The organism is Lelliottia jeotgali (assembly GCF_977070485.1).
This window is the reverse complement of the sequence record NZ_CDRVFO010000003.1, coordinates 168,664-384,650: the sequence shown is the minus strand read 5'-3', so window position 1 is coordinate 384,650 and position 215,987 is coordinate 168,664. Positions and strand designations below refer to the sequence as shown.

Below are 215,987 nucleotides of genomic sequence, written 5' to 3'. Positions count from 1 at the left end.
GGCAAAGCCAGGCGGAGCAATGTCAAGGCGGGTCGGGGCAAAGTGGACTTCTAGTGCTGGGAGCTGCTACACCGCCTGCGCCAAAAGCGGGTAGTCGATGGTCACGCTCCTGAAGCAGTCAGGCACGGGTTATCGGCGAAGTTCTGCAGCAAACTGCGACGCCTTGAGTTGCAGCTGCGCAGGCCCGCCCCAGAACGCGCCGTGGCGCACGATCACCCTTTCATGCAGCGCTGCCGCCACCGCAGCGGCAGCATTCGGGGCTTTGAACAGCACAAAACTAGCTTCGTTGCCTACCTTCAGCCCATAGTCCTTTTTACCCATCACCCCGGCACTGGCTTCGGTCGCCATGTGCAGCGCTACCCGCAGTTCCTCGTCAGTGTTGAAGCCCGAACGATAGCCGACCAACATGGCCCGTTGCAGCATGTCGCCATTGCCGTAGGGCCACCACGCGTCCTGGATGTTGTCGTTGCCGGTGAACACCCGCACACCGCCTGCGCGCAAGCGCAGCACGGGCGGGAAAGCGTGCTCGCCCGGGGCGTTGGTCATGATCGACACGCCTGCACCGGCCAGCACTTCGGCGGTGCGGTCCACCACGCTGTCGTCAACTTCACCCAGGCCATAGGCATGGCTGACCGCTACCAAACCTTGCATGCCCAGTGCCTGGGTACGTGCGGCGATGCGTTCGAGCTGGGCTATGCAGATGTCGCCTGGCTCGTGCAGGTGAATATCAACCTTCACCCCGTGCCGGTCGGCGATGCCGAAAACAATGTCCAGCTGCGCTTCGGCGTCACCGTCCAGGGTGGTCGGGTCGATACCGCCCACCACCTGCACACCTTCGCGTACGGCAGCCTCCATCACTTCGGCAGTGCCGGGGCAGGTCACCACGCCGGCCTGGGGGAAGGCCACCAGTTCGATGTCGATCAGGTCTTTCCACTTCTCGCGGGCTTGGAGGATGGCACGCAGGTTGGCAAGGCCGGTAGTGGCGTCCACATCCACATGGCAGCGCATGGCCAGGGTACCGAATGCGGCGGCCTGGCTGATCAGGGCGTCGGCGCGTTCGACAATAGGCGGGGCGCTGGCGAGCTCGCGCTTTTCCACGGCCAGCCGCTCACGCAGGGAGGCCACGCTCTGGTGCGGGCGCCAACGGTCACCGACGAAACTCTTGTCCAGGTGAATGTGGCCATCGACGAATCCAGGCAATGCCAGCAGGCCTTCAAGGTCGATTGTCTCGCGGCCCGGCTCGCTGGCGCGCTGCGGGCCGATATGGTTGATGCGCCCGTTCTTTACGGCGATGTGCAGGGGCAGGCCATCAGCGTCGATGGCATTGATGAACTCACGGTCATTCATGGTCGGGCCTTTTTCCCAGGCTTAAGTGATGACACACGGTAGGAAGGATCCGCACACGTCACAAATTAATTATCAGGATCGACTGCAGTGCATTTCTGAATGCAGGCAGTGCAAGGGGGCGTATTAAAAGGTGCTTCACGGGTTGTCGGGTAGAGGGGGGATGAGAAGTGTATGCCTGGTTTAAGGGCGTTGCGGATATCGAGCGCCGCGCGGGTGGCGCTCGATATCCAGCCCGCAGTCGTTGACGAGCGAACATAGGGGCAGGGAAGGGCATGCTACTGCAGTGTCGGCGGCTTCATCTCAAGGGGCATCCCTGCCAGCGTCGCCTCCATCCCCGCGATTTTCCGCGTAAGCCGTTGCGCCTCCTCATCTTTGCCCTGTGCTTTCAGAAGATCCCGCTCTTTGCGTAATGCGAGCAGGCATTTTTGCAGACCCAGGCCAGAAGTATTGAACTGGTCCATGTTTCCCTCATGCTGAAGGCTTCCGTGCCGTTGTAGGAAAAATGGACCCTAGCAGTTCGATCTTGCTGCGGAAACTGAGGTTTCATACAGCAGATCCTCGGCACTAAGATTCGGCCTACAGCGCGAGGGAAAACTTCCTACAAATTAACGAGGAGGCTGTTTCTATTCGTGTAGATCAGAATTGCGCATGACGCCCGTAATTGCTGAGCCTGTGAGGATCAGGTCGTTCAAACAGGCACGATGCTGCCGGCAGGCTGGTCAGGTCTGCGCCGAAACTTAAAGTTGCAATTGTATGCAGATGCCGACAGGTCAAACTCGCTCTTGTGCCTTCCCACGAACCCACTTCCCCGTTAGCGAGCACGCTTGGCCGGAAGCGTCTCTGTGATGCTATGACGGCGAGGTTGCCGTTCAGGCCATTCGCATCTGATACGCTTTTTTTCATCAAACCTGAATCTGTATCCGTATCAGCTCTGCGCCGATAATGCTTTCCATCACCGCTATCACATTGAAGAGGTTCCGATGGGCAAGCTCGCGCTGTTTCTGGGTGGTTTTCTGCTGCTGACCCTTTTGGTAGGTCTGCTGGGTACCATCCCTCCAGGCTGACGACTCCCCCTCCGGCCCGCCCTTTTCCCAGGCGGGCCAGCGTCGTTCCGTTGCGGCAGTGGTCTTTGGTATACCGTTAGACTGGCGGTAGCTGCATGTCGTTCTCAAGTGAAATGGCCTCGTGTACCCTTCCGCTCGCGTCATAATGAGTCGCGGCAGTGGGCCGGCCTTTTACCTTGGAGTCGATATATAGATGGAATGCAAGAAGGACCCTTCAGCGCTTCTGGAGTGGCGTAGCCGCTTCCTGACCGCAGGCATTCTCGAAGAAAATGAATACGACCAGGCGTTGCGCAGTGCCGATGCGCTTGAGCAATCAGGCGTGATCAGTGCGGTTGAGTGGGTCGAGCTGGTCAAGGCGGCGAATGCAGCACTACTGGGTGTGCGATAAGTCCTTCTTTACGTGGGGAAATCTGTCCACAAAAAACGTGGGTAGGTCTGTGGATAAAATGCTGTAAGCCAAGCCGTTTGCGGCTTCTGTTGAATTGAGCAGAATTTGAACAGATGTCAGCGTGCCTGCCGGTTGCCTCCATTGCCCGCCTGGCGCAGAGCCAGCAGTAGCTCACGTACCCGCGCAGGCAGCTCGCCGGCAGGATACACGGCGTGCATTTGCGGGTCTTGGCCGGTACTGGATGTCAGCCGGTAATCTGCGCAAACACGCACCAGCCGGCCGGCACTGACCTGTGCCTCGCCCACCCAGTCGGCCAGGCGGGCAATGCCGGCACCGGCCAATGTACTGTGGTAGACCGCATCGCCTGAGCTCAGTCGCAGCCTTGGATGGGGGCGCAGGCTGGTGATTCGGCCATCGCGGGAAAAGTGCCAGGCCTTGAGAATGCGCGGGGCGGTATGCAGGATCAGCGAATGGTCAGCCAGGTCCTCTGGCCGTTTGGGCATGCCATGGCGCGCCAGGTAGTCCGGGCTGGCATATAGATGGCGTTGGTAGCGCCACAGTGGATAACCAATCAGCTCGCTTGATTGTGGAAACGCACCGCGAACCACGAAATCGAGCTTGCCCAGCAAAGGGTCAAGCGCCTCGTCACGGTAGTGCACATCCAGCGTTACCTGTGGGTGGCGGCGGGAAAACGCCGCCAGCACACCGGGCAGCACATGTTCGCCAAACAATTGCGGCACGCCAAAGCGGATCCAGCCCTGTGCGCTGCCACTGAGCGCGGCCAGTTCATCGGCGGCATCGCGTTGCACATCAAGCAAGCGTTCGGCATGGGGCAGTAACCGCTCGCCGGCGTCGGTAAGGGTCACAGCGTTGGCATTGCGGTTGAGCAGCTTGCACCCGCTATTGTCTTCCAAAGCCTGTATCGCCCGCGTCACAGCGCTGGGCGAGCGACCCAATGCGCGCGCGGCGGCGACGAAGCTGCGTTTGTGCGCGACGCTGACGAACGCCTGAATCTCGCGCAGCATGTCCAATGCCATGGAGGTCTCCTGGTTGCAGTTTTCGCAATATCGCATTTCAACACAGGCGCGCCGTTTTGATTAGCCTTGCAGTCTGCTTTCACTGCCTGGAACCGCGCCATGATGGATATCGCCGTACTCTCCCTGTTCGCTTTTGCCGCCGGCCTGATCGATGCTGCGGTAGGAGGTGGTGGGCTCATTCAGATTCCGGCGCTGTTCAACGTATTGCCCACGGCGCAACCTGCGGCCTTGCTTGGCAGCAACAAACTGGCATCGGTGTGCGGCACCGCTTTCGCGGCGCGCTCGTTCATTCGTAAGGTCACCCTGGACTGGGGGTTGATCGTGCCGGCGGCGCTCAGTGCGTTCATCATGTCGTTCGCAGGGGCCGCCACGGTGTCGCTGGTGCCGCCCAGCTTGATGCGCCCGGCAGTGCTGGTGCTGATCGTGCTGATGGCGATCTACACCTTTTGCAAGAAGGATTTCGGCACCTTGCACGCGCCGGCGAAGATCGGCCGCAAGGAGCAATGCCTGGCGGTACTGATCGGCGGCGCCATCGGTTTCTATGACGGCCTGTTCGGGCCAGGTACCGGCAGCTTCCTGATCTTCCTGTTCATTCGCTTTTTCGCGTTGGACTTCCTGCACGCCTCGGCTTCAGCCAAAGTGGTCAACATCGCCACCAACCTCGCGGCGCTGGTGTTCTTCGTGCCATCGGGCAATGTGCTGTACGCCATTGCCTTGCCCATGGCTGCATGCAACGTGCTTGGCGCGCTGACCGGGACCTGGCTGGCCGTGCGCAAGGGCGCAGGCTTTGTGCGCGGGCTGTTCCTGGTCTTGCTGTGTGTGCTGATCGCCAAGCTGTCCTGGGACTTGCTGATGGGCTGAGTCAAATCACCTGGCGCTGCGTCTCTGCCACTTCCACACGATTACGGCCGTGTGCCTTGGCGCGGTACAGCGCCTGGTCCGCACGGGCCAGCAGCTCGTCCAGGGTCGGGGCCGGCTCGTGCCCGGCGCAGCCGTCCAGGCCGATACTGACGGTGATCTGCGGGCGCCCGTCGCCCTTAGCCAGGTGCAGGTCCTGGACTGCTCTGCGCAGCCGTTCGGCAGTGAAGCTGGCCCGCTCCGGTGCCAGGCCCGGCAGTAGTACCACAAACTCTTCACCACCCATGCGCGCCAGCAGCTCGCCGCCGTGCAATTGGTCTTGCAGGGTCCGGGCGAACTGGCGCAGCACCTGATCGCCCACGCCGTGGCCGTGGCGGTCGTTGATCGACTTGAAATGGTCGATATCGAGCATCATCAAGGTCAGCGGTAGCGCCTGTGCGTGTTTTTGCCGGCTGTCGAGCAGGGCGTTGGCGCGGCGGGTGAATGCGCTGCGGGTCAGCGCGCCGGTCAGGTGATCAATGGTGGCCTGGTGCGCCAGGCGCGCCAGCAGGCTGCGATTGGCCTGGCTGACGCACGCGACCACCAGTGGCCCGAGTATCAGCATGGCGATGCCCATTCGGGCCGACATCAGTGTGGTAACCCCAAGCTCGCTTTGCGGCACGCTGAAGTGCATCAGGTTTTGCGCCACCGCGACGATCAGCGTGCTGCCGGCAATCAGTGTCAGAAGCGAAACCAGGAACGGTGAGTAGGTCCACGCACACCACAGCAGTGCTGCGATCGGGAAGGCAATCGCCCCCGGCCCGCCGAAGGCGATGCTGAAGGCCAGCGAGGCCAGCAGCACCAATAAAGGGGCCAGGGCTACAGCCTGGGCGCCGCTGCGCACCAACGCGCGTGCCGATGGTGCCGTTAGTAGTACCGGCAAAAGCAGCACCGCAGTCGAGAACTGTTCGCTGAACCAGGCCAGCCAGGTGGCGCGCAACGATTGCTCGAACCACGGAGTAGCCATGACGCAGGCCAGGCTGGCCGCCACCATGGCACCGGCCGCGCACGCGCCGAATACACTGAGCACCCCATGCGGGCTGCGCATGCGCCGGTGCAGGCGCGGCAGGCGTGACAGCAGTAGCCACACGGTCACCACGACGCTCAGGTTGCACAGGTTGAACCACAGCGCTGGCGGCCAGGCGCTGCCACAGGCCAGGTCGGCGGCGACCATACCCAGCCAGACCAGAGTGAACCCCACCAGGGTGGCTTGGCGCGGGTAGCGCAAGAGTACGCCGGTCAGCACCGCATTGACGGGCCAGAACAGCGACAGGGACTCGATCGGCCGTGCCAGGATACCGCCCAGGGTCAGGGCGAAGGTCAGGCCGAACAGAGCGAAATAGGGCAACACGCGCGATTGGGCTGGATAAACCATAGGCTCGACCGACAAGCGGAAACGGAATCCAGGACAACGGCTCTGGGCACCTGGGGCAATAGCGTCTCAGTGTGTTTCCACGGGCCTCTTAATGTCAATCTGCTGCGATCGCGCAGGATAATGGCCAATATCCTCTGGCGTCATAAACCATAGAACCAAGGCACCATCACCACCGCCACCAGCATCACCAGCACAGTGAAGGGCACACCAACTTTGACGAAGTCGGCGAAGCGGTACTGGCCTGGGCCGAGCACCAAGGTATTCACCGGCGAGGAAACCGGGGTCATGAACGCCGCCGATGCGGCCAAGGCCACAATCATGGCGAACGGGTACGGCGATAGGCCTAGCTGGGTCGCGGTGCTGATCGCCACAGGTGCCATCAGTACTGCGGTAGCCGTGTTGGAGATGAACAGACCGATCACTGCTGTGACCATGAACAGGCAGGCGAGCATGGCGATCGGCCCGGCGCCGCCCAACAGGCTGACCAGCCCGCCCACTGCCAGATCGATGCCCCCGGTTTGCTGCAGGGCTTGGGCGAAGGGCAGCATGCCGACGATCAGTACCAGGCTTTGCCAGTGGATGGCGCGGTAGGCGCTGTTCATGTCGATGCAGCGCCCGGCCCCCATCAGCAGGCAACCGATCAATGCGGCGATGACATTGGGTACCACGCCGCTGACCATCAGCCCGACCATCACCGCCAGGCTGATCAGGGCATAGGGTGCCCGGGTACGGGCTGGTGCCACTTGGTCGATCTCGGCAGGCAAGCTCAGTACCAGGAAATCCTTTGGCTGGCTTTGCAGCTGCCGCACCGCTTTCCAGGGGCCGACAACAAGCAGCGTGTCGCCAAGGCGCAGCGGCTCTTCCACCAGGCGCTCGTCGATCGCCGTCTGCTCACGGCGCAAGCCAACCACGTTAAGGCCGTAGCGGGTACGAAAGGCGAGGTCCAGGATACTTTTGCCGACCAGTTGCGAGCCGGGGGGCAGGGAGACTTCGGCCATGCCCAGCTCCTGGGACTGGTCGATGAAATAGGCAGCCTTGAAGTGCAGCGGTTCCAGTTGCATGGTCTGGCACAGGTTGCGCAGGTCGTCGCGCTTGGCGAACAGGTCGAGCAGCAGCACATCACCCTGCTGCAGGACGGTGCTCGAATCGGCGGCGATCACCCGCGTGGTGAACTTGTGCTGACGTTCGATACCGATCACGTTGGCGCCATGCCGGGTGCGCAGCTCCAACTCGCCAAGGGTATGGCCGATCAGCGGCGATTGCGCGCGAATGCGCAGACGCCGCTCCCGGCCGTTGAGCTTATAGTCCAGTACCAGGTCGAGCAGGGTACGGCGGCTTTCCACCCGACCATCCTTGCGTACTTCGCCGTTGAGCCAGTGGCGTGTCAGCAGCATGTAACCAATCCCCAGCACCAGCACCACCAGGCCGAACGGCGTGAAGCTGAAGAAGCTGAAACCTTGCTCGCCGTGGCGCACCAGCTCGCTGTGCACCACCACGTTGGGCGGTGTGGCCACCAGGCTGAGCATGCCGCTGATCAGGCCGGCAAAGCTCAGCGGCATCATCAGGCGGCTTGGCGAAATCTGGAGGCGTGCGGCAATGCTCAGTACCACCGGGATAAAGATCGCAACCACGCCAGTCGAACTCATCACCGAGCCCAGCCCGGCCACCGACACCATCAGCAACACCAGCAGGCGTGCTTCGCTATTGCCGGCCCGGTCGCTCATCCATTCGCCGATGCGATAAGCGATGCCGGTACGCACCAGCCCTTCGCCGATCACGAACAAGGCAGCGATCAATACAACGTTGGGGTCGCTGAAGCCGGCCAGGGCCTGCTCCACGGTGAGGATGCCCGACAGTGGCAGGGCGAGAATCACCAGCAGCGCGACCACGTCCATGCGTGGTCGGTTGATGACGAAGAGGGCGATGACGACAGCCAGCAGGCCGAGGACCCAGAGCAGTTCCTGGTTCATGGGGCGGGGGTGTTCCTTCACTCAAGGTGGCACGAAAGACAGTAGCAGTCAGTGTGGCAGCTTGTGGTGAAGAGGGTGTTGATGAGGGTCAGCGGGGAGCGAGTCTGCCTTGTTCAGGCGGCTGGAACTTGCGGGGTCGATGCAGGGGGCGGCAAGCCGGCCCCTGCAAAGGCTGCGCTGAATCAGTGACGGTGACGGCGATGCTTCTTGCCGTTGTTGTCACCCAGGTGGTTGCCAATGGCACCACCGGCCGCGCCGCCCAGGCCGGCGCCGATGGTCGAGCCGGCCGAACCGCCGACCTTGCCGCCCAGCAGCGAACCGCCTGCCGAGCCCAGGCCACCGCCGATGGCGGCTTCGGTGCGGTTGCCCTTGCGCGCAGCCACCGCGCTGCCGGCGGCGCCGCCAAGGCCTGCGCCGACAGCTGCACCAGTGCTGCCGCCGAGCTGTTGGCCGACAACATTACCCAGGACGCCACCCAGGCCACCGCCGATGGCGGCGGTACCGTCACCGGCGAAAGCGCCTTGGCACAGCAGCAGGCCAAGGGCAAGGGAAGGCAAAGTCAGACGCATGATAGGGAGCCTCGGAGATTCATCAGGTTAAGAGTGGGTTGCAAAGACGTGTTAGCGGTAGTCGTGGTCACGGTGGCGGCGATCGTTATCGTCGCGGTCATGCCGCTGATGGTGACGGTGGTCGCGGTCGCCATCGCGCCATCCGCCGTCATCATCGTGGTAGCGATGATGGTGGCAGCCGGCAACTAAAAGAAAAGCGGCAATCAGAGAAAGGCTTGCAAGGCGGGTCATCACGATATAGGTCCTTGATCCGCATAGGTTTACGGGACACTTTCTGAGACTGTGATCGATCAGTTTGGTTTCCTGAACGGGCATTTTTTTGCTGCGCCGACGATGAATGGCGTGCCTGCCGGCTGCTGTTCTGTCCCGCTCGGTCATGGCTCGCCTGCGGTTGGGCGCTTAGACTTGCGCACAGGCCGCAAAGAAGACGGCCATCTGCCACACGGTGAATCATGATGATCGCCCATACACCCACGCTGTTCGCCGCCGTTGCGCTGGTCGCGACCATCCTGGCGTTCTGCCTGTTGCTGGTTGGCCAGTCCAATCGCCAAGACAATCTCTGGCTTACCGCTTGCGGCTTGCTCGCCCACGCGTTGGCCTACGTTTGCTACACCGTTTATGGGCACGCCCCGCTGTGGCTCAGCTATGGGGTGGGCAACAGCCTGCTATCACTGGCCCTGGCGTTCTATTCGGCCAGCCTGTTTCGCGTGCGTGAGCAGGCTGTGCCGTGGCGGCAAGTGTTCATCATTCCCGCCTGCATGTTGGTGGGCCTGATGCTGCTGCTCGACACACTGGAGCCGCGCATGCTGCTGGCGACGCTGGTACTGATGCTGCAGTGCGCGCTGATCCTGTACTGGGTGCGGCGTCACGTCGAGCGGCCGGGCAGGGCGCACCTGTTGCTTCAGATTGGCGCCGTTGTCAGCCTGGTCGGGCTGGGCATGCGTGCGCTTGCAGTGGTCAATGGCACGGCCGTGGAAATGCGCTACGACACCAGCAACCTCAAGCAGAGCATTTCTGTCGCCATCGGTACGGTAACGGTGATGATGTACTCCATCGGCCTGGTGCTGATGGCCAAGGAGCGCAGCGAATCACGCCTTAAGCACCTGGCCTTGCGCGATGTGCTGACGGGCACCTACAACCGTCGGGCGATTCTCGAGCGCTTTGCCGTCGAACTGGACCGCGCCCGTGGCGAACGCAGCAGCTTGGCCGTGGCGATGATCGATCTCGACCATTTCAAGCGTATCAATGACCTGTACGGGCACCTGGCCGGGGACGAGGTGTTATGCCATTGCGTACGCCAGTTGGAGCAGCGCCTGCGCCACGGCGACAGTCTCGGGCGCTATGGGGGGGAGGAGTTCCTGTTGCTATTGCCACACGCCGATCGTGACGGCGCGATGGCAGCCTTGCAAGGCCTGAGGGAGGCCATTGCCCTCAGCCCGGCGCACTTTGCCGGTGACCAGATCACGCTGCGCTTCAGCGTAGGGCTGTGGTGCGGTGTGCCTGGCCCGCACGACACTACCGCGAGCCTGCTTGCCCAGGCTGACGCGGCGCTGTATCAGGCCAAGGCAGCCGGGCGCAACACAGTGCACATGGTGGCGTTGACCGCTGCCGGTTGAGTCAGGACGCCGGGTGGATGGCCAGCACTACGCCGTTGGTGATCTGCACCAGCACATAGTGTTCGCCCATGCGTACCCAATGGCTTTCTTTCTCCGGTGCTGGCAGGCCCTTGGCCTTCCAGTCGGTCAAGGCTTCTTCGTCGCGTTTGTACTGGTCGGGTGCCTTGTCGCCCACTTTGAGTTCGCGGTTGTGGGTTTCTGGTGCGGTAATGCTCTCTTCAGCCGAGGGCGCGGCTGACACCATCATCGGCAGGCAGGGCAGGGTGGCGAGTAGCAGCGAAGGCAAAAGACGAGGTACTTTCATGGCAATCTCCTGTTGATGGCATGCCTTATCTGCGACAACAGCCCCCGCGTGACAATTCACTCGCGATGCTGCGCAGTGCTAGAGTCGCTTTCTTTTTTGCCCCGAGGATGGAACATGCGAGCAATTCTGCCGATGGCTGCGGCGCTGGTATTGGTTGGTTGCGCTTCAGCAGCCATGGATACGGCCCGTGGTGGCAAGCCGACTGCACAGCTCGATTCGCAAAAGGCGCCGGAGCTGGTAGCCCAATGCATCCAGTTCAGCTGGCAGAAAGAGGATGTGTTCGGGGATGACGCTAGCGGCTATCTGGAGTCGCGCAAGCAAGGTGGGCTGACGGTGTATACCCGCGAAGCGGAATCGTTCGTGGATGTCTACCCGCAGGCTGGTGGCACACGGGTGGATTACTACGCACAGAAGAATGACGGCGTGGCGTTGCAGCGGCGGGCGGCGGCGGCCACCTGCCTGTAACGCTTGGCGGTTTGATTTTTACGCCCCTCTGCGTTCCTGGGCTCTGTGGGAGCCGGCAATCCTGCTCCCACAGGGCCGCGACTGCGGGCGCAGTCAGGACAGGTAACCACCGTCGACATTGAGTGCGGTGCCGGTGGTGTAGCTGGAGGCATCACTGGCCAGGTACAGCACGGCGCCGGCCATTTCCTTGGGGTCGGCCACGCGTTTGAGCGGGATCTGCTGCAGTGCGGCGTTGAGGATTGCGTCGTTTTTCACCAGCGCCGAAGCGAATTTGGTGTCGGTCAGGCCCGGCAGCAAGGCATTGCAGCGGATGCCGAATTGCGCGCATTCCTTGGCGAAGACCTTGGTCATGTTGATTACCGCTGCCTTGGTCACCGAGTAGATACCCTGGAAGTGGCCCGGTGAAACCCCGTTGATCGACGCCACGTTGATGATGCTGCCACCGCCGTTTTCACGCATCAGCTTGCCGGCTTCAACCGACATGAAGAAATAGCCGCGGATATTGACGTCGACGGTCTTCTGGAAGGCACCCGGGTCGGTGTCCAGCACATTGCAGAATTGCGGGTTGGTGGCGGCGTTGTTGACCAGCACGTCCAGGCGCCCGAACTGTTCGCGGATACCGGCGAACACCTGCTGGATCTGTTCCAGTTCACCGATGTGGCAGGCCACTGCTGTAGCCTTGCCGCCTGCCGCGATGATCGCATCGGCCACCTGTTGGCAGCCCTCCAGCTTGCGGCTGGATACGATCACATGGGCGCCTTGCTGGGCCAGCAGGTGCGCGATGGCTTCGCCGATGCCACGGCTGGCGCCGGAGACGAAAGCGATCTTGCCATCGAGGTCGAACAGGTGGGTCTTGGACATGCTGTTTTCCTTGTTGTCTGTCGTCAGAGCGTGGACTTGGCTATTACCTGCAGGCTCATCTGCTCCAGCAGCCGGTTCATGTGAATGAACTGGGCGAAGCGCTTGTCCTGGGTCTGGCCGTGGTAGAAGCGGTAGTAGATCTGCTGCACGATACCCGCCAGGCGGAACAGGCCGTAGCAATAGTAGTAATCGAAGTTGTCCAGGCGTATGCCCGCACGCTCGGCGTAGTAATCGACGAACTGGCGGCGGGTCAGCATGCCGGGGGCATTGCTCGGCTGGCGTCGCATCAGTTGCACCGGCGCCGGGTCGCTCGCCTCGATCCAGTAGGCCAGGCTGTTGCCCAGATCCATCAGTGGGTCGCCGATCGTGGCCATCTCCCAGTCCAGCACGCCAATGATGCGCATGGGGTTTTCGGCATCCAGGATCACGTTATCGAAGCGGTAGTCGTTGTGCACGATGCCTGGGCGAGGGTGGTCGGCCGGCATCTTTTCGCGCAGCCAGGCAATGACCTGCTCCCAGCGCGGCGCATCGGGTGTCAGGGCTTTTTCGTAGCGGCTGGTCCAACCTTCGATCTGGCGCTGCACGTAGCCTTCAGGCTTGCCCAGGTCGGCGAGGCCGCAGGCCTGGTAGTCGACCTGGTGCAGCTCTACCAGGCGGTCGATGAAGCTTTTGCAGAGGGCTTCGGTACGGGTGGCATCCAGGCTCAGTTCGGCGGGAATGTCCGAACGAAGGATGATGCCGTTTACCCGCTCCATTACATAGAACTCGCCGCCGATCAGGGTTTCATCGGTGCAGTGCGTGTAAGCCTTAGGGCAGTAAGGGAAGCCGCTGTTGAGCTGGTTGAGGATGCGGAACTCACGGCCCATGTCGTGGGCCGACTTGGCTTTCTGGCCGAAAGGCGGGCGCCGCAGCACGAACTCACGGCCTGGGTAAGCCACCAGGTAGGTCAGGTTGGAAGCCCCCCCGGGGAACTGGCTGATGCGCGGTGCGCCTTCAAGGCCCGCGATATTGGCCTTGAGGTAAGGGTCGATGACGGCCGCGTCGAGTTCTTCGCCGGGGCGTACCTGGGTGGACTGGTCGGTGAGCGTCATGCGTTTACCTTATTATCGATCGCAAGGATTATTGGCTAATCTAATGGCCTTGATGCACTGGAACAAGCGTGCCAGGTGCCATATAGGTTTGGGTGTTGCCGGCCGATCACTGCACCGAATGCACACTGGCGGGCAAAAAAAAACCGAAGCCGGTCAGGCTTCGGTTTTCGTCTCGCGCGGTGCGCCCCTCACTCAGGAAGGGAACAGCTCGCTGAGCTTCATCGACAGCATCATGTCGCCTTCAACGCGCAGCTTGCCGCCCATGAACGCCTGCATGCCGTCGGTCTCGCCACTGACGATGCCCTTCAGGGTATCGCTGTCCATGACCAAGGTGCAGTTGGCATCGGGGTTTTCGCCTTCCTGCAGGTTGCAGGCACCGTCCTTGACGATCAGGGCGTAGTGCTTGTCTTCGTCGGTGATGTTGAAGCCGAACACCAGGTCCAGGCCTTCGGCTGCAGACGGATTGAACTTCTCTTGCATCTTTTTCACGGCATCAGCTACGGAGGTCATGGCGCATTCCTTATTGAGTGATTTCACGTCCCGAATAGGGACACAACAGGCCGGGCTCATCTAAAGGTAATGAGCTCCGGCACCTTCAACAACTGCACATGGGCCTGGTTATTGAAGGAAGCCAGTGCCACGTCACGGCCGCGGAACTTCAGCTGGCTGAGCGACGTGTTGATTATCTGCCAGTTCAGCGCGAAGGCCTGGCTGGGGGTAATTCCAGTAGTCAGGTGAAGCAGGGCGGCAATGGTGCCTCCCGAGGTGAATACCGCGATGTTGTCGCCACTGCCGGCGCTGTCCAGCACACGTTGCAACCCGGCCTGCACCCGCGCGGTAAACGCCTGCCAGGTTTCCAGGCCGTCGTCGGCATGTTCGCCGGCGTGCCAGCGCTGCACCACCAGGGCGAACAGGCGCTGGAATTCGCTGCGGTTCTGGGCACCATTGCGCAGGATGTGCAGGGCCTGCGGCTCTTCGGCCAGCAGGCCGGGCAGCAGGGCACGGATAACACCGTCGGCATCGAACTCATTGAACGCAGGGTCGGTCTCAATGGCGGGCACCGCGCAGCCATTACCGTGCAATGCCTCCAGTGCCAGCCGCGCAGTATCTTGCTGGCGGCGCAGATCACCGGCCACGCATCGGTGAAGGCGCAGGTCCAACCGGGCAAGGTGTTCACCCAGTGCCTGGCTTTGCCGCACACCCACCGGCGACAAGACGTCATAGTCGTCGGCACCGAATGAGGCTTGGCCATGTCGGATGAGGTAGATGTTGCCCACGAAGGTGTCCGGCCGCTTTAAGGTTGCTGCGAGGTTAGGATGCGCCACACGGGCTGTCAACGAAAAAACATACAAGCGTTTGAAAAGGTCGTTTGAACTGTGTTGCCAGCGTTTACCGCAGCTGGCAGCGCTACGGGCACACCGGTATGCTTGCTACAGTTTCGCGCCGTACAGGCGCAGGTTCATAAGGAGTCAACGTGGAGTTTCTTGCCGAATACGCAAGCTTTCTCGCTAAAACCGCCACCCTGGTGATTGCCATCCTGGTGGTGCTGTCTGCCATCGCCGGCTTGCGCGGCAAGGGGCGGCGCAAGGCTGGCGGGCAGTTGCAGGTCACCCGTCTCAACGAATTCTACAAAGAGCTGCGCGAGCGGTTGGAAGCGGGCTTGCTCGACAAGGCCCAGCTCAAGGCCCTGCGCAAGCAGCAGGCCAAAGCGGAAAAACAGCAGAAAAAAGGCAAGGCCGAAGAGAAAGGCCGGGTGTTCGTGCTCGACTTTGATGGCGACATCAAGGCGTCCGCCACCGAAAGCCTGCGTAACGAAATCACTGCATTGCTGACCCTCGCCACCCCGCGTGACGAAGTCGTGCTGCGCCTGGAAAGCGGTGGCGGCCTGGTGCACAGCTACGGCCTTGCGGCCTCGCAACTGGCGCGCATCCGCCAGGCCGGCATTCCGCTGACCGTGTGCATCGACAAGGTAGCCGCCAGCGGTGGTTACATGATGGCCTGTATCGGCGAGAAAATCGTCAGCGCGCCCTTTGCCGTGCTTGGCTCGATCGGCGTCGTGGCGCAGTTGCCGAACGTCAACCGTCTGCTGAAAAAGCACAACATCGATTTCGAAGTACTGACCGCCGGCGAGTACAAGCGCACCCTGACCGTGTTCGGTGAGAACACCGAGAAGGGCCGCGAGAAGTTCCAGGAAGACTTGGACATCACGCACCAGCTGTTCAAGGACTTTGTCGCCCGCTACCGCCCGCAGTTGCACATCGACGAAGTGGCTACCGGCGAAGTCTGGTTGGGTGTCGCCGCGCTAAATCGCAAGCTGGTGGATCAGTTGCAGACCAGCGACGAGTACCTCAGCGAGCGCGCCCGCAACGCCAGCCTGTTCCATGTGCACTATGCCGAACGCAAAAGCCTGCAGGAGCGAATCGGCATGGCGGCGAGCGGTGCGGTTGAGAACGCCGTGGTAGGTTTGTGGAGCAAACTTGGCCGCTTGCGCTAACACGTTGAACCCCTTGAATATTTTTTCTGTTCAGGGGGTTGCAAGGTTGGCGGAATGCAGACATAATGGCGCCCATCGAAACGCAGCAAACTTTGAAAAAGGTTCTACGTTTCAAGGAGATAGAAGCGCAAGCAACTAAATCCGAACTTTGAGGCCGAGTAGCAAAGTGGTTATGCTCCGGATTGCAAATCCGTCTACGCCGGTTCGATTCCGACCTCGGCCTCCACATTCGAAAGCCCCGCAGATTAACGTCTGCGGGGTTTTTCTTTGCGCGTCAAAAAGGCAAAGTGTTCCGCAACTTTTGGCATGCGTTCCGCAACCCTGCCTATTTCGTTGGGCTCACAACCTCGCCTACGCGGCGATAGACCCGCTTGGTGATCTCCTCTTTCGAGTGCCCCAGCAGCCGGCTGGCGTGGCTGATATCCTCGATCTCCGACGCAGCCTTCGGGCGGATATCGCGGAACTGGAACTGCCGAACTTTGGCGGCCAGGTCAGTGTTGCCGTCGCCGATCAGCTTGCGAGCAGCCTTGTCCCGCGCCTCACTGAAGCGATTCCTCAGCATCTCCCAGCTCATCCGTAGGCCGGCGTCGTTGGTAATCAGGCGTGAATTGCGCACGCCCTGCAGCTTGCGCCGTTCAAGCAGCGCCTCGATGAACAGGCCTAGGCCGGTCAGCACGCCATTTACGTGCCGTCGGATTCGCAACTTCTTATCGGTCTTGTTCTGGTCGACCCACAAGTAGTCCTCGTCGAGGTCGACCGTGCTGAACTTCAGCGTGTCGGCTGGTCGCTGGCCGGCCAGGTAGGCCAGGTCCATGGCGTCCTTAAGACCCTGGTCGCCTTCGGCATACACCGCATCCCAGATCTCGTCGGCCGCGTAGAAGTCGCGGACCTTCTCTTTGTTGCGGCGAACCGCCAGGCAGGGGTTGCGCTCGACAAAGCCCCACTCCATGGCCATGGTGAAAACGTGCGACAGCAGGGCGATCTCCCTGTTTGCCCGAGTCTTCGCGGTGCGGGCGTCCCGGTACTGGGCAACGACCGGCGGGCTGATGGCCTCGATCGGCGCGTCACCGAACGCCTTGCGCAGGCGCTCCAGTTCGTACTTGTTGTCTTTCTGAGTGCGCGGCGCTTTGGTCGGGATAATGTCCCGCTCATACCGTTCGAACAGCTCACCCATCGTTGCCATAACCTTCGGCCTTGCCTTCTGCTCCAGGCGCGCCCACTCCAGCTTGGCCTCCGCCAAGTCCTGCCCCAAAGGAATTTCGATCCTCTTTCCGTCTGCGTCTCTACCGCAGTAGTAGTACGCAACCCAAATTTTCCCGCCTTTCCTTTTCCGCGCCCGCCGAAGCATGCGCTCCGGCAGGTCACGGTTTTCCTTTTTTCTATGGCGCACTTGCTACCCCACGCGCGATAAGTCCAATGTCCATGTTTCAGCCGTGGCATTCGTTGCTGTCGGCTTGACGCCTGCCATCTTGAGCCGGGCGTATACCCGGCCCACAATGGGCCGCCTGGCCCGGGTGAGCGTGTACTGCCAGCCATTGTTGGCCAGCCACGCGATCTGTTTGCTCGGGAGCTGGTAGCCGGTCACCCGCACCACCTCTTCCTCATCGAGAAACTCGCTTGCATGTTCCATGGGATGGGCTCCACGCCGCCGGTGGCGGCAGGTTGGTGGTCAGGCTGCTGGCGCAGGGCTGACGATGTAGTAGCTTGTGCACTTGCAACGCGGGCACACCATGGTGCTAGCGCCTTTGAGCCACTTGCAGGGCGCAAGCACGCGCTCGCTCTCCTTGTGCTGGTTGCGGCACCGGGAGCACTTCACTGTGATATCGGACACGGGTCATCCTCGCCCGCGCATGTCGGCGGGCTTGAGTAGTTGGGGGGAGGGGTTATGCGAGTTCGGCCGCGAATGCGTCGACCAGGGCCTGGTTGGTTAAGTTGATCGGGAGAGCGTCGGTGCTCTTGCCGTCGCAGATCAGAACCCAGCCGTTCTTGTAGAGGGTGCAGCTGCTGCGGCCCAGCTGAACCCGGGCGATCGGCAAGCCGCCGAAGGGGAGCCAGCGGTTGATGCGATAGATCAGTCTCCTCATGGCATCAGCTCCTTCGGCACCTGGACGGTATCGCCGAGCTTGGCGGCGACGTAGGCGCGGGTTGCTGCAATCAAACGGTTTTCACCGCTGCCGAATCCCGCGCGGGCATCGCCGTCACCGAGATCGATCCAAACTTCTGCGCCGCGGCCTCCGCCAAGCACTTTGGGAACTCGGCGCTCTTCCGGGTCGATGCGCTCAATCAGTGGCCCGCCCAGCGCCCAGTCTTCCCACGGGTTGTAGCGTTTGGTGTGCTCGATGGCCTGGCCCTGGTACCGGGCGAACACGCGCCAGGGGTTGCCGTACTGCGGCGGGACCAGTTCAAGGTTCAGCCCTTCGGCTTTGCCAACGGCCCAGCCCAGCGCTTCGCCCACAAGGTCTGCCGTCTTCACTTCGATCAGGTCGGTCATGGTTTCACCACCTGCAGCTTGCTTCGGGCAACGTCCGTAACAGCGTCGCGGATCGCATCGTTGATGATGCGAGCGTTGGCAGCGCCCAACTGTGCATACATGGCACCGTTTGCTGCGGCCATGAACCCGGCCCAGAGCTGGCCTTTTTCAATTGGCCCGTCGAAACCGTTCGCTGCTGCAACATCGTCGAAGGTTGGCCGAAGCATAATCCACATGTCGCGGCCCAGTGCTGATGCGTCTTTCACAGCTGATACCTCTCATCAATCCAGCGCCCAGGCGCCAGAGCGGGTGTAGGTTCGGGTTGGGTTTCGTGCGGGGAGAGCTGGCGCTCGTTGCCGGCCTGCAGCTGGCTGTCGGGGATGCAGCTGATGCCGACCCCATTCAGCAGGTAGCAGGTGACGCCGCGCTGGCTGTCGTGCTGCACGTCGATGACGTTTTCGTTTGCGCTGGCGCCGGTGGCCAGCAGCAGGAGGCAGAGGGCGAGGCGGGTCACAACAGCACCCCGCTGGCCTTGGCCAGGCGCACGTCTTCCTCGGTAACGGTGTGCAGAGCCATCTTCTCGATGGTGAAGAAGTTGGGCTGGCAGAACTTGCGGGCCCAAGCATGCAGCGGCTCCAGCGCCTTCCCGAGAGCTGCTGTTGCCTCGTCGTCGAGGTCAGGGTAGTTGTCGACCCATTCCCCCGCGTCGCTTCCGGCGGCGGCCTCGAACATGTGGTTGAGCAGGTCATCGGGATCGGGGAGGAAACCGGCAGGGTCGGCCTTGCAGACGGTGCCGGTATGTACAGTGTCACCCACCTTGAGGCCGTTGCCCCGGCCTGGGCCGAAGCTGGTGCCATCCGCTGCGCTGCCGAAGTTGTCACGAATCAGCGCGGTAAGGTTCGGGTAGTCCCACGATCCGTCATCGCCATTCACTGACCAGGCTTCCTCGGCCTTCCGCCTCGCCCAGCTGACACACGGGCCATCCTCTGTATCGAAGATCCCGAGCAGGAACCATTCAGGCCCTGGGCATTCAGGCTCCCAGCCGAGGCAGTGGCACTCGCCGTCGTCGTAAGGGTGGTGGTCGCCGATATCCGAATCCATGTGCCACTGCTTCAGCTCCAGGCCCTGCTGTACGAGCCAGGCTTTGAAGGCGGCATAGTCTTCGTCGAAGTCCGGCTCGTCGGGGTGACTCCACCAGCCGTCTTGATCGCGCTCGACGGCCACACGTTGGATCAGCTTGATTTCTTCAGACACGACGATTCCTTGGCCGCCATATCGCGGCAGTGAATAGAGGGGAGAGGGGTTTGCCGGTTGTCCGATTCAGCCCTCAGATCGGCTCGGCGGATTTGCGGAAAACCGGGCTTTCGCTATGGTGGCAATACAACACCTAACTACAACTAAAGTCGTAGGAGCGCTTCATGAGAATTCGCGGTGATGTTTTCTGGGCTTGGGCTGACCCAACGCTTCACCACCGAACTCATGACGATACGCTCGAAGATGGGACGCACATTGATGTCCAAGTGCGACTGTCGCGAACTGGCAGCACGCAGATGTTCATCGGGGTGTATGCACCAGGCGGTATGGCCATTCACGAGGAGGCATTCGATGCGCGGCCTGGCGAGTCGATGAGCGGGGCGCTGGCATGGGGAGTGGGCCGCGCTCGCCGCGTGGCGGTTGAAGGGGGGGCTGCTGGTACGATCACGGCTGTTAAGTGAAAAGTAGTTGTAAAAATTGTCACGCTCGCCTTCTCCAGTGGATTCGGTGGAACAGATGTGTATGCTGTCTCGCCAGTCAATAATCTGAGTTTAAAGGTCCGTTTCATGCGCAAACGCGGTAACGTCTATTGGAAGTGGGCCAATCGTGAGTTGCATTTTCGGAACTACGATGAACGCCTAACCTGCGGTACTTTGATCAACATTCAGGTGCGCACCTCAAAAGAGAACGTAACCCAATTGTTTTTCGGCATTTACGGCGAGAAAGGCCTGATGCTTCTTGAGGAACACTACCCAGATTGCAGAGGGCAGACGATGACAGCCGCTATGGTTTGGGCGCTGCAGCGTGCCAACGACTGGCTAAGCGGAGATCGCCCCGGCCCTTGATGATCGAATAGAGGGGAGAGGGGTTACAGCGGAAAGAGTACGGATGTACTCCTTTCAGGATTCGGCGGCGATCAACGCGGTTTGGCCGCCACACGCATCGCACGCGCGGTCAGTTGGTTGCTCAGCCTGGCATGCTTGGCACGACCATGTCGGCGAGCTTGGTCCTGCGCTGGCGGATAGGGCATCAGCGATCCGGCGTAGCTCGTAGGCGGCATCCTTCAATCGTGCATCAGCAACGTCAACGGCATGGTCAACCCGTGCTCTGGTCATTTTCTTGTCTTCGTCCTGAAGGTCTTGCAGAGCGAATAACGGTGCGCTGATTAGGTGAGCCGCCATGCAGATAAGGTCGCCAGACTTGTCGCGCAGCAGCGCATCTCGCTCGGCCAGCTTGTCGCTCAGCTCCTCGATGGCGGCCAGGTTCTTGATGCCATGGCTCCGCGAGTAGAAACGATCGAGCTTGGCGCTAAGGTCGTCGCGCTCCTCCCGCATGTAGCCAAGCTCTACCCGCAGCCGATCAACCTCAGCGGCACCGGTCATCGGCCCCAGATCAACAATCGGTAGCCCAGTATTTGCCGCATCCCTCTCTGCCTCTTCTTTGGTCCACCAGATGGCAGTACCAACCATCCAGGCTATTGGCTCGGGGTGGGGCTGCGGGGCCGGCTGCGCAAGAAGGCCGGATATGCGCGTAACTGCGCGATCAATCGGCGCTTGGATGAAACCAGGCAAGGGCTCACCAGTTGGCGGCTTCATACCGGTGACGCCGGAAACCATGCCGACAAGGGCTTCGGTGACGATCTTGCTCAGTTCGGTGTTGCTGGATCGGTTTTCTGTGGGCATGGGGATACCTCGCCGCTATATTTAATTGGGCTCGTAAGGAGGTTGCGTGAATGATGTTCTACTGGAGAATCAGGAAGTACCTTCCTGGCGCCGTGCGGTATCAGATAGAGATCAGGCGCTGTCGTGCAGCTCAAGAAAGACTGGACAGGAAAAGGCCTCCTAGCAACTCCTCGCTTGAAAGTGGCGCGGTCCACCAATACGTTCAAGATTGGTCTGAGCTGCATCAGTGGCGCCGAGACCTGATCACGCGTGAGTATCGGCGAAAGTTAGACCGCCTATCAGTTCCCATGCCAAGTTACGAAGATGACCGTTATTGGGAGATCGTCGACTGCGTGCTAACCGGCGAAGAAATTCGCTGCCTTACCACCGAAGGTGAGATCGCAGCCAAGGCAGCTCTTAGGGAAGAGCAAAAGCACCGTCGTGAGGTCAAAGCATTTTGGCTCACATGGATCACAGGACTAGGCGGCACTCTCATTGGGGTTATTTCCGTCTGGCCTAAGTAACTGACGCAGAACCAAGCAACCTTTGCCGTTTCAGGTTTCCAGTCCGCCTAGCTGCATCCCAGGCGCCGCCCTCGCCGGGGAGGCGTTATCGTTGAATAGGGGAAGGCGCCGCAGTGGCGCGCATTGTTCTGGTGAGCTATCAATTCATGGCTGACTCGACCTGGTGGAGGTCGCCATGACACTGAAAAGCGATACCGAGGCCCTTGCCTCGATCGAGGAAGAAGCCCAGGCAATGCTGAAAAAGATCGGTCTGCCGGATGACCACCTGAAGAAAGAAATGGTCATCTGCCTGCGCCAGATCATTGCGATTGCCCGCTACCGAAAAGGCCTGGGCGCCGCCCCTCTGGATGAATAGGGGAAGGCGCTGGCGGACAGCGCTTGGAAAAAGCCCAAGTGGATTTGTCTTTCCATTGGGGCCATGCTGCAGGAAACCTCAAAGGAGCCTGCCCCATGGATTACGATCTCGAAGAATATGCACTCGATGTCATATCCAACTTCGAATACGCCATGGAGCATGGTGACTCAGCTGTCATGCCTGAGCTGGACGAACTTCGGTTTGCCCTTGAACGGCTGATGTTTCATCACGGGATGAATGGCCTGGAGGCATCAGTGGCTCCCTTACGAAGAGCGGTAACTGGGCCTGATGTGAAAAGCTACCGCGAGGTCGCTCGCTTGATACAGGAGCTGATGCTGCGCCTATATCCAGTCCACCAAGAGCCTGCACCTGGGTCGTTCGACGACGTACCGTTCTAATAACCCAGCATGGTGGCAATTTGGTTTGGGATGGGGTATTACGGGGGGGCCGGCATGGGGCCGGAGGCATTCTTTGACTAGGAAGAAAAAATGATCACGATCAAAGGAAACACCGCGGAAAATTGCGGTACTTTGCTGGAGCTCACCGCCCCGCATACGGCTAATATTCTTGTTGAGAATAATCACGGGATCAACATTTCCGGCCAGCTGATCAATGCAAAAATTTTCGTTGATCAGAGTCGTCTAAACGCTTTTCTGGCCGAAATCACTCCGCATATCGGCAGTCTTGATAAGGAAAAGGCTGAGTCGTTGAGCTTGATCCTTCAGGATCTCAATGACCCCGATATTGAGGACAAGGCATCTGCGCTATACAAACTTGCCGAATTTGGAAAGTCTGTGGCGAGCGGCGTTGTGTCGGCGATCATCACCTCATTCATTCCTAAGTAGGCACATCAATTATCTGAGCCGATCCGCATAGTTTCGCGGTGATATGCCAACTGTAGTTGCCGCGCCACAATCGGTGATACCGTGATTTTGTGGCGCGGATTCCTCACTACTTCGAGTCGAAGGTGCCCAGCGACAGCTTCGCGGCGGTACCTACCTTGTCGTCGAGAACAGACTTGAATTCCTGAGCGATGGCCTCGCGCTGGGCTTCCTCGCCGATCCAGCGCAGTTTCAGAACAGGCTGCGCTCCGCCAGTGATGACCGATACGCGCAGGCGGATCACCTGCTCACCCAGGCCTTCGAACGGAATGACCTTGAAGTCCAGCCACGCCGGCAGGGTTTCCTTGCTGCTGGCTTCGATCTGGTCCATGGTGCTGCGGCTGGCGCGGGTCTCACCGACGGCGTGATCGCTCTCTGACGATGCCTTCACGGTGATGGTGCGAACTGCGGCGATCGCTTTGGCGATGCTCATGTTCTGGCCATTCTCATCGCTGGCCGACAGGTGCTGGTTCCAGTCTTCGATCCAGTCGCTCATGGCTTTCTGCACGAGGCTCTGGCCGCACACTGCCTGAACAGCTGCAAACGCTGCGGATGCCTTCAGGCGCAGCACGGCGCGGTCATCAGCATGGCCCGGGTCTTCTGCGGTGCCGATGTTGAATAGCACGGTGCAGCTCATGTTGTCCTGATCGATGAAACCGCGGGCCGCTGGCGCGGCGCGCTCGACGACGTAGGCGCTGTAGTCGGCCAGGGAGTGCGTCGCGTAGGTACCGCGGAAGCGGCTGCGGCCAAGCTGGAAGCGTTCCAGGTCGATCACGGTGGCGCTATCCGGAACGATTACGGTAGGGGTATTTGTGTTCAGGGCCTTGCCGGCGGCCGCCAAGGCCTGGTCGCCAATGAGCTGCAGAGCTTCTTTGCTGAAAGACATGGGCTATTCCTTGTGGGTGAGGTGGGTTACGAGCGTGGGTGCACAGGAGCTTCATCACGCGTGAAGAGCTGGTCATGCTTTTCGGGGAAGAGGGAGATGTTGCCGCCGGTGCCGACGTACATCGGCGTATCAAGGCTGGTGTTCTCGCTGCGCGTGCCGCGCTTGGTCGGCACTTTGTAGTCGAGCTTGTGCTTGATCTTTACCTGGTGGGAGTCGCCGATCTGGCTGAAATCCAGGGTGATGGTGATCTTCCCTGCCTTGCCGTGATCGACAACGCCGGCAGCTACCTCGGAAAGGGCGTGGCCGATCTGGCTGGCGAAGGCGCCACCGTTGAGCTCCTGCAGGAACTCGGTGGTGTCAGTGGGCTTGGACATTGCTGCGTCTCCTGATGGACGATACCGCTGGGCGGCAGGTTGATGTGTTGCTGGCGCCGGCCGTGCCGGACACGTGCGGTGATGCGTTTCATGCTTGTCTTGTTGCTCGCTTTTCGGCGGTGGTTGGGAAGCTGATGTCGAAGTCCCGGAGAAGACGGCTGAGTTGCTTGAAGGAGATCCGCAGCTCGCGAACAACGTCAGCCCGGGTCATCCCGATGTTGCGATATGCAACGATCTGTTCAGCCTTGGCCCTGTCTTCTGCGGGATCGCTGAGCTTTTTGCCCTGGTTGCCCTTGCCCCAGTTCGGGTCGGGCTGAAACTTGAACTTGCCGGCCGCAGCAGCGCGGACCAGTGCTGATTGCGAAAGCCCTGTATGAGCCATCGCTTGGGCGTAGGTCATGGTCTGGGCCAAGGCCCGGATCGCTGCAAGGTGCTCAAGCCGCTTGGCGACTCGCTTACTCACCGGCGGCTCCGCTGGAGCTCGTACTGGTTCCAGTTCACGGCGCGGCCGGTGTGGCACGTACTGGCTGCCTGGCAAGGTCTGCACGCTGCCACCTTCCAAGAAGAAGCTATCGATGCTCGCATTGAGCTCGGCCAGCACGGCTGCACGCTGGTCCGAGGTTGGTGTGCCGATCATTGAAGTCCGCCTCCTTTGCTCGCCGCGCCTGCCTCCATCGCATCCACGAACTTCATCGCGGCCTGATGGCTGAAGCAGAAACCCTTGGTTTTGCCGGTGGCTATCTCGATGACGTGCCACGCCTTTCCCTTGTTGACGGCCTGGAAGCGCGGGCCGGGCGGTGGAGCTGGGCGCCCGATCTTCTCGTAGAACTCGGCGGTTGCCATGTAGGTACGTGCTCGCATGTCGGCCAGGCCGGCAACGCGCTGCTGCATTGCGTGGTGCATAAGCGATCCTCGGTAGGGTCAGGCGTGGAGCTCGAAGGCCTCGGCCTTGCGAACGATTCGAACTTGGGCGGTGCGGCGCTCCGGAGCGCGGCGGTCGCGGCGCATCGGGTCGCTGTCGTTGATCAACGCATGCGATGCGATCAGGGCGGCGAGGGCGATGCAGAGCGGGCTGATGATCTGTTGACGCATAGCCTTGGTGACCGCCTCGATGCGGCGGCCGGCTTCTAGCTTGAACAGCGCGGCCTCGATTCGGTTGGCCACGGTGCCGGGGCTGACCGTCATCTGCTTGGCGATTTCTTTTGTGGTGAGGCCTTGGGCCACCCACAGCAATGCTTCAAGCTCGCGGGGAGCCAGCGCCTTGCCGAGCTGGCCAATCCATGAGCCGCAAGTGATCGTTTCCATGAGTTGTCCTCGGTGGGCTGCATTGGTGTGTGATCTGGCCGGTGCTGCGTTCTCTCCGGCTTGGCGGCCTAACTCTGTGATGTCTCAGTAGCTCGCCAACGAGACTAGGTTTGCGCATCAGCCTGCGCATTCAGATCGCACACCGATGCAGCCTGGTGATGGGGAACCAGGTAGATCGGGCAGTTATCGTCAGGCTGACGTGGCGCTGGTTGTTCAGATGATCGCGGTCAGGGTCTTTGAGCCATCAGCGTTTACGGTGGTGAGGTGCATCACCGGAGCGCTGTGCGACCGGTGACCCTGGCGAATGATTTGGTTTGCCTTGTCGAAGCGCTCGTTGAACTTGCCTTCACCGTCGGGCAGGTGAGTTGTGCAGGTCAGAGACGAGCAATCCTCGCCGTTCGGGCCTTCGCCATCGTGAGCAATGTCGAAGCTGGCCTGCATTGCGATTCCCTTGTCCTTGCAGATGGCAATGACCTGCTGCATCAGCGGGCTGATCTGCTCGTCGTAGATCTCTTCTTTGTTCACGGTGCTGCTCCCTGGTTGATTTCCCGTCTGGCCCTGTCGCCAAGGCCAGCCAGTGAAATCGAAGTGATCCAGGCGCCCATCGTTCTCTGGGCTACGCGCTTCCCCGCATTGGCATGCGCGCCACTTGGTTACCTGAATCCAGCTCACTGCATTAGGCAGCTGCTGCCCTCATGTGCCGCTGAGGGTGACGGGTGTCGAGTTGTGTAAAGAGCGGTGGCTGTCGTAGCTGCCAATAACCTGTGTTATGGATCGAATCATAATCCATGTTTTGCTCGTGTCAATAACCCAAGTTATAAGTCTGCTCAAAAAAAAGCCCGCGCTATGCGGGCAGTTGCTCATGCTTCAGTGAATTCGCGCCACCCAATCCTGATCAAGCCGGACTCCAGCAGTTCGACCTTGATGCCTGAGGTGTCCTCCAGGTCGGCTATGAGGCGCCGCCAGTCTTCAGGCAAGTCACCGGGGATTGGCTTTAACTCGACATACTGCCTTTTCTGAACGTGCGGCGAGGCTATGGCCTGCTGAACCCTGTGGCCAAGACGCTCATATGAGAGAGAAGGAGATTGTGAGAAAGCGAGGTGAAGCATATGGATAACTCCTTGTACTGTATGTGCATACAGTTATCCGTTGTTCAATTGATTTGCAACACCTGCATACATGTCACGATCGTTTACACGTAAATTCTTCGAGCAGATTTTTTATCACGAGGCACAAAAAAACCGGCATAAGTGCCGGTTTCTTCGGTGTTCAACGGTTACAGCTTGATCATGGCCCGCACAACTACGCCTACGATACGACAACCTTCCATGCACATTTCTGTGGGGTAAGCGGGGTTGAGCGGCTTCAGGAATCGCCTTCCGCCGTCCTCCACGAGCTTCTTGAATGTGGCTTCATTGCTATCTGCTAACTTGGCTATCACCAGCCTACCGGAGGTGGCTTCAACCTCAGTATCCACAAGTATGAGCATACCTTCGGTGATGCTGGTGCCCACCGGCGAAGTCATCGAGTCACCTTTTACCTCAAGCCAGAAAGCAACCCCCTTTGAGTCGTAATCGGACATTTCGTACCGATCGGAGTACCCGGGAGGAAAAGGCTCAACTGCCTCGGCCCACGCGCCTGCCGCAACCCAGCTGATCACAGGGTACCGGTACGATTCCGGCTCAGTATTGGATGCTTGGACATTGCTTGTAGGTCGTCCCGTGCCTTCGCCTGAGCCGAGCCATTCAGCTGTTACGCCAAGAGCTCTGGCTATCTCGAGCAATTTCTTAGAAGTGGAGTTTCGACCGCTCTCCAGGTGCTGAATGGTCACCTGGCTTACGCCTGCTTTTTCAGCAAGCTGGGCCTGGCTTAGGCCGAGTGCTGTGCGGCGACCGAGGATGCGATCTTTGAGCATTTCGGGGGGTTTATTCATGCCTGCAAGGGTAAAACACGCGTTATTAGCCTTCAAATAACATGTGTTTGCCTTATCTATAACTTGAGTTATCATCGGGTGCACGATCCATTGAGGCACGCAGACATGCCGAACACAGAAAGACCAATTGACGAGGTCGTGCGCTTGGCCGGGGGCCAGGCTGAACTCGCAAGAAGATGTAACACGAGTCAGCCACGTATCTGGCAATGCGTGCACCGCAACCAGAAGGTTCCAGCCGATTTGGTCATCCCCTTCGAGAAGGCGGTGGACGGTCGAGTTACACGCCATCAACTGAGGCCAGATCTCTACCCAGCAGAGGAAAAGGCCGCTTGGTGATGAGAATTGTGCGCCTGGCGGCGTTTCTCCAGTAGATGCAAGACACACCTGCGAATCCATCCAGTACTGGAATCGCAGGCGAAAAAAAACCGCCTGGCAGGGCGGCTTTCTCTACAGCTTCATTACGGGTTTAAGCATGACAAACATAGTCCCACTTGACAAGTCCAGGGGGTTCACCCGGATGGACAACCAGCTCATGGATGGCCTGCTGGCTATCGATCTCCCGGCCCGGGAGATGAAGATTGTGCTCTACGTGGCCAAGGCCACCATCAACTTCGGTGCGGGCGCTCAGCGCATCCCGGCTACCGACATCGCGAAAGCCATCCACGCTCACCCCGACACCGTGTCGAAGGCGGTTTCCAGCCTGCTGCGCCGCCGCGTGCTGTTCCGGGATGGCGGTGCCCGTGGTGACATCGGCGTAAACGACCCGAAAGACTGGGTCTATGTCGTGGAGCCGAAACAGACCAAACCAGCCGACTCGGCTCAAGTGGTCCGAATCGGCGAAGAGTCGAAACAGACCAAAACCGCCGAGTCCCTTCTTTATTCTAAGAAAGAAACCCCCTATGTAACTCTTCCTACGGAAGAGATTACATGCCCCCCCAGCGAATCGACCGCTGCTCCGGGAAAGGCTGAGCGCAAGGCTCCGTTCGGCAAAGCAGCGATGCTGGCCGACAACCCCCACAGCCTGGGCGACTCGCTGATCGCAGATTACCTCGCAGTCCGCAAGGCCAAGCGGGCGCCGCTGACGGCGCGCATCTGGTCGGACCTGAATGCCAAGCTCGAGCAGTGCAAGGCATTCGGTGTTTTGCCTGCCAAAGCCCTGGCCGTCGCGGTCGAGAACGGCTGGCAGGGATTCGAGGTGGATTGGATCATCAAGCGCGTCGGCGCCCAGCTGCCTGCTCAGACCAAGCCCAACAGCCGCCACCACGGTTTCAGTGACCGCGATTACACCGGCGGACTGACCGAGCGCGAGGACGGTACCTATGCGATCTGAATCGGTGATTACCATGTCCGACGTGCGAAACGCCGCCGGCTTCCGCGTCCAGCCTGCGCACTGCGAGCATCACGGTGACTTCGAACAACGGGTGACCATGCTCATGGGACGCGAGATTGTTGGGCGCTGTCCTGAGTGCGAGAAGGCCGCCATTGCCGAGCGCCAGGCCAAGCAGCAGGCCGAGGAAACCCGCCTGAAGCGCGAGGTCATGACCCGCAAGCTGGGTTCGGCGTTGATCCCGAAGCGCTTCGCCGACCGCACCCTGACCAACTACCGGGTTGAGCATGAAGGGCAGCGCAAGGCCTTGGCCTACTGCACCCGTTACGTGGCGGCGTTCGAGGAAATCGAGCGCACCGGGCGGTGCCTGATGCTGCTGGGCAAGGTCGGCACCGGCAAGACGCACCTCGGCGCGGCAATGGCCAACGACCTCATGCGTAACACCTCGGCCACGGCCGTCTACCGGACGGTGGGCGCGGTCCTACAGTCCATCCGCGCCACTTACGACCGCAACAGCGAGCAGTCCGAGTCCGACATCCTGTCCAGCCTCATCGCGCCTTCGCTGTTGGTGCTGGACGAGGTCGGCGTCAGCAAGGAGCAGCCGAGCGATTTCGAGCTGACCACCCTGTTTTCGATCATCAACGGGCGCTACGAGCAGATGCGCCCCACGGTGGTGATTTCCAACCTGGAGACCAGCCAGCTGCGCCACGCCATGGGCGAGCGGTGCTACGACCGTCTGCGCGAGGGCGGCGGGGTGATTGTGCCCTTCGAGTGGGAATCGCACCGTGGCAAGGAGGAGTCCTGACCATGCGGCAAACCAAACTGACCAAGGCCGCGCGCGGCCGGGAGTGCCAGGTGCGCATTCCGGGCGTGTGCAACGGCAATCCCGAGACCACCGTCCTCGCGCACTACCGAATGGCAGGCACCTGTGGCGTTGGCAGCAAGCCCCACGACTTGCAGGGCGCCTGGGCATGCAGTGCTTGCCATGACGTCTGTGACGGTCGCAGCCGCGCTGTCGATCGCGACACCGCCCGCCAGTACCACGCCGAGGGCGTGATGCGCACTCAGGCGATTTTGCTGGCCGAGTCCGTGGTGGTCGCATGAATTCGCCCGCCCTTCGCCCGTTCAAGGCCAAGCCGGCCCGCGCCAAGCCCATCGACCGAGAAGGGCAGGAGCAGGCCGCGCTGATGCAGGAGCTGCAGCTGCGCTACCCGCAGGCCTACAAACTGATCTACCACGTCCCGAACGGCGGGCACCGGGTCAAAGCCGTGGCCGCCAAGCTGAAGGGGCAGGGAGTGAAGGCCGGTGTTCCTGACCTGGTCCTGCCGATGGCGCGCGGCCGCTACTTCGGTCTCTACATCGAGTTCAAGGCCATGCCGCCGTTCGATGCACCGGTATCGCCCAGCCAAGACGCCTATCTGCAGGCGCTGGCCGACCAGGGCTACCTGGCTATCGTGTGCCGGGGCAGCATCGACGCCGTCGAAGCCATCCGCGCCTACCTGCTGCTGCCCGCCACGGTGGCCGCATGAGCGCGACCCGGGAAGTGAAGCTGAGCGAGGCAGAGGTGCGCCGACAGGCCGCCGACAAGTCGGTGCGCGACCTGCGCGACCCACGTCACCCAGGCCTGTACCTGCGCTTCTGGAGCAACCGCGAGCGCGGTACCTGGCACCTGGTGCGCGGCAAGAAGTGGGTGCCGATCGCCCGTTGGCCCGACCTCACCGTGGCAGCGGTGCTGGCCGAGCTGCCCGCTCTACGTCAACGCCTTATGCGCAGCCCGGCCACCGCGCCGGTTGCCTCGGGCATGACCACCGTGGGGCAGCTGCTCGACTGGTACGGCAGCCGCATGGCCCGCGACCGCTCGCTGTCGGCCAAGCGCAAGGCCGGCGCCCGTTCCGCCATCGTCCAGCACCTCAAGCCGCGACTGGATGACCTGGCCCTGGTCGAAGTGACCGCCGACGCGCTGGACAAGCAGCTGATGTGGCCGTGCCAGGCGGAGGTGTCGCTGTCCTACTTGCGGCAGATGTTCGCGCTGCTGCTGACCGCGTTCCGCCAGGCCCTGCAGCTGGGCCTGATCGACCGCAACCCGATGGCCGGGATGCGCTTCAGCGACTTCACCAAGGCCAGGATCCTGCCCAAGGCTGCACGCCTGCGCGACGTGCAGCTGCCTGAGCTCATGCAGCAGCTGGCCCAGGCCTTCGATGCAGGGCCCGGTGACGTCTTGCTGGCCCTGATGATGCTGGCCCACGGCACCCGGATCGGCGAGACCCGCATGGCGCGCTGGAGCGAGATCTCCCTGGCCGGTGCCGAGTGGTTCATCCCGGCAGCGAACACCAAGACCCGTACCGAACATCGCCTACCGCTGACTGCCCAGATGAAGGCGTTGCTGCTCCGGTACCGGGCTATTCAGCAGGACCAGGGCTACGAGGGTGTGTACCTGTTCCCGAACCGCCGTGGGCTGCCGCTGAGCGAAACCCAGGCCAGCATGGTGTTCGTCCGCCTGGGGCAGGGCGAGTGGACCAGCCACGACCTGCGCAAGGTGTCCCGCACCACCTGGACCGACCTCGGCATCGACGGTCACATCGGCGAGATGCTGCTGAACCATACGCTGGGCAAGATCGCCAGTACGTACATCAACACCCAGGCCATGCAGCAGCGCCGGGCGGCACTGGAGAAGTGGCACGCCTATTTAGACGGCATCGGCTTTGGTGCCATTCACGGCCTTACCAAGGCCTTATCCGGAATTTCACAGAATTCGGTTGAGCCAGCGGAACACAAGGCATCCAGCGACCTTGCCGAATTTGTAACTAGCGAGGATTCGAAATGCTGAAAAAGCTTCACGGGTCGCTCCAGCAGCGGGAACTGAAATTCATCGTTGAATGCAACGCGTGCTTGGGCAAGGGAGTGCGACTTGGAATCTTTCACTATCTGGAGTGCGAGCACTGCCTGGCGTCGGGCTGGGTGTGCGGACACACGCTGAACACGCTTCCGCTGAGCGACATCGTTCCAGTGCTGAATCACCGCTTGAAGGATGCGCTGAGCGAGATCGCGAAGGCTCGTCAATTGCTCGGCACGGACAAAGCAGCGCCTGGCCCTGAGCAGCAGTATCAACAGAACAACCGCCGCGGCGCCGGCGGCACCAACTACACCGGGGATTGAGGGGGAAGGATATGATCTACAACAGCGTATCGGGTGCAGTAGTTGCCGCTCTGGCGGCGGGGGAGAAAGGCGCTGCGAAAGGCCAGGCATGGCAGAAACTCTACAAATCGGCGGAAGAGGAGGGTGGTTGCCTGGCTTCGCTAGGGGGGCAGTCAGGCGGCTTTGACCGGGCCCAGGTTGATTACTGGCTGGCTGCGCGCCTCCATCACCTGCTCCTTCCACGCCACTGGAGTGCACTCAATGCGAAGTACGCCACCAACAAGGCGAAGCGGTTGCAGGGCATCACGGCCATCGCACCGCTGATTGCCAGTCCAGCACCTCAGCTTTTTATCTACAAGGCCGTGACCACCTGGGCCATCCCAAAGCTCAAGGGTGCGCGCCGCAAGGGGCCTCGCTCGGTTGCGGTTGATATCCCGCTGGATGCTCCTGAGTGGCGTCGCGAAAACCTGGTCAACGCTGCCTTGGCCGCAGGTCAGGCTGAACGCAAAAAGGCAGAGGTTCTGGCCGAGGATCTGATCATTCTCCCGGACAGCTTTTACGACATGAACACCTGGGATCTGGACGCCACATCGGAGCCTACGCGCTACCGCTGGCGTTCCGGGATCAAGGAGAAGCTGGACGGCATGATCAACGACTCCTTGAGAGAGGTCCGGGCGATTCTCGAGGCGGAGGGCCTGCTGATCAAAGACGCTGCATAATTGTCTATTGACATAAGTGAGAGAGTGAGAGAAATTAACCCCATCCTGTCATTCCTGCGCACGTTTAGGACTGACCCCCGAAAGCCCGGCCATAGAGTCGGGCTTTTTATTGGCCGCTCGAATTAAACTGTGGATTTTGATAGCCTTCTGCCACCAAAAAGGAAGGTGTCGGCATGGATACTCTGGGGCTTCTCAAGTCAATGAACGTTTCGCGCCTGATGGTACTGTCAGCAGTGATTGGCCTTATGGCTGGGTGTGCATCTCAAGCTCAGCCTAATTTGATCAACGGGCAGTACTTCATGGCTGGTGATAATGACTGCAAGTATGTGAAGCCATGGTCTGACACTGTCATCACCTGCTTCAATTCGGCCGGTGTGGCAACTGGATTCCGAAACGCAATTACCGAGCAACAGGTCCAATATCACTACGCACAGCAGTACCAGCAACAAGTGCAAATGCAGCAACTCAACCAGCAGATGCAGCAGTTCAATCAGCAAACGCAGCAGCAGACCCAAGCCATCCAGCAGGTGCCCCAGTACGTTGCACCGCAAGTCGCGCCCCTGAGTCAGCCCGGCGATAATCAGATCAGATGCATTAATACCGGCATCGTCACCAACTGCAGATACTGATCTCACTGAGCTCTATCGCTGTATATAAGCCTCGCCATCGTGCGGGGCTTTTTCATTTTTGCTCCCTACAACGGGAGGAACCGAGATGTCGAACATGCCCGAGAAGGATCCTGGCCTGTGGGCCGCTGTGCTCACCTGGGTGCTGGCCCATCAGCCTCAGCTGTATGCCGCTGGCTTGTCAGTCGCGATCGCCGTCCTCCGGGTGGTGTATGGCGGCGGCACCCGGCGGCAGATGTTCTTGGAGGGTGCCTTATGCGGCCTAATTACCCTGGCCCTGGTGCCGCTGCTCGAATGGATGGGCCTGCCGCAGGGCATGGCCACCTTCGCCGGCGGCATGGTTGGCTTCATGGGTGTGGAGAAGCTTCGCGGCTACTCCGACCTGTTCCTGTCTCGCAAAGCGCAAGGGTGACCCGATGATCACGCTGACTGACATCAACCGCCGCCAGCACTATCTGGTCCCAGCTGCCATTGCCCGAGTGCAGGAGGCAGGCACAAGTTCGCAGTGGCATGGCATCTGCGCAGTCGTCCATACGTTCGACGGCCAGGTGCTGGAGGTGCGCGAGCGCGCTGCCGATATTGCACAGCAACTCAACATGCGTAGGACTGAGTAATGGCCTGCAGTGGGTGCGCCGCCCGGCGCGAATGGATCAACAAGTGGATGAAGGTGGCCCGTGAACGAGCAAGCAATCTCTTTGCTCCAGCAGATCCTGGACCAGCAGCAGAAGCAGACCGGCCTGCTCGAACAGATCGCGAGCCAGAACATGGCGCTGATCGAAGCCCTGGCTGACGATGCTGCTATTGACCCGGATGAACTTCCTCGTACGCACTACCTGGACGGCTCGCCATGCCGCTGAGACCACAACGACCATGCCGGGCCCAGGGCTGCCGTGCACTGCACCGCAATGCCAATGGCTACTGCGATGGTCATGCCGACCTGGCTGCCGAACAGGCCAAGGCCTGGGCGACACGTAAGGGCTCAGGCCGTGGTGGTCGCCCCTGGCGGCGCAAGCGTGAGCGAATTCTGAAGCGAGATCAATACCTCTGTCGGTGTGATGACTGCGCCCAACTCGGCCGCATCCGCGAAGCCCATGAGGTTGACCACATTTTGGCCCTGGCCCACGGCGGCACCGACGATGATCACAACCTTCGGGCGATCAACCGCGAATGCCACAAGGCCAAGACGCAGCGGGAGTCTAAGGCGATCAAAAAATGATCGAAAACGGCGGAAATGAGAATAAATCTCGCCAGATGGGAGGGGGAGGGTCAAAAGTTCAGGGCCTTTCGCTCGGACACCGCGCCCTCAGTCGTTTTTTTACACCCGCGAAATTAAAAATTCAGGAGTTGCGCGATGGGAGGCACCGCCACGGTCGCCGGCCGTGGTCGCAAACCCAAGCCGACGGCCAAGAAACAGCTCGCCGGCAACCCAGGCAAGCGAGCGCTCAATACTGCTGAGCCTGAGTTCTCCAAGATCACCGACGTTGAACCGCCCGAATGGTTGAGCGAGCGCGCTGCCGTCATGTGGAAAATGATTCTTCCCGAGCTGCTGCGCGAGAACGTCGTGGCCCTCACGGACCTGCACAACGTCGAGGCCTTCTGTACCGCCTATGACAACTGGCGGATGGCTCAAGAGTCGATCAGGGAGCACGGCATTGTTGTTGCCGGCGCAACCGGAGGGCCAGTGAAGAACCCCGCACTGACCGCAGCCAACGAGACGATGCGGCAGATGGTTACCTTCGGATCGTTACTGGGCCTTGACCCATCCAGCCGGACCCGGCTGATCGGCGGAAACAAGGACAAAGTCACCAACGAATTCGCCAACTTACTGAGCTCATAGATGACCAAGGCCCTGCACCCCAACGTCGACAAGGCGATGGCGTGGGGGCGGTCCGTGCTGCGCGGGAAGGTACCGGCCTGTCGGTACATCCACCAGGCGATCCAGCGGCACTTCGATGACCTGGCTGCGAGCCGCAAGCGAGGCTTCCGTTTCAAGTTCGATCCGGCCAAGGCCGAGAAGAAGCTGAAGCTGATCCAGCTGCTGCCGCACACAAAGGGCGAGTGGGCTTTCAAGCGTCAGCTCATCAGCCTGGAGCCGTGGCAGCTGTTCGGTATGGCGGTCACCTTCGGCTGGCTCAGGAAGAAGGGCGGGCACCGCCGGTTCCGCGAAAGCTACTGGGAGGTCCCGCGCAAGAACGGGAAGTCCGTGATCGCGGCCGGTGTGGGCATCAGCATGTTTGTTGCCGACGGCGAATTCGGCGCCGAGGTCTATTCTGGCGCAACGACCGAGAAGCAGGCGTGGGAGGTATTCCGGCCGGCCAAGCTCATGGTGAGCAAGTCGCCCATGCTGATCCAGGCCGCGGGCATCGAGGTCAACGCCTCGAACATGAACATCCCGTCCGACTTCAGCCGCTTCGAGCCGCTGATCGGAGACCCCGGCGACGGCGCCTCGCCCAGCTGTGCCATCGTCGACGAATACCATGAGCACCGTACCTCGGCGCAGTACGACACCATGCTCACCGGCATGGGCGCTCGTCGGCAGCCGTTGATGTTCATCATCACCACCGCCGGCGCCGATATCGAGGGCCCCTGCTACGACAAGCGCCGCCAGGTGATCGAGATGCTCGAGGGCACGGTCCCTGACGACGAGTTATTCGGCTACATCTGGACACTCGATGAGGGTGACGACTGGACCGACCCGAAGATGCTGGCCAAGGCCAACCCCAACCACGGGGTGTCGGTGTTCCAGGAATACCTGGAAAGCCAGCAGGCGAGGGCGATCCGCTCCGCTCGCTTCACCAACACATTCAAGACCAAGCACCTGAACCTATGGGTGAGCGCCAAGTCCGGCTTCTTCAACATGGAAGACTGGAAGGCGTGCGAAGACACGACCCTGACCCTGGAGCAATTCGAAGGGCAGGAGTGGATCGCTGGTTTCGACCTGGCCCGCAAGCTGGACATGAACTCGCGGGCCCGGCTGTTCTGGCGGGTCATCGACGGCAAGACGCACTACTACAGCGTCGCCCCGAAATTCTGGGTGCCCTACGACACGGCATTCAACAGTGACAACAAGCGCATGTCGGAGCGGTTTCAGGCCTGGGTCAACTCCAAGCACTTGGAGGTCACCGATGGCGCCGAGATCGATTACCGCGAGATCCTCGAGGACACCAAGGAGGCCAATCACCACGCGCCGCTGCGCGAGTCGCCGATTGATCCTCATGGCGCGACAGGCCTGAGCCATGACCTCGACGACGAGGGCTTCAACCCGATCACCATCACGCAGAACTACACCAACATGTCGGACGCCATGAAGGAGCTGGAAGCGGCCATCACGGCCGGACGGTTCCATCACGACGGTAACCCGATCATGACCTGGTGTATCGGCAACGTCATTGGCAAGTGCCTGCCAGGCAACGATGACGTTGTTCGTCCGATCAAGCAGGGCGACGACAACAAGATCGACGGCGCCGTGGCGCTGATCATGACGATAGGCCGGATCCTAGCTAACGCGGATGTACAGGGCTCTGTCGATGACTTCCTCTCTAGACCGATGAGCATGTAATGGCAGACACCGACTACAGCATTGACCTGCGCACGCGCAGTCCCTTCTGGGCACGCATGGCCAGCTTCTTTGTCGGCGGCCGCCTGGTAACGCCTGAGAAGGGTTCGCAGAACGGCCCGGTGTCCGCCTCTGGAGTGGTGGGCGACTCGGTCGTGAGCGACGAGCGATCGCTGCAAATCTCTACAGTGTTCGCCTGCGTTCGCCTGATCTCCACCGTCACCGCAGGCTTGCCGCTGGATGTCTTCGAGACCAAGGGTGACGACCGGATGAAGGTCGGCATCACCAATCCGCTGGCCCGCCTGCTGCGCTATAGCCCGAATCAGTACATGACGGCCGTCGAGTTCCGCGAAGCGATGACCATGCAGCTCTGCTATTACGGCAATGCCTATGCCCTGATCGAGCGAAACAGCGCTGGTGACGTCATCAGCATGATGCCGCTGATGTCCGTGAACATGGATGTGCGGCTTGAAGGCAAGCGCGTGGTGTACCGATATCGGCGAGACAGCGAATACGCAGACTTCAAGCCGGCAGAAATCTTCCATCTCAAAGGCTTCGGCTTCAACGGCTTGGTCGGCCTGTCGCCAATCGCGTTCGCGGCGAAGACGGCCGGGGTCGCAGTGGCAATGGAAGACCAGCAGCGTGACTTCTATGCCAACGGCGCCAAGTCGCCTCAGTTGCTGATGACCGGCGAAGGAAAGGTGCTCAATAAGGACCAGCGGAACCAGGTCGAGGAGAACTTCAAGGAGATCTCCGGCGGACCCGTCAAGAAGCGACTGTGGATCCTGGAGGGTGGATTCACCACCCAGGCCATCGGCGTTAGCCCCCAAGACGCGGAAACCATGGCGGCCCGCAAGTTTCAGGTTAGCGAGCTGGCGCGATTCTTCGGGGTACCGCCGCACTTGGTTGGCGACGTGGAGAAGTCCACCAGCTGGGGAACAGGCATCGAGCAACAAAACCTCGGTTTCCTGCAGTACACACTGTCGCCATACCTCAACCGCTGGGAATACGCTATCGAGCGCTGGCTACTGAAGCCAGGCGAAGTCGGTCGACTCCATGCGGAGCACAACCTGGAAGGCCTATTGCGCGGCGATTCCACCGCCCGGGCCAACTACCTGAAAACAAACGTAGACGCCGGCCTCTTGACCGTCAACGAAGGCCGGCGCCTCGACAATAGGCCGCCACTCCCCGGCGGTGATGTCGCAACTCGGCAGTCGCAGAACGTGCCGCTCACTCAACTTGGCCAAACGAACCCCGCATCCAGCGGGGTTTAGTTTTTCTGGAGGCTGTAGATGCCCAGCATTTGTAAAACCCTGGCTTTCGACCAGGCCGCGATCAAGTTCGCAAGCGGTGGCGCCCAGGGCGTGTTCGAAGGCTATGCCAGTGTGTTCGGCGTGGTCGACAGCGATGGCGACATCATCGAGCCAGGTGCCTTTGCCCAGGCGCTGAAGACCCAGAGCCGCGCCGTGGCCATGTTCTTCAACCACCGGCGAAACGAGATTCCGGTGGGTAAATGGCTGGACCTGGCCGAGGACAGCACCGGCCTGCATGTGCGCGGCGAGCTCACTCCGGGCAACCCGCAGTCCGAAGCGCTCAAGGCCGCGATGATTCACGGCACGGTCGGCGGAATGTCCGTCGGCTTCAGTGCGGCGAAGAGCGACATCACGTCGATCGCCACCGGTTACTCGTTCCGCAACGTGACGCTCCTGAGCGAAATCAGCGTGTGCACCTTCCCGGCCAACGAAGCGGCCACCGTCTCCACGCTCAAGAGCATGGAGACCATCGAAAGCATCCGCGACGCGGAGAGCTGGCTGAGGGAATCCGCCGGCCTCTCCAAGTCCGAAGCGCAGGCGTTGATTGCCCGCATCAAGTCCGCAGTTCGGAGCGAGTCCGAAAGCGGCGACCCCACTGAAATCGCCGCGCTCCTGGAGCGCCTGAAAACTTTCCCCTCGTTGGAGACGAAATAATGGACTTGGCCCAAATTCAAAAAGCGATCGAGACCGCTCAGAATCGCATGACCGAGCTGTTCGACGCGCAGAAAAAGGAAATCACCGATACCGGTGAAATCAGCAAGAAACTGCAGAGCGAGCTGACCACCGTTCAGGACGAACTGAAAACCGCTGGCACCCGACTGTTCGACCTGGAGCAGAAGCTGGCTGGCGCTAACCCGGACGATCCGACCAAGACGAAGAGCTTCGCCGCGCAAACCGCTGAAGACCTGAAGAAGTCCTGGGATGGCAAATCCTCGGGCAAGGTTGACGTGAAGAGCTTCGACAAGCAGCTCGGCAGCGGCGCCGCTTCGGCTGGCGCGCTGATCCAGCCACAGGCGAACCCGGGGATCCTGATGCCAGGCCTGCGCCGCCTGACTATCCGCGACCTGCTGGCGCAGGGTCGCATCAGCTCCAACTCGCTGGAATACGTCCGCGAGAATATCTTCACCAACAGCGCCGCGCCGGTCGCCGAGGGCAATCTCAAGCCCGAGTCGAACCTGACCTTCACCAAGGAAACGGCGACCGTCAAAACCATCGCTCACTGGATCCAGGCGTCGCGGCAGGTGATGGATGATGCGCCGATGCTCGAGTCGTACGTGAACAACCGCCTGCTGTTTGGCTTGGCACTAGTCGAAGAAGGCCAGTTGCTCAACGGCGACGGCACCGGCGACAACCTCATCGGCCTGAACCAGGTGGCCACCGCGTATGACGCGAGCCTGAGCGTGGCTGGCGACACCCGTGCAGACCTGATCGCGCATGCCATTTTCCAGACGAGCGAGTCGGAGTTCGAGGCGTCGGGCATCATCCTGAACCCGCGCGACTGGCACGCCATCGCTCTGCTGAAGGATGCGGATGGCCGCTACATCTTCGGCGGGCCCGCAGCGTTTGCGGCGAAAGTGATGTGGGGCCTTCCGGTCGTAGCCACCAAAGCGCAGGCCTTGGGCACCTTCACCGTTGGCGGCTTCGACCTGGCGTCCCAAGTCTGGGACCGCATGGATGCGACCGTGGAGATCAGCCGCGAAGACCGCGACAACTTCGTGAAGAACATGCTGACCATCCTCTGTGAAGAGCGCCTGGCGCTGGCGCACTACCGCCCGACTGCGATCATCAAGGGTGCCTTTGCACCTGCCGCATAACTGAGTCCGAGGCCGGGGCAGGCAACTGCCCCGTGTGCACCATGAAGAAGATCCGTGCCCTGCGTCAGTTCTCCCACTACCACGCCGGCAACTTCGATCAGCATGAGACGCGATCCGTGCTGGATGAATATGCCGAGGCCTTGGTCGGTCTGGGCCTTGCTGAGGAGGTGATCGATTCCGAGCATCTTCCCGAGCCAGAGCCTATCCCTGAACCGAAGTCGAGCAAGAAAAAATGACCGTGACGGCACTGGAGCTGCTGCCGATCGACACGATCAAGATGCATCTCCGTGTCGATCATGCTGCTGAAGATCCGCTGATTGAGCTGTACGCGGAGTCGGCCTTGGCCTGGGCGCTGTGGTTCTGCGACAACCCGAAGCTGGTTGAGGTCGCTGACTTTCCGGCCAGCTTCAAAGCTGCACTGCTGTTGCTCATTGGCCATTCCTACGCAAACCGCGAGGCGATCGTGACTGGGACCATTGCGACTGAGCTGCCCTTGGCCGTTGAGTCGCTACTGTGGTCGTCACGCAACTGGCATGGCCCGCCAGATGAGGTAGTCCCATGAAGGCAGGCGATCTTCGGCACCCAATCGTCATCGAGCATGAGGTTGCAGTTCGCGATCCGGTAACAGGCGAATTCGGTGAACAGGCATGGCAGCCGTTCGCCAATACGTGGGCTTCGGTTGAGCCGCTATCCGCCAAGGACCTGATCGCGGCCCAGGCCGCACAGTCCGAAGCCTCAGCCCGGATCGTTATCCGGTACCGGCCAGGCGTGCTGCCAACGATGCGCATCGTCCACCGCGGTGAGATCTACAGCATCGAGGGCCCGCCGCTGCCCGATGCCGACTCCGGCCTAGACTACCTGACCATCCTGGTCTCGAAGGGGGTGAAGGATGGCTGACGGCGTTGAGTTCAGCCTCATCGGCCTGGACGGCCTGCTCGGCAAACTCGACTCGGTGAGCAACGATGTGCGCCGAAAGGGTGGGCGAGCATCGCTGCGCAAGGCCGCCCAGATCGTCATGCAGAAGGCCAAGGAGGGGGCCGAGAAGATCGATGACAAGGAAACCGGTCGCTCGATCTCCGACAACATCGCCTTGCGCTGGAACGGGAAGCTGTTCAAGCGCACCGGTGACCTGGGCTTCCGGATCGGCGTAATGCATGGCGCCGTGCTCAAGGACGGCGGCGATCTCAGCCCGAACTCACCGACGCCGCACTGGCGCCTGATCGAGTTCGGTACCGAGAAGATGGCCGCCGCGCCCTTCATGCGCCCGGCCCTGGCCAACAGCATCAGCGAGGTGACCAACGCCTTCCTGACCGAATACGAGAAATCCATTGACCGCGCAATCCGGCGCGCCGCGAAGAAGGCAGCAAGACGATGACCGCCCCCATTTTCGAAGTCTGCGCCCACGACGCGGGCGTGGTTGCGCTGCTCGGTGCTGGCGCGGACCTGCGCCTTTACTCTTTCGGGGAAGCGCCCGAAGGGGTGGCCAAGCCCTACGCGGTTTGGCAGCTGGTGAACGGCGCGCCCGAGAACTACCTGGCAGGCCGGCCAGACGCCGACGGCTTCACCCTGCAGGTCGACGTGTACGGCACCACCGGCATCTCGGTACGCAAGGTGCGCGATGCCATCCGTGATGCGATCGAGCCTCGAGCCTACATCACCAGGTGGGGCGCTGAAGGCCGAGACCCGACCACCAAGAATTACCGAGCCAGTTTCGACGTGGACTGGATAGTCCAGCGCTGAACCTCTCACCCGACCAGAGCCCGCCCAGTGCGGGCTTTCTTTTGCCCGACGTTTGGAGAACACCATGTCGATCCTTTCTCAAGGAACCCAGATTTATGCCCTGGTGCCGCCCGTATCCGGCACTGGCCCGAAGACCGTCCTGGCCATCGAGTGCGCGACCGCGTTCAGCCCGGGCGGCGCGCCGGCCGATCAGATCGAGGACACCTGCCTGGAAGACCAGGAGCGCAGCTACAAGAAAGGCCTGCGCACCCCTGGCCAGGCCTCTCTGTCCGTCAACGCTGACCCGAGCAACGCCAGTCACCTGCGTCTCCACCAGCTTTCCGAGGCGAACGGCGATACCACCATCGACTGGGCCGTGGGTTGGTCCGACGGCACCGCGGCTCCGACCGTGGGCGAAGACGGCGGCTTCGAGCTGCCCGATTCGCGTACCTGGTTCGTCTTCCGCGGCTACGTATCGGACTTCCCGTTCGACTTCGCAGCCAACTCCGTGGTGAGCACCGCCGCAACCATCCAGCGTTCCGGCGGCTCCGCCTGGATTCGTAAATCTACCGCTGCCTGAGGTCTGCCATGAAGCTGAACATCACCACGTTGCAACAGGCTGGCGCCTTCACTGGCCGGCCAGTCGAGAAGGAAATCAAATGGCGGCAGGGCGATGACACGCTGACCGCTACCGTCTTTGTCCGGCCCCTTGGCTACCAGGCCGCCGTCAGCGATGTGCTCGCCGCCGGCGGCAAGCAGGACAGCATCGCCGGCCGGATCGCCGCCGCCATTTGCGATGAAGAAGGCAATCCGGTTTTCACCGCGCTGGACATCACTCACGGCCCGCTTGATCCGCAGGAGCTGGCCAAGGATCCGGACAGCACCAAGCGTCTCGGCGCACTCGATGGCAACCTGACCGTTGCCTTGCTGACCGTCATCCATGAGGTGAACAACCTGGGAAAGACGCCGAGCTCACCGACCTCGACGAGCTCTGGCACGAGCTCGTCCTCTGCGGTGTCGGCGGCTGCACCATCGCGCAAGCGCAAGAAAGCCTAAGCCTGCAGGAATTCCACTCCTGGGCGAAGTTCAGAAATCGCCGTGGCTCTCTGCACCTCGGCATGCGCATCGAGCGTGTCGGCGGGCTGCTCGCCTCGATCCTGGCCAACCAGTGCCGAGACACCAAGATCCGCCCGACACCATTCACACCGGATGACTTCACCCCTCATGACCAAGCCGGGGCAATAAGCCTGGAGCGGGCTATGGAGTCTTGGTCATAGCTCGGAGATACAGATGGCAAGCAAGTCCCTTGGCACATTGACGCTCGATCTCATCGCGCGCGTGGGGGGATTCGTGGCAGGCATGGACAAGGCCGAGCGGAGCTCTCAGAAATGGCGCAAAGAGGTGGAGAGGAATGCCAAGGCGGCCGGGGTTGCCATCGTTACGGGGGTGGCCGCCGGCGCCGCAGCATTGGCAGCATTCACTGTCTCGACCGTGCAGGCTGCCAATGAGATCAGTCGGTTTTCCGCAGTAGCTGGAACCAGCACCTCCGAATTCCAGAAGTACGCCGCTGGCGCGAAAGCGGTAGGGGTCGAGAACGACAAGCTGGCTGACATCTTCAAGGATGTGAACGACAAGGTTGGCGATTTCTTGCTCAATGGTGGTGGCGAGCTTCAGGACTTCTTCAAGACCATCGCGCCGAAAGTAGGGGTCACTGCCGAACAGTTTCGCAATCTGTCTGGTCCCCAGGCCCTGCAGCTTTTTGCAACCAGCTTGCAGAAAGCGGGCTTGAGTCAGGCGGAGATGACCCAGCAGATGGAATCGCTGGCAAACGACGCGACCTTGCTGCTGCCGCTGCTGCGCGACAACGGCGCAGGCTTCGCGATTCTGGGTGATGCAGCCGAAAAGGCTGGCGCGATCATGGATGAAAAGACCATCGTCGCGACCCAGAACCTTGCTGCGGCGGGCTGGCTGGCAGAGCAGTCCCTGTCCGGAATCAAGAACCAGCTTGCCGCGTCGCTGATGCCTACCTTGGGCGATTACGCGGGGATCTTGTTCGATCTGAGCCAGGATACCGAGTCGATGTCGGTGCTGTCCGAGGGGTTGCGGTTGATCCTCGACGTCAGTGCCAAGACAGCGCTGATGGTCGCCTATGCGTTCGAGTTGACTGGCAGATCCATCAAGGGTTTGGTCACGATCATTGGCGGCGCATTCGATGGGGTGGACCTCTCAAAGCCGACCGAGGTGATCGGGAAGATCCGAGAGAACTCGTCCAAGCTTGCCACTGGGGTAGGCAAGGACCTGGACGACATGGATGCCCGCTACAACAAGCTGTGGGTCCGTATCGACCAGGCCGGCTCCTCTGGACAGGCCAGCGGAAAGATCAAAGAGATCGCCGGCGCACTGGCGATGCTCAATCAGCAGACCGGGGGCGGCACGTTCAAGGCTCCTGATGCCGCCGCGCAGGCGACTGCCAAAGCGGCTGAGACGGCTGCGAAGAAGCTCCAGACGCAGTTCGAATCGACTGAGGAAGGCTATCGCCGCCAAATTGCTCTCATCGATGCAACGGCCAGCAAGCAGGCCCAGGCCTCTGAGGCTGCCAAGCTCGCCTTCGAGCTGGAAGCCGGAAAGTTGAAAGGCATCAGTGGCGAGCGGAGAAAGGTGCTCGAAGGGCTCGCCGCTGAGCTTGACGCCAAGATCAAGCTGCAGAGGCAAAACGAAGAAGACATCAAGCTTGCCGCATATGCAGCGAACCTGAAGGACAGCAACATCGTTGTGCGCCAAGGCTTTGAGGTAGACATCGTTGGCGCAGGGCAAGGTGAGAAGCTTCGCTCTCGGATGCGAGAGAGCCTGGCGATCGAGCACGACTTCCTGAACCAGCGTCGAGAGCTCTACAAACAGTACAAGACAGCCGAAGCACTTGGTGATCCGGATGCGAAGTCGAGGTATGACAAGGAAACCGGCTTGCTGGCCGCTTCCTTGGCAGAGAGGCTGGCCGACCAGCAGGACCACTATGCGAAGGTAGACGAGGCCCAGGCAGACTGGGTTGCCGGCGCGGGTGACGCCCTCCACAACTACATGGACCAGGCGAAGGACATTGCCGGGCAGATGGAAGGCGCCTTCACGTCCCTGTTTGACGGCATGACAGACGCAGCGGTCGATTGGGCTTTTGGTGTAGATCAAAAGTTCAGCGACGTGGCCGTGAGCTTCGGCAAGATGGTGGCCAAGATGGCCATGCAGGCAGCTGCCTCCAATGTGTTTTCCAGCATCTTTCCAAGTCTTGCCACTGCGGCTGTCGGTTCCTATGCCGCGCCTGGTGCTGGCGGGTTTGATTATGGCCTGGGTAGCGCCTCGGCAGGGATGACCTACACCCCTGGCGGCTTCTCGGATGGCGGGTACACCGGCGCCGGCGGCAAGTACGACCCGGCTGGTATCGTCCACGCCGGCGAGTTCGTGCTCCGCAAGGAAGTGGTCGAACAGCCCGGCATGCGCGCCTTCCTGGAAAGCCTCAACACCAAGGGTTATGCGGACGGCGGCTATGTCGCTCCTGCTGGCAATTCCTACTCGAGCGCGGCCATGCAGGCCATAGGGCAGGGCGGCGGTACCTCACCGGTGATTATCAAGCAGGAAATCTCGGTAGACGGTGCGAGCGGACAAGCCGGGAGCGCTACCGGCGACATCAGCGCAGTCGCACAGGCCTATGCCAAGGCCGCCCAAGATGGGGCTAGGCAAGAGATTACGAAACAACTCGGCCGAGGCGGGATGATCTGGACCGCTATCAACCGTCCCGTTCGCTGATTCAACCACAGAGCACCCACCATGGCAGACACCTTCACCTGGTGCCCGTATATCGAGCCGACGGGCACCGGGACCTTTCGCGTGCGCAGCGCGCAGTTCGGCAACGGCTACCGCCAGGTTGCTGGGGACGGCATCAATAATGAAGTGCAGAGCTGGCCGCTCACCTTTCGCGGACGAGAGGCCTATGTGCAACAGATCCTGGGCTTTCTCCGGGACCGCAAAGGATTCATCCCCTTTGCCTGGACACCGCCGCTTGGCTCCGCAGCGCTGTTCACCTGCGCGACCTGGGGTATCACGCCGCACGGCGCTGGGATGTTCACCCTGACCGCGACCTTCGAGCAATACTTTGGAGCAGCCTGATGGCCGAGAGCATTTACGAAGATATACAGAGGCTCACGCCGGGTCAGTACGTCGAGCTGTTCGAGTTGGACCTCAACGCCTTGGGCGGCGACGTCTACTACTTCCACGGCTATACCCAGGTGGGCCCCATCTTTTGGCAGGGCAAGGAATACTCGCCCTGGCCGATCAAGGTCGAAGGTATGGGCATGACTGGCGAGGGCCAGCAGAACAGCCCGACCCTGTCCGTGGGCAACGTGTCGGGCATGATCACTGCCCTGTGCCGGATCTATGATGACTTGGTCGATGCCAAGGTGGTTCGCCACCGGACCCTGGGCCGCTTTCTCGACGCAGCTAACTTTCCAGACGGCAACCCGGAGGCCGACCCGGAAGAGCACTTCGCGGACGATGTTCTCAGCATCGACCAGAAGCAGTCGGCCGATGCCGAGCTCATCTCGTTTGTGCTGAAGTCCCCGCTGATCGCCTCCGACCGCAAGCTCCCAGGGCGGCAGATCGTCGCCAACTGCTGCCAGTGGTTGACCATAGGCGGCTATCGGGGCGTGTACTGCGGCTACACCGGCTCGAACTACGCGACAGACAAGGACGTGCCGACTGACGATCCCGAGCAGGACATGTGCTCGGGCACGCTGACCGGCTGCAAGCTGCGCTTCGGCGAGCACAACCCGCTGCGCTACGGCAGTTTCCCTTCCGCTGGCACCTGAGGTTTTCCATGAAAATTTCGCAGGCCGTCATTACGGCCATGTACGAGCACGCCCGCGAGAAGGCGCCCGAGGAGAGCTGCGGGCTGCTGGCCCGGGTCGGTCGAAAGTTGGTGTACCTGCCGATGGCCAACGCAGCGGCGAAGCCCGAGGAGGATTTCCGCATCAGCGCCGAGGATTGGGCCGGCGCCGAGGATCAAGGCGTTATTGCCGCGGTGGTGCATAGCCACCCGGGCCAGTCTGCACGGCTGAGCGCCGCCGATCGTACCGCGATGGAGGCCACGGCCTTGCCCTGGGTGATCATCGAGGTGCGCGAAGGCGAACCGGTGACGCACCTGGTGCACGAGCCCACCGGGTATCAAGCTCCGCTGGTGGGTCGCCCGTTCCACCACGGCGTGCTGGACTGCTACACCCTGGTCCGCGACTACTACCAGCGCGAGCTGGGCATCCTGCTGCCGGACTACGAGAGAGAGGATGGCTGGTGGGAAAGAGGCCAGGACCTCTATGCGGACAACTTCCAGGCGGCTGGCTTCGAGCCGGTCGACCCGGCAGACCTGCGCCAGGGTGACCTGATCGTCATGCAGGTGCGGGCCGAAAAGGCGAATCATGCGGGCGTGTATCTGGCCGATGGTTGTCTCAAGACCGAACCCGAGCACCATCCGGTACCGGGCGGGATCCTGCATCACCTCTATGGGCGCGACTCCAAGCGAGACGTGTTTGGCGGCTTCTGGCGGGAGGCGGCACGGTTCTACATGAGGCATCGCGATGTAAAGTGACTGCTGGTACAGTTTTCGCTTTTTACATGGAGACTACGCATGAAGCGGATGATTTTACTGGCGTGCGCCGTTGCAGTTGCCGGATGCTCAACTCCCTCTATGACTGAGCTGCGCGCTCGGGGCGCTGCTGCTACTTATCAGTCAGCGAAGAAAGAGGATGAATTGGCCAAATGCATCCTCTTCGCTTGGCAGGATGGAAAGCTGTCTGGTGGCGGCATGCCAATGGGGATGCAGCCAGGGCGAGATTCAGGAGTGTCCATTTACGCTGGCAGAAGGGAGTACTTTGCTGATGTGAATGCAGCGTCTACCGGCAGCTCCGTCAGCTACTACCACATTGGAAGCTCTTGGGTTTCAAAGGCCCTCAAGTCTGAGCTTGAAACCTGTCTGTAGCGACAAATCAACTTTTTTTGCCCGCAAATGCGGGTTTTTTTATGCCTGGAGAAAAGTGTGTCTGATCGAGTTCGCGTCATCCGCCTGAGCGGAATGCTTGGTAAGCGTTTCGGAGCCGTGCACCGACTTGCAGTCAATTCTTCAGCTGAGGCTATTCGAGCGCTGGGCGTGCTGCATAAGGGCTTCAACCAGTTCCTAGCCGAGTCCAAGGACAAAGGCATTGCCTTTGCTGTGTTCTACGGCAAGCGCAATATCGGCCAGGATGAGCTTTGTCACCCGCCTGGTACGGCTGAGATCCGAATAGCTCCCGTCGTCCAAGGAAGCAAGAACAGTGGCGGGCTCCAGGTAGTGCTGGGCATCGCTCTGATTGCCGCTGCAAGTTTCTTCACTGGCGGCCTGGCTGCCGGCGCCGCTGGCTCATCTGCACTGTTCGGCACGGCCTCCGCTACGTGGGCCACTGCAGGCATGGTCGGCATTTCGCTCGCTATCGGGGGCGTCGCCCAAATGGTCACCGGCCAGCAGGCCAAGATCGACAGCAGCGAAGCCGCCGACAACCGCCCCAGCTACAACTTCTCCGGCATCAAGAACACCGTCACCCAAGGCAACCCGGTCCCGCTGTGCTACGGCGAGATGATCACCGGTTCCGCTCAGCTCTCCCTCGGCATCTACGCCGAAGACCAGCAATAGAGGCATTCATGACTGACCTGTCCATCCAAGGCTCCAAAGGCGAGTCCAAACAACACACGCCTGTAGAAAGCCCAGACAGCCTGATCAACGTCAGCTATGCCAACATCCTGGACGGGATCAGCGAAGGTCCAATCGTGGGGCTGGTGAATGGTGCCCAGTCTATCTACCTGGACAAGACGCCCCTGGCCAACAGTGACGGCAGCTTAAACTTCACCGGCGTGACCTGGGAGCAGCGCACCGGTGAGCATGATCAGGACCATATCTCCGGCTTCCCGGCAGTCGAGTCGCAAGTCTCCGTGGGCGTCGAGCTTAAGGCCAGTCAGTCCTGGGTACAGGCTTTCAGCAACATCGAGCTTTCGGCCGTGCGCGTTCAATTGGCTGCTGGCGCAATTGTCGTGTCCGAGAGCGATGGCGATCGCGTGGGCTATCGGGTTGCCTACGAGATCGATCTGTCCACCGACGACGGCGACTACCAGGTCGTGCACCAAGGCGCATTCGACGGCAAAACCACCACCGGTTACCAACGCTCGATCCGTATCGACCTGCCCAAGGCCGAGCGCGGCTGGCGCCTGCGCGTGCGCCGGACCACCCCCGATTCGACCACCTCTAACATCCAGGCCACCACCTCGATCGGCACCTACACCGAAATCATCGATGCCAAGCTGCAGTATCCGTACACGGCGCTGTGCGGTCTGAAGATCGATGCTAGCCAGTTCTCGGCTGTGCCTGAGCGCGCCTACCGAATCCGTGGCCGCATCGTCCAAGTACCGACCAACTACGACGCCGCCAGTCGGGTCTACTCCGGCACCTGGGACGGCACCTTCAAGCTGGCCTGGACCGACTGCCCACCGTGGATCTGGCGCGATCTCGTTTTGAACGACCGCTATGGCCTGGGCCGCTTCATCGACAGCACCCAGGTCGACAAGTGGGAGCTGTACCAGATCGCCCAGTACTGCGATCAAATGGTATCGGACGGGAAGGGCGGGCGTGAGCCGCGCTTCACCTGCAACGTCTACCTGCAGTCGCGCGCCGATGCGCTGACCGTCTTGCAGGACTTGGCAACCACATTCCGCGGCATGAGCTACTACGCCGGGAGCCAGGTCGCATGTGCTGCCGACATGCCGGGTGATCCGGTGTACACCTACACCAACGCCAACGTCATCGATGGGAAGTTCAACCGCCCAGGCTCGAGCGTGTCCACCCGCTTCAGCGTGGCCAAGGTAGCCTGGAACGATCGGGACAACTTCGGCAGCCAGCGCGTCGAGTATGTGCAGGACCAGAAGTCCCTAGCCCGCTATGGCGTGCGCGAAACCGAGGTCACGGCCTTCGGCTGCGTGTCGCAGGGCCAGGCGCAGCGGGTTGGCCAGTACATCCTGCTGACCAACCGCCTGGAAACCGGGACCATCATCTTCAGCGTGGGCCTCGATGGGACTGTATGCCGCCCGGGTGACGTCATCCGCGTGGCCGACGAGCATTACGCAGGCATGCCGCTGGCGGGTCGTATCAGGGCCGCCACCGCCACCACAGTGACCCTGGACAACGATGTCACCGCGGCCGCCGGAGATACCCTGGTCGTGATCCTGCCCAAGGGCGTGGCTGAGACCCGCATAATCCGCTCGGTTGTCGATCGGGTGGTCACCGTCACCGAAGCATTCTCGGCCGTGCCTGTGAAGGAATCGGTCTACACCATCGAGACGGCTGAGCTGGTCGCGGAGACCTACCGTGTCCTGAGCGTCAACGAGAACTTCGGCGACGACAAGCTGCAATACGACATCGTTGCCGTCGCCCGCAATGCAAGCAAGTTCGACGCGATCGACAACGGCGCACAGATCGTCATCCCGCCAACCAGCGTACTGCCGGCAGCTGTTCAGGCGCCACCAACCAACATCGACCTGACTACCTTCGACACCCTGAATCAGGGCATCAACGTAGCCACTATGCGCATCACTTGGGACCCGCCACGCGGTGCCCAGAGCTATCGCGTGTGGTGGAAGCGCAACAACGGCGACTGGATCTATGCGGGTGTGACTTACACCGCAGCCTTGGAGGTGCGCGGCATTTACACAGGAACCTATACCGCGCGCGTGGCTGCTGTGGGAGTTGCTGGAAACAGCTCTGTCTGGGCCTATTCCGACCCGACCCAGCTGTACGGTAAGACTGGTGAGCCCCCGTCCATTACCAGCCTGACCACTGAAAGCCTTTTGTTCGGCATTGGCATCAAGTGGACTTTCCCAGAAGGCGCCGAGGACACCCAGCGCACGGAGCTGTGGTACAGCGAAGGCACCGATCTGGAGTTGGCCACCAAACTGTCCGACCTGGCCTACCCGCAGAACGAGCACGTCATGCAGGGCCTGCGCGCCGGGCAGCGGTTCTTCTTCTGGGTGCGCCTGGTGGACCGCACTGGCAACGTAGGCCCGTTCTTCCCTGTGGCTCCGACCGTCATCTCTGGTGTTGCCAGCATGGACGCCGGCCCGATCCTGGAGCAGATCAAGGACCAGATCACCGAGAGCGAGTTGGGTCAGGAGCTCACCGACCGCATCGACCTGATCGACAAAGAGGGCCCGGGCTCCGTCAACGAGCGCCTGGGGGAGGTTCGCAGCGACCTGAACCAGCAGATCGTCGACGTCAACAACTCGCTGGGGCAGGTGCAGTCCGAGTTGCAGCAGCAGATCGACAGCATCGCCGATCTGGCCGACTCGATGCCGTACAAGCCCGACCAGGCCTACACGGCTGGCCAAGGTACGTTGGGCGAAGACGGCAAGCTGTACCAGGCTAAGGTTGACGTGCCGGCCGGCAATCCGCCGCCCAACGCGACCTACTGGATTGACATTGGCCAGGCGGTGCAGACGGCAAACGGTCTCGCCGCGCGCGTCGGTACCGTGGAGACCAGCGTCACAGAGTTGAACGGCGAGGTTGATGCCCAGGCCCAGCAGATCGATGGCCTGCGGACCAGCATCGACGGGAAGGCGGATGCTTCGACGGTGAGCAGCCTGTCGAACCGTGTCACGCAGAACGAGCAGGGCCTTTCCAGCCAAGGCCAGGCCCTCACCGGCGTACAGAACAGCCTCAACACCACCAACCAGAACGTGACCGCAGCTCAGCAGGCCGCCCAAGCCGCTGCCGATGCTGCTGGCGCCAAGGGCAAGGTGCTGTACCAGTCTACCGTGCCGGCAGTGGCGGACCGCCTGGCGCAGAATCTCTGGATCGACACAACCGGCAATGCCAACACGCCCAAACGCTGGAACGGCAGCGCGTGGGTGGCCGTGACCGACAAGGTGGCGACGGACGCAGCCGCCGCCGCCGCCAGCGCACTGAGCCAGGTCGCTACCAAGGCTGACGCTTCGACGGTTCAGGCGCTGACCAACACCGTGACCCAGCAAGGTCAGGACATCACGGCGGCTGGCCAGGCCATCACCAACATCAACACGTCGCTCAGCCAGGTGGGCGGTGAGAACCTGTTCTACAACCCTTCGTTCGATACGCCGTCGTCGAGCAATGCGAACCTTGCCGATGGGTGGGGGTGGCGCAAGACAGCTGCGACGACAGTGACCCCAACTCTGCGAAACTCGGAACTTGGAGCGGAGGGCAAATGCCAGCGGCTTGATGTAACCGGATTCATTGCAGGCTCTGGAGAACAGTATGTTGATTTCGTGCCAGCGGTGGGGACGATCGATATGCGCCCGTCGGTATACGAGGGTGTTGTAGGTACTGCCTCTATTTTTGTGCGAGGCAATACCGGCCTCATGCTGCAAATCTTCATGCAATACAAAGACGCTGCCGGAGTGACGCTGAGCACTCATGGCCCTGTCAGCGTGGCCTTGACGCCATCGTACAATCGCGTCGTTCTCACTGGTTTGGCGGCACCGGCCAACTCTATGCGGGTGGATATCCTATACAGGATTCGCTCTGCCCCTGGGTCCAGTGTCACAGGTGGTTTCGTTGATTTCGATAAAGCCCAGTATGAGCACAGCCCAGTGGTCACAGGCTGGCGTGATAACGGTAAGGTCACTAGCTCCGGCGTTACTGCTAACGCCGCCGCAACTTCGGCGCTGACCGGGCGAGTCGCTCAGACTGAGACAGGCATCACCAGTGTCTCCGGTCAGTTGACTCAGCTCGATAACGCGATTGGCGACGTCGGCGGGGAGAACCTGTTCTATAACCCAACCTTCAACACGGCAGGGACAGGTTCTGACATCGCTGATGGCTGGGCCATGGAAGGATCAGCAGTCAGCGTTGATTCGCGGGCAAACTCTTGGCTGAACTCGGGTGAGAAGGCCATTCGTGTAGAAGTGTCGAATGTCGGCACGGGTACTCCATACAGGTCTCTTCGACCCACGGGAGGGACACCAGATCGCAGGCCGAAGGTTGCCGAAGGTCAGGCTGTGACGGCGTCCGTGTACCTTCGCGGCACTGCTGGCTTGGGACTCAGGTTTTTCCTGCAATGGATCAACAATGCGGGCTCAGCCATCAGTGCCCCGAATTCGGTCATGTTCACTGTCACGCCAGGAGGAAAGCGCGAGCAGTTCAGCGCTGTCGCTCCTGCTGGCGCGGTGAGCTGCTATGTCTACATGCGTGTCTACAGCGCTACCGGCGCCGTAACCTCCGGCTACGTAGAGATGGCTCGGCCACAGTTCGAGTATGGTGCTCGTGCTACCGGCTGGCGCGACAACGGGCAGGTGAACGCGGCCAATAACACCGCGACATCTGCTGCTGTTGAAAGCCTGACCTCTACGGTGAACCAACAGGGCTCTACCCTCAGCAGCGTTGCGGGTAGGACCACCTCGCTCGAGAACGCGGTCAACAGCACGACCAATGGCCTGGCCACCAAAGCATCGGCCTCGGCCGTCGACGCGCTGACGAACCGTGTCTCAGCAGCGGAGGGGGTTAACACCAGTCAGTCCAGCAGCATCACTCAGCTGCAGAACAGCATTGGTTCTGCTCAGCCCTTTGTGGCTGGTCAGGCCTGGGAGTTTACGGGCTCCACACTCAGCTGGGCGGCTACTACCAGTGGAGCGACGTTCACCGCCGGCCCGCTGTTCGCCACGGTGTCGAAATCCGTATCTCTTCAAGCAACCAACGCTTTCCCCAAGATCGTAGGGGCTGAAAACCCGTACTTGCGTATTCGGCTGCGCCGTCGCAACACCACCCGGTCAGCCGCCGCAATGTACTGGGCGAACGAGGACGGTGGCCTGGCGGAGGCCCGGCGCTTCAACTGGTCCATAAACGCCACCACAACCGACTGGCAGGACATCGAGTTTGACCTGTCTGGCCACAACGGCTGGACCGGGAAAAACATCTGGGCGATTCGCTTGGACATGATGAATTCGTCGGATACGACCGGTGAAATCGATATTGCCTACATCGCAGTCGGCAGGCGCGCGGTGGCAGCTTCGAGCAAGGCTGTAGATTCGCTGACCTCGACCGTGACTCAGCAAGGGGATGATCTTAGCGCCCAGGCACAACAGCTCACCGGCCTGCAGACCTCGGTTGGTAACAACTCGGCGTCAATCCAGCAGGTAGCCAGTGCTCAATCCACGCTCAACGGGAAGATCAACGCGTCCTACTCGGTGAAGCTCCAGGTCACCGCTGGCGGGCAGTACGTTGCCGCCGGCTTCGGTCTGGGGATTGAGAACAGCGGGGGAGTGCTGCAATCGACGTTTGCTGTAATGGCTGATCGGTTCGCGGTACTGAACCCCGCTGGGAACGGGTTCGTAAGCCCTTTCGCAATCCAGAACGGGCAGGTGTTCATGAACGATGCGTTCATTTCCAAGGCCGCGATCAAGAACGGCATCATTGGGGAGACGCTGCAATCAGCGCAATTCACCAGCTTTGGCGAGCCAGTGCTCACTGTGAACTTTGCGTGGGGAGAGATAATCGCGCGCCATCCAACCATGGCAAATACCTACACCAAGCTCGACCGAAACGGAATTGATGTAGTGGTTTCCGGTGTTCGCCGTGTTCGCATGGGGGTTTGGTAATTATGGAGGGATGCTATGCCAGCAGGTCTGGAGACTTTTTATGCGGATGGTACACCTGGCATCAGATTAACTGACCGGCTGGGGCGTGTTTTGGGTACCTACTATACAGGCTCAGCTAATGGGGCTTTGGCCGTGCCAGGCCTGACCACTGGCACGCCTTTCTTCGTCGTAGTTCCGGACACGGGGGTGAACGATGCCTTTGGGGTGTTCACCCCTGAGGTGAGCGCCAACCAGAGTAATGGTGTTCTCAGCTGGACGTTTACGTCGGCAGCTCAGTCGCCGTCTTGGATAACGGTTGGAGTTTTCTAATGCCTACCGGTTTTCAGTGCTTCAACCAAAACGGGACGATCCAGATAGATTCTGACTGGGTCAATTACGGGCTTGTTAATCGCTATACAGTTAGCAGCTCTTCCATTTATTTTTCGACAGGGAGCATAAACGGCATCCAAGTAGCCTTGGACAATTTTTCAGATCTTGTATTTGTAAGTTGTGCAGGCCAGATTGCCTACCATGTCTCGGTCAAGACAGGGCCATCTGCACGGACCATTACCTATGCGGTGAACGGGCTTGGGGTGCCGGTGGATGTGTATGTATATCGAGGTATGCAGGCTTCGGCTACCAACTCGGGAATGCAAATATTTGGTCCGGACGGCAGGTTGATTTTTGACGCAAACTCCCGGTTCATGAACGTGTCGGGAAGTCTGCCTGCACTTGCTTTCAATACTAAATACGCCCTACCTGCAGGTCGTAAGTATGCTATTTGCTTTCCATCATTCTATGGCAGGAACATCCAAGAAGGGTTTCCCAACGGAGCATTCTGGGATTTAGTTAGATCGCACTACAAGCTCTATTGCATCTGCCAGAGTGATGGTATTCAGACAACAGGCGAGGCGCTAATCACTGCCTACACCTCGCCGTGGTTTGACCCCAGCCCACCGCCAGCGAGTAACGTTTTTTACGCCGGTGGCAGTCCACTTGTTATTGATGTCACCGGATTCTGATCAGCCCCAGGAGGGCCACGCTATGCCATATGTCGCCGTAAACATGAGCAATGCCTATGACGTTGCCAACAACACCCGCTACGCCACTCAAGAAGAAGCCGACGTCCGGGCACGGGAGATCCTGAGCCAGTTCCCCGCCGCCCAAGTCTTCACCGCCCAGGTGCTGAAAGACTACAGCGCCGAGGTGACCGTTACCGCGAAGGACCCGGTTGAGCCAGAGGCGGCGCCTGAAGCACCGACCGTTTGAGGCTGAGTATCAATATTCCAACCTTCTGATAGGAACGCTGCCCCATCGAAGCTGCTGATAGCCGGTGTATGGAAGAATGAGCGTGTCAGCAATTGCCGAGAGCCCCATGTCCACAAAAATCGTATCTGCGGACCAATGGTTACCCGACCGAGCAGGCCCGTTCAGGTTGCAAAACTGGTAGGCAAAGCCACTGTAGGCGCGGGGAATCGAATGGCAGCTTGATTCCCATCGGGCGAGGTTATCCACTGCCTTTGACTCGTCGGAGACCGTCTGAATGGTGCCGCACCCACTCAATGCTGCCGCAAGCGTACAAACTATCCATAACCTCATATCAGCCTCCTGTCCCGCTGACCTCGAAGCCCGTCCCTGTGAGGGCTAGAGCAGCCATCAACGTCCTTCGCTAATGTAATCAACCAGCTTGTTGAGAATGCCTTCTTGGTACTGGCGGTTGTAACAGCCAGGTTGATTCGGCGGGGTGTCATCGCACGCGATCTTGTGTGGGCTGGTAGGGCTCCCATAAGTGCTATTGGAGAAATGAGAGCAACCGCTAAGCAAGCAGATCCCAATCCCAAGTACAAAAAATCCTTTTTTCATAGCCTGCCTCTCGCATCGATCGATGCAGATTTGACGATTTAGCAGCCTAGAAGACACATTCGTGCCCGCCAAGTGCGGGCTTCTTTTTGCCTGGAGAAAACCATGGCGACAGCACGCGGCATCCGCAACAACAACCCCGGCAACATCGATTTTAACCCCCGAAACGACTGGCAAGGCCAGCTCGGCAAGGAGCCGGGCGGGCGCTTCGCCATCTTCGACACGCCCGAGAATGGTATCCGCGCCCTGGGCAAGCTGTTGATCAACTACCGGGGCAAGGACGGCATGCCAGGCGTGGGCGGGAAGGGCATCGACACCGTGCTCGAAACCATCAACCGCTGGGCGCCGAGCAACGAGAACGACACCCAGGCCTACGCCGGCTCCGTGGCCAAGCGCCTGGGCGTGCGCACCACCGACCCGATCAACATCAAAGACCCGGCCACGCTGCGCGGGATGGTGGTCAGCATCATCATCCACGAGAACGGCGGCAATCCGTATTCGCCGGCGATCATCGATGAGGGAGTACGGAGGGCGCTGGCATGAAGTCCTGGGCAATCAGATCCATCGTGCTGCTTGCGCTGCTGGGCTCCTACTGGTTGATGTACCAGCATGGGCGGTCGGTTGAGCGCGCTCAGGCCGCCCAGGCTTCAGCTGAGCGTGACAGCGGCGATCGCCTGGCCGAGGTGCTCGGCGAGCGCGGTGCACGGCAGGAAGAACAACGGCGCGCCACGGCGCAGGAGGAGGTGAGAGCGCATGCTCAGGAAGAACGAACGATTGCTGATGCTGGCGCTGCTGGCGCCGATGTTGCTGGCCAGCGGCTGCAGCACGAAGGCGCCAAGCTCGCCGCCACCGTCAGTTGCACCGGCACGGATACCGCCGCTGTCGCCCGAGGCCAAGCAGCCACCCGCGCCGCAATGGTGCTCTCCGAACTGCGCGACCGGGCTGATGCGCGAGCGGGAGAGCTGGCGAAAGCTTATGACCGTGCCCGAATAGCCGGCCTGGCCTGCGAAGCATCCTATAATGCGCTGATCAACTGATCGGAGCAGGGCGGTGGGGAAGCGTACTTTTCTTGGAGTTGTGGAAGCGGGCGAGCCACTGATCAAGCAGGCTATCGATGCTATGCGGGCGTATCACGAAGCGGAGGACGCCGGCTTGCCTTCGAGTGAAGTGCAGCGGTTGCGCCTACTGGCTGATTCGCTGTACCAAGCGGTTATCGATTACCAGTTAATCCAAGCCGGACGGGCACCGTCTACCATTCAGTGATGGCCACCTCAGAATGGAGCTCCGATGAAGTGTAAGCCGCCAATCCTCTACCCTGATCATCCCATGTACACCAACGCCGTACAGGCATGGAAGCGTTACCATGAGGCGCAGGCCTCGGGTGAGCCAGCGGAAGAGTTGGAACGCCTGCGCCTAATTGCCGAGCGACAGTATCAGGCGGTCACCGACTACCAGCTTCGTGCTATGGCCGCGGCTCGCGGTAAAGAGCTGCCACCCCTCCATTAGGTCCGCTGATCGGCAATTGCCCGCAAGGCGCCTGCTCTATACGATACTGTGTTTTTATACAGTATCGGTGCCCCATGTACTTCCTCCTCGTTCGACGCCGCGAGAATGGCGTGGCCATCCCCTCTGATCGCCTCAGGAAGATCAAGCCCCTGCGGGCTGACGTCCATATTGGTGACCATCACAGCGAAGTTCTGGGCCGAGTCGCGACCCAGGCGTGGGTGTTCAATCCGACACCAGGTCCGGACATCATCCCGCGCTTGCTCGACGCCAAGGTCAATGGCATGGCCCAGCTCGGTATGAACATCAATGGGGTGGAAGAGATCGACGGCGTGATCTATGCGCAGTCGTGGAGGTGCAGGACTGAATGATGAGCGGACTACCACGAGCCTGGCTGGCTGAGCTTGATGACCGGTTTGCTCTCGTCACGGACCCTGACGGGCGCGCGGCCGTGCTCAGCGAGATGGCATTCGCCGCGCGCCGGCGCCGGGAAGTTGATGATGGATGCCTGTGCGACATGCTCGAGCTTGCCGAGGCGGCAAGGGTGTGGGCCCTGCTGGAGCACGAGGAGGCTTGGCACATTGGCCTTTTTGAATATGAGGGTTGGGTTGAGCACGAGCCAGGACGGATCGTAGTTGGCAGAACGCCAGGGAAGGGTGCTTAAGATGTCTAAAAGTGCGGTAAAGCTGCGCGGTTTTACTGGGCTAAAGTCGACCAAAATCGCCAATGCATATTAGACACACCCGATGCATAGGCCGCGAACTGCGCGGCCTGAGGTGCGTTTCTCACACTACTGCTGCATTACTGGAAGGAGGGATTCAAGCCGGTTAGTGCCTTACTCAGCTCAAGTATTTCGAATTCCTCTGCAGCGTGGGTAGGTTGAGCAGCCCATGAAACTCCGACCCGCATACCGGCCTTTCTTCGCAGTTCGTACACGCATTGCACTCCCGCACTGCGGGCAAAGCCCTAATTCGCCCCATTTTTCACGAGGGGGTCTGGTAACAGGGTTAGGAGTGACTTCGCGCGATGTCGTTCCTGCCGCTGTGGCCGGAGTCGGTAAATTCGGTTTGCCACTAGAAGCGTCAGGTTTGCGTCCAAATAATTTGCCATATGTCCACACCAACCCCCAAGCAGCGAGAATGAACAACAGGACGCCAAACCCGCCTGAGCCGCTTCCTCGACCACCGCGACGCGAACCGCCACCACCTCGTCCGCCCCCTCTGCCACCGCCTCGAGCTGCCACTCGCTCGCTCATCAAGCCCAGGGCGAATAGTAAGAGCGTGCGGCGCGAGAGCTCTTTTCGATCCATCGTTAGGTACCAAGCTGATATTGGCTAAGCGCCATCATCTTCGATTGGTGCCATGCCTGCAATCTTCAAAGCTCTCGGAAACCCGCAGCATGCCGGCGGGCTGGGGCCCCATCGAACCAAGAGCAGAATCGATTCCAAAACTGAAGTGGCGACCCTCAAAACACGCGGCCTGTAGCCGTGCCGTTTCGTCTTTGTTTTGGAATCGATTTTGCCTTGCAGGATGAATGGATTGGGGGTTTATTCCACGGTCTTGAAAACCGCTGACCAGGCGCGAAAATCAGTTCCGCAACTCCTGCCATGCCCCTTGATTTTAAAGGGCTGCAGCGTTGCTAAAAAAGCTTCTATGCGGAACTGAAAAGCTCGTAAGATACTGAAATTCAAGGAAATGCAGGGCGGATTGCAAATCCGTCTACGCCGGTTCGATTCCGACCTCGGCCTCCACATTCGAAAGCCCCGCAGATTAACGTCTGCGGGGTTTTTCTTTGCGCGCTAGAAAACCTGATCGTTTCCGCATCACAAGGCATCGTTTCCGCATCAGGCCGTTACTTGGTTGGGCTGACCACCTCGCTGACGCGACGATAAACTGGCTTGGTGATCTTCTCATTCGCAGGCCCGAGCCGTCGGTGATGAGCCGAGAGTTGCGCACGCCTTGGAGCTTGCGGCGTTCAAGCAGTGTTTCAATGAGCAGGTCACGGCCGGTCGGCTCACTTTCGATGCGCCCTGCGTGCCCTTTCTATTTGCCGACCGGCCAAGGATTGGTTCTTGTTGAGTACCAATTTATGAGCCGAACGGCTCTCTATCACACGCAAGCGGGTGGGTAGTATGGGCGCGACTTCCAGAAGGAACCGTTATCCCTAGCCGTTAATGAGGTGTGCCATGCCCAAGGTCGTTCACTTTCACCGTACCGGTGACGCTGATGTTTTGATTCTCGATGAGGTCGCTGTACCCGCGCCGAAAAGCGGCGAGGTTCAGATCGAAGTAAAAGCTATCGGCTTGAACCGTGCGGAAATCATGTACCGCACTGGGCAGTACGTGATTGATCCCCAGTTCCCGGCGAAGCTCGGCTATGAAGCGGCCGGGATTGTCCGCGCGGTTGGTAGTGACGTCAGCGACGTTGTTCCTGGTGACGCAGTTAGCGTCGTGCCGTCGTTCTCATTCGCTGATTACGGCATGTATGGCGAGGTGGTCAATGCGCCCGCGCATGCTGTCGTCAAGCATCCGTCCAACCTCAGTTTCGTGGAGGCAGCGGCCAGCTGGATGATGTTTGTCACTGCATACGGCGCCCTGGTTGAGTACGGCAATCTAAAGGCTGGCGAAACCGTGCTCATCCCGGCTGCGTCGAGCAGTGTCGGCCTGGCAGCGATCCAGATCGCCAACATGCTAGGCGCCATCCCGGTGGCCCTTACTCGCACAAGTGCCAAGCGCCAGGCGTTGCTGGATGTTGGTGCAAAATATGTAATCGCCACCCAGGAAGAGGATCTGATTGCCGAGGTGGCCGCGATCACCGAGGGCGAAGGCGCGCGTATTGTTTTCGACCCCGTTGGTGGCCCCGAGGCAACCAAGTTGATCAAATCCATGGCCAATACCGGAATCTTCTTCCAGTACGGCGCTCTCGATCATCGCGATATCCCGGTTCCGGTCTTCGACATTCTTGGCAAACACCTGACCGTGCGCGGCTACGAGCTGTTCGAAATCACCACAGATATTCAAAAGCTGGCCAATGCCAAGGCATTCGTTGGCAAAGGCTTGGCAGGTGGTCAGCTCAAGCCCGTCATCGACCAGGTCTTCCCGCTCAATGAAATTGCGACAGCACACCGCCGAATGGAGTCGAATGCGCAAATCGGCAAGATCGTCGTCGTGGTTGACTGAATAGCATCCTGCGGCCGTCAGTCAGGCTGCGGTATGCCATCGCTGCTTGCTACCAAGCAGTGATGGCATATTTTGTTTTGGTGTATGAGAGAGGCCGCCTGGCTTCGCTATCGTCCTTGGTGCAGAGTACGTCTGGCCCAATGTACAGGTAACTGGAAGATCGCGATGAACCTGATCGAAGCCATGCAAATGTTCGTGGCAGTTGTTGAGCATGGCAGCTATACCAAAGCGGCCGAGGCGCTCAATGTGCATCGCCCGGCACTCTCCAAACTCATCCAGAATCTTGAGCACGAATTGGGCGTTCAGCTGTTACACCGCACCACGCGCAGGGTGAACACCACGCCCGCTGGCGATGAGTTCTATGAACGAAGCTTGAAATTACTCGCAGAGCTAGCGGACACGCTGGACTGGTTTTCGCCGGCCCGCCCGCCGCGAGGCAAGCTCAGGATCGACATGCAGACCGTACTCGGCCAGGCGGTGATAATCCCGCGATTGCCCGAGCTCATGGATCGCTACCCTGGCCTGGAAATATCTCTGGCAACCTCTGACAATCTGAATGACCTCATCGCGCAAGGCATCGATTGTTCCGTGCGGCTCGGTGATCTGGATGATTCCAGCCTGGTTGCCAAACGTATCGGCGAGGTTGCTTTGGTGACCTGCGCGGCTCCCGCCTACGTACAGAAGTATGGTTTACCCGGCACGCTGGATGATTTACAGGCGCACTTGGCAGTCAACTTCATGGTTGAGCAGCGCCGCCAGATCATGCCTTGGCGATTCAGGGGCAACGGTAAAATGATCAGTGTAAAGATGCGCAGCGCCATCGTCGTCGACAATGCCGGGGCGTTACTCTGCTGCGCGCTGGCGGGGATCGGGATGGTGCAGGGGTTGCGCCCGGCGTTGCAGCGATACATCGATAGCGGGCGCCTGGTGGAGGTTCTGCCGGATGTTCCAGTCGAGCCGAAGACCGTTTCCGTGCTGTTTCCGGATCGCCGGCACCTGTCCCCCAATGTGCGCGTATTTGTCGAGTGGGTGAGTGCGTTATTCCAAGAGGAAAGGCGTTAGGAATTCTCCGATCAGGTCAGCACGCTAGACGAGGGCAAAATCAGTTACGCAGCCCTTTGCGTCGATTGCCACCGTAAGTACTTGAGGGTCGCTCAGGCCCAGCCCCCCCTCCGTGTAGACAAACGCCCACCGAAGCAATCGCAAGTCACCCCGGCTCTCGCAGTTCTCATACGGGCCAAGCAGCCGCTCCAGCTCGCATGATGTGGATTGCCCGCAGACGATGTATTTCAGTTGCTCTTCAACCTGGGTCGAACTGATGTTGAAGTTCTCAAGCAGCATCTTGTGCTCCAGAGCGGTCATCAGGCGATTTGAATCCGTTTGCATCGTCTTACTACACTCCATAACCAGATCGTAGGTTTGTAGGGCAATTACCAGTCGGGTGGGGATTTTACGCATGGAATGTACTGATTAGTACAAAAAGATGACCAAGGGTCGTTCGCAACCTGATCCCACGCTGCGGCGCCCGGTGGTCTGAAAGTCGGCTGCTTCCTCCAGCAGAGTGGCTTGATCAACGAGCACCCGCTACGGTGAGGTAATCAAGGGGATGCGGACATGGCAGATAAATATGTCGGAAAGATCATTGGTGTCGGCACGGACAACGTGCGGTACGTCATCAACATTTATCAGGACGAGACCGTTGAGCGCTCGCCGCACGGCATGGTTCGGCATGAGGGTTTGAAGCATTTCGAAATGCAGGCCGGTGGGGATGTGAAAAAGATTTCTGAAACCGAGTACGAGATTGTGGCTACGGGTGTAAGGGTGACCGTGCTTGACGCTTAGCATTGAGCGCCCGGCGGCACTGGTCCGCCAGAAAAAGAAAACCCGCCAACAAGTGGCGGGCCCAAAGAACGTGAGAAACAATCTCAGTGTGCCAAGGTTTTTGTCATGAATTCGTGAAGAGCATGTCGTTAGCCTGTAATGCTTGGCTCACTCATGGCTCAGTTCAAGTGCGCTGATTACGCACACCGAAGCATCCCCTGGCGGCGTGTCATTGCTGTAGTCCACCTGGTTGTAGACTCCACCGTGAAAATTCAGCGTCTGCGTCGCCCAGGATGGCGCCAGTTGCAGTGCGGTCGTGGTGCCGCTGCGGCCATTGCTGCTTGCGCTGACCGTGCAAGCGCCATCTTCACTCACCACGATGCTCACATCGAAACGCGCACCCAGCGGCACCTCGGCCAGCACGGTGCTGTTGGCTGGCGTGGCCTGGTTAAAATCTGAACGAAAGCCGACAGTGATTTTGCCTTTGTTCCAGAACACCTTGATTGGCGGGCTGTTATTGTCTTTCACATGCAACTGGGCAATTACCACCTTTTGCGCCTGATTGACCTTCTCCAGGGTCATTGTCTGGTGGTTGCGGTGGCGCGCTGCGCTGCCCAGTGACCAATACACGGGTTCTTTCCATTCGCAGCGTGTGCGGTGAGTACTCTTGCTGGACGCACCCTTGGTCGGCGCGGTCATGCGTATCGAGCCGTCACTCTGGCGTGCAACGACGTTGGTCAGGCTAGCCAAGGCCTGTGCGCCGGTGACTTCCAAGGCAACCGGGTTGGAGGCGGATTTCGGCACCGGAGTGGTGATGATGAGGTTATCAATGTTCACTGCCATGGTTTTCTCCTTGAAAATTCCAACTCTTGCAAGGTTTGCGAGCCTGGCAGATGGGGTGGAAGTTCCAGCGAAGAAGTGTGTCGCTGACGAAAGGCAGGGCAAAAAAAGCCCGCCATTAAGGCGGGCAAGTCACGTTTGAAGGGAGAGCCTGCAGGATGAAGGCTACCGGTTAAGTCAGCATTAACCCCCCATCCATTGACCATGCCAGCCGATGCGCTTATACAGGCGTGCCACTTTCCCAGGAGCGATCATGCGCCACGAAGACGACCTGCACGAGCCTGAACACGATCACTTGCTCGACCACGAATTTCTCTACGACGGCTTCGAACCTGAAGCGGATGCGCAGGGTGCCGAGGATGAGGTCGAGGAGGATGATGCGTTGCTGGATGACCTCGATGATGACGAGAGCGACCATCCAGCCTGGCACGACGACCTGGACGATTGACTCAGCGCCCGTCCAGCGAGAAGCGCCCCGGGCCGCTCACCGCCAGTAGCAGCAAGCCGCCAACAATGCTCAGGTTCTTCAGGAACTGGGTCATGTTGGCGGCTCGTTCAGGGTCGACCATGTTCCAGAACGGATGTCCGATCAGCGCGGTGCCCAGCACGAACAGGGCGAACAGGAAGGCCAGCGGGCGGGTGTAGAAGCCGAGGATCAGGATGATGGCGACGAAGAACTCCATGATCACGGCGACTGCTGCGGCAACCATGGGCGCTGGGGCGCCCAGCGATGTCATGTAGCCGACCGTGCCATCGAAGCCGGTCAGCTTCGCCCAACCGGAAATGACGAAGAGGATCATCAATAGCACACGGGCGATCAGGATGATCACGTCGCGTTGGCCAGCGAAGAGGGAGTAGCGCATGGTGGCATTCCAGTGGATGCAGACAAGCTCCACTTTAGCAGCTGCATGGCGAATTTCCGCCGGGCAGCAAAAAGGCGCCGCAAGGGCGCCTTTTCCTGGAAGTATGGTGCGAGTGGCGGGACTCGAACCCGCAAGGCTCACGCCGACAGATTTTAAGTCTGCTGTGTATACCAATTCCACCACACTCGCACGCTTGAGGCCGGTACGCTTCTAAGCAGAAGGCCCTGGCAATCAAGCGCGCTTTATAACCCATTGTTATATTTGAGTCAACTATAGCGCCTATGATCTAAGAAGTGGGGTGGCATTTGCACAGGAGATTGACACCTTACTGTCATTAGGCCACTGTGCCGTTCCTGACTGGATCCAATGAGTACAGCGTCTATGTTCCAAGCCAGTCTTGCCCGTGCTGACGGGTGCATCGTCCGCCCATGCTTGGGGGCTACGCTGACCGAACTCATTGCCGCCCAACCGCTGTGCCTGTGGAGTTTGCATGGTTTCAGCCGACTGCATCGCCCCCCCTGTCATGACCGCCAACCGCTACGAGCAGTTGGTGCAGTCTGTGGTGGACTATGCCATCTATATGCTTGACCCCTCTGGCCGGGTGGTGTCGTGGAATGCAGGCGCCGAGCGGATCAAGGGCTATCGTGCTGACGAAGTTATAGGCCGGCATTTCTCGCTGTTCTTCACGCCCCAGGACTGCGCCGAGGGGCGTCCTGACTATTTGCTCAAGCAAGCCCTTGAGCTGGGCGTGGCGCAGGATGAGGGCTGGCGGGTACGCAAGGACGGTACGCAATTCTGGGCGTTGGCCGCCCTCGATGTGATACGCGATGACCTGGGGCACATCATTGGCCTGGCCAAGGTCACCCGCGATATCACCGATCGGCGCGAATCGGCGCTGCAGCTTGACGCCATCCGTGCCCAGTTGTTCCAAGCGCAAAAGCTCGAGGCGCTGGGCCAGTTGACGGGTGGTTTGGCGCATGACTTTAACAATCTGCTCACCATCATCATGAGTTCGGCCAAGTTGGCATTGAGCAGCCAGGACCCGGCGCGCGTGCAGCGTATGCTGGAGCACATCGTGGATGCCGGCCAGCGTGGTACCAAGCTGACTCAGCAACTGCTGACGTTCGCTCGACATCGGCAGATGGATGTCGCGATGGTCGCACCTGCCACGGTGCTGGCTTCTACGCGCAGTTTGCTGGAACACGCCTTGCCGAGTGATGTTGAGTTGCAGGAGCGCCTACCAGCTGATTTGCCCATGATCGAAGTGGATGCCGGGCAGTTACAGATGGTATTGCTCAATCTGTTGTTCAATGCCCGCGATGCAATCGGTGAGCACGGCACGATCTGCATTGCGCTCGATTCGCTCGTGCTGACGGGCGAAGTGGAAGGGCTGCATGGCCCGTTCGTGTGCTTTGAAGTGCATGACAACGGAACTGGCATCGACCCCCAAGTGCTGCCGCGCATCTTCGAGCCGTTTTTCACTACCAAGCCTTTTGGCAAAGGTACAGGTCTTGGGCTAAGCCAGGCCTACGGCTTTGCCAAGCAGAGCAACGGCGCAATCACTGTGCAGAGCACGCCCGGCAAGGGCACCTGCATACGCCTTTATCTGCCGGCGTCTGAGCGCGGTGCTGATCCTCAACTCCACAGGTAACCCTTATGGTACAGGCACTCATGCGGCTGATGACGGGGATCGAGGGGCTCGATGCCTTACTCAAGGGTGGATTGGTCGCAGGTGGCTCGTACATCGTTCAGGGGCCGCCTGGCGCGGGCAAGACCATCCTCGCCAACCAGTTGGCCTGTGGTCATGTGCGTGAAGGGGGCCGGGTGTTGGTTGCCACCTTGCTCAGTGAGTCCCATGAGCGGCTTTTTCAGTACCTGGCTACCCTGGAATTCTTTGACCCGGCGCTGGTCGGCGACCAGATCCAGTTCGTCAGTGCCTTCGATACCCTTGAACAAGAAGGGCTGGACGCGGTGGTCAAATTGCTCCGCCAGGAAATTGGCCGCCAGCAGGCCAGTCTGCTGATCGTCGATGGCGTCCTCAATGCCCGGGTACGCGCGGAAACGACACTGGACACCAAGAAGTTCGTATCCGAGCTGCAGGGGCATGCCGCTTTTGCCGGCTGTACCGTGCTGCTGCTGACCAGTGCCCGGCTCGATGAAGGCAGCCCCGAGCACACCATGGTCGATGGCGTGATCGAACTGGGTGAACAACTGCTGGGCAGCCGCGCCGTGCGCCATGTGCAACTGCGCAAGACGCGGGGTAGTGGGGCACTGTCAGGGCGCCATGAATGCCTGATCGACGAGGCCGGGATACATGTGTATCCGCGCCTGGAAGCGCTGTACAGCCACCCCAGCCAGCTGGGCTCGGCCACGCTGAGCCAGGTGACCACGGGCGTAACCGCGCTGGATGAAATGTTGGGGGGCGGGCTGGCCAATGGTTCGGTCAGTTTGTTGATGGGCCCCTCCGGCGTCGGCAAGACGTCACTGGGCCTGGCCTTTCTTGGCGCGGCAACAGCCGAGGCGCCCGCGCTGCATTTCGGCTTCTATGAGACACCTGCAAGGTTGCGCCTGAAGGCTGCCTCCTTGGGTTATGACTTCGCCGCGTTGGAGCGGCAAGGCGCTCTGCAACTGAACTGGCAGCCGACGACCGAGGGTCTGCTCGACCAGGTCGGTGCGCGCCTGCTGGAGCTTGTCGAGCAGCAGGGCAGCAAGCGTGTGCTGATCGACAGCCTGGGTGCATTCAGCCGCCTGGCAACCGATCCTGCACGTCTCAATGCGTTCTTTCGTGCCTTGACCGGCGAGCTGCGCGCACGCGATATCAGCGTCATGCTCACCTGGGAGATGCGCGACCTCTTCGGCTCGGAAATCACCGCCCCGGCCCCCGACCTGTCGAGCATCGTCGATAACCTTTTGCTGATGCGTTTTGTCGAACTGGATTCGCAACTGCGGCGCATGCTGTCAGTGCTCAAGGTGCGTGACAGCCATCACGACCCCGCGCTGCATGAGTTGCGCATCGGGCCGCAGGGCATCCACCTGCACCAGGCTTTCGAGGGCTCATCCGGTGTGCTTTCCGGTACTCCGGTGCCCCAAGGCAGTGGGTGACGGGCCTGCTGATGAACACTATCCTGATCGTCGATGACGAATACCTGATCGCCGACATCCTGGGCTTTGCCTTGGAGGACGAAGGCTTTCTGGTGGAAAAGGCGAGCAACGGGCGCAAGGCCTTGGAAGCGTTACAGGAAAAACGCGTGGATCTGGTGATCACCGACTACATGATGCCGGTGCTCAATGGCGAAGAGTTGGTGCTGGCGATCCGCAAAGAGCTACAACTGCCCGACCTTCCGGTGATCCTGATGAGTGGCGCGCAGGCCAGCCAAGGACGCCCGGAGCTGTTCGCTGCGGCGTTCGACAAACCGTTCGACGTGGACAAGTTGATCGCCAAGGTGCGCGAGCTGCTTGGCGCCTGAGGCTCGGGCTGCGGTGTGTACCCAATCGATCAAGCGCGTCCGTGCGGCTTGAAGTGTCGCAATCAGTGTTGGTCGTCGTGCTTTTCCGGGGCCGGGCTGCCGGCCTGGATACGCTTGAAGATTTCTTCACGGTGCACCTGAACATCCTTTGGTGCATCGATGCCAATCCTCACCTGCATCCCCTTCACGCCCAGAATGGTGACTTTGATGTCATCGTTGATGACGATGCTTTCGCCAACCTTACGGGTGAGTATCAGCATGTAGTTCTCCTTGGTGATATCGAAATCCACCCGGCAAGTGCCGCAGTGGTGGGAGCCTGTCCCTCTTCCTTCTCATTAAAGACGCTTTCGGCGGATATTAATTCCCCGTAAGACAAATTCTGTTGTGTGTCTTTAGTTGCAGGTGCCGTTGTAAAACGCGGTAAGCGTCCCGGCGAAGGTGCTCGGTGGCAAGGATAGGGGGCTTCGGCCTTAATGGGAAATTTCTCTGCATGATTACAGGCATAGGCTCACTCAATTGGCTTGTGCTTGCTCCAGTGCCTGCAAAAACAACAGCAACGCCACTTCTTCAGGATCAAGGCCTTTGCGCACACGGCGGCCAGGAAGCTCTGCCAAGCGCCCCAGGGCATAATGCTCCAGCACGGCAGGGTGGATGTAGCAGCGCCTGCACACGGCCGGGGTGTTGCCCAGGCGCGCGGCTACCTGCTTGACGATGTTCGCAACCTGGCGCTTTGCCTCGCTCTCCGGCTCCCAGGCCAGGGGCCTGAGCAGGCTCAGTGCCAGGCTGCTACCTGCCCAGGTGCGGTAATCCTTGGCAGTGAAATCGGCCCCGGTCAGTTGTTGCAGGAACTGGTTGATCTCACTGGACCCAATGCTGTGCCGCTGGCCTTCTTCGTCCAGGTACTGGAACAGCGTCTGCCCCGGCAGCTCCATGCACCGTTTGAGCAGGTTGGCCAGGCGTCGGTCGCGCAGGGTGACATTGTGTTCCACGCCACGCTTTCCGCGGAACTGGAAGCGGATGGTGCTGCCCTCGACCTTGACGTGGCGGTTGCGCAGCGTGGTCAGACCGTAGGATTTGTTGTCGCGCAGGTAGCGCTGGTTGCCGATGCGGATCAGTGTGTGGTCCAGCAGGCTGACCACCAGCGCCATGACCTTTTCCCGGTCCAGCCCTGGGCGCGCCAGGTGTACTTCCAATTGTGCGCGAAGCTTGGGCAAAGCCTGGGCGAAGGACAGCATGCGCCCATATTTGTGCTGGTCGCGCAGCTCGCGCCACTGAGCATGGTAACGGTATTGCTTGCGGCCACGTGCATCGAGCCCTGTGGCTTGCAGGTGACCCTGCGGGTCGGCGCAGATCCACACATCGGTGTACGCCGGTGGTATCACCAGGGCGGCGATGCGCGCCAGCGTCTCGCTGTCACGCACGCGTTGGCCTTGGGCATCGAGGTAGATGAAACGGTTGCGCCAGCGGCGCCGGCTCAGGCCGGGCTGGCTATCGTCAACGTAATGCAGGCTGGCGGGTAAGGTACAGTCAAGCATGGGCGGCAGGCCTCGATCAGGTCACTGATCAATGGACAGCGGCCGCGCGTACGATGCTCAGCCCAATAGCGCTACCGACTTTATCTGCGCGTACAAAGCTTGCCCCGGGTGCAGGCCGAGCTGGTCCGCCGAGAAGCGGGTGATGCGCGCCAGCAGGGTATTGCCGCCAGCATCCAGGCTGACCAGTACATGTGCGGGGTTGTCTGCCGGGTGCACGTCACGCACCCGCACTGCCAGCCGGTTGAGGATGCTGGAGGCGCCATCTGCCGACAGCGTCAGGCTGACGTCGCGGGCCTGAACCTTGACGCGCAAGGTGCTGCCCATGTTGTGCGCCGTGTGGGTAATGCGCAGCAACGGCGCTTCACTACCAGGCAGGCGCAGGTCGAGCAAACCGTAATGGGGGTCGTGGCCAACCACCACGCCCTCGAACACTGCCCCGGCATCGTCGCCCTGGGCCAGCGACAAGTCCAGGCGGGCGAGTGTCTGGCCAATCGGGCCGCTGGCCGAGGCTCTGCCTTGCTCCAGCAGCACCAGGTGGTCGGCCAGCCGCGCCACTTCATCTTGGGCATGGCTGACGTATACCAGCGGAATGTCCAGTTCATCGTGCAGGCGCTCCAGGTAGGGCAGGATCTCGCGTTTGCGCGGTCCGTCCAGTGCGGCCAGGGGCTCATCCATCAATAACAGGCGCGGGCTGCTGAGCAGCGCGCGGGCGATACCCACGCGCTGGGCCTCGCCGCCCGACAGGGTTGCGGGCCTGCGCTCGAGCAGGTGGCTGATGCCCAGCAGCTGGCAGGCCTGGTCGAGGCTGACCTTGCGCTCGCCGGGTGCAATTCGCCGCCAGCCGAACTCCAGGTTGCCGCGCACCGACAAGTGCGGGAACAGACTGGCCTCCTGGAACACGTAGCCGACCGGGCGCAGGTGTGGCGCCTGGAAATAGCCGCGCGCACTGTCTTCCCAGACTTCACCGTTGACCTCGATGTAAGCGCTCGCGGCCCTTTCCAGGCCGGCCAGGCAGCGCAAACACGACGTCTTACCCGAGCCGGAATGGCCAAACAGCGCGCTGATGCCGCGCCCTGGGAGCTGCAGGTCGACATCCAGAGTAAAGTCGTCACGCGCAAGCTTGAGGCGCGCCACAATCGATCCGGTCATTTCAGCTCCAGCCAGGCTTGCCACGGCGTCCCGCATACAGCAGAAGCAGCACCAGGAACGAGAACACCAGCATGGCACCGGCCAGCCAGTGGGCTTGCGTATACTCCATGGCCTCGACGTGATCGAAGATCTGCACCGAGACCACGCGGGTCTTGTCGGGGATGTTGCCACCGATCATCAGCACCACGCCAAACTCGCCTACGGTGTGGGCGAAACCGAGAATGGTGGCGGTGATGAAACCAGGCCGAGCGAGCGGCAGTACTACATGCACGAAGGTGTCCCACGGGCTGGCGCGCAAGGTGGCGGCAACTTCCAGCGGGCGCTGGCCGATGGCAGAGAAGGCGTTCTGCAGCGGTTGCACCACGAACGGCAGGGAGTACACCGTCGAGCCGATCACCAGGCCAGTGAAACTGAACACCACGCTTCCCAGGCCCAGCGCCTCGGTGGCCTGGCCTATCCAGCCATGCGGGCCGAGCGCGATCAGCAGGTAAAAACCGATCACCGTCGGTGGCAGCACCAGTGGTAGCGCCACCACCGCACCCACCGGACCGCGCAGCCAAGAGCGCGTGCGCGCCAGCCACCAGGCGATAGGCGTGCCGATGAGCAGCAAGATCAGGGTGGTCAGGCTGGCCAGTTTCACCGTCAGCCAGATGGCACCCAGGTCACTGGCGTCCAGTGGCATCAGCGTTCATAACCATAGGATTTGATCAGTGCGGTGGCTTTGGGGCCTTTGAGGTATTCAACCAGTGCCTTGGCCGCCGGGTTGTCTTTGCCCTTGTTGAGAATGACGGCGTCCTGGCGGATAGGGTCATGCAGTTCGGACGGCACGACCCAGGCCGAACCACTGGTGACTTTTCCGTCTTTGTAGATCTGCGACAGGGCGACGAAGCCCAGTTCGGCGTTGCCGGTGGAGACGAACTGGAAGGCCTGGGTGATGTTCTGGCCTTCGACGATCTTGCCCTGGATGGCTTCAGCCAGGCCAAGCTTGGCCAGTACCTGAGTGGCGGCCAGGCCGTAGGGCGCCGCTTTCGGGTTGGCGATGGACAGGTGCTTGTACTGGTTTTTCTTCAATACCTCACCCTTGGCGTCCACGTAACCCTCCTTGGCCGACCACAGGGCCAGGGTACCTATGGCATAGGTGAAGCGCGAGCCGGGGACTATATCCTGTTCCTGCTCCAGCTTCGCCGGGGTGCTGTCATCGGCGGCGAGGAACACCTCGAATGGCGCGCCATTCTTGATCTGTGCGTAGAACTGCCCCGTGGCGCCATAGGCGGCGATCAGCTTGTGGCCAGTGTCTTTCTCGAAGTCCTTGGCGATGGCCTGGATCGGCGCCGTGAAGTTTGCAGCGACCGCAACCTGCACCTCGTCGGCCCAGGCGCTGTTGGTTGATAGCAGGCAGGCCAGGGCAGTGGCGGCCGGGTGGGGCAGGCGGATACGCATGAAGACAGCTCCCTAGGAGTGCAGGTTATCGTTATAGCGGTAACTATATAGCGATAGACCCCAAGCTGAAAGGTGCTGTCTGGCGTCCTGTAGGAGCCGGCACAGCCGGTGCCATACACCACAGCGCCCTTAAACCGGCGCCCCAGGTAAATTCCTAACGCCCAACCAGCGCCAGCGCCTTCTCTGCAACCTCCCGGGTCAACTGTTCAGCCGGCATTGCCTTGCCCAGCCGCAACGCTTGCCCCGCCCACAAATTGCTGAAGTCGCTGCTGCCTTGCGGGTCGGTGATTGCCCGCAACGGCATCAGCGCGCCGCCAGCCAAGGGGAAGCGTGGCGCCAGTTCACTCATCGGCCCCAGCTCGCGCATGAGGCGGTTGTTGATGCCGCGTGCCGGGCGCCCGGTGAACAGGTTGGTCAGGGCCGTGTCGCTGGCCGGTGCACTGTCCAGCGCACGTCGGTGGGCCGCAGATACCTTGGCCTGCGGGCAGAACAGGTAGGCCGTGCCGATTTGCACGGCGCTCGCACCCAGGGCCAATGCTGCAACCAGGCCGCGGTGGTCAGCGATGCCGCCAGCGGCGATCACCGGCAGGTCCACCGCATCGGCAACCTGTGGCACAAGGGCGAAGGTGCCGATCTGGCTGTTGATGTCTTCACTGAGGAACATGCCGCGATGGCCACCGGCTTCACTGCCCATGGCAATGATCGCGTCGCAACCGTTGGCCTCCAACCACAGCGCCTCTTCCACTGTGGTGGCACTGGACAGCACCTTGGCCCCGGATGCTTTCACACGCTGCAGCAACGCAGCTTCGGGCAGGCCGAAGTGGAAACTCACCACCTCAGGGCGCAATTGCTCGACCAGCTGGCAGCTGTGCTCGTCAAACGGTGCACGGTTGGAAACCGGTGTGGGGGCCTGGAAGTCGGCGCCAACCTCTGTGTAATAAGGTTGGAGTGCCAGCTTCCAGCGCGTGTCGCGGTCGATGTCGGGGGCGGGCGGCTGGTGACAGAAAAAATTAAGGTTCAGCGGGAGGCCCGGGCAAGCACTGCGAAACGCGACAATCTCGGCGCGCACCTGCTCGCCCGTGAGCATGGCACAGGGCAGGGCGCCCAGGCCGCCGGCCTTGGCCACCCCGATGGCCAGGGGCGAGCCGCTGGCGCCGGCCATGGGCGCCTGGAGGATGGGCAACTCGATGCCCAGCAGATCGAGAATACGACGGTCGGGCCAGTTGCTCATGCGGTTCTCCTGGGCCTTAAAGTGCTTTGCTCACCTGGATGTCGCTGATCTTGTCGGCGTCGTCGCCGTGGATCTTGCGCAGGGCATCGAGTGCCTGCTCGTGCGAGGCATCGGGCATGACGGCGAAATCCCAGCGGCGTTCGCCGTCGAGCTTGTATTTGATGACGTACTTGATGTTCTGGGTCATGGCGGTCTTATCTGAGTTTGGACGACGAACGACGGATGACCTTGATCTTGTGGGTCAAGGTCGGCTTGCGCGTTACCGAGATCGGGCGGGTGGTCACGGTGTCGATGGTGATGTTCCAGAAACCGGTGCTGGGTACCGTGATCTTGGCCGGAAAACGCTCGAAGTGGCCGCCGTGGTAAGTGTGTCGGCCGCCATTTTTGAAGCTGCGGAAGTTGGCGTCGTTCATCAGGCGGATGTTGCAGCGTTGAGAGCACTCGATGACAACGATGTCGTCCTCGTTGAGATGCTCGCGCTGGTGTACGAATTTCATGGGGTGCTCCGCAAAGTCGGGTTCTGCAAACGCGAACGATACCACGATGTCGGGAGTGGCTGGCGCGCCTGATGGCATGGGGCTAGATAAATCTGCCAAAGCACGGAGCAAAAGTGCCTGGCCGTGGTCTGATGCATTCCTGATAGCTGAGGTATGCCAAATGAAGTGGATGGTGGCGGCGTTGTCCCTGACGCTGGGTGGTTGTGTCAGCGTTTCCGAGCTGGAGCAGTCGCACGAAACGATGGATGTGATCTCTGGCAAGACGCCCCGCGAGTATGCCGACTGTGTCAAGCAGGAGCTGGCGAACACCCGTGATCCCTTGGTCGAAGAGCAGCGCGACGATGGCCTGCGGTTGATCGTGCCGCAAAAGCTGACTGCCGGCGCCGGGCCAGCGGCACTGGTGGACATCGAGGAACGTGGCAGCGGCAGCAGCATCAAGCTGCATGAACGCTTGAACAACTTCCCGCTGCGCCTTGGTGATGTGCGCACGGCGGCGACCAAGTGCATCTCTGGCGGTTGATCTGGCTCAACTAAAGCGCGGTTAACAAGGCCAATTGCCATCTGTTGGTCGGGTTGGCGTTGTTGGCAATTCCCTGGCGGGGCTAGTATCCATTTGCTTATGTGTTTTAAGCCTAAGCTTATAACAAAAGAAATGGAGATTCGTCATGACCCCGTTGAGTCGAGTCCTGATCGGCAGCCTGCTGATCCTGGCCTGGCCCATGGCGCACGCCGCCGATGGCCAGAAGATCTTCACCCAGGGTGGCGCCAACCCCGCCGCCATGGCTTGTATGGGCTGCCATGGTGCGGACGGCAAGGGCATAGCCGCCGCTGGGTTCCCACGTTTGGCCGGCCTGCCGGCCGGCTACCTGAGCAAGCAGTTGCATGACTGGCGTGCCGGCAGCCGTAAACAGGCAGTGATGGAGCCGCTGGCCAAAGCCTTGACCGAGGATGAGATCACGGCCGTCAGCGACTACCTGGCCAGCCTGCCTGGCGACCCGACCCCCGGCTTGCGCCGCCAGCAAATCGCAGACGACCCCACCACCCGACTGGCCCTTTACGGCGACTGGAGCCGCAATATTCCCGGTTGCGTGCAATGCCATGGCCCTGGTGGCAGTGGAGTTGGCGAGCACTTTCCGCCCTTGGCCGGGCAGCCTGCCAGCTACCTGGTGGCGCAACTCAACGGCTGGCGCGATGGCAGCCGCAGCAACGACCCCAATCAGCTGATGGTCGGTGTGGCCAAGGCCATGACCGATCAAGAGGTCATGGCAATTGCCGAATTCTTTGCCAAGCCCGCCAGCCAGGAGGTCAAGCCATGAAAGTATTGATGCCAGCGTTGCTGCTGTCGGCCATGGGGCATGCTGTTGCGGCGCCCATCGCCATGGAAGACCAGTCGCAGCTGAATATTCCGGCTGCCCAGGCCGCAACGCAGTTCGAGCCTCCTGCTGAAAGCGAACTGCCAGACAACGCCTTCGGCAAAATGGTGCGCGAAGGCCATGCGCTGTTCGTCGACACCCGCCGACTGATGCCCGAGGCGGTGGGTAATGGCATGAACTGCAGCAACTGTCACCTGGACCAAGGCCGCTTGGCACACTCCGCGCCGATGTGGGGTGCTTACCCGATGTACCCGGCATATCGCAAGAAGAACGACAAGGTCAACACCTACGCCGAACGTATCCAAGGCTGCTTCCAGTTCAGCATGAACGGCAAGCCGCCGGCAGCCGACAGCCCGCAGATGACCGCGCTGTCGGTCTATGCCTACTGGCTGTCCACCAAAGCGCCTACGGGTGTGGAGATCGCCGGGCGTGGGTACCCTGAAGTACCGCAACCCCAGGGTGGCTACGACTTCAAGCGCGGCCAGCAGGTCTACCGCGAGCAGTGCGCCATCTGCCACGGGGATAATGGCGAAGGGCAGAAAGTGGCCGGCGAATACGTGATGCCGCCCTTGTGGGGCAAGGATTCCTACAACTGGGGCGCTGGCATGCACCGGATCAACACGGCGGCCTCCTTCATCAAGCACAACATGCCGCTGGGCCGGCCAGGCAGCCTGAGTGATCAGCAGGCGTGGGATGTGGCGGCCTGGGTCAATCGCCACGAACGGCCGCAGGACCCTCGGCTGGTGGATGGCTCTGTCGAGAAAACCCGGGTGAAGTTCCATGCCAACGACGGGGTCAACCTGTATGGGCAGAAGGTCGAGGGGGTGCTGATCGGGCAGGGAACCGGTAGCTGACGCGCTCATCCTTGGCCTCACTGTTCTGTCATCCCGCCGTCACCGCGTTGCAACCCCCGTGGGGTAGCAATGTCCGCTATCTCACTCAAGGAGCGCGGCCATGGACCTCTGTGTGATCGGGGCAGGGTATGTAGGGCTGGTGACGGCAGCCTGTTTCGCCGGGATGGGCAACCGGGTGGTGTGCCTGGAGCGCGACCCGCACCGCCTGGCACAACTGCGTCAGGGCCAGTGTCCGATCCATGAACCGGGGCTGCAGGCACTGCTGCAGTCTGGGGTCGGCCAAGGGCTGCTGAGCTTCAGCGACCAGTGGCAGCCGTCGCTGGCCAAGGCGCAGGTGGTGTTCATCGCTGTCGGCACGCCCAGCCAGGAAGATGGCTCGGCCGATCTGGAGCACGTGCTGGCCGTGGCCGACAGCCTTGGCCGCCATTTGCCGCGCAGTTGCCTGGTGGTCAACAAGTCCACCGTGCCAGTCGGCACCGCAGAGCGCGTGGCCCGGCACGTGATGCAGGGCCTGCGCGACCGCAGCGCCGGTTTTACTGTCGAGGTGGCGAGCAACCCGGAGTTTCTCAAGGAAGGCAGCGCCATCGACGATTTCATGCGCCCGGACCGCATCATCATCGGCACGGACAACGAGGCAGCACGGCAGTGCCTGCAACGCCTCTACGCGCCCTTTGTGCGCAATCGCGAACGTATCCTGGTGATGTCCCCGCGTGCGGCCGAGTTCAGCAAGTACGCAGCCAATGCCTTCCTGGCAACCAAAATATCGTTCATCAATGAACTTGCCGGGCTGTGCGCACACCTGGGCGTGGACATCGAACAAGTGCGCCACGGCATTGGTAGCGACCGGCGCATCGGCAGCCATTTCATCTATGCCGGCTGTGGTTATGGGGGGTCATGCTTCCCGAAGGATATCCGCGCGTTGGTCCGCACAGCCGAGCAGCAAGGTTATCAGCCTGCAATCCTGCGGGCAGTACAAGCGCGCAACGATCAGCAGAAAACCCTGTTGTTCACCGCGCTGCAGCAGCATTTCGGTGGGTTCATGCGTGGGCGTACCGTGGCGGTATGGGGGCTGGCTTTCAAACCGGGCACCGATGACCTGCGCGAGGCGCCCAGCCTGGTGCTGCTCGATGCCTTGCTGGCCGCAGGTACACGCGTGCAGGCCTGTGACCCGGTGGCGCTGGCCGGGGTTGCCGAGCGCTATGCGCAGGCGCTGGCCAATGGCCAACTGAAACTCACCGATGACCCCTACGCCTGCGTGGAGGGTGCCGATGCACTGGCCCTGGTGACTGAATGGAAGCAGTTCCGCCAACCGGATTTCAGCCGTGTGCGCGGGCTGATGCGCATGCCGGTGATATTTGATGGCCGTAATATTTACGATCCCTTGGAACTATCTACACTGGGTTATCTCTATCATGGCATCGGTCGGCCGCAGGCGGGGCATTGTAAGGTGACTGCCGCCTGATTAGACTGCGCCGAATTCCACAGGCTCTGCCTTTGTTTAAGGACGTATATGATCAAGAAATGCTTGTTCCCGGCAGCCGGTTACGGCACTCGCTTCCTGCCTGCTACCAAAGCCATGCCCAAGGAAATGCTGCCGGTGGTCAACAAGCCACTGATCCAGTATGGCGTTGAAGAGGCCCTGGACGCTGGCCTGAACGAGATTTCCATTGTCACCGGCCGCGGCAAGCGCGCCCTGGAAGACCACTTCGACATCAGCTACGAGCTGGAAAACCAGATCAAAGGCACCGACAAGGAAAAATACCTGGTCGGCATCCGCCGCCTGCTCAACGAGTGCTCGTTCTCCTACACCCGCCAGACCGAAATGAAAGGCCTGGGCCACGCCATTCTGACCGGCCAGCCGCTGATCGGTGACGAACCGTTTGCCGTGGTGCTGGCGGACGACCTGTGCGTCAACCCGGAAGGTGATGGCGTACTGACCCAGATGGTCAAGCTGTACAACCAGTTCCGCTGCTCGATCATCGCCATCCAGGAAGTCGATCCGCAGGAAACCAACAAGTACGGCGTGATTGCCGGCGACATGATCCGCGACGACATCTTCCGTGTGACCAACATGGTCGAAAAGCCTGCGCCGGAAGACGCCCCATCTAACCTGGCGATCATCGGCCGCTACATCCTGACCCCGGATATCTTCGATATCATCCGCAACACCCCACCGGGCAAGGGCGGCGAGATCCAGATCACCGACGCACTGATGCAGCAGGCACAGAACGGCTGCGTGATCGCCTACAAGTTCAAGGGCCAGCGTTTCGACTGCGGTGGCGCCGAAGGCTATATCGACGCGACCAACTTCTGCTTCGAGAACTACTACAAGACCGGCAAGGCTTACTGATAAGCCCCTGCAGGTCGACGAGCCACCCTTCGGGGTGGCTTTTTTGTTTGTGGCGGCCAACGGCGGTATGCTGAGCGCCAGCCAAGGAGACTGAATACATGGCCTACGATTTTGATCTGTTCGTGATTGGTGCCGGGTCCGGTGGTGTGCGAGCGGCACGCTTCGCCGCGGGCTTTGGCGCAAAAGTGGCGGTGGCCGAGAGCCGCTACCTAGGTGGCACCTGCGTCAACGTTGGTTGTGTACCCAAGAAGCTGCTGGTGTATGGCGCCCACGTCGCCGATGAGCTTGAGCAGGCAGCCGGCTACGGCTGGTCCTTGGAAGAGGGCCACTTCGACTGGGGTACCCTGATCGCCAACAAGAACCGCGAAATCGAGCGCCTCAACGGCATCTATCGCAACCTGCTGGTCAACAGCGGCGTGACCTTGCTGGAAGGCCATGCGCGCATCACCGGCGCCAACGAAGTGGAAGTGCAAGGCCAGCGCTACAGCGCCGGGCACATCCTCATCGCTACGGGTGGCTGGCCACAGGTGCCGGATATCCCGGGCAAAGAACTGGCCATCACCTCCAACGAGGCGTTCTACCTCAAAGAACTGCCACGCCGGGTGCTGGTGGTGGGGGGCGGCTATATCGCGGTCGAGTTTGCCGGCATTTTCCAAGGCCTGGGCGCCGCCACCACCTTGCTGTACCGCGGCGAGATGTTCCTGCGCGGCTTCGACGGCTCGGTGCGTACCCACCTGAAGGAAGAACTGGAAAAACGCGGCATGGACTTGCAGTTCAATGCCGATATCCAGCGCATCGAGCAGCTTGAGGACGGCAGCCTCAAGGCCACGCTCAAGGATGGCCGCGAGCTGGTCACCGATTGTGTGTTCTACGCCACCGGCCGACGCCCGATGCTCGACAACCTGGGCCTGGAGAACACCGGTGTGGAGCTGGACGCGCGCGGTTATATCCGCGTCGACGAGCAGTACCAGACCACCGCCCCGTCGATCCTGGCCATTGGTGATGTGATTGGCCGCGTGCAGCTCACCCCGGTCGCCCTGGCCGAAGGCATGGCCGTGGCGCGGCGCCTGTTCAAACCCGAGCAGTACCGCCCGGTGGATTACCAGAACATCCCCACCGCAGTTTTCAGCCAGCCGCCGATCGGTACCGTGGGCCTGACTGAAGAGCAGGCGCTGGAAGCCGGGCACAAGGTGCAGGTCTTCGAGAGCCGCTTCCGCGCCATGAAGCTGACCCTCACCGACATCCAGGAAAAGACCCTGATGAAGCTGGTGGTGGACGCCGAGACCGACAAGGTGCTGGGCTGCCACATGGTCGGCCCTGATGCCGGCGAGATCATCCAGGGGTTGGGTGTTGCCCTGAAGGCAGGCGCTACCAAGCAGCAGTTCGACGAGACCATTGGCGTGCACCCGACGGCGGCGGAAGAGTTCGTCACCATGCGGACCGTTACGCGCTAAACCTCACGGACCCCATCGCCGGCAAGCCGGCTCCCACAGGTACGGCCCAGCTCTCAAGCTCGGCGCTGTTCTTGTGTGTTGGCTTGCCAGCGATAAGGCTCTTGAATGCTTGCGCAATCCTTTGCTCAGCCCAATCCCTTCTATTAATAAACCTCGCTTATAGCCAAAACCAATCGCAAGCATGAGGTTTGCCAATGAGCCTTCGTGGCGACCAGCGGTTAGGATTCTCTCCGTCAACTGATTTCAACCCCATGAAGGAGCGTCTCTCATGCCTATCATCAACAGCCAGGTCAAACCGTTCAACGCCACCGCCTTCCACAACGGCGAATTCGTTCAGGTAAGCGAAGCCGACCTGAAGGGCAAGTGGTCTGTCGTGTTCTTCTACCCGGCCGACTTCACTTTCGTCTGCCCGACCGAGCTGGGTGACCTTGCTGACAACTACGCCGAGTTCCAAAAGCTGGGCGTGGAAATCTACGGTGTGTCCACCGACACCCACTTCACCCACAAAGCCTGGCACGACACTTCCGACACCATCAGCAAGATCAAGTACCCGCTGATCGGTGACCCGACCCACGTCATCTCGCGCAACTTCGACGTGCTGATCGAAGAAGCCGGCATGGCCGATCGCGGTACCTTCGTGATCAACCCGGAAGGCCAGATCAAGATCGTCGAAATCAACGACGGTGGTGTAGGCCGCGACGCCAGCGAGCTGCTGCGCAAGGTCAAGGCTGCCCAGTACATCGCCGCTCACCCAGGCGAAGTCTGCCCAGCCAAGTGGAAAGAAGGCGAAGCTACCCTCGCGCCATCCCTGGACCTGGTCGGCAAAATCTAAGACCGTGCGCCAGTCGTGGGCGGTGAGCAGCCGCCAAAGCTGAAGTACTCACTGCCCCGCCAAACGCCCGGGCGCTATTGCCTGGGCGTTTTTGTATCCGAAGATTGAAAAAGGAATCGCCCGTATGTTGGACGCCACGCTTAAATCGCAACTGAAAACCTACCTGGAGCGGGTCACCCAGCCGATCGAGATCGTTGCTTCCCTCGACGACGGCGCGAAGTCCCGCGAATTGCACGACCTGCTGGTGGAAATTGCCAGCCTGTCGAACCTCATTACCTTGAGCGCGGACGGCACCGACGCCCGTCGGCCTTCGTTCTCGCTCAACCGCCCGGGCGCTGACATCAGCCTGCGTTTTGCCGGCATCCCCATGGGCCACGAATTCACCTCCCTGGTGCTGGCGCTGCTACAAGTTGGCGGCCACCCCTCCAAGGCCAGTGCCGAAGTGATCGAGCAGATCCAGGCCTTGGAAGGCGAGTTCACCTTCGAGACCTACTTCTCGCTGTCGTGCCAGAACTGCCCGGACGTGGTCCAGGCGCTGAACCTGATGGCGGTGCTCAACCCGAACGTACGCCACGTGGCCATCGACGGTGCGCTGTTCCAGGATGAAGTCGAGTCGCGCAAGATCATGGCAGTGCCCAGCATCTACCTGAACGGCGAAGTGTTCGGCCAGGGGCGCATGGGCCTGGAAGAAATCCTCGGCAAGATCGACACCAACGCCGGCACCCGCCAGGCCGAAAAGATCAACGCCAAGGACGCCTTTGATGTGCTGGTGGTCGGCGGTGGCCCCGCCGGTGCCGCGGCCGCCATCTACGCAGCACGCAAAGGCATCCGTACCGGTGTCGCTGCCGAGCGCTTCGGCGGCCAGGTGCTCGATACCATGGCCATCGAGAACTTCATCTCGGTGCAGGAAACCGAGGGGCCGAAACTGGCAACTGCACTGGAAGAGCACGTCAAGCAGTACGACGTCGACATCATGAACCTGCAGCGCGGTGAAGCACTGATTCCTGCCACCGACGGCGGCCTGCACGAAGTACGCCTTGCCGGCGGTGCCTCGCTCAAAGCCAAGACTGTGATCCTCGCCACCGGCGCCCGCTGGCGCGAAATGAACGTGCCGGGTGAGCAGGAATACCGCGCCCGTGGCGTGGCTTACTGCCCGCACTGCGACGGCCCGTTGTTCAAGGGCAAGCGTGTGGCGGTGATCGGCGGCGGCAACTCCGGCGTGGAAGCAGCCATTGACCTGGCAGGCATCGTCGCCCAGGTGACGTTGATCGAATTCGACAGCCAGCTGCGTGCCGATGCCGTGCTGCAGCGCAAGTTGCACAGCCTGCCGAACGTCAAGGTGATCACCAGCGCGCTGACCACCGAAGTGGTGGGCAATGGCGAGAAGGTAACCGGCCTGCGCTACAAGGACCGTACCACCGACGAGCAGCATGACCTGGCGCTGGAAGGTATCTTTGTGCAGATCGGCCTGTTGCCTAACACCGACTGGCTCAAGGGGACGGTCGAGCTGTCGCCGCGCGGTGAGATCATCGTCGATGCCAGAGGTGCGACCAGCATCCCGGGCGTGTTCGCAGCCGGCGATGTGACCACCGTGCCGTACAAACAGATCGTCATTGCGGTGGGCGAGGGTGCCAAGGCATCGCTGGCGGCCTTCGATCACCTGATCCGTACCTCGGCGCCGGCGTAATCCTGAAAACCGGGGGTGTCTATGCTTACTGCAGACACCCTCGGGAATTCAAGCCATGACCCTGATCAGCCGCGAACCCTGGTGGCTAGTGCCACCCCAGCCCGGGCAGCAGGAGCAGGACCTGCACTGGGGTTACCTGGAAATCTACGCAGACGGCCGTACCGTGTTCGTCGACCAGCGCCCCAGTGACCGGGAAATGGCCGAGCGCAAAAGCTGCCGCAACTTCCCAGAACCGGAACACTGAGTGGCTTAGCCTTCAAGTTCGGCCAGGCGCGCCTCCAGCGCGGCAATCCTTGCTTCCAAGGCTTCGATCCTTTCTTCCGACACATTGCCGCCACTGCTGCGCGCCCCACCTTCCTGCTGGCGAGCGGCAAGAATCTGCTCGATTTCTGCCGGGTCACCCAGTGCATGGGTATAGCGGTCTTCGCGCTGGCCAGCCTGGCGTGGCAGGTGCAGTGCCAGGCCGCGGGAGATCAGGCGCTCCAGCTGGTGCTGGATCTGTTCGGTGTCATCGAAGTCGTGCAAGCGGTTGCTACGGGTCAGCAGCTCGTTGAGGGTTTGCGGCCCACGCAGGAACATCAGGCCCATCAGTATCAGCTGGGCCGGTACCAGCTCCAGTGCCTTGTCCACCCGTTGCTCCCAACGGTCAGCGCGGCTGCCCATCTGCAGCCGGGTCATGTCCTGGCTTTCCAGGGCACGCAGCGCCTGGCCAACCTGGCCCTGGGTCAGGTTCATGACAGGCTCACGGCTGGTCTTCTGGTTGCAGGCCAGCACCAGGGCATTGAGAGTCAGTGGGTAGCTTTCAGGGCTGGTGGCCTGTTTTTCGATCAGCGCGCCAAGAATGCGGATCTCGATACTGCTGAAGCGGCCTTCGTCTGCGGTTTGATTTTCTGACATGGCCAAGTCTCATTGCGAGGAAAAGGCCACTAGCGTAGGTAAAGCGCCCGGGTTAAGCAATCACTGCCCCATCGCCGGCAAGCCGGCCCCCACAGACTGGCCCTGAACTCAAGGCATGTGCAGAGCCTGTGGGGCTGCAGTGTTGCTTGAATTCAAACCTTGACGCCATCCCTATTGTGGGAGCAACTGTCTTGCTCAACCTCTAAAAGCTGGCGCGATCCCTGTGGGAGCCGGCTTGCCGGCGAATGGGCCGCTACGCGGCCCTGGCTATCTCAAGCACTACGGCGCTCTTGCGCCTGGCAGGCCGCCGCAGTGAATAGCACGTCGGTCGAAGAATTCAGCGCAGTCTCTGCCGAATCCTGCAGCACGCCAATGATGAAGCCCACAGCCACCACCTGCATGGCGATTTCGCTGGGAATGCCGAACAGGCTGCACGCCAGCGGGATCAGCAGCAGCGAACCGCCAGCCACGCCTGACGCACCACAGGCGCAGACCGCCGCCACCATGCTCAGCAGCACCGCGGTAGGCAGGTCGACCGGGATGCCCAGCGTATGCACCGCTGCCAGGGTCAGCACGGTGATAGTGATGGCCGCGCCAGCCATGTTGATGGTCGCACCCAGCGGGATCGACACCGAGTAGGTGTCCTCATGCAGGCCCAGGCGCTCGGACAGTGCCAGGTTGACCGGAATGTTGGCCGCCGAACTGCGGGTGAAGAAGGCCGTGATACCGCTCTCGCGCAGGCACAGCAGCGTCAATGGGTAAGGGTTGCGGCGGATCTTCCAGAACACGATCAGCGGGTTCATCACCAGCGCCACGAACAGCATGCAGCCGATCAGCACTGCCAGCAGGTGCAGGTAGCCAAGCAGGGCGTCGAGGCCTGACTGGGCGAGTGTCGAGCTGACCAGGCCGAAAATGCCCAGCGGGGCGAAGCGGATGACCACCCGTACGATCAGGGTTACGCCGTTGGACAGGTCCTCGACCACGGTGCGGGTGGTTTCGCCGGCATGGCGCAGGGCTACGCCCAAACCGATGGCCCAGGTCAGCACACCAATGAAATTGGCGTTGAGCAGGGCGTTGATCGGGTTGTCGACGGCGCTCAGCACCAGGTTTTGCAGCACTTCACCGATACCGCCAGGCGCGCTAAGGGTGACATCGCCGGCGCTCAGGGCAAGCTGCGAAGGGAACAGCATGCTGGCGACAACGGCCACCACTGCAGCGGAGAAGGTGCCCAGCAGGTACAGCCAGAGAATCGGGCGGATGTGGGTTTCCTGGCCATGGCGATGGTTGGCGATCGAAGCCATGACCAGAATGAACACCAGCACCGGCGCGACTGCTTTCAGGGCGCTGACGAACACCTTGCCGAGAAAGCCCAGGTCGAGGGCGATGGCTGGCGCAAGCAAGGCCAGGGCAATACCGGCGATCAGGCCGATGACGATCTGGGTCACCAGGCTGGTGCGGTTGAGGACGCGGAGGAGGGGGGACATGTGCTGCGCTATCTCGGTATCTTGAAAGGGCGTGACTTTACCATAGACCTTGGTAGGGTCGTCCCGGCCTGTTTGCGCTCACCAATGGAACAGCTCCCGACGCGCCCCCTCGGTAATGGCCACGATCCCGGGGTGCTTGACCTTGCGCTCAACTGAGATGGCGTAGAACGACTCGTGCACCGCCTCGGTCTGCCCGATCAGCTCCACCCCGTACTGGCGGCACACTTCCTCGGCAATCACACTGGGAGCCACGAAGATCCCGCTGCCCGACTGGCCGAATGCCTGCATCAAGGCGCTGTCGTCGAATTCGCCGATTATCCGCGGCTGCACCTGCTGCTCGCCAAGCCAGCGCAGCAGCCGGCTGCGCACCACCGTCTCCTGGCCCGGGATCAGCAATGGTGCATCGTGCAGGCAGCCAGGAAAGACGCCAGCGTGGCGTTGGGCCAAGGCTTTTGTAGCAAAGAAGCTCAAACCGCACTCCCCGAGCTTCTGGCTGTAACCCTTGATATCCAGGTGGTTGGGCATCGGGCTGTCGGATATCACCAGGTCCAGGCGCTGGATCGCCAGGTCTGCCAGCAGGCGTTCGAGTTTGTCCTCACGGCAGTTGATGCGCAGCACATCGTCCAGCTCCATGGTGGGCGCGAGCAGGCGATAGACGATCGACTTGGGTACCACGTCGGCCACGCCCACGCGGAACAGGATCTGTTCCTGCGGGCCGGCGCGCAACATGGCCTCCAGTTCACCGCCGATCTGGAACATCTGCTCGGCGTAGACCAAGGTCTGGCGACCGGTTTCGGTCAGTTCCAGCTGCCGCCCGACCCGCTGGAACAGCTCCAGGCCGTAGGTCTGCTCGAACAGGCTGATTTGGCCGCTGATGGTCTGGGGGGTCAGGTTCAGTTGCTCACTGGCGCGGGCGATGCTGCCGGTCTTGGCTACGGCCCAGAAATAGTGAAGCTGTCGATAGTTGAGCATCACTGGGTTCCCGATTCGTTAAAACCGAAGTATAACCGCTGAAAATACGAATTTTCCTGATGTATCGGCATCTTTAGAATTCGACGCCATCAGGCGCATTGCGCGCCGCCGGGATATCGACAAGCGAGGACCCCATGCTGCAATTCAAATCCATTGGCACACCCTTGGTGCTAGCCTTGGCACTGATGAGCCTGGCAGGCTGCGACCAGGCCGAGAAATCTGCCCAGCAGATGCTCGACCAGGCCGCCAAATCGGCCAAGCAGGCCATCGATGACACCAACGAAGCGGCGCAGCAGGCGCTGAGCGACGCTATCGGCACCGAAGGGCAGAAGCCCAAGGACGCCGACCAGCAAGACAAAACCCAGGACATCTGACCCAGAAACGTTGCAGGACTGAAAAATGGAATATTTGCTGGAACTCGCCGCAAGCCCCACCGCCTGGGTAGCCCTTGCCACACTGGTGGCCATGGAAGTCGTACTGGGCATCGATAACCTGATCTTCATCTCGATCCTGACCAACAAATTACCGGTCGAATACCGTTCCAAGGCACGCCGTATCGGTATCAGCATGGCCTTGATCATGCGTTTGGCGCTGCTCAGCACGGTGGCGTGGATCGTTCAGCTGACCGACCCGGTATTCGAAGTGTTCGGTAATGCCTTCTCCTGGAAGGACGTGATCCTGATTGCCGGTGGCCTGTTCCTGCTGTGGAAAGCAACCAAGGAAATCCACGAAAACGTCGACCCGCACGGCGCCAAGGAAGAAGCCAAGGTGTCCTCCACGGTTACCCTGGGCTTCGCGGCCGCGATCTTCCAGATCCTGCTGCTGGACATCGTGTTCTCGGTTGACAGCATCATCACCGCTGTGGGCATGACCGAGCACCTGCCGATCATGATCATTGCCGTGGTCACTGCCGTGATCGTCATGATGGTGGCCGCTGACCCGTTGGCGAACTTCATCAACGACAACCCGACCGTGGTCATGTTGGCCCTGGGCTTCCTGATCATGATCGGCATGACCTTGATCGCTGAAGGTTTCGGTGCCCATGTGCCAAAAGGTTACGTGTATGCGGCAATGGCCTTCTCGACGGCGATCGAAGTGCTCAACATCCTGGCCCGCCGGGCACGGATGAAGCGCGAAGCGACCGAAGGCTGATTCATGGCGGGGGCGCTTTGCGCCCCATTCGCCGGCAAGCCGGCTCCAGGTCGCTTGACTGGCTGGCATCCGCCGGCATGCCCCTTCCAGGAAGGGTGCAACTGACGCTTACGCCGCTTCGACCTTGCGCGGCGCCATGAAGTACAACCACACCAGTGCAATGAAGTACATCGCCGGGATCATGGTGAACAGCACGGCGTAGTTGTTATTGGTAACCGTCAGCACGGTGCCGACGATCTGCGTCATGAACATGCCGCCGATGGCCGCACACATGCTGCCAAAGCCGAACACCGTGCTTATCAGGTGCTTGGGCGTGTAATCCATCAGCAGGCTCCATATATTCGCCGTCCAGGCCTGGTGCGCGCCGACCGCCACGGCAATGGCAAGCACCGCTACCCACAGGCCACTGGCGTTGGCGGCGAAGGTCACGCTGATCATGGTGCAGGCGAAGATGAACATCGATATCAGGCGTGCCCGTGTGGCGCGTACCCCACGGCCTATCAGCCAGGACGACAGGATGCCGCCGCCAATGCTGCCGAAGTCGGCCGTGAGCCAGATCAGGATCAGCGGTATGCCCATCTGGGTCACGCTGATGCCCAAGTTGTACTGCTGGTTGAGAAAAGGTGGCAGCCAGTACAGGTAGAACCAGAACACCGGTGCGGTGATCGCGAACGCTACCGCGAAGGCCCAGGTACCGCGCATGCGCATGATGCGGCTGAAGGGCACACGTACCGCCTCAGGCTCGGCCTCACGCTGGATGTACTCCAGCTCGCTCTGGCGCACAGTCGGGTGCTCTTCAGGGTTGAAGTATTTCAAGCCCCAGAACACCACCCAGACCAGGCCCAGGCAACCCATGGCGATAAAGGCGGCCTGCCAGCCCCAGGCGGCCAGGATCACTGGCAGCAGCGCCGGGGTGACCATCGCGCCAACGTTGGTACCGGCGTTGAACAGCCCGGTGGCGATGGCCCTTTCACCCGCGGGGAACCACAGCCGCGTGGTCTTCACACAAGCCGGATAGTTGGCGGCTTCGGTCAGGCCGAGGATGAAGCGGCAGACCATGAAGCCTGCGGCCGATGTGGCAAGGCCATGGGCACCGGTGGCCAGGCTCCAGAGCAGTACCGCCATGAAAAATGCGCGTTTTACGCCGATTTTGTCGATCAACCGGCCCTGCAGCAGGAAGCCGATGGCGTAACCCACCTGGAACCAGAAGTTTATATTGGCGTAGTCCATCGCCGTCCAGCTCATGTCCTTGGCCAGCATGGGCTGCATGATGCCGAGGGCGGCACGGTCGATGTAGTTCAGTGTGGTGGCGAAGAACACCAGGGCGAGCATGCCCCAGCGCGTCTTGCCGACAGCAAAGGCGTCGCGAATCTTGCTGCCCATGGAAGCATGGGGAATAGGAGGCATGGCCGATGTCCCTGTTTCTTGAAATTGTAATGAGCTGCTGGATGCTTCTGGCCTGCGGGTTTGGCTCAAGGCAGTGAGCACCCGCAAGGCCGTGGCATGGTGAGCAGTGAAGCAAGGACCGTCAATGCCAGAAACCGCGCTACCGTTCGATAACCGAACGATTGCCGTCCGTCATTATTTTGTGGGGAAAAACCGATATCTCTACATAAAGTTGTACATGAAAATATACTTGTACAATATTTGGATATTCCGGTCTTCAGAGTATGGCCATGCGAAGCACTATCCCAGCCCTCAATCTGTTCGTGCTTGCCGCTGCGCTTGCTGTCATGCCACCCGCGGTGGCGGACTGGCGGCCAGCGGTGCCCGAGGCGCGCAGCGTCGGCAGCGGTGAGTTCACCTGGTTTGGCCTGCGTGTCTATACCGCCCGTTTGTGGAGCGCCGGCTCGCCGCAGGGCTGGAGTGAGCCGTTTGCCCTGGAACTTCTTTACCACCGGGGGTTATCACGCGAGGCGTTGGTGCAGGCCAGTCTGGATGAAATGCGTCGCCTGAGCGACCGTCCTTTACCCGAGGCCACTCTTGCGCGTTGGGAGCAAGCTATGAATGAAGCGTTCGTCGATGTGCGCCCGGGCATGCGCATCACCGGGGTGTACCTGCCGGGGCAGGGCTCCCGGTTCTATGTCGATGGTCAACTGCGTCGCGAAATCGCCGACCCGGCGTTTGCCAGGGCATTTTTTGCCATCTGGCTGGACCCGCGGGCCCGGGACCCTCAATTGCGCCAGCGCCTGCTCGGCCTGGCCGGTAATGATCAAGGAGATTGAACATGCGAAGAGTGTTGCTATTGGTTGGCTGCTTGCTGCTCGGCAGTTGCGGCAATGTCGAAGTCGACCATTACGCCCGTGAAAAGCCGGCGCTCGACTTGGTCACGTTCTTCTCCGTGCCGGTGCAGGCCTGGGGCATGTTCCAGAATCGCTCGGGGGAGGTGGTCAAACGCTTCGATGTGCGCATCGACAGCCGCCGCGAAGGTGACCGGCTGATCCTTGACGAGCACTTCGTGTACAGCGACGGTACGCGTCAGCGGCGCATCTGGACCCTGACCCCGGACGGCCCCGGGCGCTGGCGTGGACGTGCGGGCGATGTGATCGGCGAGGCCCGCGGCGAGGTTGCGGGCAATGCCTTGCACTGGCGCTACCGGCTGGACCTGCCGGTCGACGGCCGGCATTGGGAAATGGATATCGATGACTGGATGTACCTGATGGATGAAGACACCCTGATCAACCGCTCGAGCATGCGCAAATTGGGTGTGGAAGTCGGGCAGATCACCTTGTTTTTCCGCCGCCTGCCAACGACATCGCCGTGACTCAGGCTGCTCTCGCCAGACGTAGCATCAACGGAAATGCCACCGCCCAGATCGGCGCCAGTATCAGGGCGGTAGGCAGGGGACCCATCGGCAGTTCCACACCGGCTAGCCGCGCCCCCGCCAGGTAGGCCAACGGCCCACCGAAAAGTCCAAGCATCCCCCCGAGCCACAGAGGGCGGGCAGCCCAAGCCAGGCTGTGGCGTAACCCGCTGGCCAACACCAGCCACATAAGGGCCAGCCAGCCGGGCAGGGGCCACTGGGCAAAAGCGAATACCCCCAATGCCCCCAGCAGACTGTCCAATAGACATCCTGCAAGCCCTATCGCCAGCAGCGCACGCACTTCTGCGCGACGCTCATGGCAATAACCCAAATGCAGCGCCAGGCCTAACGGTACCAGAGCAAGCAGCCAGGGCTTGTGGGCGCCGAGTACACACACCCACCAGCCAGCCTGCAACCACACTGCGTTGGCGATAAGCCAGGTACGTGACATGTTCAGGCACCTGGCAAAGGCGCCCGACGGGCTTGCGGCGCGGCCCACAGCAATTGCGCCACGCCAATGGCACGCTCCTCGAAACCACCCTGGCAGTAACACAGGTAGAACTCCCACAGGCGCTGGAACGTTTCGTCGTAACCCAGTTCCTTGAGTGCCGTGCGCGCCTGGCGCAGGTTATCGCGCCAGTGGCGCAAGGTGCGCGCATAGTCCTGGCCAAAGTCCTCCATATGCACCAGGTTCAACCCGGTCTTGCGGCTGGCGGTGTCCAGCAGCACGCTCAGTGATGGCAGCGCACCGCCTGGGAATATGTAGCGCTGGATAAAGTCCACCGAACGCCGCGCCTGGGCGTAACGCTGATCGCGAATGGTGATGGCCTGCAGCAGCATCAGGCCATCCTCCTTGAGCAGTGCGGCGCACTGGCGGAAGTAGGTGGGCAGGTAACGGTGACCGACGGCTTCGATCATCTCGATCGAAACCAGCTTGTCGAAGCGCCCGCTCAGGTCGCGGTAGTCCTCGCGCAGCACCGTGATGCGTTGCGTAAGGCCCAGCGCTTGCACCCGTTGCAGGGTATGGGCGTACTGCGCCTCGGACAGCGTCGTGGTGGTGACGCGGCAGCCATACTTAGTGGCAGCATGGATGGCAAGGCTGCCCCAGCCGGTGCCGATTTCCAGCAGGTGTTCGTGGGGTTGGAGTTCGAGCTTCTGGCAGATGCGTTCAAGCTTGTTCAGTTGCGCCTGCTCCAGGGTTTGCTCGGCGCTCTCGAACTGCGCCGCCGAGTACATCATGGTTGGGTCGAGCAGGCGTTCGAACAAGGCGTTGCCCAGGTCGTAATGGGCCAGGATGTTGCGCCGTGAACCGCGTCGGCTGTTGCGGTTGAGCCGGTGCAGCAAGTGCAGGGCCGGGCGTGCCAGGCGGGCCAACCCGCCCTCCATGGCATCGAGCACCTCGAGGTTGGCGACGAACACACGGGTGACTGCGGCCAGGTCGGGTGTGCGCCAGTAGCCATGGATATAGCCTTCCCCGGCGCCGATCGAGCCATTACTGGCGACCAGGCTCCAAGCGGCCTCGTCAACGATTTCGACCTGGGCGTGCAGACCACTGCCGGCTTCACCGAAGGTCCACTGACGATCATTGCAGATGACTCGCAAACTGCCGCGGGCCAAGCCGCGCAACTGGGCCAGCACGGCGGTTCTGGCCAGGTTGCCAAGCAGCGGTGTCAGGCCGGTGGACTTGCTAACGCTCAGGGTGGGCTCGGTCATCATCTAACTCCTTGGAGGCGGCTTGGCCCAGGCTCAGGTTACCCAGGCTGGCGCTATGGTCGTGGATGGGCGTGCGCTTGAGCAGTAGCTGCAAGGCCTGCCAGTAGATGGCCGCTACGGTACGCAGGCTCATCCAGGGGAAGCTCAGGATATGGCGGTGCAGGGCGGCGCGATCCAGCGGCCCGCGTTGCAGCGCAAGGTCGGCATCGAACACCTTTTGCCCCTTGCGCCAATTTTCCATGTGGACGTGAACGCGCCGCGCATCAAGCAAGAAACGCAGGCGATACTCCATGTCCAGGGGCATGAACGGCGACACATGGAACGCCTTGGCCACGGAAAACCCGGTAGACAGGCCGTCTTGCACCGGCAATACGTAGTGAAAGCGCTCGCGCCATGGCGTGTTGCGCACCTCCAGCAGGATCGCCTGCAGCTGGCCGGCGTGGTCGTGGCAGAAGTAGACACTCACCGGGTTGAACGAAAGCCCCCAGCAGCGCGGCTGGGTTAGCAGGTGTACGGCGCCTTCAGGCGTTTGCCCGGTGGCCTGGCCGACCAATTGCCGAGCGGCCTGGGCCAATGGCATGCCATTGCGGGTCAGCGCCGGCAGGTAATCGCTCTCGCGCCAGCTCAGCGGCGCCAGTCGCGACCGCCCTAGCCAGCGGCTGAGGCTGAGCAGGCGGGGTTGTTCATCCAGGTCCAGGTAGAACATGCCGATCCGATAGCGGAAGGCATGCGGGCGCGGTGTCAGGCGCCTATGGCTGACCCAGCCGTGGCACAGGCTGCTGATCACAACCCTTCCCCAAAAAACTCAGCCACTTTCAAGCCGCTGACCACGCCGTCCTCGTGGAAGCCGTTGGCCCAGTAGGCGCCGCAGAAGTAGCTGTGCTGTCGGCCCTGCAGGTCAGCCTGTCGGGCCTGGGCGGCGAGGGCGACGAGGCTGTACTGCGGGTGCGCGTAGTTGAAGCGGGCGAGGATCTGCGTCGGGTCCACCAGCGCGGTCTGGTTCAGGCTCACGCAGAAGGTCACCGGCGCTTCGATACCTTGCAGGATGTTCATCGCGTAGGTCAGCGCGGCCGGTGCCTGCTGCGGGCCGCCGAGTCGGTAGTTCCAACTGGCCCAGGCTTTGCGTCGGGTTGGCAGCAGTCGGGTGTCGGTGTGCAGCACCACATCGTTACTGGCATAGGTGATGGCGCCGAGTACTGCGCGCTCATCGGCACTGGGCGCCTCCAGCAAGGCCAAAGCCTGATCGCTGTGGCAGGCGAACACCACGTTGTCGAAGCGCTCGCTGCCGGCTGCGCTGAACACGGTCACGCCGCCTTCGTCACGGCTGACACGGTCAACAGGGCAGTTGAGGCGGATGCGCTCGGCAAATGGCTTGCACAACGGTGCCAGGTAACTGCGCGAGCCACCCTCGATCACCCGCCATTGCGGGCGGTTGCTCACCGATAGAAGGCCGTGGTTACGGCAAAAGCGCACGAAGAACTGCAGCGGAAAACCGAGCATGTCGGCGCGTGACATCGACCAGATAGCCGAGCCCATCGGCACGATGTAGTGGTCGATGAAGCGCTGGCCATATCCCTGCGTCTGCAGGTAGCCACCCAGGGTGGTGGCTTCGTCGATACGCTGGCTGTCCAGGTCGGCAAGGACCTTGCGGTTGAAGCGCAGGATATCGCGCAGCATGCCCCAGAAGCCTGGCGATAACAGGTTGCTGCGCTGGGCGAACAGCGTGTTCAGGTCATGGCCGTTGTATTCGAAACCGCTACGCGGGTCATGTACCGAAAAGCTCATTTCAGTGGGCCTGGAGGCAACTTTGAGCTGGTCGAGCAGGCGGATGAAGTGCGGGTAGGTCCAGTCGTTGAACACGATAAAACCGGTGTCCACTGCGTACTGGTGGCCACCCCATTGGACATCGACAGTATGGGTGTGGCCACCAATCCAGTCGGCGGCCTCGAATACAGTGACTTCATGCCGCCGAGAGAGCAGATAGGCACAAGTAAGGCCGGCAATACCGCTACCGATGATTGCGATGCGCATGTCTGTTTCAGTCCTGTTGCTTACGTGCCAGGCGCTGGCCTAGCTTCAGTCGCCAGCGCACCGGCATTGCGCCCAGCAGGCGCAGCACCACAGTGAATACACCGGGGAAGTTGATTTCTAGCGGGCGCTTGGGTAAGCGCACGACAATGTGCCTGGCGGCGCGTTCTGCACTCCAGATCTGGGGCATGGGGAAGTCATTGCGACGGGTCAATGGCGTATCGACAAAGCCAGGGCTGATCAGCGTGACATCGATGCCCTCGTTGACCAGGTCGATGCGCAGCGATTCGATCAGGTAGCGCACGGCCGCTTTGGAGGCACCGTAGGCCCCGGCACGGGGCAGCGCCAGCCAGGACACCGAGCTGCCGATGACCACCAGGTGCGGGCGTTGGCCACGCCGCAGCAAGGGCAGGGCAGCGTGCAGGCAGTGACTGACGCCAATCAGGTTGGTGCGCACTACGCGTTCGACCAGGTCCGGGTCGAAATGGCCCGGTTCCAGGTACTCACAGGTGCCTGCATTGAGAATCACCAGGTCGAGCCCGCCCCAGCTGCGTTCAATGTGTGCGGCAACATCAGCGACCTGCCGAGGGTCACTGATATCGCCGATAGCCAGCAATGTCTGCTGGGGAAACTGCGCGGTCAACGGCGCCAGGTTTTCGGCCTGCCGAGCACCCAGCGCAACCTGATGCCCCTGTTCCAGCAGCTGTTGCGCCAGCGCGGCACCGATGCCGCTGCTGGCGCCAGTCAGCCAGCAGCGGCTCATGCGAGCCTCCCCTTGAGCCAACGGACAGCGCTGCCTACCACCGGCACATGCTCGTAAAGCAGTGCACCGGCGTCGAAGTAGTCTTGATGGAAGTGCACGCGTTCGTGCCAGAGAAGGTGGCTGCAACCCTGCAGGCTGATCAGGCGCCCGTTGGCCAGGCGTGGGTGGCGAAAATGCAGGGTCCAGCGAATGTAGCCGTGGCCCGGTTGGACCTCGTCGGTACCCTCGAAGGTGTAACGCACCTCCTGGGTGTTGGCGTAGAGCTCAGCAAAGTAGGCGCGCAGGTCGCTCAGCCCGTCGATCTTGTGCAGTGGGTCGCGGAACGTGACATCCTCGCTGTACAAGTCACCCAGACGGTCGAGGTTGTTCGCATCGAGGCTGGCAAAGCGTTCGGCGAAGGTTTGCAGATAGCTGGACATGCGCGGTCCTGTACAAAAATGGTTTCTTGTACAGGTATAGTCGATTCCACCACATAAAGCTATACAGGGTCACAATTTTGTACAGTTTTGCGCGGGAGGTGTCAGCTATCCCTATCATCCAGTTGTCGCCTTAACTGGGCGACCTCTGCTTCCAGCTCTCGTACTCTCTCCTCGGCGAACACTTGGGCCGTGACGTCACGCTGTATACCAATGTAATACGTCAATTGATCGGCCTCGTTTCGTATCGGCGAAATCGACAGTTCATTCCAGAACAGGCTGCCGTCCTTGCGGTAATTGCGCAGTACCTGGCAGCTCGGGCGCCCGTCCCGGATGGCCTGGCGAATGGCATCCAGCGCTTCCTGGTCATGGTCCTGGCCCTGCAGGAAGCGGCAATCCTGATAGAGAATGTCATCGGCTGCGTAGCCGGTCAGGCGCTCGAAGGCGGGGTTGACGTAGATGAGGATGCTGTCGTTTCCTTCCTGCTCGGCAATGACGATGCCGTCGTTGGACGCCTCGACCATCAATTGCAGGAGTTTTGCGTCGATCATGGGGCCTCCTTGAAGTAGTTGCGTATGCTTATGCGCAGCTTAGCCTGCATGCAGCTAAAGGTTTAGTATGTGTAACCGTCCTGATGACCCGCCGCAATGAACGAAGCCACCTTAACCGACCTGTTGCCAATGCGTGACGTTGTCAGCCTGACCGGAGTCAACCCGGTGACCTTGCGTGCCTGGGAACGTCGGCATGGCCTGATCCGGCCGCAGCGCACCGATGGCGGTCATCGCCTTTACACCGCACAGGATGTTCAGCACATCCGCGACATACTGCGCTGGACCGCCAGTGGCCTGCCGATCAGCAAAGTAAGCGAAATGCTGGCCAGACGGCGAGACGCATACGAGCAAACGGTTGAACCGGCTGCCGATGGCTTTGCCGCGTGGCGTGCTGCCGTGCTACGTGCAACCCAGACGTTCGATGGCCAGGCGCTCGAGGGTATTCACGGGCAGCTTTTCACGCTGTTTCCCAAAACCACGGTGTTGCTCGACGTACTGATGCCTGTGTGGCGCACATTACAGTCGGGCAGCTCATACGGCCAGCGTAGCCAGTGGCTGTTTCTCGATGCCTTTCTGCGCGCCCGGTTGCTGCTGCGCCTGCAGTTGAACCAGGCCAATGCCCCGCGCGTGCTGTTGGCCGGTACAGGGGGTAGTGCTGAGCTTGAACTGCTGTGCAACGGCTTGCTGCTGAGCAGTGAGCAGCAGCGTATCGACGTGCTGAGCAGCGAACAACCATTGGAGGAATTGCCCCTGTTGTGTGCAGCCATTGCGCCCGCCGCGCTGGTGGTGCTGGTGCAGCCCCCTGTGAGCCGTGGCCTGGCAGATCGTCTGCGCGCCTTGCAGATGGATATCGCCTGCCCATTGGCGTTGCTGGGTGATGGCCTGGCCGAGTCGGCCACTGCACTGAAGGGAATTCCGCTGAGGCTGTTGGATGGGCGGGGTGGCGAGGCAGGCGCGATGCTCAATGCCTTGCTCAGGGGGGCGCTGGAGCTCTCGCCCACCCAGCGTGCAGAAGGGGAGGAAAGCATTGAGCACCACCTCTAGCCGGCTTGGGCTGCTGCCTGCTGGCTCAGCCTCGCGCAGATGACATCGACCAATGCGCTTACCTTAGGAAGCGATTGCCGGCTTTTCAGCCATGCGACGTTGATCGGCAGGCCGATGGTACTCAGCTCAGGCAGGATCTGGACCAGCGTGCCAGCGTCAAGATGTTCCTGCACCAGCCAGGAGGGCAATTGGGCCACCCCCAGCCCGGCCAGCACCATGGCAAGCTGGCCTTCAGCGTTACCGATTGCAATACGGCCCGAGACCACACGCTGCTCGCTGTCACTGGCATGAGCACCTGGGAAGTGCAGTGGATACACACCGCCGTCGGTCCTGCCGTAAAGCACGCATCCGTGCTCATGAAGGTCCCGTTCCGTCTCAGGCACGCCCCGTCGTTGCAGATAACCCGGTGCTGCGCAAAAGATGTGCTGCTGGATGCCAATCAGCCGCCGTTCTACACCCTGGGGCCAGGTCTGCGGCCCGCCAATGCGCACCAGGATGTCGATGTCATGCTCGATGGGATCGACGAAGCGGTCTGTGAGCGTGATATGTGGCATCAGCAGCTCATGCTCGGCAATGAACTCGATGAGTAGGGGTAGCACCCGCAGTTTGCCGTATGACGCCGGCAGGTCGATGCGCACCCGGCCGCAGGGCTCGGTCTGGGCACTGTGCATTTGCATTTCGGCCTCTTCCAGGCTGGCCAGGATCTGCTTGCAGGTCTGGTAGTAATTGGCCCCCGTATCGGTCAGTGCCAGGCGCCGTGTCGTGCGTGCGAAGAGCTTCATGTTCAGGCGCTGCTCCAGCCGCGCCACGCTTTTGCTGACTGCGGAGGTGGTCAGGCTCATGCGTTCGGCCGCAGCAGTGAAGCTTCCGGCCTCTGCCACGCAAATGAAAACCGCAATGCCCTTCAAGCGTTGTTCACTGAGCAATGGCGCCTCCAATTGTTGAATAAATTTCTTAATTATCCTTTCTTAAATACCTAAGATGATAATTTTATTCCAGTATACCCTCCTGCTCCATTTTTCTGTTCTGGAGTATTCGCTCATGCATGCCAACCCTGCGTCCCTGTCGGGGGCAGCAGATGCCCGTGCAGGCACCAGCATTCTGATCCTCACGATGGCGGCGTTCGCGGTGCTGACCACCGAATTCATCATTCTCGGCATCTTGCCCGGGCTCGCCCGGGATCTGGGCATTACTGTGCCCAAAGCGGGTCAGTTGGTCACCGTGTTCGCCTTTACCGTGATGCTTGTCGGGCCGTTTCTCACCGCTGCGATATCCCACTGGGATCGCAAAAAGGTGTTTCTCGGGGTTCTGCTGATCTTCGCCGCATCCAATGCGCTGTCGGCGGTCGCTACTGACTTCTGGACCATGGCATTGTCGCGCATCCTGGCTGCTGCCACGCTTCCGGTGTTCTGGGGCACCGCCAGTGAATCGGCAGCCCAGCTGGCGGGTAAAGGCAATGAAGGCAAGGCGGTCGCCCGGGTCTATCTGGGCATCACGGCGGCGTTCGTGTTCGGTATTCCCCTGGGCACACTGGCAGCCGATGCGCTCGGTTGGCGGGGCACCTTCTGGTTGATCTCGGGTCTTTGCCTGGTCATTGCGCTGCTGATGTGGGTGTTCCTGCCACAGCTGCCAGATGCCCCCAAAAGGGCGGGCGGCGAACGCCAGACGGTCATCCTGCGGGATCCGAAGTTCGTCTTCCACGTGGCGCTCTCGGTGGTGGTGTTCACTGCCATGTTCAGCGCATACACCTACCTGGCCGACCTGCTCGAGCGCCTTGCCCATGTGCCCAGCGCGCAGGTCGGCTGGTGGCTGATGGGCTTCGGTGCGGTAGGCATGATCGGCAACGCCATCGGCGGGCGGCTGGTCGACCGCAGCCCGCTTGGCGCGACCATCGTGTTGTTGACGGTGCTGGGCGCCGGCATGGCGGGTGCACCACCCGCGGTCGATACGCTGTGGTTGCTGGTAGTGGCCCTGGCCGCGTGGGGCATTGCGTATACCGCGTTGTTCCCTGTTTGCCAGGTGCGCGTGATGATCGCAGGCGCCAAAGCGCAGGCCCTCGCCGGCACGCTGAACGTCTCTGCGGCGAACGCGGGCATCGGGTTGGGCGCTGTGATTGGCGGCGTTACCATTGAGCAGTTGGGTCTGGCGGCGCTGGGCTGGGTGGGGGCGCTGATTGCAGTGCTGGCGGTGGGCCTGTCACTGCTGCTGTGGGTGGCAAGCGATCGGTCCACCCCCATCAGTCGGTAATTGCAGCGCTAGCGAGTGACATTCATTGGCTGGGCCGACCCCCGACGTTACTGCCAGGGTCCACGAGTCTTAACTCTCCGTCGCAATAAATGACCTCACGGCCCAGCCATTCATTGTCAAGCTGAGGCAGTACTGCCGATGGCTTGCGCAACTCGCGCAAAAGCGTGGAACCGTGGGACAGCCGCCCCCCCATCCTCGCGATCACCGCGCCAGCCTTCTGGTAGTGGGCATGGCGCCCTGGGTCGAGGCTGTCCTCGAGCAAAATGTCCTGGCCGAGAATGCCCTGCACGCGGCCGGGATAAATCATGAACCCCAGCGCTTGCTCAAGACCTTCACGGCCATCTTGCCAGAAGCTGCCTGAGCGGTTGCGCACATCTGGGTGGGGGGCGAACCAGTGCGCACGATCGGCTTGAGGCATTGCATGGTGTACGCGCAAGAAGATACGCATCAGGTTATCGCGATACCACTCGCGCACTTGCAGGTAGTAGCCCCGCAAACCCGGAAGCCCCAAGCGGTGGGCAATGGTGATGGGTGTGGGCCAATGTGGCAGCGGCTGCAGGGGCAGTTCGGCACGGCATGGGCGCGCAGTACCCGGGTCGGTTTCCCACGGCAGGCGATGCGGGCTGTTGCGCAGGTCTTCGTAGGCGGTGGGGGGGCGCCCGAGCAGCGCGCCGCCGCTACTGGCCAGTGCGGTGGCGATGCACAGGTTGCCTTGTACGACAAACACATAAAAGCGACTGAACCAGTTCGCCAGTTGCTGGCCATCGGCGCCCTTTGTTGTCAGTTGTGACAGTTCGTCATCGAAGCGTCGCAGACCTGCGTCCAAGGTTTGCAGATGTCCGCGTGCGGCGCACTGCATGCGCCAGAACAGCGGCAACGACCGCAACAGGCGTACAGGTCGCCACGGCAAGGCTGGCGTGGCGCCGCCCACCTCGCCAGCATAATTTTTGGCCGATACACCCCAGTCGGCCAAACGAGCCAGAAACAGGTCGTTGTTGATATAGGAAGCGCCGTTGAAAACAGCGGTGAACGGTTCGTTGTCTTCCAGCGTACGGCTGTCCCACCGTGCCATTATCGCCGGGATACTGGCAGCCGCGCGGCGTTGGGCATATTCGACGAAGTAGCTGGGCTGTGGCGGCAGTATCTCGGAAATGTTCGCCGCAGTCAGGTGCCTGCGCCATCCATGCTCACTGATCGGGCGATACTGCAGCAGCCAGAGCTGCTTGCCGTCCCAGGCCCACTCGATATCTCCAGGCACATAGTGAAATACCTTGAGCACGCCTTGCAGGAAATCCCAGAGTGCATTGGCTGCGAGCCCGTGCTTGCTCTGGAATCGACCGCTTTCCCAGGCCGGTCCCAGGCGCGAAAGGATTGCTCGCTCGGGCGTGGCCTGGCCATCGGCGAGCGATTCCAGATGCCCCTCGACCCACTCCAGCTCCACCGCAAGGTGGCGGACGAATGCGATACCCGAAACTTTGGGGCTGACAAAATGCTGCACCACAACTTCTTCGACACCCGCCATACGCAACTTCTGAACGTGGGCCGCAACTTCACTGGCCGGCACTCGCAAGTAGGTGGTGCTCAGGCCGGCATTGGCAGCATCGGCCTGGTCTTCGTCATAGCTGGAAGAGCGTACAGCCCAGGTCATGGACGGTGTACTGGCGAGCAACTGCGCAAGGCGCGGGTCGGCCTCATGCGTGATTGTCAGTGCCTGCGGCACCGGTTGCCCCGCGAGTTCCGCCAGGCGCAAGCGGCCGCCCTTGGTGTGAGCGACAAAACCCTGTGTCCCTGATTCGAGCCAGGCCGCGAATTGGCCAGGTGTATCGATCCATGGGTAATGCCCCCAACCTGGTTGCACGCTGATGCGCAGGTCGGCGCGGGCCAGGATCGCCGACCAGGCCGCTGCCTGGGCAGTGCCGAGCAACTGGTCTTGATCGCCCCAGACCAGTTCGATGGGATCGCTGATCCACTCCAGCAGCGTCAGCGCGGTATCGGCGCGCAGTTGATCCCAGTAGGGCATGAAGGCTCGGCAGCGGGCATAACCGGCACCCATGCGGCGATAGTGTGCAGCGCTCCAGCGCTGGCGGGAAAACTTGCCGGCGAACCAGTGTGGCTTGTGGCTGAGCAGCCAGTGGATGGCCTTGCGCACCGGCAGTGGCGACATGAGTGCCGGTAGGCGACGCTGCCACAGGAAAGCGCCCACCGGCGCCAGCAGCACGCTACGGGCAAAGTGTCCCGGCCGCTGTTGCAGGGCATGCAGCACGACAAGTGCATTCACACCCACCGCCATGATCCCATGACCAGGCTCGGTCATCTCTAGCAGCGCCTGGGCATAGCCTGACAGATCAGTGCACGGCGGCTGGGGGTTGTCGCCAAAGCCAGGAAGCTCGAGTGCTTGCACTCGGTAATGGCGAAAATGTGGAAGCGTATCTTCCCACCAGTCAGCGGCACTGCCATTACCAGCCAACAGGTACATCAAAGGCTTGTTCATCGCTGCTCCTCAGGCCAGGTCACGCAGCGCGCTGGCCAGGGTTGGGTATTTGAAGCAGTGGCCGGCTTGTTGCAGCCGAGTTGGCTGAACACGCTGACCATCGAAGAACAACTCGGCCATTTCACCGGCGAGCAGGCGGACCGGCGCTGCGGGAATGTTCAGCCATACCGGGCGCTTTAGCAGTGCGCCGGCGGCCTCGACGAACTGGGCCTGGCTGACGGGCTCGGGCGCGACCAGGTTGTAGGTGCCGCTCAGTGAAGGATCGTCCATGGCCCGAGCCATCACCTGCAGTACATCGTCGCGGTGCACCCAGCTCATGACCTGTCGACCATCTCCCATGCGTCCGCCAAAGCCAAGACGCAACGGCATCAGTAGCGCCGGCATAGCGCCACCTGGACCGAACACGACACCCAGGCGTAGCACAACCTGGCGCACGCTCATTGCGGCAGCGGGCCGAGCTGCGGCCTCCCAGCGGGCGCATAACTCGGCCATGAACCCTTTGCCTTTGCTGGCGGTTTCATCCAGCAGTTCGCTGCCATCGCGCACACCGTAATAACCAATGGCCGATGCCTGAATCCAGACCGTCGGCTTGTGCACGGCATGTTTCAGCCAGTCCAGCAACGCCTCGGTGGTGGCGACCCGGCTTGCGAGTAATTGCGCCTGGCGCCGTGCCGACCAGCGCGGCCCAGCGACCGGTGCGCCGGCCAGGTTGATGACTACATCGTAGCGTTCACCGTAGCCGAGCTTGCCCAGCTCGCGCACGCAGCGGGCCCGGCCGTCGAACAGGTAGGCAGCACGCAGCGGGTCTCGGGCCAGCACGGTGACGGTGTGGCCGGCGTCCAGCAGTTGGCTGACCAGCGCTTCGCCGATGAAGCCAGTGCCACCGGTGACCAGCACCTGCTTGTAAGCAGTCCCTGCAAACGGGTTGGGCGGCAGCCCCTTGCGCTGCATGCGAAGCGCCGCCAGGCCATCCCGAATACCCGATGCCGTGACCCCAACGGCGAATAGGGTGAGTAACCAGCCTTGCCAACCGAGATCGATCGCCGCCAAGCCGCTGGGGAGGCGCGACCACTCCAGCAACTGTGTGCTATACAGGGCGAAAAACGCACCCGCGTTGATAGCCAGTACCGTATGCATGATGCGCTCTACTGCCGGCAACTTGCGGCTACGGTCCTCGATCACGAAATCCCACAGGGTCAAGCCGATTTCCAGAGCAAACAGAACCGCCACCACAATCGCCCACACTCCCTGGAAGGCAACATGTGCAATGCCCAAGAACAGCACACCGTAAAAACACGAGCGCACAGCGTGAATCGTCAGCTCCAGACGCGCGCTGTGGCGCTGGGGCAGGGCGACGGTCAGCTCATGGTGGTAGAGCGTATCGAGCGCCCCGAGAAAACCTTGAAACAGCAGCAGGGTGATGGCCCAGTGCAGAAGAGGTAGTTCAGCCACGTTCAAGTCCTTTTACTATGGAAACTGAGCGGTCATGGCGGTACAGCCAGAGCAATGGAGGAATCAGCACAAGCACGGCGACGGCGTCGACCAGCAGGTGCGACCAGATACCCGCCTGCAGTGAAACCAACGCATCCTGTGGCGCCCATAGCGCGATGCCGGCGATCAACCAGGCCCATGCCAGGTGGCTGCGAAGGCGATCACCCAAGTGGATCAGGCCGAGCATGTAAAGCGAGTAGCTTTGCAGGGTGGCGCCGAACAGGGCCAGCCACCAGACTTGTTGGCTGCGCGCGGACGTAGGTGCCGCCTGGCCCCAGAAGGCTTGTTCGATACTCAGCTGGTAATCGTTCAGCAGCGGGTTGTGCCCTGCCCAAGTCAGGCCCAGGCCAACCAGCAAATGCGCCAGGGCGGCAGTCTGTAGCCAGCGCACCCGATACAGGCGGCGTCTGGCCAGGGATGAAGCGGGAGAGAGTGGCATTCCGTGTCCTGTGAATTTCCTTGGCGCAGCGCAGTTTACCGGAAGTTGCAGATCAACCGAGTACGTTCAGCCTGTCGCCGATCTTGCACTCCTTATCATCACCGCCCAGGTTCTCTGGCAAGAAGGTGGTCATGTCGTAAGGCAACAGCACGGTGTCGAGTGCAAAGGAAAACGGCACATCAATCAGGAACAACCCGCCCGACGGACCGTTATGAGTTCCCCACGCCCACCCTTGGCGGGTTCCCGGATAAAAGCAGCGTTCACCGTCCAGATGGTACATGAGGCTCCAGCAGCCACTGAGTGACAGCAAAAGGGCCAAGAGCAAAGACCGCTTGATCATGATTCTCCCTCCATTGAATTCAAATCCTTGTCATCGCAAGCCAGGGTGACTCCAGCCATTACAATGCCATCTGCAGACGGCCAAGGCCGCTGAGACGTTCGCGGGCAGCATACTCATCGGTTCGGCCATTTCTCCAGCAAAATGGAGACGAACTTTTCAGCCGCAGGTGAAAGCGAGGCCCCACGTCGATACACCAGCCCGAGCGTGCGCGTCACCTCGGGCTCCATCAGCGGAATGCTCACCAGCGTTGGATGGTCGGCAGCCGGCATGGCCAGGCTTGGCATGGCCGACACCCCCAGCCCTGCTTCGACCATGCCCAACGAGGTGGAAAGGTGCTGCACCTCATAGAACCACTTCGGCCGCCAGCTAAGCCCGGACAGCGCATGGTCCAGCAACATACGGTTGCCACTGAGGCGGCCGACGCCGATGAGCCGGTAATCGGCAAGCTCTGTCCAGGTGACCGACGCGCGGTCGGCCAGCTCGTGATCGCGCCGGCAGGCCAGCACGAAACGCTCCTGCACCAGCGACACGAACTCGATATCCGGATGCTGGCCGCTCATCATGTTGATGCCGAAATCGGCTTCGCCGCGCAGCACCGCCTCCAGCCCCTCGTTGGCACTGAGGTCCAGCAGGCGAATACGGATTTTCGGGTACTGCTCGTTGTAGTCACGAATCACCGAGGGCAGGAAGTAGAACGCGGCGGTGGGGATGCAGGCCAGGGTCACTTGGCCTGTCTGGCGCTCTGCAAGTTCACGAATGCTCAGGATCGAATCTTCAAAGTCATCCAGCAGGCGTCTGGCCTTGGGCAGAAAATCGCGGCCGACTGTGGTCAGGCTCACGCGACGGGTGGTCCGCTCGAGCAGGGGCGTTCCCAGACCCTCCTCGAGCTTTTTTATCCGCCGGCTCAACGCAGGTTGCGAGAGGTGTAGCACCTCAGCCGCCTCGTGAAAGCTGCCAAGTTCGGCGATTTTCACGAAAGATCTTATGTCTTGCAGCTCATATTCCATGATGCGTTCCTAAGGGGAGTTACCGCTTTATTGTTTTGTTAAACGCAATAATAGCTACGATATTTGCATTGGATCGATTTATCAATCTTTGTCACTCTTGTGCCCAGAACATCAATTTCCCCAATTGATCAACAAGAGTCAGTAGTCATGCAACGAATTCCTTGTGTGCTCATGCGCGGCGGTACCTCCAAAGGCCCGTTCTTTCATGCGTGGGATCTGCCAGCCAATGTGGTCGAGCGCGACGAGCTGCTGATCAACCTGATGGGCTCCGGTCACGAGCTTGAGATCGACGGCATCGGCGGTGGCAGCCCGCAGACGAGCAAGGTGGCCATCATCAGCCCTTCGCTGCATGCCGACGCCGACGTTGACTACCTGTTCGTGCAAGTGATGGTTGCCCAGCGCCGCGTCGATACCGCCCCCAACTGCGGCAACATGCTGTGTGCCGTTGGCCCGTTCGCCATCGAGCAAGGGCTGGTCAAGGGCAATGACGGCAAGACCCTGGTGCGTATCCGCAACCTCAACACCAATACTTTCGTCAATTCGCTGGTGGAGACCCCCGGTGGGATCGTGCGCTACGAAGGGCGTACAGCGATCGACGGCGTGCCGGGGACTGCCGCCCCGGTTCACCTGACCTTCCTCGATGCCGTGGGTAGCAAGACCGGCAAGCTGTTCCCGACGGGGCAGGCCAAGGATGTGATCGACGGTATTCCCGTCACCTGCATCGACATGGCCATGCCCATGATGATCGTCGATGCCGCACAACTGGGCGTAACGGGGTCCGAAACCCCTGCGCAACTGGATGCGAACACGGCCCTGCTGCAGCGCCTGGAAGCCCTGCGCCTGAAAGCGGGCAAGGCCATGGGCCTGGGCGACGTCAGCGGCATGGTGATCCCAAAGCCCGTGTTGATATCGGCACCACGCTTTGACGGTACGCTGCAGGTCCGGTATTTCATGCCGCACAACTGCCACCGGGCGCTGGCCATCACAGGGTCCATCGGGCTGGCAACTGCCTGCGTCAGCCCAGGCACTGTCGTGATGGACATGCTCGGTGATACTGCCGAAGCACTCACCCAAGTACGCCTGGAACATCCCAGCGGCGGAATCGATGTCGCGCTTTCGCGCGGTGGCCCTGATGGCCAGACCATTCAGGCCTCGGTGGTACGAACTGCCCGCAGGCTGTTCTCCGGATTTGTATACGCCCCTGGTTTTCAGCGTATGGCCGGTTGAAATCTGGCCTGGCGTCAAACCGTGGTAACCCAGGCAACAAAGCGCATCCGCACAATTTCAACAATGGGTGATGCCTCATGAAGATCGCAAAATCACTGTACTTCCAGATTCTCTGCGCCGTCCTGCTGGGCGTAGTGGTCGGGCATTTCTGGGCGCAACAGGCCGTTGCGCTCAAACCGCTGGGCGATGCCTTCATCAAGCTGATCAAGATGATGATCGCGCCTGTCGTGTTCTGCACCATCGTCACCGGGATTGCCGGCATGACCGACAAGCGTTCGCTGGGGCGCTTGATGAGCAAGACCTTGCTGCTGTTCCTGGGGTTGACCGTTGTCAGCCTGATCATCGGCCTTGCGGCGGTCTACCTCTTTCGGCCTGGCGAGGGCATGAACATCGACCCCGCCACCCTCAGCACTGAGGGGCTCAGCCAGTATGCTGCGTCTGCGGCGAAACTGAGTGTGGTCGACTTTTTCATGCACATCATTCCCGATACCTTCATCGGCGCATTCAACAAAGGCGAAGTGCTGCCGGTGCTGTTCATCGCGGTACTCAGCGGTTTTGCCCTGTCGTCGATGGGTGAGAAGGGCAAGCCGGTGCTGGATGTGCTCGAATCCGCTTCGGCCATGGTGTTTCGCATTTTCGGCTACCTGATGCGCTTCGCGCCGATAGGTGCGTTCGGTGCCCTGGCCTTTACCGTAGGCCAGTACGGCATCAGCTCGCTTGGCGCCCTGGCGAAGCTGGTGGGGACCTTGTACATCGCCTGCGCCTTCTTCGTCATCGTCGTGCTGGGTGGCATCTGCCGCGCGCATGGTTTCAGCCTGTGGAAACTGCTGCGTTATTTTCGTGAGGAGTTTCTGGTGGTGCTCGGTACTTCTTCTACCGAGCCGGTGTTGCCGCGCATGCTGGAGAAGCTGGAAAAACTGGGCTGCAAAAAAGGGGTGGTGGGGCTGGTGCTGCCCACCGGTTACTCCTTCAACCTGGATGGCACGGCGATCTACCTGTCACTGGCGGCAATCTTCATCGCCCAGGCTTGTAACATCGACCTGACCCTGGGGCAGACCATCACCATGCTCGCAATCATGCTGCTGTCTTCCAAGGGCGCTGCCGGTGTGACCGGGAGTGGCTTCGTAGCCCTGGCCTCGACCCTGACCGTCATCCACGACATCCCGCTGGCAGGCTTGGCGCTGCTGATCGGCGTTGATCGTTTCATGTCCGAGGCGCGCGCCCTGACCAGTCTTGCCAGCAATGCAGTTGCCACCGTGGTGGTCTCGCTTTCCGAAAATGCCTGTGAGAGGGACACCTTGATGCGCACCCTGAACGGTGAGCGTGAGCCCCTTGCCGATGAGGTCGGGCCAGCGGTGTCCAGTTGGCCCGCAGAGCCTCGTCATCACGGCTGAACATAACCCTTAACACCCTTCGTTGACTTGAACCCCGCTCAGCATCACTGTGATGCCGAGTGGGGCAGGGGGCCGTCTGCGCGCCAGATGGCCACGCCTTAGAATAAAAACAAGAGAACCCAATCATGCTCGCATTGCTTGGCCTGATCATGGTGGTGACCTTCACCTACCTCATCATGAGCAAACGCCTGTCGCCGATCGTTGCGCTTACCGTTGTTCCCATCGTGTTCGCCGTGATCGGCGGGTTTGCGCCGACAACCGGCAAGATGATGCTCGACGGCCTGAAGATGGTTGCCCCGTCGGCTGCACTGCTGTTGTTCGCCATTCTGTTCTTTGGCCTGATGATCGACGCAGGGCTGTTCGATCCGCTGATCCGCAAGATTCTCAAACGCGTCAATGGCGACCCGATCAAGATCGCCATCGGCACTGCACTGCTTTCGCTGCTGGTGGCGCTCGACGGCGATGGCACTACTACTTACATGATCACCTGTGCGGCCATATTGCCGCTGTACAAGCGCATCGGCATGAACCCGATGATCCTGGCAACGGTGGCGATGCTTTCGCTGAGCATCATGAGTGGCCTGAGCCCATGGGGCGGGCCGGCGACACGGGCCATCGCCGCGCTGGGGCTCGATGCGACCGAGTACTTCATCCCGATGTTGCCGACCATGATCGGTGGAGCTGCCTGGGTGGTCTTTACCGCGTTCCTGCTGGGCCGTGCCGAACGCAAACGCATCGGCAACATCAAGCTCGAATCCGGTGGCGGCAATTGCTACATCAAGGCGATTCTCGAGGACACGCCGCACAAGCGTCCGCGGCTTGCCTACGTGAACCTGCTGCTCGTGGTAGCGGTGATGATCGCGCTGGTTCTGGGCGTGATGCACGCAGCGATCCTGTTCATGATCGGTTTTGTCGCTGCCTTGATGATCAACTACCCGCAACTCGAGGTGCAGAAAGAGCGCATCCTGGCCCACTCCGGCAACGCCATGACGGTCGTGCTGCTGGTGTTTGCCGCAGGGATTTTCGCCGGCATCTTCTCCGGCACGAAGATGGTCGATGCGCTGGCGCAGACACTGGTGGACTGGATTCCGCAGTCCTGGGGCCACTGGTTCCCGCTGGTGGTGGCGATCACCAGCATGCCGCTGACGTTCGTCCTGTCCAATGATGCCTACTACTTTGGCGTAGTTCCGATCCTGGCTAACGCGGCTGCCGCCTACGGCATCGACCCGGTAGAGATCGCCCGCGCTTCGGTGCTCGGCCAGCCGGTGCACCTGATGAGCCCTCTGGTGGCCTCGACCCTGTTGCTGGTGGGCATGGTCGACCGCGATATCGGCGACTTTCAGAAGGCCACCGTCAAATGGGCGGTGCTCACCTCGCTGGTGATCACTGCCCTGGCCCTGCTCACCGGTGCCTTGTCCTTCTTCGTCTGATCCGCCCAGGGCGCCGCCGGGCGCCCGCTTTCTACTCATTCAAAAACAACAAAAGAGTACCGAACATGTCCCCAACCGCTCTGCGTGCGGCGGCCGCCTGTGGCCTGCTCTGCGGCTGCCTGCCTGTTGCCGGCGCTGCTGGATTTATCGATGACGGCAAACTCAAGCTGCAACTGCGCAACGTTTATTTCAACGAGAATTTCCGCGACGAGCAGGGCATGAGCGCACGCGCTGCCGCCACCGCCAAAAGCGAGCGAACCGAGTGGGCGCAAGGCTTTCTGCTCGACTATCAGTCGGGCTTTACCCAAGGCACGCTGGGCCTGGGGCTCGATGCGATGGGGCTCTTGGGGGTCAGGCTGGACTCCGGCCGCGGCCGCAGTGGTACGGGCCTGCTGCCGGTGCATGACGACGGTCGCGCCGCCCAGGAGTTCGCCAGTGCCGGGGTGACGGCAAAGGCCCGCCTGGGTAGTACGGTGGTCAAGCACGGTACCTTGCTGCCCAAGACACCCGTACTGGTCTACAACGATGCCCGAGTACTGCCGCAGACCTACCAGGGCACACAGCTGACGAGTACCGACATCGATGGTCTGACGCTCACCGCCGGGCATCTGGACCGGTTCAAGCAACGCGACTCTTCCGACAGTACCGGCTTGTACCTGGACGGTTATGGCGGCGCCGAGTCTGGCGACTTCAGCTTCGCCGGCGCCGACTACGCGTTCAGTAAGCACTTGCGCTTGAGCTACTTCCACGGTCAGCTCGAGCACTTCTACCGCCAGGACTTTGCCGGCCTGGTACATGACCTTGCGCTGGCCGGCGGGGTGCTGACCACCGACCTGCGGTATTTCACCAGCCGTGACAGCGGCGCCGCGTACGGCGGCAGCATCGACAACGACATGTTCAGCGCACAGGTGTCTTACGCGCATTCAGGGCACACCTTCGGCGCCGGGTATCAGGTATTGGACGGTGAAGCCGGCCTGCCGTACATCAGTGGTGCAACGGTGTATTCGTTCAGCAACGTTGGCATAGGCAAGTTCATCGAGGAAGAAGAAAAGACCTGGATGGCAAGCTATGCCTACAACTTTGCCGCCGCAGGCGTGCCTGGGCTGACCTTCATGACACGCTACCTGAGCGGGGACAACGGCCGCTCCGGGGCGCAGGGGCTGAGTGAATGGGAGCGTGACGCCGAGCTTGCGTATGTGGTGCAGGGCGGGGCACTCAAAGGGCTTGGGGTACGGCTGCGCAACTATGTCTACAGGTCTGACTTTTCCCGCGGTCGGGACAGCAACCGCCTTTACCTGACTTATGACATTGCCATCTGGTGAGCCAGTGGCCGGGCATGAGCCCGGCCTGTTGACTGCTATTGCCTGGCCGCATGCTTCAACGGTGTCAGGCCGCTGGCCTGGATAGCCGCGTCGGACTGGGCTGATGCAAGATAGTCCAGCAGTTGTCGTGCCTGCGTCTGATGTACGCTGGTGCTGACAACAGCGCCGGCATACAGCGTCATCTTCTGTGCCTGCGCTGGAACCAGGCCAACGATATCAATGCCTGGTACGGGTTTGAGCTCGCTCAGTTGCTGGAAGCCGATCTGCGCCTGGCCGCGCGCCACCACTGCCCCCACTGGCTCGGCGGGAATCATATGGGCTTTGGCCTTGAAGCTCTCACCCAACGCCATACGGGGGAACAATGAACGTGAGAGATACACGCCGCTGGCGCTATCGGAATAGGCTACCGATGTGCTGTCCAGCAGGGTTTGGCGAAAACTTTTCATACTGCTGATGTCTGGCTTGGGGTCACCCTTGCGTACTGCCATGGCGATATAGGATTTGCCGAGATCGACACGACTGGTCGGCTTGACCAAGCCCTTGGCCTGCAAGCTGTCCAGCGCCGAACCTACCATCAATACAACATCCGCGGGTTCCTGGCGGGCGAGCCGGTTAGGCACGGCCTGTGGGGTCTCACCCATCGAGGGCGCCGCCTGGATGTCGAGTTTGATGTGGTAGGCCTTTTCATAAGCGGGTTGCGCCGCGCGGATAGCTCCCATGATGCCGCCCGAGCTGAGTACGGTGAGTGTTGGTGTCGGCGCGGCAACTGCTGCCGATGCCGCAGTTACCGACAGGAGCAAGGTCGCGCGTAACAGCGTATTTCGCATTGCTGGGAATCCTGGATCAAAGACGCGCAATGTTAATTACGCATGCTCTGCAGGACGGGTGAAATCAGGTTAAACATCCTTAATGAAAGGCTTTGATGAAGGCGCCAGCCAAATTCGTTATGGCCGGCATCGGAAACTGGTATTACATCCGCCCGCGCCTGGCTGTTTAGCATCGTCGATGTCTTCCTGTCGACGAGAACAACAACGTGAACCTTGGAAAGATCATTACCCGCAGTGCCCGCTACTGGCCGGACCACACTGCCGTGGCGGACAGCCAGACGCGCCTGACCTATGCCCAGCTGGAACGGCGCAGTAACCGCCTTGCCTCGGGGCTGGGTGCACTGGGCGTGGCCACCGGTGAACATGTGGCGATCCTGGCTGCCAACCGCGTGGAGCTGGTAGAGGCAGAGGTGGCGCTGTACAAGGCGGCGATGGTCAAGGTGCCGATCAATGCGCGGTTGTCGCTGGATGAAGTGGTACGGGTGCTGGAAGACTCCTGCAGCGTTGCGCTGATCACCGATGCCACCTTCGCCCAGGCGCTGGCTGAACGACGCGCGGCCTTGCCGATGTTGCGCCAGGTGATCGCGCTGGAGGGCGAGGGCGGTGACCTGGGTTATGCCGCGCTGCTTGAGCGCGGCAGCGAGGCACCGTGTAGCCTGGACCCTGCCGACGACGCCTTGGCAGTGCTGCATTACACCTCCGGTAGCTCCGGTGTGCTCAAGGCGGCCATGTTGTCGTTTGGCAACCGCAAGGCGCTGGTCCGCAAGAGCATCGCCAGCCCCACGCGGCGCTCCGGCCCTGATGATGTGATGGCCCATGTGGGGCCGATCACCCATGCCAGCGGCATGCAGATCATGCCGCTGCTGGCGGTGGGCGCCTGCAACCTGCTGCTCGACCGCTACGACGATCGCCTGTTGCTGGAGGCCATCGAACGTGAGCGGGTGACGCGGCTGTTCCTGGTGCCGGCCATGATCAACCGGCTGGTCAATTACCCCGACGTCGAGCGCTTCGACCTGTCCAGCCTCAAACTGGTCATGTATGGCGCCGCGCCCATGGCCCCGGCCCTGGTGAAAAAGGCCATCGAGCTGTTCGGGCCGATTCTCGTGCAAGGTTATGGTGCCGGCGAAACCTGCTCGCTGGTCACGGTACTGACCGAGCAGGACCACCTGATCGAAGACGGCAACTACCAGCGCCTGGCCTCTTGCGGGCGCTGCTATTTCGAGACCGACCTGCGGGTGGTGAACGAGGCATTCGAGGATGTGGCACCGGGCGAGATCGGCGAAATCGTGGTCAAGGGGCCGGACATCATGCAGGGCTACTGGCGCGCGCCGGCGCTCACAGCCGAAGTCATGCGCGACGGCTACTACCTGACCGGCGACCTGGCCACGGTCGATGCGCAGGGTTATGTGTTCATCGTCGACCGCAAGAAGGAAATGATCATTTCCGGGGGCTTCAATGTGTACCCCAGCGAAGTGGAGCAGGTGATCTACGGCTTCCCCGAAGTGTTCGAGGCGGCAGTGGTCGGCGTGCCTGACGAACAGTGGGGTGAAGCGGTGCGCGCTGTGGTGGTGCTCAAGCCCGGCGCACAGCTTGACGCCGCCGAGCTCATCGAGCGCTGCGGCCGCGCCCTGGCCGGTTTCAAGAAGCCGCGAGGCGTGGATTTTGTCACCGAACTGCCGAAAAACCCCAATGGCAAGGTGGTGCGCCGCCTGGTCCGGGAAGCCTACTGGCAACACAGCGATCGTCGTATCTGATCAGGGAGCATGACCATGTATCAACCGAGTGCAAAAGCTGCGCAGATCATCGAAGCCATCGAAGGGTTCGTCCGCGACCAGGTTCGCCCGCTGGAGCAGGAGATGCAGCTGGACTGGGCGCGCCCGCATCCTCAGGCAGTCTTGCGGCAAGTATGGAAGCGCTCCAGCGAGCAGGGCCTTTACACCCTCATGCTGCCAGAGGCCATGGGGGGTGCAGGTTTGAGCGTGGCTGACCTGTGCGCCGTGAAGGAAGCCACGGTGCTGACCGGTTCGATGCTCGCCCCGCATGTACTGGGCGAGCTGTCCGGGCCGCCGCGGGTGGGCCACCTGCTCAAAGTGGCCAGCCCCTATCAGGTGGAGCATTTCCTGCAGCCGGTGTGTCGCGCCGAGAAAGCCGTGTGCTTCGCCCTGACCGAGGCCGAGGCGGGTTCGGACGCCACTGCCATCCGCACCCAGGTGCGCCGCGACGGTGATCACTACGTGCTGAGCGGCAGCAAACGCTACATCTCTGGTGCCACTTACGCTGACCTGGCGGTGTTGCTGGCCGTGACCGGGCCCGGGCAAGGCGCGCAGGGCATTTCGGCGTTCTTCGTCGACCTCAAGGCGTCGGGCGTGCGTGTCGAAAGCGACTATGCGGTGATGTCCGGTGGTGGGGCTCATGGCGACATCGTGCTGGATGAGGTGCGCGTGCCGGCGGCCAACCTGATCGGCGAGGAGGGCCAAGGGTTCAAGCTGGCCATGGGGCGCATTACCCTCAACCGGCTGCTGCACTGCCCGACTTTGCTGGGCATGGCCGGCCTGGCCCTGAACCTGTCGATCGAGCATGCCCGTAGCCGCAAGCAGTTCGGCCAGCCGATCGCCATGTTCCAGGCGGTCAACCATATGATCGCCGACATGGCCACTGAGCTGCACGCAGCACGCAGCATGGTCTACGCCACTGCGCAGGTGAACGATGCCGGCGGTGACATCCGTACCCAGGCGCCGATGTGCAAGCTGTTCGTATCCGAGGCGGCATTCCGCATTGCCGACAAGGCCGTGCAGGTGCATGGCGGTGCCGGGTTGATGCAGGGCCACCCGGTGGAATGGATTTTCCGTGCCACCCGAATGATGCGCATCCTGACCGGTACCAGTGAAATTCAGCGCAACACCATCGCCAAAGGCGTCCTGATGCCCGCGTGACCCTTGGGCCGCCACTGCGGTGGCCTTTTGTTACATTCCACAACAATAACAAGAGTAATCGCCATGACTGTGGATGCTTCCCTGCCCAACACCCGTACGGCCTGGATGGTGGCCGTACTGCTGGCCCTGCTGATGCTGGTCAATTTTCTCGATAAGGTGGTGATCGGCCTGGTCGCGGTGCCGATGAGCGCCGAACTGGGCCTGACGGCGACTGAGTTCGGGCTGATTGGCGGCGCTTTGCACTGGTTTTTCGCCCTGTCCGCCGTGGTCGGAGGCTTCATGGCCAACCGGCGCCCCACTCGCACACTGCTATTGGGCATGGGCCTGTTCTGGGCGGTGATCCAGTTGCCGATGCTGTTCGCCACTTCCCTGTGGGCCATCGTTGCCTGCCGCGTGCTGCTGGGCATCGGTGAGGGGCCGGCATCGCCGGTCGCCACCCATGCGCTGTACAAGTGGTTCCCCAATGACCGTCGCAACCTGCCTGTGGCGCTGCTGCATGCCGGTAGCGCCATGGGGCTGCTGGTGGCTGGCGCGATGATCCCGTGGGTCAGCCTGCACTACGGTTGGCGCACCAACTTCATCATCCTTTCGCTGATCGGCCTGGTGTGGTGCCTGCTGTGGTGGCGGCTGGGGCAGGAGGGCACCCTTGAGCGCCTGCGCGCCAGCCAGCTCAAGAGCGATGAGCCGGCCATACCGTATCGCAAGCTGCTGAGTGACCCCAGCGTGATGGGCAACTACCTCTGCCACTTCGCCGCCAACTGGTCGCTGGCCTTGACGCTGACCTGGGTGCCCAGTTATCTGCAGGTCGGCTTGGGCATTGACCCGCTGCAGACGGGGCGGATCTTTGTGATGTTCGTGGTGGTGACCACGCCGTTGAGCCTGTTGATGGCCTGGTTGTCACAACGCCTGATGCGTCGTGGGGTATCGTCGCGGGTGGCGCGCGGCGTATTCGTTTCGCTGTGCCTGATACTTGCCGGGCTGCTGTCTGCGTCGCTGATGTTGCCAGGCCTGAGCACCGCCGTGCGGGTTAATGCACTGACCTTCAGTGGCGGGCTGGCACTGGTCATGTACTCCGTAGGGCCGGCCATGCTCGCCGAGTTCACCCCGACGGCGCAGCGGGGCGGCGTGCTTGCCATCGGTAACGGTATCGCTTCGCTGGCCGGCCTGGCTGCGCCGGTTGTAACCGGGTTGCTGGTGCAAGGAGCGGGCGCCGAGCATCCCGCAGGTTATGCCCAAGGCTTTTTGGTCTGTGGCGCAGTACTGGTCGTGGCCGGGCTGGCGGGCCTGGTGACCTTGAACCCGCAGCGTACCCTGAAGCGCCTGGGTGAACCGGTTGCGGTCGAGCATGGCGTGCCGGTGCGCTCTCAGACAGCCAGCTGAACCCCCGGCACCGACCCGAGCGGCGCGTCATCGCCGCCGATCAGCTCACCACGCCAACGGCCGCCGAGTACCAGTTCGATCAGCAGCCCGCGCACCAGGTCGTGCAAGCAACCGGCGGCAAACGACAGGGGCTTGTGCCGTGAGTGCGCAAGGGCAATGGTGCGGCTGATGCGTGGCTCGACGATGAGCCGCGCCTGCGTCGGTTCGAGCAGCTCACACAGCGGCGGCCAGTTGCTGATGGTCGCCGCCAGCCCTGCGCGCACCAGGCTGGCTATGCCGGGTGCCGATTGTTGCTCGTAGGCGGCCGCCAAAGGCACGCCGGCTTCCATGGCCGCCTGTTCGATGCGCCGGCGCAGGTGCAGCGCCCTTGGTGGCAGCACCAGCCGCGTGGCGGCGGCTTCGGCCAGGGTAATGGTGTCGGCAGCGCCGGCAGCTGAAGGGCCGACCCAGTACAGCGCCTCGGTAAAGATCGCCTCGGCTTCGACATGTTCAAGCTCCTCGGCGTTGGGCACCACGCCGAAGTCAACCTTGCCCAGTTCGATGGCCTGGCCACCGTTGCGGCTCAGGCCATCCCACACGGTCAATGTCACGCCGGGAAAGCGCTGTTCGGCACGCTTGAGGATTTCCGGCAGCAGCAGGTCTGCGGCAGTGGCCGGAATGGAAATGGCAACGTGCCCCTTGGGGTCACCGCGGCTTGATTTGAGCTCGTCCTTCACCGAATCGAGCTTCTGCACCACCTGGCGGGCCACCTCGTAAAGCTGCCGACCGGCGTCGGTCAGGACAATGCCGTCGTGCTGGCGGTCGAGCAACTGCATTTCCAGTTCACTCTCCAGCAGGCCGATCTGCCTGCTCAACGCTGGCTGGGCGATGTAGGCACGACGCGCAGCCGAGGAAAAACTGCCGGCTTCGACGATTGCGATCAGGTAGCGGAGCTGTTTGAGGGTCATCGCAGCGGTTCCAAGGGTATGCCGAACTGATATGGCACGTATCCGAACACGTTATTTGTGGGGTTCGAAGCGCGGCTCCTAGTATCACCCGGAAAGGGCGTGCCAAGGCAAGCCCGCCCGGCCAGGTCAGCCAACAACAACAAGAGGCCAACCCCATGAAACCTGTCGCCCTGCTGCGAAGCGTTCTGTTCGTCAATGCCAGCCTGCTGGCCCTTCACCTTGGCGCCACGCCACTCACGCCACTGCCCCCGCAGCTGACACCCGTGGGTGCCGAGCGCGCGCCCAGCACTGATGGCCGCATACCGGCCTGGAGCGGGGGGCTGCAACCGGGGCAGGTTTCGCTGGCAGTCAACGGCACGCCGCTGGACCCCTACGCGGATGAGCAGCCGCTGTACACCATCACTGCGCAGAACTACTCGCGCTATCGCGAGCAGCTCACCACAGGCCAAGTGGCGCTGCTCGAGCGTTACCCCGGCTCTTTTCGCCTTCCGGTCTACCCGTCGCACCGCAGTGTCGCGGTGCCCGCTCGGGTGAGCGAGTGGGCCCGGCACAACGCCGCCAGCGCCCATCTGGTCAATGACGGCAACGGCGTGCAGGGTTTTGCCGGGGTACTGGCGTTTCCGCTGCCACGCAATGGCCTGCAGGTACTTTGGAACCACCTGACGCGGCCACGCAACGGCAGTTACAGCTTGGCGTCGGACAGCATCACCCCGCGTCGTGATGGTCGCTTCGTCATGTTCAGCGCGCAGCAAACCTTCGCCCGGCCCGATGTGCTGCCCGGCGGCCAGGCAAGCAACGTACTGTATTACCTGAGCTACCGACTGACCGCCCCATCGCGCCTGGCAGGTGATGCTGTGGTACTGCACGAAACCCTCGACCAGGTCGCCCAGCCGCGCCTGTCGTGGTTGTACAGCAGCAGCCAGCGGCGCGTACGGCGTGCGCCTGCAGTGGCCTATGACAACATCACTCCGGGTACTGCCGGGCTGCGCACCGCCGACAGCCGCGACATGTTCAACGGTGCCCCCGACCTTTACCACTGGACCCTGGTCGGCAAGAAAACCCTGCACGTACCCTACAACAGTTATCGCCTGGCTTCGCCACAGCTCAGCTACACCGCGCTGGTAGGGCAGGGCCACGTCAACCCGCAGCCTACACGCTACGAATTGCACCGGGTATGGGAGCTGGTCGGTACTCTCAAGCCTGGGGCCGAGCATATCTATGCCAGCCGCCGCTATTACCTGGATGAGGACAGCTGGGCCATCGTCGAGGCAGACTTCTTCGACCACCAAGGGCGGCTGTGGCGCACGGCCCAGGCGCACAGTTACTACCACGTCACCGGGCAGGCTCTGGTCAACGCCATGGAGGTGATCTACGACCTGCGCAGTGGGCGCTACCAACTGTCGGGCCTGACCAACGAGCAACCCAAGCCGTTCACCTTTGATGTGCGCACCAGCGCTTCGTACTTCTCGCCTGGAGCACTGCGCAGCCAAGGGCTGCGTTGAGCACCCAGGGTCACACACAGGACAGCCGATGAGTTCCGATCACCATTACAGCGCCTGGGAGCGCTGGTTGCTGGGGCCTGGCAAGCCACCTGACCCGCGCTTCACCCTGGCCAATGAACGCACCTTTCTGGCATGGCTACGTACCGCCCTGGCACTGCTAGGCGGTGCCATTGCCCTCGAAACCTTCGCCGCGCATGCCTGGCCCCAATCCGGGCGCCTGGCCATGGAATTCGCGTTGCTGCTGGCGAGCCTGCTGGTAAGCCTTGGTGCTGGGTGGCGCTGGCTGGTGGTGGAGCGCGCATTACGTCGCGATGCGCCGTTGCCGCTGCCACGGCTGGTACCGCTGCTGAGCGTGGCCTGCGCGCTGGCCTGCGCGGCACTGGTACCGCTGTTATGGGGGCGCTGGCATGGCTGACGGCACTGCCGACACCGGTTTGCAGGCCGAGCGTACGGTGTTGGCCTGGCGACGAACACAGTTGTCTTTAGTGGTGCTGGCTTGCCTGGCATGGCGCGGCGGCATGGAGGCTGTGGCGGGCGCGGCACTGTGTTTGGCGCTGCTGGGCAGGGTACGCGAACGCGCCATCTACCGCCGCGGCCTGGCCATGTTGCGTAGCGAGCGGGGCTGGGCCGCGGCGCGCACCGTACCGCTGACTGCGTTACTGGTGGCCGGGTTGGTGCTAGGGGTGTGGTTGCGCCGCACTGCTTAGCGCGGCGCTATTGCGTACTCAGGGCGTGACGATATTGAAGCGCCCGTCAGGCTCATCCAGCCCAGCCATGAAACGCATGAACTTCATGCGCTCACCGCTGATGTCGATACCTCCCGCTTTGGCTTCCTTGAGAAAACCGGTCTGCTTCAGTGCGATGCGGTCCAGGGTGGCCTTGCTCATATTGATCTGCACATCCGCTTTGGCGTGTTGCGCGTGATCGCGGTGGGTGAGCACGCCGTTGCGCAGGGTAAGGGCGTAGTCTTCGTTGAGGTCGGTGAAGCGCCAGTTGATGGTCAGGTCCTGCTCTGCCGCCTTGGCTGCATCGACGCGTACACCCAGGTAGTCGAAGAACAGCGTCGGGGTCAGTGCGCGTACCAGGTCGTCGGCGCTGCCGCCTTTGCTGGCACCGGTCGCTACGCCGTTACGCAGTTCCTGCGCACCGGTCAGGTAAGCATTGCGCCAGGTGGCGTTCTCGCTCTGGTAGCCCAGTTGCTCCAGGGCATCGGCTTGCAGGCCACGTGCAGCGCTGTTATCGGATTGGGCGAATACCAAGTGTCGGGTGAGCTCCGCCACCCAGCGGTAGTCGCCCTTGCCGTAAGCCTCGCGCGCCAGTGTCAGCACCCGCTCGCTGCCGCCCAGCGCCGCCACATAGCGCTGGCCTGCCTCGCTTGGCGGCAAGGGGTTGAGGGTCGCCGGGTTGCCGTCGTAGAAGCCCATGTAGCGCTGATACACCGCCCGCACGTTGTGGCTGAGCGAGCCGTAATAGTCGCGGCTGTACCATTTGTTGGCCAGCCGGGGTGGCAGCGACGTCAGTTCGGCCGCAATCTCGGTAGGGGTGAGGCCGCGGTTGAGCAGGCGCAGCGTCTGGCTATCGAGGAAGGCGTACATGTCGCGCTGATCGGCCAGGTACTCACGGATCGCCGCGCCGCCCCAGGTCGGCCAATGGTGCTGGGCGAACACCACCTCGGCCTTATCGCCGTAGCGCAGCAGCGACTGGTCCAGGTAGTGCGCCCAGACCTTGGCATCGCGCACCTGGGCGCCACGCAAGGTGAGAATATTGTGCTGCACATGGGAGGCGTTTTCGGCCATGCACAGGGCTTTGAATGCCGGGAACCACAGGTTCATCTCGGCGGGTGCTTCGGTGCCGGGGGTGAGCTGGAACTCGATATCGACGCCGTCGATACGCAGGGTTTCGAACGGTTTTTCGATCAGCCGAGTAGGGGCGATAAGGCTGACTGTGGCATTGGCCGGCACACCCTTGCCCAGCCCTGCGTCAACCTGCCCGCGGGGCCCGCGTGGCAGCGGCGCACCATACATGTACTGCGCCCGCCGCTTCATCGCCGGCCCAGCCAGTACGTTCTCGCTGATGGCATGTTCGAAGAAGCCATCAGGGGCAATGACCTGGACCTTGCCGGCTTTTACGTCGGCCTCATCGACCACCCCGCGCACGCCGCCAAAATGATCGACGTGTGGGTGGGTGTAGATCACCGCCACCACCGGGCGCTGCGGGCGATGCCTGAAGTACATGGCCAGCCCGGCCCGGGCGGTCTCGACCGACAGCAACGGGTCCATCACGATCAGCCCGTGCTCGCCTTCGATCAAGGTCATGTTGGCCAGGTCCAGGCCGCGCACCTGGTAGATGCGGTCGGTGACCTTGAACAGCCCGGCGATGGTATTGAGTTGAGCGATGCGCCACAGGCTCGGGTTGACCGTTGCCGGTGCCTCGCCCTTGAGGAAGGCGTAGCGCTGCAGGTCCCAGACCGTTTTGCCATCGGCATTGAGCACCGCCTGGTCGACGCTTTCCAGCAGCCCGCGGCGGGCGTTGTCGAAGTCTGCCCGGTCGTCGAAGGGCAGGCGCTGCAGCCACTGCTGGTTGCTTTGGCGCGTCAGGTCGGTGGCATCCTTGGCCGGTGCCTGGGCAAGCACCGCAGAGGGCAGGGCGAGGGCCAGCAGGGTGGGCAGGTAGCGTAGGCGCATGGGGTGGTCCTTGTTGTTATGGGGGCAACCACTCTAAGGACAGAGGTTGCCGGCAAACCAATACCACTCTTGCATGGGTGGCCATACCTGAATGCGATGGCTCAGCCGCCGCGTATGTCCATGATGCGCGCTACCAGCCAGGCCAGTGCCGGGTCGTGCTGACGGTGGGCAAGGTACACCAGTTCCAGCTCGAAGGGCTCCAGGGCGAAAGGCAGGTCAAAGACCTGCAAGGGCAGTAGCTGGGCGAAATGGCGGGCCAGGGCGGTGGGCAAGACCACGCACAGGTCGGAGCTGGCGGCCAGGTGCGCGGCCTGCAGGTAATTGGGCGTGGTGTAGGCAATGCGCCGGGCAAGGCCCTGTTCGGCCAGCCACTGGTCGACCATGCCCCGGGTCTGGCCGCCATGCACCCACAAGTGACGCAAGCCCAGGAAGGCTTGCAGATCGAGCGCGCCATCGACCTCTGGGTGCCCCTGGCGCACCGCCACGTGCAGGGTTTCGCTGCGCCAGTGGCGGCGCTCGTAGCGCGCCGGCACATCGTCGAAGCGCCCCAGCACCAGGTCGAGTTCGCCACGGTCGAGGGCGTCGGCCGGCAGGTTGGGCGCCAGATGCAGTACGTCCACACGCAAATGCGGCGCCTGGGTTTGCAAGGTGGCCAGCAGCCTGGGCATGCACAATTGTTCGGCGAAGTCGGTCAGGGCGATGCGCAGTTGCCTGTGGCTGCGGCCCGGGTCGAAGCTGTCGCCGGCACCGAGCGTCTGCTCGATCTGTTGCAGGGCCGCGCGAATCGGCCCTTCCAGGGCCAGGGCGCGTGGGGTAGGGCGCATGCGTCGGCCGACCCGCACCAGCAGCGGGTCACCGAGAACGTCCCGTAGGCGCGCCAAGGCGTTGCTCACTGTAGGCTGGGTCAACGCCAGACGCTCGGCAGCGCGTGACACGTTCTGTTCACGCAGCAGCATGTCCAGCACGCGCAGCAAGTTGAGATCGAAGTTGGATATATTCATGTGAAAAATACATGGGATGGAAAATTAGAATTTCAAAAATAGTAGGCGCCTGACTAGGGTGAGGGCAATGCCTTCACCTTCCGAATCAGGAGTGTCACGCTTGAGTACTTCCTACAACGTTCAGCAGACGGCCGTGATCGGGGCCGGGACCATGGGCCGCGGCATCGTCATCAGCCTGGCCCGTGCCGGGCTGCCTGTACTGTGGCTGGACAACGACCCCAGCGCCACCGAGGCAGGCCTTGCCATGCTCGCGCAGACTTGGGCGCAGCAGGTCGGCAAAGGCCGTATCGACCAGGCCCAGGCCGATGCCTGTCTGGCACGGGTGCGGCAGGTAACGGCCTACACCGAGCTTGCCGAGGCCGACCTGGTGATTGAAGCGGTGTACGAAAACCTGGCGCTCAAGCAAGAGATCTTCCGCGCCCTGGACAGCACGCTCAAGCCTGCAGCGATCCTGGCCAGCAATACCTCGGCGCTGGACATCGATGCCATCGCCGCCGTCACCGGGCGGCCTGAACAGGTGTTGGGGCTGCACTTTTTCAGCCCGGCGCATGTGATGAAGCTGCTGGAGGTGGTGCGCGGGCAGCTTACCGCGCCCGCAGTGCTGGACGCGGCTGTGGCCCTGGGCCAGCGCATGGGCAAGGAGGTGGTCGTGGCAGGCAACTGCCCCGGTTTCATCGGCAACCGCATGCTGCGCACCTATGTCGCCGAGGCCCGGCAGTTGCTGCTCGAGGGCGCCACGCCGCGGCAGGTGGACGGGGCGCTTCAGGGGTTCGGCTTTGCCATGGGCCCGTTTCGCATGTATGACGTGGTCGGCATCGACCTGGAGTGGCGCGCACGTCAACTGGCCGGGCAGGGGATGGATGCCCCGTTGGTCCAGGTCGACAATGCCCTGTGCGCGCTCGGCCGCTTCGGGCAGAAGGTTGGCCAGGGCTATTACCTTTACGCACCCGGCAGCCGCGAAGCCTTGCATGACCCCGAGGTTGATGCCTTGGTGCTCAAGGTTGCTCAGGACCTGGGCGTGCGTCGGCGCGCGATCGACGACGAGGAGATCCGTGAGCGCTGCCTGCTGGCGCTGGTCAATGAAGGGGCGAAAATTCTTGAGCAGGGCATAGCCAGTGGTAGCCAGGACATCGATCGGGTTTACCTGCATGGCTACGGCTTCCCGGCAGAGACGGGCGGGCCGATGTGCTGGGCCGATCAACAAGGGCTGGGGCTGCTGCTGGCAAGGTTGGAGCGGCTGCAAGGCCTGTTTGGCGAACATTGGCGCCCGGCTGGTCTTTTGATGCGGCTGGCGGCGGCTGGCAAACAGCTGGCAGACGTGAGCGAGGGCCGCGTATGAACTACCGAGCCCCCTTGCGTGACATGCAGTTCGTCCTGCATGAAGTCTTCGATGTGACGCAACATTGCGCCCGCCTGGGCAACGGCCTGGACCGTGAAACCATCGATGGCATTCTTGAACAGGGCGCTCGCTTTGCCAGCGAGGTGGTGGCCCCGCTCAATCGCCAGGGCGACGAGCAGGGCTGCCGCCTGGAGCAAGGGCAGGTGCTGACCCCCGAGGGCTTCCACCAGGCCTACCGGCTGTATGTCGAGCAGGGCTGGGGCGGCATGACCGGCCCGGCCGAACACGATGGCCAGGGCCTGCCGCAGATGGTTGCAGCCTGTTTTCACGAAATGCTGATGAGCGCCTCGCTGGCGTTTCGCATCTACTCGGGCCTCACCGAAGGTGCTGTACTTGCCCTGCACCGGCATGGCAGCCCGGAGCTGAAGCGCGACTACCTGGGCAAGCTGGTCAGCGGCGAGTGGGCCGGCACCATGTGCCTGACCGAGCCGCAGGCTGGCACCGACCTGGCGCTGCTGCGTACCCGTGCCGAGCCGCAAGGCGATGGCAGCTATCGCATCAGTGGCAGCAAGATCTTTATCAGTGGCGGCGATCAGGACCTGACCGACAACATCATCCACCTGGTGCTGGCCCGCCTGCCCGATGCGCCGGCCGGAGTGCGCGGCATCAGCCTGTTCCTGGTGCCCAAGTTCGAGTGCGCGGCTGACGGTGGCCCGGGGGTGCCCAACGCCCTGGGCTGCGGTGCCCTCGAACACAAGATGGGCATCAAGGGGGCTGCCACCTGCGTGATGAACTTCGACGGCGCCCGCGGCTGGCTGGTGGGTGAGGCCAACCAGGGCCTGGCCTGCATGTTCACCATGATGAACGATGCGCGCTTTCAGGTGGGGCTGCAGGGGCTGGGCATTGCCGAAGCCGCGTTCCAGGGCGGCCTGACCTATGCCCGTGAGCGCTTGCAGTCGCGCAGCCTGGCCGGCCCGGTGGCGCCCGAGCGCAGCGCCGACCCGATCATCTGCCACCCTGATGTGCGGCGCATGCTGCTCACCCAGAAAACCCTCAGCGAGGGCTGCCGGATGCTGGCGGCCTACGCTGCCCAGGCGCTCGACCTGGAACATGGTGCGGCGCAGCCTGAAGTGCAGGCCGCCGCCGGGCGTCGGGCAGCGCTGCTGATTCCTGTGGTCAAAGCCTTCCTCACCGATGTCGGCCAAGAGGTCGCCAGCCTGGGTGTGCAGCTGTATGGCGGCCATGGCTACATTCGCGAGTGGGGCATGGAGCAGTTGATGCGCGACAGCCGGATCACCCAGCTGTATGAGGGCACCAATGGTATCCAGGCCCTGGACCTTGTTCGCCGCAAGGTACTGGCCGATGGCGGCGAGCAGCTGCGCCTGTTGATTGATGAACTGCTGGAGGCGGCGCACGAGTGCCGCGCAGATGACCTGACAGGGATGGCCGAGGCGGTGACCCTGCGTTTGCAGGAGTGGCGCAACCTGAGCGCCGAGGTGCTCGATGCCTGCCGCTGCGACCCCCAGGAAATTGGAGCGGTGTCGGTCGATTTTCTTGCCTATTCAGGCTATGTGCTGCTGGCTGCGCTTTGGCTGCGGGCGGCCGAGCGGGCCAGTGCGGCACTGGCTGCCGGCAGCGGCGACAGCGCGTTCTACCAGGCCAAGTTGCACGCAGCGGACTTTTACTGGCGGCGCATCCTGCCGCGCGCAAGTGCCCACTGTGAGGCGTTGCGTGGCGGCGCCCAGTGCCTGATGAGCCTGGATGAAGCGCACTTCGCCTTCTGATCGCTGTGCCGTTCACCCACAAGAACAAAAGGAACATGAACATGCAGCCATTCAGTTTTGCCACCACCGCCCAGCTGCTCTGCGAACCGGGCGCCGCTGGCCGCCTGGCCCAGCTGTGCCAGCAGCGCGGCGTGCGCCGCGTGCTGATCGTCACCGACCCCGGTATCGTCAGCCTGGGGATGCTTGACGATGTACTGCCTGGCTTCACCCGGGCGAACCTGAGCGCGGCGATTTTCAGTGATGTCAGCGCCGACCCCAGCCATGCCTGCGTGCTGGCTGCCGTCGGCCGGGCCCGGCATATCGGTGCCGAGCTGATTGTCGGTTTCGGTGGCGGCAGCTCCATGGACGTCGCCAAACTGGTGGCGCTGCTGGCCCACCCAGGGTGCGACCAGACCCTGGAGGCGGTGTATGGCATTGACCAGGCCAGGGGCCAGCGCCTACCCCTGATCCAGGTGCCCACCACCGCCGGCACCGGCTCGGAGGTCACGCCCATTGCCGTGATCACCACCGGCGAGTGCGCCAAGATGGCAGTGATTTCACCGCTACTGCTGCCTGACCTTGCGCTGCTCGATGCCGAGCGCACCCTGGGCCTGCCACCGGCGATCACCGCCGCCACGGGCATCGACGCGATGGTCCATGCCATCGAAGCCAGCACCAGCAAGTTCAAGCGCAACCCAATGTCCAGCTTGCTGGCCCGCGAAGCCTTGACACTGCTGGCAGGCAACCTCGACCAGGCGGTGCACAACGGCGGTAATCTGCAGGCCCGTCAGGCCATGCTGCTGGGGGCCTGCCTGGCCGGCCAGGCATTCGCCAATGCGCCGGTCGCTGCGGTGCATGCCTTGGCCTACCCGCTGGGGGCGCGTTTTCACGTACCGCACGGGCTGGCCAATGCCTTGGTGCTGCCGCATGTTATGCGCTTCAACCGTAGCGAGGCATTCGCCGACTACGCGGCGCTGGCGCCGGCGCTGTTGGGCGAGCGGCTGGTGCCTGGCGGCCCCCATGAGTTGTGCAGCCAGTTCATTGCCGAACTGGAACAATTGGCATCACGCTCCGGCTTGCCGAGCCGGTTGCGTGATGTCGGCGTGCCCCGGCACAGTTTGCAACAGCTTGCCGAAGAGGCCCTGCAGCAGCAGCGCCTGCTGGTGAACAACCCGCGCAAGGTCACCCTCGCCGATGCCGTCGAACTCTACCAGGCGGCGTTCTGATCATGGCCAGGGAACGCCCGCTGCGCGGCGCCTATCGCCACTTCCAGCCGATCACCACGCGCTGGCACGACAACGACCTGTATGGGCATGTGAACAATGTCGTCTACTACGGGTTTTTTGACAGCGCCGTGAACACCTGGCTGATCGAGCATGCCGGTCTGGATATCCACCGCGACCCGGTGGTGGCCTATGTGGCCGGGTCTGCTTGTGACTACTTCGCCGCGGTCGCCTTTCCGCAACGCATCGAAGTGGGTATCGCAGTCACGGGGACAGGGAACAGCTCGGTGCACTACGCGCTGGCTGTTTTCGTCGAGGGGGAGCCTGAAGCGTGCGCAGCCGGCCGCTTTACCCATGTGTTCGTTGATCGTCGTGAGCAGCGCGTGGTTGCCATACCAGGCAAGGTGCGCATGGCCTTGGAACTGTTGGCTGTCTGAGGTCATCTGGGGGGCGCTCGATTGACGCCACCCCACCCCGCCCAGGCCATAACAATACGGCATGGCACTGATCCGAAGACGCTATTTGTGAGCCTGCTTCCACTGCCCCGATAATCCACATTACCGATACCGCCTGCCTGGGCGGCCGGTGCCTCATCTGCGGTCCCCCACCTTTCACTCTCTAATAAAACAACAAGAGGTCAGGAGTGAGCGAATACATCCATATCTGCCGGCGCCAAGCGCCGCTGGCGGCTCTATGCTGCCTGCTCGCCACCCCGGCGGCTGCCTTGCAATTCCAGGCCGGCCCGCTCGAAGGGCGTTTCGACTCGGCGCTTTCGTTCGGCACTGCCGTCAGTACAGCCAACCCCGACAAGCAGCTGCTGCAGGCCGCCAACAGTAATAACGGCCGGCGGAACTACCGCTCGGGTGATGTGTTCTCGGCCATTTTCAAAGCAACCCATGACCTGGAATTGCACCGGGACAACGTTGGAGTGTTTCTGCGCGGCACCTACTGGTATGACACGGTGCAGCGCGACCACAGCCAGCGTGCTGTCGACATCGACGACCACAACCGCCAGGCATCGGCCAAAACCGCCGCAGCGGAACTGCTCGATGCGTTTGCCTATGCCCTCTACGACATCGACGGTGAGCCCGGCTCAGTGCGCCTCGGCAATCAGGTGGTGAACTGGGGCGAAAGCCTCTTCATTCAGGGTGGCCTGAACGTGATCAGCCCGTTCAATCAGGCCGCACTGCGCCGGCCAGGCTCAGAGGTCAAAGACGCTCTGGCGCCGGTCAACCTGTTGTATGTCACGCAAAACCTCAACCAGGCCCTGTCATTCGACGCCTTCTATCAACTGGACTGGGAGCAGACCCGGCTGGACAACTGTGCGACCTTCTTCTCCGGCAACGACTTCATGCCCGAGGGCTGCCAAGGCCTGGATGTCGGTGGGCAGATGGTCACCAACCCGGGGGGTTCCCAAGCGCTGGCGGCCATGGGCGTGACGCTGACAGATGAGGGCGTGCGCGTGCCGCGCGGGGCCGACCAGGATGCGCGCAATGGAGGCCAATGGGGTTTTGCCTTGCACTGGTATGTCCAAGCGCTGGATACCGAGTTTGGCCTGTTCGCGGCCAACTACCACAGCCGCTCTCCCTACTTGGGCACAGTCAGCAGCCGTTACTACGCCAATACCGGTTTTGCCAGGGACTTGTGCGGCAACATTGGCGTGCCACTGTCTGGCTGCGGTGCCTTCCTGGCTTCGAGCGCCGGGCAGACCCTGGCCGGCGCCCTGCGCATGGGAACCTCGCAGTACCTGGCGCAGTACCCCGAGGATATCCGGCTATATGGCATCACCTTCGCCACCACCCTGCACAACGGCACCGCCGTGCAGGGGGAGTTGAGTTACCGCCCCAATCAGCCGGTGCAGCTCAACGGCAACGATGTACTGCAGTCGCTGCTCAACGCCCCGGGCCGCAGCCCGCTCAACGCTGAAGGCCTGCGCCCGTCGACCGACGATACGTTGTTCGACGGTTATCGACGCAAGGAAGTGACCCAGGCCCAAGTGTCGGCAGTGCAGGCGTTCAGCCAGGTCATGGGGGCCAACCAGTTGCTGTTGATGGGGGAGGTGGGCGCAACCTATGTGGGTGGGCTCGAGGGGCGTTTCGGGCCGCGCTATGGCCGCTCCGGGGCCTACGGCAACGGAGAGCTGGCCGACAACAGCCTTTGCCAGGCGATTTCGAAAAGCCCTGGCGACTGCAACGGCGAAGGGTTCGTCACGCCGTTTTCCTGGGGCTACCGCCTGCGGGCAACCTGGAGCTATCAGAACCTTGTCCCGGGCGTGGACATCCGTCCCAACCTGGCCTGGTCACACGATGTGAAAGGCTATTCGCCTGCCGACGGCTCGGGCTTCAATGAAGGCTCGCGCTCGATCAGCCTGGGCGTCGACGTGGCGCTGGCCAGCAAGTACTGGGCAAGCCTTGCCTACACCGATTATCTCGATGGCGATTACGGCACCCGCGGCGACCGCGACTACGTTGCATTCAGCGTGGGCGCCAACTTCTAGACCACCCAGGAGCAAGACAATGTCCAAACGCAGCATGCACGCGTCACCCGCCAACCTGCCGGCCATCGCTTTGATGCTGGCCGGTACACTTGCCCCGGGCATGGCCAGCAGTGCACCGGCAGAGCACGGCGTGATGCAAGGGTTTCCACCCGCACCACAGTTGCGCGTGAACCAGGCCAACGCGTTCCAGCCACCTTACCTGCGCTGGTCCATGCGCCACGCCCGCGAGGTTTCGCCGACCCGGGGCATTGGCCGCGCTTCCACGCCGCTAGCCTTGCCAGCAGGCACCGAACTGCCACTGGATCAGGTGGCGTTCGCTGCCGGCGAGCAGCCCCTGACGTTGGCGAGCTACCTGCAACAGACCAGCACCGACGGGCTTATCGTGCTGCACCGTGGCCAGGTGGTGTACGAGCGTTATCTGGAGGGCTTCCAACCCGGCCAGCCGCATATCTGGGCCTCGATGACCAAGTCGGTGACTGGCCTGATCGCCGCCCAACTGATCGCCGAAGGCACTCTGGACCCGCAACGTACATTGGCCCACTACGTGCCGGAACTCAGCGGCACGCCGTTTGGCGAGGCGACGGTGCAGGCCAACCTCGATATGCAGGTCGCTGTGGAGTACCCGCCGCAAGTGCCGCCGGACCTTGGGCTGTTTGCCGCCACTGGGCTGATACCTCGGGCCGAGGGCATGCCGGAGGATATCTACAGTTTCCTCCAGCACGCACGAAAGGCGTCGGGCTCAGGCGCCAAACCGTTGTTCTTCTACCAGAACGGCTCACCCGAAGCGTTGGCCTGGGCGCTGCGGCGCATCACCGGGCTGAACTGGGCCCAACTGGTTGAACAACGTATCTGGTCACGCTTCGCCCAGGACGATGCCTATGTGCAAGTCGACCCGCTCGGTACCGAGATGGCCAGCGGCGGTATCAGCTGCAACCTGCGCGACAGCGCGCGCTTCGCCGAACGGGTGCGCCGTGAGCTGGCCCGTGACGTCAAGGATGACAGCTTCAACCAAGCGGTGCGCAGCACTTTCCAGCCCGCCGACCCGGCGGTGTTTGCCCAAGGCAACCTTGCCCCCGGCCGCCCGGGCTACGCTTATCGCAACTACTGGTTCCAGAAAAACGATGGCGACGGCTCAGTCGAGGCCAGCGGGCGCTTCGGCCAGAAAATCTATATCAACCCGCGCCGCGAAGTGGTGATCGTCAAGCTCTCGGCCACTGCCGACCAGGCCCGGCGCGCCACCCGTGCCGACGGTGAGGCGAAAGTCACTGCGCGCGTGGTGGACTCGCCGGCGACGTTCAACGGCATGGTCACTGCGGTGTTGGCGGCGCTGCCGGGTTGAGCGGTGTGGGGCGCCTGGCAAATCGTTATCATGCCTGCCATGTTGATGTGCTGTTCAACGCCCTATACCAGCTTCACTGCGCCGGAGATGCAACATGAGCATTGATTGGATCAACTTCACACCCTGGACTGCCTTGGGGGGAGGAGCCTTGATCGGGCTGGCCGCCAGCCTGTTCATTCTGGCCAATGGTCGCATCGCCGGCATCAGCGGCCTGCTTGCAGGCTTGCTGCAATGGGGCAGTGAGGGCTGGGGCGAAAAAGCGCTGTTTCTTCTCGGCCTGCTGGTCGCGCCATTGGTGTGGGGGCTGTTCGCCGTGCTGCCGGAAATCGAGATCGACACCTCGTGGCCGGCGCTGGTGATTGCCGGGCTGCTGGTTGGCCTGGGGACACGGTACGGCTCGGGTTGTACCAGTGGCCACGGCGTGTGTGGAGTCTCGCGCTTGTCATCCCGTTCCCTCGTGGCCACGGTGTGCTTCATGGCCAGCGGTTTTGCGACCGTGTACGTCATCCGCCATGTGCTGGGGGCCTGAGAATGAGCAAGTTGACAGCTTTTTTCGCCGGGTTGATCTTTGGTCTGGGCCTGCTTTTGGCAGGCATGGCGAACCCCGCCAAAGTGTTGGCTTTTCTTGATGTGACCGGGGCTTGGGATCCGTCACTCGCACTGGTGATGGCCGGGGCCATCGCGGTGGCGGCTGCACCGCTGAACTGGGCAGGCAAACACAAGCGGTCGTTGCTTGGCGCCCCCATGCAGTTACCTGTGAAAAGGGAGCTGGATGCCCGCCTGATCGGTGGCAGCCTGGTGTTTGGCATAGGCTGGGGCATTGCCGGCATCTGCCCGGGGCCTGCTGTCGCCATCTCGCTTACCGGGCACTGGCAGGTACTGGTATTCGTATTGGCCATGCTGGCGGGGATGTATGCATTCACTGTGCTGCAGGGGCGACGTACACCCTGATTAGGTGCTCGCCGCCTGTTTGAATCAATCACAGGGTCCTGAAAAGGAAGTCAGGCAAAAGCCATTTTTTGCGTCTGCGGATGATCCGGTTCAGTCAACGGTTGGTACATAAACCACCCGGTCCCGCCCATTCTGCTTGGCGCTGTAGAGCCCGGTGTCGGCGCGTTCCAGCGCCTGGTCGAGGTGTTCGTCATCGTTGAGCAGCGTGCAGCCGATGCTCACGCTGGCCCGTAGCGGGCCGGTGGAAAGTTGTACCGGCTCGCTGCCGATCATCTGCCGAACCCGCTCGGCAATCCCCTTGAGCTCTTCGCTGTCGTTGACCCTGACCAGAGCGACGAATTCCTCACCGCCCTGGCGCACCACGAGATCGTCCGGGCGCAAGGCTGCGCGCAGGCGGCGGGCGCATTCGCAGAGCACCTGATCGCCGCTGGCATGGCCATACCTGTCGTTGATGCTTTTGAAATGGTCAAGGTCCGCATAGATCGCCCCCAGGCGCAGGCTGCTCTGTGCTGCCCGGCGCCGCTCGTGGTCCTGAAACGCTGTCAGACCGTTGCGGTTCCACAACTGCGTCAACGGATCAAGCATGGCCTTGCGCTGCTCTCGGTCCATTTCCAGGCGCAAGTCACGGTTACTCTGGATCAGGCCACGCAGCTGCAGATAACCCTCTGCAAGCGTGGCCAGGTCCTTGAAGTTCGCTTGCTGCGTTTCGTTCAGCGTGCGCGGGCGGGGGTCGAGCATGCACAATGTCCCTATGGCCTTGCCATTCCCCGCGCGCAGGGGGTGCCCGGCGTAAAAGCGGATATAGGGGGCGCTGAGTACCAGCGGGTTGTCGACGAAACGCGGGTCACGCGTGGCATCGGGCACCAACAATGTGTCCTCCCCAAGGATGGCGTAGCCACAGAAAGAAACGTTGCGCGGCGTCTCGCTGGCCGCCAGCCCGATACGTGCCTTGAACCACTGGCGCTCTTGGTCGATCAGGCTGATCAGCACCGTGTCCACTTGTGCCAGTTGCTGGGTAAGCCGTACCAGGGTGTCGAGGTAATGCTCGGCCGGCGTATCGAGCAGGTGCATCTCATCCAGGGTGCGCTGGCGAGCTGCTTCGTCGGTGGGTAGGGGGCAAGCTGGCATGGGACTTCCTTTTTCTGGGGGCGGGCGGCGCCTGTCAAAGGCCGCAGCGCTCTCTGCGAGGTCAGGATCGGCTGGCGATTGTCTACCAAAACCGGCTGTTCTGGTATAGGAGCCAAACCGCTCCATTTCCAGGCCAAGTGCGGAAATCTGGCGGCCACGCCCAAGCCAGCGCTTCGCTCTACCGACAAATCATCATTGCCGCTTGAACCTTACTTGAGACGCCCAGTCTGAGCCGAGCCCCTTCAAGTGGCTTTGCTGCCGTCATCCTTCTTGAGCCGTTCGCCCATGCGCCACGCTGTCCGCTGCTCCGCCATTTTTTCGTTTTGCCTCATGCCTTTGCTCTCCTTGTTCGTCAGCCCCGCCCATGCCAGCGGGGAGCGGCAACTGGTGGGAGCCATCAACGACTACCGTGCCCAGCCACAGCGCTGCGAGAGGCGCCAAGTTCAGGTATCGACGCCGCTGGCGTTAAAGTCGAAGCTGGCGTTGCCGGTCGGTTACGGCGGTGGTTTGCGGGAAGGGTTGAAGGCTGTCGGCTACCAGGCGGTGAAGGTGCGAGCCATCCGTCTGGTCGGTGCCCGAGATGCCGAGGAGGCCTTTGACATGCTACGCAGCGATTACTGTGCTGCCTTGCTCGATAGTCAATTTGCCGATATTGGTATCAGTCGCGACCGGAACGTGTGGCGGGTAGTGTTGGCGCGTCCCTTGCTCGATGCCCAGCTCGGCAATGGGCAATCCGTTAGCAAAGCGTTGCTGGCACAGGCCAACGCAGCACGGGCGAAGCCGCGCTGGTGTGGTCGCCAGCGCTTCGCCGCTGCACGTCCGTTGGCCTGGAATACCGCTCTGGGCGCGGCGGCGCAGAGACACAGTCGTGCGATGGCCAACGCCAATTTCTTCGCGCACCGTGACCCTAACGGCGATCTACCGGCAGATCGAGCGCGCGATGCCGGGTACCGTGGCCGCCAGATCGGCGAGAACATTGCCGCCGGGCAGGGGGCTGCAAGCAAGGCGATGGCAGGCTGGCTCGCCAGCCCCGGGCATTGCGCCAACCTGATGAACCCGATGTTTACCCATGTAGGTGCTGCTTTTGCCGCGAACTCGCGTAGCGATGAGGGTGTGTACTGGACGATGCTGTTCGGCGCGCCTTGAAAGGGGGCGCGCCTTGGGGGCAAATTCACCTGCGACAGGTGCTGCGGCCAGGATGATGGTTTAGGTCGCCATCACTTCGTCGATCACCTGCTCAAGGGTGCTGACCGTGCGCTCGATATTGTGTAGTTTTTCGAGCCCGAACAGACCGATGCGGAAGGTCTGGAAATCGGCGGGCTCGTCGCATTGCAACGGTACCCCGGCGGCGATCTGTAGGCCGTGGTCGGCAAATTTCTTACCGGTCTTGATACCCGCATCGTCGGTGTAGCTCACCACTACGCCAGGGGCCTGGAAACCGGCAGCAGCCACGCTTTTGATGCCTTTACGGGTCAACATGGTGCGCACCCGATCGCCCAAGGCCTGTTGTTCGCCGCGGACCTTATCGAAACCGTAGGCCTGCATCTCGTTCATCACGTCGTTGAATCGCGCGAGCGAGTCGCTGGGCATGGTCGCATGGTAGGCATGCCCGCCCTGTTCATAGGCCTGCATGATCTGAAGCCACTTTTTCAGGTCGCAGGCAAAGCTGCTGCTACGCGTCTGCTCCATGCGCTCCAGGGCCAACGCGCTGAACATCACCAAGGCGCAGCAAGGGGAGGCGCTCCAGCCTTTCTGCGGTGCGCTGATCAGCAAGTCCACTGCACATTTCTGCATATCAACCCAAAGCGTGCCGGAGGCGATGCAGTCCAGCACGAACAAGCCACCCACTTCATGCACGGCGTCGCCGACGGCCCGGACGTATTCGTCGGGCAGGATAATCCCTGATGAGGTTTCAACGTGGGGGGCGAAGACCATCTGCGGTTTCTGCGCCTTGATGGCTGCCAGGACTTCGTCAAGAGGGGGTGGGGCGTAAGCCGCTTGGCGACCCGTGTCTATCGGCCGGGCTTTCAGCACCGTCGTGGCTGCCGGAATGTTGCCCATATCAAGGATCTGGCTCCAGCGATAACTGAACCAGCCGTTGCGTATCACCAAGCATTGCTGGCCGGTGGCAAACTGCCGTGCCACCGCTTCCATGCCGAATGTGCCGCTCCCTGGTACCACCGCAACAGCCTGGGCGTTGTAGACCTGTTTCAGGGTCCTGGAAATGTTTTTCATCACGCCTTGAAATGCCTGTGACATGTGATTGAGCGAGCGGTCGGTGTAGACCACCGAGTACTCGACCAGCCCCTCAGGATCAATACTGGGATAAAGCGTAGACATAGGTGATTCCTTTGGCATGGATGTCAGTGGTATCGACCCTGCCCCAAGCTTTGGCAAATGACAGGATGAGTCGGGACTGATGTGGCGTCTGTCAAACGGCAGTTACCACCATAGCTTGGGGAGGGCACATTGCGATGCGCTAAGCTGTAATTCTTCAGGATTGAGGTCCCGGCATGGAATGTCACGGCTCGTCGCCTCGACCTGGGGCTGCAACTGCAACGCTTGCGCTTTTGGCGGGATGAAAGCAGGAAGCGTTGCCGCCGGCTGCTTTCGGTAGAGCGGTACCCAGTTAAGGATGACGTTGGCATTGATGCCGTGGCTAGTGGCGAAACTGGAGTTCGCCGTACGCCTACCCGGTTACAGATGTCTGCTACGGGTCGACTGCAGTCGGTCGCGACTGACCGCTGTCGACCCATAGCGGCCGAAAAGGTGCGGCAGCGCCTTATGTTCGGCGTCCGCCATTAGGGTTGTTTTAGCCAAGCCTTCAGTAGCACCTTACCCGAGAGAGCGAAGCTTCGCGATATCTCGGCTCGGTGGGGCCCCAAACATCCGGCTGTATTCACGGCTGAACTGTGAGAGACTTTCATAGCCCACATTGAATCCGGCTGTAGATACATCCAGACCCTCTGAGATCATCAACCTGCGTGCATGCTGCAGGCGAAGTTGTTTTTGATACTGCAAAGGACTCATTGCGGTGACAGCCTTGAATCGATGGTGAAGCGTCGAGTTACTCAGATTGACATAGCTCGCTAGCTCATCAATGTGCAACGGCTGTGCATAATTGTTGTTCAGCCATTCAATGGCCCGAGTGACGCGATGGGTCTGGCTATCGGTTATGGCTATCTCATGTAAACGCTGACCCTGCTGGCCTTTGAGCAGTCGGTAGAAAATTTCTCTTAGTGCTAGCGGCGCCAACGTTGGGATATCCGATGGCACATCCAACAGACGTACCAATCGCAGCATTGCATCGAGCAAGGAGCTATCGATCTTATCCAGATATAGCCCTCGGTGGGGGTGTTGGCTCGGCACGCCGACAGGGCTGACGTCTGCGATCAGCTGAGCGATTTCTGCCGGATCGATATCCAGGCGGATGCAGAAATAGGGCTGTTCTGAGGATGCCTCTGTCACTTGACCCGCTAGAGGCAGGGTTACCGAGACGACCAGATAGTTCAAAGGGTCGTAGACATAGCTTTCTTCCCACAACTGCACCTGTTTACGGCCCTGCACAACGATGCATAGCCCCGGCTTATGGACAGTATGGATCACGTCGGTTGGAGTATCACTGCGTATGAAATGCAGCGGAGCAATTCCCGTCTGAAACACGCCATAGGTGGGAGCATAACGATGCATGGTTGATGCCAGCTCGGCCCTCAGACGCGTCAGCTCTTCGTCCCTATCATCCACTGCCATTACCTACCATTAGGCTGGTTCTATTGCAAAGAATAAATTGGCCCGCTGCTTTTTGGGTAGATGCTAATGGTCTCCCTTCAAATGCAAGAGCCCGGCGGGCCGGGCTCTCGATAGGAAGGGCTATATGCGTCAGGCATAGGTGGTACGATCCACATCGACTTTAGCCACTCTACGGGCATTAAGACGTTCCGCACCATCTTCAGCCACACGGCGATCATTCAGGCGATCAGCACCGTCCTCAGCCACACGGCGGTCATTCAGGCGATCCGAACCATCCTCGGCCGTGCGCCGGTCATTCAGGCGATCAGCACCACCCTCAGCCACACGGCGGTCATTGAGACGATCCGCTCCACCCTCCACCACAAGGGGAGCCATCACTTCTTTGCAGGTCTGATTGGTCCAACGGCCAATTTCTTTGGCCGGCAGTGCCATCGAACTTGCACTGAGAGCAGATAAGGCAATTCCAATCATCATTGAATGTACAGTTTTCATGACAGCGACTCCGTAATTTGCGATGGATTCGTTGCCGGTTTTTCAGTGCAAAGCGTGACGTGGATTCCTGTTTGTTGCAGGCTAGGTCGCTCTGATGGCCGGCGGCAGAAGCGGGCTCGCTTTCTGCTTGGGCTCAGATTACGGCGGCGATAAGCAGGCCGTTATTTGGTTCCTGCGAGGCTTTTGCATATTCCTGCGCAGGGCTGCTTTCTGGCGGATTCACTCGAGCGCAGGGCCTTCGAGGTTAATCACCGATTCACATCGAACACCAGTTTGCCGCGAGTATGTCCTCCCCGGCTTAGCATCAAAGCCTCAGCCGCGTTGGAAAGCGGAACGACCTCAACCTCGGCGTGGAGCTTCTTCTCAGCAAACAATTTCGCTATCTCCGCTAACTGGCGCCCGTCCGACCGGGTTGCGAAGTTTTTGCCCACTACGCCGTACTCAAGAGCTTTCTGCACGTTGGGCGTGCTGACAGGCGAGACTAATGCCCCACCGCGTTTGATCACCGTCCAGGAGCGATCCTGAGTTTCTCCGCCGATCAGATCAATGACGATATCGACATCGCTGACGAGGTTCTCGAACTGTTGTGCGGTGTAATCAATGAACTGATGGGCGCCGAGTGATTGGAGGTAGTCTCGGTTTCTGGTCGAGCCCGTTGCCACTACATGAGCGCCGGCCAGCCGTGCTAACTGGACCGCGAAACTACCCACCCCGCCTGCGGCACCATGAATCAAAACAGTCTGGCCTGGCTGGATTTCGGCTTGTTCGTGCAGCGCCTGCCAAGCAGTAAGCGCTGCGGCAGGAATTCCACCGGCGTGAACAAGTGATAGCCCATCGGGTTTGTGCGCAAGCCTGTCGGGCGTTGCAAGAGCCTGAGTGGCGTAACCACCGACTATTCCAATGAATCCGAACACCTCATCACCCACAGCGTATTCATGAATATTCTTTCCAACTGCTGCAATGGTGCCAGCAACCTCGACACCCGGCGTGTAGGGGAAGGACATTGGGATGAACTGCTTCATGGCCCCCGAGAGAATCTTCCAGTCGATCGGATTGATTCCGCTCCCGGAAACGTCAATCAGAACCTGGTCATCGTTGGGCACCAGCTCTTCAAGCTCTATCAGCTCAAGCCGCTCAACCTGACCGTACTCTGCCACTTGTATAGCTTTCATGAACTTCCCCGTCTGTAGGTAATGGTTTATCTAGTCGATAGTTGCCAGCGCGCGTCAGTTACTGGCGACGCGCGTCCAAGCTGAAGCGGCCCGCGCCGTAGGCCACGATCTGCAACAAACCGCCGGCCATCGCGATGTTCTTGAAGAAGTGAATGAATTGATTTTGATCGGCCAGAGCACTGTGGAAGATCACCGCAGTGAGGACACTGAAAAGCGCCAAAACTGCTGCGACAACACGGGTTTTATAGCCGGCGATCAGAGCGACACCGCCGGCTATTTCCACAAGGATGGCAAGCGTCAGCGCTAAGGAAGGAAACGGCAGACCAACTGAACTGATGTAGCCGATCATCATGGCCGGCGCGCTTACCTTGGATACGCCTGAGAGGATGAAGATCGCGCTCAGAAAAACGCGTCCTACTAGTGCGGCGGCACCAGCTGTTGCAGCCGAAGGATGAGAGACTGAGCTTGAAATGGTGGCGGCGTGAGGCATGGCATACGTTCCTTGATGTAGGCATTCCGGAATGGAACGCTGGTATGAGTAAGTTTGGAACAGCCTCACATAGCTGAATAGCCGCCTAATTTCGTTGTTTACGTTCGATGAAATAGACAAGCATGTTTGCTTTTTGCCCGCTGTCATTGCATGGCCTCAAACGCCGACCGCTTACGCAGGATCGTGCATGTTGACCGGAGGAATCGGATAACCCAGCTCAGCCAAGGCTTCTTACTCTTGCTTCACCACCTGCCTGCCGGCGGTGGCCCCTTAAGCCAGAAACAGGAGTACGAAAATGCACGGCATCGAACAAAAAGTCATCGTCATCACCGGCGCCAGCAGTGGTATCGGCGAAGCGACAGCCCGCCTGCTTGCCAGCAAAGGCGCTCGCGTGGTCCTGGGCGCCCGCCGCACCGATCGCCTGGAAACTCTGGCCAGGGAGATTCGTTCAGCAGGCGATGTTGCTGATGTCCTGGCGCTGGATGTCACCAACCTAGATGACATGCAGTCCTTTATCGACTTCGCTATCGAACTGCACGGACGCGTCGACGTGCTGATCAACAATGCCGGCGTCATGCCGCTTTCGAAACTCGAAGCGCTCAAGGTAGATGAGTGGAACCGCATGATCGATGTGAACATTCGCGGCGTCCTGCACGGCATTGCCGCAACGCTGCCGCTCATGCAAGAACAGCGTGCCGGTCAGATCATCAATATTGCCTCGATTGGAGCCTACGCCGTGAGCCCGACCGCTGCGGTGTACTGCGCTACCAAATATGCCGTACGGGCCATTTCCGAAGGTTTGCGCCAGGAGGTTGGGGGGGACATCCGGGTCACCGTCATTGCCCCAGGCGTCACCGAGTCCGAACTGGCCGACAGCATTTCCGATGAGGGCGGGCGAACCGAGATGCGCGAGTTCCGCAAGATCGCGATTCCAGCCTCGGCGATTGCCCGGGCGATCGCCTACGCCGTAGAACAGCCTGCAGATGTCGATGTCAGCGAACTGATCGTGCGTCCAACCGCAAGTCCATTCTGAATGTTTGGTCGACAGCGAGGAAATGCCATGGGTGAACCACTTGGAGAACAGGATAAATACGTTGGCATGTGGGTGACGGCTGACGGTCGCATTCGCCATGAGCTCCTGCCTGGCGGCCGCTATGACGAAGCCCGCGGAGGGCAACAAAGCGCGTACCAAGGTCGATACTGGCTAGAGGGTGATCACATCGAGTATGTGGATGACAGCGGATTTACTGCCGACGGGGAGTTTCGTAGCAACGTGCTGTATCACGCAGGGATGATTCTATATCCCGAGCGTTGAAGGCCCGACCGGAATGGAGACATTCCGGCTTTTTTTCGACCTTTACCTTTCAGAACACGCATCCAGAGCGGGTTCTTTACATCCCCAAACGGGTCCGCGATGGGCCTTCACCATTGAAAGCCTAGGCTTGAACTTCAAGTCCACCCTGTGAGACCAATGCCCGAGGTGGCTCGTTTGAGCACGCGTACTGACTGAGGTGACAATTCCCATGGATGTCATAGAGCGGACTTCAGCCCATGGTTTGGAGGCTTACATTCGGGGTGAGCGGCTTGCCGCCTCGGACGTCCTGGCCGATAGGGATATGTTGGTGCAGATCTTTAACCGGGAGCGTAACGAAGAGAGCTTTATCGTGCCCGCCGTAGCTGAGCCCTTGCTCGTGTGGATCATCTCCGGGAATGCTGCCGTTCAGGAGCGTGAGCTTGACGGCGACTGGCAATGTAGCCAGGTGTCCAAAGGTGATTTCTTCTTGACTACTTCGGCACAGCCTTACGAGATGCGCTGGAACGTAGACGGTGTAGAACCATTTGAAGTCATGCATATCTACCTCGGCATCCCGCTTTTGGAAAAAGCCATCCATGAGGTCTTGGGCGGGTCTGTGGAAGCGGTTCGACTACGTGAAGTCTCAGGCGGGCGTGACGTTGGGTTGTCCGTTCTATTGGAGCAAGTTCGCCTGGAGCTGACGGGGCACAGGGCCAGTCCACTTTATCTGCAGGGTCTGGCCCAGTGCATCGCCATTCACCTTGCCCGCAGCTACCTAGACAGCTCAGCGGACGATATCGTGCACCGCAACGCATTGCCTGCTTACAAGCTGCGCCGCGTGCTGTCGGCGATGGAGGCGAATCTGGCTGAGGAATTCAATCTCGGGCACTTGGCCGAAATAGCTGGTATGAGCGAGTATCACTTCAGCCGGCTGTTCAAAAAAGCCGCTGGTTATTCTCCGTCGCAGTTCTTCATCAGACTGAGGATGGTAAGAGCCCGGCAGCTCCTGGTCGAAACGGATCGGAGCGTGATCGATATAGGCTTGGAGATCGGATACAGCAGCCCAAGCCATTTTTCGCAGGTGTTCAAACGTGAGGTTGGCGTCACGCCCACTCAATACCGTAAATAGTGAGTGGGCTATGCCAGTCAGAGGTTCTGGGGACGGAATTGCTGGCGAAAGTCCAAGGTTTCTCCAGCCACCATGAATTGACCGCCTCCCCTGTAGTGCAGCGTTCTAGGCTGCTCCACGGAGCGATCTACGTGCGCTTTGACGACTTCCCAGATGAACAAACCGTACTCGCCAATCAACTTCGAGTCGTACAGCTGGCATTCGAAGCTGGCATAACATTCGGCTATCAGCGGCGCTGCAACCCGCGTCGCCGCTGTAGCGGTAAGTCCGAATTGACCAAACTTGTCCACGTCAGTGCCCGTACTGTTTCCCACCGCGACCACCTGGTCCGCCAGCTCCAGAGTGGGTACGTTGATCACGCATTGCTGGCTGTTGCGAATCAGTTCATAGCTATGGTTCCCCGACCAGAGGTAGCAGCCAAAAAGGGCTGGATCGAATTGCATCATCATGTGCCAGCCCATGGTCATGATGTTGCTTTCGCCGTTCCAGGCTGAGGTCACGAGCACGATGGGCCCGGTTTCCAGATGCTGGCGAACGTCGATGAGGGGAAAGTCGGATTTTCGAAGTGCGGTCATGACGCCTCCGCTGAAAAGGTCTGCTAGCAAGAAAACGCGTTGTGCTGCCAATTCAGCACAACGCGGACGAGGCGAAGGATTAACCTACCGGGACGCTCATGCCGCCATCGGCCATGACCACCGAACCGACAATGAAGCTGGCGCGCTCGGAAGCCAGGAAGGAGACAATCTCGGCGATCTCTTCCGGTGCTGCAGCTCGACCGATCGGCGCGGACTTGCCATGCTCTTGCAGGAACCCACGACCGTCTTCCATGAAATGGTTCAACAGGTTAGTAACCACATCTCCCACGCCAATGGCATTGACCCGAATGCCATGCTCAATCGCTTCCAGTGCCTGGGTACGAGTCAACTGTGCTAATGCGCCTTTGGACGCGGTATAGGCCGCGATACCGGGAAATGCGTAGTAGGACGCGTACGAGGCGATGTTCACGATCGCGCCGCTCTTGTTCTTCATCATCTCCTTCATCGCCTCTCGGGAATGAAGAAACGCCCCCGTCACGTTGGTTTGCATCTGCCATTCCCAATCTTCACGGGTCATTTCGACGAGGGGCTTGTATAGGATGCGACCGGCGTTATTGACCAGGACGTCCAGCTTGCCAAACTTCTCTACCGCCAACGCCACCGCTTGCTCGGCAGAACCGTCAACGGTGATATCGGCGACGAAAGGAACCAGGCCGGGACGCTCAAGGGCGTTGACTTTCGGGTCGATATCCTCGGCAATGACTTTCGCTCCACGGCTGTGAAGGAGCTCGGCGATGGCCTTCCCGATGCCGCTAGCCGCGCCGGTTACCAGCACCACTTTGCCTGCCACTTCGTTTGGGGTTGGGATGAAGTCAGTCATTTTGATGTCTCCAAGTCAGGAATTGGTTGTCGCTTTCGACGGTGCCAATTTCTCTCTTTTTGACATGCAACTCCTTGGCGACCTTGCTTTGCCTGTCGGAGTTTTGCTTCTTTCGTGCACTCGGCAGCGCCGCTAGCCTGGCATCACCAAGGGGGAGTCCAAGGCGTAAGCCGCCAGGACAGGATCGAAGTACTCACGAATATGCGTCAGCTTACCCTCACGAACGCTAACGAAAACGACATATTCTTGTGAGTAGGTTTTACCCGTCTCAGTGATGATCCCCTGTGCCTTGACTTGCGCGACGGCGGTTAGTGGATCAGTGAATTGTTGAATACGTAGATTGTGGAATTGAAACGACTCCACCGCTCCGACAAACCATCCGACATGATTGAGCACTTGTTCGCGGCCGACCAGCTTCTCCGGGTGACCGAGACTCGGGGCAAAAGGCAGCTCCCAGACGATGTCCGGAGCGAGTAGGGATTTCCACTTTTCATGGTCATCAACAAACATTTCGAAATGGTGGTGGAGAAGCTCGGCTGCTGAACACATAGGTTCACCTTTGTAGTACCGGAGTCTTGCGATTATTGAGGCCCAGGCACCGAAGGTGCGCGTGTCTGGTCTATGAGCAACACCCTAACAGGGGCTTAGCTGGCTAAAAACCAGAAGAATATCGAACGGTTAATACGACTTATTCGACAAGTCTAGAGAGCTTCGGCTTGCTGGCCGAAGCGTTTGATGAGCCATAGCCCAGCCGGCCCAGGCGGCGAATCAGTCCGGTAGATAGCGTCAAACGCGTAAGAGCCGCCTTTGCAATCAGGAAGATCGAGATGGGAAAGATGTCCCGCATTGAGGTCCGCTTGGACCATAGGTAAGGGCATGTTGCCCCAGCCAATGCCTTCCTTGAGGAGCATGTGTTTTGCGCCTAAGTCCGCGAGCCGCCATGTACGGGGGCTCACTACGGCAAAATCTCTGTCCCCGGTAAGCGGTGAGCGGTCTGACAACACCAATTGGATGTGATTTCTTGCCGCGCCAGGCTCGTTGCGGCTGGCGAGGGCAAGTGGGTGCGCCGGGGCTGCAACGGGTACTAACTCAACACTCCCTACGCCGACACGCTCAAGGCCATCCCTTCCCGGGTCCAGGGGGCCACTGATCCCAATGCCGGCTTTTTTCTCAAGTACTAATTGCGTGACCGCACCGAGCGCTTCCATGTGTAGATGCAAAGCCACGGTGGGAAACACCTGTCTAAAAGTCCTGAGCGCATCGACCACCCGCTCCGCTGGCAGCATTACATCCAAAGCAAGATGCACCTCTGCTTCGAGACCGTGCAGCAGTCCAGACACCTTCGATCGCAGTCCGTTGACTCCGTTGATGATGGTTCGTGCTTCGGCCAACACTGTACGGCCAGCCTCTGTCAGCTGTGGTTTACGTGTCGTCTTGCGGTCAAAAAGTGATACGCCGAGCTGCATCTCCAGATTGGAAATGGCATAGCTCACCACTGACGTTGCACGATGCAATTTCCTTGCAGCGCCAGCGAAGCTTCCCACTTCTACGACCGTCAGGAGAACTTTCAGCTGGTCTAGAGTTGGTGTGCCAGGATCTGAGATCATTTTACCAGCTCGGGCATATTGGATTGAGGCATGCTATTTGGGGCGCGTCACTATGTCGACAGGTGAGTCGATCCTCGGCCGATTATGTTTGAAGCGCCTGTCGTTCTACTGAGGCCATGAGCGTCAGCTATGGGTCGATTCCTGCCGGTCAAGACGTACCCGTGCACAGGCCACATTCGATGCAGATGGCGCAAACGCTTGGTCAAGTCAGGTGCAATTTCTCATCATCGGCCCGGACAAACTTCTCCACTGTTGCCACTGGCAACACGTCCAAGCAGTCCCAACGCTCAAGGCAAGTAGGTGGTCACCACTGAGTGCCATTTAAAGTGTTGCCAAGGGCAACACTTTCCCTCGTTCACCAGGTAGCCTTCATCGGCGCCGACGGTTTACCCATGTTGCCACTGGCAACACCAAGCAGCACCGACTGCCAGGCGGTCTCCACCGGCGCCGACGGCTTGCCCCTAACACTTCACAGTGGTACAGGCCACATCACCAAGGCTCCGTTAACGCGCCGCGGTTCCATAGCCGTGTTAGCGGATCAAGCAAAGCCCTGCGTTGCTCAGGGGCCATTTCAAGCCGTAAGTCATGGTTGGCCTGTAACAAGCTCATCTGACTCATGGGCAAGGCTTGTTGGGGTGGCTGAAGGAAGGGCTATCCCAACACAGGTCAGGTCAGCCTGTGCTGACTTGATCGGAAAATCCATAACGTGCCCAGGAACATTTTTTTGATATAAGTGTCATACTCTCCCTAAGAGAATCATTCCAACCATTACCAAGGAGCGGTAAATATGGCTTTCGATGCCTACATCCAAATCGACGGTATCCCTGGCGAAGCGCTGGATGAGCAGTACACCAACTGGATCGAGATCAACAGCTACAACTTCGCCGTCAATCAAAGCACATCTGCCACCGCGAGCTCTTCTGGCGGTGCGACATCCGGTCGTACGACCCTGACCAATTTCACCTTCACTAAGTTTCTCGACAGCGCGAGTTGCAAGCTGCTGGAAGCAAGCTGTGCGGGCCAACATCTGAAAGAAGTGAAGCTCGTGCTTTGCCGGGCAGGCACAGACAAGCTCAAGTACTACGAAATTGTCTTGGAAGAAGTGATCATTGCCGACTACTCGCAGAACGCCGGCTCGGGCGTTCCTATCGAGGTCGTTCAGTTGAACTACGGACGCATCAAGACCACCTACACCCGGCAGAAACGAACTGATGGTAGCGCTGGAGGGAATGTGACGGGGGGCTGGGACCGGATCAACAATAAGAAGTATGCGTGAGGTAAGACGATGAGTGAGGCACGCAGCTTCATCAACTCCAGAACCCAGTCCTACCAGTCTTTGAAGGCCAGCACACCGGTATCGGGGCATGCTCAGGGCAAATTCGATGTTCTGAATGCGCACATTGCCAACAGTGTGGTTATGGGCGGGGAGCTGGTGATCGTCGGCGACCCCGATACACCCTCTTGCACCAGCCACGAAGCTTTCCTCATGGCCAAGGCTGCTCAGGTGCACGCTGGCTTGCTTACAAGTGGGGTGGACGCGGATGATTTTTTCCTGGAGCACTTCGACTTGCTGCAAAGCGTTCTTGCCAACGCTTCAATGGGAGTTGGTGCAGTCGGTGACGGCTGGAGCAGGCATCTGCAAAATATCAAGGACACACTTGAGGAGATCGAGAAATTACATCGCGAGTACCTCGGCTCTGGCACCTTGAGTGCCCGCGACGCGTTTTATGCCAAGCGCACCGCTTTGTTCATGAAGCTCGAAAAGCAGTTGGGAAATTTCGCCGCGTACGGTTCAGGGTTACGTAACCAAGGAAAGGTCAAGCAGGCATTGGGCATCTCGACCCGCAGCTACCTCCACACAGGCGAGATCGCCGGCTATGCCGACAAGGTATCTGGTGTTGCCAAAGCGTCGAATTTGGTCAAGAAAGGCACGTATATCGGTACTGCGCTGGATGTGGCTGCCACAGGCTTGTCGATTCATAAAGCCTGCACAATGGGCCGGGAGGAGCAGTGCCGCCGCGCCAAATATGTTGAAAGCTCGGCGTTGATAGGTGGCCTGGGAGGCGGCAGCCTCGGTGGGTATGCGGGAGGTATGGCAGGGGCTGGTGCTTGTGTAGTCGTTCTGGGGGTTACTACAGGCGGCCCTGGAGCGCTGGTTTGTGCTGTGGTAGGCGGTGCAGTTGGCGGTAAAATCTTCGGAGACATCGGGAGCTGGGGAGGCGAGATGGTGGGTGATTATTTATATCGTGAGGTATCGGAGTGAATGCAGTTGACCCTGGATTGATTGCGCTGTTGATCCTTGCGCCCATAATTCTGTCTATGATCGTGCTGTGTTACATCGCACATAAATACACTGAGCACTTTGAGTCGTTTCTCCCGAACTGTACGTACGTGGCCGGCAATAAAAAAATATTCCAGCATGCAGGCTTACTGGGCAAAGTCATGCGCACGGGGTCGATTTCTTTGGTACTGGCGATACCGTCAATCTTTTTGCGCAGAGGCTTGATTGATTTAAATGAAGTTAAACGTTTCCCGCCCAACATGAGACGATTATTGGTGAGCATGTTAGCCATCCAAATGGTACTGCTCATTGCTCTAACCATTTTCCATTATGTATATCGTTGAAGCTTAGGGATTCTCCGATCAAGTCAGCACAGGTCGTCTGACCTGTGCTGAAATAGCCCTTCGTCCACTGCCCTCTACAAGCCCTCCGTCTCATGAGTCAGATGAGCTTTTCCGATTTCGAGTAACGCCGGTAAGCGCAAGCAAACCCGTCGCGAGCGTTTCATGGCCGAGATGGAGCAGATGCTGCCGTGGAGCTGTTTGGTGGCATTGATTGAGGCGCACTACCCAAAGGCCGGCGGTGGTCGCAAACCATTTCAACTGGTTGCGCCATCCGGCGTCGGTAAATCCATGCGGCCAGGTGGTAGCGGCTACCTCCCAACGCGAATACGCAAGCGAACAGACCGGCCAGCAGGCTCGCGCCCCACAGCGCGCCTCGGTCCTCGATGAGTGCGGTCGTAGCGGGCGCTTCAGGGCGATACAACACGTTAACCCGGTCGCCTATGGCGTAGCCGGACATCAACCCTTTTCGGGTGAGCTGATCACTCTGCCAGTGGCGTCCCTAAAGTCGATTTGTGGATGACTGCCGCCCGCGTTCACAGCGCTGACATTGCCTCGGGCGCGTTGGGCGTGAACTACAAAGCCCAAGCGGTCCAAGCGGTCTTCAACCAACCAAAATGTAAGGCAGACCAGAAACAAGCCCACCGGAATGAAAACCGAGGCACTGAGGATGTCCCCCCGGGAACAGGATGGCGTCTTGCCCATGGCTGATTCCTTGGTTCGTGCCCTAAACGCATTTCATTGCAGTGAATTTGAAGAGTGCTGTCAAGCCAGAGCCAGCAGTAATGACGATCGGAGGCCTCGGTTTGCAATACTCCTTTCCGTGAGTGTCTGCAATGGGTCGGTTAGCGACCGTCCACCGTATCGAGTTCACCCTTGTTCTCCCCTAACGCGGAGGACAACCCATGAAAACCGCTGCTACCTACACCCATCGCCCATGGAACAAGGGAAAGCTAGTCGGGCAGAAAGCCCCGCTCCGACTTAGAGATATCTGGGCCATCCGGGTAAGGCTCCAGATCGCGGAGAAATCTAGGGATCTGGCGTTATTCAACTTGGCCATCGATAGCAAGCTGCGAGCCTGCGACTTGACCAAGCTTCGTGTACGGGACGTAGCCCATGGAGAGCATGTGTCGTCACGAGCGATCGTAATGCAGCAGAAGACTCATCATCCAGTGCAATTTGAGATCACCGAGCAAACCCGTATGGCTTTGGAAGCCTTGATGCATCAGGCTCACCTCCGTAGCGAGGACTGTCTATTTCCGAGTCGGCTACATGGTTCAGATCATCTGTCCACCAGGCAATACGCTCGAATAGTGAAAGCCTGGGTGACAGCCATTGGCCTTGATCCAGCGCTGTACGGCACCCACACGTTGCGGCGAACGAAGGTCTCATTGATCTATCGCAGAACCAAGAATCTGAGGGCAGTCCAACTCCTGCTTGGCCATACGAAGCTTGAAAGCACCGTCAGATATCTGGGGATTGAGGTCGACGATGCCTTGGAGATGGCAGAGCAGACGGAGGTCTGACCATCCAAAGCGACGGTCGAGGGTAGACCGTCGCTAACCGACCCAGGCTGTGTGAAAACCCAAACGGGTCTCTGAAGATCGCGAGCGTACGTGAAATCTGAAATGGCTTGGTTATTCAGCTAACCCAGATTTCGCGCAGGAGCGCGAAATTCTGGTCATTTTCTAACCAGCCGGATCGCGCCAAGCGTTTTCACACAGCCTGGACCCTAAATGGACATCAATCAAAAACCGCTCTTGGTGAAATTTGAATTGCATAACCGTCGGCACTTCCAATAAGTGCAACCAGCCGATTGGCCTTAATCACTTACACGAGCATTGAGGGTAATGACGGGGCCGAAAGTGAGCAGTGGACGTAGCTTATCCATAACACTGGAGACATGCCGGTTGGCAGCGTGCTCTTCGACAGCCTGCTGGTTCATCCAGCCATCGATAATGTAAAACGTATTGGGTGCCTTGAAGCTCTGATAGAGGTTGTAATACAGGCAGCCGGGTTCCGCTCTTGCCGGTTCGACAAATCGCATGATCAACGCTTTGACCCGGTCGATATTGCAGTCATTGCAGCGAAGCTCGCAGATGATGTGCCGCTCTTCGGATTTGCTGCTTTGCATGTTTGTATCCTGGATCTAGAGGAGCCCTTAGCTGACGCGAAACGACCGATTCGCGGCCGCCGATTCGACGTACATCGCCGGAATTGCTTGGCGACTTACTCGGAGCGCTTTTCGAATATGCCTTTGGCTATCGCAGCCGCCGACATTGCGTTCGGCCAGCCGGCGTAGAAGGCCAGATGGGTAATGACTTCAGCGGCTTGAATTTGGGTCAGGCCATTGTCCATGGCTTTATTCACGTGAAAGGGAATTTGAGCGGCTTGCCCCACTGCAACCAGGGCTGCGACCGTGACCAGACAGCGATCACGCGGAGTTAGCGTCGGGCGCAGCCACAGGTCATGGAACAGTACCGAAGTGGTATAGCCTGCAAGCGCTTCGAATGCAGGGCCGATCATCTGTTCTACCGCCGCCACGCGCATCTGCTCAAAGGTTTCGTCGACGGGGAGCATGCTGTCCTGTACATCCGCCAAAGCGGTTCGGGCGATATCGCGGGCCTCAAATACGTCTTTGGCGATGGATGCGGCTAATGTGGCACTGCCCCAGCCTGAATAGAATGCTAGATGAGTGATGACTTCACTCAGTTCGGTGGGCGTAACACCATTGTCCAACGCCAAATCGAATTGGCGGACCATTTCGGCTGGCTGATGCAGCGCAATCAAGGCGGCAACGGTCACGAGGCTGCGATCCCGGGGCAGCAATTGGGGACGCTGCCATATCTCTTCCAGAAGCACGTCTTGGGTGTAGCGTACAAATGCCGGTACGGCGAAGTCCGCTTTGTCTGATTTCATAGTGAATGATCGCTCGTGCAGATGAATAGTTGGAAACGAGCGCGTGACGCTGGCTCTAAGAAACAGCGTCACGCGCTGAAGAATGCTTAACGGTTGATGGTTTTCATCATCTGCGCGTTATAACGCTCACCTTGCACAGGCACCTCTGCCAGAACCTCACTGAGTTCACGAAGGTCTTCTGCGGTCAATTGCACGTATGCTCCGCCTACGTTTTCTTCCAGGCGATGCAGCTTGGTGGTACCGGGGATAGGTGAAATCCACGGCTTTTGTGCCAGCAGCCAAGCCAATGCTATCTGAGCCGAGGTTACTTGCTTGCGCTGGGCGATTTCACCAATCAGGGCGACGAGATGGTGGTTAGCCTCCCGGGCACCGTCAGCAAAACGAGGCAGATTGTTCCGTACATCACCGCTGGAGAAGGTCGTGCTGGCATCAATTTTCCCGCTCAGGAAACCCTTACCCAGGGGGCTGAAGGGAATGAAACCAACCCCGAGCGCTTCAAGGGTTGGAATAATTTCCAGTTCAGGCTCGCGGGTAAACATCGAATACTCGCTTTGAAGCGCTGACAGCGGCTGTACCGCATGGGCGCGACGGATAGCGTCTACGCCGGCTTCACACATGCCAAAATATTTGACCTTACCTTCCTTGATGAGGTCGCGCACGGCCCCGGCAACATCCTCCATGGGGACGTTAGGATCAACGCGATGTTGGTAAAACAGGTCAATGCAGTCGGTCTTCAGGCGCTTGAGTGACTCTTCCGCTACCTGTCGGATGCGCTCCGGCCGACTGTCCAGCCCAGCAACGGGATTGCCGTCTTTGAAACCGAATTTTGTCGCGATGACGATCTGCTCGCGGAATGGTTGAACGGCTTCGCCCACCATTTCTTCGTTGACTTGCCCATAGGCTTCGGCCGAATCGAAGAGAGTGACACCATGCTCAAAAGCCGCCCTGATGAGTTTGATTGCTTCCGCTTTGTCAGTGGCGGGGCCATAGCCGAATGTCAGGCCCATGCAGCCCAGACCAATGGCTGAAACCTCGAGGCCGTTGCTGCCGATTTTGCGCTTTTGCATCATCCATCTCCTTTGAAGGTATGAGAAACCAACCCTCAAACTGTCGGGTTACTGGGGATGCAGCTACTTTAAAAACACCTTATACATTCAAGAAGTGGCATACTGAGATAACCGGCATGAGATAAATTCATAGTGACCCAGTACGATTTCAACAGCCTTTCGGTGTTTATCACCGTAGCGCGTGAGCGCAGTTTCACTAGGGCCGCTGCCCATCTGGGTGTGTCCCAATCCGCTATCAGTCATAGCATCCGCAGTCTTGAAGAGCGTCTCGGGATTCGCTTGCTTACCCGCACAACACGCGGTGCGTCGCCGACCGAAGCTGGCGAGCGTTTGCTCGGCAGCCTCGTGCCTTACTACGAGGGAATAGAAGCCGAAGTCGCCGCGTTGGGAGAGCTGCGCGACAAGCCATCAGGGACTATTCGGATAACGTCCCACGACCATGCCGCATCCACCATTCTCTGGCCGAAACTATCTAGGTTGCTGCCGGATTATCCCGACCTCACCTTGGAGATCAACATCGGCTACGGGTTGATCGATATCGTCGCTGAACGTTATGACGCGGGGGTACGGATAGGCGATCAGGTGGCAAAGGATATGATCGCTGTGAGGATTTCCCCTGACTTTCGCATGGCTGTGGTGGGCGCGCCCGGGTACTTCGACCAACGCAAAAAGCCACAAGTCCCCCAGGATCTGACCACCCATAACTGCGCGAACCTGCGTTTACCCACCCACGGTGGCCTGTATGCCTGGGAGTTTTCAAAGGCTGGTAAAGCGCTGAATGTTCAGGTGCCAGGGCAGATGATCTTCAATACCTCCTCCCAGACAATGGCCGCCGCATTGGAAGGGTACGGTTTGGCTTATGCGCCGGAGGATGTTGTCCAGCCGTACGTCAAGAGTGGCCGATTGGTCCGTGTTCTTGAGGATTGGGCGCCGACGTTTCCGGGGTATCACTTTTACTACCCGAGTCGGAGGCAATCCTTGCCAGCCTTCGCACTTGTAGCCAACGCTCTCCGCTACAGGGATTAGGGCCTCCTTGAACAGATCCTATGTCGGCTGGCAAATGTCTCCTTGGTGACTGACCACCTCCGGCGGTCGATCCACGCCATCGTCAATGCTTGCTTTTGCTGGTTCCCACCGGCGGCTTCTGGCCGATTCCTGCCCTTCGCGAGAGACCGCTTAGGGTCGAAAGCAGCCGTTCCTGTATGGCCGCTATCGACCCCCTCTTCATCTACGCTGAAGTCATCTCGTAAACGCCTGCTGAATGCACATCCCGACCCGCAAGAACAGCTCGCAGTCGGCGAATGGCGGCGGCTAGCCACTCAGATTCAGGCATATCGCTCTCTCGAAGCAAATCATTCGCTTTGTGAAGGCACTGCCCGCGATGACTGAGCCCACGATGATCAAGCGTTTTCACTTAGCCTCCTATGGCTTGATTGACTACCTGATGAAAATCGTGGCCGGGCCAGTCCTCTATTTGTGAAAACGTGCAGCTTTTCCGTGAACCCATAGCAGTGTCAGAAGGTGTAGGTCAGTCGCCCGAAATAATACCCGCCGGTGAAGCCATACGGCGAGTACACCCCGTACCCCTTGACCATGGTCTTGCTGGCAGGCGCCTGGCGCTCGGGGTACACGTCGAACAGGTTGCGCGCACCGATCGCCAGCTCCAGGTCCTTGGTCAGCTGGTAGCCCACATCCAGGTCGGTGATCCAGCGCGCCTTGTAGTCGCGGTCCAGCGAACGATCGTTGGCGGCATTCACCTCGCGCCAGGAACCGTAACGGGTCAGCCCCAGGTTGACCCGGTAGCGGTCCAGGCGCCAGTTGCCCCCCAGGATCAGCTTGGTGTGCGGCTGTACCTCGGTGAGCAGATTGCGCGCCTGGCGGTTCATCAGCTCGTACGGCGTGCCGAGAATGTTCACGCTCTGCTTGTAATCGAGAATCTCGGTGTCGTTCCAGTTGAAGGCCGCCGTCCACTTCACAGTCCCGGCGCCACCCAGGTCCTGGTCATAACTGCCCACCAGGTCCAGGCCCTTGGTGCGGGTGTTGGCGCCATTGGTGAAGTACTGGCCGCCCGAAGTCGAGTCGATGCCATTGGCCAGCAGGGCCTGGGTGACCTCAGGGCCGAGCAAGGTGCCGGTGAGGGTGATACGGTCGCGTACGTTGATCAGGTAGGCGTCGGCGGTGAAGGCCAGGCGCTCGCTGGGCTGCCAGGCTAGCCCCAGGCTGTAGTTGGCAGATTTTTCAGGTTTGAGCGGCTCGGCACCGAGTGCCTTGGCGGCGGCTGAGTCCACCGGCAACACGCCGTAGTTGATCGACTGGTACACCCCGTCGACCACGCCGTAGGTGGTGGAGCGGGCGCTGAACAGGCTGTTGGCCAATGAGGGCGCCCGGAAGCCGTTGCTCACCGTGGCCCGCACGGCCAGTTCGGGGGTCAGCGCGTAGCGGGTGGTGAGCTTGCCGCTGCGGGTCGCACCGATGCCGCGATCATAGTGTTCATAGCGCAGGGCAGCGCCCCAATACCACTGCGGTAGCGGGTTGAATCCTACGTCCAGGTAGCCGGCGTAACTGTTGCGGCTGGCGCTGGTGGCCTCGGCCGGGGAGATGCCGTTGGTGACCTGCGCGCCTGAAGCCGCGCAATTGCCAGGTGCCGCGCAGTAGCCGCCGTCTGCCCAGCTGGCCCAGTCGCCGGCCTGCACCTGGTAAGTATCGCGGCGCTGCTCGAGCCCCCAGGAAACGTCCAGCGGCTTGGCCAGGCCTACCTCGAAGCTGCGGTGCAGGTCGAGGTTGCTGGTCAGCTGCGAGCTGACCCAGGTGCCGGACTCGAAATGGTCGGGCGTGGCTTCGCCCAGCGACGGGTTCTGGTTGTTCCAGGTGCCCTGTTCGGCCTCGTTGCGCCCGTAGGTGCTGGACAGATCCCAGTCCCACTCGCCAGCCAGGCCCCTGGCGCCGAATGCCGCCTGGTAGTCGTACTCCTCGATGTACCAGGTGGGGGTGTAGCCGGCCGGTCGCCCGTTGGGCCCGGAGGTGATGGTGTTGACGATGGTCGGCAGGCGGAAGTTCTGGCCCTGCTCGGCCTTGCGGTACGACCAGGTGCTGAACGAGTACAGGGTCAGGTCGTCCTGCAGCGGCAGTTCGGCATTGTAGCCCAGGGTCAGCAGGTTGATCTTCGGCGTGCCGTAGCCGCCGTAGGTGACCTTGCCGGCGCGTTCCAGCGCTTCGGCCTGGCTGTAGCCGTTGGCGCTGGCCTTGTTGTCGTCGTTCTGGCTGCGGGCGTCGAGCGCCAGCTGGAGGATGCCCTCGCGGCCGATCTCGAAGCCTTTGTTCAGGCTTTGCTGCACGGTCTGTTTCTTGCCGTCGTAGCCCTGGCCCGCAGTGGTCACGGCAGTGCCGCTGGTATCAGCCTTGAGGATCACGTTGATCACCCCGGCGATGGCGTCCGAGCCGTACTGGGCCGCTGCGCCGTCACGCAGCACTTCGACATGGTCGATGGCACTGATGGGGATCAGGTCCAGGTCGCTTGGGGCGGCGCCGGCGTTGATGCCGCTGATGTTCAGGGTGGCGCTGGTGTGGCGGCGCTTGCCGTTGACCAGCACCAGCACCTGGGCGGCGTTGAGCCCGCGCAGGTTTGGCGCGCGGGCCATGCCGCTGGCGTCCCAGCCGGTCTTTTCCGGCAGGGTCAGCGACGGTACGCTGGCGCTCAGGGCTTCCATCAGGCCCGGCTTGCCGGTTTCCTGCAGCTGCTTGGCGCTGATTACGTCGATGGGCACTGGGCTGCTGGTGACAGTACGTTTTTCACTGCCACGGTTGCCGGTGACGATCACCGTACCCAGGGCCTGGGCAGCAGGTTCGTCGGCCAGTGCCGGCGCGGTATGCAGGCCGGCGGCGAAGGCCATGGTGAATAGCGGGGCAGAGGTAAAGGCTTGCTTCATGCACGCGGTTCCTTGTGTGGCTCGGCGGGCGCGCTCAGGGCGCCTTGGCCGCGATCGCGTCGATTTCCACCAGCGCGCCCGGCAGCGGCAGCGCCACCACCTGGATGGCCGTGCGGGTCGGTGTGCGGGGCTGCTCGGCGGTGGCGAAAAATTCGCTGTAGGCCGCTTGCAGCCCGGTGAAGTCAAGGGCGCCGCCGTTGGCCGGGTCGCCCACCAGGAACACCCGCAACTGGACGATGTCGCCTAAATCCAGGCCCTGGCTTTGCAGCGCCGTGCGCAGCTTGTTCAGCACCGAACGGGTTTGGCTTTCGGTGTTGCCGAACGCCGCGATAGTGCCTTTGGGCGCCTTGGCGTCGGCCACATCCGGCAAGGTGCCGCTGACGAATGTCAGTTGGCTGCCGGCCGGCACGGTGACCAGTTGCGAGATGGGGAAGTTGGAGCCAGGCGGGGCGACCCGCTTGATGCCGTCGGCATGGGCATTGAGGGTCAGCGACATGAGCACTCCGGCAAGCAGAAGAAGACGAGGCATGCTTTGGTTTCCTTGACGATCAGGCGGCTGCGCCGCGGGTGGCCTGGTTGGCATGGCGGGCGATCAGGCCGACAACCCGGCGGGCGGATTCGGCCGCGCTGTTCTGCCAGATGCCCACGCCGCCATGGGCCAGGGCATCGCTGGCCAGCCAGGTTCGCCCCTGGGGCTGGTTGAGCAGGTCGTAGCCGGGCTGGGCGACTTCGTCGTGGACGATCCACGGGGCTTCGCTGAAGGGGATCTTCGACCAGTTCACCACCACCGGCCGGCCCAGCTTGTGGCTGTGGCCCGGGTGCAGCGATTCCACCGCATGGCGCGACGAGGCAACCTGGGCCTGCAGCGACTTGTTGGCAAACTGCTCGGCCACCAAGCCGGTGTTGTAGGTGGCGACCAACACACCTTGGGCGCTGTTGAGGTGGTCGCTGGGGTACCACAGGGTGCGTGCTTCGTGGTTGATGTAGCTGAGGCCGCCGTAGATCTGGTAATCCGTTTCCCAGAAGCGCGGCGATTGCCAGGCGACCTTGTTGGCCTTGTCGCCTTCGGCGGTGCCGATGGCCTGCTTGAATGCCGTGCTGAAGTTGTTCGGCAGCCTGGCCAGCAGGGGCAGGGGCAGGGTGACGATGGCGTAGTCGGCCTGCTCGATGTGCTGCTGCCCGCTCTTGCGGTCACGCCAGACCACCTTGGCGCCGTTATCAGTGGTTTCCACCCCCAGCACTTCGGCGCTCAGGCGCACGCTGTCCTTGACCTGGCGGTAGAACGCCTTGGGGATCTGGTCCATGCCGCCGACCGGCTGGAACATGGTCGAGGAGAACTCGGGGATCTCGTCGAACACCAGCGGCAGCAGCAGGTTGCTGTCGAGCAACTGGTCCAGCGGCACCGGCTGGCGCTGGACCGGTGTCTGGTCCCCGGCGCCGGCAAAGCGGCTATAACCGGCGCGCACCGAGCCGCGGTATTGCTGCTGGCTGTCGAGGTCGCCGTACACCTTGAGGAAGTCCAGCAGCGCCTTGCGCTGGCCACTGCTGAGCTCGGCATCGAGGCTGTTGCGGTTGACACTGCGCGCCAGCAGCTCGCTGAAGTGCCCGCGGGTGTCGTTGACCGCCTGGCGCAGCAGCAGCGGTGGGCGTGCCAGGTCAGGCTGGGCCAGGGCGTTGCGGCTGCTGTTGACCAGCACCTGCAGCTCCACCCCCAGTTCGCGGCAGTAACCGAGGATGGTCAGGTGATGGCTGGGCAGGCGTGCGGCGCCAGCGTTGAAGAAGTGGCCTGGGTCGAACTCGACCGTTTGCGAACTGCCGTCGTTATGCTCGATGCGGTCGCCTTGGCGCAGGGTCCAGACTCGGCCACCAACGCGCTCACGGGCCTCCAGCACGGTGACCGAGAAGCCAGCCTTGCGCAGCTCGTAGGCGGATACCAGGCCGGAGATACCGGCGCCGACAATCACTACGCGTCTGCCGTTGCCACCGTTGGCGGCCAGTTGCAAGGGCTCGAAGGTGGCGGCCAGGGCATTCTGCCCCAGCGCGCCAAGGGCCGCTGAATAGCCGCCAATGGCGGCGAGGCGGGTGATCAGATCTCTACGGGACAATCCCATGTCGCATGCTCCGAAAAGGTTGAGTTCGGATGTGCGCAACGGGCAGGCGGATCGAAAGACGGACCGACAGCGGCTGGCACAAATCCATTTGCCTCCGCCATGTCGGGGTCGGTTGAAAGAACCTAATGGACTTTCACACCGCTGTGAAAGGTTTTTTTGTTCTAAGTTAATTATGTTTATTGCTGATAATAAGTGATGGTATAAATGCGTTACCGTGATTTTGATGTGGTGTTGCCTTGGCAATGAAGGGCGCATGAAAGTTCGCGACAAACACCCACGCGCAGTTGCACCAGGCCCGAAGTGGGCTGGTGGTATGAATACGGGTCAGGGAGGTCCGCAGGCCCCTTCGCGGCGCTAACCGTGAAAGGGCCGGTCGAGGTCAGGCGCTGCGGGTGGTGCGGCCATCTTGTTGCTGCGCAACCAGCGCGCGGATCCGTGGAATCAGTGTTTGCCCGTAGTCCACGGCATCGCGCAACTGGTCAAAACCCCGAAACAGGAAGGTGCTCACACCCAGCTGGTAATACGCCAGCGCCGCTTCGGCCACCTGCTCGGGGGTGCCCACCAGCGAAGTGGAGTTGCCGGCGCCACCGCCCAGCGCGGCGATCTCGGTCCATAGCCGGGTGTCGTGCACCTTGCGCTGGCTTGCCAGTTGCACCAGGCGTTCGGAACCGACGTTGCTCTTGCCGAAGTTCTTCTCGCGACGGCTGCCCTGGCGGATGCCGATGCGTTGCCTGGCGTCGGCCAGGATGCGCTCGGCCCGGGCCCAGGCCTCGTCTTCGGTGGCCCCCAGGATCGGCCGAAGCGACAGGCTGAAGCGGATGTGGTTCTCCCGCCCGTAGCGAGCCGCAGCCTTGCGTACCTGGGCAATGCGTTCGCGCACCTGCTCCAGGGGCTCGCCCCACATCATGTAGACATCGGCGTGCCTGGCTGCCACCTCCACCGCCGCATCCGAAGCACCGGAGAAGTAGACCGGCAGCTTGTCCACCGGCTTGACCAGGGTCAGGTTGTCCTCTACCCGGTAGTGCTCGCCGTGGTGGTCGAACGGCGTGGTCTGCGTCCAGGTCTTGTGCAGCACTTGCAGGTATTCGTCCGTGCGTGCGTAGCGGGCATCCTTGTCGAGGAAATCGCCATCACGCTGCAGGTCGCCGCTGTCGCCGCCGGTGATCACGTTGATCGAGGCGCGGCCGCGGCTGAGCTGATCGAGGGTGGCGAACTGGCGGGCGGCGAAGGTCGGCGCCTGGAAACCGGGCCGGTGCGCCACCAGCAGGCCGATGCGTTCGGTCACTGCGGCGACGTAACTGGCCAGGATCATCGCGTCCGGCGCGCTGGTATTGACCGCCAGCAGGGCCTTGTCGAACCCGGCGTATTCCTGGGCCTGGGCGAAGGCCTTGATGAAGTCCAGGTCAACCAACGGGCCACGTGGGGCCTGTGATTCGCTGCTTTCCTGAGGGCCGATGAGGCCAATGAATTCGAGGCTCATGCAGTGAAACTCCTTTTCGTCCAGGGCGGTTCAAGCGACCGCGGTCGGCTCGCGGCGCAGTGTGTTGCGGTTGGTCGGTACGCTCAGGCCGAAGCTGTCGCGCAAGGTACGGCCGGTGTACTCGCTGCGCACCAGGCCGCGCGCTTGCAGCAGGGGCACTACCAGCTCGGTGAAGTACTGCAAGCCATCGGGCAACAGCGAATTGATGATGAAACCGTCGGCGGCGCGGTCCTCGAACCAGTCCTGCAGGGCATTGGCCACCTGTTCCGGGGTGCCGGTGAAGTCACGCCTCGGGCGCGAAAAACGCAGCGCCAATTGGCGCAGGGTCAGGCCCTCTTCGCGGGCCAGTTGCTTGAGCTGGTCGGCGGTACCCTTGTGGCTGTTGTCGCCGAGGGTGCCCAGGTCCGGGAACGGCGCATCCAGGTCGTGCTGGCTGAAGTCGTAGTCGTTGAACGGCCGGCCAAGGGCGACCAGGGCGTCCTCGATGCTCACCAGCTCGACGGCCTCCTGGTAACGGCGCTCTACCTCGGCCTCGTCGCGGCCGACGATGGGGCGGATGCCGGGCAGGATGAACAGCTGCTCCGGGTCGCGGCCATGGCGCGCAGCGCGCTGTTTCAGGTCCTGGTAATAGGCTCGGGCATCGCTGAACGACTCGGGGTTGACGAAGATCGCATCGGCGTTTTGCGCGGCGAAGTTGCGCCCATCCTCCGACACCCCGGCCTGGAAAATCAGCGGTTGGCCCTGGGGCGAACGCTGGATGTTCAGCGGGCCCTTGACCTTGAAAAACTCGCCCTGGTGGCCCAGCGTGTGCAGCTTGGTGGGGTCGAAGAACTCGCCGGTGCGCTTGTCGCGGGTGAAGGCGTCGTCTTCCCACGAGTCCCACAGGCCCTGGACCACATCGACATGCTCGCGGGCGATGCGGTAGCGCACGGCGTGGGGTGGGTGTTCTGCCTTGCCGAAGTTGTCGGCGGTGCCCGATAGCCACGAGGTGACCACGTTCCAGCCGGCCCGGCCGCCACTGATCAGGTCCAGCGAGGCGAACTGGCGGGCGACCTGGAACGGTTCGGTGTAGCTGACCGTGACCGTGGCTACCAGGCCGATGTGGGAGGTGACCGCCGCCAGCGCAGACAAAATGGTCAGCGGCTCGAAGCGGTTGAGGTAATGGGGGCTGGAGCGGGCGTGGATGTGCAGGCTGTCGGCGATGAAGGCGAAGTCGAACTTCGCGGCCTCGGCCAGTTGCGCCTGCTGCTTGTAGAAACCGAAGTTGACGCTGGCGTCGGCCAGCGCCTCGGGGTGGCGCCATTCGCCCCAGCCGTGACCGACACCGTGGATCATTGCGCCGAGATGGATCTGTCGTTTGCTCACGTTCAATGCCTCTTGCCAGATAATGCTCAATGTCTGTTGCGCACGGCACCACGTACCGCACGGTAAAACCGTCAAACCGCCACAGGCAGCACGCTGCGTGAATGCCCCGGTATCGCCTCGATCAGCGCCCGCGTGTAGGCGCTGGCCGGGCTGCCGAACACCTGCACCGCCGGCCCTTGCTCGACCGTCTCCCCGCGCCGCAGCACCAGCACGTGGTCGGCCATGCTCGCGACAACCGCCAGGTCGTGGGAGACCAGCACGTAGGCGATGCCCAGTTCGCGCTGCAGGTCGGCCAGCAGGGCGAGGATCTGTGCCTGCACCGATACGTCCAGCGCACTGACTGGCTCGTCGAGCAACAGCACCTCGGGCTCCAGGGCCAATGCCCGGGCGATCGCCACCCGCTGGCGCTGGCCGCCCGACAGCTCGCGCGGCAGGCGGTCGAGGAAGTGCACCGGCAGCTGCACCCGGGCGATCAGCTCGCGGGCCTTGCGCTCCAGCGCAGCGCCCTTGAGCAGGCCGAACGACACCAGTGGTTCGACGATGCTGTCGAACACCGTGAAGCGTGGGTCGAGTGCGGCGAACGGGTTCTGCTGCACCAGTTGAATACGCCGGCGCAGGGGCCGGAACTGCCGCCAACTGCAGGCGCTGACGTCGACACCGGCGAACTCCACACGGCCCTGGCTGGGCTTTTCCAGCCCAAGGGCGATGCGCAGCGCGGTGCTCTTGCCCGAGCCCGATTCGCCGACGATGGCCAGGGTCTGCCCGGCATGCAGCTCGAGGTTGAGGCCATGCAGCGCGGTGAAGTGCGCGTGCTGCCCGGGCAGCGCGAAGCGCTTGCCGACATTGCTCAGGCGTAACAGCGGTGTTTGCGCTGCCACGCCTGGCGACCGTTTACGCGGCACGAAGGCGGGTGCTGCGTTGAGCAGGGCACGCGTATAGGGCTGCTGTGCGCCCCAGAGGATCTCCCTGGGCGAGGCATGCTCGACGAGCTCGCCCTGTTTCATCACCAGCAGGCGGTCGGCGCGGTCGCAGGCCATGCCCAGGTCATGGGTGATGATCAACAGCGAGATGCCGCGCTCGGCCACCAGCTGCTGCAGGTGGTCGAGAATGCGCCGCTGCACGGTCACGTCCAATGCGCTGGTGGGCTCGTCGGCGATGATCAGCCGGGGGTCGCCGGCCAGGGCGATGGCGATCAGCACCCGTTGGCGCATGCCGCCGGAGAGCTCGTGGGGGTACTGGCGGGCGCGCAGCGGCGGCTCGTCGATGCCGACCTGTTCGAGCAGCGCCAGCACTTGTGCGTCCAGCCCCGGGTAACGCCGCCCGTCATGGGCCAGCAACAGCGCCTCGGCAATCTGCCGGCCGATACGCAGGGTGGGGTTGAGGCTGACCATTGGGTCTTGCGGCACCAAGGCGATGGTGCGCCCGCGCAGCGTGCGCCTCATGCGCTCGTTGGCCTGCGCCACATCGATCCCATGGACCCTTAGCTCGCCCTGCTCAATGTTTGCGTTGGCCGGCAGCAGGCCGAGCAGGGCATTGGCCAGCGTCGATTTGCCCGAACCGGACTCGCCAACGATGGCCAGGGTTTCGCCCTGGGCCAGGCTGAAAGACAACTGGCGCACGGCCTGGGTGCGTTGCCCGGCGAAGGTGTAACTGACACTCAGGTCACGCACCTGGATCAACTGTGGCTGGCTCATCGGGCATGCTCCTCGGCGCTGCGCGCCAGGTGGTTGAGGCTGAACACCACAGCGACCACGAACAGCCCCGGCAGCAGCGATACCCAAGGGGCGGTAATCAGGAAGTGCCGGCCGTTGGCGATCAGCGTGCCCCATTCCGCTGCTGGCGGTGCCGCGCCGAAACCGAGAAAGCTGAGGCCGGCGGTGGCCAGGATGGCCGCGCCAAAGTCCAGGGTGGCGAGCACCGCCACCGGGCCCCAGGCGTTGGGCAGCACATGGCGCAGCAGCGTGCGTACCCAGCTGGCGCCGCCCAGGCGGGCGGCCTCGACATAGGGCAGGGTGTTGATCCGCAGCACTTCGGCGCGGGTGGTGCGGGCAAAGCCCGGGATGATGCCGACACCCACGGCGACAGCCACCGGCACGGTGCCAAAGCCGATGGCGGTGACGATGGCCAAGGCCAGCAGCAGGCCGGGCAGCGCCAGCAACACGTCGATCAGGCGCATCAACGCCGCGTCGACCCGCCCGCCGGCAAAACCGGCCAGAACGCCCAGGCCAAGGCCGCCAACCAGGGCGATGGTCACCGCCAACAGTGCCGCCAGCACCGACAGGCGCGCGCCATACACCACCCGGGTATACAGGTCGCGGCCCAACTCGTCGGTGCCAAACCAGTGCACCACGCTGGGGGCGCTGAGTTTGTCGGCGGGCGAGGTGGCGTAAGGGTCGAAGCTGGTGAGCAACTGCGGGGCCAGTGCCGCGAACAGGGCAAACAGTACGATCAACAGGGCCACGCTGAAGCCAGGCCGGCGTAGCAGTGGGGCCAAGGCCTGGTACGCGCGCTGCAGGCGCGTGCGACGTTTCCAGGGCGTGGCTGGAGGCGCCACACCGCTGGTGTGCTGGGTGTCGATCGGGGTCAGGGGTATGTCGATGGTCATTTCAGCTCACCTTGGCCGTGTGGGTGATGCGCGGGTCGAGGTAGGGGTAGAGCAGGTCGACGATCAGGTTGACCACCACGAAGGCGGCGGCTGATACCGCAACGATCGCCAGCACCACCGGGATGTCCTGGCGCAGCACGGCTTCCTGGGCCAGGCGGCCAACGCCGTTACGCGAGAAAATGGTCTCTACCAGCACCGCGCCGGACACCGTGTTGCCGACCTGCAGGCCGACCAGGGTGAGCAGCGGCAAGGCCGCGTTGCGCAAGCCATGGCGCGCCTGCACCTGGGCCCGGCTCAGGCCTTTGGCGAAGGCGGTGGTGATGTAGGGCTCCTGCCACACGCCTTGAAAGCCGCGCTGCAGCACTTGGGCGTAAACCGCAGCGCTGGGGATCGCCAGGGTGATCGCCGGCAGCACAAGGCTGGCCAGGCCTTGGCTGCCGGTGGCCGGGAGCCAGCCAAGGGCGAAGGCGAACACCTGGATCAGCAGCAGGCCCATCCAGAACACCGGCACTGAAAAGCCCAGCGACGGCAGGCGCGCCAGTGCGGTCTTCAGCGGGCGCCATTGCAGGTACGCGGTCAGGTAGGCCAGGCCGACCCCGGCCAGCAACGACAGCACAATGGCAGTACCTGCCAGCGCCAGGGTTTGCGGCAGCCGCTCGGCCAGCAGCGTGGTGACTGGCCTGCCGAGGGACAACGACTGGCCAAGGTCACCGTGCAGGGCGCGCCATAGCAGGTCGAAGTACTGCTCGAACAGCCCTTTGTCCAGCCCATAGTAGGTGCGGGCTTTGGCCAGGTCCTCGGGAGACAGGCCGTCGGCCTCCATGCCAGAGGCGCTGAGCATGATCGCCAGGGTATCGCCGGGCAGCATGTAAAGGATGAAATAGGTGACGGTATAGGCGCCCCACAACACCAACAGCGCTTGGCCGATGCGGCCGGTCAGGTAGCGCTTCATGGCTGGCCGACCTGGATGTCGCTGAACAGGGCGAAGCCTTCGGCGGTCCAGCGGAAGTCCTTCACCCGCGGCGCGGTGGCGGCCTGCCAGACGCGCTCATACAGCGGGAATGCCGAGGCCTCGTCGGTCAGCAGGTCCTGCAACTGGCCGTAAGCCTGGGCACGCTGCGGGTCGGCGGTGGCGGTGATGCCGCTGTCGAACAGCGCCTGGGCCTTGGCCAGGGTCTGCGGCTCGTAGGTGTTGGTAGCGACCGTGGCGCTGTTGGCCGCGCGTGGATCGAGGATGGTCTGCAGGATGATCGGGTCGGCCCGCGTCATGTAGGTGGACGTCAGGTCGTAGTTGCCAGCCGCGTTGCCGGCCACCCATTCGGCGCGGGTCAGCACATTCAGCTTGAGGTCGATGCCGACCTTGCGCAACTGGTCCTGCACCAGCACGTCACCGGCGCTTTCGGCGGGGGTGAGGTTGTAGCGCAGGGTCAGGCGCTGGCCGTTCTTGTGCCGGTAGCCATCCTCGCCCTTGTGCCAGCCGGCGGCGTCGAGCAGCTGCTCGGCGCCCTTGGGGTCATAGGCGAGCTTGCTGGCCTGGGGCTTGAAGTACGGCGTGGTCACGTCGTACACGCCGCTGACTACCGGGAACTCGGCGTTGTAGACGGTGTGTGCATAGCTGGTGCGGTCGATGGCCTTCTGCAGCGCCAGGCGCACCTGGCGGTCACCCAGCAGGCGCTGGTTGCGGGTGTTGGGGTAGAGGTTCAGCGCCGGGCCTGGCAGCGAGCGGCTCTGGATGGTCGCGCCCTTGGACTGGAACAGCTTCAGGTCAACCTCCGAGAACGGGTTGCGCGGCCACAGGATGTCGGCCTTGCCCTGCAGGAACAGGCCGTTGCGCACGCTCTCCTCGGGGATGTAGCTGATGTCCACGGCATCCACATGGGCCGGGCCCCGGTTACGCATGTTGGCCGATGGCCAGGCATAGTCGGCACGCTTGACCAGGCGGGCGCCGACCTCGGGGGTGTAGTGCTCGAGGGTGAACGGGCCGGTGCCGATGATCTTGCCCAGCGAGCGCTCTTGCGCGCTCAGCTGGTATGAGGCGGGCGCGAGAATCGCCAGGTTGGTGGTGGAGGTGGCCTGCAGAAAGCCTGCGTTGGGCCGCGACAGCACCAGCCGCACCGTGAAGTCGTCGAGCACCTCGGCGTGGTCGTAGCCGGCCAGGTAGGTCGCGCCAAACGTTGCGGGCAGTTGGGTAGCGAAGGCTTTGTTGCTGTCGAAAGCGTTTTTCACGGCGTGGGCGTCAAAACGCTCGCCATTGCTGAAGGTGACGTCCTGGCGCAGGTGGAAGGTGTAGCTCAAGGCGTCGGCACTGACCTCCCAGCTTTTTGCCAGCCACGGGATGATGCGGCCGTTGTCCGGGTCCTGGTCGGTGAGCGACTCGGCGACGTTGCGCAGCAGTACCCGGTGTTCCAGCCAGTAGACCTGGAAGGGGTCGACGCTGACCAGGGTGGTGTTATCACCCCAGAACGCGACGCTGAGGGTTTTGCCGGCGGTGCTGCCATCGTCCGGCGAGCAGGCGGTAACGGCCAGGGCGAGGGCGCCGATGGCGAACAGGCGGTGCAGTGGGGGCATGGGGTGGTCCTTGATCGGAATGGTTTTGCCTGTACTGGCCTCTTCGCCGGCAAGCACAGGCGACAGCTGCGTGTGCATCAGTCCTGGTAACCGCGGCCTTCACGGTCCAGCTGCCGTATCAATGCATCCCAGTGCCGCTGGATGCCTTCCCCCTTGCCATCGGAAAACCGCTTCGACTGCTCGTGCACCTTGGCAATTGCCGCCTGCGGTGCATGCAACAGCTGGTCATTGCCGCCGGCCTGGGCCGCCACCTGGATGTTGCACGCACGCTCCAGCCCATGCAGTTCGCGGAACGCGTGTTCCACGCTGATGCCCCCGGTGAGCAGCCCGTGGTTGCGCAGGATGAGGATGTTGCTGTCGCCCAGGTTGTTCACCAGCCGCTGCTGCTCGTCCAGGTCCAGGGCCACGCCCTCGTAATCGTGGTAAACCACCCGGCTGTAGTAGGCCAGGGCGTGTTGGGAGATTGGTAGCAGGCCATCGCGCTGGGCCGATACCGCCGCACCGTCGCGGGTGTGGGTATGCAGCACGGCCTTGAGGTCGGGGCGGGCGCGGTGGATGGCGCTGTGGATCACGTAGCCGGCCTGGTTGATGCCCAGCCCCAGCGGGTCGTCGATGATCGTGCCGTCGACGTCGACCTTGACCAGGTTGGAGGCGTTTATCTCGTCGAACAGCAGGCCGAAGGCGTTGATCAGAAAGTGCTCCTCGGGGCCCGGTACGCGGGCCGAGAAGTGCGTGTAGATGTGGTCGGTCCAGCGGAACAGGGCGGCCAGGCGGTAGGCTGCGGCCAGCTTGACCCGCACCTCCCACTCTTCGGCGCTGACACGGTCGCGCACGCTAAGGGCGCTGGTGGTGACGGCAGACAGTGAACTCATGGTGTGCTCTCCGGTATTCAGTAGCCGCGTGCGGTGTCGACCAGGTTGGCCAGGGGCGCCTGCTCGCGGTAGCGGTGGAAGTTGGCAATGAAGGCTTCGAGGAAGGCCGGGTAGCCGTCTTCGGAAATGGCCGAGGTGTGCGGTGACAGGAACACCCGTGGGTGGTGATACAGCGGGTGGCCGGCGGGCAGCGGCTCGGGGTCGGTGACATCCAGGCTGGCGCGGCCGATCAGGCCGCTGTTCAGCGCCTCCAGCAACGCCTGCTGGTTGAGCAGCCCGCCACGGGCAATATTGATCAAGTGCAACCCGGGTCGGGCATGGGCCAGCACCTCGCGGCCGACCAGGCCACGGGTGGCAGCGGTGAGCGGGGCGGCCAGTACCAGGTGATCGCTGCCGGCGAACAGCTGTTGCAGGTCGGCGGCGCGCACCACCCCGGGCACATCGGCGATGGCCTGGCCGGGGCGGCTCAGGGCGAGCACGCGCATGCCCAGCGCCACGGCCTTGCGCGCCAGGCTCTGGCCGATGCTGCCAAAGCCGAGAATGCCCAGGGTGCGGCCGCGCAGCGGTGCCAAGGGGGTAAGGCGCCAGTCGGCATCCTTGACCCACAACCCCGGCAGTTGCTTTGCAGCGGCGAACAACAGGGCCAGGGCGAACTCGGCCACGTGCTCGGCGTTGGCGCCCTTGCCGCTGGTGACCTGCGCGCCCTGGAATACCCAAGGGGGGTAGAAGTCGATGCCCGAGGACACCAGCTGCACCCATTTCAGGCCCCACGGCCAGCCCGGCGGCGGGCTGTCGACGCGCTGGCCGCGCACATTGATCGGGCGCAGGATGAACACATCGGCAGGGGCCTGCAGGGCCAGCTGGCCGGGGGCAACGTCGATGACTTGATGGTCCGGCAGGTGATCACGCAGGTGCTGGTTGGCCTGGGCGTCGAGCTGGCTGGCAATGATCGAATGGCTCATCCCCGAGCCTCCAGCAGCGCGGCGCGGCCGACCTGGCCGAACACCACGTCGTCCTGTGGCGTGTGGATGCGGCTGCAGAGCACGTCACGGTAGTGGCGCTCCAGCGGGTTGCGCCGCGACAGCCCAGGGTTGCCGGCCGCTTCGACGGCCAGTTCCACGGCCTGGATGGCGTTGGCGCTGACCAGGTGCTTGAGCTGCCCGGCATGCTGTGGCGCGACCTGCCCGCTGGCTGCGGCATCGAGCAGGCTCTGGTTGGCGAACAGCAGGGTGTCGATGCGCCCCAGCACCTCCTGGAAGCGCGGCAGGCTGGCCAGCGGCGCGCCCAGGTTGGAGGGTGCACGGTGCTTTAGAAAGCCCGCCAGCCAGTCGCGGGCAGCGCGGGCCACGCCGTCGTAAACAGCAGGTAGCAGCACGGCCATCCACAATAGGCTCTCGCCATCGAGTTCGGCCTTTGGCGCGCTGGCAGGGCTGACGCTGACAGCGTGATCGAGGGGGATCAGCACCTCGTCGAAACGCACTTCATGGCTGCAGGTGGCACGCATGCCCAGGTGGTCCCAATCGTCGACGATGGTGATGCCGGGCGTGTCGCGGTGCACCAGGAAGCCGCCGACCAATGGGTCGGCGTCGTCGCTGCGGCCCCACACCAGGTACCAGCTCAAGCCATGGCTGCCGGTGGAATAGATTTTGCGCCCGCTTAGGCGCCAGCCTTCGGCCGTGCGCCGCGCCACGGTGGCAGGCAGGCCGCCGCGGGCAGGGGTGCCGAGTGCCGGCTCGACGCGCAGGGCGTTGATCAGCGCGCCGTGTTGTACGGCATCGCGAGCCACGCGTTGGCGCAGGTGTTCGGGCCAACGGGCTTCGTCCTGCAGGCGAAAGTGCTGCAGGTACTGCATCACCAGAATCAGCGCGGTGGCCGGGTCGCCCTTGCCCACTGCGCCAATGACCCGGCGCGCACTGGCAAGGTCTGCGCCAGCGCCGCCGAGGGCGCGGGGCACGGTGAAGGCGAGCAGGCCGTGGCGGTGCAGCAGGTCGAAGTTGTCCTGCGGGAAGCTGGCGCTGCGGTCATAGCGCTCGGCATTGGCCGCAAGGGCCTGTGTCAGCTCGGCCAGGGCGCTGTCGGAGGGGTGACTCATGGGGTTTCATCCCTGAATGACGGTGTGTTGGCTAAGACCGTATTCGTATGGATGAAGGCTGTAAAAGTCTTTTTGGTTCTATGCTAATTATTTATTTAAAGCATCTAGTTTCTATCATGTTATGCGTAAATTGCATTTAGTGCTTGGGGCGCATGGCGCCCCGTCAGGGTTAACCCAGCAACCGATGCCCGGCAACTTCGCCAAACAGTTCCACAGGCTCCTGCAGGTTGCCCAGGAACCGCGGATGGAACAACCACAGGTCTACCTGCGGCTTGAAGTCAGTGACGTTGAGCACATCCAGCGCCTCGCGATGCCGGCTTGCCTGCAGCAGCGGCTCGGGTACCAGCCCCAGCCCCTGGCCATTGGCGACCAGCCCAAGTTGCAACTCCGTGCCGAAGGTTTCCAGGTTGATCGACAGCCTCAGCCCTTGTTCGCTCAGGGCCCGCTGCAGCCCGGCGCGGAAACCGCAACCATCGGGGTTGAGCACCCAGCCACGGGTGTAGCAGTCTTTGAGTTTGTAGCTGCGTTTGGCGGCGCTGCCCTTGGCCGCCACCACCTTCAGCGGCATGCGCGCGATCGATTGGCTGGCGATGCCTTCGGGGAAGATCTTGCCCGGCGGGAACAGCGCGGCGGCGGCGTCGAGCTCGCCGTTTTCCATGCGCGCGATCAGGCTGCTGCCCCAACCGCTACTCACCTGGGTGCGCAATTGCGGGTAGGCCTCGCGAATCTGCGCCAGGGCATCAAGCAGCACCACGTCGCCCAGGGTTTGCGGCACGCCCAGGCGCAGGGTGCCCGACGGCGCGCCATCGTTGGCCACCAGTTCGCGCAGCGCGTCGATCTCGCGCAAGATCGCCTTGCACTGGTCGTACACCCGCAGGCCCATGGGGGTGGGTTTGAGGGGCTTGGTGTTGCGATCGAGCAGGGTGGCGCCGAGGTCTTCCTCGAAGTTCTGCACCCGGCGGGTGATGGCCGGCTGGGTCAGCTGCAGGGCTTCGGCGGCGAGGTTGGTGGACTGGCAACGGATGACCGCGACGAAGGCGTCCATATCATCGATTTTCATAATCGGCGCTCACAGGGTGGCACGGGAAAAATAAGGCATTAGCATAATCGCAATGGCGAGTAATGCCATCTGCAGGGTCTGGCGAGATTAAAACGCATATTAGGTTATTCCTAAAATCAATTTAATTTATTTGATGGTTCTCGCTAGAGTCACACACCGGGCCGCATGACGCGGCCTGCCCAGACATCGAGGAGCGCCATGTCCATCCGCACGAAGCTGTTCACCCTTGCCGCGGCACTGTTGCTAATTGGCCAGGCCAGCGCCACGGAGCGCCTGACCCTGCGCATCGGCGACCAGAAGGGCAATATGCGCGCACAGCTGGAAGCCGCCGATGCCTTGCGCGACTTGCCCTACGACATCCACTGGGCCGAGTTCCCCGCCGCCGCACCGTTAGCCGAGGCGCTCAATGCCGGGGCGATCGATGCCGGCATCATCGGCGATGCGCCGCTGTTGTTTGTGCTGGCCTCGGGGGCACCGGTCAAGGCCATCGCCGTGGACAAGTCCGACCCCTATGGCACGGCGCTGTTGGTGCGCCCCGATGCACCGCTGCACAGCGCGGCCGACCTCGAGGGCAAGCGCATCGCCACCGGTCGCGGGTCGATCGGCCACCATCTGGCGCTCAAGGCGCTGGAACAGGCCGGGCTGAGCGAGAAGGACGTGGAATTGCGTTTTCTCGGGCCGGTGGACGCCAAGATCGCCCTTGCCAACGGTGCGGTCGATGCCTGGTCGACCTGGGAGCCCTATACCGCGTTGGCCGAGTTGAGCGGGCAGGGCCGGGTGCTGGTCAACGGCCGTGGCCTGTCCAGCGGCAACAGCTTCCTCGCTGCCACCGACAAGGCCCTGGATCAACCTGCCCGGCGCGCAGCGCTGCAGGACTACCTCAACCGGCTGGCTGGCGCGCAGGTCTGGGCCAACCAGCATGTGGACAGCTATTCGAAAACCTTGGCGGCGATCATTGGCTTCCCCGAAGACGCCGCCCGCCTGCAGTTCGAGCGTCGCCAGCTGCGCTGGCAGCTGATCGACCCGCAGACCGTGGCCCAACAGCAGGACACCGCCGACTTCTACCATGCCCATGGCTTGATGGCCCAACGCCTCGACGTGGCACCGACCTTCGCCAGCGGTTTCACCCTTCCCGGTGCCGCCAAGCTGGCCGCGCAACCCTGACAGCGGAGATTTTCACATGCCAATCAAACCCCTGCGCCGGCTCGGCCTGGCGCTGCTGGCCAGCGCCTTGCTGCCGAGCCTGGCCAATGCCGAGCAGACCCTGCGCATCGGCTACCAGAAGTCCTCGACCCTGCTGACCCTGCTCAAGGCCCGAGGCAGCCTCGAACAACGCCTGCAGGCCGAGGGCATCCGCGTCAGCTGGCACGAGTTTCCAAGTGGCCTGCCGCTGCTGGAGGCACTGAACCTGGGTAATGTCGACCTGTCGGCGGACGTTGCCGATACCGTGCCGGTGTTCACTCAGGCCGCCGGCGCCAAACTCACCTACTTTGCCCGGGAAACCCCGTCACCCACGGCCCAGGCGATCCTGGTGCCGTCGGACTCGCCACTCAAGACCCTGGCCGACCTCAAGGGCAAGCGCGTGGCGGTGACCAAAGCCGCCGGCAGCCACTACTTGCTGATCCAGGCCCTGGCCAAGGCCGGGCTGACCTTCAAGGACATCACCCCGGCCTACCTCATTCCCGCCGACGGCCGAGCCGCCTTCGAAAACCACAAGGTCGATGCCTGGGTAACCTGGGACCCTTACGTGGCCAGTACCCAGCGCCAGCAGAACGCGCGGATTCTGGCCGATGGCAGCGAGCTTGCCAGCTACCAGCGTTACTACCTGGCCGGCAGCGACTACGCCAAGGCCCACCCTGAAGTGCTGCAGCAGGTGTACCTGGCCCTGCGCGAGGCCGGTGCCTGGACCAAGGCCAACCCTGCGCAGGCAGCGCGTATCCTTGGGCCGCTGTGGGGCAACCTGGACAGCGCCACGGTGCAGCAGGCCAACGCCCGGCGCAGTTATGACGTGCAGCCGGTGAAGCTGGAAAACCTGGCTGAACAGCAACGCATCGCCGATGCCTTTTACCGCGAGGGGCTGCTGCCCAAGGCGGTGGATGCAAGCTCCGTGAGCCTTTTCGAGCCGGTACAGAACTAGTCATCGCAACGTCCAACATCAGCAATGAGGCATAGGCAGGCTCAGTGCTGATGATGGACTTTCAACGGCATTGCGGGTGGTTACTCAGAGCGGCCCTACCGACATCGCTGCTGGAAGCTGCCGTGGTTCAATGGCCGCCAGGCCGATGAGGCTTATGTGTTTCAGCCAACAGATGACGGATTTTCACAGGTACACCTTCGGTCTGGAATGTGCGCACTCGTGCTTCGATTTTCAGCTCGCCTCGGGTAACCCGATGGTGATGGCGCAAGTGTTCAAGCCAGGACTCTTCGAAGAAAAATTCCTGCCACAACGTCGGCTCCGAGCTGTCCTGCATCAACCCCCAGGACAACGCACCGTTTCGCTTGCGCATGGCTTCCAGATCTCGAGCAGCCTGGGTGAAAGCCTCTGCTTGAGCAGGATCGATGTGGTACTCGACTGTGACCATCACAGGCCCGCGCTCCTGATCCAGCTCATCGCTGATCAATGGCGTTGGCCAGTGCAGCGAAGGCGCGAGCTCTTCGGCTTCAGTCTCAGGCAGCGCCACTTTGCAGGTAACGAGCGTCGCCAGTGCAAGACCGCCAGCCGCCAGCAGCAGGCTCAAAGTGATCGAGGCATGGCTGGCTACGGTCCCCCACAGGAGGCCACCACCCGCCATTGAACCGAAGAATACCAGGATGTACACCGACAGTGCCCGGGCTCGTACCCACGCTGGCACAGAGGTTTGAGCGGCAACCTGCATATTGGAGAGCACCGCGATCCAAGCGGCTCCGCTAATCAGCATCGCAGGCATCAGCACATGGAAATTGCGAACCGACGCGAGCACAAGCAGGAATACGGCGTACAACAAGCTCGCAATCATTACCAAACGGTCTCGGCTGACCCGCTCACGCAGTTTAGGCAAAAGCGTTGCCCCCCCTACGGCGCCGATGCCAATGGCAGCGAGCAGCAAACCGAAATCGGCCGCGGTGCCATGCATCTCGCCACGCACGATCAGTGGCAGCAACGAAGTGCCAGCGCTAGCAAACAGGAAGAAGGCCAGCGCACGAATCAATACAGCTTGCAGCGGTTTGGAGCTTCGAGCGAATCGCATCCCGGTACGCATTGCACCGATGAAGCGCTCCGCAGGCAGCAGCGGCTCTTTGACCTCGCGCTTCCACATGAACAGCACCAGGATCACACCCGCAAACGAAACAGCGTTGAGTGCGAAGGTCAGCCACGGGCCTACCAGGCTCACCACTACACCTGCCAAGGCAGGGCCGATCGCTCGCGAGACGTTTATGCCGACACTCGAGATCGCCACCGCATTCGACAGGTCTTCCTTCCCAACAAGCTCAGGCGTAAGGGCGCTCCACGCCGGCATCATCAACGCGGTACCAATGCCCAACGCCAAAGTGAGTACCAGAAGCAATGAAACATTCATCAGCCCTAGCAGCGTGAGGCTTGCCAGTGTCACCGCGACCGCCGACATCCAGAGTTGCACGAATAGCAGGTAACGTCGCTTATCGACGATGTCAGCAGCGGCTCCAGCCGGAAGGGCCAGGAAGAACATGGGGAGCGAGCCTGCCACTTGAATCAATGCAACGTGGAGCGGGCTGGCGGAAAGGGTGGTCATCAACCATCCTGCGCCGACCTCGTGCATCCAAGTGCCGATGTTGGAAGCGATTGTTGCGATCCACAACATGCGGAAAGTGGTATTGCGCAAGGGGCTCCAAGCGCCAGATGTTGATGTGCTCATTCCATTGCTGCCTTTGAAAAATTGGGTTCGACCCAGGTCGGTATCCTGGCGCGTCTTAGCCAAGCCATGCACGCCTAGGCAGCGAGCACGTCTCATCCAGCTAGCATCGGGACGGCCAGAATCAGTTTTTGGGGGGAGGGTCTTGAGGGCGAGGGTGCCAAATCCTGGCATTTCTGGATCCATCAATCGGCATGCTGTCTTACCGCTCTGCGAGGCGCGGCAAGACAGTCATCCAATTGCATGGGTCAAGGCATGCTCGGCAGCTCGTTAGGGCGCAGATCAAAGACCAGTACTTCTGCATCACGGCCGTTGGAAAGCTCGATCACCTGCTCTTTCCTCATCCGCACACCGTCACCTTCGCGCAGCAGTTGGCCATTGAGCTCGATGCGCCCACGCGCTACGTGTAGATAGGCATAGCGGTTGTCAGCCAGCGTCAGAGTAGCGTGCTCATCGCCGTCGAAGAGGCCCGCATAAACACGTGCATCCTGGCGAACCTGAAGCGAACCCTGCTTGCCCTCTGGCGAAATGATCAGCCGGAGCTTGCCGCGCTTTTCATCATCACTGAAATGCTGCTGCTGATAACGGGGAGTCGCACCACGTACATCGGGCACAATCCAGATTTGCAGGAAGTGAACCGGCTGCGATTTGCTGTGGTTGAACTCACTGTGAGCGACCCCGCTGCCTGCGCTCATCAATTGCACATCACCTGGTTTGATTACCGACCCGGTGCCCAGGGTGTCTTTGTGCTCCAAAGCGCCCTCGAGGACATAGGAGAATATCTCCATGTCACGGTGAGGATGCTGGCCGAAACCTTTGCCTGCTATCACCCTGTCATCATTGATGACCAGAAGGTCAGAAAAGCCTTGCTCATCAGGATTCCAGTAATTGGCGAATGAGAAGGTATGAGCTGACTTCAACCAGCCATGATTGGCGCGGCCACGTTCATCAGCGTTACGGACAGTGATCATGATTCGTCTCCTTGAGGCTTCGTCGCCTCTGTGTGATGAACCCACTTTACTGTCAGGGGATGAAGACAAAAATACGTGGCCAATTGAATTACTGTCACGATAATCGGGACAATCCGCTCAGATGCCCATTTACCGAATGGACATCTGAGCGTGGCACCCGGCGTTCAGTGTCGGGCTTTTTTGTCTGCCTCAGCCAGGCGCCGCTCGATCTGACGGGTCTGCTGCTCTTGTTCTTTGATCGAGGTTGGCGTGATGACCTTGTCCACTGCCTCGGTAGCAGGGTCGGGGCGTTCGAGCACCGGGTCTGGCTCCCGCTCACCTTGTTGGGCCTGTTCAGAAGAAAGCGGCTTGGGGACTTTGTCGCCGGTCTTGCCGTCGTTATGCTTCATGGGCGTCTCCTCCCGTTGGTAGGTGTGTGCAGAGGAGCCCGGTGGCGGGCAGAAAGTTCGATCCGCTTGCCTCAGCGCAACCAGCAGCGCCTGCACTGCCAGCGGGTGATCAAGGCGAGCGTTGGCCACAGCCGCGTCCATGCCTGCGTCATAGGTCCATCCTTGTATTGCAGAGGTTATCGGGGAGACTGACCTGCCGAGGCGGTGGACAATGTGAATCTTGAACTCCGCGCGCCTTGCAGGGCTCCATCGGCTAAGCGAACCCGTCAGCGAAGGTGTTGCCATGACGACCCGAGCTTTGCAGCAGCCCAGCGGTGCCCCGGCGCACCAGCCCCTGTACAGCACCGATATACCCGCCCGGCTGGACCGCTTGCCCTGGACCCGCTTTCATACCTTGCTGGTGTTGGCTCTGGGTATCACCTGGCTGCTCGACGGGCTTGAAGTGACCCTGGCCGGCTCGGTGTCCGGCGCATTGAAGGACAGCCCGGCATTGGCCATGAGCAATACCGAGATCGGCCTGGCGGGCGCTACCTATATTGCTGGCGCAGTGCTGGGCGCGCTGTTCTTCGGCTGGCTGACTGACCGTCTGGGGCGGCGAAAGCTGTTTTTCATTACCCTGTTTCTGTACATCGGCGCCACCGCGGCGACGGCATTTTCCTGGAACCTGTGGAGCTTCCTGTTGTTCCGTTTTCTCACAGGGGCCGGCATCGGCGGCGAGTATACGGCAATCAACTCGACCATCCAGGAGTTCACCCCGGCGCGCTACCGCGGCTGGGTCGACTTGACCATCAACGGCACCTTCTGGATAGGCGCCGCCCTCGGCGCGGCCGGTGCCGTGGTGCTGCTCGACCCGGCGGTTGCAGGTGGCGACCTGGGGTGGCGGCTGTGCTTCGGTATCGGTGCGGCGCTGGGCCTGGTGATCATGTTGATGCGCCTGTGGGTGCCGGAAAGCCCACGCTGGCTGATGATCCACAACCAGCCTGAAGAGGCCGAGCGCATCGTCGCCAACATCGAACGCCATTACCAGGCGCGCGGCATTGCGATCCCCCCTTTGCAGGCTGCGCCCCTGCGCCTGCGCGCACGTGACCACACGCCGCTGCGCGAGGTGTTCCACAGCCTGTTCGTCGAGCATCGGCGCCGCGCATTGGTCGGGCTGACCTTGCTGACCTCGCAGGCCTTCTTCTACAACGCGATCTTCTTCACCTATGCCCTTGTGCTGACGGACTTCTACGGGGTGGCGTCTAGGAAGGTGGGCTGGTACATCCTGCCGTTTGCGCTTGGCAACTTCTGCGGCCCGCTGTTGCTGGGCAGGCTGTTCGATGTGATTGGCCGGCGCATCATGATCAGCGCCACCTACCTGGTCTCCGGCGTGCTGCTGACCATCAGTGGCTACCTGTTCGAGCAAGCGCTGATCGACGTCACCCAGCAGACCGTGGCCTGGATGGTCATCTTCTTCTTCGCCTCGGCGGCAGCCAGTTCCGCCTACCTCACCGTCGCCGAGACATTCCCGCTGGAAATCCGGGCACTGGCCATCGCGGTGTTCTACGCATTTGGCACCGGCCTGGGTGGGCTGATCGGGCCAACGTTGTTCGGGGCGCTGATCGAAAGTGGCGAACGTGCCAATGTGCTGTACGGCTACCTGATCGGGGCTGCCTTGATGATCATTGCCGGCCTGACCCAGGCTGTTTGGGGCGTAGCGGCCGAACGCCGTTCCCTGGAACATGTAGCCCGGCCGCTGTCGCAGATCGGCGAAACGTGAGCCGCCGTCGGTCCAGCGGATGGCACCAGGCGGCCCAGGCTTAGCTATCGACCCGAGGCGCACATCTGAAGGCGGGGCCGCTTCGCGGCCCATCGCCGGCAAGCGCGGCGCCCACAAAACAAACGCTAACTTACTGATTGGGCGGGGATCGTGTAGGAGCGGCTTCAGCCGCGAACACCGGCGAAGCCGGTGCCATCCACCGCGGCGCCTGCTTCACGGCTCAAGCCGCTCCCACAAGGTCTGCGGCGCGCTCGCGGGCTTTGTTCCCTGCGCGACAACGCAGCCCGAAGGCCTGGGCAATCTCCCACAGAGAGATAACCAGTCTCCGGGCCTGCCCAGTACCTGTGGGAGCCGGCTTGCCGGCGATGGGCCGCGAAGCGGCCCCGGCCTTCGGATGTCCGCCATGGGCGAAATAGGTCAGTGGTGATCGGCTGCTTTTGACCCGAAGCGGTCCCTAGATGCCTTGGGGTGAGTGCGGTGTTCGGATGTGTTCGCCTTGAAATCTTCAGCGCCTATGAGATCGAGCGCCGCCCGCGCGGCGCTCGATCTCGTAGGCGCAGACGATGTCATGGCGAAAGTCCGCAATGGGTCGAAAGCGGTCGCTCCCCTTGTACGCTGACGCGGGATCTGTTCCACCAACGATCAGCTTTTGTGAGAGGTGAGTAGGATTTTTTCAGCTTTTCTGTGAAAAGCCCCACTTCGATTCACCAAAAAAATGGCCAGGCTTCCCAGTTCACGGGGCCTGGCCAGTCACCTATTTTGTGAACCTACAGGCCGCTAGGCGGCCCCCGGCGATCTAGCGGGTGAAGCGCGGTATCGGCAAGCCGAGGCTCTCGCGCAGGGTAGTGCCCTCATAAGCGGTGCGGTATACCCCACGCTCCTGCAGCAACGGCACTACCTCCTCGGTGAACCGGCGGAACTGCCCCGGGTGGCCAATGTAGATATTGAAGCCGTCCAGCGCCCGCGCCTCGAACCAATCGGCCATCTTCGCCGCCACGGTGTGTGCCGAACCCACGAACGCCCCCGGCCGCAACTGGCGGCCGAACTCCACGGCCTGGCGCAGGCTGAAGCCCTTGTCCCTTGCCTGGTCGGCAATGCGCTTGGCGTTGGTGAAGAAGCTGCTGCGGGCGTATTCCAGGCTCTCCTGCGGGAACGGCGCATCCAGGTCATAGCGGCTGAAATCATGCCAGCCGAAATTGCGCCCGAACTCTTTCAACGCCAGTTCAAAGCTGTGGTCAGCCTGGTGGTAGTGACGCTCGATTTCTCGGGCATGGTCGTCCGTATCGCCTACGTAGATCTCTGCCCCCGGCAACACCAGCAACTGCTCCGGGTCACGCCCCAGGCGCTCGGCACGGCCCTTGATGTCCCGGTAGAACGCCTGCCCCTGCTCGATGCTGGCGGCATGGGTGAACACCACGTCGGCAGTGGCGGCGCCCACGTCACGGCCCTGCTCGGAATCGCCCGCCTGGAAGATCACCGGCTGGCCCTGCGGCGAGCGCTGGATGTTCAGCGGGCCGACCACTGAAAAGTGCTCGCCCTGGTGATTCAGTGCATGCAACTTGGACGGGTCGAGAAAGCGACCGCTGGCACGATCCCGGGGGAAGGCGTCGTCTTCGTACGAATGCCACAGCCCTTGCACCACTTGCACATGCTCCTGCGCCCGGGCGTAGCGGGTGTCGTAGTCGTAGTGCTCGTCCAGACCGTAGTTGCCGGCGGTGCCGGCATCACCACTGGTGACCACGTTCCAACCGGCGCGGCCCTTGCTGATCAGGTCCAGCGAGGCGAGCCGGCGGGCGACGTTGAACGGCGCGTTGTAGGAAGTGGTGAGGGTGCCGACCAGGCCGAGGTGGCGGGTGCTGACCGCCAACGCCGAGAGCAGGGTCAAAGGCTCCAGACGGTTGAGGTAGTGCGAGGGCGAGCCTGGGGTAATGAACTGGCTGTCCACGATGAACATCAGGTCGAACAACGCTGCCTCGGCCGTGCGGGCGATGTCGATGTACCAGTCGATGTTGACGCTGGCGTCGGCAGGCAGCTCGGGGTCGAGCCACAGGTTATGCCGGCCAGGGCCGCCGCAGCCCATGGTCAGGGCACCGAGTTTGATCTGTCGTTTGCTCATGGGGATCCCTTCATTGGCTGCTGACGGCGGGCGCCTGGAAGGCCGCGCCGAACGAGGTGTCGAACAGGTCCGCCGCCGGGTAGGGCTTGATCAGCCCAAGCCCGGCGAAAAAGTCCACGGTCTTCTGCGCATCGGCGATGACCTGCGGGCTCAGCGGTGCCAGGTCGGTGCGCGCACGGGCGAACCAGGTGCGGGCGATATCGCGGTCGGCACGGGTTCGCTGGGCCCAGGCATCGGCATAGGCCTCGGTATTGGCCGGGTCGTTCAGGGTCCAGTCACGGGCCTTTTTCAGGCGCTGCAGAAAGTCGGCGATCTGCGCACGCTTTTGCTCCACCGCCTTGCTGTTGGCCACCACGAAGCTCTGCGCCGGAATTACCCCCTCGGCTGTGGCCAGCACGCGGGCGCCCTGGCGCTCCTGCTGGGTGACGTAAGGTTCCCAGGTGGCGATGACATCCACCGAGCCGCCGTCCAGGGCGTGTGAGGCATCCAGCGCGCTGAGGTAGCGCAGCTCCAGGGCGTCGCGCGGCACACCGGCCTTGTCGAGGGCGCTGAACAGCAACTGCTGGCTCCACGAACCCTTCCAGATCGCTGCGCGTTTGCCACGCAGGTCCTGCAGGCTGTGGATGGGTGAATCCTTGCGCGCCAGGATGGCCACGCCTTCGAGGTTCTGCCGGCTGACCGCGATCACCTTGATCGGCGCGCCCAGGGCGCCGAGAAACAGCGGCGGCGCGTCGCCCAGCAAGCCGATGTCGAGGCTGCCGACGTTTAGCGCCTCGGCCACCGGCGAGCCCGCGGTGAACTGCTTCCATTCCAGGGTGTAAGGCAAGTTGTCGAGCACCCCGGCCGCTTCCATGACGGCGCGGGCGTTGTAGCTCTGGTCACCGACCACCAGCGTCTGGGCTGCGGCGGCAAGGCTGAAGGTAGTGGCCAGCAGCGTGGCAGCCAGGTGTTTCATATAGCGCACGTTCGTCTCCAGATGCCCCATCAGGGGCAGATGAGCCGATCCGCGCGTGCGGTCTCGTCCAGGGTTTATCTATAGCCAAAAGGCATTAATAGAGTGTTGTTTATAAACTAAAGTGTATTTGCGAGCCTGTGAAATGCGCATTAGGCATAACCTCATGCCTTTGGCGACGGCAATTTGAAAACAGAATAGCGCAGCTGTAAATGCATTATTTGCATATTAGCTTATGATTATTTTGCATTTTGAGAATAGAAAGAGGATTTGCTAGGGTTGACCGGAACCCGAAAGCCGAGCCTGAACCATGACCCAGAACCTGCGCCCGGAGCGCTTGCGTCATTTCATCGACAGCCTCGCCGCGCTGCTCGACCAGCAGCCCGACGAACCTGCACTGCTTGACCGCGGCCAGCAACTGCTGGCCGAGCTGGTCTCCCATGACGACTGGCTGCCGGACGACCTTGCCCAGCCCGACCCGCAGCGCTATCAGCAGTACTTGCTGCATTGCGACTCACGCCAGCGCTTCTCGGTGGTGAGCTTCGTCTGGGGCCCTGGGCAGCAGACGCCGGTACACGACCACCGGGTGTGGGGCCTGATCGGTATGCTGCGCGGCGCGGAACTCGCCCAAGGCCTGGAGCGCGACGCCCAGGGCAAGCTGCTGCCTCTTGGCGCGGCAGTGCGCCTGGAGCCGGGCCAGGTGGAAGCGGTGTCGCCGCGCATCGGCGACATCCATCAGGTCAGCAATGCCTTCGACGACCAGGTGTCGATCAGCATCCACGTCTATGGCGGCAACATCGGCGCAGTCCAGCGCGCAGTCTATGCCGAGGACGGCAGCGAAAAACCGTTTGTTTCCGGCTACTCCAATACCCGCCTGCCCAACATCTGGGACCTGTCCAAAGAGAACCTTGCCCCATGAGCTCCGTCACTACCCGCAGATACCACGACATCCGCCGCGCCCTGCTGGCCCGGGAGGAACTGGCCCTGATCGACGTGCGCGAAGAAGACCCGTTCGCCCAGGAGCATCCCTTGTTCGCCGCCAACATTGCGCTGTCCAAGCTCGAGCTGGAAATTTTCGCTCGGGTGCCACGGCGTGATACCGCCATCACTGTCTACGACAACGGCGAAGGCCTCGCCGAAGTGGCGGCGCAACGCCTGCTGGCGCTGGGCTACCGCGACGTCGCTGTGCTTGATGGCGGCCTGGCCGGCTGGCGCGCCGCGGGTGGCGAATTGTTCCGTGACGTCAATGTGCCGAGCAAGGCCTTTGGCGAACTGGTGGAAAGCGTGCGGCATACGCCATCACTTGCTGCCGAGCAGGTCCAGGCGCTGTTGGATGAAAAGGCCAATGTGGTGGTACTGGATGCCCGCCGCTTCGACGAATACCAGACCATGAGCATCCCCGGTGGTGTCAGCGTGCCCGGTGCCGAGCTGGTGTTGCGCGTAGCCGAGTTGGCACCGGACCCCGCCACCCAGGTGGTCGTCAACTGCGCAGGGCGCACCCGCAGCATCATCGGCACTCAGTCATTGGTCAACGCCGGCATTCCCAACCCGGTCGCCGCCCTGCGCAATGGCACCATTGGTTGGACCCTCGCCGGCCAACAGCTGGCCCATGGCCAGGACCGCCGCTTCGCCGAAGTCAGCACCGGTACCCGCGCCAACGCTGCGCGCCAGGCGCGAGTGGTCGCTGACCGCAGCGGTGTGCTGCGCCTGGAACGTGCCGGGCTGCGCGACTGGCAGGCCGACCCCACCCGCACCACCTACCTGTTCGACGTGCGCACGCCCGAGGAATACAACGCCGGCCACCTGCCTGGCAGCCGCTCGGTGCCGGGTGGCCAGCTGGTGCAGGAAACCGACCACGTGGCCAGCGTTCGCGGGGCGCGCATCGTGCTGGTGGATGACGACGGTGTACGCGCCAACATGAGTGCTTCATGGTTGGCGCAGATGGGCTGGCAGGTAGCCGTGCTCGACGGTTTGTCCGAGGCAGATTTCACCGCCACCGGCGAATGGCAGCCGCCCCTGCCCGAACTGCCCGCCGCCAACGAGATCGGTGTCGAGCAACTGGCCAGCTGGCTGCAGCAAGACGGCACTGTACTGCTGGACTTCACCACCAGCGCCAACTACGTCAAGCGCCATATCCCAGGTGCCCACTGGGCGATCCGCGCCCAGCTGGCTGAAACCCTGGAGCGTTTGCCACAGGCCAGCCGCTATGTACTGACGTGCGGCAGCAGCCTGCTGGCGCGCTTCGCCGCACGCGACCTGCAAGCCCTCACCCGCACCCCGGTTTACTTGCTCGAAGGCGGCACCGCGCGCTGGATCGCTGCCGGGCAACCGCTGGAAACCGGCGAAACGCAGCTTGCCGTACCCCGCAGCGATCGCTACCGGCGCCCGTACGAGGGTACGGACACCCCCCGCGAGGCGATGCAGGGGTATCTGGACTGGGAGTTTGGCCTGGTTGCGCAACTGGAGCGCGATGGCACCCATGGGTTCAAGGTGCTCTGAACCTGAACGAGCGACAGTCTGTTTTGGGTCGGTAACAACCCATTGTGAACGACAGCCATCGGCCATGGCTGACTTCCGAAGGCCGGGGCCGCTTGGCGGCCCATCGCCGGCAAGCTCGGCTCCCACGGGTACTGCGCAGGCCCGGAGACTGGTTTATCTCTGTGGAGCCGGCTTGCCGGCGATGAGGCCGGTTCTGACTACACAGCGTTGGAACGGTGTCCGCCATGGACCAAAATCAGCCGGTCACCACTGACCGATTTCGACCCGAAGCGGTCCCTAGATGCCTTGGGGTAAGTGCGGTGTTCGGATGTGTTCGCCTTGAAATCTTCAGCGCCTATGAGATCGAGCGCCGCCCGCGCGGCGCATCGCGGATAAATCCGCTCCTACGTTTGTTTCAGACCAGTAACGTCAGTGACAGACGCGCGCGAACCCTTGTTTGTACGACTCGATATCGCGTCATGCACCAAGGCGGTCGCGCGCACCCCTCCGACATAATTGGCCAAAAACAAACGTAGGAGCGGATTTATCCGCGATGCGCCGCGCGGGCGGCGCTCGATCTCATAGGCGCAGACGATGTCATGGCGAAAGTCCGCTATGGGTCGACAGCAGCCGGTCGCGACTGACTGCTATCGACGCTCTGTACCTGTGGGAGCCGCGCTTGCCGGCGATGGGCCGCGAAGCGGCCCCGGTTACAGATGTCCGCCATGGTTGGGCAGTTCAGCCCTTAGTGCATCATGCCCAGCTCGGCATCATCCATCAGTGCTTTGGCCAACGCACTCAGGTAGTGCGAAGCCCAGATCAGCTGTGGTTTATCGTCCATCAAGCCTTCGATGGTCAGGTCCCGCACATAGCCCATCAGCTCTGAAGCCTGTTCGCGGGCATTCTGGCAAGGGATGCCCGCTTCGATGCGAAACAGTGGGTGGGTCTGGTTTTCACCCTGGTAGAACGTAGTCTTGCCGACAGTGACTTTGGTGTCATCTGGGGTCATTGCGTATTCTCCCTGAAGGTTTAGGGCCTGGGCGAACGTCATGACGGGCAACCCGCCTTTAGCTCAGCACCGGTCTCACGCAGCGCGCTGTGCGTATGGGCTTGTTGGCCACAGCGCCCGCCCAGGCAAAACAGGCTTAACGGCCTAGTGCAGGGTGCGCGGCTCGGGCGGCATCTGCAGCTGGATCAGGGCTGATTCGAGCAGCACGCGTAGCGACTCGAGCTCATGCATCGAGGCCATCATCAGAACCGAGGCGGGCGTTCTGGGCTGTAGCGAAACAGCCTGCTGCGCCACGCTCTGCGCGCACAGGGCGAACTCCGCAGCCTGGATGATCGTGTCTTCGAGGGAGTGGTGGTTGTGGGGTGGATCGGGGACCATTTTGAGCATTGCATAGTACCTTCAATTAGGCGGTCACCTATCCGCTGTCAAACAGAAGGGTGGCAGCTGTACATGGGTTGACAGACCGGCGGACTATGCAAGTTCCGGCGCACGCAAGCGTGCCCGCACGTACAGCCGCCATTGAAGGCAAGCCGTATGCATAATACCGTCGCGGCCTGTCAAAGCCGATCGCTGAACAACAGCGACCCGCCGAGACTAGAACGCAGCCCAAGCGACCGCAACGGAAAAAGTGCGGCGAGAGTATGTTTGGGAAATGGACTACAAGGAAGAGGGAAAGTCTGATTTCTTGGTGTTTCCAGCGCTCAAGATGCGGGGTATTGATCGGTCTATGTCAACCAGTCTTGAGATGAATCGATGTTACTGAAACGACGGCCATCCGGCGCTGCTGGCGCTGGACGTCACCACCCTGGTAGGCGGTCAGCCGATCGTGGTCGACGGGAAGGTGATCGGTGCGGTGGGCGTGAGCACCCCGGTAGGGGCCCACGACGATCCGATCTCGCTAGCTGTTGTGATGTCTCACCCAGCGCAACGCAACCGGTTGAGCCGTTAACGTCACGCTGTAGTGGATCACCGAAAGATCGATAGCGGTCACCCCTGACTGCTATCGCTAGCTGCCCATGGTAGTGGGCTGCTGGCGAACGCCGAAGTACTCCATTTCGTCAGACGTGATGCCGTGTTTTTAGAATTTCACCGTGTAATCTACATTGACTCTCGTTTCGTTGTCGTCTCTGAAGGTTGCCGCTGAGCTCAGATCGTTTCGGTAAAATGCATGCCGGACGCGAAACGCTAAATCTCTGGCTGGCCCAGACTGTACGACATAGGAAAGCTCCAGGTCTTTCGAAGACTCTGTGAGGTCGCTGCCTCCGAGATGGGGCAAATCAATGTTCGTTCCCCTTAGATAGCGGATCATGCCCGTGAGCCCCGGAATACCCATCGCCACAAAGTTGTAATCGTATCGCAGAAGCATTGTGCGTTCTTTGGGGTTCACGAAATCCGCGCTCATGGTCCCATCACTCAGAACGACAGGCTCGCCTCCAGCGAGATAGGCGAAGGCCGTGTCTCCGGTTTGATACATGTAGCCCATTCCAAACGTATGCCCACCCGTTTGGTAGCTCATCGTCAGCCCAGCATTAAGGTTGTCTACTTTGCCAGCCTCCGCACGCCCGTTTTCCCGACTGTCGAACACTCGCAACTCCGTTTTCAACTTCCCCCGCCCAACTGCAATAGAATGAATACCTCCAATGAAGTCCTGCTCATAGATATTTTCAAGATTTGCGTGGTAATAACGCGCTGTGAAATTTTCTGAAACGCGGTATTCGCCACCCAGGTAGTCGAAGCGATCAGAGAATACGCCAGGCTTGAACCGTCCGTTCGGTGAAGCCATTGCGATGAGCTGGTTGTTTGTCGAGTCCCTAAGGTTGACTCGATCCATTCGCCCGGCCTGTAACGTGAGGTTCTCAACCTCTGAGCTCGTTATTGACGAGCCCCTGAAAGTTTGAGGCAGGAGGCGTGCAGGGCTAGCAGTGATCACGGGAAGCGCGGGAAGTTGCGTGCCTACTGAAAGGTTCGTTTGTGAGAATCGAGCTTTCACCGCAACGCCGAGTTCAGAGTACGCGTCTTGTGCTCTGCGCGTCTGTGGATCTATAGGCAGCAGTTGGGTGCCCCACCGTTCAGGTGACGAATCAAGTTTCACCCCAAGCATCCCTGTGAGATCCAGGCCCAAGCCTACGGGGCCATCTGTGTAGCCAGAGTTCGCTTTGATAATGAAGCCTTGAGCCCATTCACGAACTGCCGAAACTGATGAGTCCCCTTTGTAATCTCGATCGAGATAGTAATTCCGGGTGGTCAGGGCAACCGTACTGTCTTCAAAAAAAGCTGCTGAAACAACAGTGCTCATGCAAAGCGATGGCACGCCTAGCGCAAACAGCGGCAAGCAATCGGCAAAACGTCGCATCGGATTTACCTTCTTGTTATGGTTTTTTGGTATTTCAGAGGCTTGTGGCAGCGTGTAGTGCTTTGGGTGGAATTATTCTCAGCAGGGCGACAGCTATAGCGGCGAGAACGAACGTCATTGCGAACAGCATGTACAAATCAGAAGGGGTCCATTGCGCGTCGATCAGCCGTCCAGCTACAAGAGGGGAGGCAATCGCTCCCGCGCGGCCAATGCCGATACCCCAACCCAAGCCAGTCACACGCTGGCTAGCGTCGTAGATGGAGGGTGTCAGCGCGTAGAGCCCCGCCACACAACCATTCACGAAAATGCCGATCAGGATGGCCAGCGCAAATGCCAGGTTCAGTGTGTTGGTAAATTTGACAAAGACGGCGAGCAGCAAGGCGTTTGCAAGGAGGTAGATCATCAGTACTTTGGACAACCGGAAGCGTGCGGCCAATAGCCCTACCAACGCAGTTCCGAATATACCCCCCACGTTGAGCAGCACACCTCCGGTGATACCTTGCTCATTGGACAGCCCCGCAGTGACAAGCAATCTTGGGGTCCAGCTCATTACAAAGTAGAAACCGAACATGACCAGAAAGAATGACGCCCAGATCAGCAACGTTGAGCGCAAGAGGGCGGGGGAGAACAGCTGAGCGAACGATGCTCGCAGTGATGGGCGCTCAACCTGGCTCGTTTCAGGCATTTCGGCAAGTGGTGCGAGTTTCACCTTGAGGCGCAATTGGTTGATCCGCTTGATTGCGCTTTCGGACTTGCTCGACATCAAAAACGCGAGCGATTCTGGCAGCCACAAAAACAACGCTGGAAGGGTTGCGAGCGTGACGAACCCACCATAAAGAAACACGGACCTCCATCCCAGCGCAGGAATCATTTTTGCTGCGATTAGCCCACCAATGGTGGCGCCAAGCGCGTAGGCAGTCGATTGCAGGCTGATTGCGAGTCCCCGCCAGCGCTTGTTGGCGTATTCGCCAGCGATGACATAGCTGCTGGCCAAGATGCCACCGATTCCCAGGCCGGTCACGAAACGGAAGGCTGCAAGCATCTGTGGGCCGGTGGCCTGCGAGGATAGGACCATGCCAGTCCCTGCCACGCCTACACAGACAAGAATCAGCGGCCGACGACCGAAGCGGTCAGCCCAAGGGGCAATGAACAGTGAGCCAATTGCCATGCCGACCAAGCCAGCGCTCAGCAGATAACCAAGCCGCAGTCCGTTGAGCCCCCAGTCAGCGGCGACGGAGGAGGCTGTGAAGGCCATCACCAGAACGTCGAAGCCGTCTAGCATGTTGATTACGAAGCAGAGCGTGATGACCCACCATTGGAAGGCGGACATCTTTTTCTCATCGAGCTGGTGCCCGGCGTAGTTACTCATGACGGCAGGCCTCTTGACTGATGAAAGGCCTGTACGTCAGGTGCGCGGACAGGCTCTGCAGCTTTGGCTGGGCGGTGAGTAGGAGAGACATGGAGTAATCATTTTTTTGTACCTCAACCTTACTGGCCTCGAGATACACAACACCACGATTTCCGGACATAGCTAGGCCTCGCTCTCTTGTAGTTATCATTGAACAAGTTGCACGCTGGTGCTGGGTGTTTCAGAGCGCCCCAGGTGGGGCGGTATTGCGTTTGCGGCGTGTAAAAAAGTGCATAGATACCCGCACGATATAAATGCACTGCGCACTCAACTAACGGAGTTGCAAAGTTTTTCGATGATGCGACGGGCTCTGTTGGCGCCAGCATCGACATGGATGTCGATCATGGGCCGCTCACCGAACCGGCACATGTTCTTGTATTGAGACTCGATGACGACCTTGTCTTCATCGAACGTCATCATTGTTTGCTGGACGACCTTCGCCTTGACCTCTTCGTGATTGCTTTTCGGGTTGGTGGCGATTGTCCAGAAGTAGTGGCTGGTGGTCTCGGTTTCTGGGGTCACACCGTGGAAACCGCGCATATGGAAGCCACCACGTTGTGGATTGTCCAAGGACTCGGTCCCCGCATCAGTGGCACCTGTCCAGATACGCAAGTGGCTGACATGGAATTCAATTTCCTGCCATCGGTCGACAGTGTCTTTGAACGGATAAGCGGCCACGTACGTCGGCGGCGGCACAGAGCCGGGCATGTGCCGAACCACACGAACATGATTGTCGTCACTTTCTACTGTCATTTTCGCATTCATGTGAATGCTGGCATTCCCGCCAATCGTGCGTAGGTGCACATAGCCCAAATGGCTCAGATCCATCAAGTTGTCGTGAATGAGCTGATACGGGGCATCGTAGTGATACACATCACCGTCAAAAAGATAGTCTCCACTGCTGTGGATATCGTAAGAGGGTGGTTCAGTAGTAGGCTCAGGATGTTCGGGGCTTGCGAACCAGATCCAGACAATCTGATCTTTTTCTACGACGTGGAAGGCTGCCACCTTCGCTTTACTCGGAATTTTGTCTTGCCCAGGAATCTCGATGCATTTGCCTTCATCGTTGAACAAGAGGCCATGATAGCCACAGCGAAGTCCCCCCGCCTCAAGTGTGCCGTCGGAGAGAGGCAACGCCCGATGGCAGCAGCGGTTCTCAAGGGCCGCTACCTTGCCATCCGCGGTGCGGAACATGACGACTGATTTATTCAACAAGGTTCGGCCTACGGGGCGATCCTTGAGTTCCCAACCCAAAGCAGCCACATACCATTGGTTGAGCGGAAATGTGGAGGGTTTGGCAGGCAAGATGTCCTGGGCCAACGACTGAAGAGAAGAGGCAGTCATAGGAGTCTCCATTAAACAGTTAGGTTTTGTCTGACACTAGAGATCAAGTACGAGCCGATGGGACTTCGCACGAGAGCAACACGGGGTGAAACAATCATTTCTGGCGTGCTCATCGGCCGTCATGAATTGATCCCTGTGATCGGGGATACCTTCCAGTACGCGTGTCACGCACGTCCCACAGACGCCTTGTTCACAGGACGTTTCTACTTCGACTCCCGCTTCGTCCAATACCTCGAACACGGTGCGGTCTGCCGGAATATCGAATGATCTGCCGCTGCGGGCGAGCACGACTTGGAAGGGGGCATTGGCACCTTGGTCAATGACTGGTCCGGCGAAGAACTCTCTGTGCATCCGCTCTTGCGGCCAGCCGGCGGCCTCACCTGTATCAAGGATGTGATTCATGAAGCCGGAGGGGCCGCAGACGTAGAGATGGCGACCCTCATCGACTGCGTCGAGAATTGCTGCCGCATTCAGTTTTTGCTGTTGCGGACCGTTGTCATCGTGCAGCACTACGCGGTCCGCGAAGGGTGCGTCAGCGAGTGCCTTGACGAAGGCTGCCCGGTCGCAGGAGCGAAAGCAGTAATGAAGCTCGAAGTCAGCTTTGCGATGGGCAAGTTCATACGCCATGGCCAGGATCGGGGTAATGCCGATACCACCTGCAAAAAGCAGATGACGTGCAGCGCCATGATCCAGTTTGAACAGGTTGCGCGGCGCACTGATGGTCAGTTCATGGCCTTCGCCGACAATCGAATGCATTGCCTCTGATCCGCCACGGGAGTTGGGTTCCTTGAGGACACTGATCAGATAACGATTGCGCTCTCGGGGGTCATTGCACAGCGAATACTGGCGAATGAGCCCACCCGGGATATGGACATCGATGTGAGCACCGGCCTCGAAAGGTGGCAGGGTTTCACCCTTCACGGGGCTCAATTCAAAGCTGCAAACACCTTCAGCTTCGTTTGCCTTGCGGCTAACGTTTACTTGAAGCATTACTCATCCCCCCACAGTTAAGTGGCTACAAAAAGAATACGGGTGGTTAATTCAACTGGGAGGAGGTCAGCCTGGAGCGAACGGCGGCCGCTCAGGTTTGCAGCTAGACACGCGGAAGGCGAGTGGATCGCGGATTTTCATGGCACTACCTGATAATTATTTTTGTGAGGTGCTTTGACGGCATATCATGCTGGGCTGGCCCCAGCTATTGGTTGAGTTAATCCTCGGATCAATTAGTTGCGGTGTCAACTAATTTTTCGAGAACTCGATTGGAGGTGTGCGCTCAATGGCCTCGGAACCCCAGCTGGACCTCGCTCGCTACGTGCCAGCGCAGCTGAATTTTTTATCCAACAAGCTCTCGTCAGGCGCTTCCCAGTGCTATCGCAAACACTTCGAGATTGGTGTTGTGGAGTGGAGGATGCTGTCCATGCTGGCTGTGGAAAGCGGGATCACTGCCAATCGGATCTGCCAGGTGATCGGTCTGGACAAAAGTGCTGTGAGCCGCGCGCTGCACGCGTTAGAGGTGGCAGGGCGAGTTCGCACAGAGGCGGATCCTGCTGATGGACGACGCTACACCGTGTCGCTTACAGAGAGCGGTACGCAGTTGTACAAGCGGGTCTTGAAGGTTGCGCTTGAGAGAGAGCGCCGTTTGCTCAGTGGCCTTTCACCTTCGGAAGTGGACACGCTGATCGACCTGCTCGGTCGCCTGAACGCCCAGGTCGCCAACGTCAATGAGTACGATCCAGAGAAACCGTGAATCGATTGCCTTTGTGGGCATGTCCTGTGGCTGAGAAGAGGTTGGCTCACTGGCGATAATCCACAAGCCAAGCTCTCGGCCGTGATGAGCTACACCACTTCCTGGGACGGAACCTTCATAGACTTGAAATTGCTGCAGCGTGGAACTGCCACCGTTACCCGGTACGGGGGCAGTTCCAAGTCCTGGAGACCGCTCAATGGGAATGTCGCGGCATCCCTCCTTCGCGGGCAATCACACGCATGTACAGGGTGGCCGGTTCCAGGCAGCCACCGGTGGACAATTGCCCGACCAATTGGCGGTAGAGCTCTTGCCATGGTGTCTGAGAGACTGGGATGTTCGGCTTCCAGGCTGCGCGACGGCGCTCCACTTCCTTGTCGTCTACCAGCAGGTCGACGCGACGTTGGTTGAGGTCGACGCGCAGCAAGTCGTTGGTCTGAAGCAGTGCCAGGCCGCCCCCGACCGCCGCTTCCGGCGACATGTTGAGAATCGACGGGCTGGCCGAGGTGCCGCTCTGGCGACCGTCACCCAGGCACGGCAGCGAGTCGATGCCCTTTCTGATCAGCGCCGCCGGTGGCGCCATGTTGACCACCTCTGCACTACCCGGGTAACCCACGGTGCCGGCGCCACGGATCACCAGGATGCAACGCTCGTCGATGTCCAGTGCTGGGTCATCGATGCGCGCGTGGTAGTCCTCGGGGCCCTCGAACACGATGGCCCGCGCCTCGAAGCTGTTTTCCTTGCCGGGCTCTGACAGATAGGTCTTGCGGAAGGCTTCGCCGACTACCGATATCTTCATGATCGCACTGTCGAAGAAATTGCCACTGAGAACGATGAACCCAGCGCTGTGCTTGAGCGGCTCGTCGAACGGCAGAATCACGTCGCGGTTGCTGGTGACCGTGTCGCTGACCACCTCGCCGATGGTCTTGCCGCTGACCGTGGCGCAGGCTTCGTGCAGGCGGCCCGCCTTGCGCAATTCGTGCATCACCGCCGGTACGCCACCGGCACGATGGAAACCTTCGCCCAGGTACTTGCCCGCTGGCATGCAGTTGACCAGCAGCGGCACGTCTTCGCCAATGCGCTGCCAGTCGTCGAGCGACAGCTCGATGCCCATGTGTCGAGCGATGGCGATCAAGTGTGGTGGGCAATTGCTTGAGGCGCCTAGCGCCGAGGCTACAGCGATGGCGTTCTCGAATGCTTCTCGGGTCATGATTGATGAGGGGCGTACGTCTTGCATCACCAACTCGCAGATGCGCCTGCCGGTGGCGTAGGCCATCTGCCCGCGTTCCCGATAGGGCGCGGGGATACTGGCGCAACCGGGCAGCGACATGCCAAGGGCTTCGGCCAGAGCGTTCATCGACAGCGCCGTGCCCATTGTGTTGCAGTGGCCAACCGACGGCGAAGCGGCGGTAGTCATTTCCATGAAGCCTTCGTAGTCGATTTCGCCGGCAGCCATCAGATTGCGTGCGTGCCACAGCACCGTGCCCGAACCGATCAGCTGGCCCTTGTGATGGCCGTCGAGCATTGGCCCGCCGGACAGGACAATGGCAGGCAGGTCGGTGGTGGCGGCGGCCATCAAGCAGGCTGGCGTAGTCTTGTCGCAGCCGGTGGTCAACACCACGCCATCCAGCGGGTAGCCATGAAGGATTTCCACCAACCCCAGGTATGCCAGGTTGCGGTCGAGCGCGGCGGTGGGCCGACGGCTCTGTTCGGCTATAGGGTGCACCGGGAATTCCATCGGAATGCCTCCAGCATCACGGATGCCGGCCTTGACCCGCTGGGCCAGTTCCAGGTGGTGGCGGTTGCAGGGCGTCAGGTCACTTCCGGTCTGTGCGATGCCAATGATCGGCCGCCCCGATTGCAGTTCATCGCGGGTCAGGCCGTAGTTCATGTAGCGCTCGACGTACAGCGCGGTCATGTCGGCGTGGCTCGGGTCGTCGAACCATTGCTGACTGCGCAGCGGGCGTTTCGGGGTATCGGTCATATCGCTCTCTCTTGTATTTGTTGGCCACCGGTCAGCGTTGCGGTACACCCGCGCCTGCATGGCTGTGTAGGGGGGAAGCACCGCTTGCCACTGCGTCGTCCAGTGCAGTCAGGTCGCGGCCACGGGTTTCGGTCGACAGCCAGGTGCCGATCAAGGTCAGCCCAGTCAGAACCAGGGTGTAGAGGGCCAGCACCCAGTAGGCACCACCGGCCAGACCGACCAGGAATATACCCAGGATCGGCGCCAGGCCGCCGGATAGCATCGCGCCGATTTCTCGGGCCAGAGCCACGCCGGAGTAGCGGTAGCGATTGCCGAACAGTTCGGTGAAATGCGCGCACTGGGCCCCAAGCATGCTATTGGCGGCCAAGGCGAAGCCACCTACTACTGCGATGCACACCAGTGTCGAGTCGCCGCTATCGATCATCCACCACGAGGGGAATGCCCACAACGCGCCGAACAACGCCCCGCCACGGTACACCGCCAGGCGTCCGAAGCGATCGGACAACGCACCGAACAATGGGGTGGTGAACACGCTGAGGATACTGGCGGCCAGCACCGCATTGGTCCCTACGGTGGCCAGGTTGGCACCATCCTGGCCGAGATGGCGGCTGGCGAAACCGGTCAGGAAGGCTATTGAAACAGTGGCATAGAGGGTCGAGCAGCCAGTTTCGGCCATGCGCATCAAAGTAGTAGCCGCCAGTGGCCGACGGGCATTACGCAACACGGCGCGCATCGGCGATTCGATAACCTGCTGGCTCTGGCTGAGCTGCTGGAACACCGGGCTTTCTTTGAGCTTGAGGCGGATCCATATGGCCATGAATATCAGCACCACGCTCGCCAGGAAGGGTATCCGCCAGCCCCAGTCGAGCAATTGCTCCTGTGTCAGCGAGGTCTGCATCACTTGGAAAGTGATGGTGGCAAGGGCCAGGCCGCTGAACACCCCGATGAAGGGCAGGGCGGCGTAGAACCCTCGCCGCTCACGCGGAGCCAGCTCGGCCATCAGCGTCGCCGCGCCGGTCTGTTCGGCACCAGCACCGAAACCTTGCAGCAGGCGCAGCAGTACCAGCAGCACGGCCCCAGTGGCGCCGGTCGGTAGCAGGCCGATCAGGGTGGTCGCTGTGCCCATCAGGGCAATGGTCAGCAACAAGACCAGCTTGCGCCCTTTGCGGTCACCCAGCGAGCCAAAGAAAAGGCCGCCGAACGGCCGCGCCAGGAAGCCTGCGCCGTAGGTGGCGAAACTGGCGAGCAGGGCGCCAGTCGTACCGAGGGAGGGAAAGAATATATGGCCGAAGACCAGCGCCGAGGCTAGCCCATAAATGGCGAAATCGTAGTACTCGAGGGCACTGCCGATTGCGCCGGTATAGATCGCCCGTCGCAGCTGACGCGGGTCGGGCACTGTGTCCTTGGCTTGGGTTTGCATGTTTTGCCTCGCTTTTTTGTTGTTATGGGCCCGGCAGGAATCGTTTGTTTTACGGCTTCAGGAGCCCTCGAGCGGCTAGGTTTTGCATCATCGCGGCGAGGCCAAAGGTCCAAGGGTGGGCTTGGTCGCTTGTTGTGACTTGGTTATGCAGGTGGCCCAGGAACGTGCTGGCAATGCGTACTCGGTCGCCGGGTTTGTGAGTGAAGCCGGCGCCTGGCTGGTCGCGGTCCTCGGTGGGAGCGAACAGCGTGCCGAGGAACAGCATGAAGCCGTCGGGGTACTGGTGGTTTTCGTTGAGGGTCTGGCGCACCAGATCCTCGGGGTCGCGGCTGATCTGGTCCATCGAACTGTGGCCAAGCAGGCGGTAGCCATCGCTGCCTTGGACTTCCAGATCGACCACACAGCGGCGCACTGTGTCTAGGTTGAAGGTTTCGTCGAACAGGCGAATGAACGGGCCGACGGCGCAAGAGGCGTTGTTGTCCTTGGCCTTGCTCAGTAGCAGCGCGCTACGGCCCTCGAAGTCGCGCAGGTTCAAGTCGTTGCCCAAGGTCGCGCCATGAATCCGCCCGCGGCTGTTGACTGCCAGTACCACCTCCGGTTCGGGGTTGTTCCATGCCGATTTTGGGTGCACGCCGATAGCGCTGCCGCTGCCGACAGCTGCCAGCACCGGGGCTTTAGTGAATATTTCCGCATCCGGACCGATCCCGACCTCCAGGTATTGGGACCACATGCCCTTTTCTTTCAGCAGTGCTTTCAACGCCATTGCCTGAGGAGAGCCGGGCCGCACCGCACGCAAGTTGTCACCGATCACTGTGCGCACTGTGGCACGTACTGCTTCGGCTTTGCTGGCGTCGCCGCCTGCCTGCTCCTCAATGACCCGCTCGATCATGCTGGCGGCGAATGTCACTCCTGCGGCTTTGATTACCTGCAGGTCGACTGGCGCGAGCAGATAGGGCTTGCTGGCATCGAAGGCCGCACCGCTGTTGCTCAGCAGCGCCTCGACGCTACCCATAAATCGGCCTGGCGTGCTGCGTACAGCCTGCAGTGGATCTTCGTGCTCGAGCAACTGACTAAGGGTGGCGAAGCATTCGGACAGGTCGAACACGCCGTCATTACGCAGAACTATCGGCGAGGGGCCGCCGGGTTCACCGGGTGTCCAGGCGCGGCCGATAAGGGTACCGGCCAGGCCGTCGTCAGGAAGAGTATTGGCGCAAGTGAGCGTTATCGGCATGGCAGCTAGGTCTCTTGGATTTGAAAGCTGCACGCTAGGGCAAACCGTGCGATAAACTCCAATGGCATCTTTTCACTATTCGATAACATCAGGTTATTGCACCAAAGGTGGATTCATGTCGGACCTTTCTTTTTCTCACGTCTGCAACTGGCTTAAGTTCCGCCACCTCCTGCTCATCGACACACTCGGCCGCACCCACAACATGCATCTGGCAGCGCAGCAGATGAACCTCAGCCAGCCGGCGATCAGCAAGATGCTCAAGGAGATCGAGAACCTGCTCGGCTTCGCCCTGTTCGAGCGTCTGCCACGAAGCATGCCGCCCACCGCCTTGGGCGAGCAGGTGGTGCGCTATGCACAGATCGCTCTCAATGATGCTCGGAACTTCGTCGACCAGATCGACAGCTTGCGCCAAGGAGGCCACGGTCATTTGAAGGTTGGCGGCATCTTTGCCGCCACCGCCGTGGCATTGCCCGATGCCATTGTCGAGATCAAGCAGCGCAAGCCGTTGCTTTCGATCGAGGTGGTGGAGCAGACCAGCGACCATCTCATGGCAATGTTGGAGGACAAGAACCTTCACTTGGCGGTAGCGCGATTCACCGATGTGTCGCAATGCCAGCGCTTCGACTTCCAGCCGCTGGCGCCGGAGCCGTTCTGCTTCGTGGTCAACGACCAGCACCCTTTGAGCGAAGCCGGGCCGGTGACGCTACCTCAGTTGCTCGAGTGGCCGTGGATCCTCTACCCCAAAGGCACGCCAATTCGCGGTCGCATGGAGCGCGCGTTCGCCGAGGCGGGCGTCGCAGTGCCACGCAACACAATCGACACCATTTCAATGCAGACCTTCCTCAAGGTGCTGTTGGGTGGCCCGATGATCGGCATGTTGCCCCAAGCGATGGTCGAGCCACATCTTGCCAGCGGGGTACTCATCAACCTCGACACGCCGCTGCACCTGCCTCCCCAGGATTACGGCATCCTGACCCGCAAAGGCGAGCTCTTGACCGGTGTGGCGTTGGAGTTTGCCGAGATATTGGTGAACAACGCAGGAAGGGCGCAGACGGACTGATAACACATAGTTATCGGATGATCCCCAAAAGCCATTGGGCAAGAATCGCAGAGCCGCATAGATTAGCGACCACTGTCTTACGCAAGGCGAAGGGACCATTCATGACTTCATTTGCAGGCCAACAATTCATCGGCGGTAGCCGCCGTGCTACTGGAACCGCGACGTTGCACAGCGTGGATGCGCACACCGGGCAGGCGCTACCTGGCGAGTTTTTCCAAGCTACCGAACAAGAAGTGAACGCTGCCGCTTTAGCGGCTGCCGCTGCATATCCAATCTACCGGGCGTTGTCCGCTCTGCGTCGTTCTGAATTCCTCGACGCCATCGCCCAAGCGCTGGATGGTCTGGGCGATGATTTCATTGCTACCGTGTGCCGCGAGACAGCCTTGCCACCAGCGAGAATCATGGGCGAGCGGGCGCGGACCAGTGGGCAGTTGCGGCTGTTCGCCTCGGTGCTGCGCCGTGGTGATTTCGCCGGCGCGCGTATCGACCGCGCGCAGCCCCAGCGCACCCCGCAGCCACGCTTGGACATCCGCCAGTGCCGCATGGGCCTGGGGCCAGTGGCGGTATTCGGCGCCAGTAACTTTCCTCTTGCATTTTCCACCGCCGGTGGCGATACAGCCGCAGCGCTGGCTGCGGGCTGCCCAGTGGTGTTCAAGGCACACAGCGGTCACATGGGTACTGCCCAATGGGTGGCCGAAGCCATCGTAGGGGCCGCCGAGCGTTGTGGCATGCCAGCCGGGGTGTTCAACATGATTTTCGGCAGCGGCGTGGGTGAGGCTTTAGTCAAGCACCCTGCAATTCAGGCTGTTGGGTTCACCGGCTCGCTCAAAGGAGGCCGTGCCCTTTGCGACCTTGCCGCGGCACGACCACAACCGATCCCCGTTTTCGCCGAAATGAGCAGTATCAACCCGGTGCTGGTATTGCCCGGAGCCCTGGCGGTTCGCGCCGAGGCCGTGGCCCGTGAACTGGCTGCCTCGGTGGTGCTCGGGTGTGGGCAGTTCTGTACCAATCCCGGCTTGGTACTGGGGGTGCGTTCTCCTGAGTTCAGCGCTTTTGTCGAACACTTGCGTGCGCAGCTAGCCGACCAGGCACCGCAGACCATGCTCAACAAAGGCACCTTGGCCAGCTATGCCCGCGGCGTGGCCACCCTCAAGGCACAGCCCGGCATTCGCCACCTGGCTGGTGCCGAGCAGCAGGGGAACCAGGCTTGGCCGCAGCTGTTCGAGGCAGATGCGCGGTTGCTACTGGATGGTGAGCCGTTATTGCAAGAAGAAGTCTTCGGACCGGCCACGGTGGTGGTCGAACTGGCCGACCAAGCCCAGTTGCTTACCGCACTGCATGCACTGGGGGGGCAACTGACCGCCACGCTGATCGGCGAGCAGAGCGACCTGGCCGCTGCCGCGCCACTGGTAGCCGTGCTGGAGCAGAAGGCCGGTCGGATACTCGTCAACGGTTACCCGACCGGTGTCGAGGTCTGCGACGCCATGGTGCACGGCGGGCCGTACCCGGCCACCTCTGACAGCCGTGGCACCTCAGTCGGCACACTGTCGATCGACCGCTTCCTGCGCCCGGTGTGCTACCAGAACTTCCCCGATGCGCTGCTGCCCGAAGCCCTGCGCGACTCCAATCCACTAGGGCTGCTGCGACTGGTCGATGGTCAGCCCAGCCGCGAACCGATTCGCTGACAGGCTCCACCATCGGGCGGCTGGGTGCCCGATGCTACCTAAATAACAACAATCAGGCGTGCCCGACATGCCAAGAGGCTGGTTATGGACCATCAAGTTGTCGACCCCGTGCGCGATCAGGCTTTTGAAGATCGCACCTATCGCAAAGTAATCGTACGAATCCTGCCGGTCCTATTGCTGTGTTACATGGCTGCCTATCTCGACCGGGTGAACATCGGATTCGCGAAACTGAGCATGCTGGAGGATCTGCAATTCAGTAATACCGTCTACGCCCTGGGCGCCAGCGTTTTCTTCTGGGGCTACTTCTTGTTTGAGGTCCCGAGCAATTTGTTGCTGCATCGATACGGTGCGCGGTTCTGGATCGCCCGCATCATGCTGAGCTGGGCCATCATCTCCATGGCTGTCGCATTTACCCAGCCACTTGCCTCGTTCTTCCATGTCGAGTCCAGCACCATGTTCTACGTGCTGCGCTTCCTGCTCGGCATCTGTGAGGCGGGCTTCTTCCCAGGGGTGATTCTTTACCTCAACTACTGGTTCCCGACCCATAGTCAAAGCAGGGTGATGTCTGGCTTCCTGATGGCAATGCCGGTCAGCCTGACGCTAGGCGGTATCATGTCTGGCTGGCTTATGACCAGCATGGATGGCTGGCACGGTATGGCGGGCTGGCAGTGGATGCTTCTGGTCGAGGGCGTGCCGTCGGTGATCATGGCGGCAATCGTTTTTTGCTGCTTGTGCGACAACATCGACAAGGCTGCCTGGTTGTCCCCGGATGAAAAGGAGCTGCTCAAAGCCAATTTGAAGCAAGATGAGCACGGTAAGGTTTCACGTCTGAAAGATGTCTTCTTCAGCCCACGTGTCTGGCTGCTCGTATTCATCCTGCTGACTTTCAACACAGGCTTTTATGGCCTGGCCTTCTGGATGCCTTCGATCATCAAGAGCGCAGGTGTGACCAGCAGTCTGGAAATCGGCTTGCTGACCGCTATCCCCTATGGCGTCGCGTTGATCGCCATGTTCCTCAACGCACGCCACTCCAATCGCACTGGCGAACGTCGGCTGCATGCCGCGATCCCAGCGTTTATCGGGGGCTGCGGGTTGATCCTCAGCGCGGCTTTCGCACATGACGTTGTGCTTTCAATCGTATTTCTGACCGTGGCTGCATCAGGGGTGCTTAGCCTGATGCCAATCTTCTGGACGCTGCCGGGCACGGTGCTCTCAGGTGTCGCAGCTGCGGCAGGCATTGGCATGATCAACGCTTTCGGCAACCTGTCCGGTTTTACAGGTTCGATGATTACAGCAGTGGCGGAGAACCTCACCGGCGACATTAACAACGGCACCTATGTGCTGGGCCTGTGCCTGTTCATCAGTGGAGCATTGATCATGGCGATCCCGGCCGCGATGTTGAAGCGGCCCGATTCGCAGCCCCGCACGCAGTTGAAGCTGGAGGCTGCATGAGCATCAGCCAAGGAGCAAGCCAGCGCCAGGCGCTGCTGATGTTGGCGCCGTTGCTCGACGAACACGAAAAAAAGCTCGCCAAGCAATTTGATTTGGTACGAGCGTTTGATTCGAAGGCCCAAGAGGCTGTGCTTGCCGACCGGCCGGAACGTTTCCGCGCGGTGGTGACCAACGGAGTGATTGGGGTGCCAACCACGGCCGTTGGCGCGCTGGTCAATCTTTCATTGATCGCCGTGAACGGTGTTGGAGTTGATGGCATTGATTTGGACCAGGTGAAAGCCCGCGGCATTCGGGTTGAGACGACGATCGATATCCTGACGGATGCGGTGGCGGATCACGCAGTGGCTTTGCTTTTGAGCCTGCTGCGCCAGGTCTGCGTGGCTGACCGATTCGTCCGGGCAGGCATGTGGCGTGAGGGCGCGTTCCCTTCGCTAGGTACCACGTTGCGAGGGCAGCGCGTCGGCATAATAGGCCTCGGACGTATAGGACAAGCGATTGCGAGTCGCCTGTTGCCGTTCGGAGTCAAGTTGGCGTACCACAACCGCAATGAGGTGTATGGCTGCAATTATGCCTACCACTCCAACGCCTGCAGCCTAGCCGCCTACAGCGACATTCTTATCGTGGCTGCCGCAGGAGGAAATGCCACGTCGCGCCTGGTCAATGCGACAGTGCTGGAAGCGCTTGGGGCGAAAGGCTTCATCGTCAACGTGGCGCGGGGTAGTGTGATCGACGAAGCGGAACTGGTTGCGCGATTGCAGGACGGGCGGCTTGGAGGGGCGGCCCTGGACGTGTACATAGATGAGCCACAAGTCCCCCCCAGCTTGTTTGACCTGGACAACGTAGTGCTTCAACCGCACATAGGCAGCGCCACTCTGCAGACAAGGAAGGCGATGGGAGACTACGTCGTTAATGCGGTTTGTCGATGTACGCGGTGAAGGAACGGCGATACGTTAGCGCCCGGGGAAGGCACATTGCGATGCGCTAAGCTGTAATTCTTCAGGATTGAGGTCTCAGCATGGAATGTCACGTTCGTCCCGCCACGAGCAGAGATGCAGCAGCGATTAGCCGTGTAGTTCTAGCCGCCCTGCATGAGTCAAATTCACAGGACTACCCGCCTGATGTGATCGCTAAGGTGGAACAGAGCTTTTCTCCTGAAGTCATCACCACACAGCTCGCCAAGCGCAGGGTTTTCGTAGCCTTGCTGGGCGAAAAAATTATTGGCACTGCCGGTCTCGACGGTGACGTGGTCAGAAGTGTTTTCGTTGACCCGGCTCACCAGAAAGGCGGTATAGGTCGGCATTTGATGGATGTCATTCATGCAACTGCTGCCCGCGCAGGATTTGATGCTGTGTGTGTGCCATCGTCGATTACAGCTGAAAGGTTTTATACCGCGTTGGGTTATCAGAAAATCCGCGACGAGTTTCATGGGGCGGAGCGCACCATCGTCATGGAAAAGCGGCTCTAGGATTAGGCCAGACTATTTATGCGCATCACCTCGACCTGGGGCTGCAACTGCAACGCTTGCGCTCTTGGCGGGATGAAAGCTGGCAGCGTTGCCGCCGGCTGCTCTTGGTAGAGCGGTAGCCATTTACGGATGACGTTGGCATTGATGGCGAGACTGGAGTTCGCCGTACGCCTACCCGGTCGCGACTGACCGCTATCGACCCATTGCGGCCATTCGCGGAGGCCAATACACGGCCTATTGCGCCCCTTCGACCCTATCGCTCGATAGGTGATCATGGCGCACTTCGATACAGATATGGCCTAGTTCGAAGCTACTATCTTGGCTCTGTGGGGCTATTCCAAGCGTTGCTACAGTGGGCTCCATCAACCATCCACCCACTACGAGCAACTACCCATGAACAACCGCCTTGATTACTTCAAACTGTCTCCCCAAGCGTCCAACAAACTGGTGGAGCTCACCCTGCAACTGAGCAAGAAGCCGCTACTGGCCGATCTCGCCCACCTGATCATGTTGCGCGCTTCGCAGCTAAACGGCTGTTCGTTCTGCGTGGATATGCATGTGAAAGAGGCCAAGATCCATGGCGAGCGCGAGCTGCGTCTTCACCACGTGGCCGTCTGGCGTGAGTCACAGCTGTTTTCGCCAGCAGAGCGGGCGGCGCTGGAGTGGACTGAAGCCCTGACCCAACTGCCGCCTCATGGTATCTCCAACAGCCTGTATGCGAGTGCGCGTGAGCAGTTTTCCGAGCAGGAGCTGTCGGATTTGTCGTTCCTGATCGTCGCCATCAATGGCTGGAATCGCCTCAATGTGGCTTTCCAGGCGATCCCGGGCTCGTCCGATGAACTGTTCGGCCTGAACAAGGCCAACCTCAACTGAGTAACTTGCTGATCAACGCGCCAAGCTGCTCGCCTGGAGCAGTCGTGGCGCAGTTGGTAAAACTCAGGAGCAGACCTGACTGACGCTGCGATGAGGCAGCCCAGCGCGACAACGCTTGTACCGACATGCCCCTCGCCAGCACCTGCTCGGCCAGGGCGGTGTCGCTTACGTCCTCCGGCAAACGCAGTACCAGGTGCATACCGCCTGGCGAGCGTTCCACCTGCATACCCTTCGGCAAACTCCGCTCCAGTGCTTCGATGGTCAATGCCCGTCGTTCGTTGTAGAGGCGGCGCATGCGTTGGATGTGCCGAGCGAAGTGTCCCTCGGCAACGAACTCCGCCACCAAAGCCTGGGTAATTGACGGTGACCCGGCAGCAAACAAGGCCCGTCCGACGCGCTCGAACGCTGCCACCTGCGCCTGCGGCACCACCAGATAAGCCAGGCGAATACCGGGAAACAGCACCTTGCTGAAGGTGCCGGCATACAGCACGCGCCCATGGCGATCCAAGCTGGCCAGCGCTGGAAGTGGACGGCTGACGTAGCGGTACTCGCCGTCGTAATCGTCCTCGACAATCCAGCCACCGGTGCGGGCAGCCCAATCGAGTAGCAGTTGTCGGCGTGGCAGCGACAGTGCCATCGACAGCGGGCTCTGATGCCCTGGTGTCACCATGACGACCTGAGCAGCCCGAGAACCCGCGATGGCGTGTTCTACGTTCATGCCTTCGGCATCAACCGGCACCGCTTCCAGGTCCAGGCCGAACTGGCGAAGCACCTGGCGCGTAGTGGGATAGCCCGGGTCTTCCACCCAGGCGCACTCGCCTGGCTGCAACAGGGTATGTGCGACTAAAGACAGGCTATTGCGCCAACCGCTGGTGATAAACACCTGATGGGCACCGCAATCGATACCTCGGGACACCTGCAGATACGAAGCAATGGCGCTGCGCAACGCTGCCAGGCCGTGGGGTGCTGGATAGTCCAGATCTCCCAGACGCATCCCACGGAGATACCGAGCACCGAGACGCGCCCATATCTTGCGCGGAAATGCATCCAGCGCCGGTACCCCCATCTGGAACGGCAACAGCTGCGGTGGGCGCCAGAGCGAATCAGGCGCGTCTTCGATCACTTGGCTGCTGACTGGTAATACGGTGGCCGCTGACACAGGCTTCTGCAGTTCAGGATTGATTACGGTGCCTTTCTGCCCGAGCGCCAGGAGGTACCCTTCGCTGGCCATCAGCGAATAGGCCAGTTCGACGGTGCCACGTGCCACCCCCAGCTCCTTAGCCATGGCGCGCGCCGACGGCAAGCGGTCACCGGGGGACAACGTGCCAGCGGCAACGGCGGCCAGCACGCGGTCGTACAGTTGACGATACAGGGGCAAGGCGGACTGCTCTTCCAAGGGAGCAAAAGGCGGCTTGGGGGAGGTCATCATGGCCTAGTTCATATCCCATTTCTTGGCTCAATCAAGTGGGTCAATGGTAGTCCAATATAGCGCCATCACCTACTGACGAGGGCAACTCCCATGAAATTCCCTTTGCACAACTTCATACCCAGCGTGCTCGACCTGGCCGACACCGCCCTGCGTCCCTTGGACAGCACCCATGACCTGTGCAGCGCATTCCCGGTAATGCAGCAATTGCGCCCTCATCTAACGAGCGAAGCCGACTTCGTCCGCCGCATCGAGCGTATGCGCCTTGAAGGCTATCGCCTGATTGGCGCTTATGACGCAGGCGTTCTTGTAGCACTGGCTGGTTATCGCTTACAGGAAAACCTGGTCTACGGCGCATTCCTGTATGTCGATGACCTTGTAACCGCCGAGGCTCAGCGGGGTGGCCAGTGGGGGTCGCGCTTATTGCAAGCCTTGGAACGACTGGCGCGCGCCAGCGGTTGTGCACGCCTGGTGCTCGACACGGGTTTGGCCAACGCCCGCGCGCAACGTTTCTACTTCCGTGAAGGCCTGTTGACGGGTGCACTGCGCTTTCAAAAACAGTTCGATACGCCATAACCCGCATGCACACCCAAGGAGGCAAACCTCATGACATCGTCCCAACAGCCACTTGCTCCTTTGCGCATTCTTCGCCTGGTCGCCAGCCCCAATGCAGAGGCTTCGGAAAGTCTGAAACTGTCCCAGCAGATCCTATTTGCCTTGGCCAGTCAGGCCGGCAGAAGGGGTATCCAGTTGACCGATTTAGACCTCAACACCTTGGTCCCAGTTGATTCGCCTTACGCCCAGGCGTTGGCCAATCAGCGCGTAGTCATAGCAAGCGGTCAGAAGGGTACGTTGAGCCGTTCCGACGAGTTGATCGACCAACTACAGGCATGCGACGTACTGCTGATTGCCACGCCGATGCACAACTATAGCGTGCCCGCCCCACTCAAGATGTGGATCGACCACGTGGTACGCGTGGGCAAAACGTTTTTGGGCACCGCCAAAGGCAAAGTCGGAAATCTGACGGATCGTCCGGTTTACGTCGCAATCGCTAGCGGGGGCTATATCAGCGGCCCACAGGCCCGTCAACCGGACTTTCTGCGCCCCTACCTGTCCGCCGTCCTTGCCACCATCGGTCTCACTCAGGTGCATTACTTCACCGTTGAGGGTACCGCCAAGGGGGGGGAGTCACTGAATACTGGAAGGGCAACAGGGTACGGTGATGTGCAGGCGTACTTTGTTAGGCATAGCCGTCGAGTGGATCAAGTCTAAAGTCCGCTTCAGGGCCGACATCTACTCCAAGCGTTAAGGTTTGCATCTCAACTGGGCCGTATGCCAACAAGCGGCCACGCTCTTCATCGCTCATACAAAGGAAAAGAAATCATGAATCGTCTCAATTGGTTTGAAGCTTCGCCTGGTGCAGCTAAGGCCCTCGGCGGCCTGCATCATTTCGTGACCACCGCGACAAATTTGCCAGCCTCGTTGATCCACCTCGTGTTTCTCAGAGTGTCTCAAATCAACGGCTGCGCTCATTGCATTGATCTTCACTCACGCGATCTGATCAAAGCAGGTATGTCAGTGGACAAGGTGCTGTTAGTGCCGGTATGGCATGAAGCGCAATATTTGTTCTCGGATCAGGAGCGCTCAGCACTGGCTTGGGCGGAAGAAGTCACCAGGGTAAGCGAGACACAGGTATCCGACGAAGCTTATGCAGCCGCATCGGCGATGTTTGCAGAAAAGGATCTTGTTGACCTGACAGCGGCGATTGCCGCAATGAATGCGTTCAACCGTATGGGCGTCAGCTTCCGACTCAAACCTGCGGCTAGGGCTTGATGACCTAGTGACTCGGCCTGGAGAGGTAATACTTCGAAGACGGCACCTCGCTCCTATCGCGTACCGTCTGCTTCAGGCCATTTGCTGACCTTTCCGAACGACCGCTATGGGTCGATAGTGGACAGTGGTGACCGGCTGCTTTCGACGCAATACAGACACTTTTTACCGAGGCCGCTTAGCGACCTATCGGTCATCCAGGAATGGATATACCGGCATGTAGTAGTGCCGCGATAATAAACGGAGACTTTTTCTCCAGATACTCAGCCATCCCACCCGTATTGCTCGACTCCAGTTGGAGCTTCAGCGCTTCATACTGCTGGCGCATTGAGGCATTGCATCTAAGCAAATCTCTGAACCCCAGCATCTGGGTGATCGCAAGATGGCCACGGGCACAAGCGTGGAGCTTGTGCGTGCGAATCCCATCCACATTACGCCGATAGAAATGATGCCCTTCCGATAGATCACTTCCTCGTACATATCCCAAACCCATCAACACCTCGTCCCGCGCCGAGGCGTTGCAATGATCGTGAACCTCGATGAGTACATCGATCTCGGGCTTCGCCGCGAGCCCTGGAACGGAGGTACTTCCAATATGCTGTATGGCAATCAGTTCATCGCCAAAGGCCGAAGCGATGAGTGGCTTGTCTGCCAGAAAGCGGGCGGGCCAAGTGGGGTTGTAGGGAGTGATCTTGCTGGTCAGTGCCATTTCCGTTCCTTGGTGGCTAGTACCTAATGCCCCGAATGGTCCCGCAAAAATTGTGCACTCGCCAGCGACTGATAACGAGACCCCGGCAGTACGGCAATTTAGCGGATCGATTTCGAATCTGATCGAGGTTGGGTAGCTGTCCTGTCCAGCGTCTACTCCTGGCCGACTGTCGCTCCATGCGACCCGCAACTATCGACCCGAAGCAGACAGCGACCCAAAGCTCTGGGGTCAGTACTGGCCTCATCGCCGGCAAGCCGGCACCCACAGAATGGACTGCCCCAGGAAATCACCAGCCTTCAGGCATGCGCTGTACCTGTGGGAGCCGCGCTTGCCGGCGATGGGCCGCGAAGCGGCCCCGGTTACAGATGTCCGCCATGGTCGGGCAGTTCAGCCCTTAGTGCATCATGCCCAGCTCGGCATCATCCATCAGTGCTTTGGCCAACGCACTCAGATAGTGCGAAGCCCAGATCAGCTGTGGCTTATCGTCCATCAAGCGTTCGATGGTCAGGTCCCGCACATAGCCCATCAGCTCTGAAGCCTGTTCGCGGGCATTCTGGCAAGGGATGCCCGCTTCGATGCGAAACAGTGGGTGGGTCTGGTTTTCACCCTGGTAGAACGTGGTCTTGCCGACAGTGACTTTGGTGTCATCTGGGGTCATTGCGTATTCTCCCTGAAGGTTTAGGGCCTGGGCGAACGTCATGCCGGGCAACCCGCCTTTAGCTCAGCACCGGTCTCACGCAGCGCGCCGTGCGTATGGGCTTACCGGCGACAGCGCCCGCCCAGGCAAAACAGGCTTAACGGCCTAGTGCAGGGTGCGCGGCTCGGGCGGCATCTGCAGCTGGATCAGGGCTGATTCGAGCAGCACGCGTAGCGACTCGAGCTCATGCATCGAGGCCATCATCAGAATCGAGGCGGGCGTTCTGGGCTGTAGCGAAACAGCCTGCTGCGCCACGCTCTGCGCGCACAGGGCGAACTCCGCAGCCTGGATGATCGTGTCTTCGAGGGAGTGGTGGTTGTGGGGTGGATCGGGGACGACCTTTAACATAATGATTTTACCGTTAGCGGTGCCGTCACCCACCTGCTGTCAAACAGTGGGGTGGCAGCTGTACGTGGGTTGACAGACCGGCGGTAAAATCACGAAAAGCTCCGGCGCACGCAAGCGTGCCCACACGCACAGCCACCATAAAAAGGAGACCGCCTGCGTGATTTACCGTCACAGCCTGTCAAAGCTGTATCGTTGATGAGCAACGACCCGCCGAGACTAGAATGCAGCCCAAGCGACCGCAACGGAAAAAGTGCGGCGAGAGTATGTTTGGGAAATGGACTACAAGGAAGAGGGAAAATCTGATTTCTTGATGTTTCCAGCGCTCAAGATGCGGGGGTATTGCTCGGTCTATGTCAACCAGTCTCGTGATGAATCGATGTTACTGACTTCCCTAGGCGAATTTTTCACTGCCACGAACAACACGACTTGCGCCCCAACCCTGCCGATGGCGGGGTAGAGGCCGGCCAAATGCGGTAATCACGGCCCTTCTTCATCTCATCACCTGTTGAAGTGTCAGGGTCAACCTTGACTTAAATCAGTTTGCGCCGTTAACCGAGGCCTATGCTTGACTAATCGCGATTCATTTCCTGCCCACCATCCCTGCAAGGATCTGACCAATGAAAGCATCCAAACTTGTCGCCCTCGCTTTGACGGTTATGCTTTTCCCCGGTCTAACCTTTGCCCAGCAGGGTTCTACCACCGTCAATCCGACTCAGCAGCCAATGAGCGTTGAGCAATTTGATCAGGAAATGGCAAAGGCCCAAGAAAACCTGAAAAAAATGCAGGAACAAATGAGCCTGATCCAGAAAACCACTGATCCAGCGCAGCGCCAGAAACTAATGCAAGATCACCAAGTCATGATGCAGCAAGGAATGCACATGATGAATGGAATGTTGGGGTGCTGCGGCGGCGGCATGATGGGCGGTCACATGATGGGGAACGGCCACAAGATGGGCTGGGGACAGATGGGTAGCCATTACTCCCAGATGACACCTGAGCGGATGAAGCAGCACCAATACATGATGGACAGATACATGGGGATGCAGCAAATGATGATGGATCAGATGATGCAGCATCAACAGAACATGGGCACACCGCCTCGCTAAGGAAATCCTGAAAAAGGCTTCCGGATTTGGCAAAGTCCCCGGACACCAATCACCGAGCTTTTCGATGATGAAGCAAATGACCTTAGGCGACGCCGAGTACGCCGGTAAGCGCAAGCCTGCGCCAGACACTGGTGTCGACGATGACTCGGGGCTGGTGCACAGCGTGGTGGTCACTGCGGCCAATGTCGCGGACCTGACTTAAGTCGACAAACTGCTACACCGTGCTGAGAACGTGGTCTGCGCTGATGCGGGCCATACCGGTGTCAAAAAGCGAGTTATACCAAAGTGCGCTTCCGAGGCTTGGCGAAGAACACTGCAGATGGTGAAACTGTTCGCCCTGTCGAACCTGTGGATGGCGCGACGACATTTGCTCTCCAGCGCAGGAGAGGTGCGCCCTTAATGAGACAAATGGCTGCATTTTTTAAGCGGACGCGATCGTCCTTATCGCCAAGACTCCCATCCGCCAGAAGGCTCTTATCCGAGCAGGACCAGGGCGACAACGTTCGCCCCGGTTCTTATTGCCGCTGTTACTGGAGGTGTTGCTTGATCGCCTGTGCAGCCTGGTCCATCGCACTTCGCGTGCCAGGGACTTCGCCGAGGACATTTAGTAGGCCGAAGTCGTGAATCATCCCGTTGTAGCGCACGGCGGTTACCGGAACACCGGCGGCATTCAACTTGCGAGCATAGGCTTCACCTTCATCACGCAGCACGTCCATTTCAGCAGTTTGTACCAGTGCCGGCGGTAAACCTTTCAGCTGATCCAGGCTGGCACGTAGCGGCGATGCGTGAATGTCGTCGCGCTGCTTCGGATCAGTGGTGTAGCTGTCCCAGAACCACTGCATCATGTTGCGTGTCAGGAAGTGCCCTTCGGCGAATTGGTTGTAGGAACTGTTGTTGAAGTTGGCATCAGTCACGGGCCACAGCAGTGCCTGGAAGCGCAACTTCGGTGTTCCGGCTTCCTTCGCCTTGATGGCTACTACTGCAGCCATGTTACCGCCGACGCTGTTGCCAGCCACAGCCAGGCGGCTGCCGTCGACACCGATCTCCTTGCCATGCTCAGCGACCCAGCGGGTGGCAGCGTAAGCCTGGTTGATCGCTGTGGGGAACTTGGCCTCGGGCGATGGCGTGTAATCGACGTAGACCGCCGCCGCACGAGAGCCCACTACCAGGTCGTGAATCAGCCGCTCGTGGGTCGGATAATCGCCCAACACCCATCCACCACCATGGAAGAACATGAACACCGGCAGGTCACCCTTAGCGCCCTCCGGCCGCACTACCCGGATCTCCAGCGGCTGGCCATCGGCCTGGATGGTACGGCGCTCGACCTGAATACCGGACAAGTCGACCTTCACGCTTGCCTGGGCGCCGGTCAGCACTGACCGGGCGTCTTTAGGCGACATGGTCTCAAGCGGCTTGCCGCCGCCTGCAGCCAGAGCCTCAAGGAAGCCTTGGGTGGTGTGTTCCACGCCCGGGCTACCAGCGGCGAAGGCACTGTTGACAGCCAGAGCCAGGAGGCCGGCGGTGAGGGTACGGGACAGTTTCATGGTTTGAGCTCCTAGGGCGTGGGTAGGTGTGGCGAATGCTTTGGGAATGGTCATGATCGTTCTCAAGTGTCTCGTAGGTGTGAGCGATTGCTTCGTGCTTGGAATATACTTTGCGCGATAATATTTTGCGCACAAAATATATTTCCGCTATGGTCGCGATTAAGTCGGTGCATCAGTCTCGGATGACCGCCGGCCCCGCCAGCCATTGATAGGCGCCGTGCTTTGTCCTTGGCAGCGCCATCAGAGGGCTCTCGCCGTCCGCCTAGTCACGCTCGCACCCCGACGAGGCCGTCGAATGTGCACCTGAGCCGTACCAAAGGCTCTCCTCACCACCTGACGTCATCAGCCGTTGGCTGGGATGGGGTCCATTTCAGGAAGTTAAACGATGAGGCCGCCCAGGAATTCATTCCAAGTACCGCCACCTCTACTTTCGCCAACCAGGCCATTACTAGAAATCCATGCATGAGAATCCATTTTATTGCCCACGAATCGTTTGAGGCACCCGGAGCCTATGAGGACTGGGTCAGGACCCTTGGGTACGAGGCCAGCTTGGAGCCGCCCGATCCATCTGAACGCGGTCGTGGCTGATTGCCCGAAGCTGTCTATCACTGGGGCGCGCTCCTTTAATCGAAGAAATCACCTTATGGTGCTTGACCGGAGAGAACGATCGTTCTACATTGAATCCATGAGCAGACCAACGATAGATCACAGAGCCCAGATCCTGGCCACCGCCGAGAAACTCATCTACGAAAATGGGATTCATGCCACGGGCATGGACCTACTGGTGAAGACCTCTGGCGTGTCAAGGAAGGGTATCTACAACCACTTCGCTACCAAAGATGATGTCGCAGCTGCGGCCTTGAGCGCCCGTGACGTACGCTGGATGCAATGGTTCAGGACTGAATGCGACAAAGCCGCTACGCCGTACGATCGCATACTGAGCATGTTTACTGTTTTGAAGGGCTGGTTCGAGACCGATGGTTTCCGCGGCTGTGCGTTCATTAACACGGCAGGCGAGGTAGGGGATCCCGATGACCCCATCCGCCAGATCGCAAAGCTGCACAAGCAAAAGCTCTTAGACTATACGTTTGAGCTGACTGAACAATTGAACACCGATCAACCGTTGGACTTAGCCAGGCAGTTATTTATTTTGATGGAAGGCGCAATCACCACGGCTCGGGTTATGGGTGATTATCACGCTGCGGATAATGCAAAGGAAGTTGCGCAGATGTTGCTGAAAGAGCTCGCGCCCTAAAGCTTGAGCTTCAGAGACACCACTCACACTTATCTATCCAACTAGACTGGAGTCACTACCATGTCCAATGCCCAAACTCGCCCGCCACTTCCTCCTTTCACTCGCGAAACAGCGATTGAAAAAGTTCGCCTGGCTGAAGATGGTTGGAACAGCCGCGACGCGGAAAAAGTCTCGCTCGCCTACACGCTGGATACCAGATGGCGTAACCGCGCTGAGTTTGCTACCAACCGTGAAGAGGCCAAAGATTTCCTCACCCGCAAGTGGAAAAAAGAACTGGATTATCGCCTGATCAAAGAGCTCTGGGCTTTTACCGACAACCGCATCGCCGTCCGTTACGCGTACGAGTGGCATGATGATTCCGGTAACTGGTTCCGCTCCTACGGCAACGAGAACTGGGAGTTTGAAGCTGATGGCCTGATGCACCGTCGCTTCGCCTGCGTAAACGACATGCCTATCAAGGAAAGCGAGCGCAAGTTCCACTGGCCGCTGGGCCGCCGTCCAGATGATCATCCGGGGCTGACTGAGTTGGGGCTGTAACTCCGGCACCGCTATAGATTCTTTCAAGCTCAGGATGCTTGGCTAGGCAGAATGTAATTTAAATTCGATTGCTGCCACTGCAGGTAAAGTACGAACGCCTTCTTGCATAAGCACGACGCTACTGAATGTTTTTCCACGGAAACCAAATTCCGAGGATGCGCACGCCTACATCAATAGCATCTCTATTAATGGCGACCGCTTTCGTCAAGGCGCCGGCAATAGATGTTAATGCTGTCGTTAGTAATGCAGTTCAACTTTCACAGTTGATGGTTTGACGGGCCTTTCTTCAGGCCTGCGATGTACTGGCACTGGCTTACTCAATTATCCAATTAATCTGGAGGCACCACCATGTCCAATACCCAAGCTCGCCCGCCACTTCCTCCTTTTACTCGCGAAACAGCGATTGAAAAAGTTCGCCTGGCTGAAGATGGTTGGAACAGCCGCGACGCGGAAAAAGTCTCGCTCGCCTACACGCTGGATACCAAATGGCGTAACCGCGCTGAGTTTGCTACCAACCGTGAAGAGGCCAAAGATTTCCTCACCCGCAAGTGGAAAAAAGAACTGGATTATCGCCTGATCAAAGAGCTCTGGGCTTTTACCGACAACCGCATCGCCGTCCGTTACGCGTACGAGTGGCATGATGATTCCGGTAACTGGTTCCGCTCCTACGGCAACGAGAACTGGGAGTTTGAAGCTGATGGCCTGATGCACCGTCGCTTCGCCTGCGTAAACGACATGCCTATCAAAGAAAGCGAGCGTAAGTTCCACTGGCCGCTGGGCCGCCGTCCGGATGACCACCCAGGCCTGTCCGAGCTAGGCCTGTAAGTCATCGTTAACCTGATCCTTTTGACTTAAAGGGTCAGGTTTCTTCGCTCAGACGCCATGCGTCATCCCTATTGTGATTTGTGCTACACATCAGCGCGCCGTCGGCGCCTAGAAAGCCAATAGGGGGCTTTCCTCTCCTTCCAAACTCCGCTTCGTCGGTCGCGCAAAGCTCACTGATCAAGATCGCTGGATACTTCTTTAGCCAGCTCGATGAAGATTCGCACCGCCGCGCTCAGAAAAGCGTCTTTGCGCCGCATTAGAACAGCCCGTCGCTGCAAGCGCTCCGGCTCCAGCGTGATGGCCACCAAGTCGTCATGGGCCAACGCAATTCTGGCAGGCAATAAGGTCGAGAGATTCGTTCGTCGAACGATCTCGATCACTGCGCCTAGGGCATTGGCCTCCATCTGAACCTTGGGGCGAATCTCATATTTGCGGCAGTAGCGGTCGATCTGCTCACGAGTGGCGAACTCTGTGCTGAGCAAGACCAAAGACTCAGCACTCAGGCCGTGCGAGGTAATGGAGCGTTCCTCGGCAAGGCGGTGTCTGCGGCTCATAACCAAAGCGAGCGTTTCGTTCAGCAAGGGGATGGCTTCGATGTCCGGTGCATGTATTTCATCGAATGCGATCCCTACGTCCAACTCTCCCGCCAACAGCAGCTCCTCGATACGCTCCTGGGAGATCTCTTTCAGATTAACGATGATGTTGGGGTACCTGAAGTGAAATGCCTCGATCAGCGGCCCCACCAGATAGGTTGTGAACGTCGGCGTTACGGCAACACGCAATGAGCCACGGCTGAGGTCGCTGACATCATGTATAGCTCTTTTGGCTTCCTGCAATTCCTGATACGCACGGCGCGCGTAGAGAAGATAGACATCGCCCGCGTCAGTCAAACGCGTCGTGCGGCCTGATCGGTCAAACAACTGGGCTCCAAGGCTTTCTTCCAACTGCCTTACTTGCTGAGAAAGGGCCGGCTGAGAGACATGCAGCGCCGCCGCAGCCTTCGTGAAACTGAGATGTTCCGCAACGGCCAGAAAGTACTGGATGTGTCGAGCGAGCATGTCGAAACCCATAAGATAATCTGATCCAACTCATAATAAATGAGACTTTTACCTTATGTCATGCACTGCTTAATCTTTGTCTCACACCCAGCGACATTGAGACAGTAGCCATGAAAGCGATCATCGACGGATTTCTGAAGTTTCAAAAAAACGCTTTCCCTGAGCGGGTCAAACTGTTCAAGGACCTTGCCAATCAGCAGGCGCCAAAGGCTCTCTTCATCTCCTGCTCTGATAGCCGACTGGTGCCTGAGCTGGTCACCCAACGCGAGCCAGGCGATCTGTTTGTAATCCGCAACGCCGGCAATATCGTGCCGTCGTATGGGCCAGAGCCGGGTGGCGTTTCGGCTTCGGTCGAATACGCGGTCGCCGGACTTAACGTTGCAGACATCGTGATCTGCGGCCACTCCGACTGCGGTGCGATGACCGCCATCGCCACCTGCAAATGCCTGGATCACATGCCCGCTGTGGCCGGCTGGTTGCGCTACGCCGACTCGGCCAAGGTAGTTAATGAGGCCCGTCATCACGTGGATAAGCCCAGCAAAGTCGCCTCCATGGTGCGCGAGAACGTGATCGCGCAACTGGCCAACATCCAGACCCACCCATCCGTTCGCCTGGCTCTCGAAGAAGGCCGCGTGACCCTGCATGGCTGGATCTATGACATCGAGACCGGAGGTATCGACGCCTTTGATGGCAGTACCGGCACCTTCGTGTCTCTCGCGGAAAACCCAGAGGTCCACGCCGTTTCCCAGCAAGCCAGGCACGTCGCCTGAAACCTGTACCTGCACCTTTACTTACCCAGGAGATTCACCATGATCCAGACTCAAGCCACCCGCACCGCTCGCCAAGAGCTGACTGAAGTGATCATTCTGGCCAAGGCTCGCAAGGACCTGTCCTTTGCGCAAATCGTTGACGGTACCGGCCTGTCCGAGGCCTTTGTTACCGCTGCCTTGCTTGGCCAACATCCTCTGCCTGAAAGCGCCGCGAAGGTCGTAGGCGATAAGCTCGACCTCGATGCTGATCAAGTCGCACTGCTGCAATCGATGCCGGTCCGCGGCAGCTTCTTCGACGGCGTGCCGAGCGACCCAACCATCTACCGCTTCTACGAAATGATGTCGGTGTATGGAACCACCCTCAAAGCTCTGGTCCACGAGAAGTTCGGCGACGGCATCATCAGTGCCATCAACTTCAAGCTGGACATCAAGAAGGTCGAAGACCCGGACGGTGGCCACCGTGCTGTGATCACCCTGGACGGCAAGTACCTGCCTACCAAGCCCTTCTGATGTAGTTCAGCCCGGCGCCTGACTGCGCCGGGCCACCCCCAGCATTTATGAGGACCGAGCGCCGATTGGATGCTCAGGCCTTCTTACGCCCTCAGTACAGGTGATTACCATGAAACTGTTACTCGTTTTGTTCCTAGGCTGTCTTGGTTCTGTTGCTATGGCCGATGACCAAGGTGCTCAAACTGCACAAACTACCGTCGAACCCTATCGCTACTCTCAGAATCTAGATATCGCGCACGTTGTGGCTGTTACGCCGGTGCCCAATGTCTGCGATGTTGTGCCGATGCAGCTGACTTACGACGACTCCAAAGGCGAGCGGCATATCATGGAGTACCGCATTGTGGGGAATGGTTGTTCAAATAACTGATGCACCGTCCATACCTCTGCTCCGGGACATTAGGGGCACTGCGATCGAAGCTTAATATTCTGCATGGAAGGGGGCCCACTCCGAAGATCGCTGTGGGCTCTCTGGCTTCCGACAGATGGAGATCCGCCCAAGCAAGACCAATCGGTTGCCGACTCGGAGCCCAATTGGATTTGCCTCGGCTGCTTCATCCAAGGTCGCAAATAGTCGAAAGCAATCGGGCATGGATGTGGGGTTAAACTCGAACCATGCGGCGCTACGATTGGAGAGTGTTTTTACACACACTGGGCCCGAAGCTGCCCGTCACGAAGGCTAAGACTCGGCCAAAAGCAAACACTCAAGGTTATTTGCCGCATAGGGAGAGTTTTTCTGGGCCTCGCTCGACAATCTTCCCTAGGCCGACTGTCATCCGGTCTTCCAGCGGGCACTGGAGTTTTTATGCGAAACACTGAAAACGTCCGGTCATTGGGGGGGAGGGGCCAATGGAAGGTAATCGATCCCACGATTCAATTGTTCTCGCTCAATCTGCTTCCAATTAACGAATGCCGCTAATGCTGGTATAGAGACTGCTGCACACGTATTTGCCAGCAGGAGAGGTCCCATGCAACTCAGCCGTGCCAATCTGGCCGACTTCGTCTACTTCCTGGCCATCGTCCGCCACCAGAGCTTCAACCGGGCCGGGCTTGAGGTGGGCATCAGCGCATCGGCGCTTAGTCATGCGATCAAGGGGCTGGAGACTCGCCTTGGTGTTCGCCTGCTAAACAGAACCACCCGCAGCGTAACCTTGACCGCCGCCGGCGAAGAGTTGCATACGCTGATCAGTGGGCCTATCGATGAAATCGGCCAGGCGATGGAGGTGCTCAATCGCTACCGCGATGAGCCTACCGGGCGTATTCGTTTGAATACCTTGAGCGATGGCGCGGACTTGCTGCTCGGCCCCGTATTACCCCTTTTCAATGACCGCTACCCCGACATCGAAATCGACCTGACGGTAACCAACCGTTTGGTAGATGTGATTGGTGGTGGGCATGACGCGGGCATTCGTTACGGTGGAACGGTGCCTGAAGACATGATTGCCCAGCGCCTGTCGCCGGACATCCGCTGGGTGGTGGCGGGCACTGCCAACTACCTTCAGCGCTTTGGCGAGCCGAAACATCCGCAGGACTTGCTTAAGCACCGTTGCTTACGCATTCGCCTGGGCAATGACCGTATGTACGACTGGGAATTCGAGAAAAATGGTGAGCAGTTGGCCATCGCTGTTCCGGGTGCGATTACCATTGATGAGACGCGCATTGGCGTGTCACTGATTCGTCATGGCGCGGGGTTGATGTACGCACCGGAGCCAGTGATTGCGCCGCTGGTGGCCAGCGGCGATTTAGTGAGGGTGCTGGATGACTGGTCCAGCGTCGCGCCGGGTTTTCACATGTATTACTCGAGCCACCGGCAATTGCCGGTGGGCTTGCGGCTGTTGATTGACCAGATTCGCGAGGTTCAGCCGTTGGGGCCGATCAGCCCCTGATCAGGCCGGTTTGGTTTTTCTGAAACACCGCAAGCAGGCCAAGCGCGCCTGTCATCAATGAAAAGAGTCATTTGCCCGGCTTAGTCCCGGCACCACGAGGCCCTGCCAAGCGCGCTCGGCGAGTAAGCGGTAGCGTTTTTGAGGTCAGCTTTCGTGGCGGTTGGCGAACACATCTTTGACGACTGGCACGGCAGAAAACACGTTTGGCCAGCCTGCATAGAACGCCAGCTGCGTAAGCATTTCAGCGGTCTCTGGCTGGGTCAGGCCGTTGTCCATTGCGCGATTGAGATGGTAGGTCACCTGGGCCACCTGGCCGTTCGCAATCAGGGCGCTGACGGTGATCAGGCTGCGGTCGCGGGGCGCCAGATCGGGCCGCAGCCACAGGTCATGGAACAGCGCGTCGCCGGTGTAGTGCACCAGCCCAGGTGAGACGGGGCCGACATTGTTGGCAACCGCTTGCGCCCGCACGTTCTCGGCGGCTTCGTTGATGGGCAGCCGCGTAGGTGCAACCGGCGGTAACTGATCAGCCCCGATCCCTCGGCTGGCAAATACCGCTTTGGCAACTGCCACGCTGGCAGTGGCATTGGCCCAGCCGGAATAGAAGGCCAGATGGTTGATCAGTTCGGATAGCTCAGCCGGTTTCACGCCGTTATCCAGGGCTAGATTCAAGTGATACGCCAACTCTACGGTCTGGTTACGGCTGATCAACACCGCGAGTGTGATCAGGCTGCGGTCGCGGGGTGAAAGGCCTGGTCGCTTCCACACTTCGTCCAGCAGCAGCATCTCGGTGTTGTGCGCCAAGGCGGGCGAGACTGCGCGAACGTCGTCCAGGCTCGGTGCGACGGGGCTTTGCGCAATGCCGGTGGGTGTAGTTTTGTCGGCGGTGGAGCAGGCGGCCAACAACAGGGAAAACGAGGCGAGGGCGGTCTTTAGCAGTTTCATTCGGCGGCCTCGTATTGCGCCTCGCTGACGGGTTCCAGCCATTCGACGTTCTTGCCGTCGAGGGACTCTTGAATGGCCATATGAGTCATGCCGGTGGTGGCCGTTGCGCCGTGCCAGTGTTTGACGCCTGGGGGCGTCCAGATCACATCCCCCGGTTTGATCAGCTGTTTTTTACCGCCCGCTTGCTGCACCCAGCCGGTACCGGCGGTAACCACCAGGGTTTGCCCCAGCGGGTGGGTGTGCCACATCGAGCGTGCGCCCGGTTGGAAATTGACGTAACCAGCGGAAACCCTGGACGGCGCACGGGCTGGGAAAAGCGGGTCTATGCGTGCGCTGCCGACAAAGCTGGTGGCCGGCCCGTTGATGGAAGGCTGCTCACCGTTCCTTACAACCAGCATCGTTTGATCGGGTGCAGGGCCGGAGGCGATGGCTGCCGCCGGGATCAGAACAGTAGCCAGGGCAAACCCAGCAACGATTTTTGGCATCAGTAGGCTCCTGAGGTAACGGCCGATTCAGTGGCCAAGTTAGTGCAGCGCAAACGCGGTGACTACCGGCCTCAGGTCGCATGAAGTTGTGAGTGGGGCTCATCAATTGCTGAAACGGTCTGATTATAAGCCCACTCATTCATGAGCTTGGCTCATCGGAACATCCTGTTTTCTCCGGCTAGTCCGCACGCCCTTGGCTGAATACGCTGCTAACCATCTGGTTCAATCTTTGTAACGGAGATCATCCATGAGCTTTGAATTTCGCAACCAAGTCGCACTGGTCACCGGCGCGGCGTCCGGCATTGGCTTGGCCACCGCCAAGATCGCTGCCCACAGCCACTGAGGAAACAGGATGAAAATTCCGACTTTGATAGGGGCTTGCGCGGTGGCTTGCTTAACCGCCGCTCAAGCGCTTGGAGAAGACATGCAGACGGTAGTGCGCATTGCCCAGCTTGAAATAGACCCAGCCAAACTGCAGGCATACGAGGCGGCGGTTAAAGAGGAAATGGCCGAGTCGATCCGCCTTGAGCCTGGCGTGCTGGCCATCTATTCGGTGGCGGAGAAAGACCAGCCGAACCGGCTGCACTTCTTCGAGATATACGCGAGCGATGAAGCCTATCGGAGCCATATTGCCTCAGCGCATTTTCAGAAGTACGCGGCGGTGACCCAGTCGATGATTCTTTCAAAGCGATTGATCGAAACCACGCCCGTTCAACTGAGCGGCCAAGCTGGAAAGTGAGGGTTGGTTTGGAGAAGTGAAAGCGGCCAGATTCCACAGTCACCCAACGCAGCGCGGTGATACCGCTCCTACAAAAGCGCGTGCGACTAGCGCTCTAGCAGAGCAGCTGTCTTGCGACTAGCTTTACCTCCAGCACTAAGGCCTCCGTCCACAACTCAACCAGCTAGAGGTTCGTCATGACTAAAAACATCGATCTGACGATCACGCCCGATTACCTCAATCCGTTTGCTTCGCCGGACAATCCCAAACTAAGCCCCGAGCTGGTGGAATACCTGTCTGATAGTGCCTGGTTTCACCCAGAGCTGAGCCTGCAGATCCGCTGCCCGGAAGAGGAGAGAGAACGCCTGCAGCAAGCCATCAGAAATACCTTTGCGCAAAAGAGCGAACAGCTCAGAGGGGATATTCGCACGCAGCGGCTGGTAGCACTGACACTCTTGGGCTTGGCGCTAGCCTTGGTGCTGGCAGGCACGGCGCTGGGCATTGAAGGCACCATCCCCGTGGGAGTCGTTACCGTCACCGCTTGGATGCTGCTCTGGCGCAGCGCAGAGATATTCTTTCTGGATATCCGCAGCGTCAACCGGCAGCTGCGTAAGTACCAGCGTATCGCCAACGCTTCACAGCAGTTTCGATAGAGGTTGATCGCTCCCACACTACTACTGGGCGTATCTCTTTGCCCCGGCAACACAGATGACAGCACCCAGCGTTACGACGAGCATCACCCAGCTGACTTGCTCGTGCAGAAGCAACGCTGCCAGTCCAAGCCCCATGAACGGCTGAAAGAGTTGCAGTTGGCCCACTGCCGCAATACCGCCCTGGACGAGCCCTTTGTACCAGAACACAAACCCGATCAGCATGCTGAACAGTGAAACGTAGGCGAAGCTGAACCACGCAGGGGCGCTAACCCGGGCGAAGGCATCGGGCGCTGGGAGATTGACGATAGTCAGCAGCAGCATGAACGGCAACGCTACCAGCAATGCCCAACTGATCACCTGCCAGCCCCCGAGAGTCCGTGACAGACGCGCCCCTTCCGCATAGCCCAACCCACAAACAACTACCGCAGCCATCATCAGCAGGT

At 60.8% G+C, this 215,987-nt stretch carries 238 protein-coding genes, 2 tRNA genes and 2 pseudogenes (2 of these 242 only partly in view); 130 read left to right on the top strand and 112 right to left on the bottom strand.

All coding sequences use genetic code 11. The features are described 5' to 3' along the window. Positions 1-54: the 3' end of an alternative ribosome rescue aminoacyl-tRNA hydrolase ArfB gene (gene arfB, locus ACW4TB_RS06820; RefSeq protein ID WP_012315075.1), read on the top strand. It extends 360 nt beyond the left edge of the window; the window shows 54 of its 414 coding nt (coding positions 361-414); its start codon lies beyond the left edge, outside the window; its stop codon occupies positions 52-54. A 75-nt stretch (positions 55-129) separates the two neighbouring features. On the opposite strand, the gene ACW4TB_RS06815 is transcribed toward arfB, so the two are convergent. Next, positions 130-1,347, bottom strand: coding sequence for an amidohydrolase family protein (locus ACW4TB_RS06815; RefSeq protein ID WP_279928837.1), 1,218 nt, complete (start codon positions 1,345-1,347; stop codon positions 130-132). 275 nt (positions 1,348-1,622) lie between these two features. Further along, positions 1,623-1,808 (bottom strand): hypothetical protein, encoded by a 186-nt coding sequence (locus ACW4TB_RS06810; protein ID WP_046785709.1) that lies wholly within the window; start codon positions 1,806-1,808, stop codon positions 1,623-1,625. 796 nt (positions 1,809-2,604) lie between these two features. Here ACW4TB_RS06810 and ACW4TB_RS06805 point away from each other — a divergent pair. Continuing rightward, a complete protein-coding gene (locus ACW4TB_RS06805; protein ID WP_254466095.1) occupies positions 2,605-2,799 on the top strand; it encodes a hypothetical protein in 195 nt (64 codons plus the stop codon). A 116-nt stretch (positions 2,800-2,915) separates the two neighbouring features. On the opposite strand, the gene ACW4TB_RS06800 is transcribed toward ACW4TB_RS06805, so the two are convergent. Beyond that, positions 2,916-3,836, bottom strand: coding sequence for a LysR family transcriptional regulator (locus tag ACW4TB_RS06800; RefSeq protein WP_012315070.1), 921 nt, complete (start codon positions 3,834-3,836; stop codon positions 2,916-2,918). Between the two features lie 99 nt (positions 3,837-3,935). On the opposite strand from ACW4TB_RS06800, the gene ACW4TB_RS06795 reads away from it, so the two are divergent. Next, on the top strand, positions 3,936-4,697 hold the full coding sequence (locus ACW4TB_RS06795) for a sulfite exporter TauE/SafE family protein (protein ID WP_279928844.1): 762 nt from the start codon (positions 3,936-3,938) through the stop codon (positions 4,695-4,697). A gap of 1 nt (position 4,698) precedes the next feature. Here the strand turns inward: ACW4TB_RS06795 and ACW4TB_RS06790 are convergent, their stop codons facing one another. The 3 genes from ACW4TB_RS06790 to ACW4TB_RS06780 all read right to left on the bottom strand — a co-directional run bounded on the left by ACW4TB_RS06790 (position 4,699) and on the right by ACW4TB_RS06780 (position 8,647). Further along, on the bottom strand, positions 4,699-6,108 hold the full coding sequence (locus ACW4TB_RS06790) for a sensor domain-containing diguanylate cyclase (RefSeq protein WP_012315068.1): 1,410 nt from the start codon (positions 6,106-6,108) through the stop codon (positions 4,699-4,701). A gap of 140 nt (positions 6,109-6,248) precedes the next feature. Continuing rightward, a complete protein-coding gene (locus ACW4TB_RS06785; protein WP_279928848.1) occupies positions 6,249-8,078 on the bottom strand; it encodes an SLC13 family permease in 1,830 nt (609 codons plus the stop codon). 182 nt (positions 8,079-8,260) lie between these two features. Then, positions 8,261-8,647: a glycine zipper domain-containing protein gene (locus tag ACW4TB_RS06780; protein ID WP_012315066.1), complete on the bottom strand. Its 387-nt coding sequence runs from the start codon at positions 8,645-8,647 to the stop codon at positions 8,261-8,263. A gap of 48 nt (positions 8,648-8,695) precedes the next feature. Here ACW4TB_RS06780 and ACW4TB_RS06775 point away from each other — a divergent pair, with 48 nt between their 5' ends. Both ACW4TB_RS06775 and ACW4TB_RS06770 read left to right on the top strand, forming a co-directional pair. Further along, positions 8,696-8,836, top strand: a complete 141-nt coding sequence (locus ACW4TB_RS06775) for a hypothetical protein (RefSeq protein WP_190273310.1) — start codon at positions 8,696-8,698, stop codon at positions 8,834-8,836. A 263-nt stretch (positions 8,837-9,099) separates the two neighbouring features. Continuing rightward, positions 9,100-10,263, top strand: a complete 1,164-nt coding sequence (locus tag ACW4TB_RS06770; RefSeq protein WP_455842916.1) for a GGDEF domain-containing protein — start codon at positions 9,100-9,102, stop codon at positions 10,261-10,263. 1 nt (position 10,264) lies between these two features. On the opposite strand, the gene ACW4TB_RS06765 is transcribed toward ACW4TB_RS06770, so the two are convergent. Beyond that, the gene (locus tag ACW4TB_RS06765; protein ID WP_012315063.1) at positions 10,265-10,567 is read right to left on the bottom strand and encodes an RcnB family protein; all 303 of its coding nucleotides are present in this window, start codon (positions 10,565-10,567) and stop codon (positions 10,265-10,267) included. Positions 10,568-10,681: 114 nt separating this feature from the next. Here ACW4TB_RS06765 and ACW4TB_RS06760 point away from each other — a divergent pair, with 114 nt between their 5' ends. Beyond that, positions 10,682-11,032, top strand: coding sequence for a hypothetical protein (locus tag ACW4TB_RS06760; RefSeq protein ID WP_012315062.1), 351 nt, complete (start codon positions 10,682-10,684; stop codon positions 11,030-11,032). 93 nt (positions 11,033-11,125) lie between these two features. On the opposite strand, the gene ACW4TB_RS06755 is transcribed toward ACW4TB_RS06760, so the two are convergent. The 4 genes from ACW4TB_RS06755 to ACW4TB_RS06740 form a co-directional block, all read right to left on the bottom strand. Continuing rightward, a complete protein-coding gene (locus ACW4TB_RS06755; protein ID WP_279928852.1) occupies positions 11,126-11,893 on the bottom strand; it encodes an SDR family oxidoreductase in 768 nt (255 codons plus the stop codon). Between the two features lie 23 nt (positions 11,894-11,916). Continuing rightward, entirely contained in the window at positions 11,917-12,984 is a 1,068-nt protein-coding gene (locus ACW4TB_RS06750) for a phosphotransferase family protein (protein ID WP_012315060.1), read from the bottom strand. A 192-nt stretch (positions 12,985-13,176) separates the two neighbouring features. Next, a complete protein-coding gene (locus tag ACW4TB_RS06745) occupies positions 13,177-13,494 on the bottom strand; it encodes an SCP2 sterol-binding domain-containing protein (protein ID WP_279928855.1) in 318 nt (105 codons plus the stop codon). 56 nt (positions 13,495-13,550) lie between these two features. Beyond that, the gene (locus ACW4TB_RS06740) at positions 13,551-14,261 is read right to left on the bottom strand and encodes a histidine phosphatase family protein (RefSeq protein ID WP_279928857.1); all 711 of its coding nucleotides are present in this window, start codon (positions 14,259-14,261) and stop codon (positions 13,551-13,553) included. Between the two features lie 197 nt (positions 14,262-14,458). On the opposite strand from ACW4TB_RS06740, the gene sohB reads away from it, so the two are divergent. Next, the gene (gene sohB / locus ACW4TB_RS06735) at positions 14,459-15,478 is read left to right on the top strand and encodes a protease SohB (RefSeq protein ID WP_254466090.1); all 1,020 of its coding nucleotides are present in this window, start codon (positions 14,459-14,461) and stop codon (positions 15,476-15,478) included. Between the two features lie 152 nt (positions 15,479-15,630). Then, positions 15,631-15,704, top strand: a tRNA-Cys gene (locus tag ACW4TB_RS06730). Between the two features lie 99 nt (positions 15,705-15,803). Here ACW4TB_RS06730 and ACW4TB_RS06725 read toward each other — a convergent pair. The 7 genes from ACW4TB_RS06725 to ACW4TB_RS06695 form a co-directional block, all read right to left on the bottom strand. After that, entirely contained in the window at positions 15,804-16,652 is an 849-nt protein-coding gene (locus ACW4TB_RS06725; RefSeq protein ID WP_455842915.1) for a tyrosine-type recombinase/integrase, read from the bottom strand. 219 nt (positions 16,653-16,871) lie between these two features. Continuing rightward, positions 16,872-17,108, bottom strand: coding sequence for a DUF4224 domain-containing protein (locus ACW4TB_RS06720; RefSeq protein WP_054903680.1), 237 nt, complete (start codon positions 17,106-17,108; stop codon positions 16,872-16,874). Positions 17,109-17,361: 253 nt separating this feature from the next. Then, a complete protein-coding gene (locus ACW4TB_RS06715; RefSeq protein ID WP_455828234.1) occupies positions 17,362-17,562 on the bottom strand; it encodes a hypothetical protein in 201 nt (66 codons plus the stop codon). Beyond that, positions 17,559-17,969, bottom strand: a complete 411-nt coding sequence (locus ACW4TB_RS06710) for a DUF2591 domain-containing protein (RefSeq protein ID WP_455828235.1) — start codon at positions 17,967-17,969, stop codon at positions 17,559-17,561. The genes ACW4TB_RS06715 and ACW4TB_RS06710 overlap by 4 nt, the downstream gene beginning before the upstream one ends. After that, positions 17,966-18,214: a hypothetical protein gene (locus tag ACW4TB_RS06705; protein ID WP_139121105.1), complete on the bottom strand. Its 249-nt coding sequence runs from the start codon at positions 18,212-18,214 to the stop codon at positions 17,966-17,968. The genes ACW4TB_RS06710 and ACW4TB_RS06705 overlap by 4 nt, the downstream gene beginning before the upstream one ends. Further along, positions 18,211-18,462 (bottom strand): hypothetical protein, encoded by a 252-nt coding sequence (locus ACW4TB_RS06700; protein WP_392546210.1) that lies wholly within the window; start codon positions 18,460-18,462, stop codon positions 18,211-18,213. Before ACW4TB_RS06700 ends, ACW4TB_RS06705 begins: the two co-directional genes overlap by 4 nt. Continuing rightward, entirely contained in the window at positions 18,459-19,202 is a 744-nt protein-coding gene (locus tag ACW4TB_RS06695; protein ID WP_455828236.1) for a hypothetical protein, read from the bottom strand. Before ACW4TB_RS06695 ends, ACW4TB_RS06700 begins: the two co-directional genes overlap by 4 nt. 266 nt (positions 19,203-19,468) lie before the next feature. On the opposite strand from ACW4TB_RS06695, the gene ACW4TB_RS06690 reads away from it, so the two are divergent. After that, on the top strand, positions 19,469-19,663 hold the full coding sequence (locus ACW4TB_RS06690) for a hypothetical protein (protein WP_455842914.1): 195 nt from the start codon (positions 19,469-19,471) through the stop codon (positions 19,661-19,663). 105 nt (positions 19,664-19,768) lie between these two features. Continuing rightward, on the top strand, positions 19,769-20,047 hold the full coding sequence (locus tag ACW4TB_RS06685) for a hypothetical protein (protein ID WP_455828238.1): 279 nt from the start codon (positions 19,769-19,771) through the stop codon (positions 20,045-20,047). Positions 20,048-20,101: 54 nt separating this feature from the next. Here ACW4TB_RS06685 and ACW4TB_RS06680 read toward each other — a convergent pair whose 3' ends face one another. Beyond that, a complete protein-coding gene (locus tag ACW4TB_RS06680) occupies positions 20,102-20,884 on the bottom strand; it encodes a hypothetical protein (RefSeq protein ID WP_455828239.1) in 783 nt (260 codons plus the stop codon). Between the two features lie 50 nt (positions 20,885-20,934). Here ACW4TB_RS06680 and ACW4TB_RS06675 point away from each other — a divergent pair, with 50 nt between their 5' ends. From ACW4TB_RS06675 to ACW4TB_RS06660, 4 genes are all read left to right on the top strand, one after another. After that, positions 20,935-21,387 carry a hypothetical protein gene (locus tag ACW4TB_RS06675; RefSeq protein ID WP_455828240.1) on the top strand — a complete coding sequence of 151 codons (453 nt, stop codon included), beginning with the start codon at positions 20,935-20,937 and terminating at the stop codon, positions 21,385-21,387. 175 nt (positions 21,388-21,562) lie between these two features. Further along, positions 21,563-21,742 (top strand): hypothetical protein, encoded by a 180-nt coding sequence (locus ACW4TB_RS06670; protein ID WP_455828241.1) that lies wholly within the window; start codon positions 21,563-21,565, stop codon positions 21,740-21,742. 95 nt (positions 21,743-21,837) lie between these two features. Continuing rightward, a complete protein-coding gene (locus ACW4TB_RS06665) occupies positions 21,838-22,140 on the top strand; it encodes a hypothetical protein (RefSeq protein WP_455828242.1) in 303 nt (100 codons plus the stop codon). A 90-nt stretch (positions 22,141-22,230) separates the two neighbouring features. Beyond that, positions 22,231-22,587, top strand: coding sequence for a hypothetical protein (locus ACW4TB_RS06660; protein ID WP_455828243.1), 357 nt, complete (start codon positions 22,231-22,233; stop codon positions 22,585-22,587). Between the two features lie 106 nt (positions 22,588-22,693). Here the strand turns inward: ACW4TB_RS06660 and ACW4TB_RS06655 are convergent, their stop codons facing one another. The 8 genes from ACW4TB_RS06655 to ACW4TB_RS06620 form a co-directional block, all read right to left on the bottom strand. Further along, positions 22,694-23,509 carry a DUF2303 family protein gene (locus ACW4TB_RS06655; protein ID WP_455828244.1) on the bottom strand — a complete coding sequence of 272 codons (816 nt, stop codon included), beginning with the start codon at positions 23,507-23,509 and terminating at the stop codon, positions 22,694-22,696. Positions 23,510-23,535: 26 nt separating this feature from the next. Beyond that, positions 23,536-23,883 carry a hypothetical protein gene (locus tag ACW4TB_RS06650; protein ID WP_014756073.1) on the bottom strand — a complete coding sequence of 116 codons (348 nt, stop codon included), beginning with the start codon at positions 23,881-23,883 and terminating at the stop codon, positions 23,536-23,538. A gap of 88 nt (positions 23,884-23,971) precedes the next feature. Continuing rightward, positions 23,972-24,520, bottom strand: coding sequence for a hypothetical protein (locus ACW4TB_RS06645; protein WP_455828245.1), 549 nt, complete (start codon positions 24,518-24,520; stop codon positions 23,972-23,974). Then, positions 24,517-24,786 carry a hypothetical protein gene (locus ACW4TB_RS06640; protein WP_455828246.1) on the bottom strand — a complete coding sequence of 90 codons (270 nt, stop codon included), beginning with the start codon at positions 24,784-24,786 and terminating at the stop codon, positions 24,517-24,519. The genes ACW4TB_RS06645 and ACW4TB_RS06640 overlap by 4 nt, the downstream gene beginning before the upstream one ends. An 18-nt stretch (positions 24,787-24,804) precedes the next feature. Beyond that, entirely contained in the window at positions 24,805-25,188 is a 384-nt protein-coding gene (locus ACW4TB_RS06635; protein ID WP_455828247.1) for a response regulator transcription factor, read from the bottom strand. Between the two features lie 213 nt (positions 25,189-25,401). Next, positions 25,402-25,713: a hypothetical protein gene (locus ACW4TB_RS06630; RefSeq protein WP_455828248.1), complete on the bottom strand. Its 312-nt coding sequence runs from the start codon at positions 25,711-25,713 to the stop codon at positions 25,402-25,404. Positions 25,714-26,048: 335 nt separating this feature from the next. Then, positions 26,049-26,297, bottom strand: coding sequence for a DUF1654 domain-containing protein (locus tag ACW4TB_RS06625; RefSeq protein ID WP_455828249.1), 249 nt, complete (start codon positions 26,295-26,297; stop codon positions 26,049-26,051). Positions 26,298-26,464: 167 nt separating this feature from the next. Further along, entirely contained in the window at positions 26,465-27,196 is a 732-nt protein-coding gene (locus tag ACW4TB_RS06620; protein WP_455828250.1) for a LexA family protein, read from the bottom strand. Positions 27,197-27,226: 30 nt separating this feature from the next. Here ACW4TB_RS06620 and ACW4TB_RS06615 point away from each other — a divergent pair, with 30 nt between their 5' ends. The 35 genes from ACW4TB_RS06615 to ACW4TB_RS06445 all read left to right on the top strand — a co-directional run bounded on the left by ACW4TB_RS06615 (position 27,227) and on the right by ACW4TB_RS06445 (position 55,259). Beyond that, complete coding sequence (locus ACW4TB_RS06615; RefSeq protein ID WP_455828251.1) at positions 27,227-27,457, top strand: YdaS family helix-turn-helix protein; 231 nt, start codon at positions 27,227-27,229, stop codon at positions 27,455-27,457. 136 nt (positions 27,458-27,593) lie between these two features. Further along, the gene (locus tag ACW4TB_RS06610) at positions 27,594-28,451 is read left to right on the top strand and encodes a replication protein (protein ID WP_455828252.1); all 858 of its coding nucleotides are present in this window, start codon (positions 27,594-27,596) and stop codon (positions 28,449-28,451) included. A 13-nt stretch (positions 28,452-28,464) separates the two neighbouring features. Next, positions 28,465-29,253, top strand: a complete 789-nt coding sequence (locus tag ACW4TB_RS06605) for an ATP-binding protein (RefSeq protein WP_455842913.1) — start codon at positions 28,465-28,467, stop codon at positions 29,251-29,253. Between the two features lie 2 nt (positions 29,254-29,255). Continuing rightward, positions 29,256-29,552 (top strand): DUF1364 domain-containing protein, encoded by a 297-nt coding sequence (locus ACW4TB_RS06600; RefSeq protein WP_196914355.1) that lies wholly within the window; start codon positions 29,256-29,258, stop codon positions 29,550-29,552. Next, positions 29,549-29,977 carry a VRR-NUC domain-containing protein gene (locus ACW4TB_RS06595; RefSeq protein WP_455828254.1) on the top strand — a complete coding sequence of 143 codons (429 nt, stop codon included), beginning with the start codon at positions 29,549-29,551 and terminating at the stop codon, positions 29,975-29,977. Before ACW4TB_RS06600 ends, ACW4TB_RS06595 begins: the two co-directional genes overlap by 4 nt. Further along, positions 29,974-31,275: a tyrosine-type recombinase/integrase gene (locus ACW4TB_RS06590; protein ID WP_455828255.1), complete on the top strand. Its 1,302-nt coding sequence runs from the start codon at positions 29,974-29,976 to the stop codon at positions 31,273-31,275. Before ACW4TB_RS06595 ends, ACW4TB_RS06590 begins: the two co-directional genes overlap by 4 nt. Next, positions 31,269-31,604: a hypothetical protein gene (locus ACW4TB_RS06585; protein ID WP_455828256.1), complete on the top strand. Its 336-nt coding sequence runs from the start codon at positions 31,269-31,271 to the stop codon at positions 31,602-31,604. Before ACW4TB_RS06590 ends, ACW4TB_RS06585 begins: the two co-directional genes overlap by 7 nt. A gap of 11 nt (positions 31,605-31,615) precedes the next feature. Further along, the gene (locus ACW4TB_RS06580) at positions 31,616-32,302 is read left to right on the top strand and encodes a hypothetical protein (RefSeq protein ID WP_455828257.1); all 687 of its coding nucleotides are present in this window, start codon (positions 31,616-31,618) and stop codon (positions 32,300-32,302) included. A gap of 173 nt (positions 32,303-32,475) precedes the next feature. Further along, positions 32,476-32,931 carry a hypothetical protein gene (locus ACW4TB_RS06575; RefSeq protein ID WP_455828258.1) on the top strand — a complete coding sequence of 152 codons (456 nt, stop codon included), beginning with the start codon at positions 32,476-32,478 and terminating at the stop codon, positions 32,929-32,931. Positions 32,932-33,016: 85 nt separating this feature from the next. Continuing rightward, positions 33,017-33,340: a phage holin, lambda family gene (locus ACW4TB_RS06570; RefSeq protein ID WP_455828259.1), complete on the top strand. Its 324-nt coding sequence runs from the start codon at positions 33,017-33,019 to the stop codon at positions 33,338-33,340. A 4-nt stretch (positions 33,341-33,344) separates the two neighbouring features. Beyond that, positions 33,345-33,542 carry a hypothetical protein gene (locus ACW4TB_RS06565; protein ID WP_455828260.1) on the top strand — a complete coding sequence of 66 codons (198 nt, stop codon included), beginning with the start codon at positions 33,345-33,347 and terminating at the stop codon, positions 33,540-33,542. A gap of 60 nt (positions 33,543-33,602) precedes the next feature. Further along, on the top strand, positions 33,603-33,785 hold the full coding sequence (locus ACW4TB_RS06560) for a hypothetical protein (protein WP_455828261.1): 183 nt from the start codon (positions 33,603-33,605) through the stop codon (positions 33,783-33,785). Further along, the gene (locus tag ACW4TB_RS06555; protein ID WP_455828262.1) at positions 33,776-34,144 is read left to right on the top strand and encodes an HNH endonuclease; all 369 of its coding nucleotides are present in this window, start codon (positions 33,776-33,778) and stop codon (positions 34,142-34,144) included. The genes ACW4TB_RS06560 and ACW4TB_RS06555 overlap by 10 nt, the downstream gene beginning before the upstream one ends. A 135-nt stretch (positions 34,145-34,279) precedes the next feature. Then, the gene (locus ACW4TB_RS06550) at positions 34,280-34,765 is read left to right on the top strand and encodes a phage terminase small subunit P27 family (RefSeq protein ID WP_414156556.1); all 486 of its coding nucleotides are present in this window, start codon (positions 34,280-34,282) and stop codon (positions 34,763-34,765) included. Continuing rightward, positions 34,766-36,487: a terminase large subunit gene (locus ACW4TB_RS06545; RefSeq protein WP_455828263.1), complete on the top strand. Its 1,722-nt coding sequence runs from the start codon at positions 34,766-34,768 to the stop codon at positions 36,485-36,487. Continuing rightward, on the top strand, positions 36,487-37,758 hold the full coding sequence (locus tag ACW4TB_RS06540) for a phage portal protein (RefSeq protein WP_414156558.1): 1,272 nt from the start codon (positions 36,487-36,489) through the stop codon (positions 37,756-37,758). The genes ACW4TB_RS06545 and ACW4TB_RS06540 overlap by 1 nt, the downstream gene beginning before the upstream one ends. Before the next feature lie 18 nt (positions 37,759-37,776). Further along, the gene (locus ACW4TB_RS06535; protein WP_455828264.1) at positions 37,777-38,451 is read left to right on the top strand and encodes an HK97 family phage prohead protease; all 675 of its coding nucleotides are present in this window, start codon (positions 37,777-37,779) and stop codon (positions 38,449-38,451) included. Continuing rightward, entirely contained in the window at positions 38,448-39,611 is a 1,164-nt protein-coding gene (locus ACW4TB_RS06530) for a phage major capsid protein (protein ID WP_455842927.1), read from the top strand. The genes ACW4TB_RS06535 and ACW4TB_RS06530 overlap by 4 nt, the downstream gene beginning before the upstream one ends. A gap of 41 nt (positions 39,612-39,652) precedes the next feature. Next, complete coding sequence (locus ACW4TB_RS06525; RefSeq protein ID WP_455828265.1) at positions 39,653-39,847, top strand: hypothetical protein; 195 nt, start codon at positions 39,653-39,655, stop codon at positions 39,845-39,847. After that, the gene (locus ACW4TB_RS06520; RefSeq protein ID WP_414156562.1) at positions 39,844-40,173 is read left to right on the top strand and encodes a head-tail connector protein; all 330 of its coding nucleotides are present in this window, start codon (positions 39,844-39,846) and stop codon (positions 40,171-40,173) included. The genes ACW4TB_RS06525 and ACW4TB_RS06520 overlap by 4 nt, the downstream gene beginning before the upstream one ends. Then, positions 40,170-40,508, top strand: a complete 339-nt coding sequence (locus ACW4TB_RS06515; RefSeq protein WP_455828266.1) for a phage head closure protein — start codon at positions 40,170-40,172, stop codon at positions 40,506-40,508. Before ACW4TB_RS06520 ends, ACW4TB_RS06515 begins: the two co-directional genes overlap by 4 nt. After that, positions 40,501-40,986 (top strand): HK97-gp10 family putative phage morphogenesis protein, encoded by a 486-nt coding sequence (locus ACW4TB_RS06510; protein ID WP_455828267.1) that lies wholly within the window; start codon positions 40,501-40,503, stop codon positions 40,984-40,986. The genes ACW4TB_RS06515 and ACW4TB_RS06510 overlap by 8 nt, the downstream gene beginning before the upstream one ends. After that, positions 40,983-41,351, top strand: a complete 369-nt coding sequence (gp17, locus tag ACW4TB_RS06505; RefSeq protein ID WP_455828268.1) for a tail completion protein gp17 — start codon at positions 40,983-40,985, stop codon at positions 41,349-41,351. Before ACW4TB_RS06510 ends, gp17 begins: the two co-directional genes overlap by 4 nt. Positions 41,352-41,415: 64 nt before the next feature. Next, positions 41,416-41,910 (top strand): phage tail tube protein, encoded by a 495-nt coding sequence (locus ACW4TB_RS06500; protein ID WP_455828269.1) that lies wholly within the window; start codon positions 41,416-41,418, stop codon positions 41,908-41,910. 8 nt (positions 41,911-41,918) lie between these two features. Further along, positions 41,919-42,386 (top strand): phage tail assembly chaperone family protein, TAC, encoded by a 468-nt coding sequence (locus tag ACW4TB_RS06495; protein WP_455828270.1) that lies wholly within the window; start codon positions 41,919-41,921, stop codon positions 42,384-42,386. Between the two features lie 62 nt (positions 42,387-42,448). Continuing rightward, positions 42,449-42,607, top strand: coding sequence for a hypothetical protein (locus tag ACW4TB_RS06490; RefSeq protein WP_455828271.1), 159 nt, complete (start codon positions 42,449-42,451; stop codon positions 42,605-42,607). Between the two features lie 13 nt (positions 42,608-42,620). Continuing rightward, positions 42,621-45,125 (top strand): phage tail tape measure protein, encoded by a 2,505-nt coding sequence (locus ACW4TB_RS06485; RefSeq protein WP_455828272.1) that lies wholly within the window; start codon positions 42,621-42,623, stop codon positions 45,123-45,125. Positions 45,126-45,146: 21 nt separating this feature from the next. Continuing rightward, entirely contained in the window at positions 45,147-45,485 is a 339-nt protein-coding gene (locus ACW4TB_RS06480) for a phage tail protein (RefSeq protein WP_455828273.1), read from the top strand. Then, positions 45,485-46,183 (top strand): phage minor tail protein L, encoded by a 699-nt coding sequence (locus ACW4TB_RS06475; RefSeq protein WP_033735149.1) that lies wholly within the window; start codon positions 45,485-45,487, stop codon positions 46,181-46,183. Before ACW4TB_RS06480 ends, ACW4TB_RS06475 begins: the two co-directional genes overlap by 1 nt. An 8-nt stretch (positions 46,184-46,191) precedes the next feature. Continuing rightward, positions 46,192-46,956: a C40 family peptidase gene (locus ACW4TB_RS06470; RefSeq protein ID WP_455828274.1), complete on the top strand. Its 765-nt coding sequence runs from the start codon at positions 46,192-46,194 to the stop codon at positions 46,954-46,956. A gap of 39 nt (positions 46,957-46,995) precedes the next feature. After that, complete coding sequence (locus ACW4TB_RS06465) at positions 46,996-47,346, top strand: hypothetical protein (protein ID WP_024718019.1); 351 nt, start codon at positions 46,996-46,998, stop codon at positions 47,344-47,346. A 57-nt stretch (positions 47,347-47,403) separates the two neighbouring features. Next, positions 47,404-48,033, top strand: a complete 630-nt coding sequence (locus tag ACW4TB_RS06460) for a tail assembly protein (protein WP_455828275.1) — start codon at positions 47,404-47,406, stop codon at positions 48,031-48,033. Positions 48,034-48,041: 8 nt separating this feature from the next. Beyond that, complete coding sequence (locus tag ACW4TB_RS06455) at positions 48,042-54,011, top strand: phage tail protein (protein ID WP_455828276.1); 5,970 nt, start codon at positions 48,042-48,044, stop codon at positions 54,009-54,011. 308 nt (positions 54,012-54,319) lie between these two features. Further along, entirely contained in the window at positions 54,320-55,012 is a 693-nt protein-coding gene (locus ACW4TB_RS06450; RefSeq protein WP_455828277.1) for a hypothetical protein, read from the top strand. 22 nt (positions 55,013-55,034) lie between these two features. Next, the gene (locus tag ACW4TB_RS06445) at positions 55,035-55,259 is read left to right on the top strand and encodes a hypothetical protein (RefSeq protein WP_455828278.1); all 225 of its coding nucleotides are present in this window, start codon (positions 55,035-55,037) and stop codon (positions 55,257-55,259) included. Between the two features lie 9 nt (positions 55,260-55,268). Here the strand turns inward: ACW4TB_RS06445 and ACW4TB_RS06440 are convergent, their stop codons facing one another. Further along, positions 55,269-55,589 carry a YceK/YidQ family lipoprotein gene (locus ACW4TB_RS06440; protein WP_455828279.1) on the bottom strand — a complete coding sequence of 107 codons (321 nt, stop codon included), beginning with the start codon at positions 55,587-55,589 and terminating at the stop codon, positions 55,269-55,271. Between the two features lie 366 nt (positions 55,590-55,955). Here ACW4TB_RS06440 and ACW4TB_RS06435 point away from each other — a divergent pair, with 366 nt between their 5' ends. The 4 genes from ACW4TB_RS06435 to ACW4TB_RS06420 all read left to right on the top strand — a co-directional run bounded on the left by ACW4TB_RS06435 (position 55,956) and on the right by ACW4TB_RS06420 (position 57,724). Then, positions 55,956-56,393: a structural protein P5 gene (locus ACW4TB_RS06435; RefSeq protein ID WP_455828280.1), complete on the top strand. Its 438-nt coding sequence runs from the start codon at positions 55,956-55,958 to the stop codon at positions 56,391-56,393. Continuing rightward, on the top strand, positions 56,390-56,887 hold the full coding sequence (locus tag ACW4TB_RS06430; RefSeq protein WP_196997907.1) for a DUF2514 domain-containing protein: 498 nt from the start codon (positions 56,390-56,392) through the stop codon (positions 56,885-56,887). Before ACW4TB_RS06435 ends, ACW4TB_RS06430 begins: the two co-directional genes overlap by 4 nt. 250 nt (positions 56,888-57,137) lie before the next feature. Then, positions 57,138-57,356 (top strand): hypothetical protein, encoded by a 219-nt coding sequence (locus ACW4TB_RS06425; protein WP_455828282.1) that lies wholly within the window; start codon positions 57,138-57,140, stop codon positions 57,354-57,356. 110 nt (positions 57,357-57,466) lie between these two features. Beyond that, the gene (locus ACW4TB_RS06420) at positions 57,467-57,724 is read left to right on the top strand and encodes a hypothetical protein (RefSeq protein ID WP_455842912.1); all 258 of its coding nucleotides are present in this window, start codon (positions 57,467-57,469) and stop codon (positions 57,722-57,724) included. An 8-nt stretch (positions 57,725-57,732) separates the two neighbouring features. Here the strand turns inward: ACW4TB_RS06420 and ACW4TB_RS06415 are convergent, their stop codons facing one another. Further along, the gene (locus tag ACW4TB_RS06415; protein WP_455842911.1) at positions 57,733-58,080 is read right to left on the bottom strand and encodes a hypothetical protein; all 348 of its coding nucleotides are present in this window, start codon (positions 58,078-58,080) and stop codon (positions 57,733-57,735) included. A 117-nt stretch (positions 58,081-58,197) separates the two neighbouring features. Continuing rightward, a complete protein-coding gene (locus ACW4TB_RS06410; RefSeq protein ID WP_455842926.1) occupies positions 58,198-58,608 on the bottom strand; it encodes a topoisomerase DNA-binding C4 zinc finger domain-containing protein in 411 nt (136 codons plus the stop codon). A gap of 930 nt (positions 58,609-59,538) precedes the next feature. Between ACW4TB_RS06410 and ACW4TB_RS06405 the strand changes: the two genes are divergently transcribed. Continuing rightward, positions 59,539-60,531, top strand: coding sequence for a zinc-dependent alcohol dehydrogenase family protein (locus ACW4TB_RS06405; RefSeq protein WP_012315056.1), 993 nt, complete (start codon positions 59,539-59,541; stop codon positions 60,529-60,531). A 165-nt stretch (positions 60,532-60,696) separates the two neighbouring features. Beyond that, entirely contained in the window at positions 60,697-61,593 is an 897-nt protein-coding gene (locus ACW4TB_RS06400; protein ID WP_012315055.1) for a LysR family transcriptional regulator, read from the top strand. A 24-nt stretch (positions 61,594-61,617) separates the two neighbouring features. Here ACW4TB_RS06400 and ACW4TB_RS06395 read toward each other — a convergent pair whose 3' ends face one another. Then, the gene (locus tag ACW4TB_RS06395; RefSeq protein ID WP_039601981.1) at positions 61,618-61,989 is read right to left on the bottom strand and encodes a hypothetical protein; all 372 of its coding nucleotides are present in this window, start codon (positions 61,987-61,989) and stop codon (positions 61,618-61,620) included. 156 nt (positions 61,990-62,145) lie between these two features. Between ACW4TB_RS06395 and ACW4TB_RS06390 the strand changes: the two genes are divergently transcribed. Then, complete coding sequence (locus ACW4TB_RS06390; protein ID WP_039601980.1) at positions 62,146-62,373, top strand: hypothetical protein; 228 nt, start codon at positions 62,146-62,148, stop codon at positions 62,371-62,373. A gap of 147 nt (positions 62,374-62,520) precedes the next feature. Here the strand turns inward: ACW4TB_RS06390 and ACW4TB_RS06385 are convergent, their stop codons facing one another. Then, entirely contained in the window at positions 62,521-63,195 is a 675-nt protein-coding gene (locus tag ACW4TB_RS06385; RefSeq protein WP_279928867.1) for a polysaccharide lyase family 7 protein, read from the bottom strand. A gap of 250 nt (positions 63,196-63,445) precedes the next feature. On the opposite strand from ACW4TB_RS06385, the gene ACW4TB_RS06380 reads away from it, so the two are divergent. Beyond that, entirely contained in the window at positions 63,446-63,640 is a 195-nt protein-coding gene (locus ACW4TB_RS06380) for a hypothetical protein (RefSeq protein ID WP_012315052.1), read from the top strand. 1 nt (position 63,641) lies between these two features. Here the strand turns inward: ACW4TB_RS06380 and ACW4TB_RS06375 are convergent, their stop codons facing one another. Further along, positions 63,642-64,055, bottom strand: coding sequence for a DoxX family protein (locus tag ACW4TB_RS06375; RefSeq protein WP_012315051.1), 414 nt, complete (start codon positions 64,053-64,055; stop codon positions 63,642-63,644). Positions 64,056-64,159: 104 nt separating this feature from the next. Next, positions 64,160-64,244: transfer RNA gene (locus tag ACW4TB_RS06370), tRNA-Leu, on the bottom strand. A gap of 301 nt (positions 64,245-64,545) precedes the next feature. On the opposite strand from ACW4TB_RS06370, the gene ACW4TB_RS06365 reads away from it, so the two are divergent. The 3 genes from ACW4TB_RS06365 to ACW4TB_RS06355 are packed head-to-tail and all read left to right on the top strand — an operon-like array spanning position 64,546 to position 67,522. Further along, positions 64,546-65,706: a two-component system sensor histidine kinase NtrB gene (locus ACW4TB_RS06365; RefSeq protein ID WP_012315050.1), complete on the top strand. Its 1,161-nt coding sequence runs from the start codon at positions 64,546-64,548 to the stop codon at positions 65,704-65,706. 5 nt (positions 65,707-65,711) lie between these two features. Next, on the top strand, positions 65,712-67,157 hold the full coding sequence (locus ACW4TB_RS06360; protein WP_279928871.1) for an ATPase domain-containing protein: 1,446 nt from the start codon (positions 65,712-65,714) through the stop codon (positions 67,155-67,157). Positions 67,158-67,168: 11 nt separating this feature from the next. Beyond that, the gene (locus tag ACW4TB_RS06355; protein WP_012315048.1) at positions 67,169-67,522 is read left to right on the top strand and encodes a response regulator; all 354 of its coding nucleotides are present in this window, start codon (positions 67,169-67,171) and stop codon (positions 67,520-67,522) included. 62 nt (positions 67,523-67,584) lie between these two features. Here ACW4TB_RS06355 and csrA read toward each other — a convergent pair whose 3' ends face one another. The 8 genes from csrA to ACW4TB_RS06315 form a co-directional block, all read right to left on the bottom strand. Next, complete coding sequence (gene csrA, locus ACW4TB_RS06350; RefSeq protein ID WP_012315047.1) at positions 67,585-67,782, bottom strand: carbon storage regulator CsrA; 198 nt, start codon at positions 67,780-67,782, stop codon at positions 67,585-67,587. 252 nt (positions 67,783-68,034) lie between these two features. After that, positions 68,035-69,057, bottom strand: coding sequence for a DNA topoisomerase IB (locus ACW4TB_RS06345; protein ID WP_254466079.1), 1,023 nt, complete (start codon positions 69,055-69,057; stop codon positions 68,035-68,037). Positions 69,058-69,114: 57 nt separating this feature from the next. Further along, on the bottom strand, positions 69,115-70,206 hold the full coding sequence (modC, locus tag ACW4TB_RS06340) for a molybdenum ABC transporter ATP-binding protein (protein ID WP_279928876.1): 1,092 nt from the start codon (positions 70,204-70,206) through the stop codon (positions 69,115-69,117). Position 70,207: 1 nt separating this feature from the next. Then, complete coding sequence (gene modB / locus ACW4TB_RS06335; RefSeq protein ID WP_012315044.1) at positions 70,208-70,888, bottom strand: molybdate ABC transporter permease subunit; 681 nt, start codon at positions 70,886-70,888, stop codon at positions 70,208-70,210. Then, complete coding sequence (gene modA / locus ACW4TB_RS06330; protein WP_012315043.1) at positions 70,888-71,646, bottom strand: molybdate ABC transporter substrate-binding protein; 759 nt, start codon at positions 71,644-71,646, stop codon at positions 70,888-70,890. Before modA ends, modB begins: the two co-directional genes overlap by 1 nt. A 154-nt stretch (positions 71,647-71,800) precedes the next feature. Further along, positions 71,801-72,877, bottom strand: a complete 1,077-nt coding sequence (locus ACW4TB_RS06325; RefSeq protein WP_254466076.1) for an NAD(P)H-dependent flavin oxidoreductase — start codon at positions 72,875-72,877, stop codon at positions 71,801-71,803. A gap of 16 nt (positions 72,878-72,893) precedes the next feature. After that, positions 72,894-73,064, bottom strand: a complete 171-nt coding sequence (locus tag ACW4TB_RS06320) for a hypothetical protein (RefSeq protein WP_012315041.1) — start codon at positions 73,062-73,064, stop codon at positions 72,894-72,896. A 7-nt stretch (positions 73,065-73,071) separates the two neighbouring features. Then, on the bottom strand, positions 73,072-73,374 hold the full coding sequence (locus ACW4TB_RS06315; RefSeq protein ID WP_012315040.1) for a DUF1883 domain-containing protein: 303 nt from the start codon (positions 73,372-73,374) through the stop codon (positions 73,072-73,074). A 160-nt stretch (positions 73,375-73,534) separates the two neighbouring features. Between ACW4TB_RS06315 and ACW4TB_RS06310 the strand changes: the two genes are divergently transcribed. From ACW4TB_RS06310 to ACW4TB_RS06270, 9 genes are all read left to right on the top strand, one after another. Next, positions 73,535-73,894, top strand: coding sequence for a hypothetical protein (locus ACW4TB_RS06310; RefSeq protein ID WP_012315039.1), 360 nt, complete (start codon positions 73,535-73,537; stop codon positions 73,892-73,894). Positions 73,895-74,039: 145 nt separating this feature from the next. Then, entirely contained in the window at positions 74,040-74,690 is a 651-nt protein-coding gene (locus ACW4TB_RS06305) for a c-type cytochrome (RefSeq protein WP_012315038.1), read from the top strand. Further along, positions 74,687-75,601 carry a c-type cytochrome gene (locus ACW4TB_RS06300; RefSeq protein ID WP_279928886.1) on the top strand — a complete coding sequence of 305 codons (915 nt, stop codon included), beginning with the start codon at positions 74,687-74,689 and terminating at the stop codon, positions 75,599-75,601. Before ACW4TB_RS06305 ends, ACW4TB_RS06300 begins: the two co-directional genes overlap by 4 nt. Positions 75,602-75,701: 100 nt before the next feature. Then, positions 75,702-77,063 carry a UDP-glucose dehydrogenase family protein gene (locus tag ACW4TB_RS06295; protein ID WP_012315036.1) on the top strand — a complete coding sequence of 454 codons (1,362 nt, stop codon included), beginning with the start codon at positions 75,702-75,704 and terminating at the stop codon, positions 77,061-77,063. 48 nt (positions 77,064-77,111) lie between these two features. Continuing rightward, positions 77,112-77,951 carry a UTP--glucose-1-phosphate uridylyltransferase GalU gene (gene galU, locus ACW4TB_RS06290; protein ID WP_012315035.1) on the top strand — a complete coding sequence of 280 codons (840 nt, stop codon included), beginning with the start codon at positions 77,112-77,114 and terminating at the stop codon, positions 77,949-77,951. A gap of 98 nt (positions 77,952-78,049) precedes the next feature. Next, positions 78,050-79,405, top strand: coding sequence for a glutathione-disulfide reductase (gene gorA, locus ACW4TB_RS06285; RefSeq protein ID WP_012315034.1), 1,356 nt, complete (start codon positions 78,050-78,052; stop codon positions 79,403-79,405). A 268-nt stretch (positions 79,406-79,673) separates the two neighbouring features. Then, complete coding sequence (ahpC, locus tag ACW4TB_RS06280; RefSeq protein WP_012315033.1) at positions 79,674-80,237, top strand: alkyl hydroperoxide reductase subunit C; 564 nt, start codon at positions 79,674-79,676, stop codon at positions 80,235-80,237. A 124-nt stretch (positions 80,238-80,361) separates the two neighbouring features. After that, entirely contained in the window at positions 80,362-81,924 is a 1,563-nt protein-coding gene (gene ahpF, locus ACW4TB_RS06275; protein WP_012315032.1) for an alkyl hydroperoxide reductase subunit F, read from the top strand. Positions 81,925-81,979: 55 nt separating this feature from the next. Beyond that, positions 81,980-82,168 (top strand): hypothetical protein, encoded by a 189-nt coding sequence (locus ACW4TB_RS06270; RefSeq protein ID WP_012315031.1) that lies wholly within the window; start codon positions 81,980-81,982, stop codon positions 82,166-82,168. Between the two features lie 5 nt (positions 82,169-82,173). Here ACW4TB_RS06270 and ACW4TB_RS06265 read toward each other — a convergent pair whose 3' ends face one another. From ACW4TB_RS06265 to nhaR, 3 genes are all read right to left on the bottom strand, one after another. After that, positions 82,174-82,821: a YceH family protein gene (locus ACW4TB_RS06265; protein ID WP_279928894.1), complete on the bottom strand. Its 648-nt coding sequence runs from the start codon at positions 82,819-82,821 to the stop codon at positions 82,174-82,176. Positions 82,822-83,093: 272 nt separating this feature from the next. Continuing rightward, positions 83,094-84,305 (bottom strand): serine/threonine transporter SstT, encoded by a 1,212-nt coding sequence (gene sstT / locus ACW4TB_RS06260; protein WP_012315029.1) that lies wholly within the window; start codon positions 84,303-84,305, stop codon positions 83,094-83,096. Between the two features lie 78 nt (positions 84,306-84,383). Continuing rightward, complete coding sequence (gene nhaR / locus ACW4TB_RS06255) at positions 84,384-85,277, bottom strand: transcriptional activator NhaR (protein ID WP_012315028.1); 894 nt, start codon at positions 85,275-85,277, stop codon at positions 84,384-84,386. A 134-nt stretch (positions 85,278-85,411) separates the two neighbouring features. Between nhaR and ACW4TB_RS06250 the strand changes: the two genes are divergently transcribed. Together ACW4TB_RS06250 and ACW4TB_RS06245 are read left to right on the top strand one after the other, a co-directional pair. Further along, complete coding sequence (locus tag ACW4TB_RS06250; RefSeq protein ID WP_012315027.1) at positions 85,412-85,651, top strand: hypothetical protein; 240 nt, start codon at positions 85,412-85,414, stop codon at positions 85,649-85,651. Between the two features lie 25 nt (positions 85,652-85,676). Then, positions 85,677-86,429: a TerC family protein gene (locus ACW4TB_RS06245; protein ID WP_279928895.1), complete on the top strand. Its 753-nt coding sequence runs from the start codon at positions 85,677-85,679 to the stop codon at positions 86,427-86,429. Between the two features lie 108 nt (positions 86,430-86,537). Here ACW4TB_RS06245 and ACW4TB_RS06240 read toward each other — a convergent pair whose 3' ends face one another. Beyond that, positions 86,538-87,836, bottom strand: coding sequence for an MFS transporter (locus ACW4TB_RS06240; RefSeq protein WP_012315025.1), 1,299 nt, complete (start codon positions 87,834-87,836; stop codon positions 86,538-86,540). Positions 87,837-88,105: 269 nt separating this feature from the next. Here ACW4TB_RS06240 and ACW4TB_RS06235 point away from each other — a divergent pair, with 269 nt between their 5' ends. Next, the gene (locus ACW4TB_RS06235) at positions 88,106-88,654 is read left to right on the top strand and encodes a chalcone isomerase family protein (RefSeq protein WP_455842910.1); all 549 of its coding nucleotides are present in this window, start codon (positions 88,106-88,108) and stop codon (positions 88,652-88,654) included. Between the two features lie 2 nt (positions 88,655-88,656). Beyond that, positions 88,657-89,193: a DUF3833 domain-containing protein gene (locus tag ACW4TB_RS06230; RefSeq protein ID WP_012315023.1), complete on the top strand. Its 537-nt coding sequence runs from the start codon at positions 88,657-88,659 to the stop codon at positions 89,191-89,193. A gap of 1 nt (position 89,194) precedes the next feature. Here the strand turns inward: ACW4TB_RS06230 and ACW4TB_RS06225 are convergent, their stop codons facing one another. From ACW4TB_RS06225 to ACW4TB_RS06195, 7 genes are all read right to left on the bottom strand, one after another. Then, positions 89,195-89,683 carry a DUF2878 domain-containing protein gene (locus ACW4TB_RS06225; RefSeq protein WP_012315022.1) on the bottom strand — a complete coding sequence of 163 codons (489 nt, stop codon included), beginning with the start codon at positions 89,681-89,683 and terminating at the stop codon, positions 89,195-89,197. Between the two features lie 2 nt (positions 89,684-89,685). Beyond that, on the bottom strand, positions 89,686-90,945 hold the full coding sequence (locus ACW4TB_RS06220; protein WP_279928901.1) for a cyclopropane-fatty-acyl-phospholipid synthase: 1,260 nt from the start codon (positions 90,943-90,945) through the stop codon (positions 89,686-89,688). After that, positions 90,920-91,732, bottom strand: coding sequence for a DUF1365 domain-containing protein (locus ACW4TB_RS06215; RefSeq protein WP_012315020.1), 813 nt, complete (start codon positions 91,730-91,732; stop codon positions 90,920-90,922). Before ACW4TB_RS06215 ends, ACW4TB_RS06220 begins: the two co-directional genes overlap by 26 nt. Beyond that, positions 91,729-92,976, bottom strand: coding sequence for an NAD(P)/FAD-dependent oxidoreductase (locus ACW4TB_RS06210; protein ID WP_279928903.1), 1,248 nt, complete (start codon positions 92,974-92,976; stop codon positions 91,729-91,731). Before ACW4TB_RS06210 ends, ACW4TB_RS06215 begins: the two co-directional genes overlap by 4 nt. Before the next feature lie 7 nt (positions 92,977-92,983). Next, entirely contained in the window at positions 92,984-93,736 is a 753-nt protein-coding gene (locus ACW4TB_RS06205) for an SDR family NAD(P)-dependent oxidoreductase (RefSeq protein ID WP_279928905.1), read from the bottom strand. Further along, positions 93,733-94,155, bottom strand: a complete 423-nt coding sequence (locus ACW4TB_RS06200) for a nuclear transport factor 2 family protein (protein WP_012315017.1) — start codon at positions 94,153-94,155, stop codon at positions 93,733-93,735. The genes ACW4TB_RS06205 and ACW4TB_RS06200 overlap by 4 nt, the downstream gene beginning before the upstream one ends. Before the next feature lie 101 nt (positions 94,156-94,256). Further along, a complete protein-coding gene (locus tag ACW4TB_RS06195) occupies positions 94,257-94,703 on the bottom strand; it encodes a PAS domain S-box protein (protein WP_012315016.1) in 447 nt (148 codons plus the stop codon). Positions 94,704-94,799: 96 nt separating this feature from the next. On the opposite strand from ACW4TB_RS06195, the gene ACW4TB_RS06190 reads away from it, so the two are divergent. After that, entirely contained in the window at positions 94,800-95,747 is a 948-nt protein-coding gene (locus tag ACW4TB_RS06190) for a MerR family transcriptional regulator (RefSeq protein ID WP_254466067.1), read from the top strand. On the opposite strand, the gene ACW4TB_RS06185 is transcribed toward ACW4TB_RS06190, so the two are convergent. Then, positions 95,744-96,673 carry a LysR family transcriptional regulator gene (locus ACW4TB_RS06185; RefSeq protein ID WP_279928910.1) on the bottom strand — a complete coding sequence of 310 codons (930 nt, stop codon included), beginning with the start codon at positions 96,671-96,673 and terminating at the stop codon, positions 95,744-95,746. The two genes, ACW4TB_RS06190 and ACW4TB_RS06185, sit on opposite strands and share 4 nt — an antisense overlap. Positions 96,674-96,788: 115 nt before the next feature. Between ACW4TB_RS06185 and ACW4TB_RS06180 the strand changes: the two genes are divergently transcribed. Next, on the top strand, positions 96,789-97,994 hold the full coding sequence (locus ACW4TB_RS06180) for an MFS transporter (protein ID WP_279928911.1): 1,206 nt from the start codon (positions 96,789-96,791) through the stop codon (positions 97,992-97,994). Positions 97,995-98,016: 22 nt separating this feature from the next. Here ACW4TB_RS06180 and ACW4TB_RS06175 read toward each other — a convergent pair whose 3' ends face one another. The 5 genes from ACW4TB_RS06175 to ACW4TB_RS06155 all read right to left on the bottom strand — a co-directional run bounded on the left by ACW4TB_RS06175 (position 98,017) and on the right by ACW4TB_RS06155 (position 103,762). After that, positions 98,017-100,485 (bottom strand): PEP-utilizing enzyme, encoded by a 2,469-nt coding sequence (locus tag ACW4TB_RS06175; protein ID WP_279928912.1) that lies wholly within the window; start codon positions 100,483-100,485, stop codon positions 98,017-98,019. A 9-nt stretch (positions 100,486-100,494) separates the two neighbouring features. Then, a complete protein-coding gene (locus ACW4TB_RS06170; protein WP_279928913.1) occupies positions 100,495-101,937 on the bottom strand; it encodes a TIGR01777 family oxidoreductase in 1,443 nt (480 codons plus the stop codon). Then, a complete protein-coding gene (locus ACW4TB_RS06165; RefSeq protein ID WP_279928915.1) occupies positions 101,930-102,415 on the bottom strand; it encodes a cell division protein in 486 nt (161 codons plus the stop codon). The genes ACW4TB_RS06170 and ACW4TB_RS06165 overlap by 8 nt, the downstream gene beginning before the upstream one ends. A 52-nt stretch (positions 102,416-102,467) precedes the next feature. Continuing rightward, positions 102,468-102,695 carry a YceK/YidQ family lipoprotein gene (locus ACW4TB_RS06160; RefSeq protein ID WP_455842909.1) on the bottom strand — a complete coding sequence of 76 codons (228 nt, stop codon included), beginning with the start codon at positions 102,693-102,695 and terminating at the stop codon, positions 102,468-102,470. A gap of 173 nt (positions 102,696-102,868) precedes the next feature. Beyond that, the gene (locus ACW4TB_RS06155) at positions 102,869-103,762 is read right to left on the bottom strand and encodes a LysR family transcriptional regulator (RefSeq protein ID WP_012315010.1); all 894 of its coding nucleotides are present in this window, start codon (positions 103,760-103,762) and stop codon (positions 102,869-102,871) included. 147 nt (positions 103,763-103,909) lie between these two features. Between ACW4TB_RS06155 and ACW4TB_RS06150 the strand changes: the two genes are divergently transcribed. The 4 genes from ACW4TB_RS06150 (at position 103,910) to ACW4TB_RS06135 (ending at position 109,135) form a co-directional block, all read left to right on the top strand. After that, positions 103,910-104,989, top strand: a complete 1,080-nt coding sequence (locus tag ACW4TB_RS06150; RefSeq protein WP_174142488.1) for a 4-oxalomesaconate tautomerase — start codon at positions 103,910-103,912, stop codon at positions 104,987-104,989. Between the two features lie 77 nt (positions 104,990-105,066). Next, on the top strand, positions 105,067-106,383 hold the full coding sequence (locus ACW4TB_RS06145) for a dicarboxylate/amino acid:cation symporter (RefSeq protein ID WP_279928926.1): 1,317 nt from the start codon (positions 105,067-105,069) through the stop codon (positions 106,381-106,383). Positions 106,384-106,508: 125 nt separating this feature from the next. Further along, on the top strand, positions 106,509-107,813 hold the full coding sequence (locus ACW4TB_RS06140) for a CitMHS family transporter (RefSeq protein ID WP_279928928.1): 1,305 nt from the start codon (positions 106,509-106,511) through the stop codon (positions 107,811-107,813). Between the two features lie 65 nt (positions 107,814-107,878). Continuing rightward, positions 107,879-109,135: an OprD family porin gene (locus ACW4TB_RS06135; protein WP_279928930.1), complete on the top strand. Its 1,257-nt coding sequence runs from the start codon at positions 107,879-107,881 to the stop codon at positions 109,133-109,135. 35 nt (positions 109,136-109,170) lie between these two features. Here ACW4TB_RS06135 and ACW4TB_RS06130 read toward each other — a convergent pair whose 3' ends face one another. Beyond that, positions 109,171-109,962: a substrate-binding domain-containing protein gene (locus ACW4TB_RS06130; protein WP_012315005.1), complete on the bottom strand. Its 792-nt coding sequence runs from the start codon at positions 109,960-109,962 to the stop codon at positions 109,171-109,173. 206 nt (positions 109,963-110,168) lie between these two features. Between ACW4TB_RS06130 and ACW4TB_RS06125 the strand changes: the two genes are divergently transcribed. The 3 genes from ACW4TB_RS06125 to ACW4TB_RS06115 all read left to right on the top strand — a co-directional run bounded on the left by ACW4TB_RS06125 (position 110,169) and on the right by ACW4TB_RS06115 (position 114,275). Continuing rightward, the gene (locus ACW4TB_RS06125; protein ID WP_115274418.1) at positions 110,169-111,716 is read left to right on the top strand and encodes a class I adenylate-forming enzyme family protein; all 1,548 of its coding nucleotides are present in this window, start codon (positions 110,169-110,171) and stop codon (positions 111,714-111,716) included. Between the two features lie 15 nt (positions 111,717-111,731). Then, positions 111,732-112,895, top strand: a complete 1,164-nt coding sequence (locus tag ACW4TB_RS06120) for an acyl-CoA dehydrogenase family protein (protein ID WP_279928933.1) — start codon at positions 111,732-111,734, stop codon at positions 112,893-112,895. A 63-nt stretch (positions 112,896-112,958) separates the two neighbouring features. Continuing rightward, positions 112,959-114,275: an MFS transporter gene (locus ACW4TB_RS06115; protein WP_455842908.1), complete on the top strand. Its 1,317-nt coding sequence runs from the start codon at positions 112,959-112,961 to the stop codon at positions 114,273-114,275. Here ACW4TB_RS06115 and ACW4TB_RS06110 read toward each other — a convergent pair. Continuing rightward, positions 114,260-115,222 carry a LysR family transcriptional regulator gene (locus ACW4TB_RS06110; protein ID WP_039602330.1) on the bottom strand — a complete coding sequence of 321 codons (963 nt, stop codon included), beginning with the start codon at positions 115,220-115,222 and terminating at the stop codon, positions 114,260-114,262. The two genes, ACW4TB_RS06115 and ACW4TB_RS06110, sit on opposite strands and share 16 nt — an antisense overlap. Positions 115,223-115,377: 155 nt before the next feature. Here ACW4TB_RS06110 and ACW4TB_RS06105 point away from each other — a divergent pair, with 155 nt between their 5' ends. From ACW4TB_RS06105 to ACW4TB_RS06095, 3 genes are read left to right on the top strand one after another with little or no spacing between them, the layout of a single operon-like run. Continuing rightward, complete coding sequence (locus tag ACW4TB_RS06105; RefSeq protein ID WP_279928936.1) at positions 115,378-116,724, top strand: DUF1329 domain-containing protein; 1,347 nt, start codon at positions 115,378-115,380, stop codon at positions 116,722-116,724. Between the two features lie 28 nt (positions 116,725-116,752). After that, complete coding sequence (locus ACW4TB_RS06100; protein ID WP_012314999.1) at positions 116,753-117,139, top strand: YidH family protein; 387 nt, start codon at positions 116,753-116,755, stop codon at positions 117,137-117,139. After that, a complete protein-coding gene (locus ACW4TB_RS06095; protein ID WP_012314998.1) occupies positions 117,132-117,431 on the top strand; it encodes a DUF202 domain-containing protein in 300 nt (99 codons plus the stop codon). Before ACW4TB_RS06100 ends, ACW4TB_RS06095 begins: the two co-directional genes overlap by 8 nt. Positions 117,432-117,449: 18 nt before the next feature. Here ACW4TB_RS06095 and ACW4TB_RS06090 read toward each other — a convergent pair whose 3' ends face one another. Both ACW4TB_RS06090 and ACW4TB_RS06085 read right to left on the bottom strand, forming a co-directional pair. Beyond that, complete coding sequence (locus tag ACW4TB_RS06090) at positions 117,450-119,408, bottom strand: alkyl/aryl-sulfatase (protein ID WP_279928937.1); 1,959 nt, start codon at positions 119,406-119,408, stop codon at positions 117,450-117,452. A 101-nt stretch (positions 119,409-119,509) separates the two neighbouring features. Continuing rightward, positions 119,510-120,409, bottom strand: a complete 900-nt coding sequence (locus ACW4TB_RS06085) for a LysR family transcriptional regulator (protein WP_012314996.1) — start codon at positions 120,407-120,409, stop codon at positions 119,510-119,512. Between the two features lie 100 nt (positions 120,410-120,509). Between ACW4TB_RS06085 and ACW4TB_RS06080 the strand changes: the two genes are divergently transcribed. The 8 genes from ACW4TB_RS06080 (at position 120,510) to ACW4TB_RS06045 (ending at position 129,521) form a co-directional block, all read left to right on the top strand. After that, the gene (locus tag ACW4TB_RS06080; protein WP_279928940.1) at positions 120,510-121,748 is read left to right on the top strand and encodes a 3-hydroxyacyl-CoA dehydrogenase; all 1,239 of its coding nucleotides are present in this window, start codon (positions 120,510-120,512) and stop codon (positions 121,746-121,748) included. Further along, positions 121,745-123,532, top strand: a complete 1,788-nt coding sequence (locus ACW4TB_RS06075) for an acyl-CoA dehydrogenase C-terminal domain-containing protein (RefSeq protein WP_279928942.1) — start codon at positions 121,745-121,747, stop codon at positions 123,530-123,532. Before ACW4TB_RS06080 ends, ACW4TB_RS06075 begins: the two co-directional genes overlap by 4 nt. A gap of 41 nt (positions 123,533-123,573) precedes the next feature. Then, complete coding sequence (locus tag ACW4TB_RS06070; RefSeq protein WP_279928943.1) at positions 123,574-124,737, top strand: iron-containing alcohol dehydrogenase; 1,164 nt, start codon at positions 123,574-123,576, stop codon at positions 124,735-124,737. A gap of 2 nt (positions 124,738-124,739) precedes the next feature. Continuing rightward, positions 124,740-125,171, top strand: a complete 432-nt coding sequence (locus ACW4TB_RS06065; RefSeq protein WP_279928946.1) for an acyl-CoA thioesterase — start codon at positions 124,740-124,742, stop codon at positions 125,169-125,171. Positions 125,172-125,377: 206 nt separating this feature from the next. Continuing rightward, the gene (locus tag ACW4TB_RS06060; protein WP_455828287.1) at positions 125,378-127,231 is read left to right on the top strand and encodes a DUF1302 domain-containing protein; all 1,854 of its coding nucleotides are present in this window, start codon (positions 125,378-125,380) and stop codon (positions 127,229-127,231) included. 19 nt (positions 127,232-127,250) lie between these two features. Further along, a complete protein-coding gene (locus ACW4TB_RS06055) occupies positions 127,251-128,570 on the top strand; it encodes a serine hydrolase domain-containing protein (protein ID WP_279928948.1) in 1,320 nt (439 codons plus the stop codon). Between the two features lie 94 nt (positions 128,571-128,664). Next, positions 128,665-129,099, top strand: coding sequence for a YeeE/YedE family protein (locus ACW4TB_RS06050; RefSeq protein WP_012314989.1), 435 nt, complete (start codon positions 128,665-128,667; stop codon positions 129,097-129,099). Positions 129,100-129,101: 2 nt separating this feature from the next. Further along, positions 129,102-129,521: a DUF6691 family protein gene (locus ACW4TB_RS06045; protein WP_279928952.1), complete on the top strand. Its 420-nt coding sequence runs from the start codon at positions 129,102-129,104 to the stop codon at positions 129,519-129,521. A 90-nt stretch (positions 129,522-129,611) separates the two neighbouring features. On the opposite strand, the gene ACW4TB_RS06040 is transcribed toward ACW4TB_RS06045, so the two are convergent. After that, positions 129,612-130,649 (bottom strand): GGDEF domain-containing protein, encoded by a 1,038-nt coding sequence (locus ACW4TB_RS06040; protein ID WP_279928954.1) that lies wholly within the window; start codon positions 130,647-130,649, stop codon positions 129,612-129,614. Positions 130,650-130,979: 330 nt separating this feature from the next. On the opposite strand from ACW4TB_RS06040, the gene ACW4TB_RS06035 reads away from it, so the two are divergent. Further along, entirely contained in the window at positions 130,980-131,795 is an 816-nt protein-coding gene (locus ACW4TB_RS06035) for a CAP domain-containing protein (protein WP_279928957.1), read from the top strand. Between the two features lie 60 nt (positions 131,796-131,855). Here the strand turns inward: ACW4TB_RS06035 and ACW4TB_RS06030 are convergent, their stop codons facing one another. The 5 genes from ACW4TB_RS06030 to ACW4TB_RS06010 form a co-directional block, all read right to left on the bottom strand. Further along, positions 131,856-132,989 (bottom strand): aminotransferase class V-fold PLP-dependent enzyme, encoded by a 1,134-nt coding sequence (locus tag ACW4TB_RS06030; protein ID WP_279928958.1) that lies wholly within the window; start codon positions 132,987-132,989, stop codon positions 131,856-131,858. 495 nt (positions 132,990-133,484) lie between these two features. After that, complete coding sequence (locus tag ACW4TB_RS06025) at positions 133,485-134,399, bottom strand: AraC family transcriptional regulator (RefSeq protein WP_039603493.1); 915 nt, start codon at positions 134,397-134,399, stop codon at positions 133,485-133,487. A gap of 129 nt (positions 134,400-134,528) precedes the next feature. Then, positions 134,529-134,891, bottom strand: a complete 363-nt coding sequence (locus ACW4TB_RS06020) for a hypothetical protein (protein WP_012314980.1) — start codon at positions 134,889-134,891, stop codon at positions 134,529-134,531. A 248-nt stretch (positions 134,892-135,139) separates the two neighbouring features. Further along, positions 135,140-136,063 (bottom strand): NADP-dependent oxidoreductase, encoded by a 924-nt coding sequence (locus ACW4TB_RS06015; RefSeq protein ID WP_254466043.1) that lies wholly within the window; start codon positions 136,061-136,063, stop codon positions 135,140-135,142. Positions 136,064-136,121: 58 nt separating this feature from the next. Beyond that, complete coding sequence (locus tag ACW4TB_RS06010; RefSeq protein WP_012314978.1) at positions 136,122-136,553, bottom strand: DoxX family protein; 432 nt, start codon at positions 136,551-136,553, stop codon at positions 136,122-136,124. 295 nt (positions 136,554-136,848) lie between these two features. Between ACW4TB_RS06010 and ACW4TB_RS06005 the strand changes: the two genes are divergently transcribed. From ACW4TB_RS06005 to ACW4TB_RS05995, 3 genes are all read left to right on the top strand, one after another. Then, positions 136,849-137,586, top strand: a complete 738-nt coding sequence (locus ACW4TB_RS06005) for an SDR family oxidoreductase (protein WP_012314977.1) — start codon at positions 136,849-136,851, stop codon at positions 137,584-137,586. A 27-nt stretch (positions 137,587-137,613) separates the two neighbouring features. Beyond that, complete coding sequence (locus tag ACW4TB_RS06000; protein ID WP_012314976.1) at positions 137,614-137,868, top strand: Atu4866 domain-containing protein; 255 nt, start codon at positions 137,614-137,616, stop codon at positions 137,866-137,868. A gap of 208 nt (positions 137,869-138,076) precedes the next feature. After that, complete coding sequence (locus ACW4TB_RS05995; RefSeq protein WP_012314975.1) at positions 138,077-138,976, top strand: AraC family transcriptional regulator; 900 nt, start codon at positions 138,077-138,079, stop codon at positions 138,974-138,976. Between the two features lie 17 nt (positions 138,977-138,993). Here the strand turns inward: ACW4TB_RS05995 and ACW4TB_RS05990 are convergent, their stop codons facing one another. The 4 genes from ACW4TB_RS05990 to ACW4TB_RS05975 all read right to left on the bottom strand — a co-directional run bounded on the left by ACW4TB_RS05990 (position 138,994) and on the right by ACW4TB_RS05975 (position 141,999). Further along, entirely contained in the window at positions 138,994-139,551 is a 558-nt protein-coding gene (locus ACW4TB_RS05990) for a flavin reductase family protein (protein ID WP_012314974.1), read from the bottom strand. Between the two features lie 79 nt (positions 139,552-139,630). Beyond that, on the bottom strand, positions 139,631-140,392 hold the full coding sequence (locus ACW4TB_RS05985; protein ID WP_254466041.1) for an SDR family NAD(P)-dependent oxidoreductase: 762 nt from the start codon (positions 140,390-140,392) through the stop codon (positions 139,631-139,633). Positions 140,393-140,524: 132 nt separating this feature from the next. Continuing rightward, the gene (locus ACW4TB_RS05980) at positions 140,525-140,941 is read right to left on the bottom strand and encodes a nuclear transport factor 2 family protein (protein ID WP_279928968.1); all 417 of its coding nucleotides are present in this window, start codon (positions 140,939-140,941) and stop codon (positions 140,525-140,527) included. Between the two features lie 152 nt (positions 140,942-141,093). Then, positions 141,094-141,999 (bottom strand): LysR family transcriptional regulator, encoded by a 906-nt coding sequence (locus tag ACW4TB_RS05975; protein ID WP_012314971.1) that lies wholly within the window; start codon positions 141,997-141,999, stop codon positions 141,094-141,096. A gap of 787 nt (positions 142,000-142,786) precedes the next feature. Here ACW4TB_RS05975 and ACW4TB_RS05970 point away from each other — a divergent pair. From ACW4TB_RS05970 to ACW4TB_RS05950, 5 genes and pseudogenes are all read left to right on the top strand, one after another. After that, positions 142,787-143,275 carry an Hcp family type VI secretion system effector gene (locus ACW4TB_RS05970; protein WP_198756100.1) on the top strand — a complete coding sequence of 163 codons (489 nt, stop codon included), beginning with the start codon at positions 142,787-142,789 and terminating at the stop codon, positions 143,273-143,275. 9 nt (positions 143,276-143,284) lie between these two features. Continuing rightward, on the top strand, positions 143,285-144,262 hold the full coding sequence (locus tag ACW4TB_RS05965) for a hypothetical protein (RefSeq protein ID WP_279928973.1): 978 nt from the start codon (positions 143,285-143,287) through the stop codon (positions 144,260-144,262). Continuing rightward, on the top strand, positions 144,259-144,624 hold the full coding sequence (locus ACW4TB_RS05960) for a hypothetical protein (protein ID WP_174369962.1): 366 nt from the start codon (positions 144,259-144,261) through the stop codon (positions 144,622-144,624). Before ACW4TB_RS05965 ends, ACW4TB_RS05960 begins: the two co-directional genes overlap by 4 nt. A 92-nt stretch (positions 144,625-144,716) precedes the next feature. After that, positions 144,717-144,885, top strand: a pseudogene (locus ACW4TB_RS05955) (IS5/IS1182 family transposase); the annotation flags it as partial. 641 nt (positions 144,886-145,526) lie between these two features. Beyond that, entirely contained in the window at positions 145,527-146,147 is a 621-nt protein-coding gene (locus ACW4TB_RS05950) for a tyrosine-type recombinase/integrase (protein WP_279928978.1), read from the top strand. 296 nt (positions 146,148-146,443) lie between these two features. Here the strand turns inward: ACW4TB_RS05950 and ACW4TB_RS05945 are convergent, their stop codons facing one another. The 3 genes from ACW4TB_RS05945 to ACW4TB_RS05935 form a co-directional block, all read right to left on the bottom strand. Then, complete coding sequence (locus tag ACW4TB_RS05945) at positions 146,444-146,755, bottom strand: putative quinol monooxygenase (RefSeq protein ID WP_115274240.1); 312 nt, start codon at positions 146,753-146,755, stop codon at positions 146,444-146,446. Positions 146,756-146,850: 95 nt separating this feature from the next. After that, positions 146,851-147,540: a carboxymuconolactone decarboxylase family protein gene (locus ACW4TB_RS05940; protein ID WP_279928981.1), complete on the bottom strand. Its 690-nt coding sequence runs from the start codon at positions 147,538-147,540 to the stop codon at positions 146,851-146,853. An 86-nt stretch (positions 147,541-147,626) separates the two neighbouring features. Next, positions 147,627-148,607 carry an aldo/keto reductase gene (locus ACW4TB_RS05935; RefSeq protein WP_115274238.1) on the bottom strand — a complete coding sequence of 327 codons (981 nt, stop codon included), beginning with the start codon at positions 148,605-148,607 and terminating at the stop codon, positions 147,627-147,629. Positions 148,608-148,739: 132 nt separating this feature from the next. Here ACW4TB_RS05935 and ACW4TB_RS05930 point away from each other — a divergent pair, with 132 nt between their 5' ends. Next, positions 148,740-149,633 (top strand): LysR family transcriptional regulator, encoded by an 894-nt coding sequence (locus ACW4TB_RS05930; protein WP_279928983.1) that lies wholly within the window; start codon positions 148,740-148,742, stop codon positions 149,631-149,633. Positions 149,634-150,121: 488 nt separating this feature from the next. On the opposite strand, the gene ACW4TB_RS05925 is transcribed toward ACW4TB_RS05930, so the two are convergent. The 13 genes from ACW4TB_RS05925 to ACW4TB_RS05865 all read right to left on the bottom strand — a co-directional run bounded on the left by ACW4TB_RS05925 (position 150,122) and on the right by ACW4TB_RS05865 (position 166,686). Next, the gene (locus ACW4TB_RS05925) at positions 150,122-152,533 is read right to left on the bottom strand and encodes a TonB-dependent receptor plug domain-containing protein (protein ID WP_279928985.1); all 2,412 of its coding nucleotides are present in this window, start codon (positions 152,531-152,533) and stop codon (positions 150,122-150,124) included. Positions 152,534-152,567: 34 nt separating this feature from the next. Continuing rightward, positions 152,568-153,062 carry a RidA family protein gene (locus ACW4TB_RS05920; protein WP_279928987.1) on the bottom strand — a complete coding sequence of 165 codons (495 nt, stop codon included), beginning with the start codon at positions 153,060-153,062 and terminating at the stop codon, positions 152,568-152,570. Between the two features lie 19 nt (positions 153,063-153,081). Further along, positions 153,082-154,644 (bottom strand): flavin monoamine oxidase family protein, encoded by a 1,563-nt coding sequence (locus ACW4TB_RS05915; protein WP_279928989.1) that lies wholly within the window; start codon positions 154,642-154,644, stop codon positions 153,082-153,084. A gap of 379 nt (positions 154,645-155,023) precedes the next feature. Beyond that, positions 155,024-156,124, bottom strand: a complete 1,101-nt coding sequence (locus ACW4TB_RS05910; protein ID WP_279928991.1) for an LLM class flavin-dependent oxidoreductase — start codon at positions 156,122-156,124, stop codon at positions 155,024-155,026. A 30-nt stretch (positions 156,125-156,154) separates the two neighbouring features. Next, entirely contained in the window at positions 156,155-157,459 is a 1,305-nt protein-coding gene (locus ACW4TB_RS05905) for an LLM class flavin-dependent oxidoreductase (protein WP_455842925.1), read from the bottom strand. Positions 157,460-157,560: 101 nt separating this feature from the next. Further along, positions 157,561-159,183 (bottom strand): ABC transporter ATP-binding protein, encoded by a 1,623-nt coding sequence (locus ACW4TB_RS05900; protein WP_279928995.1) that lies wholly within the window; start codon positions 159,181-159,183, stop codon positions 157,561-157,563. After that, on the bottom strand, positions 159,180-160,094 hold the full coding sequence (locus ACW4TB_RS05895; RefSeq protein ID WP_279928997.1) for an ABC transporter permease: 915 nt from the start codon (positions 160,092-160,094) through the stop codon (positions 159,180-159,182). Before ACW4TB_RS05895 ends, ACW4TB_RS05900 begins: the two co-directional genes overlap by 4 nt. 1 nt (position 160,095) lies before the next feature. Beyond that, positions 160,096-161,046: an ABC transporter permease gene (locus ACW4TB_RS05890; RefSeq protein ID WP_279928999.1), complete on the bottom strand. Its 951-nt coding sequence runs from the start codon at positions 161,044-161,046 to the stop codon at positions 160,096-160,098. Further along, positions 161,043-162,662: an ABC transporter substrate-binding protein gene (locus ACW4TB_RS05885; RefSeq protein ID WP_279929001.1), complete on the bottom strand. Its 1,620-nt coding sequence runs from the start codon at positions 162,660-162,662 to the stop codon at positions 161,043-161,045. Before ACW4TB_RS05885 ends, ACW4TB_RS05890 begins: the two co-directional genes overlap by 4 nt. 77 nt (positions 162,663-162,739) lie before the next feature. After that, positions 162,740-163,534 (bottom strand): class II aldolase/adducin family protein, encoded by a 795-nt coding sequence (locus tag ACW4TB_RS05880; RefSeq protein ID WP_279929003.1) that lies wholly within the window; start codon positions 163,532-163,534, stop codon positions 162,740-162,742. A 17-nt stretch (positions 163,535-163,551) separates the two neighbouring features. Continuing rightward, entirely contained in the window at positions 163,552-164,496 is a 945-nt protein-coding gene (locus ACW4TB_RS05875; protein ID WP_279929005.1) for a D-isomer specific 2-hydroxyacid dehydrogenase family protein, read from the bottom strand. Continuing rightward, positions 164,493-165,626 carry an acyl-CoA dehydrogenase family protein gene (locus ACW4TB_RS05870; protein ID WP_279929007.1) on the bottom strand — a complete coding sequence of 378 codons (1,134 nt, stop codon included), beginning with the start codon at positions 165,624-165,626 and terminating at the stop codon, positions 164,493-164,495. Before ACW4TB_RS05870 ends, ACW4TB_RS05875 begins: the two co-directional genes overlap by 4 nt. 169 nt (positions 165,627-165,795) lie before the next feature. Beyond that, a complete protein-coding gene (locus ACW4TB_RS05865) occupies positions 165,796-166,686 on the bottom strand; it encodes a LysR family transcriptional regulator (protein ID WP_279929009.1) in 891 nt (296 codons plus the stop codon). A 198-nt stretch (positions 166,687-166,884) separates the two neighbouring features. Here ACW4TB_RS05865 and ACW4TB_RS05860 point away from each other — a divergent pair, with 198 nt between their 5' ends. Both ACW4TB_RS05860 and ACW4TB_RS05855 read left to right on the top strand, forming a co-directional pair. Continuing rightward, complete coding sequence (locus ACW4TB_RS05860) at positions 166,885-167,850, top strand: ABC transporter substrate-binding protein (protein ID WP_279929013.1); 966 nt, start codon at positions 166,885-166,887, stop codon at positions 167,848-167,850. A 16-nt stretch (positions 167,851-167,866) separates the two neighbouring features. Then, the gene (locus ACW4TB_RS05855) at positions 167,867-168,823 is read left to right on the top strand and encodes an aliphatic sulfonate ABC transporter substrate-binding protein (RefSeq protein WP_279929016.1); all 957 of its coding nucleotides are present in this window, start codon (positions 167,867-167,869) and stop codon (positions 168,821-168,823) included. 127 nt (positions 168,824-168,950) lie between these two features. On the opposite strand, the gene ACW4TB_RS05850 is transcribed toward ACW4TB_RS05855, so the two are convergent. From ACW4TB_RS05850 to ACW4TB_RS05840, 3 genes are all read right to left on the bottom strand, one after another. After that, the gene (locus ACW4TB_RS05850; RefSeq protein WP_455842907.1) at positions 168,951-170,741 is read right to left on the bottom strand and encodes an MFS transporter; all 1,791 of its coding nucleotides are present in this window, start codon (positions 170,739-170,741) and stop codon (positions 168,951-168,953) included. 62 nt (positions 170,742-170,803) lie between these two features. Beyond that, the gene (locus tag ACW4TB_RS05845) at positions 170,804-171,526 is read right to left on the bottom strand and encodes a pirin family protein (RefSeq protein WP_279929018.1); all 723 of its coding nucleotides are present in this window, start codon (positions 171,524-171,526) and stop codon (positions 170,804-170,806) included. Positions 171,527-171,690: 164 nt separating this feature from the next. Beyond that, the gene (locus ACW4TB_RS05840; protein WP_279929020.1) at positions 171,691-171,915 is read right to left on the bottom strand and encodes a hypothetical protein; all 225 of its coding nucleotides are present in this window, start codon (positions 171,913-171,915) and stop codon (positions 171,691-171,693) included. 283 nt (positions 171,916-172,198) lie between these two features. Between ACW4TB_RS05840 and ACW4TB_RS05835 the strand changes: the two genes are divergently transcribed. Then, positions 172,199-173,674 (top strand): MFS transporter, encoded by a 1,476-nt coding sequence (locus tag ACW4TB_RS05835; protein ID WP_279929022.1) that lies wholly within the window; start codon positions 172,199-172,201, stop codon positions 173,672-173,674. A gap of 796 nt (positions 173,675-174,470) precedes the next feature. Here ACW4TB_RS05835 and ACW4TB_RS05830 read toward each other — a convergent pair. After that, positions 174,471-175,790, bottom strand: a complete 1,320-nt coding sequence (locus tag ACW4TB_RS05830; protein ID WP_279929024.1) for an LLM class flavin-dependent oxidoreductase — start codon at positions 175,788-175,790, stop codon at positions 174,471-174,473. A gap of 10 nt (positions 175,791-175,800) precedes the next feature. Continuing rightward, positions 175,801-176,745: an ABC transporter substrate-binding protein gene (locus ACW4TB_RS05825; RefSeq protein WP_455842924.1), complete on the bottom strand. Its 945-nt coding sequence runs from the start codon at positions 176,743-176,745 to the stop codon at positions 175,801-175,803. A gap of 307 nt (positions 176,746-177,052) precedes the next feature. Here ACW4TB_RS05825 and ACW4TB_RS05820 point away from each other — a divergent pair, with 307 nt between their 5' ends. Beyond that, entirely contained in the window at positions 177,053-177,661 is a 609-nt protein-coding gene (locus ACW4TB_RS05820; RefSeq protein WP_279929028.1) for a cysteine dioxygenase family protein, read from the top strand. Continuing rightward, on the top strand, positions 177,658-179,241 hold the full coding sequence (locus ACW4TB_RS05815) for a rhodanese-related sulfurtransferase (RefSeq protein ID WP_279929030.1): 1,584 nt from the start codon (positions 177,658-177,660) through the stop codon (positions 179,239-179,241). Before ACW4TB_RS05820 ends, ACW4TB_RS05815 begins: the two co-directional genes overlap by 4 nt. A gap of 724 nt (positions 179,242-179,965) precedes the next feature. Here ACW4TB_RS05815 and ACW4TB_RS05810 read toward each other — a convergent pair. Beyond that, positions 179,966-180,229 (bottom strand): DUF3077 domain-containing protein, encoded by a 264-nt coding sequence (locus ACW4TB_RS05810; RefSeq protein ID WP_012314949.1) that lies wholly within the window; start codon positions 180,227-180,229, stop codon positions 179,966-179,968. A gap of 144 nt (positions 180,230-180,373) precedes the next feature. Further along, on the bottom strand, positions 180,374-180,616 hold the full coding sequence (locus tag ACW4TB_RS05805; protein ID WP_012314969.1) for a hypothetical protein: 243 nt from the start codon (positions 180,614-180,616) through the stop codon (positions 180,374-180,376). Between the two features lie 394 nt (positions 180,617-181,010). Here ACW4TB_RS05805 and ACW4TB_RS05800 point away from each other — a divergent pair, with 394 nt between their 5' ends. Continuing rightward, a complete protein-coding gene (locus ACW4TB_RS05800) occupies positions 181,011-181,178 on the top strand; it encodes a heme-binding protein (RefSeq protein WP_455842923.1) in 168 nt (55 codons plus the stop codon). A gap of 129 nt (positions 181,179-181,307) precedes the next feature. Here the strand turns inward: ACW4TB_RS05800 and ACW4TB_RS05795 are convergent, their stop codons facing one another. From ACW4TB_RS05795 to ACW4TB_RS05780, 4 genes are all read right to left on the bottom strand, one after another. After that, positions 181,308-182,582 carry an OprD family porin gene (locus ACW4TB_RS05795; protein WP_279929033.1) on the bottom strand — a complete coding sequence of 425 codons (1,275 nt, stop codon included), beginning with the start codon at positions 182,580-182,582 and terminating at the stop codon, positions 181,308-181,310. Between the two features lie 34 nt (positions 182,583-182,616). Beyond that, a complete protein-coding gene (locus ACW4TB_RS05790) occupies positions 182,617-183,951 on the bottom strand; it encodes an MFS transporter (RefSeq protein WP_279929034.1) in 1,335 nt (444 codons plus the stop codon). Between the two features lie 306 nt (positions 183,952-184,257). Further along, the gene (locus tag ACW4TB_RS05785; protein ID WP_012314966.1) at positions 184,258-185,334 is read right to left on the bottom strand and encodes an aromatic ring-hydroxylating dioxygenase subunit alpha; all 1,077 of its coding nucleotides are present in this window, start codon (positions 185,332-185,334) and stop codon (positions 184,258-184,260) included. Between the two features lie 36 nt (positions 185,335-185,370). Then, positions 185,371-186,324, bottom strand: a complete 954-nt coding sequence (locus tag ACW4TB_RS05780) for a PDR/VanB family oxidoreductase (RefSeq protein WP_012314965.1) — start codon at positions 186,322-186,324, stop codon at positions 185,371-185,373. Positions 186,325-186,610: 286 nt separating this feature from the next. Here ACW4TB_RS05780 and ACW4TB_RS05775 point away from each other — a divergent pair, with 286 nt between their 5' ends. Then, positions 186,611-187,081 carry a MarR family winged helix-turn-helix transcriptional regulator gene (locus ACW4TB_RS05775; protein WP_012314964.1) on the top strand — a complete coding sequence of 157 codons (471 nt, stop codon included), beginning with the start codon at positions 186,611-186,613 and terminating at the stop codon, positions 187,079-187,081. A gap of 193 nt (positions 187,082-187,274) precedes the next feature. Here ACW4TB_RS05775 and ACW4TB_RS05770 read toward each other — a convergent pair whose 3' ends face one another. The 3 genes from ACW4TB_RS05770 to ACW4TB_RS05760 are packed head-to-tail and all read right to left on the bottom strand — an operon-like array spanning position 187,275 to position 191,713. Then, entirely contained in the window at positions 187,275-189,062 is a 1,788-nt protein-coding gene (locus tag ACW4TB_RS05770; RefSeq protein ID WP_115274452.1) for an IlvD/Edd family dehydratase, read from the bottom strand. Between the two features lie 31 nt (positions 189,063-189,093). Next, a complete protein-coding gene (locus tag ACW4TB_RS05765; protein WP_012314962.1) occupies positions 189,094-190,482 on the bottom strand; it encodes an MFS transporter in 1,389 nt (462 codons plus the stop codon). A gap of 49 nt (positions 190,483-190,531) precedes the next feature. After that, positions 190,532-191,713: a fumarylacetoacetate hydrolase family protein gene (locus ACW4TB_RS05760; RefSeq protein WP_279929041.1), complete on the bottom strand. Its 1,182-nt coding sequence runs from the start codon at positions 191,711-191,713 to the stop codon at positions 190,532-190,534. Positions 191,714-191,828: 115 nt separating this feature from the next. Between ACW4TB_RS05760 and ACW4TB_RS05755 the strand changes: the two genes are divergently transcribed. The 6 genes from ACW4TB_RS05755 (at position 191,829) to ACW4TB_RS05730 (ending at position 198,248) form a co-directional block, all read left to right on the top strand. After that, entirely contained in the window at positions 191,829-192,773 is a 945-nt protein-coding gene (locus ACW4TB_RS05755) for a LysR family transcriptional regulator (RefSeq protein WP_254466013.1), read from the top strand. Between the two features lie 101 nt (positions 192,774-192,874). Beyond that, positions 192,875-194,458: an aldehyde dehydrogenase (NADP(+)) gene (locus ACW4TB_RS05750; protein WP_279929044.1), complete on the top strand. Its 1,584-nt coding sequence runs from the start codon at positions 192,875-192,877 to the stop codon at positions 194,456-194,458. Positions 194,459-194,542: 84 nt separating this feature from the next. Then, positions 194,543-195,910: an MFS transporter gene (locus ACW4TB_RS05745; protein WP_279929046.1), complete on the top strand. Its 1,368-nt coding sequence runs from the start codon at positions 194,543-194,545 to the stop codon at positions 195,908-195,910. After that, positions 195,907-196,845, top strand: a complete 939-nt coding sequence (locus tag ACW4TB_RS05740) for a 2-hydroxyacid dehydrogenase (protein WP_279929048.1) — start codon at positions 195,907-195,909, stop codon at positions 196,843-196,845. Before ACW4TB_RS05745 ends, ACW4TB_RS05740 begins: the two co-directional genes overlap by 4 nt. A gap of 80 nt (positions 196,846-196,925) precedes the next feature. Next, positions 196,926-197,375: a GNAT family N-acetyltransferase gene (locus ACW4TB_RS05735; RefSeq protein ID WP_012314956.1), complete on the top strand. Its 450-nt coding sequence runs from the start codon at positions 196,926-196,928 to the stop codon at positions 197,373-197,375. A 393-nt stretch (positions 197,376-197,768) separates the two neighbouring features. Further along, positions 197,769-198,248, top strand: a complete 480-nt coding sequence (locus ACW4TB_RS05730) for a carboxymuconolactone decarboxylase family protein (protein WP_012314955.1) — start codon at positions 197,769-197,771, stop codon at positions 198,246-198,248. Here ACW4TB_RS05730 and pdxR read toward each other — a convergent pair. Further along, positions 198,241-199,677: a MocR-like pyridoxine biosynthesis transcription factor PdxR gene (gene pdxR, locus ACW4TB_RS05725; protein ID WP_012314954.1), complete on the bottom strand. Its 1,437-nt coding sequence runs from the start codon at positions 199,675-199,677 to the stop codon at positions 198,241-198,243. The two genes, ACW4TB_RS05730 and pdxR, sit on opposite strands and share 8 nt — an antisense overlap. A 90-nt stretch (positions 199,678-199,767) precedes the next feature. Between pdxR and ACW4TB_RS05720 the strand changes: the two genes are divergently transcribed. From ACW4TB_RS05720 to ACW4TB_RS05710, 3 genes are all read left to right on the top strand, one after another. After that, on the top strand, positions 199,768-200,250 hold the full coding sequence (locus ACW4TB_RS05720) for a GNAT family N-acetyltransferase (RefSeq protein WP_012314953.1): 483 nt from the start codon (positions 199,768-199,770) through the stop codon (positions 200,248-200,250). A gap of 30 nt (positions 200,251-200,280) precedes the next feature. Continuing rightward, entirely contained in the window at positions 200,281-200,946 is a 666-nt protein-coding gene (locus ACW4TB_RS05715; protein ID WP_012314952.1) for an FMN-dependent NADH-azoreductase, read from the top strand. 111 nt (positions 200,947-201,057) lie between these two features. Next, complete coding sequence (locus ACW4TB_RS05710; protein WP_012314951.1) at positions 201,058-201,507, top strand: carboxymuconolactone decarboxylase family protein; 450 nt, start codon at positions 201,058-201,060, stop codon at positions 201,505-201,507. 190 nt (positions 201,508-201,697) lie between these two features. Here the strand turns inward: ACW4TB_RS05710 and ACW4TB_RS05705 are convergent, their stop codons facing one another. The 3 genes from ACW4TB_RS05705 to ACW4TB_RS05695 all read right to left on the bottom strand — a co-directional run bounded on the left by ACW4TB_RS05705 (position 201,698) and on the right by ACW4TB_RS05695 (position 203,258). Continuing rightward, on the bottom strand, positions 201,698-202,213 hold the full coding sequence (locus ACW4TB_RS05705; protein WP_012314950.1) for a GrpB family protein: 516 nt from the start codon (positions 202,211-202,213) through the stop codon (positions 201,698-201,700). A 394-nt stretch (positions 202,214-202,607) separates the two neighbouring features. Then, positions 202,608-202,871 (bottom strand): DUF3077 domain-containing protein, encoded by a 264-nt coding sequence (locus tag ACW4TB_RS05700; protein ID WP_254466008.1) that lies wholly within the window; start codon positions 202,869-202,871, stop codon positions 202,608-202,610. A 144-nt stretch (positions 202,872-203,015) separates the two neighbouring features. Then, complete coding sequence (locus ACW4TB_RS05695; RefSeq protein WP_254466007.1) at positions 203,016-203,258, bottom strand: hypothetical protein; 243 nt, start codon at positions 203,256-203,258, stop codon at positions 203,016-203,018. A 617-nt stretch (positions 203,259-203,875) separates the two neighbouring features. On the opposite strand from ACW4TB_RS05695, the gene ACW4TB_RS05690 reads away from it, so the two are divergent. Both ACW4TB_RS05690 and ACW4TB_RS05685 read left to right on the top strand, forming a co-directional pair. After that, on the top strand, positions 203,876-204,364 hold the full coding sequence (locus tag ACW4TB_RS05690) for a hypothetical protein (protein WP_012314947.1): 489 nt from the start codon (positions 203,876-203,878) through the stop codon (positions 204,362-204,364). Between the two features lie 67 nt (positions 204,365-204,431). Beyond that, positions 204,432-204,764: pseudogene (locus tag ACW4TB_RS05685) on the top strand (transposase); the annotation flags it as partial. A 127-nt stretch (positions 204,765-204,891) separates the two neighbouring features. Here the strand turns inward: ACW4TB_RS05685 and ACW4TB_RS05680 are convergent. Further along, positions 204,892-205,908: an alpha/beta hydrolase gene (locus tag ACW4TB_RS05680; RefSeq protein ID WP_012314945.1), complete on the bottom strand. Its 1,017-nt coding sequence runs from the start codon at positions 205,906-205,908 to the stop codon at positions 204,892-204,894. Positions 205,909-206,593: 685 nt separating this feature from the next. On the opposite strand from ACW4TB_RS05680, the gene ACW4TB_RS05675 reads away from it, so the two are divergent. From ACW4TB_RS05675 to ACW4TB_RS05665, 3 genes are all read left to right on the top strand, one after another. Then, positions 206,594-207,163 carry a TetR/AcrR family transcriptional regulator gene (locus ACW4TB_RS05675; protein WP_012314944.1) on the top strand — a complete coding sequence of 190 codons (570 nt, stop codon included), beginning with the start codon at positions 206,594-206,596 and terminating at the stop codon, positions 207,161-207,163. Positions 207,164-207,223: 60 nt separating this feature from the next. Next, positions 207,224-207,700 carry a nuclear transport factor 2 family protein gene (locus tag ACW4TB_RS05670; RefSeq protein ID WP_012314943.1) on the top strand — a complete coding sequence of 159 codons (477 nt, stop codon included), beginning with the start codon at positions 207,224-207,226 and terminating at the stop codon, positions 207,698-207,700. Between the two features lie 348 nt (positions 207,701-208,048). Next, entirely contained in the window at positions 208,049-208,525 is a 477-nt protein-coding gene (locus ACW4TB_RS05665; RefSeq protein WP_012314942.1) for a nuclear transport factor 2 family protein, read from the top strand. 170 nt (positions 208,526-208,695) lie between these two features. Here ACW4TB_RS05665 and cynR read toward each other — a convergent pair whose 3' ends face one another. Continuing rightward, a complete protein-coding gene (cynR, locus tag ACW4TB_RS05660; protein WP_039604626.1) occupies positions 208,696-209,583 on the bottom strand; it encodes a transcriptional regulator CynR in 888 nt (295 codons plus the stop codon). A 110-nt stretch (positions 209,584-209,693) separates the two neighbouring features. Here cynR and ACW4TB_RS05655 point away from each other — a divergent pair, with 110 nt between their 5' ends. From ACW4TB_RS05655 to ACW4TB_RS05640, 4 genes are all read left to right on the top strand, one after another. Beyond that, complete coding sequence (locus ACW4TB_RS05655; protein ID WP_012314940.1) at positions 209,694-210,353, top strand: carbonic anhydrase; 660 nt, start codon at positions 209,694-209,696, stop codon at positions 210,351-210,353. Between the two features lie 39 nt (positions 210,354-210,392). Then, positions 210,393-210,863, top strand: a complete 471-nt coding sequence (cynS, locus tag ACW4TB_RS05650) for a cyanase (RefSeq protein WP_012314939.1) — start codon at positions 210,393-210,395, stop codon at positions 210,861-210,863. Between the two features lie 109 nt (positions 210,864-210,972). Next, the gene (locus ACW4TB_RS05645; RefSeq protein WP_012314938.1) at positions 210,973-211,230 is read left to right on the top strand and encodes a DUF2790 domain-containing protein; all 258 of its coding nucleotides are present in this window, start codon (positions 210,973-210,975) and stop codon (positions 211,228-211,230) included. A gap of 598 nt (positions 211,231-211,828) precedes the next feature. Next, positions 211,829-212,746, top strand: a complete 918-nt coding sequence (locus tag ACW4TB_RS05640; RefSeq protein WP_254466005.1) for a LysR family transcriptional regulator — start codon at positions 211,829-211,831, stop codon at positions 212,744-212,746. 144 nt (positions 212,747-212,890) lie between these two features. Here the strand turns inward: ACW4TB_RS05640 and ACW4TB_RS05635 are convergent, their stop codons facing one another. Together ACW4TB_RS05635 and ACW4TB_RS05630 are read right to left on the bottom strand one after the other, a co-directional pair. Continuing rightward, positions 212,891-213,688: a carboxymuconolactone decarboxylase family protein gene (locus tag ACW4TB_RS05635; RefSeq protein WP_254466004.1), complete on the bottom strand. Its 798-nt coding sequence runs from the start codon at positions 213,686-213,688 to the stop codon at positions 212,891-212,893. Continuing rightward, the gene (locus tag ACW4TB_RS05630) at positions 213,685-214,173 is read right to left on the bottom strand and encodes a (R)-mandelonitrile lyase (RefSeq protein ID WP_012314935.1); all 489 of its coding nucleotides are present in this window, start codon (positions 214,171-214,173) and stop codon (positions 213,685-213,687) included. Before ACW4TB_RS05630 ends, ACW4TB_RS05635 begins: the two co-directional genes overlap by 4 nt. A 352-nt stretch (positions 214,174-214,525) precedes the next feature. On the opposite strand from ACW4TB_RS05630, the gene ACW4TB_RS05625 reads away from it, so the two are divergent. Both ACW4TB_RS05625 and ACW4TB_RS05620 read left to right on the top strand, forming a co-directional pair. Further along, positions 214,526-214,912, top strand: a complete 387-nt coding sequence (locus ACW4TB_RS05625) for a putative quinol monooxygenase (protein WP_279932159.1) — start codon at positions 214,526-214,528, stop codon at positions 214,910-214,912. Between the two features lie 176 nt (positions 214,913-215,088). Beyond that, positions 215,089-215,544: a hypothetical protein gene (locus tag ACW4TB_RS05620; protein ID WP_279932161.1), complete on the top strand. Its 456-nt coding sequence runs from the start codon at positions 215,089-215,091 to the stop codon at positions 215,542-215,544. A 21-nt stretch (positions 215,545-215,565) separates the two neighbouring features. On the opposite strand, the gene ACW4TB_RS05615 is transcribed toward ACW4TB_RS05620, so the two are convergent. Beyond that, positions 215,566-215,987, bottom strand: partial view of a DMT family transporter gene (locus ACW4TB_RS05615; RefSeq protein WP_012314932.1) — the 3' end only. Its footprint extends 448 nt past the window's final position; 422 of the gene's 870 nt are visible here — the last part of the coding sequence; the start codon falls outside the window, past its right edge; the stop codon is at positions 215,566-215,568.

Excerpts from the sequence above, each read along its gene's own strand:
- ACW4TB_RS06815 (WP_279928837.1), bottom strand. The coding sequence starts at position 1,347 with ATGAATGACCGTGAGTTCATCAATGCCATCGACGCTGATGGCCTGCCC.
- ACW4TB_RS06810 (WP_046785709.1), bottom strand. The coding sequence starts at position 1,808 with ATGGACCAGTTCAATACTTCTGGCCTGGGTCTGCAAAAATGCCTGCTC.
- ACW4TB_RS06805 (WP_254466095.1), top strand. The coding sequence starts at position 2,605 with ATGGAATGCAAGAAGGACCCTTCAGCGCTTCTGGAGTGGCGTAGCCGC.
- ACW4TB_RS06800 (WP_012315070.1), bottom strand. The coding sequence starts at position 3,836 with ATGGCATTGGACATGCTGCGCGAGATTCAGGCGTTCGTCAGCGTCGCG.
- ACW4TB_RS06795 (WP_279928844.1), top strand. The coding sequence starts at position 3,936 with ATGATGGATATCGCCGTACTCTCCCTGTTCGCTTTTGCCGCCGGCCTG.
- ACW4TB_RS06790 (WP_012315068.1), bottom strand. The coding sequence starts at position 6,108 with ATGGTTTATCCAGCCCAATCGCGCGTGTTGCCCTATTTCGCTCTGTTC.
- ACW4TB_RS06785 (WP_279928848.1), bottom strand. The coding sequence starts at position 8,078 with ATGAACCAGGAACTGCTCTGGGTCCTCGGCCTGCTGGCTGTCGTCATC.
- ACW4TB_RS06780 (WP_012315066.1), bottom strand. The coding sequence starts at position 8,647 with ATGCGTCTGACTTTGCCTTCCCTTGCCCTTGGCCTGCTGCTGTGCCAA.
- ACW4TB_RS06770 (WP_455842916.1), top strand. The coding sequence starts at position 9,100 with ATGATGATCGCCCATACACCCACGCTGTTCGCCGCCGTTGCGCTGGTC.
- ACW4TB_RS06765 (WP_012315063.1), bottom strand. The coding sequence starts at position 10,567 with ATGAAAGTACCTCGTCTTTTGCCTTCGCTGCTACTCGCCACCCTGCCC.
- ACW4TB_RS06760 (WP_012315062.1), top strand. The coding sequence starts at position 10,682 with ATGCGAGCAATTCTGCCGATGGCTGCGGCGCTGGTATTGGTTGGTTGC.
- ACW4TB_RS06755 (WP_279928852.1), bottom strand. The coding sequence starts at position 11,893 with ATGTCCAAGACCCACCTGTTCGACCTCGATGGCAAGATCGCTTTCGTC.
- ACW4TB_RS06750 (WP_012315060.1), bottom strand. The coding sequence starts at position 12,984 with ATGACGCTCACCGACCAGTCCACCCAGGTACGCCCCGGCGAAGAACTC.
- ACW4TB_RS06745 (WP_279928855.1), bottom strand. The coding sequence starts at position 13,494 with ATGACCTCCGTAGCTGATGCCGTGAAAAAGATGCAAGAGAAGTTCAAT.
- ACW4TB_RS06725 (WP_455842915.1), bottom strand. The coding sequence starts at position 16,652 with ATGGGTGAGCTGTTCGAACGGTATGAGCGGGACATTATCCCGACCAAA.
- ACW4TB_RS06720 (WP_054903680.1), bottom strand. The coding sequence starts at position 17,108 with ATGGAACATGCAAGCGAGTTTCTCGATGAGGAAGAGGTGGTGCGGGTG.
- ACW4TB_RS06715 (WP_455828234.1), bottom strand. The coding sequence starts at position 17,562 with ATGAGGAGACTGATCTATCGCATCAACCGCTGGCTCCCCTTCGGCGGC.
- ACW4TB_RS06710 (WP_455828235.1), bottom strand. The coding sequence starts at position 17,969 with ATGACCGACCTGATCGAAGTGAAGACGGCAGACCTTGTGGGCGAAGCG.
- ACW4TB_RS06685 (WP_455828238.1), top strand. The coding sequence starts at position 19,769 with ATGCGCAAACGCGGTAACGTCTATTGGAAGTGGGCCAATCGTGAGTTG.
- ACW4TB_RS06680 (WP_455828239.1), bottom strand. The coding sequence starts at position 20,884 with ATGCCCACAGAAAACCGATCCAGCAACACCGAACTGAGCAAGATCGTC.
- ACW4TB_RS06675 (WP_455828240.1), top strand. The coding sequence starts at position 20,935 with ATGATGTTCTACTGGAGAATCAGGAAGTACCTTCCTGGCGCCGTGCGG.
- ACW4TB_RS06670 (WP_455828241.1), top strand. The coding sequence starts at position 21,563 with ATGACACTGAAAAGCGATACCGAGGCCCTTGCCTCGATCGAGGAAGAA.
- ACW4TB_RS06665 (WP_455828242.1), top strand. The coding sequence starts at position 21,838 with ATGGATTACGATCTCGAAGAATATGCACTCGATGTCATATCCAACTTC.
- ACW4TB_RS06660 (WP_455828243.1), top strand. The coding sequence starts at position 22,231 with ATGATCACGATCAAAGGAAACACCGCGGAAAATTGCGGTACTTTGCTG.
- ACW4TB_RS06655 (WP_455828244.1), bottom strand. The coding sequence starts at position 23,509 with ATGTCTTTCAGCAAAGAAGCTCTGCAGCTCATTGGCGACCAGGCCTTG.
- ACW4TB_RS06650 (WP_014756073.1), bottom strand. The coding sequence starts at position 23,883 with ATGTCCAAGCCCACTGACACCACCGAGTTCCTGCAGGAGCTCAACGGT.
- ACW4TB_RS06645 (WP_455828245.1), bottom strand. The coding sequence starts at position 24,520 with ATGATCGGCACACCAACCTCGGACCAGCGTGCAGCCGTGCTGGCCGAG.
- ACW4TB_RS06640 (WP_455828246.1), bottom strand. The coding sequence starts at position 24,786 with ATGCACCACGCAATGCAGCAGCGCGTTGCCGGCCTGGCCGACATGCGA.
- ACW4TB_RS06635 (WP_455828247.1), bottom strand. The coding sequence starts at position 25,188 with ATGGAAACGATCACTTGCGGCTCATGGATTGGCCAGCTCGGCAAGGCG.
- ACW4TB_RS06625 (WP_455828249.1), bottom strand. The coding sequence starts at position 26,297 with ATGCTTCACCTCGCTTTCTCACAATCTCCTTCTCTCTCATATGAGCGT.
- ACW4TB_RS06620 (WP_455828250.1), bottom strand. The coding sequence starts at position 27,196 with ATGATAACTCAAGTTATAGATAAGGCAAACACATGTTATTTGAAGGCT.
- ACW4TB_RS06615 (WP_455828251.1), top strand. The coding sequence starts at position 27,227 with ATGCCGAACACAGAAAGACCAATTGACGAGGTCGTGCGCTTGGCCGGG.
- ACW4TB_RS06610 (WP_455828252.1), top strand. The coding sequence starts at position 27,594 with ATGACAAACATAGTCCCACTTGACAAGTCCAGGGGGTTCACCCGGATG.
- ACW4TB_RS06605 (WP_455842913.1), top strand. The coding sequence starts at position 28,465 with ATGTCCGACGTGCGAAACGCCGCCGGCTTCCGCGTCCAGCCTGCGCAC.
- ACW4TB_RS06600 (WP_196914355.1), top strand. The coding sequence starts at position 29,256 with ATGCGGCAAACCAAACTGACCAAGGCCGCGCGCGGCCGGGAGTGCCAG.
- ACW4TB_RS06595 (WP_455828254.1), top strand. The coding sequence starts at position 29,549 with ATGAATTCGCCCGCCCTTCGCCCGTTCAAGGCCAAGCCGGCCCGCGCC.
- ACW4TB_RS06590 (WP_455828255.1), top strand. The coding sequence starts at position 29,974 with ATGAGCGCGACCCGGGAAGTGAAGCTGAGCGAGGCAGAGGTGCGCCGA.
- ACW4TB_RS06585 (WP_455828256.1), top strand. The coding sequence starts at position 31,269 with ATGCTGAAAAAGCTTCACGGGTCGCTCCAGCAGCGGGAACTGAAATTC.
- ACW4TB_RS06580 (WP_455828257.1), top strand. The coding sequence starts at position 31,616 with ATGATCTACAACAGCGTATCGGGTGCAGTAGTTGCCGCTCTGGCGGCG.
- ACW4TB_RS06575 (WP_455828258.1), top strand. The coding sequence starts at position 32,476 with ATGGATACTCTGGGGCTTCTCAAGTCAATGAACGTTTCGCGCCTGATG.
- ACW4TB_RS06570 (WP_455828259.1), top strand. The coding sequence starts at position 33,017 with ATGTCGAACATGCCCGAGAAGGATCCTGGCCTGTGGGCCGCTGTGCTC.
- ACW4TB_RS06565 (WP_455828260.1), top strand. The coding sequence starts at position 33,345 with ATGATCACGCTGACTGACATCAACCGCCGCCAGCACTATCTGGTCCCA.
- ACW4TB_RS06555 (WP_455828262.1), top strand. The coding sequence starts at position 33,776 with ATGCCGCTGAGACCACAACGACCATGCCGGGCCCAGGGCTGCCGTGCA.
- ACW4TB_RS06550 (WP_414156556.1), top strand. The coding sequence starts at position 34,280 with ATGGGAGGCACCGCCACGGTCGCCGGCCGTGGTCGCAAACCCAAGCCG.
- ACW4TB_RS06545 (WP_455828263.1), top strand. The coding sequence starts at position 34,766 with ATGACCAAGGCCCTGCACCCCAACGTCGACAAGGCGATGGCGTGGGGG.
- ACW4TB_RS06540 (WP_414156558.1), top strand. The coding sequence starts at position 36,487 with ATGGCAGACACCGACTACAGCATTGACCTGCGCACGCGCAGTCCCTTC.
- ACW4TB_RS06535 (WP_455828264.1), top strand. The coding sequence starts at position 37,777 with ATGCCCAGCATTTGTAAAACCCTGGCTTTCGACCAGGCCGCGATCAAG.
- ACW4TB_RS06525 (WP_455828265.1), top strand. The coding sequence starts at position 39,653 with ATGAAGAAGATCCGTGCCCTGCGTCAGTTCTCCCACTACCACGCCGGC.
- ACW4TB_RS06520 (WP_414156562.1), top strand. The coding sequence starts at position 39,844 with ATGACCGTGACGGCACTGGAGCTGCTGCCGATCGACACGATCAAGATG.
- ACW4TB_RS06515 (WP_455828266.1), top strand. The coding sequence starts at position 40,170 with ATGAAGGCAGGCGATCTTCGGCACCCAATCGTCATCGAGCATGAGGTT.
- ACW4TB_RS06510 (WP_455828267.1), top strand. The coding sequence starts at position 40,501 with ATGGCTGACGGCGTTGAGTTCAGCCTCATCGGCCTGGACGGCCTGCTC.
- gp17 (WP_455828268.1), top strand. The coding sequence starts at position 40,983 with ATGACCGCCCCCATTTTCGAAGTCTGCGCCCACGACGCGGGCGTGGTT.
- ACW4TB_RS06500 (WP_455828269.1), top strand. The coding sequence starts at position 41,416 with ATGTCGATCCTTTCTCAAGGAACCCAGATTTATGCCCTGGTGCCGCCC.
- ACW4TB_RS06495 (WP_455828270.1), top strand. The coding sequence starts at position 41,919 with ATGAAGCTGAACATCACCACGTTGCAACAGGCTGGCGCCTTCACTGGC.
- ACW4TB_RS06490 (WP_455828271.1), top strand. The coding sequence starts at position 42,449 with ATGCGCATCGAGCGTGTCGGCGGGCTGCTCGCCTCGATCCTGGCCAAC.
- ACW4TB_RS06485 (WP_455828272.1), top strand. The coding sequence starts at position 42,621 with ATGGCAAGCAAGTCCCTTGGCACATTGACGCTCGATCTCATCGCGCGC.
- ACW4TB_RS06480 (WP_455828273.1), top strand. The coding sequence starts at position 45,147 with ATGGCAGACACCTTCACCTGGTGCCCGTATATCGAGCCGACGGGCACC.
- ACW4TB_RS06475 (WP_033735149.1), top strand. The coding sequence starts at position 45,485 with ATGGCCGAGAGCATTTACGAAGATATACAGAGGCTCACGCCGGGTCAG.
- ACW4TB_RS06470 (WP_455828274.1), top strand. The coding sequence starts at position 46,192 with ATGAAAATTTCGCAGGCCGTCATTACGGCCATGTACGAGCACGCCCGC.
- ACW4TB_RS06465 (WP_024718019.1), top strand. The coding sequence starts at position 46,996 with ATGAAGCGGATGATTTTACTGGCGTGCGCCGTTGCAGTTGCCGGATGC.
- ACW4TB_RS06455 (WP_455828276.1), top strand. The coding sequence starts at position 48,042 with ATGACTGACCTGTCCATCCAAGGCTCCAAAGGCGAGTCCAAACAACAC.
- ACW4TB_RS06450 (WP_455828277.1), top strand. The coding sequence starts at position 54,320 with ATGCCTACCGGTTTTCAGTGCTTCAACCAAAACGGGACGATCCAGATA.
- ACW4TB_RS06445 (WP_455828278.1), top strand. The coding sequence starts at position 55,035 with ATGCCATATGTCGCCGTAAACATGAGCAATGCCTATGACGTTGCCAAC.
- ACW4TB_RS06440 (WP_455828279.1), bottom strand. The coding sequence starts at position 55,589 with ATGAGGTTATGGATAGTTTGTACGCTTGCGGCAGCATTGAGTGGGTGC.
- ACW4TB_RS06435 (WP_455828280.1), top strand. The coding sequence starts at position 55,956 with ATGGCGACAGCACGCGGCATCCGCAACAACAACCCCGGCAACATCGAT.
- ACW4TB_RS06430 (WP_196997907.1), top strand. The coding sequence starts at position 56,390 with ATGAAGTCCTGGGCAATCAGATCCATCGTGCTGCTTGCGCTGCTGGGC.
- ACW4TB_RS06425 (WP_455828282.1), top strand. The coding sequence starts at position 57,138 with ATGAAGTGTAAGCCGCCAATCCTCTACCCTGATCATCCCATGTACACC.
- ACW4TB_RS06410 (WP_455842926.1), bottom strand. The coding sequence starts at position 58,608 with ATGAGCGAGCGAGTGGCAGCTCGAGGCGGTGGCAGAGGGGGCGGACGA.
- ACW4TB_RS06405 (WP_012315056.1), top strand. The coding sequence starts at position 59,539 with ATGCCCAAGGTCGTTCACTTTCACCGTACCGGTGACGCTGATGTTTTG.
- ACW4TB_RS06400 (WP_012315055.1), top strand. The coding sequence starts at position 60,697 with ATGAACCTGATCGAAGCCATGCAAATGTTCGTGGCAGTTGTTGAGCAT.
- ACW4TB_RS06395 (WP_039601981.1), bottom strand. The coding sequence starts at position 61,989 with ATGCGTAAAATCCCCACCCGACTGGTAATTGCCCTACAAACCTACGAT.
- ACW4TB_RS06390 (WP_039601980.1), top strand. The coding sequence starts at position 62,146 with ATGGCAGATAAATATGTCGGAAAGATCATTGGTGTCGGCACGGACAAC.
- ACW4TB_RS06385 (WP_279928867.1), bottom strand. The coding sequence starts at position 63,195 with ATGGCAGTGAACATTGATAACCTCATCATCACCACTCCGGTGCCGAAA.
- ACW4TB_RS06380 (WP_012315052.1), top strand. The coding sequence starts at position 63,446 with ATGCGCCACGAAGACGACCTGCACGAGCCTGAACACGATCACTTGCTC.
- ACW4TB_RS06375 (WP_012315051.1), bottom strand. The coding sequence starts at position 64,055 with ATGCGCTACTCCCTCTTCGCTGGCCAACGCGACGTGATCATCCTGATC.
- ACW4TB_RS06365 (WP_012315050.1), top strand. The coding sequence starts at position 64,546 with ATGGTTTCAGCCGACTGCATCGCCCCCCCTGTCATGACCGCCAACCGC.
- ACW4TB_RS06360 (WP_279928871.1), top strand. The coding sequence starts at position 65,712 with ATGGTACAGGCACTCATGCGGCTGATGACGGGGATCGAGGGGCTCGAT.
- ACW4TB_RS06355 (WP_012315048.1), top strand. The coding sequence starts at position 67,169 with ATGAACACTATCCTGATCGTCGATGACGAATACCTGATCGCCGACATC.
- csrA (WP_012315047.1), bottom strand. The coding sequence starts at position 67,782 with ATGCTGATACTCACCCGTAAGGTTGGCGAAAGCATCGTCATCAACGAT.
- ACW4TB_RS06345 (WP_254466079.1), bottom strand. The coding sequence starts at position 69,057 with ATGCTTGACTGTACCTTACCCGCCAGCCTGCATTACGTTGACGATAGC.
- modC (WP_279928876.1), bottom strand. The coding sequence starts at position 70,206 with ATGACCGGATCGATTGTGGCGCGCCTCAAGCTTGCGCGTGACGACTTT.
- modB (WP_012315044.1), bottom strand. The coding sequence starts at position 70,888 with ATGCCACTGGACGCCAGTGACCTGGGTGCCATCTGGCTGACGGTGAAA.
- modA (WP_012315043.1), bottom strand. The coding sequence starts at position 71,646 with ATGCGTATCCGCCTGCCCCACCCGGCCGCCACTGCCCTGGCCTGCCTG.
- ACW4TB_RS06325 (WP_254466076.1), bottom strand. The coding sequence starts at position 72,877 with ATGAGCAACTGGCCCGACCGTCGTATTCTCGATCTGCTGGGCATCGAG.
- ACW4TB_RS06320 (WP_012315041.1), bottom strand. The coding sequence starts at position 73,064 with ATGACCCAGAACATCAAGTACGTCATCAAATACAAGCTCGACGGCGAA.
- ACW4TB_RS06315 (WP_012315040.1), bottom strand. The coding sequence starts at position 73,374 with ATGAAATTCGTACACCAGCGCGAGCATCTCAACGAGGACGACATCGTT.
- ACW4TB_RS06310 (WP_012315039.1), top strand. The coding sequence starts at position 73,535 with ATGAAGTGGATGGTGGCGGCGTTGTCCCTGACGCTGGGTGGTTGTGTC.
- ACW4TB_RS06305 (WP_012315038.1), top strand. The coding sequence starts at position 74,040 with ATGACCCCGTTGAGTCGAGTCCTGATCGGCAGCCTGCTGATCCTGGCC.
- ACW4TB_RS06300 (WP_279928886.1), top strand. The coding sequence starts at position 74,687 with ATGAAAGTATTGATGCCAGCGTTGCTGCTGTCGGCCATGGGGCATGCT.
- ACW4TB_RS06295 (WP_012315036.1), top strand. The coding sequence starts at position 75,702 with ATGGACCTCTGTGTGATCGGGGCAGGGTATGTAGGGCTGGTGACGGCA.
- galU (WP_012315035.1), top strand. The coding sequence starts at position 77,112 with ATGATCAAGAAATGCTTGTTCCCGGCAGCCGGTTACGGCACTCGCTTC.
- gorA (WP_012315034.1), top strand. The coding sequence starts at position 78,050 with ATGGCCTACGATTTTGATCTGTTCGTGATTGGTGCCGGGTCCGGTGGT.
- ahpC (WP_012315033.1), top strand. The coding sequence starts at position 79,674 with ATGCCTATCATCAACAGCCAGGTCAAACCGTTCAACGCCACCGCCTTC.
- ahpF (WP_012315032.1), top strand. The coding sequence starts at position 80,362 with ATGTTGGACGCCACGCTTAAATCGCAACTGAAAACCTACCTGGAGCGG.
- ACW4TB_RS06270 (WP_012315031.1), top strand. The coding sequence starts at position 81,980 with ATGACCCTGATCAGCCGCGAACCCTGGTGGCTAGTGCCACCCCAGCCC.
- ACW4TB_RS06265 (WP_279928894.1), bottom strand. The coding sequence starts at position 82,821 with ATGTCAGAAAATCAAACCGCAGACGAAGGCCGCTTCAGCAGTATCGAG.
- sstT (WP_012315029.1), bottom strand. The coding sequence starts at position 84,305 with ATGTCCCCCCTCCTCCGCGTCCTCAACCGCACCAGCCTGGTGACCCAG.
- nhaR (WP_012315028.1), bottom strand. The coding sequence starts at position 85,277 with ATGCTCAACTATCGACAGCTTCACTATTTCTGGGCCGTAGCCAAGACC.
- ACW4TB_RS06250 (WP_012315027.1), top strand. The coding sequence starts at position 85,412 with ATGCTGCAATTCAAATCCATTGGCACACCCTTGGTGCTAGCCTTGGCA.
- ACW4TB_RS06245 (WP_279928895.1), top strand. The coding sequence starts at position 85,677 with ATGGAATATTTGCTGGAACTCGCCGCAAGCCCCACCGCCTGGGTAGCC.
- ACW4TB_RS06240 (WP_012315025.1), bottom strand. The coding sequence starts at position 87,836 with ATGCCTCCTATTCCCCATGCTTCCATGGGCAGCAAGATTCGCGACGCC.
- ACW4TB_RS06235 (WP_455842910.1), top strand. The coding sequence starts at position 88,106 with ATGCGAAGCACTATCCCAGCCCTCAATCTGTTCGTGCTTGCCGCTGCG.
- ACW4TB_RS06230 (WP_012315023.1), top strand. The coding sequence starts at position 88,657 with ATGCGAAGAGTGTTGCTATTGGTTGGCTGCTTGCTGCTCGGCAGTTGC.
- ACW4TB_RS06225 (WP_012315022.1), bottom strand. The coding sequence starts at position 89,683 with ATGTCACGTACCTGGCTTATCGCCAACGCAGTGTGGTTGCAGGCTGGC.
- ACW4TB_RS06220 (WP_279928901.1), bottom strand. The coding sequence starts at position 90,945 with ATGACCGAGCCCACCCTGAGCGTTAGCAAGTCCACCGGCCTGACACCG.
- ACW4TB_RS06210 (WP_279928903.1), bottom strand. The coding sequence starts at position 92,976 with ATGCGCATCGCAATCATCGGTAGCGGTATTGCCGGCCTTACTTGTGCC.
- ACW4TB_RS06205 (WP_279928905.1), bottom strand. The coding sequence starts at position 93,736 with ATGAGCCGCTGCTGGCTGACTGGCGCCAGCAGCGGCATCGGTGCCGCG.
- ACW4TB_RS06200 (WP_012315017.1), bottom strand. The coding sequence starts at position 94,155 with ATGTCCAGCTATCTGCAAACCTTCGCCGAACGCTTTGCCAGCCTCGAT.
- ACW4TB_RS06195 (WP_012315016.1), bottom strand. The coding sequence starts at position 94,703 with ATGATCGACGCAAAACTCCTGCAATTGATGGTCGAGGCGTCCAACGAC.
- ACW4TB_RS06190 (WP_254466067.1), top strand. The coding sequence starts at position 94,800 with ATGAACGAAGCCACCTTAACCGACCTGTTGCCAATGCGTGACGTTGTC.
- ACW4TB_RS06180 (WP_279928911.1), top strand. The coding sequence starts at position 96,789 with ATGCATGCCAACCCTGCGTCCCTGTCGGGGGCAGCAGATGCCCGTGCA.
- ACW4TB_RS06175 (WP_279928912.1), bottom strand. The coding sequence starts at position 100,485 with ATGAACAAGCCTTTGATGTACCTGTTGGCTGGTAATGGCAGTGCCGCT.
- ACW4TB_RS06165 (WP_279928915.1), bottom strand. The coding sequence starts at position 102,415 with ATGCCACTCTCTCCCGCTTCATCCCTGGCCAGACGCCGCCTGTATCGG.
- ACW4TB_RS06160 (WP_455842909.1), bottom strand. The coding sequence starts at position 102,695 with ATGTACCATCTGGACGGTGAACGCTGCTTTTATCCGGGAACCCGCCAA.
- ACW4TB_RS06155 (WP_012315010.1), bottom strand. The coding sequence starts at position 103,762 with ATGGAATATGAGCTGCAAGACATAAGATCTTTCGTGAAAATCGCCGAA.
- ACW4TB_RS06150 (WP_174142488.1), top strand. The coding sequence starts at position 103,910 with ATGCAACGAATTCCTTGTGTGCTCATGCGCGGCGGTACCTCCAAAGGC.
- ACW4TB_RS06145 (WP_279928926.1), top strand. The coding sequence starts at position 105,067 with ATGAAGATCGCAAAATCACTGTACTTCCAGATTCTCTGCGCCGTCCTG.
- ACW4TB_RS06140 (WP_279928928.1), top strand. The coding sequence starts at position 106,509 with ATGCTCGCATTGCTTGGCCTGATCATGGTGGTGACCTTCACCTACCTC.
- ACW4TB_RS06135 (WP_279928930.1), top strand. The coding sequence starts at position 107,879 with ATGTCCCCAACCGCTCTGCGTGCGGCGGCCGCCTGTGGCCTGCTCTGC.
- ACW4TB_RS06130 (WP_012315005.1), bottom strand. The coding sequence starts at position 109,962 with ATGCGAAATACGCTGTTACGCGCGACCTTGCTCCTGTCGGTAACTGCG.
- ACW4TB_RS06120 (WP_279928933.1), top strand. The coding sequence starts at position 111,732 with ATGTATCAACCGAGTGCAAAAGCTGCGCAGATCATCGAAGCCATCGAA.
- ACW4TB_RS06115 (WP_455842908.1), top strand. The coding sequence starts at position 112,959 with ATGACTGTGGATGCTTCCCTGCCCAACACCCGTACGGCCTGGATGGTG.
- ACW4TB_RS06110 (WP_039602330.1), bottom strand. The coding sequence starts at position 115,222 with ATGACCCTCAAACAGCTCCGCTACCTGATCGCAATCGTCGAAGCCGGC.
- ACW4TB_RS06105 (WP_279928936.1), top strand. The coding sequence starts at position 115,378 with ATGAAACCTGTCGCCCTGCTGCGAAGCGTTCTGTTCGTCAATGCCAGC.
- ACW4TB_RS06100 (WP_012314999.1), top strand. The coding sequence starts at position 116,753 with ATGAGTTCCGATCACCATTACAGCGCCTGGGAGCGCTGGTTGCTGGGG.
- ACW4TB_RS06095 (WP_012314998.1), top strand. The coding sequence starts at position 117,132 with ATGGCTGACGGCACTGCCGACACCGGTTTGCAGGCCGAGCGTACGGTG.
- ACW4TB_RS06090 (WP_279928937.1), bottom strand. The coding sequence starts at position 119,408 with ATGCGCCTACGCTACCTGCCCACCCTGCTGGCCCTCGCCCTGCCCTCT.
- ACW4TB_RS06085 (WP_012314996.1), bottom strand. The coding sequence starts at position 120,409 with ATGAATATATCCAACTTCGATCTCAACTTGCTGCGCGTGCTGGACATG.
- ACW4TB_RS06075 (WP_279928942.1), top strand. The coding sequence starts at position 121,745 with ATGAACTACCGAGCCCCCTTGCGTGACATGCAGTTCGTCCTGCATGAA.
- ACW4TB_RS06070 (WP_279928943.1), top strand. The coding sequence starts at position 123,574 with ATGCAGCCATTCAGTTTTGCCACCACCGCCCAGCTGCTCTGCGAACCG.
- ACW4TB_RS06065 (WP_279928946.1), top strand. The coding sequence starts at position 124,740 with ATGGCCAGGGAACGCCCGCTGCGCGGCGCCTATCGCCACTTCCAGCCG.
- ACW4TB_RS06055 (WP_279928948.1), top strand. The coding sequence starts at position 127,251 with ATGTCCAAACGCAGCATGCACGCGTCACCCGCCAACCTGCCGGCCATC.
- ACW4TB_RS06050 (WP_012314989.1), top strand. The coding sequence starts at position 128,665 with ATGAGCATTGATTGGATCAACTTCACACCCTGGACTGCCTTGGGGGGA.
- ACW4TB_RS06045 (WP_279928952.1), top strand. The coding sequence starts at position 129,102 with ATGAGCAAGTTGACAGCTTTTTTCGCCGGGTTGATCTTTGGTCTGGGC.
- ACW4TB_RS06040 (WP_279928954.1), bottom strand. The coding sequence starts at position 130,649 with ATGCCAGCTTGCCCCCTACCCACCGACGAAGCAGCTCGCCAGCGCACC.
- ACW4TB_RS06035 (WP_279928957.1), top strand. The coding sequence starts at position 130,980 with ATGCCTTTGCTCTCCTTGTTCGTCAGCCCCGCCCATGCCAGCGGGGAG.
- ACW4TB_RS06030 (WP_279928958.1), bottom strand. The coding sequence starts at position 132,989 with ATGTCTACGCTTTATCCCAGTATTGATCCTGAGGGGCTGGTCGAGTAC.
- ACW4TB_RS06025 (WP_039603493.1), bottom strand. The coding sequence starts at position 134,399 with ATGGCAGTGGATGATAGGGACGAAGAGCTGACGCGTCTGAGGGCCGAG.
- ACW4TB_RS06020 (WP_012314980.1), bottom strand. The coding sequence starts at position 134,891 with ATGAAAACTGTACATTCAATGATGATTGGAATTGCCTTATCTGCTCTC.
- ACW4TB_RS06015 (WP_254466043.1), bottom strand. The coding sequence starts at position 136,063 with ATGAAAGCTATACAAGTGGCAGAGTACGGTCAGGTTGAGCGGCTTGAG.
- ACW4TB_RS06010 (WP_012314978.1), bottom strand. The coding sequence starts at position 136,553 with ATGCCTCACGCCGCCACCATTTCAAGCTCAGTCTCTCATCCTTCGGCT.
- ACW4TB_RS06005 (WP_012314977.1), top strand. The coding sequence starts at position 136,849 with ATGCACGGCATCGAACAAAAAGTCATCGTCATCACCGGCGCCAGCAGT.
- ACW4TB_RS06000 (WP_012314976.1), top strand. The coding sequence starts at position 137,614 with ATGGGTGAACCACTTGGAGAACAGGATAAATACGTTGGCATGTGGGTG.
- ACW4TB_RS05995 (WP_012314975.1), top strand. The coding sequence starts at position 138,077 with ATGGATGTCATAGAGCGGACTTCAGCCCATGGTTTGGAGGCTTACATT.
- ACW4TB_RS05990 (WP_012314974.1), bottom strand. The coding sequence starts at position 139,551 with ATGACCGCACTTCGAAAATCCGACTTTCCCCTCATCGACGTTCGCCAG.
- ACW4TB_RS05985 (WP_254466041.1), bottom strand. The coding sequence starts at position 140,392 with ATGACTGACTTCATCCCAACCCCAAACGAAGTGGCAGGCAAAGTGGTG.
- ACW4TB_RS05980 (WP_279928968.1), bottom strand. The coding sequence starts at position 140,941 with ATGTGTTCAGCAGCCGAGCTTCTCCACCACCATTTCGAAATGTTTGTT.
- ACW4TB_RS05975 (WP_012314971.1), bottom strand. The coding sequence starts at position 141,999 with ATGATCTCAGATCCTGGCACACCAACTCTAGACCAGCTGAAAGTTCTC.
- ACW4TB_RS05970 (WP_198756100.1), top strand. The coding sequence starts at position 142,787 with ATGGCTTTCGATGCCTACATCCAAATCGACGGTATCCCTGGCGAAGCG.
- ACW4TB_RS05965 (WP_279928973.1), top strand. The coding sequence starts at position 143,285 with ATGAGTGAGGCACGCAGCTTCATCAACTCCAGAACCCAGTCCTACCAG.
- ACW4TB_RS05950 (WP_279928978.1), top strand. The coding sequence starts at position 145,527 with ATGAAAACCGCTGCTACCTACACCCATCGCCCATGGAACAAGGGAAAG.
- ACW4TB_RS05945 (WP_115274240.1), bottom strand. The coding sequence starts at position 146,755 with ATGCAAAGCAGCAAATCCGAAGAGCGGCACATCATCTGCGAGCTTCGC.
- ACW4TB_RS05940 (WP_279928981.1), bottom strand. The coding sequence starts at position 147,540 with ATGAAATCAGACAAAGCGGACTTCGCCGTACCGGCATTTGTACGCTAC.
- ACW4TB_RS05935 (WP_115274238.1), bottom strand. The coding sequence starts at position 148,607 with ATGCAAAAGCGCAAAATCGGCAGCAACGGCCTCGAGGTTTCAGCCATT.
- ACW4TB_RS05925 (WP_279928985.1), bottom strand. The coding sequence starts at position 152,533 with ATGAAGCAAGCCTTTACCTCTGCCCCGCTATTCACCATGGCCTTCGCC.
- ACW4TB_RS05920 (WP_279928987.1), bottom strand. The coding sequence starts at position 153,062 with ATGCCTCGTCTTCTTCTGCTTGCCGGAGTGCTCATGTCGCTGACCCTC.
- ACW4TB_RS05915 (WP_279928989.1), bottom strand. The coding sequence starts at position 154,644 with ATGGGATTGTCCCGTAGAGATCTGATCACCCGCCTCGCCGCCATTGGC.
- ACW4TB_RS05910 (WP_279928991.1), bottom strand. The coding sequence starts at position 156,124 with ATGAGCCTCGAATTCATTGGCCTCATCGGCCCTCAGGAAAGCAGCGAA.
- ACW4TB_RS05905 (WP_455842925.1), bottom strand. The coding sequence starts at position 157,459 with ATGATCCACGGTGTCGGTCACGGCTGGGGCGAATGGCGCCACCCCGAG.
- ACW4TB_RS05900 (WP_279928995.1), bottom strand. The coding sequence starts at position 159,183 with ATGAGCCAGCCACAGTTGATCCAGGTGCGTGACCTGAGTGTCAGTTAC.
- ACW4TB_RS05895 (WP_279928997.1), bottom strand. The coding sequence starts at position 160,094 with ATGACCATCGACATACCCCTGACCCCGATCGACACCCAGCACACCAGC.
- ACW4TB_RS05890 (WP_279928999.1), bottom strand. The coding sequence starts at position 161,046 with ATGAAGCGCTACCTGACCGGCCGCATCGGCCAAGCGCTGTTGGTGTTG.
- ACW4TB_RS05885 (WP_279929001.1), bottom strand. The coding sequence starts at position 162,662 with ATGCCCCCACTGCACCGCCTGTTCGCCATCGGCGCCCTCGCCCTGGCC.
- ACW4TB_RS05880 (WP_279929003.1), bottom strand. The coding sequence starts at position 163,534 with ATGAGTTCACTGTCTGCCGTCACCACCAGCGCCCTTAGCGTGCGCGAC.
- ACW4TB_RS05875 (WP_279929005.1), bottom strand. The coding sequence starts at position 164,496 with ATGAGCCATTCGATCATTGCCAGCCAGCTCGACGCCCAGGCCAACCAG.
- ACW4TB_RS05870 (WP_279929007.1), bottom strand. The coding sequence starts at position 165,626 with ATGAGTCACCCCTCCGACAGCGCCCTGGCCGAGCTGACACAGGCCCTT.
- ACW4TB_RS05865 (WP_279929009.1), bottom strand. The coding sequence starts at position 166,686 with ATGAAAATCGATGATATGGACGCCTTCGTCGCGGTCATCCGTTGCCAG.
- ACW4TB_RS05860 (WP_279929013.1), top strand. The coding sequence starts at position 166,885 with ATGTCCATCCGCACGAAGCTGTTCACCCTTGCCGCGGCACTGTTGCTA.
- ACW4TB_RS05855 (WP_279929016.1), top strand. The coding sequence starts at position 167,867 with ATGCCAATCAAACCCCTGCGCCGGCTCGGCCTGGCGCTGCTGGCCAGC.
- ACW4TB_RS05850 (WP_455842907.1), bottom strand. The coding sequence starts at position 170,741 with ATGGATCCAGAAATGCCAGGATTTGGCACCCTCGCCCTCAAGACCCTC.
- ACW4TB_RS05845 (WP_279929018.1), bottom strand. The coding sequence starts at position 171,526 with ATGATCACTGTCCGTAACGCTGATGAACGTGGCCGCGCCAATCATGGC.
- ACW4TB_RS05840 (WP_279929020.1), bottom strand. The coding sequence starts at position 171,915 with ATGAAGCATAACGACGGCAAGACCGGCGACAAAGTCCCCAAGCCGCTT.
- ACW4TB_RS05835 (WP_279929022.1), top strand. The coding sequence starts at position 172,199 with ATGACGACCCGAGCTTTGCAGCAGCCCAGCGGTGCCCCGGCGCACCAG.
- ACW4TB_RS05830 (WP_279929024.1), bottom strand. The coding sequence starts at position 175,790 with ATGAGCAAACGACAGATCAAACTCGGTGCCCTGACCATGGGCTGCGGC.
- ACW4TB_RS05825 (WP_455842924.1), bottom strand. The coding sequence starts at position 176,745 with ATGAAACACCTGGCTGCCACGCTGCTGGCCACTACCTTCAGCCTTGCC.
- ACW4TB_RS05820 (WP_279929028.1), top strand. The coding sequence starts at position 177,053 with ATGACCCAGAACCTGCGCCCGGAGCGCTTGCGTCATTTCATCGACAGC.
- ACW4TB_RS05815 (WP_279929030.1), top strand. The coding sequence starts at position 177,658 with ATGAGCTCCGTCACTACCCGCAGATACCACGACATCCGCCGCGCCCTG.
- ACW4TB_RS05810 (WP_012314949.1), bottom strand. The coding sequence starts at position 180,229 with ATGACCCCAGATGACACCAAAGTCACTGTCGGCAAGACTACGTTCTAC.
- ACW4TB_RS05805 (WP_012314969.1), bottom strand. The coding sequence starts at position 180,616 with ATGCTCAAAATGGTCCCCGATCCACCCCACAACCACCACTCCCTCGAA.
- ACW4TB_RS05795 (WP_279929033.1), bottom strand. The coding sequence starts at position 182,582 with ATGCGACGTTTTGCCGATTGCTTGCCGCTGTTTGCGCTAGGCGTGCCA.
- ACW4TB_RS05790 (WP_279929034.1), bottom strand. The coding sequence starts at position 183,951 with ATGAGTAACTACGCCGGGCACCAGCTCGATGAGAAAAAGATGTCCGCC.
- ACW4TB_RS05785 (WP_012314966.1), bottom strand. The coding sequence starts at position 185,334 with ATGACTGCCTCTTCTCTTCAGTCGTTGGCCCAGGACATCTTGCCTGCC.
- ACW4TB_RS05780 (WP_012314965.1), bottom strand. The coding sequence starts at position 186,324 with ATGCTTCAAGTAAACGTTAGCCGCAAGGCAAACGAAGCTGAAGGTGTT.
- ACW4TB_RS05775 (WP_012314964.1), top strand. The coding sequence starts at position 186,611 with ATGGCCTCGGAACCCCAGCTGGACCTCGCTCGCTACGTGCCAGCGCAG.
- ACW4TB_RS05770 (WP_115274452.1), bottom strand. The coding sequence starts at position 189,062 with ATGACCGATACCCCGAAACGCCCGCTGCGCAGTCAGCAATGGTTCGAC.
- ACW4TB_RS05765 (WP_012314962.1), bottom strand. The coding sequence starts at position 190,482 with ATGCAAACCCAAGCCAAGGACACAGTGCCCGACCCGCGTCAGCTGCGA.
- ACW4TB_RS05760 (WP_279929041.1), bottom strand. The coding sequence starts at position 191,713 with ATGCCGATAACGCTCACTTGCGCCAATACTCTTCCTGACGACGGCCTG.
- ACW4TB_RS05755 (WP_254466013.1), top strand. The coding sequence starts at position 191,829 with ATGTCGGACCTTTCTTTTTCTCACGTCTGCAACTGGCTTAAGTTCCGC.
- ACW4TB_RS05750 (WP_279929044.1), top strand. The coding sequence starts at position 192,875 with ATGACTTCATTTGCAGGCCAACAATTCATCGGCGGTAGCCGCCGTGCT.
- ACW4TB_RS05745 (WP_279929046.1), top strand. The coding sequence starts at position 194,543 with ATGGACCATCAAGTTGTCGACCCCGTGCGCGATCAGGCTTTTGAAGAT.
- ACW4TB_RS05740 (WP_279929048.1), top strand. The coding sequence starts at position 195,907 with ATGAGCATCAGCCAAGGAGCAAGCCAGCGCCAGGCGCTGCTGATGTTG.
- ACW4TB_RS05735 (WP_012314956.1), top strand. The coding sequence starts at position 196,926 with ATGGAATGTCACGTTCGTCCCGCCACGAGCAGAGATGCAGCAGCGATT.
- ACW4TB_RS05730 (WP_012314955.1), top strand. The coding sequence starts at position 197,769 with ATGAACAACCGCCTTGATTACTTCAAACTGTCTCCCCAAGCGTCCAAC.
- pdxR (WP_012314954.1), bottom strand. The coding sequence starts at position 199,677 with ATGATGACCTCCCCCAAGCCGCCTTTTGCTCCCTTGGAAGAGCAGTCC.
- ACW4TB_RS05720 (WP_012314953.1), top strand. The coding sequence starts at position 199,768 with ATGAAATTCCCTTTGCACAACTTCATACCCAGCGTGCTCGACCTGGCC.
- ACW4TB_RS05715 (WP_012314952.1), top strand. The coding sequence starts at position 200,281 with ATGACATCGTCCCAACAGCCACTTGCTCCTTTGCGCATTCTTCGCCTG.
- ACW4TB_RS05710 (WP_012314951.1), top strand. The coding sequence starts at position 201,058 with ATGAATCGTCTCAATTGGTTTGAAGCTTCGCCTGGTGCAGCTAAGGCC.
- ACW4TB_RS05705 (WP_012314950.1), bottom strand. The coding sequence starts at position 202,213 with ATGGCACTGACCAGCAAGATCACTCCCTACAACCCCACTTGGCCCGCC.
- ACW4TB_RS05700 (WP_254466008.1), bottom strand. The coding sequence starts at position 202,871 with ATGACCCCAGATGACACCAAAGTCACTGTCGGCAAGACCACGTTCTAC.
- ACW4TB_RS05695 (WP_254466007.1), bottom strand. The coding sequence starts at position 203,258 with ATGTTAAAGGTCGTCCCCGATCCACCCCACAACCACCACTCCCTCGAA.
- ACW4TB_RS05690 (WP_012314947.1), top strand. The coding sequence starts at position 203,876 with ATGAAAGCATCCAAACTTGTCGCCCTCGCTTTGACGGTTATGCTTTTC.
- ACW4TB_RS05680 (WP_012314945.1), bottom strand. The coding sequence starts at position 205,908 with ATGAAACTGTCCCGTACCCTCACCGCCGGCCTCCTGGCTCTGGCTGTC.
- ACW4TB_RS05675 (WP_012314944.1), top strand. The coding sequence starts at position 206,594 with ATGAGCAGACCAACGATAGATCACAGAGCCCAGATCCTGGCCACCGCC.
- ACW4TB_RS05670 (WP_012314943.1), top strand. The coding sequence starts at position 207,224 with ATGTCCAATGCCCAAACTCGCCCGCCACTTCCTCCTTTCACTCGCGAA.
- ACW4TB_RS05665 (WP_012314942.1), top strand. The coding sequence starts at position 208,049 with ATGTCCAATACCCAAGCTCGCCCGCCACTTCCTCCTTTTACTCGCGAA.
- cynR (WP_039604626.1), bottom strand. The coding sequence starts at position 209,583 with ATGCTCGCTCGACACATCCAGTACTTTCTGGCCGTTGCGGAACATCTC.
- ACW4TB_RS05655 (WP_012314940.1), top strand. The coding sequence starts at position 209,694 with ATGAAAGCGATCATCGACGGATTTCTGAAGTTTCAAAAAAACGCTTTC.
- cynS (WP_012314939.1), top strand. The coding sequence starts at position 210,393 with ATGATCCAGACTCAAGCCACCCGCACCGCTCGCCAAGAGCTGACTGAA.
- ACW4TB_RS05645 (WP_012314938.1), top strand. The coding sequence starts at position 210,973 with ATGAAACTGTTACTCGTTTTGTTCCTAGGCTGTCTTGGTTCTGTTGCT.
- ACW4TB_RS05640 (WP_254466005.1), top strand. The coding sequence starts at position 211,829 with ATGCAACTCAGCCGTGCCAATCTGGCCGACTTCGTCTACTTCCTGGCC.
- ACW4TB_RS05635 (WP_254466004.1), bottom strand. The coding sequence starts at position 213,688 with ATGAAACTGCTAAAGACCGCCCTCGCCTCGTTTTCCCTGTTGTTGGCC.
- ACW4TB_RS05630 (WP_012314935.1), bottom strand. The coding sequence starts at position 214,173 with ATGCCAAAAATCGTTGCTGGGTTTGCCCTGGCTACTGTTCTGATCCCG.
- ACW4TB_RS05625 (WP_279932159.1), top strand. The coding sequence starts at position 214,526 with ATGAAAATTCCGACTTTGATAGGGGCTTGCGCGGTGGCTTGCTTAACC.
- ACW4TB_RS05620 (WP_279932161.1), top strand. The coding sequence starts at position 215,089 with ATGACTAAAAACATCGATCTGACGATCACGCCCGATTACCTCAATCCG.